At 66.1% G+C, this 230,686-nt stretch carries 158 protein-coding genes and 1 tRNA gene (2 of these 159 cut by a window edge); 75 read left to right on the top strand and 84 right to left on the bottom strand.

Translation table 11 applies throughout. The features are described 5' to 3' along the window. The 4 genes in view from ACLIVD_RS09150 to ACLIVD_RS09135 are tightly spaced (at most 55 nt apart) and all read right to left on the bottom strand, a layout consistent with a single transcriptional unit that may run on beyond the window. Window positions 1-1,626 carry the 5' portion of an alpha-galactosidase gene (locus ACLIVD_RS09150; RefSeq protein WP_491932336.1) on the bottom strand. It extends 594 nt beyond the left edge of the window, so the window shows 1,626 of its 2,220 coding nt (coding positions 1-1,626); its start codon is at window positions 1,624-1,626; its stop codon lies off the left edge, out of view. Next, window positions 1,623-2,558, bottom strand: coding sequence for a carbohydrate ABC transporter permease (locus ACLIVD_RS09145; protein ID WP_280780854.1), 936 nt, complete (start codon window positions 2,556-2,558; stop codon window positions 1,623-1,625). Before ACLIVD_RS09145 ends, ACLIVD_RS09150 begins: the two co-directional genes overlap by 4 nt. Beyond that, window positions 2,558-3,481 carry a carbohydrate ABC transporter permease gene (locus ACLIVD_RS09140; protein ID WP_491932335.1) on the bottom strand — a complete coding sequence of 308 codons (924 nt, stop codon included), beginning with the start codon at window positions 3,479-3,481 and terminating at the stop codon, window positions 2,558-2,560. The genes ACLIVD_RS09145 and ACLIVD_RS09140 overlap by 1 nt, the downstream gene beginning before the upstream one ends. Window positions 3,482-3,536: 55 nt before the next feature. Continuing rightward, window positions 3,537-4,832: an ABC transporter substrate-binding protein gene (locus tag ACLIVD_RS09135; RefSeq protein WP_283333500.1), complete on the bottom strand. Its 1,296-nt coding sequence runs from the start codon at window positions 4,830-4,832 to the stop codon at window positions 3,537-3,539. A 231-nt stretch (window positions 4,833-5,063) separates the two neighbouring features. Here ACLIVD_RS09135 and ACLIVD_RS09130 point away from each other — a divergent pair, with 231 nt between their 5' ends. From ACLIVD_RS09130 to ACLIVD_RS09100, 7 genes are read left to right on the top strand one after another with little or no spacing between them, the layout of a single operon-like run. Continuing rightward, window positions 5,064-7,142: a beta-galactosidase gene (locus tag ACLIVD_RS09130; RefSeq protein WP_283333499.1), complete on the top strand. Its 2,079-nt coding sequence runs from the start codon at window positions 5,064-5,066 to the stop codon at window positions 7,140-7,142. Continuing rightward, window positions 7,139-7,945 (top strand): DeoR/GlpR family DNA-binding transcription regulator, encoded by an 807-nt coding sequence (locus tag ACLIVD_RS09125; RefSeq protein WP_283333498.1) that lies wholly within the window; start codon window positions 7,139-7,141, stop codon window positions 7,943-7,945. The genes ACLIVD_RS09130 and ACLIVD_RS09125 overlap by 4 nt, the downstream gene beginning before the upstream one ends. Further along, window positions 7,932-9,098 carry a galactose-1-phosphate uridylyltransferase gene (galT, locus tag ACLIVD_RS09120; RefSeq protein WP_280780849.1) on the top strand — a complete coding sequence of 389 codons (1,167 nt, stop codon included), beginning with the start codon at window positions 7,932-7,934 and terminating at the stop codon, window positions 9,096-9,098. The genes ACLIVD_RS09125 and galT overlap by 14 nt, the downstream gene beginning before the upstream one ends. Continuing rightward, on the top strand, window positions 9,095-10,285 hold the full coding sequence (gene galK / locus ACLIVD_RS09115) for a galactokinase (protein ID WP_491932333.1): 1,191 nt from the start codon (window positions 9,095-9,097) through the stop codon (window positions 10,283-10,285). The genes galT and galK overlap by 4 nt, the downstream gene beginning before the upstream one ends. Before the next feature lie 28 nt (window positions 10,286-10,313). Beyond that, on the top strand, window positions 10,314-11,396 hold the full coding sequence (locus ACLIVD_RS09110) for an ABC transporter ATP-binding protein (protein WP_280780847.1): 1,083 nt from the start codon (window positions 10,314-10,316) through the stop codon (window positions 11,394-11,396). Between the two features lie 40 nt (window positions 11,397-11,436). Next, window positions 11,437-12,429, top strand: a complete 993-nt coding sequence (gene galE, locus ACLIVD_RS09105; protein WP_280780846.1) for a UDP-glucose 4-epimerase GalE — start codon at window positions 11,437-11,439, stop codon at window positions 12,427-12,429. A 42-nt stretch (window positions 12,430-12,471) separates the two neighbouring features. Continuing rightward, the gene (locus tag ACLIVD_RS09100; protein WP_317567925.1) at window positions 12,472-13,791 is read left to right on the top strand and encodes a DUF2252 domain-containing protein; all 1,320 of its coding nucleotides are present in this window, start codon (window positions 12,472-12,474) and stop codon (window positions 13,789-13,791) included. 5 nt (window positions 13,792-13,796) lie between these two features. Here ACLIVD_RS09100 and ACLIVD_RS09095 read toward each other — a convergent pair whose 3' ends face one another. From ACLIVD_RS09095 to ACLIVD_RS09085, 3 genes are all read right to left on the bottom strand, one after another. Further along, window positions 13,797-15,293 (bottom strand): dynamin family protein, encoded by a 1,497-nt coding sequence (locus ACLIVD_RS09095; protein ID WP_280780844.1) that lies wholly within the window; start codon window positions 15,291-15,293, stop codon window positions 13,797-13,799. Beyond that, window positions 15,290-17,134, bottom strand: a complete 1,845-nt coding sequence (locus ACLIVD_RS09090) for a dynamin family protein (protein ID WP_280780843.1) — start codon at window positions 17,132-17,134, stop codon at window positions 15,290-15,292. The genes ACLIVD_RS09095 and ACLIVD_RS09090 overlap by 4 nt, the downstream gene beginning before the upstream one ends. Before the next feature lie 170 nt (window positions 17,135-17,304). Next, window positions 17,305-20,658 (bottom strand): IniB N-terminal domain-containing protein, encoded by a 3,354-nt coding sequence (locus ACLIVD_RS09085; protein ID WP_491932332.1) that lies wholly within the window; start codon window positions 20,656-20,658, stop codon window positions 17,305-17,307. 358 nt (window positions 20,659-21,016) lie between these two features. Here ACLIVD_RS09085 and ACLIVD_RS09080 point away from each other — a divergent pair, with 358 nt between their 5' ends. The 5 genes from ACLIVD_RS09080 (at window position 21,017) to ACLIVD_RS09060 (ending at window position 29,087) form a co-directional block, all read left to right on the top strand. After that, complete coding sequence (locus tag ACLIVD_RS09080) at window positions 21,017-22,834, top strand: Hsp70 family protein (protein ID WP_491932331.1); 1,818 nt, start codon at window positions 21,017-21,019, stop codon at window positions 22,832-22,834. Window positions 22,835-22,841: 7 nt separating this feature from the next. Then, a complete protein-coding gene (locus ACLIVD_RS09075; protein ID WP_491932330.1) occupies window positions 22,842-24,785 on the top strand; it encodes a LuxR C-terminal-related transcriptional regulator in 1,944 nt (647 codons plus the stop codon). 155 nt (window positions 24,786-24,940) lie between these two features. After that, window positions 24,941-26,107: a hypothetical protein gene (locus ACLIVD_RS09070; protein WP_283333489.1), complete on the top strand. Its 1,167-nt coding sequence runs from the start codon at window positions 24,941-24,943 to the stop codon at window positions 26,105-26,107. 112 nt (window positions 26,108-26,219) lie between these two features. Continuing rightward, the gene (locus ACLIVD_RS09065; protein WP_283333488.1) at window positions 26,220-27,539 is read left to right on the top strand and encodes a S1 family peptidase; all 1,320 of its coding nucleotides are present in this window, start codon (window positions 26,220-26,222) and stop codon (window positions 27,537-27,539) included. A 237-nt stretch (window positions 27,540-27,776) separates the two neighbouring features. Further along, the gene (locus ACLIVD_RS09060; RefSeq protein WP_491932329.1) at window positions 27,777-29,087 is read left to right on the top strand and encodes a S1 family peptidase; all 1,311 of its coding nucleotides are present in this window, start codon (window positions 27,777-27,779) and stop codon (window positions 29,085-29,087) included. Between the two features lie 431 nt (window positions 29,088-29,518). Here the strand turns inward: ACLIVD_RS09060 and ACLIVD_RS09055 are convergent, their stop codons facing one another. The 4 genes from ACLIVD_RS09055 to ACLIVD_RS09040 form a co-directional block, all read right to left on the bottom strand. Beyond that, window positions 29,519-30,220: a DUF8020 domain-containing protein gene (locus tag ACLIVD_RS09055; protein ID WP_283333486.1), complete on the bottom strand. Its 702-nt coding sequence runs from the start codon at window positions 30,218-30,220 to the stop codon at window positions 29,519-29,521. Further along, window positions 30,217-30,957, bottom strand: a complete 741-nt coding sequence (locus tag ACLIVD_RS09050) for a DUF8020 domain-containing protein (protein ID WP_283333485.1) — start codon at window positions 30,955-30,957, stop codon at window positions 30,217-30,219. Before ACLIVD_RS09050 ends, ACLIVD_RS09055 begins: the two co-directional genes overlap by 4 nt. 351 nt (window positions 30,958-31,308) lie before the next feature. After that, window positions 31,309-31,980 carry a DUF8020 domain-containing protein gene (locus tag ACLIVD_RS09045; RefSeq protein ID WP_491932328.1) on the bottom strand — a complete coding sequence of 224 codons (672 nt, stop codon included), beginning with the start codon at window positions 31,978-31,980 and terminating at the stop codon, window positions 31,309-31,311. 290 nt (window positions 31,981-32,270) lie between these two features. Beyond that, window positions 32,271-32,702, bottom strand: coding sequence for a hypothetical protein (locus ACLIVD_RS09040; RefSeq protein ID WP_283333483.1), 432 nt, complete (start codon window positions 32,700-32,702; stop codon window positions 32,271-32,273). 620 nt (window positions 32,703-33,322) lie between these two features. Here ACLIVD_RS09040 and ACLIVD_RS09035 point away from each other — a divergent pair. From ACLIVD_RS09035 to ACLIVD_RS09025, 3 genes are all read left to right on the top strand, one after another. Then, window positions 33,323-36,541 (top strand): heterodisulfide reductase-related iron-sulfur binding cluster, encoded by a 3,219-nt coding sequence (locus ACLIVD_RS09035; RefSeq protein WP_491932327.1) that lies wholly within the window; start codon window positions 33,323-33,325, stop codon window positions 36,539-36,541. 9 nt (window positions 36,542-36,550) lie between these two features. Then, a complete protein-coding gene (locus ACLIVD_RS09030; RefSeq protein WP_491932326.1) occupies window positions 36,551-36,979 on the top strand; it encodes a hypothetical protein in 429 nt (142 codons plus the stop codon). Between the two features lie 184 nt (window positions 36,980-37,163). Continuing rightward, window positions 37,164-37,475, top strand: a complete 312-nt coding sequence (locus ACLIVD_RS09025) for a hypothetical protein (protein ID WP_491932325.1) — start codon at window positions 37,164-37,166, stop codon at window positions 37,473-37,475. Between the two features lie 16 nt (window positions 37,476-37,491). On the opposite strand, the gene ACLIVD_RS09020 is transcribed toward ACLIVD_RS09025, so the two are convergent. The 3 genes from ACLIVD_RS09020 to ACLIVD_RS09010 all read right to left on the bottom strand — a co-directional run bounded on the left by ACLIVD_RS09020 (window position 37,492) and on the right by ACLIVD_RS09010 (window position 59,268). Then, window positions 37,492-55,686 (bottom strand): non-ribosomal peptide synthase/polyketide synthase, encoded by an 18,195-nt coding sequence (locus ACLIVD_RS09020; protein WP_491932324.1) that lies wholly within the window; start codon window positions 55,684-55,686, stop codon window positions 37,492-37,494. Between the two features lie 207 nt (window positions 55,687-55,893). After that, complete coding sequence (locus ACLIVD_RS09015; RefSeq protein WP_491932323.1) at window positions 55,894-57,843, bottom strand: S9 family peptidase; 1,950 nt, start codon at window positions 57,841-57,843, stop codon at window positions 55,894-55,896. 24 nt (window positions 57,844-57,867) lie between these two features. Continuing rightward, window positions 57,868-59,268, bottom strand: a complete 1,401-nt coding sequence (locus tag ACLIVD_RS09010; protein WP_491932322.1) for a carotenoid oxygenase family protein — start codon at window positions 59,266-59,268, stop codon at window positions 57,868-57,870. 150 nt (window positions 59,269-59,418) lie between these two features. On the opposite strand from ACLIVD_RS09010, the gene ACLIVD_RS09005 reads away from it, so the two are divergent. The 3 genes from ACLIVD_RS09005 to ACLIVD_RS08995 are packed head-to-tail and all read left to right on the top strand — an operon-like array spanning window position 59,419 to window position 61,891. After that, window positions 59,419-60,681 (top strand): pyridoxal phosphate-dependent aminotransferase, encoded by a 1,263-nt coding sequence (locus tag ACLIVD_RS09005; protein ID WP_005238257.1) that lies wholly within the window; start codon window positions 59,419-59,421, stop codon window positions 60,679-60,681. A gap of 56 nt (window positions 60,682-60,737) precedes the next feature. Next, complete coding sequence (locus ACLIVD_RS09000; protein ID WP_280780826.1) at window positions 60,738-61,457, top strand: helix-turn-helix domain-containing protein; 720 nt, start codon at window positions 60,738-60,740, stop codon at window positions 61,455-61,457. Continuing rightward, complete coding sequence (locus ACLIVD_RS08995) at window positions 61,454-61,891, top strand: hypothetical protein (protein WP_491932321.1); 438 nt, start codon at window positions 61,454-61,456, stop codon at window positions 61,889-61,891. The genes ACLIVD_RS09000 and ACLIVD_RS08995 overlap by 4 nt, the downstream gene beginning before the upstream one ends. Here the strand turns inward: ACLIVD_RS08995 and ACLIVD_RS08990 are convergent. Then, window positions 61,882-63,063 (bottom strand): MAB_1171c family putative transporter, encoded by a 1,182-nt coding sequence (locus ACLIVD_RS08990; protein WP_491932320.1) that lies wholly within the window; start codon window positions 63,061-63,063, stop codon window positions 61,882-61,884. The genes ACLIVD_RS08995 and ACLIVD_RS08990 overlap by 10 nt on opposite strands. 4 nt (window positions 63,064-63,067) lie before the next feature. Further along, window positions 63,068-63,586: a hypothetical protein gene (locus tag ACLIVD_RS08985; protein ID WP_491932319.1), complete on the bottom strand. Its 519-nt coding sequence runs from the start codon at window positions 63,584-63,586 to the stop codon at window positions 63,068-63,070. A gap of 503 nt (window positions 63,587-64,089) precedes the next feature. Here ACLIVD_RS08985 and ACLIVD_RS08980 point away from each other — a divergent pair. Then, on the top strand, window positions 64,090-65,391 hold the full coding sequence (locus ACLIVD_RS08980; RefSeq protein WP_491932318.1) for a YibE/F family protein: 1,302 nt from the start codon (window positions 64,090-64,092) through the stop codon (window positions 65,389-65,391). An 11-nt stretch (window positions 65,392-65,402) separates the two neighbouring features. Here ACLIVD_RS08980 and ACLIVD_RS08975 read toward each other — a convergent pair whose 3' ends face one another. The 4 genes from ACLIVD_RS08975 to ACLIVD_RS08960 form a co-directional block, all read right to left on the bottom strand. Beyond that, window positions 65,403-65,636: a hypothetical protein gene (locus ACLIVD_RS08975; protein ID WP_491932317.1), complete on the bottom strand. Its 234-nt coding sequence runs from the start codon at window positions 65,634-65,636 to the stop codon at window positions 65,403-65,405. 50 nt (window positions 65,637-65,686) lie between these two features. Beyond that, on the bottom strand, window positions 65,687-67,105 hold the full coding sequence (locus ACLIVD_RS08970) for a DUF7159 family protein (RefSeq protein WP_491932316.1): 1,419 nt from the start codon (window positions 67,103-67,105) through the stop codon (window positions 65,687-65,689). Between the two features lie 115 nt (window positions 67,106-67,220). Next, window positions 67,221-68,186, bottom strand: a complete 966-nt coding sequence (locus ACLIVD_RS08965; protein WP_283333472.1) for an esterase/lipase family protein — start codon at window positions 68,184-68,186, stop codon at window positions 67,221-67,223. A 117-nt stretch (window positions 68,187-68,303) separates the two neighbouring features. Then, window positions 68,304-69,626 carry a UDP-glucose dehydrogenase family protein gene (locus tag ACLIVD_RS08960; protein WP_491932314.1) on the bottom strand — a complete coding sequence of 441 codons (1,323 nt, stop codon included), beginning with the start codon at window positions 69,624-69,626 and terminating at the stop codon, window positions 68,304-68,306. A 105-nt stretch (window positions 69,627-69,731) separates the two neighbouring features. Between ACLIVD_RS08960 and ACLIVD_RS08955 the strand changes: the two genes are divergently transcribed. Continuing rightward, on the top strand, window positions 69,732-70,250 hold the full coding sequence (locus ACLIVD_RS08955) for an arsenate reductase/protein-tyrosine-phosphatase family protein (protein WP_491932313.1): 519 nt from the start codon (window positions 69,732-69,734) through the stop codon (window positions 70,248-70,250). Here ACLIVD_RS08955 and ACLIVD_RS08950 read toward each other — a convergent pair. Continuing rightward, entirely contained in the window at window positions 70,215-71,915 is a 1,701-nt protein-coding gene (locus tag ACLIVD_RS08950) for a tyrosine-protein kinase domain-containing protein (protein WP_283351773.1), read from the bottom strand. The genes ACLIVD_RS08955 and ACLIVD_RS08950 overlap by 36 nt on opposite strands. A gap of 120 nt (window positions 71,916-72,035) precedes the next feature. Continuing rightward, window positions 72,036-84,713, bottom strand: a complete 12,678-nt coding sequence (locus ACLIVD_RS08945) for a non-ribosomal peptide synthetase (protein ID WP_491932312.1) — start codon at window positions 84,711-84,713, stop codon at window positions 72,036-72,038. A 229-nt stretch (window positions 84,714-84,942) separates the two neighbouring features. Here ACLIVD_RS08945 and ACLIVD_RS08940 point away from each other — a divergent pair, with 229 nt between their 5' ends. Further along, a complete protein-coding gene (locus tag ACLIVD_RS08940) occupies window positions 84,943-86,835 on the top strand; it encodes a DUF4012 domain-containing protein (RefSeq protein ID WP_491932311.1) in 1,893 nt (630 codons plus the stop codon). 18 nt (window positions 86,836-86,853) lie between these two features. On the opposite strand, the gene ACLIVD_RS08935 is transcribed toward ACLIVD_RS08940, so the two are convergent. The 3 genes from ACLIVD_RS08935 to ACLIVD_RS08925 all read right to left on the bottom strand — a co-directional run bounded on the left by ACLIVD_RS08935 (window position 86,854) and on the right by ACLIVD_RS08925 (window position 88,924). Beyond that, window positions 86,854-87,087, bottom strand: coding sequence for a hypothetical protein (locus ACLIVD_RS08935; protein ID WP_061042698.1), 234 nt, complete (start codon window positions 87,085-87,087; stop codon window positions 86,854-86,856). Further along, the gene (locus ACLIVD_RS08930; protein ID WP_491932310.1) at window positions 87,084-88,337 is read right to left on the bottom strand and encodes a S8 family serine peptidase; all 1,254 of its coding nucleotides are present in this window, start codon (window positions 88,335-88,337) and stop codon (window positions 87,084-87,086) included. The genes ACLIVD_RS08935 and ACLIVD_RS08930 overlap by 4 nt, the downstream gene beginning before the upstream one ends. 161 nt (window positions 88,338-88,498) lie before the next feature. Then, window positions 88,499-88,924 carry a hypothetical protein gene (locus tag ACLIVD_RS08925; protein ID WP_210460870.1) on the bottom strand — a complete coding sequence of 142 codons (426 nt, stop codon included), beginning with the start codon at window positions 88,922-88,924 and terminating at the stop codon, window positions 88,499-88,501. A 289-nt stretch (window positions 88,925-89,213) separates the two neighbouring features. Here ACLIVD_RS08925 and ACLIVD_RS08920 point away from each other — a divergent pair, with 289 nt between their 5' ends. Both ACLIVD_RS08920 and ACLIVD_RS08915 read left to right on the top strand, forming a co-directional pair. After that, window positions 89,214-92,060 (top strand): LuxR C-terminal-related transcriptional regulator, encoded by a 2,847-nt coding sequence (locus ACLIVD_RS08920; RefSeq protein WP_491932309.1) that lies wholly within the window; start codon window positions 89,214-89,216, stop codon window positions 92,058-92,060. A 400-nt stretch (window positions 92,061-92,460) separates the two neighbouring features. Further along, window positions 92,461-92,703, top strand: coding sequence for a helix-turn-helix domain-containing protein (locus ACLIVD_RS08915; RefSeq protein WP_491932308.1), 243 nt, complete (start codon window positions 92,461-92,463; stop codon window positions 92,701-92,703). A 9-nt stretch (window positions 92,704-92,712) separates the two neighbouring features. Here ACLIVD_RS08915 and ACLIVD_RS08910 read toward each other — a convergent pair whose 3' ends face one another. From ACLIVD_RS08910 to ACLIVD_RS08895, 4 genes are all read right to left on the bottom strand, one after another. Next, complete coding sequence (locus ACLIVD_RS08910) at window positions 92,713-94,032, bottom strand: HNH endonuclease signature motif containing protein (protein ID WP_491932307.1); 1,320 nt, start codon at window positions 94,030-94,032, stop codon at window positions 92,713-92,715. Window positions 94,033-94,072: 40 nt separating this feature from the next. Further along, window positions 94,073-95,308, bottom strand: a complete 1,236-nt coding sequence (locus ACLIVD_RS08905) for an ISL3 family transposase (protein ID WP_491930712.1) — start codon at window positions 95,306-95,308, stop codon at window positions 94,073-94,075. Window positions 95,309-95,459: 151 nt separating this feature from the next. Next, window positions 95,460-96,695, bottom strand: a complete 1,236-nt coding sequence (locus ACLIVD_RS08900) for an ISL3 family transposase (RefSeq protein WP_491930712.1) — start codon at window positions 96,693-96,695, stop codon at window positions 95,460-95,462. A gap of 810 nt (window positions 96,696-97,505) precedes the next feature. After that, window positions 97,506-98,888 (bottom strand): hypothetical protein, encoded by a 1,383-nt coding sequence (locus ACLIVD_RS08895; RefSeq protein ID WP_491932306.1) that lies wholly within the window; start codon window positions 98,886-98,888, stop codon window positions 97,506-97,508. A 259-nt stretch (window positions 98,889-99,147) separates the two neighbouring features. Here ACLIVD_RS08895 and ACLIVD_RS08890 point away from each other — a divergent pair, with 259 nt between their 5' ends. Further along, window positions 99,148-99,600, top strand: a complete 453-nt coding sequence (locus ACLIVD_RS08890; protein WP_491932305.1) for an LbetaH domain-containing protein — start codon at window positions 99,148-99,150, stop codon at window positions 99,598-99,600. A 160-nt stretch (window positions 99,601-99,760) separates the two neighbouring features. Here ACLIVD_RS08890 and ACLIVD_RS08885 read toward each other — a convergent pair whose 3' ends face one another. The 11 genes from ACLIVD_RS08885 to ACLIVD_RS08835 all read right to left on the bottom strand — a co-directional run bounded on the left by ACLIVD_RS08885 (window position 99,761) and on the right by ACLIVD_RS08835 (window position 112,989). Further along, complete coding sequence (locus ACLIVD_RS08885; RefSeq protein ID WP_491932304.1) at window positions 99,761-100,495, bottom strand: WecB/TagA/CpsF family glycosyltransferase; 735 nt, start codon at window positions 100,493-100,495, stop codon at window positions 99,761-99,763. Then, entirely contained in the window at window positions 100,492-101,583 is a 1,092-nt protein-coding gene (locus tag ACLIVD_RS08880; protein ID WP_491932303.1) for a prenyltransferase/squalene oxidase repeat-containing protein, read from the bottom strand. The genes ACLIVD_RS08885 and ACLIVD_RS08880 overlap by 4 nt, the downstream gene beginning before the upstream one ends. Then, entirely contained in the window at window positions 101,576-102,718 is a 1,143-nt protein-coding gene (locus tag ACLIVD_RS08875) for a glycosyltransferase (protein WP_491932866.1), read from the bottom strand. Before ACLIVD_RS08875 ends, ACLIVD_RS08880 begins: the two co-directional genes overlap by 8 nt. A 25-nt stretch (window positions 102,719-102,743) precedes the next feature. Further along, window positions 102,744-104,267, bottom strand: a complete 1,524-nt coding sequence (locus ACLIVD_RS08870) for an oligosaccharide flippase family protein (RefSeq protein WP_491932302.1) — start codon at window positions 104,265-104,267, stop codon at window positions 102,744-102,746. Window position 104,268: 1 nt separating this feature from the next. Further along, window positions 104,269-105,135, bottom strand: coding sequence for a glycosyltransferase family 2 protein (locus ACLIVD_RS08865; protein WP_491932301.1), 867 nt, complete (start codon window positions 105,133-105,135; stop codon window positions 104,269-104,271). Beyond that, a complete protein-coding gene (locus ACLIVD_RS08860) occupies window positions 105,132-106,289 on the bottom strand; it encodes a glycosyltransferase (RefSeq protein ID WP_491932300.1) in 1,158 nt (385 codons plus the stop codon). The genes ACLIVD_RS08865 and ACLIVD_RS08860 overlap by 4 nt, the downstream gene beginning before the upstream one ends. Continuing rightward, window positions 106,228-106,644, bottom strand: a complete 417-nt coding sequence (locus ACLIVD_RS08855) for a hypothetical protein (protein ID WP_491932299.1) — start codon at window positions 106,642-106,644, stop codon at window positions 106,228-106,230. The genes ACLIVD_RS08860 and ACLIVD_RS08855 overlap by 62 nt, the downstream gene beginning before the upstream one ends. An 863-nt stretch (window positions 106,645-107,507) precedes the next feature. Then, window positions 107,508-108,350: a glycosyltransferase family 4 protein gene (locus tag ACLIVD_RS08850; protein WP_491932298.1), complete on the bottom strand. Its 843-nt coding sequence runs from the start codon at window positions 108,348-108,350 to the stop codon at window positions 107,508-107,510. 323 nt (window positions 108,351-108,673) lie between these two features. Continuing rightward, window positions 108,674-109,921 (bottom strand): UDP-N-acetyl-D-mannosamine dehydrogenase, encoded by a 1,248-nt coding sequence (wecC, locus tag ACLIVD_RS08845; RefSeq protein WP_491932297.1) that lies wholly within the window; start codon window positions 109,919-109,921, stop codon window positions 108,674-108,676. Next, a complete protein-coding gene (wecB, locus tag ACLIVD_RS08840; protein WP_491932296.1) occupies window positions 109,921-111,132 on the bottom strand; it encodes a non-hydrolyzing UDP-N-acetylglucosamine 2-epimerase in 1,212 nt (403 codons plus the stop codon). The genes wecC and wecB overlap by 1 nt, the downstream gene beginning before the upstream one ends. Before the next feature lie 336 nt (window positions 111,133-111,468). After that, entirely contained in the window at window positions 111,469-112,989 is a 1,521-nt protein-coding gene (locus tag ACLIVD_RS08835; RefSeq protein ID WP_491932295.1) for a sugar transferase, read from the bottom strand. 783 nt (window positions 112,990-113,772) lie between these two features. On the opposite strand from ACLIVD_RS08835, the gene ACLIVD_RS08830 reads away from it, so the two are divergent. After that, the gene (locus ACLIVD_RS08830) at window positions 113,773-114,276 is read left to right on the top strand and encodes a hypothetical protein (RefSeq protein WP_491932294.1); all 504 of its coding nucleotides are present in this window, start codon (window positions 113,773-113,775) and stop codon (window positions 114,274-114,276) included. Here ACLIVD_RS08830 and ACLIVD_RS08825 read toward each other — a convergent pair. Further along, a complete protein-coding gene (locus tag ACLIVD_RS08825; protein ID WP_491932293.1) occupies window positions 114,260-114,658 on the bottom strand; it encodes a hypothetical protein in 399 nt (132 codons plus the stop codon). The two genes, ACLIVD_RS08830 and ACLIVD_RS08825, sit on opposite strands and share 17 nt — an antisense overlap. A 296-nt stretch (window positions 114,659-114,954) precedes the next feature. On the opposite strand from ACLIVD_RS08825, the gene ACLIVD_RS08820 reads away from it, so the two are divergent. From ACLIVD_RS08820 to ACLIVD_RS08780, 9 genes are all read left to right on the top strand, one after another. Continuing rightward, window positions 114,955-115,386: a nitroreductase/quinone reductase family protein gene (locus tag ACLIVD_RS08820; RefSeq protein ID WP_491932865.1), complete on the top strand. Its 432-nt coding sequence runs from the start codon at window positions 114,955-114,957 to the stop codon at window positions 115,384-115,386. 122 nt (window positions 115,387-115,508) lie between these two features. Then, on the top strand, window positions 115,509-116,948 hold the full coding sequence (locus tag ACLIVD_RS08815) for a family 43 glycosylhydrolase (protein WP_491932292.1): 1,440 nt from the start codon (window positions 115,509-115,511) through the stop codon (window positions 116,946-116,948). A 176-nt stretch (window positions 116,949-117,124) separates the two neighbouring features. Further along, window positions 117,125-118,549, top strand: a complete 1,425-nt coding sequence (locus tag ACLIVD_RS08810; protein WP_491932291.1) for an NAD(P)/FAD-dependent oxidoreductase — start codon at window positions 117,125-117,127, stop codon at window positions 118,547-118,549. Further along, complete coding sequence (locus ACLIVD_RS08805) at window positions 118,546-118,926, top strand: cupin domain-containing protein (RefSeq protein WP_491932290.1); 381 nt, start codon at window positions 118,546-118,548, stop codon at window positions 118,924-118,926. The genes ACLIVD_RS08810 and ACLIVD_RS08805 overlap by 4 nt, the downstream gene beginning before the upstream one ends. A gap of 78 nt (window positions 118,927-119,004) precedes the next feature. Beyond that, window positions 119,005-120,540, top strand: coding sequence for an APC family permease (locus ACLIVD_RS08800; RefSeq protein WP_491932289.1), 1,536 nt, complete (start codon window positions 119,005-119,007; stop codon window positions 120,538-120,540). 85 nt (window positions 120,541-120,625) lie between these two features. Next, entirely contained in the window at window positions 120,626-121,087 is a 462-nt protein-coding gene (locus ACLIVD_RS08795) for an Lrp/AsnC family transcriptional regulator (protein ID WP_005264039.1), read from the top strand. Continuing rightward, on the top strand, window positions 121,084-122,469 hold the full coding sequence (locus ACLIVD_RS08790) for an aspartate aminotransferase family protein (RefSeq protein WP_491932288.1): 1,386 nt from the start codon (window positions 121,084-121,086) through the stop codon (window positions 122,467-122,469). Before ACLIVD_RS08795 ends, ACLIVD_RS08790 begins: the two co-directional genes overlap by 4 nt. After that, entirely contained in the window at window positions 122,466-123,959 is a 1,494-nt protein-coding gene (locus tag ACLIVD_RS08785) for a gamma-aminobutyraldehyde dehydrogenase (protein ID WP_491932287.1), read from the top strand. The genes ACLIVD_RS08790 and ACLIVD_RS08785 overlap by 4 nt, the downstream gene beginning before the upstream one ends. 124 nt (window positions 123,960-124,083) lie before the next feature. Continuing rightward, the gene (locus ACLIVD_RS08780; protein WP_280780791.1) at window positions 124,084-125,274 is read left to right on the top strand and encodes a TerC family protein; all 1,191 of its coding nucleotides are present in this window, start codon (window positions 124,084-124,086) and stop codon (window positions 125,272-125,274) included. A gap of 80 nt (window positions 125,275-125,354) precedes the next feature. Here ACLIVD_RS08780 and ACLIVD_RS08775 read toward each other — a convergent pair whose 3' ends face one another. Then, entirely contained in the window at window positions 125,355-125,798 is a 444-nt protein-coding gene (locus ACLIVD_RS08775) for an SPW repeat protein (protein ID WP_011597573.1), read from the bottom strand. A 375-nt stretch (window positions 125,799-126,173) separates the two neighbouring features. On the opposite strand from ACLIVD_RS08775, the gene ACLIVD_RS08770 reads away from it, so the two are divergent. Beyond that, the gene (locus ACLIVD_RS08770; protein WP_283333434.1) at window positions 126,174-126,488 is read left to right on the top strand and encodes a hypothetical protein; all 315 of its coding nucleotides are present in this window, start codon (window positions 126,174-126,176) and stop codon (window positions 126,486-126,488) included. Window positions 126,489-126,493: 5 nt separating this feature from the next. Here the strand turns inward: ACLIVD_RS08770 and ACLIVD_RS08765 are convergent, their stop codons facing one another. Next, on the bottom strand, window positions 126,494-137,278 hold the full coding sequence (locus tag ACLIVD_RS08765) for an amino acid adenylation domain-containing protein (RefSeq protein WP_491932286.1): 10,785 nt from the start codon (window positions 137,276-137,278) through the stop codon (window positions 126,494-126,496). A gap of 414 nt (window positions 137,279-137,692) precedes the next feature. Between ACLIVD_RS08765 and ACLIVD_RS08760 the strand changes: the two genes are divergently transcribed. Next, a complete protein-coding gene (locus ACLIVD_RS08760; RefSeq protein WP_491932285.1) occupies window positions 137,693-139,525 on the top strand; it encodes a DUF4012 domain-containing protein in 1,833 nt (610 codons plus the stop codon). 6 nt (window positions 139,526-139,531) lie between these two features. Here ACLIVD_RS08760 and ACLIVD_RS08755 read toward each other — a convergent pair whose 3' ends face one another. The 8 genes from ACLIVD_RS08755 to ACLIVD_RS08720 form a co-directional block, all read right to left on the bottom strand. After that, complete coding sequence (locus ACLIVD_RS08755) at window positions 139,532-140,797, bottom strand: lipopolysaccharide biosynthesis protein (protein WP_491932284.1); 1,266 nt, start codon at window positions 140,795-140,797, stop codon at window positions 139,532-139,534. Window position 140,798: 1 nt separating this feature from the next. After that, window positions 140,799-141,956: a polysaccharide pyruvyl transferase family protein gene (locus ACLIVD_RS08750; RefSeq protein ID WP_491932283.1), complete on the bottom strand. Its 1,158-nt coding sequence runs from the start codon at window positions 141,954-141,956 to the stop codon at window positions 140,799-140,801. A 72-nt stretch (window positions 141,957-142,028) separates the two neighbouring features. Further along, complete coding sequence (locus ACLIVD_RS08745) at window positions 142,029-143,123, bottom strand: DUF1972 domain-containing protein (protein WP_283333429.1); 1,095 nt, start codon at window positions 143,121-143,123, stop codon at window positions 142,029-142,031. Continuing rightward, the gene (locus tag ACLIVD_RS08740) at window positions 143,120-144,523 is read right to left on the bottom strand and encodes an O-antigen ligase family protein (RefSeq protein WP_491932282.1); all 1,404 of its coding nucleotides are present in this window, start codon (window positions 144,521-144,523) and stop codon (window positions 143,120-143,122) included. The genes ACLIVD_RS08745 and ACLIVD_RS08740 overlap by 4 nt, the downstream gene beginning before the upstream one ends. Continuing rightward, window positions 144,520-145,533 (bottom strand): glycosyltransferase family 2 protein, encoded by a 1,014-nt coding sequence (locus ACLIVD_RS08735; protein WP_491932281.1) that lies wholly within the window; start codon window positions 145,531-145,533, stop codon window positions 144,520-144,522. The genes ACLIVD_RS08740 and ACLIVD_RS08735 overlap by 4 nt, the downstream gene beginning before the upstream one ends. After that, window positions 145,530-146,615 (bottom strand): glycosyltransferase family 4 protein, encoded by a 1,086-nt coding sequence (locus ACLIVD_RS08730; RefSeq protein ID WP_491932280.1) that lies wholly within the window; start codon window positions 146,613-146,615, stop codon window positions 145,530-145,532. The genes ACLIVD_RS08735 and ACLIVD_RS08730 overlap by 4 nt, the downstream gene beginning before the upstream one ends. 37 nt (window positions 146,616-146,652) lie before the next feature. Next, window positions 146,653-148,167 carry a sugar transferase gene (locus tag ACLIVD_RS08725; RefSeq protein WP_317567866.1) on the bottom strand — a complete coding sequence of 505 codons (1,515 nt, stop codon included), beginning with the start codon at window positions 148,165-148,167 and terminating at the stop codon, window positions 146,653-146,655. 533 nt (window positions 148,168-148,700) lie between these two features. Continuing rightward, window positions 148,701-149,072: a hypothetical protein gene (locus ACLIVD_RS08720; protein WP_491932279.1), complete on the bottom strand. Its 372-nt coding sequence runs from the start codon at window positions 149,070-149,072 to the stop codon at window positions 148,701-148,703. A 190-nt stretch (window positions 149,073-149,262) separates the two neighbouring features. Here ACLIVD_RS08720 and ACLIVD_RS08715 point away from each other — a divergent pair, with 190 nt between their 5' ends. Continuing rightward, the gene (locus tag ACLIVD_RS08715; RefSeq protein WP_491932278.1) at window positions 149,263-150,009 is read left to right on the top strand and encodes a hypothetical protein; all 747 of its coding nucleotides are present in this window, start codon (window positions 149,263-149,265) and stop codon (window positions 150,007-150,009) included. Window positions 150,010-150,033: 24 nt separating this feature from the next. On the opposite strand, the gene ACLIVD_RS08710 is transcribed toward ACLIVD_RS08715, so the two are convergent. Both ACLIVD_RS08710 and ACLIVD_RS08705 read right to left on the bottom strand, forming a co-directional pair. Continuing rightward, window positions 150,034-150,513, bottom strand: coding sequence for a chromosome condensation regulator RCC1 (locus tag ACLIVD_RS08710; RefSeq protein WP_283351722.1), 480 nt, complete (start codon window positions 150,511-150,513; stop codon window positions 150,034-150,036). Window positions 150,514-150,623: 110 nt separating this feature from the next. Beyond that, complete coding sequence (locus ACLIVD_RS08705; protein ID WP_491932864.1) at window positions 150,624-151,154, bottom strand: ester cyclase; 531 nt, start codon at window positions 151,152-151,154, stop codon at window positions 150,624-150,626. 151 nt (window positions 151,155-151,305) lie between these two features. Between ACLIVD_RS08705 and ACLIVD_RS08700 the strand changes: the two genes are divergently transcribed. The 3 genes from ACLIVD_RS08700 (at window position 151,306) to ACLIVD_RS08690 (ending at window position 155,297) form a co-directional block, all read left to right on the top strand. Next, on the top strand, window positions 151,306-152,031 hold the full coding sequence (locus ACLIVD_RS08700; protein WP_105414169.1) for an HAD family hydrolase: 726 nt from the start codon (window positions 151,306-151,308) through the stop codon (window positions 152,029-152,031). Window positions 152,032-152,033: 2 nt separating this feature from the next. Then, on the top strand, window positions 152,034-154,373 hold the full coding sequence (locus ACLIVD_RS08695; protein ID WP_283351811.1) for a glycoside hydrolase family 65 protein: 2,340 nt from the start codon (window positions 152,034-152,036) through the stop codon (window positions 154,371-154,373). Window positions 154,374-154,463: 90 nt separating this feature from the next. Continuing rightward, the gene (locus tag ACLIVD_RS08690; protein ID WP_491932863.1) at window positions 154,464-155,297 is read left to right on the top strand and encodes a sulfurtransferase; all 834 of its coding nucleotides are present in this window, start codon (window positions 154,464-154,466) and stop codon (window positions 155,295-155,297) included. A gap of 7 nt (window positions 155,298-155,304) precedes the next feature. On the opposite strand, the gene ACLIVD_RS08685 is transcribed toward ACLIVD_RS08690, so the two are convergent. Both ACLIVD_RS08685 and ACLIVD_RS08680 read right to left on the bottom strand, forming a co-directional pair. After that, window positions 155,305-156,324, bottom strand: a complete 1,020-nt coding sequence (locus tag ACLIVD_RS08685) for a cation diffusion facilitator family transporter (RefSeq protein WP_477953427.1) — start codon at window positions 156,322-156,324, stop codon at window positions 155,305-155,307. Beyond that, window positions 156,321-156,728, bottom strand: a complete 408-nt coding sequence (locus tag ACLIVD_RS08680) for an ArsR/SmtB family transcription factor (RefSeq protein WP_477953425.1) — start codon at window positions 156,726-156,728, stop codon at window positions 156,321-156,323. The genes ACLIVD_RS08685 and ACLIVD_RS08680 overlap by 4 nt, the downstream gene beginning before the upstream one ends. Window positions 156,729-156,845: 117 nt before the next feature. On the opposite strand from ACLIVD_RS08680, the gene ACLIVD_RS08675 reads away from it, so the two are divergent. The 3 genes from ACLIVD_RS08675 to ACLIVD_RS08665 are packed head-to-tail and all read left to right on the top strand — an operon-like array spanning window position 156,846 to window position 159,756. Next, a complete protein-coding gene (locus ACLIVD_RS08675) occupies window positions 156,846-157,355 on the top strand; it encodes a MarR family winged helix-turn-helix transcriptional regulator (protein ID WP_016883656.1) in 510 nt (169 codons plus the stop codon). Next, entirely contained in the window at window positions 157,352-159,295 is a 1,944-nt protein-coding gene (locus ACLIVD_RS08670) for an MDR family MFS transporter (RefSeq protein ID WP_491932276.1), read from the top strand. The genes ACLIVD_RS08675 and ACLIVD_RS08670 overlap by 4 nt, the downstream gene beginning before the upstream one ends. A gap of 5 nt (window positions 159,296-159,300) precedes the next feature. Continuing rightward, the gene (locus ACLIVD_RS08665) at window positions 159,301-159,756 is read left to right on the top strand and encodes a GtrA family protein (RefSeq protein WP_005238131.1); all 456 of its coding nucleotides are present in this window, start codon (window positions 159,301-159,303) and stop codon (window positions 159,754-159,756) included. Window positions 159,757-159,788: 32 nt separating this feature from the next. Here the strand turns inward: ACLIVD_RS08665 and ACLIVD_RS08660 are convergent, their stop codons facing one another. Next, window positions 159,789-161,201 (bottom strand): alkaline phosphatase PhoX, encoded by a 1,413-nt coding sequence (locus tag ACLIVD_RS08660; protein WP_491932275.1) that lies wholly within the window; start codon window positions 161,199-161,201, stop codon window positions 159,789-159,791. A 171-nt stretch (window positions 161,202-161,372) separates the two neighbouring features. Here ACLIVD_RS08660 and ACLIVD_RS08655 point away from each other — a divergent pair, with 171 nt between their 5' ends. From ACLIVD_RS08655 to ACLIVD_RS08645, 3 genes are all read left to right on the top strand, one after another. Next, on the top strand, window positions 161,373-161,711 hold the full coding sequence (locus ACLIVD_RS08655) for an ArsR/SmtB family transcription factor (protein ID WP_065489769.1): 339 nt from the start codon (window positions 161,373-161,375) through the stop codon (window positions 161,709-161,711). After that, complete coding sequence (locus ACLIVD_RS08650) at window positions 161,708-162,208, top strand: SRPBCC family protein (RefSeq protein ID WP_477953422.1); 501 nt, start codon at window positions 161,708-161,710, stop codon at window positions 162,206-162,208. The genes ACLIVD_RS08655 and ACLIVD_RS08650 overlap by 4 nt, the downstream gene beginning before the upstream one ends. 61 nt (window positions 162,209-162,269) lie before the next feature. After that, complete coding sequence (locus ACLIVD_RS08645) at window positions 162,270-163,253, top strand: sigma-70 family RNA polymerase sigma factor (protein WP_491932274.1); 984 nt, start codon at window positions 162,270-162,272, stop codon at window positions 163,251-163,253. A gap of 3 nt (window positions 163,254-163,256) precedes the next feature. Here the strand turns inward: ACLIVD_RS08645 and ACLIVD_RS08640 are convergent, their stop codons facing one another. Next, entirely contained in the window at window positions 163,257-163,661 is a 405-nt protein-coding gene (locus ACLIVD_RS08640; protein ID WP_283333415.1) for a VOC family protein, read from the bottom strand. A gap of 95 nt (window positions 163,662-163,756) precedes the next feature. Next, on the bottom strand, window positions 163,757-164,428 hold the full coding sequence (locus ACLIVD_RS08635; RefSeq protein ID WP_491932273.1) for a type 1 glutamine amidotransferase: 672 nt from the start codon (window positions 164,426-164,428) through the stop codon (window positions 163,757-163,759). A gap of 334 nt (window positions 164,429-164,762) precedes the next feature. Here ACLIVD_RS08635 and ACLIVD_RS08630 point away from each other — a divergent pair, with 334 nt between their 5' ends. Then, a complete protein-coding gene (locus ACLIVD_RS08630) occupies window positions 164,763-166,154 on the top strand; it encodes a WS/DGAT/MGAT family O-acyltransferase (RefSeq protein WP_283351716.1) in 1,392 nt (463 codons plus the stop codon). A 2-nt stretch (window positions 166,155-166,156) separates the two neighbouring features. Here ACLIVD_RS08630 and ACLIVD_RS08625 read toward each other — a convergent pair whose 3' ends face one another. Beyond that, window positions 166,157-166,453: an Rdx family protein gene (locus tag ACLIVD_RS08625; protein WP_011597547.1), complete on the bottom strand. Its 297-nt coding sequence runs from the start codon at window positions 166,451-166,453 to the stop codon at window positions 166,157-166,159. A 138-nt stretch (window positions 166,454-166,591) separates the two neighbouring features. Between ACLIVD_RS08625 and ACLIVD_RS08620 the strand changes: the two genes are divergently transcribed. Beyond that, on the top strand, window positions 166,592-166,717 hold the full coding sequence (locus ACLIVD_RS08620) for a hypothetical protein (protein WP_005257351.1): 126 nt from the start codon (window positions 166,592-166,594) through the stop codon (window positions 166,715-166,717). 40 nt (window positions 166,718-166,757) lie between these two features. On the opposite strand, the gene ACLIVD_RS08615 is transcribed toward ACLIVD_RS08620, so the two are convergent. Continuing rightward, the gene (locus ACLIVD_RS08615; protein WP_491932272.1) at window positions 166,758-167,537 is read right to left on the bottom strand and encodes a serine aminopeptidase domain-containing protein; all 780 of its coding nucleotides are present in this window, start codon (window positions 167,535-167,537) and stop codon (window positions 166,758-166,760) included. A gap of 137 nt (window positions 167,538-167,674) precedes the next feature. Here ACLIVD_RS08615 and ACLIVD_RS08610 point away from each other — a divergent pair, with 137 nt between their 5' ends. The 5 genes from ACLIVD_RS08610 to ACLIVD_RS08590 are packed head-to-tail and all read left to right on the top strand — an operon-like array spanning window position 167,675 to window position 173,799. Continuing rightward, window positions 167,675-168,652, top strand: a complete 978-nt coding sequence (locus ACLIVD_RS08610; protein ID WP_011597545.1) for an ABC transporter permease — start codon at window positions 167,675-167,677, stop codon at window positions 168,650-168,652. Next, entirely contained in the window at window positions 168,649-169,575 is a 927-nt protein-coding gene (locus ACLIVD_RS08605; protein WP_283333410.1) for an ABC transporter permease, read from the top strand. Before ACLIVD_RS08610 ends, ACLIVD_RS08605 begins: the two co-directional genes overlap by 4 nt. Continuing rightward, on the top strand, window positions 169,572-171,428 hold the full coding sequence (locus ACLIVD_RS08600) for a dipeptide ABC transporter ATP-binding protein (protein ID WP_491932271.1): 1,857 nt from the start codon (window positions 169,572-169,574) through the stop codon (window positions 171,426-171,428). Before ACLIVD_RS08605 ends, ACLIVD_RS08600 begins: the two co-directional genes overlap by 4 nt. A 30-nt stretch (window positions 171,429-171,458) precedes the next feature. Further along, window positions 171,459-173,144, top strand: coding sequence for an ABC transporter family substrate-binding protein (locus ACLIVD_RS08595; RefSeq protein WP_491932270.1), 1,686 nt, complete (start codon window positions 171,459-171,461; stop codon window positions 173,142-173,144). 49 nt (window positions 173,145-173,193) lie between these two features. Next, the gene (locus ACLIVD_RS08590) at window positions 173,194-173,799 is read left to right on the top strand and encodes a hypothetical protein (RefSeq protein WP_491932862.1); all 606 of its coding nucleotides are present in this window, start codon (window positions 173,194-173,196) and stop codon (window positions 173,797-173,799) included. 4 nt (window positions 173,800-173,803) lie between these two features. Here the strand turns inward: ACLIVD_RS08590 and ACLIVD_RS08585 are convergent, their stop codons facing one another. The 9 genes from ACLIVD_RS08585 to ACLIVD_RS08545 form a co-directional block, all read right to left on the bottom strand. Beyond that, window positions 173,804-174,172 (bottom strand): hypothetical protein, encoded by a 369-nt coding sequence (locus ACLIVD_RS08585; protein ID WP_317567848.1) that lies wholly within the window; start codon window positions 174,170-174,172, stop codon window positions 173,804-173,806. A gap of 249 nt (window positions 174,173-174,421) precedes the next feature. Further along, complete coding sequence (locus tag ACLIVD_RS08580) at window positions 174,422-175,405, bottom strand: TIGR00341 family protein (protein ID WP_491932269.1); 984 nt, start codon at window positions 175,403-175,405, stop codon at window positions 174,422-174,424. Further along, window positions 175,399-175,854 carry a DUF6069 family protein gene (locus ACLIVD_RS08575; protein WP_491932268.1) on the bottom strand — a complete coding sequence of 152 codons (456 nt, stop codon included), beginning with the start codon at window positions 175,852-175,854 and terminating at the stop codon, window positions 175,399-175,401. Before ACLIVD_RS08575 ends, ACLIVD_RS08580 begins: the two co-directional genes overlap by 7 nt. A 119-nt stretch (window positions 175,855-175,973) precedes the next feature. Next, a complete protein-coding gene (locus ACLIVD_RS08570) occupies window positions 175,974-177,245 on the bottom strand; it encodes a zinc metalloprotease (RefSeq protein WP_477953410.1) in 1,272 nt (423 codons plus the stop codon). A 22-nt stretch (window positions 177,246-177,267) separates the two neighbouring features. Then, the gene (locus ACLIVD_RS08565) at window positions 177,268-179,208 is read right to left on the bottom strand and encodes a DNA/RNA non-specific endonuclease (RefSeq protein WP_491932267.1); all 1,941 of its coding nucleotides are present in this window, start codon (window positions 179,206-179,208) and stop codon (window positions 177,268-177,270) included. Window positions 179,209-179,291: 83 nt separating this feature from the next. Continuing rightward, complete coding sequence (locus ACLIVD_RS08560) at window positions 179,292-182,249, bottom strand: CHAT domain-containing protein (RefSeq protein WP_491932266.1); 2,958 nt, start codon at window positions 182,247-182,249, stop codon at window positions 179,292-179,294. 12 nt (window positions 182,250-182,261) lie between these two features. Next, the gene (locus tag ACLIVD_RS08555) at window positions 182,262-183,662 is read right to left on the bottom strand and encodes a lipase/acyltransferase domain-containing protein (protein ID WP_477953406.1); all 1,401 of its coding nucleotides are present in this window, start codon (window positions 183,660-183,662) and stop codon (window positions 182,262-182,264) included. Window positions 183,663-183,785: 123 nt separating this feature from the next. After that, window positions 183,786-184,355, bottom strand: a complete 570-nt coding sequence (gene dcd, locus ACLIVD_RS08550; protein WP_005238072.1) for a dCTP deaminase — start codon at window positions 184,353-184,355, stop codon at window positions 183,786-183,788. Window positions 184,356-184,364: 9 nt separating this feature from the next. Next, window positions 184,365-185,033, bottom strand: coding sequence for a TetR/AcrR family transcriptional regulator (locus ACLIVD_RS08545; RefSeq protein ID WP_491932265.1), 669 nt, complete (start codon window positions 185,031-185,033; stop codon window positions 184,365-184,367). A gap of 86 nt (window positions 185,034-185,119) precedes the next feature. Between ACLIVD_RS08545 and ACLIVD_RS08540 the strand changes: the two genes are divergently transcribed. Both ACLIVD_RS08540 and ACLIVD_RS08535 read left to right on the top strand, forming a co-directional pair. Continuing rightward, window positions 185,120-185,944, top strand: a complete 825-nt coding sequence (locus tag ACLIVD_RS08540) for an oxygenase MpaB family protein (protein ID WP_491932264.1) — start codon at window positions 185,120-185,122, stop codon at window positions 185,942-185,944. A 96-nt stretch (window positions 185,945-186,040) separates the two neighbouring features. Beyond that, window positions 186,041-186,114 (top strand) — tRNA-Gly (locus tag ACLIVD_RS08535). Window positions 186,115-186,358: 244 nt separating this feature from the next. Here ACLIVD_RS08535 and ACLIVD_RS08530 read toward each other — a convergent pair. From ACLIVD_RS08530 to ACLIVD_RS08520, 3 genes are read right to left on the bottom strand one after another with little or no spacing between them, the layout of a single operon-like run. Next, complete coding sequence (locus tag ACLIVD_RS08530; protein ID WP_491932263.1) at window positions 186,359-188,044, bottom strand: hypothetical protein; 1,686 nt, start codon at window positions 188,042-188,044, stop codon at window positions 186,359-186,361. After that, complete coding sequence (locus ACLIVD_RS08525; RefSeq protein ID WP_491932262.1) at window positions 188,041-188,970, bottom strand: hypothetical protein; 930 nt, start codon at window positions 188,968-188,970, stop codon at window positions 188,041-188,043. The genes ACLIVD_RS08530 and ACLIVD_RS08525 overlap by 4 nt, the downstream gene beginning before the upstream one ends. After that, window positions 188,970-189,803, bottom strand: coding sequence for a hypothetical protein (locus ACLIVD_RS08520; RefSeq protein WP_283351699.1), 834 nt, complete (start codon window positions 189,801-189,803; stop codon window positions 188,970-188,972). The genes ACLIVD_RS08525 and ACLIVD_RS08520 overlap by 1 nt, the downstream gene beginning before the upstream one ends. Window positions 189,804-190,306: 503 nt before the next feature. Here ACLIVD_RS08520 and ACLIVD_RS08515 point away from each other — a divergent pair. After that, window positions 190,307-190,675: a hypothetical protein gene (locus ACLIVD_RS08515; RefSeq protein ID WP_283333395.1), complete on the top strand. Its 369-nt coding sequence runs from the start codon at window positions 190,307-190,309 to the stop codon at window positions 190,673-190,675. Between the two features lie 707 nt (window positions 190,676-191,382). On the opposite strand, the gene ACLIVD_RS08510 is transcribed toward ACLIVD_RS08515, so the two are convergent. The 6 genes from ACLIVD_RS08510 to ACLIVD_RS08485 form a co-directional block, all read right to left on the bottom strand. Continuing rightward, window positions 191,383-192,156 (bottom strand): SDR family oxidoreductase, encoded by a 774-nt coding sequence (locus tag ACLIVD_RS08510; RefSeq protein WP_491932261.1) that lies wholly within the window; start codon window positions 192,154-192,156, stop codon window positions 191,383-191,385. A 103-nt stretch (window positions 192,157-192,259) separates the two neighbouring features. Beyond that, on the bottom strand, window positions 192,260-192,700 hold the full coding sequence (locus ACLIVD_RS08505) for a tautomerase family protein (protein WP_120661785.1): 441 nt from the start codon (window positions 192,698-192,700) through the stop codon (window positions 192,260-192,262). Window positions 192,701-192,846: 146 nt separating this feature from the next. After that, window positions 192,847-193,746, bottom strand: coding sequence for an alpha/beta hydrolase (locus ACLIVD_RS08500; protein ID WP_164065032.1), 900 nt, complete (start codon window positions 193,744-193,746; stop codon window positions 192,847-192,849). A 427-nt stretch (window positions 193,747-194,173) separates the two neighbouring features. Then, entirely contained in the window at window positions 194,174-195,085 is a 912-nt protein-coding gene (locus tag ACLIVD_RS08495) for an MBL fold metallo-hydrolase (RefSeq protein WP_283333393.1), read from the bottom strand. 195 nt (window positions 195,086-195,280) lie between these two features. Next, window positions 195,281-197,305, bottom strand: a complete 2,025-nt coding sequence (locus ACLIVD_RS08490; protein WP_491932260.1) for an acetoacetate--CoA ligase — start codon at window positions 197,303-197,305, stop codon at window positions 195,281-195,283. 40 nt (window positions 197,306-197,345) lie between these two features. Beyond that, window positions 197,346-198,299, bottom strand: coding sequence for an AraC family transcriptional regulator (locus tag ACLIVD_RS08485; RefSeq protein WP_491932259.1), 954 nt, complete (start codon window positions 198,297-198,299; stop codon window positions 197,346-197,348). Window positions 198,300-198,455: 156 nt separating this feature from the next. On the opposite strand from ACLIVD_RS08485, the gene ACLIVD_RS08480 reads away from it, so the two are divergent. Continuing rightward, window positions 198,456-200,783 (top strand): ATP-binding protein, encoded by a 2,328-nt coding sequence (locus ACLIVD_RS08480; RefSeq protein ID WP_283351698.1) that lies wholly within the window; start codon window positions 198,456-198,458, stop codon window positions 200,781-200,783. Window positions 200,784-200,928: 145 nt separating this feature from the next. On the opposite strand, the gene ACLIVD_RS08475 is transcribed toward ACLIVD_RS08480, so the two are convergent. Further along, a complete protein-coding gene (locus ACLIVD_RS08475) occupies window positions 200,929-201,564 on the bottom strand; it encodes a TetR/AcrR family transcriptional regulator (RefSeq protein ID WP_283333389.1) in 636 nt (211 codons plus the stop codon). 151 nt (window positions 201,565-201,715) lie between these two features. Between ACLIVD_RS08475 and ACLIVD_RS08470 the strand changes: the two genes are divergently transcribed. From ACLIVD_RS08470 to ACLIVD_RS08445, 6 genes are all read left to right on the top strand, one after another. Then, window positions 201,716-202,933 (top strand): acetyl-CoA C-acetyltransferase, encoded by a 1,218-nt coding sequence (locus ACLIVD_RS08470; protein WP_491932258.1) that lies wholly within the window; start codon window positions 201,716-201,718, stop codon window positions 202,931-202,933. A gap of 21 nt (window positions 202,934-202,954) precedes the next feature. Then, window positions 202,955-203,686, top strand: a complete 732-nt coding sequence (locus ACLIVD_RS08465) for an SDR family NAD(P)-dependent oxidoreductase (RefSeq protein ID WP_283351696.1) — start codon at window positions 202,955-202,957, stop codon at window positions 203,684-203,686. 32 nt (window positions 203,687-203,718) lie between these two features. After that, a complete protein-coding gene (locus tag ACLIVD_RS08460; protein ID WP_283333386.1) occupies window positions 203,719-205,515 on the top strand; it encodes an acyl-CoA dehydrogenase in 1,797 nt (598 codons plus the stop codon). Between the two features lie 19 nt (window positions 205,516-205,534). Continuing rightward, the gene (locus ACLIVD_RS08455) at window positions 205,535-206,296 is read left to right on the top strand and encodes an SDR family NAD(P)-dependent oxidoreductase (RefSeq protein ID WP_283333385.1); all 762 of its coding nucleotides are present in this window, start codon (window positions 205,535-205,537) and stop codon (window positions 206,294-206,296) included. A gap of 43 nt (window positions 206,297-206,339) precedes the next feature. After that, the gene (locus ACLIVD_RS08450) at window positions 206,340-206,795 is read left to right on the top strand and encodes a MaoC family dehydratase (protein WP_283333384.1); all 456 of its coding nucleotides are present in this window, start codon (window positions 206,340-206,342) and stop codon (window positions 206,793-206,795) included. 1,139 nt (window positions 206,796-207,934) lie between these two features. Continuing rightward, complete coding sequence (locus tag ACLIVD_RS08445) at window positions 207,935-208,333, top strand: DUF2510 domain-containing protein (protein WP_283333383.1); 399 nt, start codon at window positions 207,935-207,937, stop codon at window positions 208,331-208,333. A 671-nt stretch (window positions 208,334-209,004) separates the two neighbouring features. Here the strand turns inward: ACLIVD_RS08445 and ACLIVD_RS08440 are convergent. Then, window positions 209,005-209,931 carry a PaaX family transcriptional regulator gene (locus tag ACLIVD_RS08440; protein WP_491932257.1) on the bottom strand — a complete coding sequence of 309 codons (927 nt, stop codon included), beginning with the start codon at window positions 209,929-209,931 and terminating at the stop codon, window positions 209,005-209,007. Between the two features lie 232 nt (window positions 209,932-210,163). Between ACLIVD_RS08440 and ACLIVD_RS08435 the strand changes: the two genes are divergently transcribed. The 11 genes from ACLIVD_RS08435 to ACLIVD_RS08385 all read left to right on the top strand — a co-directional run bounded on the left by ACLIVD_RS08435 (window position 210,164) and on the right by ACLIVD_RS08385 (window position 222,669). Continuing rightward, window positions 210,164-211,006 (top strand): PaaX family transcriptional regulator, encoded by an 843-nt coding sequence (locus ACLIVD_RS08435; protein WP_283333381.1) that lies wholly within the window; start codon window positions 210,164-210,166, stop codon window positions 211,004-211,006. A gap of 125 nt (window positions 211,007-211,131) precedes the next feature. After that, window positions 211,132-212,049, top strand: a complete 918-nt coding sequence (locus ACLIVD_RS08430) for a transporter substrate-binding domain-containing protein (protein ID WP_283333380.1) — start codon at window positions 211,132-211,134, stop codon at window positions 212,047-212,049. Between the two features lie 47 nt (window positions 212,050-212,096). Continuing rightward, complete coding sequence (locus tag ACLIVD_RS08425) at window positions 212,097-213,032, top strand: amino acid ABC transporter permease (protein ID WP_283333379.1); 936 nt, start codon at window positions 212,097-212,099, stop codon at window positions 213,030-213,032. Continuing rightward, window positions 213,029-213,850 (top strand): amino acid ABC transporter ATP-binding protein, encoded by an 822-nt coding sequence (locus tag ACLIVD_RS08420; protein WP_283333378.1) that lies wholly within the window; start codon window positions 213,029-213,031, stop codon window positions 213,848-213,850. Before ACLIVD_RS08425 ends, ACLIVD_RS08420 begins: the two co-directional genes overlap by 4 nt. Further along, window positions 213,847-215,001, top strand: coding sequence for a CapA family protein (locus ACLIVD_RS08415; RefSeq protein ID WP_283333377.1), 1,155 nt, complete (start codon window positions 213,847-213,849; stop codon window positions 214,999-215,001). The genes ACLIVD_RS08420 and ACLIVD_RS08415 overlap by 4 nt, the downstream gene beginning before the upstream one ends. Continuing rightward, window positions 215,001-216,239: a CaiB/BaiF CoA transferase family protein gene (locus ACLIVD_RS08410; protein WP_283333376.1), complete on the top strand. Its 1,239-nt coding sequence runs from the start codon at window positions 215,001-215,003 to the stop codon at window positions 216,237-216,239. Before ACLIVD_RS08415 ends, ACLIVD_RS08410 begins: the two co-directional genes overlap by 1 nt. Beyond that, the gene (locus ACLIVD_RS08405) at window positions 216,236-217,402 is read left to right on the top strand and encodes a 2-hydroxyacyl-CoA dehydratase family protein (protein ID WP_283333375.1); all 1,167 of its coding nucleotides are present in this window, start codon (window positions 216,236-216,238) and stop codon (window positions 217,400-217,402) included. Before ACLIVD_RS08410 ends, ACLIVD_RS08405 begins: the two co-directional genes overlap by 4 nt. After that, the gene (locus tag ACLIVD_RS08400; RefSeq protein WP_283333374.1) at window positions 217,399-218,661 is read left to right on the top strand and encodes a 2-hydroxyacyl-CoA dehydratase family protein; all 1,263 of its coding nucleotides are present in this window, start codon (window positions 217,399-217,401) and stop codon (window positions 218,659-218,661) included. Before ACLIVD_RS08405 ends, ACLIVD_RS08400 begins: the two co-directional genes overlap by 4 nt. A gap of 7 nt (window positions 218,662-218,668) precedes the next feature. After that, entirely contained in the window at window positions 218,669-219,904 is a 1,236-nt protein-coding gene (locus tag ACLIVD_RS08395) for an MFS transporter (RefSeq protein WP_283333373.1), read from the top strand. Window positions 219,905-219,950: 46 nt separating this feature from the next. Next, window positions 219,951-221,714 (top strand): CocE/NonD family hydrolase, encoded by a 1,764-nt coding sequence (locus ACLIVD_RS08390; protein WP_491932255.1) that lies wholly within the window; start codon window positions 219,951-219,953, stop codon window positions 221,712-221,714. Between the two features lie 25 nt (window positions 221,715-221,739). Continuing rightward, a complete protein-coding gene (locus ACLIVD_RS08385; protein ID WP_283333371.1) occupies window positions 221,740-222,669 on the top strand; it encodes a poly(ethylene terephthalate) hydrolase family protein in 930 nt (309 codons plus the stop codon). A gap of 987 nt (window positions 222,670-223,656) precedes the next feature. Here ACLIVD_RS08385 and ACLIVD_RS08380 read toward each other — a convergent pair. Together ACLIVD_RS08380 and ACLIVD_RS08375 are read right to left on the bottom strand one after the other, a co-directional pair. Beyond that, the gene (locus ACLIVD_RS08380; RefSeq protein ID WP_491932254.1) at window positions 223,657-224,883 is read right to left on the bottom strand and encodes a metal-dependent hydrolase family protein; all 1,227 of its coding nucleotides are present in this window, start codon (window positions 224,881-224,883) and stop codon (window positions 223,657-223,659) included. Between the two features lie 56 nt (window positions 224,884-224,939). Continuing rightward, window positions 224,940-226,430, bottom strand: coding sequence for an AbgT family transporter (locus ACLIVD_RS08375; RefSeq protein WP_491932253.1), 1,491 nt, complete (start codon window positions 226,428-226,430; stop codon window positions 224,940-224,942). Window positions 226,431-226,636: 206 nt separating this feature from the next. On the opposite strand from ACLIVD_RS08375, the gene ACLIVD_RS08370 reads away from it, so the two are divergent. After that, a complete protein-coding gene (locus ACLIVD_RS08370; RefSeq protein ID WP_283333368.1) occupies window positions 226,637-227,701 on the top strand; it encodes an Lrp/AsnC family transcriptional regulator in 1,065 nt (354 codons plus the stop codon). Between the two features lie 414 nt (window positions 227,702-228,115). Here ACLIVD_RS08370 and ACLIVD_RS08365 read toward each other — a convergent pair whose 3' ends face one another. Next, window positions 228,116-229,441 (bottom strand): metal-dependent hydrolase family protein, encoded by a 1,326-nt coding sequence (locus ACLIVD_RS08365; RefSeq protein WP_283333367.1) that lies wholly within the window; start codon window positions 229,439-229,441, stop codon window positions 228,116-228,118. Between the two features lie 73 nt (window positions 229,442-229,514). Further along, window positions 229,515-230,686, bottom strand: partial view of an MFS transporter gene (locus tag ACLIVD_RS08360; protein WP_491932252.1) — the 3' portion only. Its footprint extends 238 nt past the window's final position; 1,172 of the gene's 1,410 nt are visible here — the last part of the coding sequence; its start codon lies off the right edge, out of view — the gene reads right to left on this strand; it ends in the stop codon at window positions 229,515-229,517.

Genomic DNA, 230,686 nt, shown 5'->3' with positions numbered 1-230,686 from the left:
CTGCATCGTCCACCGGTTCATCTGCTGGCGCTCGAGCGGATCGATGCAGTCCGAAACCCAGACGCGGTCGGTGCGCTCGAGGATTCCGAGGTCCACCCGCGCTCCGCCCGACGAGCAGGATTCGATCTCCAGTCCGGGGAAGCGGCGCTTCAGTTCGTCCATCAACCGGTAGGTCGCGAGGGTCTGGTCATGGACGCCGGCGCGGCCGTGCGGTGCGGTGCCCGCGTCGATCAGGTCGCGGTTGTGGTCCCACTTGATGTAGGCGATGTCGTACTCGCCGAGGATCGCGGACATGCGCTCCAGGATGTGGTCGTACGCCTCGGGGATCCCCAGATTGAGCACCTGCTGGTTCCGGGACGGCACGGGCGTGCGCCCGCCGGTCGCCATGACCCACTCCGGATGCGCCCGCGCGAGGTCGGAATCGAGGTTGATCATCTCCGGTTCGAACCACAGGCCGAACTCCATGCCGAGGGAACGCACGTGATCGACGAGCGGATGCAGACCGTTCGGCCACACCGTCTCGTCGACGTGCCAGTCCCCCAGGCCCGCCAGATCGTTGCGCCGGTACCTGAACCAGCCGTCGTCGAGCACATAGCGTTCGACGCCGAGCTTCGCCGCGCGATCCGCCAGGTCCGTCAACCGGGCCAGGTCGTGGTCGAAATAGACCGCCTCCCACACGTTGATCGTCACCGGGCGCACGCGCCGCGGGTGCGTGGGCCGCGACCGGAGATAGTCGTGGAAGCGATGTGCCTGGGCGTCGAGGCCGTCGCCGTAGGCGCCGTAGACCCAGGGCGTTGCGTAACTCTCGCCGTCCGCGAGCCGTACCTCGCCCGGCAGGAGCAGTTCCCCGCCGCCGACCACCTGGAAACCGGTGAAGAGACGTTCGGCGTAGTGGCGGTGGTTGCCGCTGAACGCGACGTGGGTGCCCCACACTTCGCCGCGGCCGAACCCGAATCCGGGTACGCCGACGGAGAGCACCGTCGCGGCGTCCGGGCCGGTGCGTCCCTTCCGTCCTTCGCGTTCGTGGATGCCGACGGTGAGTTCACGGCGCTGCGGGGTCCGTTCCTTCCCCCACCGGCCCGCGAAGTCGAGGATCTCGCGGGCCTGCGGCGGGACCGGGAAGGCGAGCTGGAGGTCGTCGAGAACGTAGAAGGAGTCGCCCGCGTTCGTGACCTCGGCGCGCGCCCGGAGCAGGCCGCTCGGTAGCAGCTCGATGTCGAGGACCAGACCGAGATCGGCGACCGTGTCGTGCGCGGCGACCCGCACCGCGCCGGCACCGACCGCGACGAGTCCCGACCGGTGCTCGGCTGCGTCGACCGTGAGCGCGGTGGTCGTGAACAGCGGCGACCAGTCGGCGCCGTCCCGGTGCCCCGCGATCCCGGGCTTACCCACCCACCCGGTGTGGTGTTCGGGGAGTATCGACAGCCGCACCGGGAGGTCGACCACGTTGCCCGCCGGGGGCTCGATGTTCGCCTGCGCCAGGGCTTCGACGTCGGCGAGGGTGAGGTCGCCGAGCGCCGCGCCCCAGTGCACGATCGCCGGCAACCGGCCCCCGGTGAGATCGAGAACGACGGACACGCCGCCGGCGGTGAGGTGGACGTATGCGTGCGGTGGAGTCGCAGTCACTTGTTGGCTCCCATCGTCAGTCCGGAAACGAAATGCCGCTGCAGCGCGACGAATACGAGCACCGTAGGCAGTGCGACGAGCACCGATCCGGCGGCGAGCAGGTTGGTGTCGGTGAAGAAGCTGCCCTGCAGATTCTGCAGTGCGGTGGTGACCGGCAGCTTGTCGCCGCTGACCATCAGCGCCAGTGCCCAAAAGAAGTCGTTGTAAATCCAGGTGATCATGAGCGTCGCGAGCGCGGCCAGCGCCGGACGGCACAGCGGGAGCACCACCTGCCAGTACTGACGGAACAGCCCGGCGCCGTCCACCGTCGCCGCCTCGAGCAGTTCCGGCGGGACCGTCTTCATGTAGTTGCTGAGCACGAACACGCAGAAACCGGTCTGGAACGCGACGTGCACCAGGATCAGTCCCCAGTAGCTGTCGTAGAGCGAGCCCGACGAACTCATCCAGTACGGCAGCGGAATCGCGTTGTACAGACGGAACAACGGGGTCAACAGTGTCTGCTGCGGCAGCAGATTGCCCGCGATGAACACCGCCAGCATGATCACGTTGAACTTCCACGGGAACCGGGCGAGCACGAACGCCGCCATCGACCCGATGAACAGGATCAGCAGCACCGCCGGGATGGTGATGAGCATCGAGTTGAGGAAGTAGTGCGGGATACCGCCGACCTCCCACGACTCGGTGTAATTGCTGAGCGTGAATCCGCCGACCGACAGGTAGCCGTGGCTGAGGACGTAGTCGTAGTCGCGGAACGAGTTGTAGAGCGCCCACAGCAGCGGGAAGATCCACAGCAATGCCAGGGCGGTGAGAAGGAGGTAGATCGCGGCGTGCGCGGTACTCAGCCGGCGCCGGTTGGCCACCGCGGCCTTGTTGCGGGGCCCGGTCCGGTCGACGGGCGCACTGTGGTCGGCGAGGGGTGTCGTCATGGTCATCAGTCGTCGCTCCGCATCACGATCCAGAGATAGAGGGCAATGAATACCAGCGAGATCACGAGCATGATCGTCGCCAGGGCAGACCCGAATCCGACCCGGCCCGCTTCGCCCACGACGTTGGCGGTGACGAGGGCGGAGATGAGTTCGAGTCCGTTGCGGCCCTTGTTGATCACCCACACGAGGTCGAAGGCGCGCAGGGCCTCGATGACGGTGATGACGATGATCAGCAGGTTGGTGGGCTTCATCAGGGGGAACACGATCCGGAAGAACGTGCGGATCGGACCCGCACCGTCCATGAGGGCCGCTTCGCGCACCGACGGGTCGATGGCCTTGAGACCGGCCAAGTACAGCAACATGATGTAGCCGGTGTGCCGCCAGCTGGCGGCGACCATGACGGCCCAGATGTTGACGTCGGGGTTGCCTAGCCAGTCGACGTCCGTGCCGAGGATGGTGTTGAGCACGCCGCCGTCGGTGGCGTAGATCAGCTGCCACACGAACCCAACCAGTGCCATCGACAACACCACGGGGATGTAGAAGATGCTCTGGTACAGCCGGCTTCCCTTCAGACCCCGGTCGAGGAGGACCGCGAGGAAGATGCCGAGGATCGTCGGGAAGACGAACAGGAACGCCAGCCAGAGGACGTTGTTGTGGAGGGCCTGCTGGAACGGGGGGTACGCCTGGACGGCGTCGACGTAGTTCTGCGGGCCGATCCACTCGATGGTGGACGTGCCGCCGATGCCGTCCCAGCGTGCGAACGACAGGATCACCGTGAACACGGTGGGAATCCACACCATCCCGATCACGATCGCGGCGGGCAGCCCGAGCATGACGGCGATGGTCCACCGGTCACCCCGGCTGCGCCGGATCTTCGGTGCCCGAATCCTGGATTCGGTTCCGGCCTGGGGAGGAACTGTGCTGGTCATGAATTCACCTGACCTGTCGGGACCGTGATGGTGGTCGTTGTCTTCTCGTGTGCTCTCATTGCCCGAACACCGCCGCCTTCTGACGCTCGATGCTGCGGACCAGGCCGTCGACGTCGTTCGGGTTGCCCAGGAACTGCTGCATCGCCGGGATCATGACGACGGACGCGAAGTCGGGGCGGGTGTCCCGGTCGAGGAACTGGGTGATGGACCCCGCACCCTGGACGAGGGCGGCCGACTTCTGCACGAGCGGAGAGAAACTCGACAGATCGGCGTCGCGGTGCGCGGGTATCGCCTGGGGGTCCTGCTTCGCATACGCGACTGCGGCGTCGGCGCTGGTGAGGAAGGAGAGGAACTGCTGCGCGCCACCGAGGTTCCGCGGGTCCTTGCGCATCATGAATCCGTCCATCGGCGCCTCGACCGCCGAAGCGCCGACGGCGGAGTCGAGTTCGGGGAACGCGAAGAAGTCCAGATCCTCGCGGTCGGGCCCTGCGGGGAAGCTCTGCGCGACGAACATGCCGGCCACCAGCATGCCGACTTCCTTGTTCAGGAGTGCCTGCTGCGCCTCGGACATCTTGCGGCCCAGCGGTTGCGACTGGTGGAACGGGAGGATCTCGCGCCAGGTGTCGAACACCGACCGGACGCGGTTGTCGGTCCAGCTCACCTCGCCCGCGAGCAGGGAGCGGTGGAAGTCGACGCCGTTGAGGCGCAGGTCGAGATAGTCGAACGTGCCGAACGGGGGCCAGCCGTCGCGGACGCCGAACCCGACCGGGGTGAGTCCGTCGGCCTGCATGCGCTTGGACAGGGCCACCCATTCGTCGAACGTCTTCGGCGGCGCGTAGCCCCGCTGCTGCCAGAGGCTGGGGCGGTAGAACACCGCCCACGGGTAGTAGAAGAACGGGATCAGATACTGCTGGCCGTCGGTTCCGGTGGACGCCTCACGGAAACTGTCACTGAAGCCGCTGCCGTGCGCTTGCCACACCGAGCTGACGTCGTCGACGAGACCCTTGTCGGCGAAGTACTTCATGCGGTACCCCGACATCCAGGTGAAGACGTCATCCGGGGTGCCCTGCAAGTAGTTGTTGACGTTCTCCTGGAACGAGGTGGAGTCGACGGAGTTGATCCGCACGGCGGCGCCGGTCTGCTGCTGGAACATCCCGACGACGTCCTGGACGCCGAGTTTGGCGTTCTTGTCCGACAGCCGCGATCCGAGGGTGATCACGTGGGGGTCGACACCGCTCGTGCACCCGGACAGCAGGCCCGCGGTCGACAGGGCGCCCGCGGCGCCGAGCGCGGCCTTGAGAAAGGTGCGCCGGGAGGGTTGCCACGGGTGCGGCAGCTCGTTTCGGTTCATGGTGCCCTTTTCGGTTGAGTACCGGGTGGGGGCGGAGTCGCTCACCACCTGATCGAAATCGAACAACTTCGATCACATTTCGGTGCTGTCGCCTCACGCCCTTACGTGATGCAGGTTACAAAATCACGCCGCACTGCGCGTTGTCAACCAGTCGCATGCGCGTTCACCTGCACAAGTGCAGAAATGTTCATTAGTGTTGACTTTTGAACAGCGATCCGACAGATTGTGAGCATGCACACAGCGAGCGATTCCGGCGGGCGGCACCTGCGGTGGCCGACCCGGGGCATTTCCTTCGGCGGTGACTACAACCCCGAGCAGTGGCCGGAAGAGATCTGGCAGCGCGACGTCGAACTCATGCGCGAGGCGTGTGTCGACTTCGCGACCGTCGGCGTCTTCTCCTGGGCGCGGCTCCAGCCCACCCCCGACACGTGGGACTTCGGCTGGCTCGATCGCGTCCTCGACCTCCTGCACGACGGCGGCGTCCGCGTCGACCTGGCCACCGCGACCGCGTCCCCACCGCCCTGGCTCACGGCCGCGCATCCCGAGGTCCGGCCCGTGGACGAGCGTGGCTACCGGTACGAGATCGGCAGCAGGCAGACATGGAGCCCGAGTTCCCCGATCTACCGCGACCACTCCCTCGTCCTCGTCGAGAAGATGGCGACCCGATACGGCGGCCACCCCGCACTCGCGCTCTGGCATGTGTCGAACGAACTCGGCTGCCACAACTCACGCTGCTACTCCCCCGACAGTGCGCGGGCGTTCCGGCGGTGGCTGCAGCGTCGCTACGGCGACCTGACCGAACTCAACCGGGCGTGGGGCACGACGTTCTGGAGCCAGCACTACAGCGACTGGAACGAAGTGGTGCCGCCCGCCGCGAGCACGACGTTCGGCAATCCCACGCATCTGCTGGACTGGCGCCGGTTCTGCTCGGACGCCCTCCTCGACCAGTACCTCGCCGAGCGGGAGGTGTTGCGGCGCATCACCCCCGACATCCCGGTCACCACCAACTTCATGGTGGGCATGGGCTCACCGCAGTCGCTCGCCGGCGACATGAACTACACGCAGTGGGCGCCCGAACAGGACCTGGTGTCCACCGACCACTACCTGGTGGGGCCCGCGACGGGCGACGGCGCCGCCCACCACCGGCTGTCGTTCTCGGCCGACCTGACCCGCGGCATCGCCGGCTCACGGCCGTGGTTGCTGATGGAACATTCGACGAGCGCCGTCAACTGGCAGCCGGTCAACCGGGCGAAGGCACCCGGGGAGATGCTGCGCAACTCCCTCGCCCACGTCGCCCGCGGAGCGGACGGCATCGCCTTCTTCCAGTTCCGCGCGTCCGACGCGGGTGCGGAGAAATTCCATTCGGCCCTGGTTCCGCACGCGGGCACCGACTCCGCGCGATGGCGGGAAGTCGTCCAGCTCGGCGCCGTGCTGCGCCGCCTCGAACCGGTGGCAGGCAGTCGCGTCGAGGCGCCGGTGGGTGTGCTGTTCGACTGGGAGTCGCAGTGGGCGTGCGAGCAGGACGGGCACCCGTCCCGGTTGATGCAGCCCATGGCGATCGCCGAACGCGCCCACCACGCCTTCTCCGGCGTCACGTGTGACGTGATCCCCGCGGACGCCGACCTGAGCCGGTACGCCGTGGTGGTCGTTCCGGCCGTGTACCTGTGCAGCGACGAGGACGCCGCGCGCATCGAGGCCGCGACCCGCGCCGGCGCCCAGGTGCTGGTCACCGCATTCTCCGGGATCGCGGACCGCGACGATCACATCCGGCTCGGCGGCTACCCCGGGGCGTTCCGCGACCTGCTGGGTGTCCGCACCGAGGAGTTCTTCCCGCTCGGCGCCGACGAGACCGTCGCCCTCGACGACGGCACCGCGGCCCGCATCTGGACCGAGTACCTGACGGTGTCCGAGGACGTGGACGTTCTCGCCCGCCACACCGAGGGGCATCTGCAGGGCGTGCCCGCCCTCACCCGCAGGCCGGTCGGCGACGGCGCGGCCTGGTACCTCGCCACCGTCCCCGACACGCAGGGCTGGGCGAGGATCGCCGAGACGATCTGCGCCGCAGCAGGTCTCGATCTCCACGCGGGACAGAACTCCGCCGTCGAGATCGTACGCAGGCGGGGCGAGAACGGGTCGTGGCTGTTCGTCCTCAACCACACGCCCGAGAAGGTGACCGTCGAGGTGTCCGGCACCGACCTCGTCACCGAACGAGTGGTCGACGGACCGCTCACGCTGGCACCCGGCAGCTGTGCTGTGATTCGCGAAGACAGCGCCGACACCGGCGCCCGGACCCGAAAGGCGGACGCATGATGCTCGCTCGTCAGCGCCAGCAGGTGATCCTCGACGAGGTCACCTCCCGCGGTGCGGTGAAGGTCGTCGACCTCGGCGCGACGCTCGGGGTCTCCGACATGACCATCCGGCGCGACATCAACGAACTCGTCGAGCAGGGTCTCGTCGAGCGGGTGCACGGCGGGGTCACGCTGCCGCGGTCGGCAAGTGTGCACGAACCGGGGTTCTCGGCGAAGTCCGAACTCGACCGGGAGGCCAAGCGGGCCATCGCCCGCGCCGCCGCCCGGCTGGTGCGGCCAGGCACGTCGGTGGGCATCTCCGGCGGCACCACCACGCACGCCCTCGCCCGCGAACTCCTCGACGTCCCCGACATCACCGTCGTCACCAATTCGCTGCCCGTCGCCGACGCCTTCCACGAGGGCGGCCGCGACGACCAGACCATCCTCCTCACCGGTGGTCAGCGCACCCCGTCGTTCGCGCTGGTCGGGCCGCTCACGGTCGCCGCCCTGCGCGGGATCCACGTGGACATGCTGTTCCTGGGTACGCACGGCATGGGGATCGACTCCGGACTCACCTGCCCCAATTTGATGGAAGCACAGACCAATCAGGCGCTCGTCGCGTCGTCGCGGCGGGTCGTGGTGCTCGCCGACCACACGAAGTGGGGGGTGACCGCGCTGGCGAACACGATCCCACTGTCCGACGTCGACATCCTCATCACCGACGCCGGGCTCGAGCGCACCGCCCAGGAAGCTCTCGCCGACCACGTCGGCGACCTCGTGGTGACACGGGAGAACCGGGAAGGACCCACCGATGACCGTGCGTGACGAACAGGATGCGCCGGAGACCGGGACGCGGCTCCGGATGCGCAAGACCCGGACGACCCTCGCGGACGGCCGCGAACTGATCTACTTCGACGACTCCGAGCCGTACGTGTCGGGCGGAGCCACCCGCGAGCTGGTGGATTCACGTCCGCTGCCGCCGGCGGTGTCGCAGTCGCAGATGCGGTTCGACGTGCTCACCGGGGAATGGGTGGTCATCGCTGCCCAGCGGATGGACCGCACGTTCCTGCCGCCGCCGGACGCGTCGCCGCTCGCCCCGAGCGTGCCGGGCAAGGCACCTACGGAGATTCCGGCCGACGACTACGACGTGGTGGTGTTCGAGAACCGTTTCCCGTCGCTGGCGACGGCCGCCGCCGAGCAGGACCTTCCGGACTGCGTCGACGGAGAAGCGTTGTGGCCGTTGGCACCGGGAGCGGGCAGGTGCGAGGTCGTGTGCTTCACCAGCAACCCCGATGCCGCCTTCGCCACCCTGAGCGTCGACCGGGTCCGCACCGTCGTCGACGTCTGGGCCGACCGCACCGCCGAACTGTCGACGCTGCCGGGGGTCCGGCAGGTGTTCTGCTTCGAGAACCGGGGCAAGGAAATCGGCGTCACCCTGACCCATCCGCACGGGCAGATCTACGCCTACCCGTACCTGCCGCCCCGCACGGACGCACTGATCCGGCGCTCCCGCGAGCACTTCGAGAGCACCGGGCGGCTGCTGCTCGCCGACGTCCTCGACGCCGAAACACGATCCGGCAGGCGCGTGGTCCTGGCCGCCGAGCACTGGACCGCGTACGTTCCCGCCGCCTCGCGCTGGCCGCTGGAGGTGCATCTCGCACCGCACCGCGACGTCCGTGACCTCACCGAACTGTCCGAAGACGAGCGGGACGAACTCGCCCACGTCTATCTCGAACTGCTGCGGCGGGTCGACCGGTTCTTCGAGGGTGTCGACGCCGTGCCCTACATCGCCGCGTGGCACCAGGCGCCCGTCGGCGAGGACCGTCCGCTCGGACGCCTGCACCTGCAACTGTTCTCGATGATGCGGTCGCCGGGCCGGATGAAGTACCTGGCGGGATCCGAGTCCGGGATGGGGGCGTGGGTCAACGACACCACCCCCGAGCGCATCGCCGACCGGCTGCGGGAGGTGGCGTCGTGAATGGTGCGCAGTGGGTCACCCCCGTCGACGCCGCCTCGGTCGCCGGCCCCGCGGAGGCGCTGTTCCGCAGCACGTTCGGCGGCGCCGCGGACGGCGTCTGGACGGCACCCGGCCGAGTCAACCTCATCGGTGAGCACGTCGACTACGCCGGCGGACTGGTCCTGCCGTTCGCGCTCCCCTACGTGACGGTCGTCGCCGTCCGTGTGCGGGGCGACGGGATCCTGCACGCCGTGTCCACGCACACCGGCGAGTCCTGGCGCGGTCCGCTCGACGACGTCGCCCCGGGCCACCCGGCCGGCTGGGCCGCGTACGTCGCCGGGGTGGTGTGGGCGCTACACCGGTCCGGACACCTCACGGCGGGAACCGGTTTCGACGTCGCAGTGCATTCGACGGTCCCCGTCGGCTCCGGGCTGTCGAGTTCGGCAGCGCTCGAGTGCGCCTTCGCTCTCGCCGCCGCCGACCTCGCCGGACTGCCCACGGACGACGCCGGCCGCCGCCCGCTGATCACCGCGTCCATCCGCGCGGAGAACGAGATCGCCGGCGCGTCCACCGGCGGCATGGACCAGTCGGTCGCGATGCTCGCCCGCCCCGGCCACGCTCTGCTCCTCGACTGCCGGGACGGCGCCACCCGCCACGTTCCGCTCGACTTCGACTCCGCCGACGCCCGGCTGGTGGTCATCGACACCAACGCGCCGCACCGGCTGGTCGACGGCAAGTACGGCAACCGGCGCGCCGCCATCGAGAAGGCCTGCGCCGACCTCGGCGTCGCCACCCTGCGCGACGTCGCCGACCCCGACGCCGCCGTCGCGGGACTGAGTTCCCCGGCAGCGCAGCGGGTCCGGCACGTGCTCGGCGAGATCCGCCGCGTCCGGGAAGTCGCCGACCTGCTCGACCGCGGCCGGATCGCCGACATCGGCGACGCCCTGAACCGCTCGCACGCCTCGTTGCGCGACGACTACGAGGTCAGCTCCGTCGAGCTCGACTCCGCCGTCGACGCCGCCCTCGAGGCCGGCGCCTGGGGTGCGCGGATGACCGGCGGCGGCTTCGGCGGCTCCGCGATCGCCCTCGTACCCGCCGACCGGGTCGACGCCGTCGTCGAGAACGTCGCCCGACGCGCCGAGACCGCCGGCCTGCCGGTCCCCCAGTTCCTGCACGCCGAGCCGTCGGGCTCGGCACACCGACTCTGAGATCCCCTTCCACGACCAGGAGAACACCATGGCACGAGTCACGTACGACGCAGCCACCAAGATGTACCCCGGTTCCGATGTGCCGGCCGTCGATTCGCTGAACCTCGACATCGAGGACGGCGAATTCCTCGTCCTCGTCGGCCCCTCCGGGTGCGGCAAATCGACGTCGCTGCGGATGCTGGCCGGTCTCGAGGACGTCGACTACGGTGCCATCCGCATCGGCGAACGCGACGTCACCGCCCTCGCACCGAAGGAACGGGACATCGCGATGGTGTTCCAGAACTACGCGCTGTACCCCCACATGACGGTGGCGAAGAACATGGGCTTCGCCCTCGAGATCGCCGGCATGGACAAGAGTGAGATCGGCCGCCGCGTCGAGGAGGCCGCGAAGATTCTCGATCTCGGCGACTACCTGAACCGCAAGCCGAAGGCACTCTCCGGTGGGCAGCGTCAGCGTGTCGCGATGGGCCGGGCGATCGTCCGCGACCCGCAGGTGTTCCTCATGGACGAGCCGCTGTCGAACCTCGACGCGAAACTCCGGGTGCAGACCCGCACCCAAATCTCACTGCTGCAGCGCCGGCTGGGCACCACCACCGTGTACGTCACCCACGACCAGGTGGAGGCCATGACCATGGGCGACCGCGTGGCCGTCATGAAAGCGGGCATCCTGCAGCAGTGCGCGAGCCCGAAGACGCTGTACGAGAAGCCGGTCAACAGCTTCGTCGCCGGGTTCATCGGGTCACCGGCCATGAACCTGTTCGAGGTCGACGTCGTGAACGGCGACGCCCGGATCGGTTCACTGTCGACGCCGATCGAGCGGTCGGTGGTGGGCGCCCTGGACACCGGCCGGGTGGTCGTCGGTGTCCGCCCCGAGGCGTGGACCGTGTCCGACCGGGGCACCACGGTGAAGGTCGACGTGGTGGAGGAACTCGGCGCGGACGCCTACATCTACGGACGCATCGTCCGCGACGGCGAACTCGGCGGACACGACATCGTCGCGCGCGTCAGCGACTCCGCATCCCCGGCCAAGGGCGAGGTGATCCGGCTGGCACCGGACCCGGCCCGCCTGCACTACTTCTCCCCGACGACGGGGGCGCGACTCGGCGACTGAGCGAACCGACCCCCCCACCGCCGAACCGAAGGAGCAACAAGTGAAACTTCTCGTCACCGGCGGCGCCGGTTACGTCGGCAGCGTCTGCGCCCAGCGGCTGCTCGAGTGCGGCCACACGGTCGTGGTCGTGGACGACCTGTCGACCGGCAACGCCGACGCGGTGCCGGCAGGAGCGGAGTTCGTCGAGGAGGACGTCGCGAGTGCGGCCGAGCGGGTTCTCGGCAGCGGGGACTTCGACGGCGTGTTGCATTTCGCCGCCCGCTCCCTCGTCGGGGAGTCGGTGGTGACGCCGGAGACGTACTGGAACGCCAACGTCGTCAAGACCCTGACCCTGCTGGAGGCCATGCGCTCGTCCGGTACCGGCCGGCTGGTGTTCTCCTCCACCGCAGCGACGTACGGATCACCGGACTCCGTGCCGATCACCGAGGACGCACCGACCCGGCCGACCAACCCGTACGGTGCCACCAAACTGGCGATCGACCACGCGATCACGTCGTACGCGGTCGCGCACGGTCTGGCCGCGTGCAGTCTGCGCTACTTCAACGTCGCCGGCGCGTACGCCGGGCTCGGCGAGAACCGTCTCGTGGAAACACACCTGATCCCGCTGGTGCTGCAGGTCGCCGCCGGGCACCGGGACGAGATCTCGGTGTTCGGCACCGACTGGCCCACCCCGGACGGCACTGCCGTCCGCGACTACATCCACATCCACGACCTGGCGGAGGCGCATATCCTCGCGCTCGAGTCGGCCCGGCCCGCAACGCACCGCGTCTACAACCTCGGCACCGGCACCGGGTTCAGTGTGCGGGAGGTGATCTCGTCCTGCGAACGCGTGACGGGCCGAACCATCGCCACCCGGGACGCCCCGCGGCGCGCCGGTGATCCGGCGGTCCTCGTCGCGTCCGGCGCACGTGTGCAGGCCGAACTGGGCTGGCGACCGAGACACACGGACCTCGATGCGATCGTGGCCGATGCGTGGACGTATCTGCAGTCGCTGGGCGCGCGGGAACGCTACCGTGGTGCAGTGCGGTCGTGAGCAGGCGTGCGGCACCCCGTGGACCGCGAGAAGGAGGCTGGTGTGGACGTCACCGATTCCACGAGGCAGGGTCGGATCGTGGAGGTCCTCGTCGAGGCCTTCGCCGATCTGATGGAGGCGGACCCGAGTGCGTTTCGCACGAAGTTCCGGAAGATGGCCGCCGATCCGTTCGCCTTCTACCGGGGCAGCGCCTGCCTGTTCTACGACGATCTGCGTGACTTCGACGATCCGTGGGCCGACGAGCGCACCGGCCGAGTGTGGATCCACGGCGATCTGCACCTGGAGAACTTCGGCACGTACATGAACTCGGAAGGCACCCTCGTCTTCGACGTCAACGATTTCGACGAGGCGTACGTGGGGCACTTCAGCTGGGATCTTCGTCGCTTCGTCGCGAGCCTGGCCCTGATGGGCTGGCAGAAGGCCCTCCCCGAGAAGGACGTCCGCAAACTGGCCGAAACGTATCTGCGCAGCTACGTCGACCATGTCCTGCACTATGCGCGGCAGGAGGCGGACGAGGACTTCGCGCTGGGCCTGGACAATTCTCGCGGCGCCATTCACGACCTCCTCCTTCGTGCGCGCCTCGCCACCCGGGTGAGCCTGCTCGAGTCCGTCACGGTGCTCGAGGACTACGATCGGCACTTCCGGCGCGGCCGCGGCGTCCGCGAAGTGGACGAGCAGGAACGCACCACCGTGAGCGAGGCGGTCGAGACGTACGTCGAGAGAATTCCGCGCAGCAAGCGGTCGGCACGGCCGGTGTTCTACCGGATCAAGGACGTGGTCGGGCGGAAGGGCTTCGGGATCGGCAGCGCCGGTCTTCCTGCGTACAACGTACTCATCGAAGGGGCGACGCAGGCGCTCGAGAACGACATCGTGCTGTCGCTCAAGCAGGGCAACGTCGCCGCCCCGAGCCGCATCGTCGACGAAACCGCCGTCCGCGGCTACTTCGAGCACGAAGGTCACCGCACCGCGGTGAGTCAGCGGGCCCTGCAGGTACACACCGATCCGCTGCTCGGCTACACGGAGATCGGCGACACCGGTTTCGTGGTCGCCGAACTCTCCCCGTACGAACTGGACCTCGACTGGTCGGACCTCACCGAACCGGAAGACATCGCGCCGGTGCTCGAGGACCTCGGCCGGGCGACGGCGAAGGTGCATTGCGTCTCCGACGAGGACAGCGATCAGACCCTTGTCACGTTCCAGACCGAGAACGCCATCCAGAACGTCGTCGACGGCAGGCTGGACGAGTTCGTCGGCGAGATCGTCGACTTCGGCATCGCGTACGCCGAGGTGAGCCGCAGGGACCACCAGCTGTTCGTGAACGCGTTCCGGGAAGGGGAGATCGCGGGCGTCTCCGCGACCTAGCCGAACTACAGTCGGACGGTGTTCAGTTCCTCCAGAACACCTTCCGCGCTGCGGGCGGCGACGGTGCAGGCCCGCGCGGTGAACTGGTCGAGCAACGGGTGGCGTGCCCGTTCGCGCCACTTCCGCACCGCGGCAAGTGCCCGCATCCGCTGCAACTCCACGGAGTCGTCGCCGTCGGTGCCCAGTCGTTCGGCGATCTGGATCCCGAATCCGCCGATCAGGCGTTGCAACTCGGCCACGTCGTCGGCGGGCAACCCCACCTCGGTGGACCGCAGCCGCCCGAGCAGCCGCAGTTCCTGGAAACCGTGCACATCGGAGAGCAGCCGTTCGGCCGACATCAGGATCTCGCCCGCACCCGGCACCGGATGCGCCGTGAGCACCCGCTTGAGTGCCACGAGCGCCGAATGGGTCTTCAACTGGTCGGCCCGCTGCCCGAACTGGATGTCGATCACCTGACGCAATTCGTCGAGGCCGCTGCGTTCCACCAGTTCGGCGGCCAGCGTGGGCGAGTCCTTGGTGCCCAACCGGATCAAAGTGACGGCCATCCGGATCCCGAAGAGACCGAAGCGGTCTGCCAGCTGAGCGCGCATTTTGGCGTCCACGGGAAGCGGACTGTCCTCACGCGCGAACCGGTCGGCCGACAGCATCGCCAGGTTCAGGTCGTCCACCGGGACCTCGGCCAGATGCTGGAACGCGGTGAACTCGGCCTGACGCATCGTGCGGGCACCGAGCGCCAGCAGACCCGCGACGGGGACCACGGCCTGGCACAGCCCGGTGCGCTCGAGTTCGCCCGCGAACCGGGACGCCACTTCCTTCGCGGACATCATGGCGTCCAGGCGTCCCGCCCCCACCTCGTCGGCCCGCGACACGACACCGACCACACCGAGCGGTCCCGATTCGTCGCCCACGTGGTCGCCGATCTGACCCAGGAACTGGACGTCGGTCGCGTTGAGCGTGCGCAGCAGGTAGACCACGGCGTCGGCGCCGGACGCCTCGTTGTCGGGGGTGAGCATCTCGAGGGTGCGGGCCGAGACGTCCCGCGACAGCGAGGACGTACCCGGGGTGTCGATGATCGTCGTGTGAGCCAGGGCGGACGACGGCCACTCCACGTCGAGACGGTCCACCTGGTCGGCGGTGAGGTGGCCGAGGTCGAACGTGAGATGTCCGTCCCGGCGCAGCACCGGGACGTTGGCGGAACGCTGAGCGCCGCTACCGTTGTCCGGCTGGTACCACGCCGTCACGGTGGGCGTCGACCCGCTGCGGTACCAGGTGACGACGCGGGTGCACTCGGTCGCGTCGGTGGGCGCGATGTCCTGTCCCACCAGGGAATTGAGCAGAGTGGACTTGCCTGCCTTCAGCGAACCGGCCAGAGCCACCCGCAGCGGTTGTTCCAGTCGCCGGGCACATTCGGTCAGCTGATCCCGGATCTCGGGTCTGCCCGCGTACAACTGCCGGGCGGACGCGATGAGTGCCCGGGCCTCGTGAAGTGGAGCGGCCGTCATGCCGTGACCGCTCCCGCGTCGCCTGCGACGAGTTTCGCGGCTTGCTGTTTCAATTCGGATGCGACGTGCAGATCCTTCTCGAGCTGCGCGATCCGGCGGGTCCGTTCGGTGGACTCGAGATTCGCCGCCTCCTGCGCGCCTCGCAACGAGTCGTTGATCGACCGCAACGCCTGCTCGGCGATCGCGCTGAAATGGTCGCGCAGCAAGCGCTGGATCGACCGGAGCCGATCCTTCGACTCCTTGCCCACCTGGAAGCTGGCGTCGTCGGCGAACCGGCGGATAGCGGCCTTCGCCTCCGCACGCCGCTTCAGGATCCGGCTCTCCTTGTCTTCCCGGTACGCCTTCGTGCCGAGGAGGACTCCGGCGCCGATCGAGATCGGATTGACCAGGGCCATCCCCATCATCGTGGTGATCAGACCGAACATGAGGACGCCGCCGTACGACCCGCGCATCCCGACGAGAACCTTCTGCGTGATGCCGATGCGTCCGGCCTCGAGGTCCGCGAGCGAGGCCACCGGTTCGAGGACACCGTCGACGTTCGCGACGTCCAGGTGCGGCAGTTCGACGGCACCCGTCTCGGCGAAGTGCTGCGCCACCACCTCGGCCAGCCACAGCGCACGGTCGTGGGCCCACACGAAGTTGTCGCCGATCGCGGTGGCGAATTCCTGCTCGAGCCACTGACCGAGCGCGTCCCAGTCCTTGCCGGGGTCGCCCTCGTCGACGGTCTCCTCGGCCTCCCGGGTGACGCGGCGCAACCGGTCCCGGAGGTCGTGATCGATGTCCGCGGCCAGGTCGGCGATACCGTCGCCCAGCGTCTGCTGCCACAGCGACGTCTTCTTGTGCAGCTCCTCGGCGGCGGCCTTCGCCTTCTGCAGTTCGGCGACCGCGGCCACGCCCTTCGCCGGATCACGCAGGGCGGCAAGCTCACTGCCGATCCCCAAAGTGAGATGCTCGGCCGCGGAAGACACGTCCAGCGACACGGCCCGCCGCGTGTTCGCCTCCGCCCGAGCCACCACCCGCTCGCGCAGGAACGCGTACAGGTCGACGAAACCGGATTCGGTGTTGAGTTCCTCGTCCTGCAGACGCAGCGCGTGCGAACGCAGCACCGAGGAGATCGGGATCAGGGGAACGTCGAGACCGGCCCGCGCGAGGTGCCCGCGGTCGGCTTCGACGATCTCGCGCCAGTGCGGGTACAGGTCGGTCTTGCTGATCAGGCACGCCACCGACGGGCACAGGCTCGTGACCTGGCGGATGAAGCCGAGCTCCGGTTCGGTGAATTCCTGGCTGGCGTCGGACAGAACGAACACGGCGTCCGACGCCGGGATCAGCCCGAGGGTGCTCGCGGCGTGCGGGTTGCCGGCACCGCCCACGCCGGGCGTGTCGACCAGGACCAGACCGTCGGCGAGCAGCGGGCTCGGGACGTTGACCTCCACCCGCAGCACCTCCCGGCCCTCGGCGCGGGGCGAGGCCGGCGTGATGCCGTTCAGCTCGTCGAGCGGAAGAGGAACCCGGATCGGGTCGGCACCCGGATCGGCGAGGACCAGTTCCGCCGACGCGGTCTCGGCGTTCTGGACGACGGTGGGGATCGCGGTGGTCTCGTCGTCGCCCACCGAGCACACGGTGAGGTTGAGGAGGGAGTTCACGAACTGGCTCTTGCCCTGCTTGAGCGGTCCGACCACCACGATCCGCATCCGCGGGTCCTGCACCCGGGTCCGGGCCGAGTCGAGGCGCTGCGCCAGATCGCCGCGACCGAACCTCTTCGCCACGTCCAGCGCCTGCTCGAGCAACGCCGTCATCGACTGGGACCCGGCTGGACTCTTCTCGGCGGCTGCACTGTCCATGAGCTTCGTTGACCCGCAATTCTTCCGACCTTTGTGCGGACACCACGTTCAGTGCACCGACACCCGACTGTGAAACAGCCCCGCACGCATAACGCGTCCGGGGCTGATTTCGTTACATCGTACGGCGGTTCCGGCCGCCCCGTCTGGGGGATGCCGGAACCGCCGTCTCATCACGGCTCGAGGTGATCGACCACGTCCGTGACGTCGTGCGTGGTGGCCACCGAGGTGTCGGTGTCACCGAACAGCGAGCCGTCGGTGTCGGCGTGCAGGCCCGAGTCGGCGCCGAACGCGTTGTCGGCGTCGATCGACGACCAGGTGTCGGCGCCGGTGTCGACGGCACCGCCCAGGGTGGACCCCAGTCCGCCTGCGATCGACCCGGTGGTGTCGGCCACGACCCCGCCGACCGCACCGAGGTCGGCCGAACCGTCCGTGGTCGCGTCCGTGTCGGCGGAACCGCCTGCCGACGCTCCACCGTCGACCGAACCGCCGGCGGACGCTCCGCCGTCGACGGCACCGCCCACTGCGGCTCCACCGTCGACCGCTCCGCCGACCGCACCGTCGAGGGCGCCTCCGACCGAGGTGCCGAGCGATCCGAGGCCACCCACGCCGCTGGACAATCCGGCGCCGAGGCCGGTGACCGCGTCGGTGGTGGCATCGAGGCCACCGGTCAGTCCGGCAGTGGCGTCGACCGCGCTGTCCAGGCCGCCTTCGATTCCACCGGCCACATCACCGCCGACTCCGGCCGCGGCATCCACGGTGCCACCGAGGCTTCCGCCGACATTCGCGGCCGTGTCCAGCGCGCCACCGACCGTGCCACCCAGATTGGCCGCCGTGTCCAGGGCGCCACCGAGGTTCGCGTCCACGTTCGCACCGGCGTCGGCGACCGCGCCGACCGACGCGCCTGCCTCGCCCACCGCGTCGACGGCACCGCCGACGCTGCCGGTCAGTGCGGAGCCGAGGCCCGCACCGGTTTCGAAGATTCCACCGAGACCACCGGTGAGACCGCTGGTCAGACCGGCGCCCAGGCCACCGGCCGTGTCCAGTCCGCCGACCAGGTTGGTTCCGAGGCTGCCGCCCAGGTCCGCTCCGGCGTCGGCAACCGCGCCGACACCCGCCGCGACACCGGCACCGATGCCTGCCGCGGCGTCCGCGCCGCCTGCGACGCCGCCGCCGACCGCGCCGCCCACGTTGCCCGTGACGTCACTGCCCACGTCGAGCAGTCCGCCGAGCGCGCCGTCGATGCCGCCCGTCAGGCCACCCGCGAGATCGGTGCCCGCGTCGAGCGCACCGTCCAGGGCGCCGCCCACGCCTGCTGCGGCGCCGAGTCCGAGGTCGGCGTCCAGAGCGGAGTCCAGATCGAGTCCGCCACCGGCCTCCAGAGCCGTCTCCAGTGCGGAACCGAGGGTCGCGCTGAGATCGCCGTCGGCTCCGAGGACGCCGCCGAGCGCGGTGCCCAGCGTGCTGCCGATGCTGCCCTCCGCGCCGAGAACGCTGTCGAGGTCGAGGGCGCCGCCGGTCTCCAGCGCACCGCCGAGCACGCCGCCGAGCGCCGCGCCGAGGTCGGCGCCCGCGCCGCCACCGACACCGAACGCACCGCCGAGCAGGCCGCCCAGGTCGGTCACGCCGCCGAGGTCGACTCCGCCGTCCGCGCCGAGCACCGCGTCGAGGGCCGCACCCAGACCGGCGGTGGCGTCACCGTCGACTCCGAGCACTCCGCCGAGCGCGCCGCTGATGGTGGTTCCCAGGTCGGCACCGGTGTCGAGGACACCGCCCAGCCCGAGGCCGCTCTCCAGAGCGCCACCCAGGACCGTGCCCAGGTTCGCGCCTGCCTCGCCGCCCAGCCCGAGGGCCCCGCTCAGCGCCGTCGTCAGCTCCGACGTCAGTTCCCCGCCGAGACCGAGGTCGGCGCCCAGCCCGAGGTCCAGTCCGCCGTCCAGCAGACCACCCAGGTCGATGTCCGTCACTCCGCCCGCGCCGAGCACGGCGTCGAGGGTGCTGCCCAGTTCGGCGGCCAGGCCACCGTCCAGGCCGAGGGCGCCGCCGAGGACCGTGCCGAGCGCGGCGTCCAGTCCCAGTCCGCTGTCGAGTGCGCCGGACAGGGCGCCGCCGAGGCCACCCTCCAGATCGAGGGCGCCGCCGAGCAGACCGCCCAGGGCTCCACCGAGATCGCCGCTGACGTCACCGCCCGCGCCGAGAACGCCACCGAGGATGCCGCTCAGCGCACCGCCGAGGTCGCCGTCGGCACCGAGAACGGCGCCGAGGTCGAGTCCGCCACCGGCACCGAGAACGGCGTCCAGCGCGGTACCCAGACCGGCGGTGAGGTCGCCGCCGACTCCGAGTTCACCGCCGAGCAGTCCGCTCAGCGCACCGCCGAGGCTGCCGCCCGCACCGAGGATCGCGTCGAGGTCCAGTCCGCCGCCCAGGTCCGCGATCGAACCGAGCGTCGCGCCGAGTGCGCCACCGAGGTCTGCGCTCAGGTCGCCGCCCGCACCGAGGACACCACCGAGAGCGCCACCGAGGACCGCGCCGAGGTCGGTGCCGAGAACTCCGCCGAGCGAGCCGGCGACGTCACCGAGCAGTTCACCGCCGAGCAGGCCTTCGAGGGTGGCGCCCAGTCCGCCGCCTGCGCCGATCGCCGCGTCGAGCGCACCGCCCAGCGCGCCGCCGAGACCGGCGTCCACACCGAGCACGCCGCCGAGGGTCGTTCCGAGCACAGCACCGAGGTCGAGGCCGCCACCGAGTCCGGCGAGGATGTCACCGTCCAGGCTGCCACCGAGGTCGACGACGCTTCCGAGGGCGGCACCGAGAGCCGCACCCAGTTCGGCGCCCAGGTCGCCGCCGATCGACAGGGCGGGGGCGAGGATCCCGGTGAGACCACCGGCCACGTCGACCACCGGCAGGGCCGTGATCGCCGCGGTGAGGGTGGTGGCGAGCTGCGCCGTCAGGTCGGCGCCCAACCCGAGGGCGCCTCCGAGGGCCCCGCTGATCGTTGCGCCGAGGTCGAGGGCACTACCGAGGTCGAGGCCACCGGTGAGGGAGAGTGCTGCGTCGAGGGCCGCACCCAGCGCGGCGCCGAGCTCCGCACCGATCTCGCCGCCGATCTCCAGCGCGGCACCGAGTGCGGCGCTGAGGCCGGCAGCCAGTTCCGCCGCGAAGTCGAAGTCGCCGCCCAGGCCGGCACCGAGACCGAGGCCTGCGCCGGCACCGATACCGACCGCACCGCCGAGACCGCCGCCGAGACCGAGGCCGCCGCCCAGGCCGCCACCGACACCTGCGCCGACACCGCCCGCGACGTCACCGGCGACGTCGGCACCGGCGTTGACGATCGCGGCCAGGTCGGCCCCGCCGCCTGCGAACAGTCCCGACTCCGCGACCAGCGGAGCAACGGACACGATGTCCGCGTGGCTCACACCCTGCAGGCCGGCGGCGCACAGCGCCTCGGTCGGGTTGGCGCAGTAGGCAGCCGCAGCCTGCTCGTCGCGAAGAAGGCCGAGGATGAAGTCGAGGACGGCGTTGGTAGCCATGGCAGCTCTCCTGTAGTCGAGGTTCGGGGAGTTCGGGTGGCCACCACAACTGCTGTGACGGCGAGTGAAATACACGTTATGGATCGGCGGCCCCCTTCCCAACGGGGCGGCGCCCCCTACTCGGGGACCCCGGTATCGGGGATCTCCCATCGGGGGTCGGGGCCTCCCCGTTAGGGGATAGGGGGCCATTAGGGGATCGGCCCCGTAACTGCCGTCGACCAGCGGAGTCGGCGTAACGAAACGGCCGCTCCACGCGACAATTCGAGTGACCACGACGGCTTCGGCCGTCACATACGACGGCGGCACCGTCCGCCTGACGCAGGCGGCGTGACGCCCGCCCGGACCACAGGAGTGGAAGATGGCTGCAGCGCTCGGCATCGGTGTCGGATCGGTCAATACGGTGGCCGCCGTCGACACGGACGGGGCGAGCGTGACGGATGCCGCCGACCTCACCGTCCTGTCCCGCGCCAGTGTTCTCCACCTCTCCCCCGATCGCGCTCCGGTCCTCGGCGACGACGCGAGCGAACCCGATGCGGTGACGGTGTCCAACTTCGCGAACCGCGTGGGCGACCCGGTCGGGATCCTCACCGACGACGGCTCGACCTACTCCGGTGAAGACCTGGTGGCCACCGCCGTGAGCTGCATCGTGCACGAGGCCGCGTCGGGCCGCCACGGCCTCCCGACCACCGTCGTCGCCCACCCGACCGTCTGGCCGCCGTACACCGTCGGTGTCCTCGCCGACGCGCTCGAGCAGGCCGGCGTCACGGACGCGACCCTGGTGTCGGAGGCGCAGGCGGTGATGACGTGGCTCGAACGGACCCGCGGCACTCTCGGCGACGCGTTGACCGTCATCTACGACCTCGGCGGCACCTCGCTCGACATCACCCTCTTCCGTTCGGACGCACACGGCACGGAGACCGGCGTCCTCGGCAAGCCGGTGCGGTCCGAGGACTTCGGTGGCGCCCACTTCGACCACGCCACCATGCAGTACGTCCTCGGCAACGTCGCCGAGGAGTTCGGCGACATCGACCCGTTCGCCCCCGACACGGTCGCCGCCCTCACCCGGTTGCGGACCCGCTGCACCGCGGCGAAGGAGGCGCTGTCCTCCGACACCGAAGCCACCATCGGCATCGAACTGCCCGGCATCTCCACCGACGTGCGGCTGGTGCGCTCGGAACTCGAAGACCTGATCCGCGCGTCCCTGCAGGAATCGGTGACGCTGGTGCGCGAGAGCATCCACGCCGCCGGCCTCGAATCCAGCGACGTCACCCAGGTGGTGCTCACCGGCGGAAGCGCCGCGATCCCGCTGGTCGCCGAACTCCTGTCGGCGGAACTGCGTGTTCCCGTCGTCGCAGCCGAACGTCCGGGCCACACCGCGGCCCTGGGCGCCGCCCTACTCGCCGCCGACAACGACGCGGGACGCGCCGCCGCCCCGACCGTCGCGCGGATGCCGGTCGTCGTGCCCACCGCGGCACCTGCAGCGCCCGTCGCCGCCCCGACCGTCGAGCCGGACGCCGAGACCGTCGTCCTCGCCGCCCGCACCCCCGCACCGACCCTCGGCGAGCCCGCCGCCACCGGAATGTCGCGGAAGAAGAAGGCAGGGATCATCACCGCCTCCGCCGCGGCCATCGCCCTGCTCGCCGCGGGTGGGCTGTCGCTCGGCACGGCCCTCGACAGCGCACCGTCGTCGTCCAGCTCGGGTTCCACCACGTCGCAGTCGTCGGGCACGTCGGCGGGCGCGGCATCCACGTCCGGTGTTCCTGCCGAGGCCGCCGCGACGGGCGCCACCACTCCCGGCACCGAGGCGGCGGGCATCGCCGCCGCGACCGGTGTCCCCGGCACCGCGGCCGGCGTCGCGACCCCGATCGCCGCACCCGGCACCGTCCCACCTGGCACCGTCGCACCGGCCGCGGCCGCACCGGTCGCTGCAGCGCCCGGCACCGCACCGGCACCCGCGGCCGAGGTACCCGCACCTGCCCCGGCTCCCGCGCCCGCACCTGCCCCCGCTCCGGCCCCGAGCGTTCCCCAGACCGACGGCGGCGCCGCGATCGCCAACACCATCGTCGGCGGCGCCGGCGCGGTGGGTGACACCGTCAACGGAGTGGGCGACACGGTCGGTGGCGTCGTCGGCGGAGTCACCGGCCTGGTGCCCGGCGTCCTCGGCAACGGCGGATAGGGCACCGGTGTCCACGCTGCCCTCACCGCTTCCTCCCACGGAACTCGCGGAGCTCGACGGCCCGCAACTGTCCGCTCTCGCACTGGTTCTGCTCGGCAGCGACCTCGACGAGACCGTGGTCGCCCGAGTACTCGACGTCGAACCCGACCGTGCCCGCGCCGCTGTCGACGCGCTCCGCGCGGACGGCTGGGTCGACGAACGGGACGCGCTGGTTCTGGCGGACCACACGCATCTCACGACAACGCTCGGCGAAAACCGGCTGACCACGCTCGCTCGCCGCCTGCTCACCCATCACGTCGACGGCGGAACGCTCACGCTTCCCGTCGCCCGCGCGATCGCCGCGACCGGCACACCGAGCGACGATCTGAGCCAATTTCTCTGCGCCCAGGCCGAACTCGCCGAACCGGCCACCGCCGTCGCGTTGTATTCCGAAGCCTGCCGGGTCGGCAGGCTCGGCGACAGTGCCGTCGTCGCATACGCCGAGGCCAGCGCCCTGAACGGCGACCTCGACACCGCGGTCGGCCTGGCCGATTCGGTCCTCGAACGGCCCGGCACCGTCGGCGATGCGGAACTCGCTGCGGCGGTCAGGATTTCGGCCGCCGGCGCCGCGTTCTGCGGCATGATCGATCGCAGCGCCGAACTGTACGCCTGGCTCGGCGCCGACCGGGCGGGCGCCGACGCCTCCCTCGCGGCCTCCGTCCTGGTGGTGGCAGGGCGACTCGACGACGCCGAAGCCGTCCTCGCCACCAGCGCGGGCGCACCCCCCACCGCCGCCACCGCCGGAGCCGCACTCGTCGCGACCGGACTCGTCCAATCGGTGACCGCGTCCGCCAACGCCGCACTGAACTCACTGACGCGTGCGCTGTCGCTGCCCGGTCGCGCGTCCCGGCCACGGGTGCTGCCCGACTCGCCCGCCGCGATCACCGCCCTCGCCGCGCTCCACTGCGGCGAACTCGCCCACGCGGACGCCGTCCTCGCCCGGGCACGGGAAACCGAACGGCCCGGCAGTGTCACCGCTAACCGGCATCAGCTGCTCACCGCCTGGACATCGATGGTCCGCGGCGACCTCGCCGCGGCGCAGTCCCGGCTCGACGGCCTCGACGCCGCGTCGATGCGGCAACGCGATCTGCTGTTCGTCCACGGCCTGCGGGTCGGGCTGGCCCGGCGCACCGGCGACAACGCGGCACTGCTCCAGGCCTGGGCGGGCGCGCAGGGCGTGCTCGCCGAGTACTCGGTGGACCTGCTGAGCCTGCTGCCGCTCGGCGAACTGTGGCTGACGTCGATCCGGGTCGGCGAACCCGCCCGGATCACCCACCTCGTCGAGGACGCGCAATCGTTGCTGCGGACGCTCGGCGAGCCGGCGATGTGGGGTTCGGCGCTGCACTGGTACGGCGTGCAGGCCTCGATCCTCGCCGAATGCCCCGCAGACCTGATGCCCCACGCCCGCGCACTCGGCGATGCTGCCAAGGTCAGCACGTACGCGTCCGGGCTCGCCACCGCCGGTCGCGCCTGGCTGCGCGTGCTGCAGGGCGACATCGACGCCGCGTCCGTCGAGGACGCGGCCCGCACCCTCGACCGGATCGGCCTGCCGTGGGACGGTGCGCGCCTCGCGGGGGAAGCCGCGCTGCGCGCGTCCGACACGAGGGTCGCGACCACGCTGCTCCAGGTCGCGCGGGCCCTGCGGCAGCCGACGTCCGCGGGCAACGGTGCCGACTCCGCAGTCGTGTCGAGTCCGAGCACACCGGGATCGCTCACCGACCGCGAGGCCGAGGTGGCCGAACTGCTCGTCCAGGGGCTGACGTACCGGGAGATCGGGTCGCGCCTCTACATCTCCGCCAAGACCATCGAGCACCACGTCGCGCGGATCCGGCGGCGGCTGGGCGCCGGGTCGCGGTCCGAGCTGCTGTCGATGCTGCGTGCGATGGGCCACGGGTATTCCGCCGACTCCTGACCCGTGAGTACTTATTAACCGCGGGTGGTTAATAAGTACTCACGGGCGCCGGAGGCACAGCAGCGCCCGGTGTAACCATTCGACTGCGGCAGGCGACACACTGTGCACATGGTGCGATGACGCACTCCCTCGAACTGTGCCAGTAAGGATCTTTCATGACCACCGGAGTCGGACTCACCGTCGGCGATGCGGTTTCCACAGCGGTGGTGACCGCTTCCGGAACCGACGTGAGGACGATCGAACACCCGTCTGTCCTGTTCACGGCCCCGGACGGCACGGTTCAGCTCGGCGACCCCGGCACGGAATCGACCGGCGCCGTCCGCGACTTCCTGGCCCGCGTCGGTGAGCCCGCGGGCATCGAGTACGCGGGCTCGCTGACCCGCGCCGAGGACCTCGTCGCGACGGCGATGTTCTGCCTCTTCAGGGAGGCCGCGGACGGACTGTCGGGGACGGTGAAGGTCACCGCGACCCATCCGTCGGACTGGGCGCCGGAGATCGTCACGAAACTGCGCGAATCCCTCGACTACATGGGCCTGGGCGAGGCGACACTCATCCCGGAGTCGGTGGCGCTCGCCGCCTCGCCGGAGTCCCCGGCCCACGGCGCGGCACTGCTGGCGGCCGGGCTGGCACTGACCGACGAGGACACGAGCGCCGACACCGAGTCGATTCCGGTCGTCGAGGCCCCGATGCACACCGCGTACTCCGCGGTGACGGCGGTGCCCGCAGCCGCAGCCGCGGCCGCTGCCGCATATCCGCCCGCCGAGACCGAGGCGTCCGCTCCCACGAGTACACCGACGCCACCCGCCAAGCGCACGAACCGTCGGCCGCTGATCATCGCCGGTGTCGCCGCGGCCGCACTGGTGGTGGCAGGTGGGGCGCTCGCGTTCGCGCTCACCGGCAACGGCAGCACCGCGGTCCCGACGATCCAGGACGCCCAGACCGCGTCGGTGACGACGTCCAGCGCACGACCCACGACGGCCGCTTCCGTTGTCTTGCCGACGGCGAGCACGCAGGAGGTGGCCGTGACGACGGAGGTTCAGGCCCCCGTCCCGGTCGCTCCGCCGCCTGCACCGGTGGAGACGACATCCGTGTTCGTGCCGCCGCCTCCGCCCTCGACGACGACGCCGGAGATCACGCTTCCCTCGACCACCACGGTCACGCAGACCACCACCACGACGACGACCGCCGCTACGACCACGACGACGACGCCGGAGACGACCACCACAACAACAACCACGACGACGACGCTGAAGGAACCCGCGGCCGCGACCACCACCACGACCACGCCCGCAAAGCCTGCTCTCAAAAGCCCAGGTGAGTGAGGCTCTGGTCACACCTCCCCGACCGTCTGACTCGTCCGTAGCTTAAGGTGGGGCGCTGATACCCACCCCAGAAGGAATCCTCAGTGAACGGATTCCGTGCAGAAGGGATTTCATGCGTAACGTGCTGGCGCACCGCGCCGCTGTTGTAGGCGCCTCGGCAATGCTTCTTCTCTTTCCGTTTTCCACTGCCGCCCAGGCCGACCCTGTTACGCAGCCCGACACCACTCAGCTGAGCGCCGACAAGTTGCCGGCCGAACTCGTCGAGGCCATCACCCGCGACCTGAAGATCAGCCCGCAGGAGTACCTCGACCGCGCCGCGAAGGCACAGGAGCTGGGCAGTTACGCCGAGGACTTCCGGGAGCAGCATCCCGACGACTTCGCCGGGGCCTGGATCGGCCTCGACGGCCAGCCCGTCGTCGCGGTCACCACGAACGAGGCCGCCGACGCCGCAGCCAAGGCCGGGTACGACACCCGCATTGCGCCGGTGTCCGCGAACGGCCTGGAGAAGACCCTCTCCGACGTGAACGGCTGGATCGCGGGACTGCCGAAGGACGTGGCTTCCCAGGTCAACTCCGCGTCGATCGACGTCCTCGAGAACCGCGTCGTCATCGACGTCGTCAACAGCCCCATCGGCCAGGCGCTGAACCTGCCGACGCTGCTCGCGAACGTCAAGGTCATGCTGAGCCCCGGCGGCGGCGGTCCGGTGGAGCGCGGTCCCCTCGCCGGTGACACCTACATCACCACCGCGGGTGAGCTGCCGAAGACGCCGATCTCGGAGATCTCCGTCTGCTCGCTGGGCTTCAACGCCGTGGACGACAGCGGCCAGGCCGTGAACATCAGCGCCGGACACTGCAACCCTGCCGAGGGTCAGCCGTCGCCGGTGTTCCTTCCCAATCACCAGAACGTCGACGACAGCCAGCAGATCGGCGCCTTCTCGAAGTCGTCGGTGGGCAACCCGGCCGACAAGCTGGACTATTCGGTGATCAAGCTCAACGAGGCCGGCGTCAAGGCCGGTCTGGACCGTCCCGCGGTTCGTGGCGCGAACGGCACCACGCTGGAGATCACCGGCACCGCCCGGCCCGTCGTCGGCGCCCCGATCTGCAAGTCGGGTCAGACGTCGTCGTTCACGTGTGGTGTGGTGGCAGCCGATCACGTCGAGACGCAACTGTTCGTCGCCGACGGTTCGAGCCGCGTGGTCAACGGTTTCGCCGGCACGGCCTGCACCCTCGCGGGTGACAGCGGCGGCGCCATCGTGACCGGAACCCTGGCGTTGGGCATCACCAGTGGTTCCAACGCCAGTGGCGCCCCCAACTGCACGGAGGCGAACCTGGTGCTGGCACCGGAGGGTGGCACCGCCAGCCTCGGCATCCCCGTCGCGGACATCGTGGACACGCTCGGATCCGGGATGCGCGTGCGCACCATCTCCGACTAGTTCTGCTCCGCTTCACCCTGTGCCCGGTGTCCGTTCGCTCGGACACCGGGCACAGGTGTGTTCCGGCCTTGTGTCCGCTTTGTCCTGCAGCGTCGTCCACCGAGAGTGTTACAGGTGGGAATAGACGGGGCGAACCCATATAGTCGACTCCGACTGTGTACGGCCTTACCTGTCGGGGGGTCGTATTCGTATGCGCCCGCGAGGCGACTGCGAACAAACAAAAATAGAAAGGCCCCCATGCGAAGCTCCATCGCACGTCGTGCCGCCGTGTTCGGCTCCGCCGCGCTGCTGCTCCTCGGCCCGGTCGCCGCCTCCGCTCAGGCCGATCCGGTCGAGCCCGGAGTGTCCGGCCAGGCCGGCAAGCTTCCCGCGGAACTGATCGACGCGATCCAGCGTGATCTGTCGCTGAGCCCGGACCAGTACCTGGAGCACTCCGAGCTGGGCCAGAAGCTGGCCGAGTTCGCGAAGACCGCCCGCACCCAGTTCCCGGACGCGTTCGCCGGAACCTGGCTCGACAAGGCCGGCACCCCGATCGTCGGGCTCGCCGACGGCGCCGACAAGGACGCTGCGGTCGCCGCGGCCGAGAAGGCCGGCTTCCAGGTGAAGGATGTGGCACAGAGCGAGAGCAGCCTGCAGGCTCAGGTGAAGTCGCTCGACGGTTGGCTGGACACCCAGCCGCCCGCCGTCGCGGATCTCGTTCGCGGTGTGGCCATCGACATCGTGAACAACGATCTCGTGCTCCGCGCCGACAACGTGGGCGGGTTGCAGCTTCCGGACTTCCTGAAGGGCGCACGCGTCGTGCAGTCGCCCGCCACGGCCGCTCCGCTGCCGTCCACCGACCTCACCCCCATCGCCGAACCGCTCCCCGCCGACGCCCTGCTGGGCGGCGACGCGTACGGCTCGCTCGGCGGCGGAGTCGGGCTGCGCTGCTCGCTCGGTTTCAACGGCACCGACAGTTCGGGCGGCCCGGTGAACATCACGGCCGGACACTGCGACCCCAACCGGGAGGCTGCCGGCACCTCGGAGGCGTCGGAGGCGTTCTCTCTGGTCCCGGGTGGCACCGGTCCGCGGATCGGCACGTTCGCCAAGACCAGCCTGGACATTCACGACTACTCGATCATCCGGGCCGACGACAGCGCCGCACGCCGGTTCGAGAACAACGGCGTCCGGGTTCCCGGCGCCGCGCCGGTCGCCATCACCGGAACCGCCGACCCGATTGTCGGCGCCCCGGTGTGCAAGTCGGGTCTGACCACCGGTTTCACGTGCGGTGTCGTCACGTCCGTGGCACAGACCGTCTCGGTCGGTGAGCGCACGCTGGCCGACAGCTTCTCGACGAGCATGTGCGCCCTGCAGGGCGACAGCGGCGGCACGATCGTGACCGGCACGCTGGCACTCGGAATCTCGAGCGCGTCCAACGTCGGGCAGTACCCGATCTGCCAGGTCGCGGACGTCGTCACGTTCGTCCTCGGCGAGAGCCCCGAGTTGTTCGCCACGCCGATCAACGAGGTGCTGGCCGAGAACCCGGGTCTGCGCGTGCGCACCTCGTAACGCACTCCGCCTGCGACAGCGGCCCGCTTCCCTCTCGGGAGGCGGGCCGTTGTCGTCGGTCGTGCACTCGGGCCGCGTAGGGCCGGACCGCTCGCGCGTCGCGCAGGGTGGTGCAAGGAACAGTTGTTTTCCGCAGTGATCGAGGACAGCGCGACGCGGGTGGCCGACAGCCAGACGGACATGATCGATCGCCACCTCGGTGACGTGAACGACCTCGAGTCGGACCTCGTCGCACTCGGCCGTGAGTGGGTCACGATCCCCACCCGGGATTTCGCGGACCATTTCGCTATGGTTCGGCAGATCAACGCGGAGGCTGCCCACTTCCCGCAGGCCGCGCTCGACGCCTGGCAGGAGGCCGGACCGCGCCGTCGGCGATCGTCACTGACGGGGTCGCGGCCTTCCTCGACGGCTACCGAGCGCGCGGGAAGTGATCAGGTGGTGGGCTCGGGCGCGGGTGGAACGAACGGCGTGTTGATGGTGACGAGGTACTGGATTCCGAGGATCACCAGTGCGGCGCCGCCCACGAAGATGGTTCCCGCCAGCCCGCCGGCGGCGAATCCCGCCAGCAGCCCGCCGAGGCACCCGACCGGCGTGCCGATCACGGTCACGGCGAACAGGCCGCACCCGACCGCGAGACCCACGGCACCGAAGATCACACCGAAGATCAGACCGCCGATCAGCGTCGCGTAACCGAGGTAGCTGTTGAAGTCGGCGAGAGCCGAATCGTCGCGCTCTTCCTGAGTGTCGAAACCGTCCTGCGCAACCGATTTCAGGGCCGACGCGACGTCGGCGGGAACGTGTGGGGTGAGCGTCACCGTCCGCCCGTCGAGGTCGGCGTCGATCGGATAGACGGCGTCGCCGACGCGAATCGTGAGCGGCAGCGCAGCCACCACCTTGCCGCCGTCGTCCACCACCTCGATCGCTTCCCGGGTGTCGGTGATCCGGAAGGCGCCCGCGTCGATCGACGTGACGACGGACTCCCCCTCGGCGTGCGCCTCGTAGCCGATGTCGGACGAATCCTGCTGCGCCAGTGGAGCTGTGTGTGCGGTCCCCGCGGAGATTCCGAGTGCCGCGACGACGAGGAACACTGCTCCGGTGACGGCCCGCAGGTTCCGTGCGAACCGGCCGCTCATGCCGTGGGTTCCGGTGCGACGAACGGGCTGTTGATGGTGTTGAAGTACTGGATTCCCAGAACCACCAGGGCGCCACCACCGACGACGATGGTGCCGGCAAGCGCGACGACGGGCGCGACGATCAGCGCACCTCCGATGCACCCGGCCACCGGGCCGGCGAGGCCGAGAAATGGAATCACCAACGCGGCCGTGCCGGGGATGACACCGATCGCGCAACCGATCGCCCCGCCGATGATGGCGGCGACGATCGCGGTGATCGCGCTCGTGATCCCGAGCTGCTGCTGAAAGTCGTCGAGTGCGCGGTCGTCGCGTTCCTGCTTGTCCTGCGGTGCGGCGACGTCGTCGAGGGTCAGCCGCTCCGACACGGGGACGGGGGTCGCTGCCGACGGATCCATGTTCGGGGCGAGTCTCAGGACGCGAGCGGTCTCGTCGACCGTAACGGCGAAGGGATGCTGCAGGTCGTCGACCCGGAAGAACGTGGGAATGGACGCGACGACGCGGCCGCCGTCGTCGACCACGTCGACGGTGTCGTTCGCGGCGTTGATCGAGAAGGCGCCGGCGTCGAGGGTGGCCACAGCGGCGTCACCGTCGCGGGCGGTCTGGTAGTTGATGTTCGGGATGCCCTGTTCCGTACCCGGCTGGGGTGCGGCGGCCGGATCAGCGTATGACGTGGCCGCCCCGACACCCATCGCCGCGACGACGAGCAGGGAGGTGGCAGTAAACCGTCGGAGGTTCATCGAGATCCGTTTCGAGAGCAGCGCTGTGACGGACGAAGGTTAGCCTAAGCATGGGCTCACCAGGCAGGTCACCTCCGCCGGTGTGACGAGGTTCACTTACGCGAGGCCGCACAAGGACGAACCGCCCGCCTCCGAAGGGAGGCGGGCGGTTCGAGGTACTGCGGGGTGCGGCTACTTCACCCACTTCGCCATGCAGGTAGGCCCTGCTCACATCTCTCGTGAAGACGTCAGAGCAGCTTCGGTCCGACCGTCACGATTGTGATCACGTAGCCAAAGATGTCGGCCAAGATGCCAAACAGTTCCGCCATGGATTCTCACACCTCTCCTGGGCGCCTGCGCCCTGACAACTGGCTACTTCGCCTTCTTGTCGTTCTTCGCCCAGATCGTGGTGCCCTCGGGCGCCGCAAGCGTCTGGGCCAGCTGGATACCCGCAATGACGAGCGTCGGCCCACCGACTACGACGGTTCCGGCGATTGCGCCGACTGCCGCGAACACCGGGACGGTCGCCAGCGCCACAGGCCCCGCAATCAGGCCGACCAATCCGATCGCGCCTCCCACGACAGTGCCGGCCAGCCCACCGACCGCAGAGGCCAGTGCAAGTTGCTGACCGAAATTGGCCTGCGCACGGGTGTTTTCTTCGACCGAAGCAACATCGTGCAGCGGGAGATCAGCGTCTGCGATCGGCGTCGCCTGTGCGCGATCGATGACCGGCGTCAACGTGAGCGTCTTACCGTCATCGCTGACCTTCTCTTCGAAAGGGAACTGCAGACCGTCGAACCGGTACGCGAGGGGCAGCGAGACGACGGCATTTCCAGCACCGTCTTCGAGCGCAACAGATTGCCCATCCGACGACACGACGAATGCACCTGCATCGATCTTCGTGACGACGGCACGATCCTCAACGTGAGTCTCGTAGCCGATCTGCCCCTGAGGCTCGGCCGGATCAGCGATCGCAAGCCCAGATCCTGTGGCGAAGATACTCGCCACCAAAGCCGATGTCGTGACGACTCGACGCAACTTCATTCGGTTCCCCTTATAAGTCCAACCCCATCCGTTGCTAAACAGTAACTTGCTGATGTGATAGATCCCAATTGAGACTCGACTCGAGAAAAGTGCCGAAATAATAGTCGGCGAGGGGTTATGAAATTTCGCCCCGGGACGGGACTCCGACCGAATTTGAAGAATGGCACCAGTCGCTGGTGTCGTTATTCCTACAGAAAGCGGGGAACCGGTCGGTTTCTTTGAGCGGCCCCACACACGACTCGGCCCCGCCGTGCAGGACACGACGGGGCCGGGCGCTGATGCGAGGGGCCCTACTCGTCCCTGTCCGCGTACATCGACGTCCCCGGAGCGGCGTTGTACGTCTCCCACAACTGATATGCGCTGACGCCGAGAGTCGGGCCGCCGGCGACGATGGTTCCAATAACCCCGCCGATACCGGCTCCGGTCACCAGTCCGGCGACACAGCCAGCGGGAAGTGTTGCGATACAGCCGATTCCGGCTCCAGCAATGGTTCCGACCAGGCTTCCGACCGTGACGGCGATGCCGACCTGCGCACCGAACTGGGCGAACGCCCTGTCGTTCTCCTCACGGGACGCGACGTCGTTGAACGGAAGCGTCCCGGGTGCCGTGGACGTCACGGCCGGCGCCGGCGCCGGAACCGGTCCCGCATGTGACACTCCGGCAGCAAGCCCCATGGCGGCGACCGCCATCCCTGCCGTGACTGCAGCTTGTCTCACGATCATTGATGCCTCATTTCAGGAGCGTCCCGACGAAGTTCTGGTGTGATCGAAGTGCACTGCTCGGCCCCCCGTGTGACCGCTGGCCAGGGCCGGAAAACACGCTCAGAGTAACAGCGGAATCACGGCCGAAATGTTCATTGACGAAAAATTCATCACACCCGCAAGTTACCGATCAGTAGCGATTCGAATGGGTGTAATTCGCGCGAATTGCACGGCCTGAATTACCTCACCCGGGACGGATTTCGGCAGCGTCGACGTGAGCACCCGAAATAGTTGCCCATCGTTATCCGGTCGCAATGCAAACGCGTCGAATTCGTGACGAAAACGACCGTCGGAGCCCTCTCGCGAAGCAGGCGGGTACCGCTTCCGGCGGCAGCCGGCCGAAGTTAGGGCGACCTTGGGTGAACGCCGCGATTCCGACCCTTTAACGTGGCGAACAGAAAGTCCGATTGTGGCATGCACCACATGCCCCATCGGCGCCCGAGCTGCAGAGATCCCGCTGAGCGCCGGTAAGTTACCCGCAGGTACACTGAATAAGTTACTAGCGGGTAACTTAGCAAGCGTTAGGATCACGAGCAGTCCCGAGGTGGCCGCCCTGCCGCCCTGAAACGAAAGGCCGCGACATGAATGCCCTGACGATCACGTTGGGCACCATCGGCGTGCTGCTGAGCCTCGTATGTTGGTTCTCCTTCATCACTGGCGCATTGAAGATGGTCAACGTCGTCCGGATCGGCCAGTCGGCCCCGGACCGATGGCGTCCCTTTTTCCCGCGCTTCAAGCAGATGTGTGTGGAGTTCATCGCGCACACCCGCATGAGCAAGTTCCGCACCGTCGGCTGGGCTCACTGGCTGGTCATGGTCGGGTTCATGCTCGGAGCCATCGTGTGGTTCGAGGCGTACGGGCAGACGTTCGACCCGGCGTTCCACTGGCCACTGGTCGGTAACACCGCCGTCTACCACTTCATCGACGAGATCCTGGGCCTCGGCACGGTCATCGGTATCACCACGCTGATCGTGATCCGCCAGCTCAATCACCCCCGCGTGCCCGCCCGGCTGTCCCGGTTCAGTGGCTCCGATTTCAAGGCCGCGTACTTCGTCGAGGCCGTCGTCCTCATCGAAGGCCTGGGCATGATCTTCGTGAAGGCTGGCAAGATCGCCACCTACGGCCACGCCAACCCGTGGACCGACTTCTTCACGATGAACCTCGCGAAGCTGCTGCCCGCGAGCCCGAACATGGTCGCGTTCTTCGCCTTCGTCAAGCTGATGTCGGGCATGATCTGGCTCTACGTCGTCGGACGCAACATCACCTGGGGTGTCGCCTGGCACCGCTTCGCGGCGTTCGCGAACATCTACTTCAAGCGTGAGGACGACGGCGACGTCGCCCTCGGTGCGGCCAAGCCGATGATGTCGGGTGGCAAGCCCATCAACATGGAGGACGCCGATCCGGATACCGACACGTTCGGCGCCGGCAACATCGAGGACTTCTCCTGGAAGGGCTGGCTGGACTTCACCACCTGCACCGAGTGCGGGCGCTGCCAGTCGCAGTGTCCCGCCTGGAACACCGGCAAGCCGCTGTCCCCGAAGCTGCTGATCACCTCGCTGCGTGACCACGGTTACGCGAAGGCCCCGTACCTGCTGGCCGGTGGCCGCAAGGACATGGGGGGCGACGAGATCGGCCTGGTGGACGGCGACGGCGCCGTGGACGAGACCAAACTGGCCGCAATCCCCGAGGCTGCGCGCCGGGAGGCCGAGCGCAAGCTGGTCGGCGAGACCGTCGAAGGCGAGCTGGCCCCGGTCATCGACGCCGAGACGCTGTGGAGCTGCACCAACTGCGGCGCGTGTGTCGAGCAGTGCCCCGTCGACATCGAGCACGTCGACCACATCATCGACATGCGCCGCTACCAGGTGCTGATCGAGTCGGAGTTCCCGTCCGAGCTGGCCGGCCTGTTCAAGAACCTCGAGAACAAGGGCAACCCCTGGGGTCAGAACTCCAAGGACCGTCTCAACTGGATCAGTGAGATGGACTTCGAGATCCCGGTGTTCGGCCAGGATGCCGACAGCTTCGAGGACTACGAGTACCTGTTCTGGGTCGGCTGCGCCGGCGCCTACGAGGACCGGGCCAAGAAGACCACCAAGGCCGTCGCCGAGCTGCTCGCCACCGCCGGCGTGAAGTTCATGGTCCTCGGCGCCGACGAGACGTGCACCGGTGACTCCGCTCGCCGCGCAGGAAACGAATTCCTGTTCCAGCAGCTCGCCATGCAGAACATCGAGTTGCTGAACTCGGTCTTCGACGGCGTCGAGCAGCGCAAGCGCAAGATCGTCGTCACCTGCGCGCACTGCTTCAACGCCCTCGGCAACGAGTACCCGGAGGTCGGCGGCGACTACGAGGTGGTTCACCACACTCAGCTGCTCAACCGCCTGGTCCGTCAGAAGAAGCTGATCCCGGTCGCATCCGTCGGGGAGGACGTCACCTACCACGACCCCTGCTTCCTCGGCCGCCACAACAAGGTCTACGACGCTCCCCGCGAGCTGATGGAGGCCTCCGGCGCCAAGTTGAAGGAAATGCCCCGGCACGGCGAACGGTCCATGTGCTGTGGTGCCGGTGGTGCCCGCATGTGGATGGAAGAGAACATCGGCAAGCGCATCAACATCGACCGGGTCGACGAGGCGCTCAGCACGGATCCGAAGAAGATCGCGACCGGCTGCCCGTTCTGCCGCGTCATGCTCACCGACGGTGTCACCGCTCGCCAGGAGTCCGGCCAGGGCGAGGGCGTCGAGGTCGTCGACGTCGCCCAGCTGATGCTCTCGTCCATCACGCGTCTCGAGCCCGAGAAGCTGAGCGAGAACATCAAGGTCATTCCCCGCGAGAAGCCGGCCGAACCGGCCGGATCGCCGGCAGCAGCCGAGGCCACGGCCGAGGTAATCGAGAAGGAGCGCGTCGAAGAGGTCGAGGAGGCCGCTGGAACGCCGGCCGCCACGGAAGCTCCGGCGGGCAAGGGCCTGGCGATGAAGGGCCTGGCCAAGGCACCCGGGGCGAAGGCTCCCGGCGCCAAGGCACCCGGCAAGGGACTCGGCATGGCAGGCGGAGCGAAGGCTCCCGGCGCCAAGAAGGCCGCTCCCGCTCCAGCCGAGGCTGCCGGTACGGAGACGCCCGCAGCGGAGGCACCCAAGCCCAAGGGTCTGGGACTCGCCGGCGGTGCGAAGGCACCGGGCGGCAAGGGTCTGCAGATGAAGGGTGCCGCCAAGGCCCCCGGCGCGAAGGCCGCCGCTCCGGCTGCCGACGCACCGGCGGCAGAGGCTCCCGCAGCGGAAACCCCTGCTCAGGACGCCCCCGCGGCGAAGCCGAAGGGACTCGGACTCGCGTCCGGCGCCAAGGCACCGGGCAAGGGTCTGCAGATGAAGGGCAAGGCGAAGGCTCCCGGCGCGAAGGCCGCTCCCGCGGATGCTCCCGCCGAGCCGGCAGTCGCCGAACCCCAGGCTGCCGAACCGCAGGTCGCCGACACCTCCTCCGCTTCGGAGGCCCCCGCAGCCGAGGCGCCGAAGGCTCCCCCGGCGGCGAAGGCCGGTGGGCTCGGTTTCAAGAGCGGCGCCAAGGCTCCCGGAGCCCGAAAGGCCGCGGCCCCCAAGGCCGCAGCTCCGAAGGCCGAAGCACCAAAGGCGGAGGCTCCCGCAGCTGAAGCGCCGAAGGTCGAGGCAACCGAGACCGCGGCTCCGAAGGTCGAGGAGTCGAACGGCGACGGATCCAACGGCAAGGCACCGGAAACGGTGAAGGCTCCGCCGCCGGCCAAGCCCGGCGGACTCGGTTTCAAGGCAGGCGCGAAGGCACCCGGCCGGAAGAGCTAGCCGACAGCAGTGAACAGCAGCGCCCCCACCGTGATCGGTGGGGCGCTGCTGTTTTCCGTGACGGCCCGCGTTGCGAACCGAGTACCCTCCGACATGATGAATTCGGGCGCCGATCTCACCGTTCGCCGCGCCGCCACCTACACGGTGGCGGTGATGGGCGGTGCAGTCGTCGTTGCGCTCCTCTCGGTCGCGTGGATGTCGATCGGGTCCGGCGATTGCGCCGAGTCGATGATGGAGTGTGCCGGCGGGGAGAAGTACGTCCTCGTCTTCGGCCCACCCGCGTTGCTGCTCCTGGGCGGGGTCGGAGCCTTCGTGCAGACCTACCGGGTGTGGCGGGCCGGTGGCCGGTGGCCGATCTGGCACGGTGCGGGCTGGATGTTGTTCGTGTTCATGCTCATCTACGCCTCACTGTCGGCCGGCGCACTCACCGAGGTCTGACCTACCGCGGTTCGGCGCCGCCGTATCCCGGCATTCCGCCGCCCATCGGCTGGGCGGGTGGCAGGTTCTGCACCGTGTACTCCTGCCGGGTGTCGTCCTGCCTGGTCTCGCCGGCCGACGAGGCCTGTTCGACGGACGAGGTTGTGGTGGTTGTCGCCGAGGGTGTGTCGTCCTGGCCGATCAGTTGGGCGGCCGCCGCGCTGCACCGAGGAGGACGAGTGCGGCGGCGCTGGCCGCCACCATCCATCCCCGGATACCCGACCTCGGTGTCATTCTCACCGGCACACTGGTCGGCGCGACAACGAGGGTCGGCGCCTCGGCTGATGCGGACGGGGGCATCACGCGCGCCGACGCCGCCCCCGAGCAGATCTCGCGTGTCGCGCTGACGGCCCTTCGGTTCTGGCGATCCCAGGCGGGACGCCCGGCCATCGACACCGCGACGGTTCAGGCGTGCGCGTGCGCGGCGCGTTCCTGCGAGGCTCTGCTCGCGCGGTGACCGGCCGGTTCACCCGTCATGTTGATTGCTCTCTCAGTGCCTCGTTCAAGATCGGGCCGGCGACGGCGAGAGCGTCGGGTGACGTCATCTGCCAATGCGTGACTGCCACGGCATGGTTGTGCACCACCCCCGTGACCGCGTTCTCCCATCCGCGGGCCGCCCTCGCGCCGGTGGCATCGTCGGCCGCCGCGGTGAAGAACACAATGTCTCCGTCGAAGCATGCAGGCCGGTACTCCGACATCAACCTCGAGTTTCGGTCCGCCGCCGACACGAGCCGCCCCACGACCTGCTCCGTTTGCTCGACGGAGTGCCCGGACATTTCGGCCAGCGCGACCGCGACACCACCGAGGCTCAGGTCGGAGATGCGCTCGACTGCTGTCTCTTCGATACCGAACCCACCCAGCAACTCACTCACCGAGACATCCGTGGGCGACCCTTCCTCGACCGCCGTCGCGCCTGCGAAGCTGTCCATCATTGCCAGCAATTCCACACCCTCGCCGGCTGCCTGAATCCGGATCGCCATCGCATGCGCGATGACACCGCCGAGTGACCAGCCGAGCAATCGGTACGGACCGGATGGTCGGATCTGGCGAATCTCACGGACGTACCGGTCCGCAAGTTCATCGAGAGACTCCGGAAGATAGCTGTCCTCGAGAATCGACGGACTCTGGATCCCGTAGATCGGCAGATCAGGTTCGATGTACTGACGTAGACCCGAATAGCACCACGACAGTCCGACGATGGGATGGATACAAAACAGCGGCGCTCCCCCTTCACCGTCCGCTCGGATCCGAAGCAGCGGCCCGAACCCTTCCTCCACCGGACCCTTGGCTCCGTTCTCGATCCGAGCCGCCAATGCTTCGACGGCGGGATCCGTGAACAGCCACTGCAACGGAACTGCCGCACTCAGGTCTTGCTTCAATCGGGCGACGATCCTGGGCGCGACCAGGGAATTGCCGCCCAACGCGAAGAAGTCGTCATCCAGCCCCACCTGTTCGACACCGAGAATGTCGGTGAAGGCCGAGGTCACGATTCGCTCGACGCGCGTCGTCGGCCCCCGGAACTCCCGCTTCGTGAACGCCGGGGCAGGCAATGCGTTCCTATCCAGCTTGCCGCTCGCGGTCAGAGGCAATTCGTCGAGCACCATCAGCACATCCGGCACCATGTACTGGGGCAGCGACCTGCCGGCCGTGACACGGACCGATTCCACGTCGATCAACCCACCCCCTGCGGGGACCACGTACCCGACCAGCTGCTGACCGAACTCGCCGTCGTGCACGATCACAACGGCCTGCACGATCGTCTGCTGCGCCACCAGCGCGGTCTCGATCTCGCCGAGCTCGATACGCAGCCCGCGCACCTTCACCTGAGAGTCCAGCCGACCCACATACATCAGCTGTCCGCGTGGGTTCCACTTGACCACGTCCCCCGTGCGATAGAGACGCGTCCCTGCTGCCCCGAACGGATCGGCCACGAATCGCTCCGCCGTCAGCCCCTGGCGGCGATGATAGCCGCGAGACAGCTGCACTCCTGCCAGATACAGCTCTCCTTCGACCCCGATGGGCACCGGGTGGAGACGTCGATCCAAGACCAGTGCGGTGGTGTTCCACACAGGTTCACCAATCGGTACTGCTTCCCGCTCGAGTCCGTCGCATCGGTGGGACGTCGCAGTGACCGCATATTCCGTGGGACCGTACTTGTTGTCGAGACGAGCCTTCGACCGCGACGCCCATCGCCCAACCAACTCCACCGGCAATTCTTCCCCACCGGCAAAAACACACCGCAACGAATCCGGTAGACACGCCTCCGGATCGGCCAGGAGCGCCGCCAGCATCGACGGTACGAACGCGGCCACGGTAACACCGGAGTCTTGCATCAGTGACAGCAGATAGTCCGGATCCCGATGACCGTCTGGACGCGCGACGATCATCCGGGCACCGACGGCCAGCGGAACCAGTAATTCCCACATCGACACGTCGAACGTCACCGGCGTCTTCTGCACCACGACATCGGAGTCGCCGAGCTCGTATTCGGCTGCCAACCAGGACATTTGGTTGACAATCGCGCGATGGCTGACCGAAACCCCTTTGGGGCGCCCGGTCGATCCAGATGTAAAGACCACGTACGCCAGATTTTCCCGCCGTGCGGGCGTCACGACTTCGGACTCCCCAACCGGCTCGGACGAATACACCGACAAATCGAGGGCGTCAACGTTCAGCACTCGATTCCGGGACGTGTCGAATCCGTCTCGGGAGGTGGACAGGACGCAGACGGGTCCTGTGGTTTCCAGGATGTAGTCGTTGCGTGCCGGGGGTTGATCAGGGTCCAACGGCACGAATGCAGCACCCGTTCGGAGCACCGCGTAGATTCCTGTCACCAACTCCAGCGACCGGCGCATCCCCAATGCCACCAACGACTCCGGTCCTACACCCTCGTCGATCAATCTTCGAGCCAATCGGTTCACCCGAGCAGAGAACTCGGCATACGACAGCGACTCGTTGTCGTACACGATTGCCACCGCGTCCGGTGTTCGGGCCACCTGCGCATCGAATCCGTCGAGCAGCAGTCCATCCGGGACGTCGTGTCCCGTGATGTTCCACTCGCGCAGCATCTGACGCCGCTCGTTCTCTTCGACGATCGAGATGTCGCCCACCGGCATCATCGGATCATCCACCACCGCTTCGAGAATTCGCACGAACCGCCGCGCGATCTCGCGCACCGTCGCGCCGTCGAACACATCCGTCGCGTAGGACAGCCTTCCCACGAATCCACCCCCTCCATCTGCCGACTCACCCACAGTCATCGACAGGTCGAACTGCACCGCCTGCCGATCGACCTCCACCGGCGAGACTCTCAATCCCGGAAGCTCCACCACCGGCCGACTGAAGTTCTGAAACGCCAACATCACCTGGAACAACGGAGAGAACGACTGAGACCGAATCGGATTCAGCTTTTCCACCAATCGTTCGAACGGAACGTCCGCCCGAGAGAACGCCTCGAGATCGGCATCGCGCATCCGCCCCAGTAGCTCCGCGAACGATTCGTCCGGCTCGTACTGCGCCCGCAACACCAACGTATTGACGAACATGCCCACCAGATCGTCCAACGCCGCATCACCACGGCCCGCGATCGGCGACCCGATCGCGATATCAGTGGCCCCACTCAGCCTCGCCAAGAGCACCGCTAACGCCGCATGCACCACCATGAACGGCGTCGCACCCGCCTCTCGCGCCAGCGACACGAGACGCGCCACCGTTGCCGCCGGCACGGTGAAATCCACGCTGGAACCGAGGCCCGACCGCACCGCCGGGCGTGGCCGGTCGGTAGGTAACGCCAGCGCATCCGGCAGCCCTGACAACGCATCCAACCAGTACGCGATCTGCTGCGACATCAACGATCCCGGATCGTCCTCCGAACCCAGCACCTCCCGCTGCCACAACGCGTAATCCGCATACTGCACCGGCAACGGCGTCCAGGACGGCTCGTGCCCTGCGTGCCGGGCGGCATATGCCACCAACACGTCTCGGCCCATCGGCCCGGTCGAGAAACCGTCCGCGCAGATATGGTGCACCACCACCGCCAAGACGTGCTCGGACTTCGACATCCGGTACAGCGCCCCGCGCACCGGCACCGATTCCGTGACCTCGAAGCCCGCCGTGAGCAATGCGGCCATCCGCGTCCGCAAATCTTCCTCGTCCGCGACCGGAATCGGCGTCAGGTCCATCGACACTCTCGACGCATGCACGATGCGCTGTGCCGGCCCCTGGTCCGAGTCCGGGAACACCGTCCGCAAGGCCTCGTGCCGAGCGAACACGTCGAGCACCGAAGCCTGTATCGCTGCCACATCCAGTTCACCGGACAGGCGGACCACAAGCGGAATGTTGTATGCCGCCGACTCCGGGTCGAACTGGTTGAGGAACCACATCCGCTGCTGCGCCAACGACAACGGAATCCGCGCCGGCCGCACCCGACGGGTCAACGCCGGCCGCCCACCTTCACCGGCATGCTGCTCGGCCCGCACCGCCAGCGCCGCCACCGTCGACGCCTCGAAGATCACCCGAACCGGCACACGCGTGTCCAACGCCGCACCCAACCGGGACACCACCTGCGTCGCAACCAGCGAATTACCGCCCAACGCAAAGAAATCGTCGTCCAGACCGACCCGCTCGAGCCCCAGCACCTCCGCGAAAATACCCGCCACGACCTCCTCGACCGGCGTAGTCGGCGCCCGAAACTCCCGAACGACGAACGACGGCGCAGGCAACGCCCGTCGGTCGAGCTTCCCACTGGGATTCAACGGCAACGCGTCGAGCACGACCAGCACGTCAGGCACCATGTAGTTCGGCAGCGATGTGCTCACCACCTCGCGTGTCGCCTCGACGTCGACGGTCCGTCCGCGGGTCGGCAGCACATACCCGATCAATTGCTGACCGAATTCACCGTCGCGTACGACCACCACGGCCTGGTCCACCGACTCGTCTGCCGTCAGCGCGGTCTCGATCTCCCCGAGTTCGATCCGCAGGCCACGTAGCTTCACCTGGAAATCGGTGCGACCCAGGTATTCGAGGTCACCACTCGAATTCCACCGCACCAGATCACCCGTGCGGTACAGCCGCTCACCGGAGTCGGCGAAGGGATGGGCGACGAAACGTTCTGCCGTCAGCGCCCCGCGGGCGTGATAGCCGCGGGCGAGCTGGATTCCGGCGAGATACAACTCCCCCGGCACGCCGACGGGCACGCGGTGTAACCGGCGGTCCAGCACGAACGTGCGGGTGTTCCTTATCGGTCTCCCGATCGGTATCGGACCGGACACGCCCCGCAGGCAGCGATGCACGGTCGAGGTCACCGTGGATTCCGTGGGACCGTAGGTATTGTCCAGCACTGCGTCGGTGCGCGCAGCGAACCGAGCGGCCAGGTCCGAGGGCAGCGCTTCTCCGCCGACCGAGACGTACCGCAGCGACCGCGGCAGTGCGAGCGATGATTCCGCGAGGAACAACGCGAGCATCGACGGCACGAATTCCAAGATCGTGACGTGCCACCGGTCCGACATCCGCATCAGGTACTCGGGGTCACGATGTCCCCCGGGCGCGGCAATCACCAATCGGGCACCGACCTGTAGTGGATAGAACAACTCCCACACCGACGCGTCGAAGGTGATGGGCGTCTTGTGCAACACCGTGTCGCGATCGCCGAGCGCGTAGCGGCTACGCATCCACGCAATCTGGTTCACCACCGAGCGGTGGCTGACAGCGACGCCTTTCGGTCGCCCTGCGGACCCGGACGTGAAGATCGCATAGGCGAGATTCTCGGGCCGCAGTGGCGCCAGCCTGGACGCGTCGGTCACCGTCTCCGAGTCGAAGACCGACAGGTCCAGGATGTCGACCTCGTCGGCGTCCACCGACGCCGGCAGGTCACCACGGTCCGTGGACGTGGTCAGCACCACGGCGGGTTTCGCGGTCGCAATCACGTACTCGGTGCGGTCTGCAGGATGCTCCGGATCCAGCGGCAGGTACCCGGCACCGGCTTTGAGCACAGCGTAAATGCTCACCATCATCGTGAGGGAGCGACTCATGCCCAGCCCCACCAGCGACTCCGGTCCTACCTCTCGTGAGATCAAGTATCGGGCCAGCCGATTCGCGCGAGAATCGAACTCGGCGTAGGTCAACGACTGTTCCTCGAACACCACCGCCACCGCATCCGGCGTCCGGCGTACCTGCTCGTCGAACAGCTGCACCAGGGTCCCGCCCTCGACAACCACAGCTGTGGCATTCCACCGATCCATCGCCGCACGCTCGTCGACGCTTCGCAACTCGAGCTCGCCGACCGGTATGGTCACATCGCGTGTGACCGTCTCGAGGATGGTGACGAGTTGGGTCGCGAATCGGGCGACTGTCGATTCCTGGAACAGGTCGAGCGCATAGACGATTGATCCCTCGATTCCGGTCCGATGCCCCTCCGAATCCGAGGTGTCGGTGAAGTGGAATTCGAGATCGAGTTTGGCACCGACGATGTCCGTTTCCAGCGGGGCGATCTCCAGGCCCGGCAGAGTTACCCTGGATCGGACGAAATTGTGAACCACCAGCAGTACCTGGAACAGCGCTGAATGGGCCGTGGAGCGCGTGGGATTGAGGACTTCCACCAGGCGTTCCAGCGGAACGTCGGGGTTGCCGAATGCGGCGAGGTCGACTTCCCGGACGTCGGCCAGAATGTCGGCGAACGACATTGCGGGGTCGACGCGGCTGCGCAGCACCAGTGTGTTGCCGAACATGCCGATGAGGTCGTCGAGTGCCGGGTCGCCGCGTCCGGCGATCTGTGTGCCGATGGGGATGTCCTCAGTTCCGCTCAGGTGGGCCATCAGCACCGCCAGCGACGCGTGGACGACCATGAAGAAGGTCGAGTTATATTCTCGCGCCAGCTGATCGATACGCTCGGCCAGATTCGAACTCAGAGTGAAGCCGACCTTTGCGCCGCGCGGTGATTGCACTGGCGGACGCGGATGATCCGTCGGCAGCTCCACCATCTCCGGCAGATCTGCCAGAACCTCGGTCCAGTATCGCAGTTGTTCCGAGATCAGTGACGTCGGATCGTCCTGCGCGCCGAGAATCTCCCGCTGCCACAGGGTGTAGTCCGCATACTGCACCTCGAGCGGCGACCAGCCTGGCTCCCGTCCCTCACGCCGCGCGGCATACGCCACCACGATGTCGCGCGACATCGGCGCTGCTGAGCCGCCGTCACTGGAAATGTGATGAACTACCATCGCCAGCACGAACTCGTGATCGTCGAGCTGGAACAGCCTCACGCGCAACGGAACTTCCCGGGCCACGTCGAACCCGCGCCCCACGAAGTCGAATACGCGGGCATGTGCCTCCTCCGGAGCGACCCGCTCCGGCGCCACACTCAGCGGGAGCGCAGATGTGGGGACGATTACCTGAGACGGCCCGTGGCCCGAGTCCGGGAACATGGTGCGCAGGGCTTCGTGCCGGTCGATCACGTCGAGCAATGCTGTCTGCAGCAATTCGATGTCCAGATCGCCGGAAAGCCGAATCGCCAGAGGAATGTTGAAGGCCGCCGACTCCGGGTCGAACTGGTTGAAGAACCACATCCGCTGCTGCGCCAACGACAACGGAATCCGCGCCGGCCGCACCCGACGGGTCAACGCCGGCCGCCCACCTTCACCGGCATGCTGCTCGGCCCGCACCGCCAGCGCCGCCACCGTCGACGCCTCGAAGATCACCCGAACCGGCACACGCGTGTCCAACGCCGCACCCAACCGGGACACCACCTGCGTCGCAACCAACGAATTACCGCCCAACGCAAAGAAATCGTCGTCCAGACCGACCCGCTCGAGCCCCAGTACCTCCGCGAAAATACCCGCCACGACCTCCTCGACCGGCGTAGTCGGCGCCCGAAACTCCCGAACGACGAACGACGGCGCGGGCAACGCCCGTCGGTCGAGCTTCCCACTGGGATTCAACGGCAACGCGTCGACGACCATCACCTGCGACGGCACCATGTAGTTCGGCAGCGTCTCGCCCACCCTGATGCGCAGGGTCTCCGGGTCCAGGGCAGCCTTGGTATCGGGAACGACGTATCCCACCAGTTGTTCACCGGTGTGGGGATCGTGGCGCAAGACCACGACGGTCTGCGCGACTCCTTCGCACCTGCTGAGCGCTGTCTCGATCTCACCGAGTTCGATCCGCAGACCCCGCAATTGCACCTGTGAGTCGATTCGCCCGACGAAGTCCAGTCGTCCGTCTTTCGTCCACCGCACCAGATCGCCCGTGCGGTACATCAGTTCGCCGGAACCCCTGAAGGGATTAGCCACGAATCGACCTGCCGTGAGTGCACCGCGGGCATGGTAGCCGCGGGCGAGCCCACTGCCCGACAGATACAGCTCGCCGATCACGCCGACCGGAGAGGGATGCAGCCTTGCATCGAGGACAACAGCTCCGGCGCCCTCGATCGGGGTGCCGATCGTGATTCGTTCCTCCGGCACGAGCGGCTCGGTCATGGAGATGATGATGGTGGTCTCTGTGGGACCGTAACTGTTGAAGAAGCGACAGGCGGGTGCGAACTTCGCGACCAACTCCGGCGGGCAGACGTCTCCTCCGACGACCACGGCTTGGAGGTCGTCGAGCCCGTCCGGGTCGACGATCCCCAGCGCCGCCGGCGCTGTGATGATGTGGGTGACCCGCTCGACGCGTAGCAACTCCGCGAGCTCGCCGCCACCGATGATCTCGGGTGGAGCGACAACCAAGGTGGCGCCGGCACTGAACCCCGCGATCATCTCGAATACCGACGCATCGAAGCTCGACGACGAGAACCTCAGCACCCGCGAGTTGCCGGTCAAGTTCAGTTCGAGGCGGGCGTCCGCACAGAACGACGCCAGCCCGGCATGGGTTACAACGACACCCTTCGGGACCCCGGTCGAACCCGACGTGTAGATCATGTAGGCCGCATTGGACAACGCGACCGGCGCACCGCGCTCGCCGTCTGTGATCTGTGCCGCCGAAACCTCGTCGCACCGATCCTGCACGTCACCCGCGGTGGGTACCAGCCAGGCAACCTTTCCCGGCAGCGACGTGGTCTCGGCGCTGGTAAGACCGATCACGGCCCCTGAATCGGCCACCATGTATTCGATCCGCTCGACCGGCAGTTTCGGATCGATCGGCACGAACCCGCCGCCCGCCTTCGCGACCGCCCACACCGCAACCACTGATTCGATGGACCGAGCGAAGGCCAACGCGACAAATGTTTCAGGACCGACACCACGAGAGATCAGCACTCGGGCCAGTCGGTTCGATCGGGAGTCGAGGTCCGAATACGACATCTCCACGCCACCGCAGGTCAACGCAACACCCACGGGGTTCGACGCGACGCCGGCCGCCAGAATCTCCGGCAACGTCCGTGCCTGCACAGGCAGTGGCTCAGGGGCCGCAGCCGCGAGCACCCGTTGCCGCTCGGCCGGACCCAGCAAGTCGACGTCGCCCACCGCGACGGACGGATTCTCGATGACCGCGTCGAGCACCCGCACGAATCCCTCGGCGATCCCGCACACCGTCGGACCATCGAAGATGTCCGCCGCATACGACAGCCTCCCCGCATACCCGCCCCCGGCCGCCTCACTCAGAGCCATCGAGAGGTCGAATTGCGCAGCCTCCCACTCCACTTCCACCGGTGACACCGTCAAACCCGGAAGCTCCACCCTCGACGGCGCGAAATTCTGGAACGCCAACAGCACCTGAAACAGCGGCGAGAAGGACTGCGACCGCACTGGATTCATCTTGTCCACCAACCGCTCGAACGGCACATCAGCCCTGCCGAACGCCTCGAGGTCCGAATCGCGCACCCGCCCCACCAGACCCGTGAACGACTGACTCGGCTCACAATCGGCCCGCAATACCAATGTGTTGACGAACATGCCCACCAGATCGTCCAACGCCGCATCACCACGACCCGCCACCGGCGACCCGATCGCGATGTCCGATGTCCCACTCAACTTCGCCAACAGCACCGCCAACGCCGCATGCACAACCATGAACGGGGTCGCACCCTGCTCACGGGCCAGCGCCGCGAGACGCACCACCGTCGCCACCGGCACCGCGAAATCGACACTCGCACCCACCCCCGACCGTACGGCGGGACGTGGCCGGTCGAGCGGCAGAGCCAGCACGTCCGGCAGACCCGCGAGCGCATCCGCCCAGTACTCGAGTTCCTGCGAAATCAGCGACGTGGGATCGTCCTCCGAGCCGAGAAAGCCTCGTTGCCACAGGGTGTAATCCGCATACTGCACCGGCAGCGGGGTCCACGACGGCGCGTCGCCGGCTGCGCGCGTGGAGTAGGCGTGCACCAGGTCGCGGGCGAGTACCTGGATCGACCAACCGTCGATGCTGATGTGGTGCACCACCATCACCAGCACGTGTTCGTCAGCAGCCTCGCACCGCATCAACGTCAGAGCGATCGGGATTTGCGTGGTCACGTCGAATCCGCGTGCTATTGCCTCCCGGATCCGTGTATCCAGAGCAGCGGCCGGGACGACGTCGGGCGCAACGTCGATCAGATCGCCGGTCGCGGCGTGATCGACCGGCAGCACGAGCTGAGACGGGCCGTCAGGGGATTCGGGAAACATCGTCCGCAGCGATTCGTGCCGTTCCAGGATGTCCGCGGCGGCCCGGCAGAGTGCGTCGACGTCGAGGGGGCCGGACAGCCGCAGTGCCGCCGCCACGTTGTAGGCACTCGACGTGGGGTCGAACCGATTGAGGAACCACACTCGGGTCTGAGCCAGGGACAGGGGGAGCCTGTCGGGCCTCGGGCCGGACACGAGCGCGGGGCGCGGTCCTGCACCGGCGTGCATCCGGTCGACGACGGTGGCCAGAATCCCGACGGTGGGCGCCTCGAACAGCGACCGCACGGTCAACCCAGTGCCGAGCTCATTGTTGATCCGGGCGACAACACGGGTCGCGATGAGGGAGTTACCCCCGAGGTCGAAGAAATTGTCCGACATCCCGATCCGCGAGGCGCCGAGTACGTCCGCGAGAATCTCCGCGAGGGCGTACTCGGTCGGGGTGCCGGGCGGGACGAACTGCGCCGAACTCGCGAACTCGGGAACCGGCAGTGCCTTGCGGTCGAGTTTGCCGTTCGCAGTCAACGGCAGTTCCGCGAGCACGACCAGCGCCGACGGCACCATGTACCGGGGAAGCACCGTTGCGGCAGCGTCGAGAAGCGCCCGCACGTCCGGGGACCTCCCGGGCGCAGGCACCACGTAACCGGCGAGGTAGTCGCCGGTGGACCCGTCGTTGCGGGCCAGTGCCACCGCCTGTGCAACATCTGCGTGCCGGTGCAGCGCCGCCTCGATCTCACCGAGTTCGATGCGCTGGCCGCGAAGCTTGACCTGGAAGTCCGTGCGGCCCAGGTATTCGAGCTGCCCGGTCGGCAGCCACCGAACAAGGTCGCCGGTGCGGTACAGCCGACTGCCGTCTTGCACGGTTCCCGCGGCCGCGAAGGGGTTCGCGACGAACCTGTCCGCCGTCAGATCGGACCGGGCCTGGTATCCGCGCGCGAGCTGGACACCGCCGAGATACAACTCCCCCGCTACTCCGACGGGGACGGGACGCAGGCGTCCGTCGAGCACATACGTATGGGTGTTCCAGACCGGTGCTCCGATCGGCACGGTGGTCTCGTCCGGCCCGGTCTCGTAGTAGGTCACGTCCACCGCTGCCTCGGTGGGACCGTACAGGTTGTGCAGCGCCGCCCCGCTCACCCGGTGCAGATTCGCCGCCGTCACAGTCGGCAATGCCTCACCACTGGTGAACACCCGGCGCAGCGACTTGCACCCATCGACATGCGCTCCGGCCAGGAATACGGCGAGCATCGACGGCACGAAATGCACCGTGGTCACAGATTCTGCGCGGATGACCCGCTCGAGATAGGCGGGGTCCCGGTGCCCGTCGGGCTCGGCGATCACCAGTCGCGCGCCGGTCTGCAACGGCCAGAACAACTCCCACACCGACACGTCGAATGTCACGGGGGTCTTCTGGAGAACCGTGTCGTCGTCGCTCAGTGGGTACCGATGCTGCATCCACAGCAGCCGGTTGACGATGCCCTCGTGCGGCACCGACACCCCCTTGGGTGTGCCCGTGGAGCCTGAGGTGAAGATGACATACGCAGGGTTTCGGGTATGCAACGGCCCCAACCGGTCCCGATCCCGGATGGGGTCATCGGACAGCGCCGATACATCGAGGGTGTCGAGGTCGAGGGCCGGCACCTCGGCGGGCAGCGCGACGCGATCCGCGGTGGTGGTGAGAACGACGACTAAACCGGCGGTAGCCACGACGTACGCGATCCGCTCGGCCGGCTGGTCCGGGTCTATCGGGACGTAGGCGCCGCCGGCCTTGATCACGGCGTAGATTCCCACCAGCATATCCACCGAGCGTCGCACCGCTACACCCACGTGCGATTCGGGGCCCACACCGCCGCTGATCAGGAACCGTGCCAGCCTATTCGCGCGGGCGTCGAACTCTGTGTACGTCAGCACCGTCCCCTCGAACACGACGGCGGGGGCGTCGGGCGTGTGGGCCACCTGCGCGTCGAACAGCTCGGCGAGGGTGAGGCGCGGTACCTGGTGTTCCGTTGCATTCCAGGTGTCGACCACCTGCTCCCGTTCCTTCGGAACGAAAAGGTCGACGTCGCCGACCGGTGTGTCCGCGTCGCGCGCAATGGTCTCGAGAATCCCGATCACGCGCGCCGCGAGTGTCGTGACGGTATCGCGATCGAAAATTCCGTGCTGATAACGCAGGCTCAGCCGCAGTCGAGGTTCAAGGATGGACAGCAGGGTGATCGGGTAGTGCGTGGCGTCACGCGCATCGAGAGCGGTCACTCGCATTCCCGCGATGTCGGTGTGCTCGTCGAATCCGGACTTGTCGACGGGGTACGACTCGAACACCGACAACGTGTCGAACAGGTTGCCCAGACCTATGCGTGCCTGGATGTCACCCAGTCCGAGGTAATGGTGATCGAGCAGGGAAACTTGCTCACCCTGGAGGCGGGTGAGCAGCTGCGCGCACGTCTCGTCCGGGTCCATCCACACCCGCACGGGCACGGTGTTGATGAAAAGCCCCAGCATGCTCTCGACACCGGACAGCTGCGGCGGCCGACCCGACACGGTAGCACCGAACACCACATCACGACGGGAGAGCAACCGGGACAGCAGTATTCCCCACGCCGCCTGGACGACGGTGTTCATGGTGACTCCATGGCGCGTCACCACCGTGTCGAGCGCACCGATCAGGGCCGCGGGCAGCGCGATGTCGACCTCACCCGGCACGCCATGCTGTTCCGAGGACGCGTGCGGCGCCAGCAGTGTCGGCTCGTCGAGCCCCGCCAGCGCACGTTCCCAGGCGCGTAAGGACGCGTCCCGGTCGAGTGTCGCCACCCATTCCAGGTACGTGCTGTACGGCCGCGGCTCCGGCAGGGCGGGAGCGTCGTCCGCGACATAGCGAACCAGCAACTCGCGCACCAGCAGTGGCATCGACCACCCGTCGAGGATGATGTGATGGTTGGTCAGTGCCAGCACGTGACGCTCGGGTGCGGTGCGAATCAACAGCAGGCGCAAAAGCGGAGGACGGGCGAGGTCGAATCGGGCGACACGGTCGTCGTCGAGGAGACGCTCGAGTTCCACTCCCGCCGCCGACCCGCACCCGGTCAGATCCACCTCACGCCACGGCACGTCCACCCTGTCGACAACCAACTGCGCCGGGATACCGTGATCGTCGTACTCGAATGCGGCACGCAGAGTCGCGTGGTGTGCGAGCACGCCTGCTGCGGCACGGCGCAACCTCGCGGAGTCGACCGCGCCCTCGAGGTCGATGCGCAGTTGCGCGGTGTAGATGTCCAGCGAATCGGCGGCCAGCGTCGAGTGGAACAGCAGACCGGACTGCAACGGGGACAGCGACCAGATCTCTCGTAGCCCCGGGTACAAGTGTTCCCAACGCTCGATCCGACTCTGGCTCACCGTGACCAGCTGGCAATCGGACGGTGTCAGACCACCCGCGACAGGCTGAACTGTGTGCGCGGCAAGACCATCGAGGGCGCTTCGCCACAGATCCGCGAGGGCCGCGACGTCGGAGTCGCGGATCACCCCGGTCGGATACGCGAACGATGCCGTCAACCGCGGCCCCTCGGGGCCGTCGACCACCATCGCGTTGATGTCGATCACCGCAGCCACGGCCATGCCGGATCCGCTCGCTGTGATCAGGTCCGGTGCCTCGAGGTCCGGCAGCCAGCCGAGATCCTGCAAGTCGCCGAGGTGTTGCACGCCCATGCGGCCCAGGTAGTTGAAACTGATCTGCGGCTCAGGAAGGCCCCCGAGAATCGACCTCGCGCTCTCGTCGAGATGCCGAAGCAATCCGAATCCGACGCCACGGGCAGGCACCGCGACGAGCTGTTCCTTGACGGTCTTGATCACGACACCGGCAGCATGTCCACCCTCGAAGGCCCCGCCGAGGTCGACGGCCGGCAGTCCGAGCCGGACCGGGAAAGCGCTGGTGAACCAACCGACGGTACGTGCAAGATCCGCGCCGGCCACCGCCTCCTCCTCGCGCCCATGACCTTCCAACGTCAGTAACACCGAACGCTCGTCGATCCCGTGCGAGTGTCGCCACTGCACGACCGCCATCGCCAGCGCCGACAGGAGTCCGTCGTTGACGCCGCATCCGAACACATCGGGAAGTCGAGCGAGCACCGCATCGGTCACGGCGGGACTCACGTCGATATGTACCCGCTCGGTCGTGCGCATCGTGTCGATCGCGGGCGCGATCGGTCGTGTGCCGATCTGTGGGTCAGGACCGCTGAGAACCTCTCGCCAATAGGGTAATTCGTCTGCGTGCGCTCCTCGATCTGCCGCGTCCTGCAGTCCATACGCCCAGCGGCGGAACGACGTGCCCACCGGGGCCGGCGTCGGCGTCTGCCCCGCGCCCAGCTGCAGCCACGCCGTCGCGAGGTCCGGCAACAGCACGCGCCACGACACACCGTCCACCACCAGGTGATGCGCGATAACCAGCAGTCGGCCTGGTGCGCCCGCAGATTCGGAGACACACCACACCAGCTGGAGCATGATCCCGTTTTCCGGGTCCAGGCGGGCCGCAGCCGCCGCACACTCGGCGCTCACCACGTCGGTGAACGCGCGGCTACCGGGTGCCGCCGCCGTGACGATCCTCGAAATCCGATCGCCGGCCGGCACGCTACCGGCAGCCATCGTTTCGAACGCCCAGGTACCGTCACCGTCAGGGACGAACTTCGAACGCAGGGCATCATGATGATCGAGCACCGCCGCGAGCGTCGCACTCAACCGATCCGTATCGACATCAGGCGGCAGGGTCAGCAGCAGCGCCTGGAAGAAGTCGGCGAAGGGGCCCCGCTCGAGCATCGAGTACATGATCGGCGTCGGTGGGATACGCCCGACGCCGCCGCCCTCGAGCTCCTCGAGGACGACCGCCGATTCTGCCTCCACCGGCACCGCCACCGCGGCGATTCCGGCGATCGTCTTGTGCTCGAACACGGCCCGCGCACTGAAGCTGAGACCGAACTCCCTGGCTCGGGCGGCGATCTGCATCGCGACGATGCTGTCGCCGCCGAGCGCGAAGAGACTGTCGTCCACACTGACCCGGTCGAGGCCGAGTGCCTCGGCGACGAGACCCGAGAGCTGCTCCTCCGCCGGTGTCGACGCGGCGCGGAACTCGTGTTCAGTTGATCCGAAGTGTGGTTGCGGCAGTGCACTGCGGTCGAGTTTGCCGGCCGCCGTCACCGGCACGTGTTCGAGCCGCATTACCGCCGACGGGATCATGTGGGACGGCACGATTTCGGCGACGCCCTCGACAATCGCGACCGGATCGAATTCACGACCGGTGTCGAGGCGCACGTACGAGACCAGCGCCGTCGTGCCGCCCGCCGTCCGATGAACCACCGTCGCCGCGAAGTTGACGCCGGCCTGGGCGAGCAGTGCCGAGTCGATCTCGCCGAGTTCGATGCGGAAGCCACGGATCTTGACCTGGGTGTCGGACCGGCCGATGAACTCGAGCGTGTAGTGCCCCGCCCCGGTTCCCTGAGACGACCGCACCCAGCGCACCTCGTCACCGGTGCGGTAGAGCCGCGACCCCGGCTCACCGAAGGGGTTGGCCACGAATCGGTTCGCCGTCAGCCCGTGCCGATGGTGATAGCCGCGTGCGATTCCGGGGCCTGCGAGGTAGAGCTCACCCACCACCCCGGCGGGCACGGCGCGGAGCTTGCGGTCGAGCACCACGACGCTCGTACCCTGGATCGGGCGGCCGATGGCAATCGGTTCGCCCGGCGTCAGCGGCTCACCTGCGGTGATAATGATGGTCGTCTCGGTCGGCCCGTAACTGTTGGTGAAGCGGCACACCTGCCCGAACCGCTCCACGAGGTCGGGGGTGCACACGTCACCGCCGACCACCACCGCCTCGAGATGTTCGAGCCCACGCGGGTCGACTGTGTTCATCACCGTGGGAGCCGTGATGATGTGGGTCACCTGCTGTTCGCTCAGCAGGTCGACGAGGTCGCTTCCACCGTGCACCTCGGGCGGGGCGACGACCATCGTGGCACCGGCGCTGAAGGCCTGGATCATCTCGAACACCGAGGCATCGAAGCTGGCCGACGAGAACCGCAGCATCCGCGATTCGTGGTGAATGCCGAGTTCCGGGCGGGCGGCGGCCGCGAAGTTCGACAGACCGCTGTGGGTGACGACGACCCCTTTCGGAAGCCCGGTCGATCCCGATGTGTAGATCATGTACGCGGGGTGACGGATTGACAGCGGGGCGCGGCGATCCACGTCGCCGATCGCGGCGCTCCGCTGTCGTTCACAGCGTGCGCGCACCTCGTCGTCGTCGAGGACCAGCCAGTGAATCCCGTCGGGCAGTGTTGCACGCAGTTCGTGAAGCGTGAGCCCCACCAGTGCCCCCGAATCGGACAGCATGTGTGCGACTCGCTCGGGTGGGAGCTTCGGATCGACAGGCACGAAGGCTGCCCCGGTCTTCGCGACCGCCCAGAACGCGACGAGTGACTCCGCCGACCTGGGAAGACTCAGCACGACGAAGGTTTCCGGTCCGGCCCCCGATTCGATCAGTAGTCGCGCCAGTTGATTGGATCGCTCGTCGAGCTCGTGGTAGGTGACCTCCCGTCCCGACGCCCGAATCGCGACTGCGTCCGGTGCGGCGGCAACGCCGTCGGCCAGCAAGTCGGGGAGGAGCCGCTCCGGCTCTGCCTGCGGACCGCGACATGGCACAAGATCCGCGCGTTCGTCGGCGTGCAGCACATCGAGAGCGGCGATGCGGTCGGTTGCGGCTGACGCGGCGAAGGCGGCAAAGAATTCGAGGAACCGGGCATGGTGACCGCGCAGCTCCTGTTCGGTGTACAGATTCGGGTTGGCCTCGAAGTCGACCTGCGCAACGTCGCCTGCGACACCGGGATAGATGTTCACTGCGAGGTCCTCCACCGGACCGGTGGTCAGCACGTGGAGCCTGCCGATCGACGGACCGAGCCGAATCTCGGCGTGGAACATCATGATGTTGATCGACGGACCGAAAAAGCCGCGACGACCACCCAGGACGCCCGCGTCCCGTCGTATGTCCTCGTGCCGGTATCTCTGGTGACGTAGCGCTCCGGTCAGCGCCAGTTGTGTACGTCTCATCAAGTCGACGGAGGTCGTTTCGTCCCCGACCGAGAGTCGGATCGGAAGGACATTGGAGATCATGCCGCCCGAGCGGCGCAACCGGGAGGTGGTGCGTGCCGAGACCGGCAAGCTCAACACCACGTCGTCCTGGCCGGTCAGGTGGGAAAAGAATGCAGAGACGGCAGCGACCGCGGCTGTCGCGAACGTCGCCCCGGGTTCCCGGTCGGTCAGACTCTGCAGTGCGGCTGTCGTAGCGGCGGACAGCGGTGCGCTGCTCACCAGCGACTGCGCGCCGATCTCGGCCGCTCGCCCGGCGAGGCTGATCGTCGGTGGAAGATTGTGGCTGCGTTCGGCCCAGTACTTGCGGTCCGTCTCGAACCGGCTCGACGTGCGGTAGCGAGCCTCTTCTTCGACGACCTCCCGCAATCCACTGGCGGTGAACTCGGCGGGCGCGCGACCCTCGACCGCCGCGGTGTACAGCTCCGCGGCACGGTTCATGAACGTCATGGCGCCGAAGCCGTCGAGGGCGATGTGGTGAATTCTCGAGTACCAGAAGTAGCAGTCGTCGGCGACGCGCAACATTGCCGAACGGATCAGCCGATCATGGAGGAGATCAATCGGGTTGCTGTATTCGGCGCGCATCCACGCGAGAGCCGCAGCCCGCGGATCAGGGTCGGAACGGAAGTCGAGATGTGTCATCTCGAAGCCGAGCGACTCGTCGACCGTCTGGAGCGGCTCACCGTCCCACTCGACGATTCGGAGCAGTCCGGTACCGAGTTCCCGGAGTGCGGCGGGTCCGATCCGTGCGAGCAGGCCGATGTCGAGATCAGCGATACCGACCTCTACGTACTGAGCAATGACGATCGGAACGTCGCCCAGCAGGTGCTGGGCGAACCACATTCCACGCTGAGCGGCGGAGAGTGGGAACAGCTCGGACGGCCATACAACATTCGCCATCACCGTGTCCGAAAGGACCGAAGTCGTATCGAAATCGTCCAGCGATGACACCCTCGGCCCTCGGCAATCCATATATCGACACTGAAGCGCGCGAAGGGGAACACCCATTTCACTCAGCTGCGGTTATCGACTCCTCTTTCCGACGCTACTCGCGGCCCAGCCGCCGACGCGATACCTCGCTCCGTTGATACCGCGCGGTCTCTAAATCTCGGCGATCAGAGAAGAGCACAACAAATGGTTTGTTTTGTGCATCACACCGTTTGGATTCCGGGTGGACGGTCAGCCGTTGGGCGGCCGCCAGAGTTCGAGTCGCGGAATGTCCGGTGGCTCGAATCCCAGTACCTGGCCGTAGAAGGACAGTTCGGCGTTGCGGGAACTGATCAGGGTGGCCAGCTTCCGGAATCCGTGCGACTCCCCCTCGTACTCGAGGTAGGCGTGCGGGATGCCCTTCTCCACGAGCGCATCCCGGAACCGTTCCGCCTGCGACGGCGGCACGATCGGATCGTCGAGCCCCTGCAGGAGCAGAACCGGGCAGTTCAGTCCGGCAACGTTGTTCAGCGGTGCACGCTCGGCGTAGAGGTCGGCCGCCTCGGGCAGCGGGCCGATCAGGCCGTCGATGTACCGGGACTCGAAATCGTGTGTCTCCTTCACGAACCCGTCGAGTTCGGCCACCCCGAAGTAGGACGCACCGCACGCGAACACGTCCGACGTGGTCAGCGCCGCGAGCACGGTCCACCCGCCGGCGGATCCGCCCTCGATCGCGAGCCGGCCGGGGTCCGCCATGCCCGCCTCGGCGAGGCCGGTCACCGCCGTGACCACGTCCTCGACGTCGACGACCCCCCACTGTCCCCGCAACCGGTTGCGGTACTCGCGCCCGTATCCCGTGGACCCGCCGTAGTTCACGTCGACGACGCCGATGCCGCGGCTGGTGAAGAACGCGTACACCGGATTCAGCGACGGCGCGACCCGCGACGTCGGTCCGCCGTGCACGAACGCCACATACGGCGGCAACTCCCCGTCCTCGCCCCGGTACCGCGGGTGACGCGGCGGGTAGGCGATCACGTGGACTTCACGTTCGTCGCCCTGGAACGTCAGCTGCCGGGCCTCGGGCAGATATGCCGCCTCGGGAAGTTCGGTGACCGACAGCCGGACGGTGCGGAGTGCACCGGTGTCGAGGTCGAGTTCGCGCAGGCCCGACGGGGTCTGGGCGCCGCCGGTGAGCAGCAGGATCCGGTTGCCGTTGCGGTCCCCGAGGCCGACGCTGGTGAGGCCGTCCAGGGGGATGTCGGCGAGCGAACCCGTGGCGGGATCGAGGATGGCAAGGGTGTCGGTGCCGAATGTCCGCACGGTCAGGAGTGTGCCGTCGTCGCGGCGGGTGTGCCACCGGCCGCCGAGCATCCACAGCGCGCCGCCGAAGTCGGCGTCCATCGGGCACAACGCGACCGGGTCGGGATCGTCGATGCCGACCCGGTAGAGATTCCACCAGCCGCTGCGGTCGCTGATCGTATACAGGTCGGTGGGCCCGACCCATTCCGGTTGCAGCACCGATTCCTCGGGACCGCCGAGAAGTGTCCGTACCTTCCCGGTCACGCGGCCGCCCTCGACCGCCACGACCCTGAGCTCGGTGCCGTCCCACGGCATCTGCGGGTGATCCCACGCGATCCAGGCGAGGTGCCTGCGATCCGGGGACAGCCGCGGATTGGCCAGGAAGTCCGAGCCGGCGACGACGGACCGCACCCGGTGCGGATCGTTCGCCGCCGACCCGTCCAGCGGAATCACGCAGATGTCGCGGGAGACGCGGCCGTCCGTGTCGTGACTCTCGCGGACTGCCCACACCTCGCCGTCGACCACCGACAGGTCGCCGTACCGCAGCGAGCAGGGCTGCGGCGGCTCCGGCGTCAGCGGCACCGGGGTCCCGCCTTCCAGCAGGTACAGACGCTGATCGCTGAACTCGGCGAACACCAGGCGGCCGGCGTCGGTGACGGTCCAGGCGCCGCCGCCGTACTCGTGAACCCTGGTGCGGGCGTTCCACGGTGCGGGCAGAACGTCTTCCGGTTCGTCGTCCAGACCGAGGCGCCGCACCGCGACCCGCCCACCTTCGCTGGGCCGCAGTTCCGACCACCACACGTCGTCGCCCACGTACCGGCCGCCCTCGACGGGGTGGCCGCTGGAGGCGAGATCCGCCGCCGCGATCGGAGAGGGCCAGGAACCGTAAGGCGCAGAGGTCATCCGCCGAGGATATTCCGCCGTCCCCTACTCCGCAGGCAGCCACGCGCCGTGAAGGCCCGCCGGAACCCGGATCGGCAGCCGCACCTTCCCGATCGGCCCCGCCCCGGGGTCGTCGGCGGGCAGCACGAAGAACCAGGACGACATGTCGCGTCGGTCGGTCCCGATCATTCCCCAGTACTCGTGCTCGGCGCCGGGCATGAAGATCGGCTCACCCACCGACACGCTCCCCGGATCCCAGTGCGCCTCGGTGCCGCGGGCCGTGTCGAAGAACCACAGCGAATCCTGCCGTCCCTGGCTGCGGTCGAGTTTGCCGACGGTCGCCACCCTGCGGTGCCCTCGGGTCAGCTCACGGTCGTCGACTCGCGGGAACTCGACGTCGCGGTCGCACACCACCTCTCGCGTCACCCGTCCGCTGTCGGGGTCGACGACGGCGCGGACCAACGAGCCGAGCGACGGTTCCGGAGCCTTCGCGAACCCACCGGGATACGTCCACTCCACGTAGTCGACGCTCACCCTGCCGTCCGGCAGATCGAAGGCGTTCGCGAAATGCCACACCCAGTAGGCGTCGTGCGTCGTCCACCGGACCGGCCCGCCGTCGCGGGGCACCAGCGCGATCCTCGTGCCGTCCTCGGGCCGCCAGTCGAGCACGGACCCGCCGGTCAGCACGGCGGCGATGTCGAAGACCAGCGGGCACAGCATCAGAACGATGTAGCGCTCGGTGAGTGCCATGTCATGGATCATCAGCGGGGTGTCCGCGCCCTCGACCGTCGTCGGGGTCCGCGCGACCGAACCGTCGGGGTTGACCACCGACCACGTCAGGTACGGGGCGTCCAGCATGTAATTGAACAGCACCATCTGTCCGGTGACCGGGTCGATCTTGGGGTGCGCGGTGCTCCCCACACCCATGGCGCCGTCACAGTTCTCCCGCCCCAGCGTGCTCAGGTCGGCGGGGTCGAGGCGGAACGGCAGCGTGGTCTCGGCCATCGCGAGCAGCCGTCCGCCGTGCCGGACGATGTTGATGTCGGGCAACTCGCGTGACGTGCCCGCCAGTTCGGGCCCCACTTCCTCCTCCGACGGGGTGTAGGCGTCGGTGACGCCGGGCCAGATGACGTGCCCGGCCTTCTCCTCCGCCTGCACCATCGGGGTTCGGACGAAGCGGTTGGTGTACCGGGCGGCACCGTCGGCGACTTCGATTCGGTGGACCATGCCGTCGCCGTCGAGCGGGTAGACGTACGTGCCGATCGGGTCGAACCGCGGGTTGGGACCGTTGCGCAGATAGGCGCCGTGAAGATCGGCGGGTAGTTCGCCGATCACCTCGAGATCCCGGACGTCCACCTCCTCCCGTTGCGGCGCGAACACCCCGACGAGATGGCTGTGGTGCGCGATGTCGACGGGTCCGGGGCGACGGGATACCGGTGCTGACATGTGCGTCATTCCCTCCGGGCGCGGTGAATGCGAGACGGATCCGACCCCCTCTCGAGGGTACGACGGGCACCTGCGCGGGCGGGGTGTTTCGACGACGCGACGGCGGTCTGATACCCACCAGTAGAAATCGGGTTGCCCGGGAGTGGGAGAATGACGCTCGTGAGCAACCCAGACCACGGCCATCACCGCATGCCGCACCGCAAGCTGGAGCAGTCCACCAAGCTTCAGAACGTGCTCTACGAGATTCGTGGACCGGTACATGCCCACGCCGCCCGGCTGGAGGCGGAGGGCCACCGGATCCTCAAGCTCAACATCGGCAACCCCGCGCCGTTCGGTTTCGACGCGCCGGACGTGATCATGCGCGACATGATCGCCGCGCTCCCGTACGCGCAGGGGTACTCCGAGTCCAAGGGCATCCTGTCGGCACGGCGCGCGATCGTCACCCGCTACGAGCTGGTCGCCGGATTCCCCGAACTCGACGTCGACGACATCTACCTGGGTAACGGTGTGTCCGAGCTCATCACGATGACGATGCAGGCGCTCCTCGACAACGGCGACGAGGTGCTGATCCCGGCACCGGACTACCCGCTGTGGACGGCCATGACGAGCCTGGCCGGCGGCACCCCCGTGCACTACCTGTGCGACGAGGGCAACGACTGGAACCCCGACATCGCGGACATCGAGTCGAAGATCACCGACAAGACCAAGGCGTTGCTGGTCATCAACCCGAACAATCCGACGGGTGCGGTGTACTCGATGGAGGTGCTGCAGCAGCTCGTCGACCTGGCGCGCAAGCATCAGCTGCTGCTTCTCGCGGACGAAATCTACGACAAGATCCTCTACGACGACGCCAAGCACATCTCACTCGCCACGCTGGCCCCGGACCTGCTGTGCCTGACGTTCAACGGCCTGTCGAAGGCGTACCGCGTCGCCGGCTACCGGTCCGGTTGGGTGGCCATCACGGGCCCGAAGGAACACGCCGCGGGTTTCCTCGAGGGACTCGACCTGCTCGCGTCGACGCGTCTGTGCCCGAACGTGCCCGGTCAGCACGCCATCCAGGTGGCGCTCGGTGGGCACCAGAGCATCGAAGACCTGATTCTGCCGGGTGGGCGACTGCTCGAGCAGCGCGATGTGGCCTGGGAACGCCTCAACATGATTCCCGGTGTCTCCTGCGTGAAGCCGAAGGGCGCGCTGTACGCATTCCCGCGCCTCGACCCGAACGTGTACGAGATCTACGACGACGAGAAACTGGTCCAGGACCTTCTACTGCAGGAGAAGATCCTGATGGTGCAGGGCACCGGCTTCAACTGGCCGGACCACGACCATCTCCGCATCGTGACGCTGCCGTGGGCGCGTGATCTCGCTGTCGCCATCGAGCGGTTCGGAAATTTCCTCACCAGCTACAAGCAGTAGGATCGAGACACAGCAAGCGACACGCGCGTCGCTTGCGTGTCTCCTGGGGGAAAAGCATGGTCACCAGCACCCGCGCGCGTTTCGGACAATTCGTCCACCGGCGACGGCGTTTGCTGAACCTCACACAGGACGAGGTCACGGCCGCGGGTGGCCCGTCCGACGCAGCTCAGACGCGTGCCGAGAACGGGACCGGCCCGGATCCGAGCATCGAGACCCTCCGCAAACTGGACGTCGCGCTCCGCTGGGCTCCGGGCAGCGCGGCTCGCACCCTCGACGGCGGTCATCCGACCCCGCTCGAGGCGCTCGACGGGGAGGACCGGTCGCCGACCGCGCGCCCGCTGACGCTCGGGCCGTCGGAGATTCCGCTGGATCTGGACACGATCATCGAGATCCTGGGGCCGCATACCCAGATCACCAAGCTGAGCGCGGCGCATCCCGACGTTCCGGGGCTGGTCGAGGCAGCGGGGGAACTGAGCCGGGTTGTCTCGAAGATCACCGGCGCGTACGTGACGCGGTTGCTGGAAGTCAACGGAGGACCCGCCGGGCCGCGCCAGCCGCTGGTCGAATTCGCATTCGGCCACCTGCTGGAGGAACCGTCCACGGTCACCGACCCGCGTGAACTGGAGGAAGCACGGTATCGCCGCTTCCTCTACGGCCGGGGAGACGGCCTCGACGCCGCCACCCGGGAACGCTTCTGGCGGCGATGGGAGGACGCGGTGAAACTCGTGGCTACCGAGGATCCCGAACGCAGCGGAGACGCGGAGGTGAACGCATGAACGGCGTGCCACTGTCGGTGCGGGTCAACCGCCTCTTCTCGCTGGCCCACGACCTCGACGGTCCCGAACCGGGCGAAGACACCGTCGCCGCAGGTGTGTCGCGGATACTCGGCCGGCCCGTCGAGCCGTCCGAGATCGAGTCCCTGCGCAGCAACGATCACCACGCGCCCGAGCCCGACGTGTTGCGGGCGGTCGCGCAGCACTTCCACGCCCCCGAGCAGTACCTCGCCGCCGACGGCTACCACGACTACGACACGCTGGTCCGTTTCAAGATCGCGGTCCGCGAGGCCGGTGTCCGGCACCTGTCGATGCGATCGCTCGATGCGTCCGCGGAGCCGACCACCGCGGAGATGGAATCGCTGATTCCCCTTCTGGAGAATCTGCGGCGGAGTCGCGGACTGCCGGTCGCGACGCCGGACCGCCGTCAGACCTGAGCGGGGACGCGCGCCGACGGGTCGGCGGGGCCGCCGAACTGAGGGAGGCGACGCGCCCACAGTTCGGCCGCCACGTGCTCGGCGTCCCGCCAGTGATCGGCCAGCCGGGCCAACTCCCACGGTTCGCCGCCGACGTCGGTCGTGAACAGGTGGGCCGTCCCGCCCGTGCCGTGCGCCCGGTGACCGGCCCTGCGGGCCAGGCACGCGAGGTGCAGCCGCGTCGCCGTGACCACGGGTGGTGCGGCGCCGGTATGCCCGCCGAGTTCGAACACCACGTGCCGGTCGAGGATCATGATCGCGTCGCGAATCTCGACGCTCATGCGGTCCAGGCGGCTACGGGCCGACAGTGCCCGGCGATCCGCCGGTCGCAGTTCCAGGACCACTTCGGGCACAGCGGCGGTCAGGGTCCGCCACATCGGTTGCAGACGCCGGGCCACCTGCCGCGACCGCCGCCGGTGACCGAGCACCCGCGCCACCGGTCCGACCGAGATGAGCGCGCCCGCCGACACGACGAGCAGGCGGATGAACGCCCCCGAGTCGCTGTGCGATTCGGTCAGGGCGTTGTCTTCGCTGACCGCGTTGACCACGCCGGTCGTCACGACGACCCCCATGTCGAACACCTCGAACAACGACAGGGCGATGACCGCGAGAAACACCCGGCGCTCGCGTCCGGGTGTCGCGGTGCGCACGGCCTTCAGCGAGATCCAGAGGTTGAGCAGGGCGACGGACAGGATCGGAACCGCGTAGGTGATGCAGTACGCCGCGAAGGGCCAGCCACCCTCGTCGGCGATGGCGACGCCGCGCGATCGCGCCGGTGTGCTTAGGCCGACGAGGATCGCTCCCGCGACGGCACACATCGACAGCGAGACGACGTGGATGCGGGGAAGGCGCGCCGGGCCGAGCGCCCACGCGGAGAACAGGCTGATCAGCGACGCCGCGGTCAGGATGATGCAGACGTTGCTGAGGGTGTTCGCGAACCCGTACCCGAACCAGCGGTCGAGCCAGGTCTGTGCCAGTGATCGCTGCAGGACCAGGGAGAGGGACGCGAAGACGAGGGCGGCGTTCATCCGGCGTTCGGCGACCGTCGACCGGACGAGAACCAGGCGCAGGAGAGTCGTTCCCCAGACGACGGCGAGGAGCGGCCAGCTCACATAGGTGGGCGGTTCGTACACGGCGTCAGAACGTTCCGAGCATCCGCGACACCCGTGCGTCACCGACGGTGTCGTCGCTCGTCCCTGCTCGACGACCCGCCATGATCAGGGTGGCGAGAAGCTCCGCCTCGTATTCTTGGTCGTTTGAATAGTTGGACCGGCCGAGCATGTGGACCACGCGCGCGGTGTCGACCGTCGGCGCGGCCGCCGACAACACCGTCGAGTCGACGGAGGTGTCCCCGATCGTGTCGCGGTCGTGGCCGAGCTCCATGTGCGCCAGTTCGTGGCAGATGATGTGGGTGGCGTGCACGTCCGATGTCCCCGCTGCGTACAGGATCAGGTCGTCCTCGGCCCGTGCGAGCCAGAGTCCGGAATGACCGCCCTGGACCAGGGCGTGCAAGACGGGGACCAGGTGAATCGGGCGCCCACGACGGGCTGCGACGCCGGCGACGAGCTGATCCCTGTTCCAGGGCACGGGAATACCCATCTCCGCCACGATCCGGCGAAGATGGTTGCTGGATCGCGACTGCCGCGAGATTCGCACTGGAACACCTCCGAACGGCCATAATCCTAGGCCGTCGGGGCACGAGGTCACGACATGTGGGCGATTTCACCTGCCCGGTTGACGAATACCCCTACCGTGTCGGTAGATTGGCAACCGGCACCTCGAGTGCCTCGAGCACCTGTCGCCCCTCCCCCCCCTGTGGGCGCCAGGTTGGTGGCGGGGTCAACCCCCCCTGTACCCCGCCACCCAGCTCGGCAAATCTCTCCACGCAGCGGCTCTGCGTCCGCGGAACACACCCCTCGTTCGGAGTTCCGGACCACCCTGCGTGGAGTTCGGCGTTCGCTGCAGATTAGCTGCTGCGTGCCATGCTTCGATATCTAATCACACCGGCGACATATAAGCGACACGAGAGCAATACGAGCCGGACAGCGTGGCAACACTGGCATCGCACGCCACTTCCGTCACAGCGTCTCCGGTCACCGTCCGACTACCCTGTCGTGCGTGCCGAGACAATCCCCCCAGCAGCCGACGCGATGCGGCCGATGAGCGAATTCCACGGACACGGACACGGACATGGCCACGGCCACAGCGACGGACCGGCCCCGATGGGGCCCGTGGCCGCCAAGGTGGTCGTCGGACTCCTCGTCGCCATCGGCGTCGCGGTGCTCATCGGCGTCATCGCGTTGTGGCCCGGCAAGCCGGGCGTCGACGTCGAACAGCCCTTCCAAAGCGCCCAGGGCGGCGCGGTCGTCACGGAGTCGGGCACGGTCACGATGCAGAACATCGGCGACTGCGGAAGTCCGTCGGCCGGACGCGTCTTCACCGGCACCCCGCTGCCGCCGCCCGCGGGCGCGTACGAATGCCAGCGCAGCATCGTCGACATCGAGTCCGGTCCCAATACCGGCACCCAGACGCTCCTCGAAATCATTCCCGGCCCCGGGCAGCCCGACCTCCGGGTGGGCGAGAAAATCCGGCTGTCCCGTCAGACGGATGTGAACGGCACCACGGAGTATTCGTTCGAGGACTATGCCCGCGGCCTGCCCGTGACCCTCATTGCCCTCGCGTTCGCCGTCGTCGTGATCGCGGTCGCGCGGTGGCGCGGATTCCGGGCACTCGTCGGCATCGTCGTCTCGTTCGGCGTGCTCGTCCTGTTCACGCTCCCGGCCCTGTTGGACGGACAACCCGCGATCCCGGTGGCCCTCGTCTCCGGCGCCGTGATCCTGTATGCCGTGCTGTATCTCGCGCACGGTGTCTCCCTGCGAACGAGTTCGGCGTTGCTGGGCACTCTCGCGTCGATGCTGGTGGCGGCGATCCTCTCCTACGCCACCATCGAGATGACCCGTCTCACTGGGCTTTCCGAGGAGCAGAACACCAACGTCCAGACGTACATACAGCACGTCAGCATCACCGGACTCCTGCTGGCCGGCTTCATCATCGGCTCGCTGGGTGTGCTCAACGACGTCACCATCACGCAGGCGGCGTCGGCGTTCGAACTGGCGTCGCTGGACCGCGACGCGTCCCGGCGGCAGATCTTCGGTTCGGCGATGCGCGTGGGTCGCGATCACATCGCCAGCACCGTCTACACCCTCGTCCTCGCGTATGCCGGCGGGGCGTTGCCGTTGCTGTTGCTGTTCAGTGTGGCGGGGCGGTCGATCCAGGACGTGCTGCTCAGTGATGCCGTGGCCATCGAGATCGTGCGTTCGGCGGTCGGTGGCATCGCCCTGGCACTGTCGGTTCCGCTGACCACCGCGATCGCGGTGATGTTGGCACGTCCGATCGGCGCGGGTCCCTCCGACAGGGTGCCCGCGATCAAGCCGTCACGCGGTGGCCGCCATTCCAAGTAGCGCGGCGTCCGCTAGCTGAAGACGCCGAACTCCCGGAGGACGATGAAGATGATGGCGATGATCATCAGCGCGTAGACGGTCAGCATCGTCACTTTGGCCGCGTGCTCACTGGTGGGCGGGAACATCTTCAGGATCGGCTTGGAATACGCGACGAGCCGGCGCGTGTCTGCCGGCGAGGCCGCCGGGGACCTGGGAACGTTGGGAGTGCTGTGGAACTCCGCCGGATTTGCAGTCACTGCACACATCCTCTCTACGCCGGAACCATTCCCATCGTAGGCCCGGAGAACGGCGGCGACTACGTTCCGGGGAACCTGGGAAGTTCGGGTAGTTGGAGCGGCGGCAACTGGATCTGCGGCAGACCGGGGAACAACGGCACAGGCGGTGGGGGCGGCGGTGCGGGCGCCGGCTCGGGAATCCGGATCTGCGACGCCGTCTGGATCGGCGCTTCGACGGCCTCGGACGTCGGAGGCGTCGGGGGCGTCGTCGGCGACGGCGTGGCCACCTGGGTCATGACCGGCGATTCGGGGGTGAGTTGCGTGGTCACCGGCTGAGACGAGCCCTCGGTGCGGGCCAGCAGGTTCTTGCCGTACCCGAGCCCGAGACCGATCACCGCCACCACGGCGAGTGCGCTGCCCGCCAGCGCGGCCCCCCGGATCTGGGGCCTGGCCACCTGCTGACTCGGCGGCGGCGCGGCGGCGCTCAGCCAGGACGGAGTACTCGACGGCGCACCGGTGCGTGCGACGGTCGCGCTCGGAGCCTGGAAGGTGGATACGACTGCGTCCGGTGCGGACTGCAGCGTGTATGGCGGCGGGAGGACCCTGGCGACCTCGGCGGGTGGCTGCACCACCTGCTGGGCGAGCAGCGCAGCACCCTGTGCCGCAACGAGTTCGGGGTGATCGGGAACCACGACCGGCAACCCGAGCCACGACTGCAGCACCGACCGGACGAGCGGAATGCGGGCACCGCCGCCGATGAGCACCACGGCGTCGGCGGTTCGTCCCGACCTCGTGACGACGTCGCGGGCGAGGCGCGCCGAGGATTCGACGGTGACACCGATCAGCGCGTCGAAGACGTCGCGGGACAGCAACAGCAGCCCGCCGTCACCAGGCACCGCGACGGCGCCGCCGGTGGACAGCCGCTCCTTCGCCTCACGACAGCGGAGGTCGAGCGCGAGCCCGGCGGCCGCGTCGCCGGGCTCCTCGATCCGCTTGTTCTCCAACTGGTTGTCGCGGATCAGCCGGTCGAAGACGTCTCCGCTCACCGTGTCGGTGCGGACCGTCTCCACCACCTCACCCGTCGCCCGGTCGACGACACTCACGGTGAGCCCGGAGCTGCCCAGGTCGTAGAACACGAGCGTCGCATGGTCGCCGAGGGCGCCGGAGACGTCGAGGAACTTCAGCGCCGCCGAGGCTTCGGTGACGAGTTGGTAGTTGACGAGTTGCTGCCGGGCCATCGCCGCCTGGACGGCGCCTGCCTGCGCTTCGTCGCGGTAGGCGACCCCGGTGGCGCGGACCTGCCCGGCATCGGGTGCCCCGGCGAGGACGACGCCGATCGATTCGGCGGCGAGTTCCTCCGGCAGGTCCCGCCCTGCGGCGACGACCTGGGCCCGGAAATCGGGGACGAGCCGGCTCCCGGCGTCGTCACGGTTCACGGAGTCGGGTCGTGCCAAGCGCACCGCGCTCGCACCGACCGACACACCTAGAACCGAACTCATGGGCCGCCTAACTCGACTGTGCACGGGTTCGATCCGGAATCCCCCCACTCCATGGCCCGCAGTCTAGCGAAGCGGTCCGACGGAGCAACCGAGCAACCGTTCGGCGAGAGGCAACTCAGAAGTTGCTCGCGATGATCACTCCCGCGATACCGGTGCCCAGCGGCACGAACGTGCAGGGCGGCACGATCGCGTGTGCAGGATCGAGCGTGTTGAGGACCAGTTGCTGCGAGAACGGGTCGTAGGGCAGGTTGAAATGTCCGGTCTGATCGAGCGGGCACAGGTCCTGGACGAGGATGTTGGTTGCACCGGGATCGTGCAGCGCGACGTTGGTGTACGGCTGGATCACCTCGTCGTACCGCGTCCCGATCGTGGTGTATTCGACGCCGGGGACGGTGTCGCCGCCGGCGTTGAGCGCGGTGAGGAACGGCGATCCCTGCACCTGCTCGGCGAGGGCCTCCGAACCGATCCCCACTATCAACTCGTTGCCACCGGGCAGCGTCTGCAGTGCCGTCGCGATCCCGAAGAACGTTCCACCGTAGGACGGTGACGCGAGACCGACCCAGCGGTTCACCTTCGAGGACCCGCCGAGCCTGTTGATGTAGTACCGGGCCACCGTCGCGCCCTGCGAGTGCCCGACCAGGTCGACCTTTTCCGCACCGGTTACGGCCAGGACATCGTCGACGAACACCTCGAGTTCGGCCGCCCCCTCGGTCATCGTCTGCATCCCGAAGTGTTCGGTGCCCGGTTTCCGTCCGTAGTTCAGGGCGAACACGCAGTAGCCGGCGGACTTCAATTTCGGACTCAACCCGGCCCAGTTGGAATAGGCACTGCCGTCGCTCCCGTGTACGAGGATCACCGGGTGCGGGTGCGCGGGACCGGGGCGGCACGAGAAATCGTTGGTTCCCGGCGGCGCCGAATGCGGATGGTGCTTCGCGTACGAGATGGCCGCGCCGGCGTCGGATTGCGCCGGCCCCGGCAGGGTCGGTACTTCCGCCGCCTGAGCCGGGGCGACCCCGAGCGCACAGATACTGACAACGGCAGCGAGGAATGCGAGTCGGGATCCGTGACGTGCCTTCGACATCGCCAGCCCTCCGTTGCGATTGAGGCTGACGCTACCGCCCACGATGTTCCCGGGCGCGGAGATCGTCAACCCGTTATCGCAGGTCGCCGCAAGGTCACAAACCGTTATCCGAGCGCGCTATCCCCTCCCGAGACCTCGATAGACCCACCCTGCGGTGCGCCAGTCCGCGGCGTCGAGACAGTTGCGGCCGTCGACCATCACCCGGGCCCGGACCACGTCGTTCAGATCCTCCGGTTTCAGGGCCGCGAACTCCGCCCACTCGGTGAGCAGCAGCACCGCGTCGGCCTTGTCACATGCCTCGACCGCCGACGTCGCATAGTTCAGCGTCGGGAACAGTCTGCGTGAGTTGTCCAGGGCTTTCGGGTCGTAGACGCTGACCACCGCCCCGTGCAACTGCATCATTCCCGCGACGTTGAGTGCCGGCGAGTCGCGGACGTCGTCGGATTCGGGTTTGAAGGCCGCGCCGAGCACGGCGACGTTGGCGCCGAGCAGCGAACCTCCGCACACCTGCGCCGCTAACTCCACCATCCGGGTGCGGCGCCGCATGTTGATGCTGTCGACCTCCCGGAGGAAGTGCAGGGCCTGGTTCGCGCCCAGCTCACCCGCCCGCGCCATGAACGCGCGGATGTCCTTGGGCAGGCAGCCGCCGCCGAAGCCGAGACCGGCGTTGAGGAATCGCCGGCCGATCCGCGCGTCGTATCCCAGGGCGTCGGCAAGCTGGGTGACATCGGCCCCGGTGGCCTCGCACACCTCGGAGATGGCGTTGATGAACGAGATCTTGGTGGCGAGGAACGCGTTGGCCGAGACTTTCACCAGTTCCGCGGTGGCGAGGTCGGTGACCAGGAACGGAATGTCCTCACCGAGCAGGCGGGCATACAGTTCGCGCAACTCGGCCTCGGCGCGTCCGGGGCGCTGCCGGTCCACACCCAGCACCATCCGGTCGGGGTGCAGGGTGTCCTCGACGGCGAAGCCCTCCCGCAGGAATTCCGGATTCCACGCCACCTCCACGGCGTCACCCGCCGGTGCAAGCGCCCGGGCCCGCGCACCCAGGTCCGCCGCCGTCCCGACGGGAACGGTCGACTTGCCGACGATGACGGCGGGACGATCGAGCAGCGGGGCGAGGGTGTCGATCACCGAGTGCACGTGCCGCAGGTCCGCGGCGTACTCCCCCTTCTTCTGCGGGGTACCGACACCGAGAAAGTGGAGGTCCGCGAACTCGGCGGCCTCGCTGTACGACGTGGTGAAGTGCAGTCGGCCTGCGTCGATGTTCCGGCGCAGAACCTCCCCCAGCCCGGGCTCGTAGAACGGGACCTCCCCGGACGAGAGTTTCGCCACTTTTCCGGGATCGATGTCGACGCCCAGGACCTCATGGCCCAATTCCGCCATACAGGCGGCGTGGGTGGCTCCCAGGTATCCGGTTCCAAACACGGTGCAGCGCATGCACCCTTGATAACCAGCGCAGGTGAGCGCGATATTTACCCGACTGATGTTCGAAGCCAACAGTGCGTGTACGAACGGTGCGAGGCGAGACCCTATGCTTCGCCCATGCATGTTCTCTTCGTCTGCACCGGAAACGTCTGTCGCTCCCCAACGGCTGAGCGCCTCGCAGTGGCATACGCCGAGGAGCTCGGGATCACCGATCTGACTGCCGAAAGCGCAGGTACCCGCGCCGCGGTCGGACGCCCGATGGAACCGACGGCCGCGCAAGTCCTCGAGGGTCTCGGCGGTAATCCGAGCGATTTCACCGCGCGGATGCTCACCGCCGATCTGGCGGCGGACGCGGATCTGGTGTTGACGATGACCGAGCGTCAGCGCGAGAAGGTGCTGGCGCTGGCCCCGGAGCAGCTGAAGAAGACGTTCACCCTCCGGGAGGCGGCTCGGCTCACGGAGGCGGCGGATGCGAAGTCGGTGGCCGACCTGGCTGCGGCACGTCCCAAACACAAGGCCGACGAGACCCCGGAGGACGTTCCGGACCCGATGGGGCAGGACGAGGACACCTTCCTCACCATCGGATCCGAGATCGCCGATCTACTGGGTGTGGTCGCGCGGAGCGTCCGTCTCTGACCAGGATTCCTGGTCGTCGCGGTAGCGGCGGGTGCGTCGCGGTGTGGGAGGCACCGGTGCGCCCGCCTGCTGCTCGTTGCCGTAGTGGTCGGGACCGCCGTACCACTGCTGACCCTGGTCGCCCTGGTAGGCCGGGGCGCCCTGATAGGCGGGCACTTCCTGCGGATCTCCCCCGTTCGGACCGTACTGCTGCGACGGGTACTCGTCGCGAACGTACGAGGCCGGCTGCGGCTGCTGAGGTGCCTGATGCTGAGGGGGCTGCTGCTGCACGGCAGGCTGCACGACGGCGGCCTGCTGCATCTGCGGCAGAGACTTGTCGGTCTCGTAGTAGTACTTGTACTCGTAGACGCCCCGTCCGCGGCTCGGCGTCATCGTGATGATCGTTCCGAGGATGGTTGCCCCCACACTGTGCAGGTTGCCCACGGCCCGCGACAGCTGATCCCGCTTGGTCTCGGCGTGCCGCGCGATGACCAGCGCGCCGTCCGACATCGCGGTCAGCACGGTCGCGTCAGTGACCGGCAGCAGCGGTGACGCGTCGACGATCACGTAGTCGAAACGCCCCCGCAGATCGGCCAGCACCTGGCGGGCGGTCTCCGTTCCGAGGAGCTCACTCGGGTTCGGCGGGATCGGTCCGGATGCCAGCACCGTGAGACCCGAGTACTGCGTCGGCTGGAGCACGGCGTCGAGGTCGGCCTTGCCGGCGAGGACGCTGCTGAGACCGACGGAACCGACGACACCGAGGTACTTCGACACCCGCGGCTTGCGGAGGTCACCCTCGACCAGGCACACGTTCTGGCCGCCCTCCGCCAGCACGAGGGCGATGTTGATGGCGGTGGTGGTTTTGCCCTCGGTGGGCAGCGAACTGGTGACGACGATGACCCGCGGCGGGTTGTCGACCTCGAGGAATTGCAGGTTGGTCCGCAGCTCGCGGTAGGACTCGGCGCTCGACGAGTTGCCTTCGGCGAAGTTGATGGCCTGCTGCGTCTGCCGCTCCTTGTCGAACGGGATGGTGCCGATCAGTGCGGAACCGGCCAGCTCCTCGACGGTGCGCCGATCCTTGACCGTGTTGTCGAGGCGATCACGCAAGACGGCGAACGCGATACCGAGCAGGAGTCCGACAGCCGCACCCAGCGCGAGGTTGCGGAGCGTCTTGGGTGACACGGGAGTCGACGGGGTCTGCGCCTGCTGTTCGACGACGACGCGCGCCGCGGGGGCGCCGCCCTTCTCCGGGGTCTCGAGCTCCCTGGCCATGACGACGAACTCGTCGGACAGGGCGTTGGCGATGTCGCGGGCACGTTCCGGCGACGGATCCTGCACCTTGACGTCAATCAGCACCGTGTCGGGTGCCGAGCTGGCCTTCACCTGTGCGGCGAGCGCCGAGGCCGTGCCGCCGAGATCGAGCTTGTCGATGGTCCGCTGCGCGAGAGTCTCACCGGTGAGCAGTTTGGTGTAGGACGTCACTCGCTGCTGCGAGAACAGGTTGCCCTGGTACACCTCGTTCACCGACGATCCTGCCGACGTCGAGACGAACAACCGCGTCGACGCTTCGTAGATGGGAGTCGTCAGCAACGACGCCCCGAGCGCACCGAGGATCGCCACCACGGTGGTGATCGCGATGATTTTCCACCGTGACTGCAGAATTCGCAGGTAGTCCTGAATTTCCATTATCGAGTCTCTTCCAATTGCGTCACGCTCAGCGGCGCGATCGAGCTGTCATTCACATCGTCTTGACCCGACTGAATCGCTACATCGTAGTGATGAGGTCCACTGTCGGCGTCACGTGCATCACGGTCCGCCGTGGTCCCCCGATCTCCGAAGCAGTCGGCCGATCTCGGCGAGCGGTCCTGGGTCTGCCATCTCGGAGTGGGTGGTCTCGATGTGGTGCACGGTGACGACGCCGTCGGTGTACTCACGCCAGGCGTCCACGACATCCGGATGCCGGTTCAGGTCCCGGGCCGCCACGAACAGGTCGATGTCGCCGTCGAACACGCGGGGGCTGTGGGTCGACGCGATCATCTCGAGTCGCTCGATCACGGCGCGGATCTCGCACAGTCGCTCGACGCTCACGTACGCGCCGAACTGCGCGATCAACTCGTCCTCACTCAGGGTTTCCGGTTCGGGTGGCTGATGCTGCGGCAGAAGCGTGTCGAGGAGTGCCGGCGATGCCACCTCGTGGCCGGCTTCGCGGAGCTGGACGGCCATTTCGTGGGCGATGGTGCCGCCGAGCGACCAGCCCAGCAGATGGTAGGGGCCCTCCGGTTGGACGACGCGGATCGCGTCGACGTACCGCGCGGCCAGCTCCGGCAGCGTCTCGGGGAGGTTGGGCTTTCCGGTCGCCTGCAGTCCGAACAGCGGACGGTCGCCGACGTGATCCGCGAGACCGCTGAAGCACCAGGCCAATCCGCTGAGCGGGTGCACACAGAACAGGGGCGCTCCCGCGCCGGTGGAACGGAATTCCACGAGGGTGTCGAAGAAACTCTCGAGCCGTGCTCCGTCTTCGATCCGCGCGGCCAGTCGCTGCACTGTGGGGTCGGTGAAGATCCACTCGATGGGCACGTCGCGTTCCAGCCGGCGGCGCAGTTCGGTCGCCACCGAGGCGGCGCCCATCGACGTCCCGCCCAGGGTGAAGAAGGCTTCGTCGGCGGGGACGTCGGCGACGCCCAGCACCTCCGCGAAGACCGCCGCAACCGCCTCTTCGAGTTCGCCGGCGGGCAAAACTGATTCGGCCGGGACGGCCGTCGGCGCCGGAAGTGCGGCTCGGTCGAGTTTGCCGGACGGCAGCAGCGGCATCGCGTCCAGGACGGTCACCGAGGACGGCACCAGGTGCCGGGGTAGCCGGCCGCGCGCGAAGTCGATGACCGACCTGGGCGTCAGATCCTCGGCGCCCCCGACGTAGGACGCCAGAACGGTGTCCGTGGAGTTCGGCACCGCAATCGTTGTCGCGAATTCAACGCCGGGATGCCTGAGCAACACGGCATCGACCTCGGTGGGTTCTACCCGGATTCCGCGAATCTTCACCTGCGAGTCGCTGCGACCCAGGTACTCCAGCTCACCGTTCGGGTTACGCCGCACGATGTCGCCGGTGCGGTACAGCCGCTCCCCTGGTTTCCCGTAGGGATGCGCGACGAATTGTCCTGCTGTGAGGTCACTTCGACCCACATATCCACGCGCGATGCCGCTACCGGCCAGATACAGTTCGCCCGTCACCCCGTCGGGCACGGGATGAAGGCGCGAATCGAGGACGAACACGGCGTTACCGTCCAGGGGGCTCCCGATCGTGATCGGACGTCCGGGTTCGAGGGGGCCCGAAACGGACGCGTCGATGGTGAACTCGGTGGGGCCGTAGGCGTTGAACAGTCGGTGCCGCCGCGCCCAGCGATCGGCAAGTTCGGCCGGCAGTGCTTCTCCCCCGACGACGACGGTGGACGGCGGGAGGCTCTCCGGGTCGAGTGAGGCCAGCACGGTCGGTGTGGCGGTGACGTGAGTGATCTTCTGCGACAACAGGAAATCAGCCAACTCGTCGCCCGCATAGGTGAATGCGGGTGCTACCACGAGCGCACCGCCTGACGACGCCGCCCACAGCATCTCGAACACCGAAACATCGAAAGTCGGGGAGGTCAGCTGCAGAACCCGCACAGCCTTGCCATCCTGCGCGACCGAATCGAACGCAGGGGTGGCGAGCAGGGTCGTGAGTCCGCGGTGGGGAACGACGACCCCCTTGGGCCGGCCCGTCGACCCCGACGTGTAGATCACGTACGCGGGGTTGTCCACGTCGGGCGTCGTCGGATCCGCGTCACCCGAGGGCTGCTCGTCGAGCCGCAGCCAGTCGACGGATCGAGGCAGATCTCCGATGCCGTCGACCGTCAACCCGAGCACGGCGCCCGAGTCCTTCAGCATCCAGTCGAGCCGCTCCGCAGGATGAGTCGAATCCAGCGACATCCACGCCGCACCGGCCTTGGTCACCGACCACACCGCCACCATCCAGTGCCAGCCGCGGGGGGTCGCCACCGCGACGACGTCCTCCGGCCCGATATTGCGTGCCGCCAGCGCGCGAGCCCAGCGGTCCGACACCTCGTCGAGTTCGCGGTAGGTCCACTGCGTCTCACCGTCAGTCAGTGCGACGGCGGACGGGGTTGCGCGAACGCGGGTTTCGAGGATGTCGCCGAGCGTCCGCGGTGTGGCCACGCGCCGGGGCCCCTGCTCGAGTTGCGCGTGTTCGGCGTCGTCGAGGATTTCGAGGTCACCGACAGCTGCCGCAGGGTCGGTCAGGGCGGCCTCGAGGACCGCACCGAACCGGCGCAGGAGTGTCAGCGCCGTCCGCCGGTCGAATAGGTCGGTGGCGTAGTCGAGTCGCACCGTCATCGCCTCGGCGGCGTCGGTCACATCCCACACGAGGTCGAACTCCGTCGCCTCCACGTCGGGATGGTGCTCGTCCGTGCCGAGGAACAGCTGCGGGAAGTCCACTGCGCGCTGATACGTCAGCATCACCTGGAACAGCGGGTTGTACGCCGCGGACCGTTGCGGGGCGAGGTGCGCCACGACGTCGTCGAACGGGACGTCGGCGTGCGCGAGTGCGTCGAGGTCGACGGTGCGGACGTCCGCGAGAAACTCCTCGAACGATTGCGCCGGTGCGACCGCGGTGCGCAGTGCCACTGTGCCGACGAACATGCCCACCACGGCGTCGAGCGCCGGGTCCGGACGGCCGCCGACCGCGGTGCCCACCACCACGTCCGACTGTCCGCTCATGCGCGCCAGAAGGACCGCGAGGGCTGCGTGGAGCACCATGAACACGGTCGTTCCGCGGCTGCGTGCCACTGCGACGACACGATCCCGCAGGTCATCCTCGAACGTCCACTCCACACTCGCCCCGGTGCGGCTGGGGAGTTCCGGCCGGGGACGATCGGTCGGCAGCGCGAGCGGTGCCCCCACCCCGGACAGCACCTGCGACCAGTGCTCGAGCTGGGCGCGAGCCAGGCTGTCGGGATCGGAGGCCGCCCCGAGCAGTTGGCGCATCCAGATGGCGTAGTCGGCGTAGTCCACGGCCAGTGGCATCCAGTGCGGGGCCGTACCGTCGGCGCGGCACCGGTAGGCGGTATCGAGATCGGCGAGCAGCGGTCCCATCGAACCGCCGTCCAACGCGATGTGGTGAATTACGACAGCGAGGGCGTAGTCGCCGCTGCCGGTGCGCCACAGTTTCACCCGCACAGGGGCCTCGGTGGTGAGGTCGAACGGCCGAGCACTCCACGTGTCCACGGAGAAGTCCGCTTCCGCGGTGAGATCCTCGGACAGGGACTCGATGGGCATCACCTGCTGGTACGGACCTTCGGCGTCGGCGGGGAAGACGGTGCGCAACGCCGAATGCCGTTGCAGCACGTCCCGCATTGCCAGTCGGAGCGCGTCGACGTCGACGTCACTCCCGACCCGGGTGACGAAAACCATGTTGTGCAGGGCGGTATCGGGGGTCACCCGACTGAGCAGCCACATGCGTTGCTGCGCGGGAGCCAGCGGCACCCGCGCCCCGCTCGGGCGTGGAGCGAGCACCGGCCGCGGCGCTCCCGACGAGGGGGCTCCCAACCACCGAGCGAGCGACGAAGGGCTCGGGTTCTCGAACAACACGCGCACCGGGACGTCGACGCCGAACGTCGCAGACAGCCGGGCCGTCACCGCGGTCGCCGACAGCGAATCGCCGCCCGCTTCGAAGAAGTTGTGCCCGGCACCGATCCGAGTGGAGCCGAGAACGTCCGCGAACACGCCGGCCACCATCTCCTCGACCGCGGTGCGAGGGGGTGTCGCGATCCCGTCGTCGTCCCAGGCCTCCAGCGCTGCGACGTCGAGCTTGCCGTTGGCGGTGAGAGGCAACGTGTCCATCGTGACGATCCGAGGCGGCACCAGGTACGAGGGCAGGTGTGCAGTCAGCTGCTGTCGCAGAGCGCGGGAGTCGATGTGCGTTCCGGCGACGAAGGCGACGAGGTCGTGTCGCTGCACCGACACGGCGGCCTGCTCGACGCCGTGCAGTTCCAGCAACGCCGCCTCCACCTGCGCCGGTTCGATGCGCATGCCGCGCAGCTTGACCTGGCGGTCGACCCGCCCGATGAACGAGAGGGTGCCGTCGGCCCGTCGGTGCACCACGTCACCGGTCCGGTACATGCGGGTGCCGTCCGCCGCCGCGACGAACCGCTCCGCCGTCCGGTCGGGTGCACCGAGGTAGCCCTGGGCGAGTCCGGGTCCGGCGAGGTAGAGCTCACCGACACCGCCGACGGGGACGGGGCGCAACCTGGTGTCGAGCACGAACGCGGTGGTTCCGGGGATCGGCGCGCCGATCGTCACCGCACCGTGCGCGGAACCTGGGTCGATCTCGGTCAGCGTCGCGACCACCGTCGACTCGGTCGGACCGTAGGCGTTGAGCAGAAGCCGCCCGGCACTCCACGTCGCGGCCAATTCGGAGCTCAGAGTCTCGCCTCCGACACCCACGACGCGCACCGACTCGAGCCCGCGCGGGTCGAGCGTGGCGAGGACGGACGGCGTGGAAAGGTAGTGCGTGACACGCTGATCGACGAGGAGCCGATGCAACTCGGCACCCGCGAAGACATCGGCGGGCACCACCACCAGGCAGGCCCCCGACCCGAAGGCGAGCAGCATTTCCAGCAGCGCGGCGTCGAACGCCGGGTTGTAGCCGTGCAGTACACGGTCGTCGGGGCCCACCCGGTACCGCCGCACCACCTCGGCCGTGAGCGGCCCCAGCCCGCGGTGCGTGACCGCGACAGCCTTGGGTGTGCCCGTGGAGCCCGAGGTGTGGATCACGTACGCCACGTCCCGTGCGCACTTCTGGTAGCCCTGGCCACCGAAACCGCTCACGGGGCTGAACGCCGCACCGGTCTTGGCGATCGCCCAGAGTTCGACCACGAAGTCCGACGACCGCGGCAGGTCGATCGGAACGACGACGCCCGGTGCGACGCCGAGTGCTGCGAGCTCGCGCGCCCGTGCATCGGAATGCTCGTCCAGCTCGCGGTAGGTCAACGTGACGTCGCCGTCGGTGAGTGCAGCATTGTCGGGGTACGTGGCGGCGGTGGCCGTCAGGATCTCGGCCAGGGTGCGCTCACCTGCAGGTTGCGTACCGACGAGGGGCTCGGCTCCGGGCATCGCGAGGTCGCCGACCGCCACGCCGGGATCGGCGCAGATCGCCCCGAGTACCCGTCCGAGGTTGGTCACCACGGCCTGCACGGTCGCACGGTCGAATTGGTCGGCCGAGTACACCGCGGCACCGCGAATCCCCGCGGGGGCACCGTCATCGGATGTCTCGGTGAGCGTCAGGTGGAGGTCGAACTTCGCTGTTCCGGTGTCGTATTCCTCGGCCGTCACCGTCATGCCCGCGGCCTCGATAGTCGGGATCTGCAGGTTCTGCAATGCCAGCGCCACCTGCGGGGTCCGGCCGCCGAGCAGCCCCGCCACCACCTCGAACGGCACATCGGCGTGCTCGAATGCGTCGACGTCGAAGTCCCGAACCTGGGCGAGGAGCCCGGTGAACGGCATGTCGGGTTGGACCTGGGCCCGCAGCGCGAGGGTGTTCACGAACATGCCCACCAGGGAATCGAGCACTCGTTCCCCGCGCCCGGCAACGGCCGTGGCGACGACGACGTCGGGCCGGGCACCGTGCCTCGACAGCACCACGGACAGCGCCGCGTGCAGAACCATGAACGGTGTCGCGTGGTGCTGTGCGGCCAGGTGGTGCACGGCCTGCTGCACGCCCGCCGACACCTCGAAGTCGACGACACCGGCGCGCTGCGACGTGCTCGTCGGTCGATCCGACGGAAGTGGCGCCGCGCTGTCGACACCGTCCAGCGCTCGACGCCAGTGCTCGACCCTGCGCTGCCCGTAATCGCCGTCCAGCAACTCCCGCTCCCACACGGCGTAGTCGGCGTACTGCAGCGGCAGCGGATCACCCTGCGGGGCAATCCCGGAACAGTGCGCGGCGTAGGCGCTCAGCACATCGGAGACGAGCGGGGTCAGCGACCATCCGTCGGCGGCGATGTGATGGCTGTTCACGGCCAGCACGTGACACCGCGGGTGCAGGCGCAACAGTGCAACGCGGATGGGCCGGTCCCGGGTCAGGTCGAATCCGCGGGATGCGAACTGCCGCATGAATTCGGCGGGATCGTCCACGTCGACCGGATTCAGGTCGAGCGCGACGGGGTCGAGGATCTCCTGGTAGGGATGCCCGTCCACGGGGTACCGCGTCCGCAGCGTCTCGTGCCGCCGGATCACGTCCTCGAATGCCGCGGTCAGTGCGTCGACGTCGAGCGCGCCGTCCATCCGCACGGTGGCGGGCAGATTGTATGTCGGCGACTCGGAATCGGCGCGGTTCAGCACCCACATGCGGTACTGGCTGCGGGACAACGGAATGCGGTCCGGGCGGGGGCGTGCGACAAGGGCGGGGCGCAGGTCCGTTTCGGGAACCGCGTCGTCGAGCGCTTCGGCCAGTTCGGCAACGGTGGGGTGCGTGAACAGTGTTCGCAGCGGCACCACGTGACCCACGGAGTCGGTGAGCCGCGCCGTGAGCTGCGTGGCCAGGAGGGAGTTGCCTCCCGCGTCGAAAAAGTGCGTCCCACGGCCGATGTTCTCGCTGCCGAGGACGTCCGCAAACACTCGTGCCACCGCGCGTTCGGTGTCGGTGTTCGGCGGTTCGTTCTCGGCGACCGCGAGTTCCGGCATCGGCAGCGACCGCAGGTCGAGTTTGCCGTTCACGGTGGGCGGCGCGGCGTCGAGCACCACCACGGCGGTCGGCACCAGGTATGCCGGCAAGGATTCGGCGAGGCGACGTCGCAGATCGTGGGTGTCGATGTGGGCGTTCGGCAGCACGTAGGACACCAGCATCTCGGTGCCGGCGTCGGTGGTGCGCACGACGGTGCCGGCGAAGACGACGTCGGCGAGCCGGGCTATCACGCTGTCGATCTCCGCCGGCTCGATGCGCACTCCTCGCATCTTGATCTGGGAGTCGTTGCGGCCCAGGTACTCGAGCTCGTATCCTGCGGCGGTCTTCCGCCAGCGCACCAGGTCACCGGTGCGATACAGCCGTGCACCGTCTTCGGCCGCGACGAACCGCTCCGCCGTCAACCCCGGCTGGTCCGCATACCCGCGGGCCAGCCCGCTGCCCGCCAGATACAGCTCCCCGGACACGCCGGGAGGCACCGGACGCAGCCGGTCGTCGAATACCACCGCGGACACACCGTGCACGGGTGTGCCGATCGTGACCGGCTCCCCCACCACCAGCGGTCTGGTGCTGAGCGTGTACATGGTGGTCTCGGCGGGGCCGTACGCGTTGTACAGGCGACGGCCGTCCGCCCAGCGGTTCGCCAACTCGCTGCCGAGCCGCTCACCGCCCACCATCAGCATCTGCAGGTCGGGAAACTTCCGTTCGCCGAGGGTGGCGAGGATCGTCGGCGTCATGCACGCGTGCGTGATGCGGTCGCGTTCCATCAGGTCGGCGAGGGGCGGACCGGCGTATTCGGCCTCCGACGCGATCACCAGCGTGGCTCCCGACGCCCCGGCGACCAGGACCTCGAGCAGCGTCATGTCGAATCCGGCCGCGCCTCGGTGCAGCATCCGGGAGCCGGGTCCGGCCGCGTACCGCTCGCGCAGGTCGGCGTCGAGTGCGGCCAGACCGCCGTGCGTGACCACGACGCCCTTGGGTGTGCCCGTCGTTCCCGAGGTGTACACGACGTACGCCGCCTCGCACGTGAGCGGCAAGGCGTGGTCCGACACACTTTGCCACTCACGTGCGGTGTACGGGGTGCGCACGGGGTCGAAAAGCACTGGTGCCGCGCCGGTCTTCGCGATGGCCCAGAGTCGCACTACCGAGTCCACCGACCTCGACTCGGCCCACGGAACCAGACTTCCGGGTCCTGCACCATTCTCGGTGAGTTCGCGTGCGACGGCGTCGGAGCGAGCGTCCAGCTCGCGGTAGGTGAGTTCGACGCCCCCACCGGATACCGCGACAGCGTCCGGCGCGAGGGTGACGCCACGGGTCAGGATGGACCGCAGGGTCGACGGCTCCGGAGCACCGGGGCCGACAGCGGGCACCAGTGCGGCGCGTTCCGCGGCGTCGAACAGGTCGATATCCCCCACCGGCAGCTGAGCGTCCGCGCTGACGGCTTCGAGGAACCGCACCAGCCGCGAGGCGAATTGCTCGACCGACGCGTGGTCGTACAGGTCTGCGTCGTAACCGAAGTCGAGGTGCATACGCCCGCCGGGCCCGGATTCGGTGACGGTCAGTTGCAGATCGAAATTCGCCCTGTCCGCCACGTCACCGACGGGTGTCACCGTCAGCCCGGGCAGCGTGACCTGACCGATTCGGCTTCGCTGCATCGACAGCGCGACCTGGAACAGCGGGTGGTGGGACGTCGACCGCGCCGGGTTCAGCAGCTCGACCAGAGCCTCGAAGGGCATGTCGGCGTGCGTGTAGGCGGCGATGTCCCGTTCGTGGACGTGGGCGAGCAGCTCCGCGAAGGTGGCCGACGGGTCCACCGCGGTGCGCAGCACCAGGGTGCCGGCGAACATCCCGACCATGTCGTCGAGTTGCGGATCGGTGCGGCCGGCGACAGCGGTGCCGATCGGTACGTCACGGCTGCCGCTGTATCGCGAGAGGACGGCGGCAAGCGCGGCGTGCAGCACCATGAACGTGGTGGCCCGTCCGTTGCGGGCCAGCGTGTTCAGCGCGTCGTGCAGCTGTTCGTCGAGTTCGACGCCGACCGTGCCGGCGTGACCGGACGCCGCGGCGGGGCGCGGGTGGTCGGCGGGTAGGGTGACCTGCTCGGGCAGGTCCGCAAGGGTGTCGAGCCAGTACTGCTGCAGGGCGTCGGCAGACGCTTCGTCGAGGACGGCCCGTTGCCACACGCTGTAGTCGCTGTACTGCACCGGCAGTGGAAGCCACTCGGGGCTGCCGCCGTCGAGCCGCGCCTGGTACGCCGTCATCGTGTCGCGGATCAGCGGGGTCAGCGACCACGCGTCGGCGGCGATGTGATGCACCACGAGCGCGAGCACGTGCGATTCGGGCCCGACGCGGTACAGCCGCGACCGGATGGGTGCGTCGACGGACACGTCGAATCCGCTGTCGACGAACGCCCGAAGGTGTGCGTCGACTGCGTCCTCGGGCAGCGCGATCGGGGTCAGGTCCAGCGGGACGTCGCCCGCGTCGAGCACGACCTGGTGCACGCCGTCGGCATCGGAGGGGTACACGGTGCGCAGGGTGTGGTGCCGTTCGATCAGGTCGCGGGCTGCGGACGCCAGGGCGTGCACATCGAGATCCCCGTCGAGACGTACGACGAGCGGAAGGTTGTATCCCGATGCCCCGGTGTCGAATTGGTTGACGAACCACATCCGTTGCTGCGCCGGCGACAGCGGAATGCGACCGTCGCTCGACGTGGGCCGGAGCGGGGGACGTCGACGCTCGCCGCCGGATCGCTCCTCGATCCGGGAAGCCAATTCGGCGACGGTGGGCGCTTCGAACACGTCCTTCACCGTCACGTCGATGTCGAAGACGGCGCTCACCCGCGCGGAGACTCGGGTGGCGAGCAGCGAGTTGCCGCCGAGGTCGAAGAAGTTGTGCCGCGTCCCCAGCTCGGCGCCGCCGAGCACTTCGGCGAACACGTCGGCCACCACGTCTTCGATGGGAGTGTGGGTGCCCTGCGCGTCCTCGAGCAGGATGCCGGGATCGGGGAGGGCGTTGCGGTCGACCTTTCCGTTGACCGTCAACGGAATTGCCGGCACATGCACCAGAGCGCCGGGCACCATGTGGTCGGGCAGGACCGTCCGCAGGTGCTGGGTCAGGCTGGGCTGATCGGCGTCGGCCACCACGTATCCGACGAGCTGCTTTCCGACAGCCGTGTCGCGGAGGAGCACCACTGCCCGTTCGACGTCGGGATGCCGGAGTAGTGCGGCCTCGATCTCGCCGGGTTCGATCCGGTATCCGCGCAACTCGACCTGGGCGTCGGCGCGTCCCACATAGTCCAGGCGGCCGCCGCCGCGGTACCGAACCAGATCACCGGATCGGTACATCACGGTGCCGTCGACGATTGGGTTCGCGACGAACCGTTCCGCGGTCAGCCTGGGACGGTGCAGATATCCGGAGGAGACCTGGGCCCCCGCCACATACAGCTCCCCCACGCCGCCCGGCGGCACCGGGCGCAGCGCGGAATCGAGCACGTAGGTCAGCACACCCGGTAGCGCGCGGCCGATGGTCGCTGATGCATCGGGCTTCGAGGGGTCGAGCTCGGAGAGGGTGACGTGCACGGTCGTTTCCGTGATGCCGTACATGTTGATGGCACGCACTGCGGGATGCCGTTCGAGCCACGGCCACACGGGTGTCGGGTCGAGTGCTTCGCCGCCGAAGATCAGCAATCGCACGGCCAGATCCGCGTCGTCGTCGACCTCTGCCAGCTGACCGAACGCGGACGGCGTCTGGTTGAGGACGGTGACGCCCTCACGGACCAGCAAGTCCTGGAACTCACGGGGTGAACGGGCCATGAAGTGGTCGACGAGAACCAGTCGGCCACCGGTGGTGAGGGCGCCCCACATCTCCCAGACGGAGAAGTCGAAGGCAGGTGAGTGGAACATCGTCCACACGTCGTCCGGACCGAACCCGAACTCGTTCCGCGTATTCGCCAGCAACGACAGCACATTGGCGTGCGTCACCAGCACACCCTTCGGCCGGCCGGTCGACCCGGACGTGTAGATCACATATGCACTTCGTGCCCGTGAGTACTTATTAACCGCCAGTGGGTAAGAAGTACTCACGGGGGGCGCAGCCGCATCGGCGATCACCGCCACCGGCCTCGCGTCGTCCAGCAGGTACTGGATGCGCTCCGCCGGGTACTGCGGGTCGACGGGCAGGTAGACGGCTCCGGCGCGCACCACTCCAATGGTCGCGGCTATCAGATCCGGCGACTGCGCCAACGCGACGGCCACGATGTCGCCGGCGACGACGCCCGCCGCGCTCAACGACGTCGCGACCGCCGCTGAGCGTTCGTCCAGTTCGGCGTACGTCAGCGTCTCGTCTCCGAACGTGACTGCCACCGCGTCCGGGCGGCCGGCCACCTGCCTCAGGAACAACTCGTGCAGTGACGCGGCGTCGGGCTCCACCCCGGGGTTGCCGGCCGTCGCTTCGGCCCACTCGTCCGCAGTGAGCACGTCGACTGCGCCCACCGGGGCATCGCCTTCGACCGCTGCGAAGGCGCTCAGAAAGTCGACGAACCGCGACAACAGCCGCTCGAGTTCCTCTTCTTCGTAGCGGCCGGGGTTGGCTTCGAAGTCGACGCGCACGGTGCGACCGTCCACCGACGGGTACAGGTTGAGCGACAGGTCGTCGGCAACCCCCGTCGTCAGTACGTTGAACTCGCCCACGAGTTCGCCGAGCACGATCTCGCGGTGGAAATTCATGATGTTGACGGTCGGGCCGAACCCGTGGCGCGACGGTTGGACGCGGCCTTCCCACATGTCCTCGTGGCGGTACCGCTGACGACGCAACGCCCCGGTGAGTTCGAGTTGAACCTTCCGAACCAGTTCCTCCACGCTCTCGCCCGGATCGAGATGAACCCGGAGGGGCACGATGTTCGCCATCATTCCGGTCGAACGGCGCGCGGACGCAGTGGTTCGAGCCGAAACCGGAAGGCTCAGTACTACGTCGGTGGCGGCGGTCATTCGTCCCAGATATGCGGCGAACGCGGCCACGATCACGGGAACCTCGGAGGAGTTCCACGCGCGCGCCAGTGCCTCGATCCGGCTCGCGACGGCAGCATCCATGACACGGCTGGACACCCGAGGCGGCGACGTCGGTCGCGCGTGCCGATCCGTCAACCGGACAGGTTCGGGCAGTTCAGCGGTCCGCTCCGCCCAGTATTCGCGATCGCGGAGGTACCGGTCGGTGGTCCGGTACTCATTCTCCGCGTCGTGCAGCGCGCGCATGCTCATGGCCTTGGACTGCGGCGCCTCGGTGCCGCTGACGAGATGGGTGTAGAGCTCCGCTACACGGTTCATCAGCACCATGGCGCCGTATGCGTCCATCACCAGGTGGTGGGTGCGGGAGAACCAGTAGTAGTGGTCGTGGCCGAGGTGCAGCAGGGTGGCGGAGATCAACCGGTCGGCCATCAGGTCGAGTGGCCGACTGTATTCGTCCGTCATCCAGCGGTGCGCCTCGGCGACCGGATCCGCGTGATCCCGCAGATCCCGATAGACGAGGGCATCCTCGATGCTCTGATCGACCACCTGATGGGGCTCACCGGCCACATCGACGAGGCGGACCACAGCGGACTCCAACTCGCGACAACCGCGATCGGTAGCAGACACGAGAAGGTGGTAGTCGAGCCGTCCGCGTACCTCGACGAATTGGGCGATGTTGAAGGGCACGTCGGGGTCGAGTTGCTGAGCGAACCACAGCGCTTGTTGCGCACGCGAAAGCGGAAAGGGTCTCACTTCCGCCACCCCGCCCTCACACGGCCCTGACACACATTTGTCCCGCCACTCAGCCGTACCTCGAAAGTTATGAGGCAGCGCCTCGACGGGACTTACATCGTGGGCGCCTCGTGGTTCGTTACGTGGGCTAGACAATACTGGGCAAATCGCCCGCCCTCCACACGAAGGGCGGCGGTGAGCGATACGTCACGATAATCTCTCCACACCCTCAGACAGGAGCCGAGCAGCAATGGACGACAACGTCACGGGCCCGTCGGGTTTCGGCACGTCAGGCCCGGACAATCGCGGCTCGGACGACCGAGCTCGGGCGGCGGACAGCGACCCGGTTCGACGTGTCCGTAAACGCCGGACACACCAACCCCAGGTGCGGTCGCATCGCTTGCGGCGCCGCGTGATCATCGGGGGCTCGGTGGCCGTGGTGGTCGTCGTCGCCTTCGGCGCGTGGTTGGGCTTCACCGCCCGCGAAGCGCAGGCGAACCTCGAGGAAGCCCGCAGTCACGCGCAGCTCGCCAAGGACGCCCTGCTGGACGGCAACACCGCGGACGCCCAGCGGTCAGCGGCCGACGCCGACAAGTACGCGTCGCGGGCCTACGAGAACACGCACTCGATCCCGTGGAGCATCACCGCCGCCGTCCCGGTTCTCGGTAGCCCGCTAGCAACTTCTCAGCAGATCTCCGAGGTCGTGCGGGGGCTCACACACGACGTCTTGACTCCTGCCGTGGACGCCGGAAGCACCCTTGCCCCGGATCAGCTGATCCAGAGCGGTGGCCGCGTCAACGTGCAGTCGCTGCGCAGTGCCGTCCCCGTCCTCGATCAGACATCCGTTGCCGCCCAATCACTGTCGGATCAGGCACAAACCATCGACGAGGCCACCTACCTCGACGTGGTGAACGAGGCGCGCACGGCGTTGCAGGATCAGACGGCCGAGCTGTCGAATCTGCTGAGCAACACTGCGATCGCCGCGAAGGTGGTGCCGGCGATGCTCGGTGGGGACGGGCCGCGGAACTATTTCCTCGGATTCCAGACGAACGCCGAGGCGCGTGGAACCGGCGGCCTGTTGGGTGGATTCGGCATCGTTCGCGCCAACGACGGCGGCGCCAAGGTTGACACGCTCGCCTCGAACTCGGAGTTGTCACTGGCCAAGCAACCGCTCGATCTCGGTCCCGAGTTCGAGGCTCGCTACGGCGCCAGCCGGCCCACCACCGACTTCCGGAACAGCAACCTCAGCTCGCACTTCCCGTATGCCGCACAGATCTGGAAGTCGCTGTGGGCGCAGGAGTCCGGCGAACAGGTGGACGGAGTCGTCGCGACCGATCCTGTCGCACTCAGCTATGTTCTCGGTGCCATCGGCCCGGTCACGATGCCGGACGGCGAGGTGATCACCAAGGACAACGTTGTGGAGCTCACCGAATCGACCGCGTACGTGCGATTCGCCGATGACAACAAGGCCCGCAAGCAGTACTTGCAGACTGTCGCAGCACGAGTGGTCGACAAGATGACCGGCAAGATCTCGTCCCCGCAGGCCCTGCTCGACGCGCTGGGCAAGGCCGCCGGCGAGGGTCGCATCGCGGTGTGGAGCGCAGACCCCGTCCTCCAACAGGTGCTTTCGACTACCAAGGTCGGCAATATCGTTCCGGACGATGCGGCGCCATATGCGGGGGTCGTGGTGAACAACCAGGGCGGAAACAAGCTCGACTACTACCTGTCGCGTGAGATCGAGTACGCGGCCGACACTTGTGTCGACGACACCCGATCGTCGACCGTCACCGTGCGCCTGACCAACAACACACCTGCCGACGAGTTCCCCGACTACGTTGCGGGGTTGTTCGAGAACGTCGGCAATGTCGCGAAGGGCACGAACGCCGTCGACCTGTCGTTGCTCGCCACCCGAGGGGCGACACTCGGGAAGGTGACCGTCAACGGCGCTCAGCAGTTCGTCTTCACCGGCACCGAACTCGGTCACCCCGTCTTCAACGTCCGAGCGATGATTCCGCGCGGCAAGACGACCGAGGTGAAGTTCGAGCTCACCGAGCCCACCGCCCCTGGCGAGGCCCGGGTTCCGGTGCAGCCGTTGGTCGATTCGCCGAACGTCACGGTCGACGTGCCGAATTGCGGTAGCTGATCGTTTCGGATACCGCCGCTACTGCGGGTCCGCGTCGGGCGGCGGTATCCGAACGATGTTCTCCGTCTCGACGGACTGCACACCGGGCACGGATTCGAGCACGGCGCATTCCTCTTCTCCGACTGCGCCGGAGATGATTCCGATGGTGTCGTGCACCTGATCGACACGCATTCCGCGGAGTCGCAGCGCCGCGCCGACCGCTTCGATGTTGTCGAGGTGGTCGGCGTCGACGGTGACGGTGATCCCGATCATGCCGGTGCCTGAATCAATCCCGATCCGACGTCGAGGGACGGCAGCATGAGCCTCCGGGCCTTCTGGGTGAGGACGGCCCACAGTTCGGTTCCGGTGCGTCCGGTTGCCTCACACCACAGCGCGGCGATGCCCGCGACGTGTGGGGCGGCCATGCTCGTCCCGCTCTTCGCGCCGTACCGCGTGGGCACGGGAACGGTCGAGAATACGCCTACCCCGGGCCCCGCCACGTCGATCTGCCCGCCGATGACGGGGTTGCTGCGGGCCGAGAAGTTGCCCAGTGCGAGCGTCGAGTCGAGCGCTGCGACAGCCATGATCGACGGACTGTTCGCCGGTGGACCGACGAACCCCATGTTCCCTGCCGCACGGTTGGCGTTGTTGCCCGCCGCCGCGACGATCAGCGACCCCGACGCCAGTGCCCGGCTGCCCACGGTCTCGTACGCAACGGACACCGCCTCGACGTTCGCCCCTAGGGACATCGAGATCACCTGGCAACCGTTCACGATCGCCCATTCGATACCGGCGAGAATGCTGCGGTCGGCTCCGCGTCCCTGATCGGACAACACCTTGCCGACGTAGATGTCCGCCTTGTGGGCGACTCCGTAGCGGCGGGTGCCGCTCGGGGTCTTGGGGCCGCACGCGGTTCCGACGCAGTGCGTGCCGTGACTGTGCCCGTCCTGCGGGCCGGCGCCCGGCACGAACGACTGGGCCGTGATGGCACGGTCTTCGAAATCCGGATGCGTCAGGTCGAGGCCGGTGTCGAGGACGGCAACTTTGACACCGAACCCACCGCACGCCGAGGCGGTGACATTCGTTGCCTGCAGTCCCCACGTGAGCTCGGAGGTGTCGCTGAAGCTCGCCGCATCGGCCTGCACGCGAGGATCGGTGCCGATCGAGAGGGCATAGTGCATCAGCTCGGGCTCGACGGAGAGCACGGGGCCGTCGGTGGCCGCGGCCGCCTGCAGTGCCGCCAGTTGGGCGGGATCGACGGTGACCACCGCAATCCCCAGTTCGTCGAACACGACGGCGTCGGATGCCTGAGTCTCGGACAGGTCTACCGCGCTGGATTCGAATTCGGTGCTGCGTGCGACGTTCGACAGCCCTGCAACGGTGCGCAGTGTCTGCCCAGCGTCCGTTCGGTTGCCGCCTTCGGTGAACACGACGACGTGGCTGCCTGTGACTTCAGGCTCGGAGGGGGCAGCGAGTGTGTTGTCGCCGTCGTTGTCGCCGTATGAATTTCCGTGTGATATCACGATGTAGTCCTTGGCTGCGATGTGTGAGTTTCGAGTGACGTGCTGCGCCGGGGTGGCGCTTGTCGGACGTCCTCCACGGTCCGGCACGTGGTCCCGAATTCCGCGAGTGGCTCGTTACCCGAATTTCTCGCGGGCCGAGCTGTCGGGGTGAGTAGTTCGGTTCACGCGACCGCAGACATTGCGTGATACCAGTCGACGACGACGGACCTCACGCCGATCGACGCGATCATCGTCAGGATCGGACCGTCCAGGCACAGCTGGCTATCGATGTGCCGAGCATCGGAGCACCCGCAGATGCTCGGTGCGGTCCGAAACCCGATCAGGATCTCCGGAGAAGATTCGAATCGACTGCCCTCGATGAGGAGTGCTTCCTCGTCGACCACGCGGACCGCGACGTCGTGTCGGTCGGCCACGTCGCCGACGATCAGTGCAAGGTAGTCGACGTCGTCGTCGCGGGTGGCGATCAGTCGCGCCGTTCCGGTTCCCATCGGCACGACTTCGTCCAACACCAGGACAGCGGACTCGACTTCACGGAGTTCGACTCGTCTCGCCGTCCAACTGAAGAAGGGCTCCGGCCGCGCGGTCATGACATGCTCCTGTAGTTCGACGCAACAACTTTCCGCGATACCCATTCAGCGTGGCCCGGATGTCGGCTAATCTCGCGAGTAGCGTCCTACCCGATCCTGCGAGACACGCCTCCGGCCGATCTCAAAACCGAACTCGCGCCCGTGTCTCGCAGCTCAACCCATCGAAGTCTCTGGAGTACTGCGGCCTAAAGCGACTCCTAGGTTGTATTGCACTGTTTCGCTGGAGAACTCGCGATCAATACTCGTCTCAGTACTGTCACCTGTGCCGCGAGAATCTAGAATCAGACCTATGGGTCCGGTGTGGCCTCTGATTCAGCGGCAAGTCGAGTTCGACGCGATCACCGCGTCGCTCACGACTCGGTCCGGGGGATGCGGTGTCGTCCTCACGGGCGATCCCGGCGTCGGCAAGACCACCCTCGCAAGGTTCGCCACCGAGTCGTTGCCACGTGACGTGAAATGGGTGGCGGGCACCGAATCGGCGCGAAGCATCCCGTTAGGTGTGTTCGCCCATCTGGTCGGGGCATCCACCTCCCGGGATCCGGTCGCCTTTCTGTCCGCGGCGCGGCAGGCGCTCCTCGACGACGGCCACAGTGGCGACGTGGTGATCGGAGTCGACGACGCGCACCTCCTCGATCAGCTCTCGGCGACATTCCTTCATCAGCTTGCCCTCGACAGGGCCGTGCACATCGTCGCCACCGTTCGCAACGGCGAGACCGTGCCCGACGCGATCACGTCGTTGTGGAAGGACGGTCACCTCCTGCGGCTCGAACTGGCGCCGTTCAGCCGGCAACAGAGCATCGAGTTGATCGAGTCCGTGCTGGACGGCCCCCTCGAGGGACTGAGCGCGGACATGATCTGGGAGGCGTCCGGCGGGAACGCGCTGTTCGTCCGGCATCTGGTGGAGGGCGCCCTCGAAGCGGGGACGCTGCGCCGTTCCGGTGGCGTCTGGCAGTTGCGGGGGCGTGCCGCCATCACGTCCGAACTCGCCTCCCTGCTGGAGCACCGGATCGATCAGATTCCTCACGACGTGTTGCAGGCGTTACAGCTTCTCACGTTCTGCGAGCCGCTCGATCTGGACATCCTCGGGCAGCTGGCGGGTGAGGACGCGGTGGAGGAGGCCGAGCGACGCGGCCTCGTCAGAATCGTCGAGGACGGACATCGGCTCGACGTCCGCTATACGCATCCACTGTTCGGTGAGGTGATTCGACGACGGGTGGGGCGCGCGGCGGGCCGACGGCTCCGGGGACAGCTCGTGGAGGCTCTGAGCAGCCGGGCCGTGGTCGGATCCTCCAATCGGATTCGCCTGGCAGAGTTGGCCCTCGACAGCGACCGATCGGTCGAACCCGACCTTTTGGTCAACGCCGCCGAGGATGCGATCGGTTTGGCGAATGTTCCTCTGGGGGAACGGCTCGCGCGCGCGGCACTCGACCAGACCGGCAGCTTCGAGGCGGCAGACCTCCTGGCCCGTGCTCTGCTGTGGCAGGGGCACGCCACGGAGGCCGAATCGTTGCTGCTGTCCTTTTCGCCCGACGGCCTGGACCAGGTGCAGCTGGTGCGCTGGGGTACGTCGCGGATCGCAAACCTGTTCTGGGCGAGCGGCGAGTCGGAGAAGGCCGACGAGGTCCTCGCGGTTCTCCGCGAGAAGGTCACACATCCCAGTCTCGTGCCGATCATCGAGGGCATCGGCTCGGTGTGCGCGGTGTTCGAGAATCGGCCCGAGGAAGCAGCAGCGGCGGCGAAGGCGATTCTGGCCGCCGACCGAGTACTGCCGTGGGCGATCGAGTGGGCGTACTTCGGTGGCGGGTTGTCCCTGGCACTCATGGGACGCGGCGGCCAAGTGCCGGAACTGGCGGCACGCAGCGCTGCGGTGGCCGATCAGATCGACGGGTTGCTGAGGTTCCCGGCCGCGCACGGCGAGATCCTCGCGTTGACCCTCACCGGACAGTTCGCTGCGGCTCAGCGCCGGGCCGAGGAGTATCTCTCGTTGGCGTCGAGCGGCCGCTACGTTGCGTGGGGGCTCGCGAACATCCTGGTGGGAACCGTGGAACTTGCCCGCGGTCGGTTCACCGACGCCGCGGGTCGACTCGAGCAGGCGATCGCCGCCCTCAACGTCGGCGATACTGCCGATGCGATCTCGTGGAGTTTTCCCGCCTACATCGTGCTCGGTCAGGCGTACGCGGAACTCGGCCGCATTCACGAAGCGGATGGGATCATCACCGCAGCCCAGGCTCGAAACGGCAGGCACGTGGCCGTGTTCGGGCCCCAACTCATGATGTCGCAGGCGTGGCTCGCCGCAGCGCGAGGTGAAACCTCGCGGGCGATCGATCTATCGCGGTCGGCGGCAGAGCGTGCTTGTAAATCAGGGCAATTCGGCATCGAGGCGGTCGCACTTCACCTTGCCACCCGGTTCGGCGACACGACGACCGCTACGCGGCTCGCAGAATTGGCCGACATCTGCGACGGCCAACTCGTGGACATCGTTGCCCGGCATGCGGCGGCAGTCGCGGCAGGAAACGGATGCGGTGTGGCATCGGCAGCAGCCGAGTTCGAGATGATCGGCGCCTTGCCGGATGCCGCTGACGCCTACGCTCGGGCGGCGATCGCGTTCACGAATGCCAGCGATAAGCGGCGTTCGATCGAGTGCGCTGCGGCGGCCGAAGCCCTCTCGGCCCGATGCGATCACATGTCGTCTCCCGCTCTGGTGGAAGCGGCCCATCCACTCCCCCTCACGAGCCGTGAACGGGAGGTGGGGTCGATGGTTGCGGCCGGCCTGTCGAGTCGGCAGATCGCCGAGCGGTTGTTCGTCTCGGTGCGGACCGTGGAGGGTCATATCTACCGTGCGTCCATGAAGCTCGATGTCACCGACCGTAAAGGATTTGCGCAGGCGATGGGGACGACGGTTCACGCCGACCGAACCACCGGCGTCGTCCGCACCTGGAGCGACGCTGAGGGCTGGGGCGTGATCGATTCCGACACAACCCCGGGTGGCGCGTGGACGCACCTCAGAAACATCGCCGGGTCGGGCGATCGTTCGCTCACACCGGGACAGCACGTGACATTCGAGCCCGAGATCTTGGTCGGCAGAACGCAGGACGGCTACCGCTACCGCGCACTGAACGTCCGGACGGTGGAGTAGAGCTTCTCACCGGATGTCTTCATCCCACGTATCGGAGAATGCAGCATCGCCCCTGGAGGATTACATTTGACGAACCCGACCGTTTTGGCAGATGTAGAGGTAGTCCCCGTGGGCGACGCTCGAGTCGTACACCCGCTGGACGGCCGCATCACGATGCCACCCGGGTTCGCTGACACGACTACTGCAGCGCGTCTCGCCGAATCGGCCGACGTCTGCGAAGGCATTGATGCTCGGCAGCGATTGCCTGTAGGCAAGCTGGGGGCGAACGGCGTTCGAGCGAGTGTGCTGCCGCGGCCAAACCCCTCTCAGCGCGATGCGATGCGATCAGATGTCCTCCCCCGCTCTGGTGGAGGCCGCCACCCCACTGTCCCTGACGAGTCGCGAACGTGAGGTGGGGTCGATGGTCGCGGCGGGGTTGTCGAACCGGCAGATCGCTGATCGGTTGTTCGTGTCGGTGCGGACGGTGCGGACGGTGAAGGGTCCAATCTTCCCTGCCTGCATGAAGCTCGATGTGGATGATCGCAATGTGCTTGCGGAGTCGATGGGACTACGGTTCGCTGAGGTCGTGCCCGGACTCCGCGCACGACGACATGCCGGCTCGGCAACAGGAATCGTCCTGTTGCAGAGTCGGCAATGTGTGTGATGCCTCGAGTCAGGACGCTCGGGGCCGACCCCGGTTGTGTGCCGGTATCGGCTTCCGTTCCCAGTCGACCTGCCTGGGCGGGATGAATGTGGGGTGCCGGTCGGCTCCCATTTCTATTTCCCACTCACTGTGGTGAAGCAATCGGTGGTGGAATCCGCAGAGCAGCACGAGGTTGCGCATGTCGGAGGGTCCTCCTTCGGACCAGTGGATGATGTGGTGACCTTCGCACCATGATGGCGGTGCACCGCATCCGGGGAACGCGCATCCCCGATCCCTCGCCACCAACGCTTTTCGCTGTCTCTTGGTGACGGTCCGAGTGGAAATACCGAGGTCGAGTGGCGCCCCATTGTCATCGAGCACTATCGGCGTGTAGATCGAGTCGCAGCTGAGGAGCCGGGCTGCTTTGATGCTTAGTGGCCCCATCCACTCGGTCCATGCGACTCCGTCGACGGCGAAGAGTGAGTCGTCCGGTGAGGCGGCGGCATCCTGCTCTGCTCGTGCACTGCAGTCGGTGTGGTCGGTTAGATCGCGAAGGCTGACGTGCAGGGAGACGTGTGGTCGTTCTCCGCCTTCTTCGCCGGCGATCCCGGAGTCGAGGTAACGGCGAAGGAGTTCGGTGAACCCGTCGGCCCGTCGCTGTCCGGGGGTGCGGCTGTCTTTGGTTCCGTCCTGCGCGGGCCGGGGCTTGGACAGTCCGGAGAGCGCCGAGAGCAGCATCTCGCCGGTGACGGCGTCCAGGTCGCCTTTGACGGCGACGCGTCCGTTGAGCGTTTTGGAGGCGTGGAATTCGTTGAGTTCGGTGTCTTCACTGGGCGGCCGGTCGTCGGATTCGAAGGCGCGTTCCAGTCTGGCGATGACGGCGCGCACTGCATCCGTGTTCGCGGTGGGACCGGTTGCGGCGAACAGCAAAGCATTTCGGCAATCATTCATCGCTTCGGGTGGCATGCCCTTGGGCGGCCGTTCGCAGAACTTCAGGATGAGCGCAGCATGCTCCGCCGAAATGTTCGTATCGAAGTACTCGTCCGCGATCTCCGGTTGGAGACGCAAACCTCGGCCCAACATCATGATTCGTCCCGCCGCACCCACCTCGAGCAATGTCTTGGAGGCCAGCCACATCTTGGCGTTCGGAAACCCCAGCACATCGACCTTGCACCGGTAGTCGACGGCCCCGACGAGCTTGACGCGCAAGGCTTCGAGTCTCTGAATCTCTTCCGAGATACGAACGACCGAGTCGAGCAGCTCCGCCTCGGCCAGACGCCACGCATCACCGACCGCAGTCGCCAGAATCTCGTCCGACAACGCCCCCTGGATATCCTCCCCGATCCCCATGTTCGAATCTTAGTGGCCGTCCTGACCCTTTGGTGGGCGATTAACGTTGCGGAAGAGGTGGGCACGCCCCTCCTCGTGTAAGTGTCGCCATCGCAATCAAGGCCTCTGGGCTGTGAAATCCGTAGGATCGCTTCGTCAGCGACCGCAGGTGGGTGTTGTTGGCCTCGACGCGGGCATTGGACAGGTCGTATTCGATTGCGTTGAGGATCTCGCGCCGATAGCGAGCGATGCTCTTAGCCAGGCCTACAAGTTCCGGGATCCCACTATCCTGGGCCATCTGCACCCACACTCGCAGTCGTACCGAGGCCCTCTTCTTCGATCCGGAATAGACATGTTGCAGTTGCTCTTTCAGGACATATCCTCGACACAGTTCGCTGTTTCTATCCTCGAGGATCTTTGCTCGGACTGATATCTGCGCGGGGGTGAGATTCTCGACGTTCTTCAACAATGCCCACCGCAGGTGCCGTCGATCCCGGTCGGTGAACCCCCACAACCGCGACAACACACGCGACCGCAGCCGGTCCAGAGCCCGCGTCATCCACTGAATCACATGAAACGGATCCATACACCGCTTCACCTGCGGCGCCCTACTGCGCACGGTCGAGGCGATCCACTTCGCAGCATCAGCACTGATATGCGTCAGACGAGCTGTGCGTTCTTCACCCAACTCGTCGAAGAATCGATTCAAGGTGCTCTCGTTGTGCCCTTCGGCCGCCCATACGAGTCGGCCTGTGTCATGATCGACCACCACGGTGAGGTATCGGTGACCTTTCCGGTAGGCGATTTCGTCGATCCCCAAGCGCCGCAGCCCTTGGAGCCGATCAGTACGTCCGACAGCGTCGCCGACGACGCGGGTGACGATCCTGGTCACAGATCGCCACGCCACTCGGGCGTACTCGCACACCGACGTAGCTGGACTGTGCGCGGCCAACCACGCCACGTTGTCGTCGAATGCCCTGGTCATGTTCGCAGCCGGCCGTGCCCACGGCACCATCTCGGTCACCACGCCGTGCTCGGGGCATCGAATTCTCGACACCGAAGCTTGTACGAAGCACCGCGTGCCGCCCATATCCAGATGACGCCACTGTCGAGGTCGATTCGGGCGATCGTATCCGGGACAGCGCTGTTCACAATGCGGACAGCGGGATCGCACCGAGGCGTGCGGCTCGAGGGTCACCAGGATCACCGGCCCTCGTTCGTCGTCCGTGAATTCGATACCGATTATCCGGGCCTTGTCGATTCCTAGCAGTTTCTGCAGTATTCTGGCAGCGCGCAACGCCTTCTCCCTTAGGTCTTGTCTTCGCAAACCAAAACCTATGCGAGGGAGGGCGTTGCGTCTATCAGGCTCGCGGAGATCACCCATCAAAAGGTCAGAAGAGCCATCTTAGTTCGAACAAACTTGGCCGTCCTGACCCTTTGGTGGGCGATTAACGTTGCGGAAGAGGTGGGCACGCCCCTCCTCGTGTAAGTGTCGCCATCGCAATCAAGGCCTCTGGGCTGTGAAATCCGTAGGATCGCTTCGTCAGCGACCGCAGGTGGGTGTTGTTGGCCTCGACGCGGGCATTGGACAGGTCGTATTCGATTGCGTTGAGGATCTCGCGCCGATAGCGAGCGATGCTCTTAGCCAGGCCTACAAGTTCCGGGATCCCACTATCCTGGGCCATCTGCACCCACACTCGCAGTCGTACCGAGGCCCTCTTCTTCGATCCGGAATAGACATGTTGCAGTTGCTCTTTCAGGACATATCCTCGACACAGTTCGCTGTTTCTATCCTCGAGGATCTTTGCTCGGACTGATATCTGCGCGGGGGTGAGATTCTCGACGTTCTTCAACAATGCCCACCGCAGGTGCCGTCGATCCCGGTCGGTGAACCCCCACAACCGCGACAACACACGCGACCGCAGCCGGTCCAGAGCCCGCGTCATCCACTGAATCACATGAAACGGATCCATACACCGCTTCACCTGCGGCGCCCTACTGCGCACGGTCGAGGCGATCCACTTCGCAGCATCAGCACTGATATGCGTCAGACGAGCTGTGCGTTCTTCACCCAACTCGTCGAAGAATCGATTCAAGGTGCTCTCGTTGTGCCCTTCGGCCGCCCATACGAGTCGGCCTGTGTCATGATCGACCACCACGGTGAGGTATCGGTGACCTTTCCGGTAGGCGATTTCGTCGATCCCCAAGCGCCGCAGCCCTTGGAGCCGATCAGTACGTCCGACAGCGTCGCCGACGACGCGGGTGACGATCCTGGTCACAGATCGCCACGCCACTCGGGCGTACTCGCACACCGACGTAGCTGGACTGTGCGCGGCCAACCACGCCACGTTGTCGTCGAATGCCCTGGTCATGTTCGCAGCCGGCCGTGCCCACGGCACCATCTCGGTCACCACGCCGTGCTCGGGGCATCGAATTCTCGACACCGAAGCTTGTACGAAGCACCGCGTGCCGCCCATATCCAGATGACGCCACTGTCGAGGTCGATTCGGGCGATCGTATCCGGGACAGCGCTGTTCACAATGCGGACAGCGGGATCGCACCGAGGCGTGCGGCTCGAGGGTCACCAGGATCACCGGCCCTCGTTCGTCGTCCGTGAATTCGATACCGATTATCCGGGCCTTGTCGATTCCTAGCAGTTTCTGCAGTATTCTGGCAGCGCGCAACGCCTTCTCCCTTAGGTCTTGTCTTCGCAAACCAAAACCTATGCGAGGGAGGGCGTTGCGTCTATCAGGCTCGCGGAGATCACCCATCAAAAGGTCAGAAGAGCCACAAACTTTCGAGTCAATGGCTAGTGCAAACTGGCTCTTTCGCACGCGAGCCGAGCAACAATGGCGGCATGACAACTACCGGCGTCGTCCGTAGCTGGAGCATCCAGGAGATGCACGGCATCATCGATTCCGACGAGACCCCGGGTGGATGCTGGACGTTGTTTCACAGGGTGGCGGTCAACGGCTTCCCCGCGCTTCGCGAGGGCCGGGAGGCGGAGTTCGAGTGGGACGCACTCGAAAGCCCCATGATTGGGTCCAAATTCTACACGATTCGTGCGTGGCCCAAGGGCAGCGAGCCATACGTCGCGACGCCCTCGACAGCCCACCTTGCCGACCGACCGAGACCCGCCGACCCAAGAGCCAGAACCGCACGGTCACGTGGCGACAAAAAGATTGCGCTTAAGCGTCCGGGGAGTCTCAGCGGCTTCGTCGGCACAGCTTCCGTCAACCAACGGCGCAACATAAGGTGGCCCCAAAAAAAAGGATCAGCGAACACTACCTGCCACCACTGAATATTGAACATCCCGACGGGCGAAAAGGATTCACTCCACCAAACCGGCGCCGATGGGCAAGACCCTCTTCCCCACCGGTTTGCGTATCAAAGACCGGACTACACTACGCTCCCCGAGCACTAGAACCGACATTTCGCCTATAGCGAAGGCGTTCTCACCCTAGACACGTCGAACAAGAGCCCATTGACCGACTTCACGACCACATTCTTGCTCTATTGACGTCCGGAGTAGCTGAAAGAGGAGGGGCATATGACTGCGGGGCAAGTCCGCTCCGCAAGGTACCATTTCTCGGCATCGATGCCACAGATGCAGCCGTGATCGCCACACCCATCCAAAAGAAGTCTGCCTGCTGCACCAGCAAAGCGATGGTAAGAATACCCTGGAACGTAGCCGCAGTCGCAACCGCCCAACCTCGGCGAACCGGCGATCTGTGCCGCAATGCAACCCAACATACCGGAACAGCAAGTGCAACAAGAAACACGAGCGGAACAAAGCCCGACCGTAAGAATACGAGCACATACTCGCTGTCGATGCTTTTGATGCCAGCCGTTGAACTGACATCGTAGAAGTTTCCGCCATTTCGCCCTATTAACGAAAAATATCGACTCTCGCCAATCAAGTCGAACAACATGAATCGATATCCAACGTTCACCGATTCGGCGTCGTCAGCCCCAACGCTGCCAAGCAGTTGCTGTAGAACTTCACCAAGCGGCGTCACGACGTAAATCACTGCCAGACACGCGATAGTTCCGACCAGAGTCCGAATCTTCGCACGTTGCAGGCCTAAGACAAAAAGGAGGAAGCCTCCAATTAGCATTAGAAGGGGACCCCTCGATGAGGTGGCCAACAAAGCAGCCCCTAACAAAACCTCCACACCAAGAACTGCCATTCGACGCCGACCGCCAGCGACAGCGTGCGGCAACATCAGCAGCATCACCGCGGCAAGGAACGTGCCGAAAACAAGTGAATGCCCAAAGCTTGCCGATGCCCGCACCTCACCGAACCGTGTGACATCCTTTGCCCAGATATCGGCTAGATACCCTGGCTCCCGCCATGAGTAGAAGGGGTTAACCCCAGTCAGGTGCTGTTGCAATCCAATTATGGCAAGAATCATCGCAACCGCGATAACTGCTATTGTCGCCAACTTCAACAATCGATCATTTACCATTAGCAGACGAAAGGCGACATATGGAAGAACTACCGTCAATAGAAGCTGCCAAGACAGAAGAAAAGGCATCTCATAATTAGCCCAGTAGGAAGCGATGGTGAATAAGATGTAGCCAATAAAAGCCAAGTCCACCGCATTGCACTTACTTCGGTAACCCTTGCCTATCGCTACCGGCACGAGTAGCAAACCGATAACCACAACAGGGGTGATCGCAACCTTCAGCACGCCAGGGGGCGAGACCCAATATATCGGGATGAATGCCATGCATGCCACGAGCATCACGATAATCCAGTCCAGGGCTACAAAAGCAATCGCCAGCAGCAATGCACCGTAGATCGGCAGTGCAAGCAACCGGGAATAACCGCCAGCGCTGACAACCCCATACCCCGCCACAAAGGCTGTACTCATTACCCCAGCCACGAACCACACGCCGCGCGTAGTCGGAGCACGAAGCCTTCCGATCAACGGCGAAGCACTACTATTCAACATACAAGCACCCAGTAAGGCATACTAACCACTATGGTTTCCTATTCGCTTCTCTTCACACCACGTATCCACGTGGTCGCGCAGACGAGCACACTTCCGATCAGACGCTTCGTGACGTTGACAAATTCGCAGCCCTACCAGTCCACCCGGGTCAACGCTCCCTACTCCATATTCTTGCAACATGGATGATCTCGCGCTGTGGCGAGCCGCACGCCGTCTCCACCGATGCAAAATGCGCAGAACCGCCTCCGCCTTTGCACTGGCACACCGCGTCTTGACGGGAGCGACGATTCCCGTTGAGTGCCATATCGGGAAGGGTAGCAAGGTCGCCTACGGAGGTGCAGGCCTTGTTCTCAACAGCCATGCCAGGGTTGGTTCGCGGTGCATCTTGTCGCCTGGTGTTTTACTTGGCAGCGGCGCCGGACGTTCATTAAAACCTGGAGCACCAATACTAGAGGATGATGTTCGCGTCTATCAGAACGCTGTGATCCTTGGTGGGGTTACGATCGGCGCCGGTGCGGTAATTAACGCCAATGCAGTGGTGCTCCAGGACGTGCCCCCCGGTGCTATTGTCAACGCTCCGCTTAGCCATATTCGCACACCCGCAACTGAAGGTGATCGAAAGACTTGCTAGCCAATCTTGTCACGTCGCGATTTGCCGATTTTCCTGGGATCGGCCCCCGTGGCGAAATCCCAGTATTGAATTGCATATAATTGCCATCCCGCGAAATTCACCCATTCCGTTTCCCTCCAGATCAAATGGCGATCGGAACACCAAATCCTTCTGCGTGCAATCATCGAACAAGGTAGCGCTCCTTGAATACTAGAGTGATAAACTTCGAATTTCCGATTAAGTAACGGAGAAACATCCGGCGCGGCTCTTGGGCTAAGCGGTATAACCATTCGAGCCCATTCTCCTGCATCCAGCCAGGTGCGCGTCGCGTGACGCCAGCAACGACATCAAAAGCGCCACCCACTCCAACCGCCAAATTAACACCAAGACGTTCTTTGTACGCATGTAGGAACAACTCTTTTTTTGGGCTAGGGATAGCAAGAAATAGCAAGTGCGGCCGAAGGGCTGCGACTTCCGCGGCAACATCTTCTTCCTCACTGCTCGACCAAAACCCATTCCGAAAACCAACCACATTGACACCCGCTTCGCTCGCCGCGGTCGCAACCTTTTTCACCACTTCGCTCGTGGCACCTAGCAAAAAGACACGATAATTCTCAGCAGCGGCAAGTTTCCAGAGCTCCATCATGAGGTCAATTCCGGCAACACGCTCCGGAACTTGTTGCCCGAGTGCTCTGGCCGCCCAAACGACGGACTGCCCGTCTGCATTCACAAGGCTGCAACCCGCGATCACCTCAGTCAGTTGACGGTCTTCGAGTGCGGCTACCACCTTCGCAGCATTCAAGACTACGTGTTGGTGCTGGCCCCCACTCTGGATCAATTCATCACACGCCGCCACCGACTGGGCCATCGTCAGCGCATCTAGCGGAAGACCAAAAATATGTGTTCTCACGTTCACTTCGAAATCCTCTCAAGGGCAGAAACCTCGGCGAGAGCACGATGTACATGCGCAGACTCCCACCGCATGTACGGCAAGTGCCGTCCACGTACCGAGAAACTTCCATCACTCCGGCGCAGACTGCCCAGAGCTTTTAGGCTTGCACCTAATAGCTCGGCAGCTCGATCTCGACGAAGGGATAAACGTGCCAGAATTGACAAGCTGGTCGCAATATTGTGCACGTCCACAGGTCCGTCATCCCGCCCCAAGTAGTAGCGCGGACCTTCTGCGGAAAACGCTGTATCCATCCATGCGTTAATTCCTCGGTCAAGGTGGGGCGTGATCTCGGGATACGACGGCTCCAAATTCAGTAGCGCTTGCAGGATGTATGCAGTGTGGAATGAATCGACCCACGTAGTCGACCGTTCCTCACCGTACGGCCACGTGCCGTCCGCGCGCTGCGCTCGTAACGTTGTCTGCACGGCAGTCCGAACGAGTCGATTGTGGGGCGCGAGATACTCAAGCGTCGATGCCCCTAAGAGATTCGAGTTGTGGATTATCACATCACTTTCAGGTACGTATGCGATAAAAGAACTTCTCTGCAACTCTTCTTCAATGAAGTTGACTACTGGCGCGCAGATAGTCTTGCCATCAGCACCCTTAGAGATGCCATCGACAACAAAAGCCGTCGCGATGATATTTGAGCGGCCAGCCCGGTAACCGCCCCACCGCAATTCAACGTCGAACTCGTAGCCCCAAGCACCGTCCCCGTTGCGCGCGCCGAGAAGGTCGTTGAGAATGGCCGCACGCCGTTCCTCTGCGTTGGGAAGCCACGGCGCCAACGACAGCGAGCCGACGACCAGTCCCAGCGTCTTTGCCATGCGCAAGGGGCCAATATTCAATAGACCACGCATGTCCACGGGACTTCGCTTCACACTTTGAATTGCGATTCGGCGAAGTAGAGGCGATGAAATTGTCCGCAGGATCGGTGACGCGAGCGCGTCATACGGGTCAGGCCCGGCATAGCTTAGCTCTTCGATATGTCCGTCGAGCTTCGATAACCACTCCCTCACCAACGTAGCGTCGGCCGCTGCCAAAACATCAGACATAAGATCCTTCCGATCTCTTGTGTACGGATGAGAGGGGGCCCACAAGCTGACTCCAAGCCCATTCACGCTCCGCGATCATTCGGCAGGCCGCCGCGGTTCCCTCTCTGTCTGCCAGGATGGACTCAGCGAACACACGTAACGAGTCGCCATCAGAATCGAGCGAGATACCGACCTTTTGATGAACCAACTTGTCTGCCCAACCGCCGACGTGGGGCGAGCACGCGACGGGAACACCCGCCGCCAGATATTCGGCAATCTTTGTAGGACTCGCAACGAGATTGGTCGGATCCTCTACCCGCGGAACGATTCCCAGATCAGCAGCGGCCATAAGGCTTGGTACCTCATCAAAAGACGCCGATTGAACGTCCACACCCAGCCCTTGGTGCCGAAATGCCTCCACAACCTCCGTGTGTCGTGTTGGGGTCACCACCTGAAATTCGATATCCGAGATGACGCTAGCCAGCGATCGGCAGCAAGATGCGATCAGATCAGGTGGCTGATAGGCCTGAAGGCCGCCAACATAGATTACCTTTAGCGCGCCACCACGAGCGTGACGCGGATGGGGCAGGCCCTCGAAGCGAACCAAGTCGACGCCGCATGGCACTTCGGCAATTGGAATCCGAGAGGTACGCGGCGTCTGCGATCTCAACCAATCCGTCATTCCTGGAGACACAGCGACTAGTGCGTCAGCTCGGAAAAACGCACGTTCCGTGTCTTGTGTCGCCCACGTCACTCGCTCTGTTGCGTTCCCAGTACCCCCAAAAGCGAGCGCGGCCTCAGCGACTACATGACCATGCACGTCCACCACGACGTGCACCGCTTCAGGAAGCGTAGCTGCGAGACTTCCGGCACGAATGCCTTGAGCATGCATCACAGCAATTCCGCGTTGCCGTGCGGCGCGGGCCACCCGGCACTGAAGGTACCGAGTCTGTAGAGCTCTTAGTCGCGAGAAGCCCCGATCTGGCGGTTGTAGGATGTCAAACACGGGCCGGCCCTGCGTTGCACTCTTTTTGCGCTCCTTTTGCAACCACACGCTCGCAGGCACAACCCGGAGAAATCCGACCCTAGTGCCGTGCGCCTCCAGAGCGGCAACTTCCCCTAGAACCCGAGCAGCGTATGCATCACCACCCCACATTGAGTAGGTCGTAAGCATCCAAACATCAATCTCTGATTGACTCCGCACGAGCAACCACCTCCCCTTTGAACGGATGTTTGCTCCCCCAGTGGTTCCGCAGTCCGAGAAATATCGTGAGCGAAAACCCCACCAAGGAAATCCAGTAAACGGACCAAACCGACCCAGCCGAAACGAAGTAAAGCACCACGAACACCGCCGCAGCTACTACCAGCCCCGGCCACAGATATCGGATCAACATCCGCGACACGACTGCCCAATTTGCTGTGAACTGCCGCAATACCAGAATAAAATGAAGCAACATGTAAGACGCATAAGCAATGACAGACCCCCACGCGATCTGCTCTAGACCTGGCCCTAGGGTATCGATTAACACGAGATCGGCAACAATATTTAAGGCAACGATGGCGAGAATGATTGGGACATTCCACACATGCCGCCGCAGCGCTATAAGGGTTGCATTCGGGCCCAGATTAACTCCAAGAAAATATATCGATACTAAGTATATGAGGGTAGCCGAGCCAGCGGCAGATTCATACTTCCCCAGAACAGTTTGGAGAATCGTCCACACACCTGTCCAACCGACTGCGATCAATGCAGGAAAGGCGATACGAAGAACTTCAGTGGGTCGCCAGCAGAAAACGGCTAGTGCGTCCAAGTTCCGATGGGCGGAAAAATTCGCAAGTAGCCGTGGGGCGACGATGGTGCTGACGGTCATCGGAACAAAGTAGAGCATCGTGCCGAAGTTAGTGACAAGGCTATATGCACCGAGAGATTCCCCACCCAGTTTCCAGGCTGTCACGATCTGGTCAACATACACCAGGCTGTATTGTGCGAATGCCAGTAGTACTAACGGCCATCCAAATCGGATGAGCTTCAGCATATCGCGCCAAGGCAACCGTTTTCCTATGCCAACTCTAACCCCACTTCTCAGACCAATGGTCAGCGTCCCCAGGGAAGCAAGCAATTGGCAGACCATTATTCCGGGTAGACCCGCGATCAGTCCTCCAATGGCAGCTCCGATCAAGTTCAAAATGGTACCGAACGTGACCAGGCGGGCGAGAGTCCCGAACTGCCGGGTGGCGCGGAAATAGGACTGTTGCCCAAAAACCACACCTTGGACCGGGAAAAGTAGGACCGCAATGTATAGAGCGAACGACAGGTCTCGATCGTCTGGCGGAGAAAGTACCAAGAACACGAGAACACCGATTGATGCGACAGACGTACCGACCAGCTTCGACCCGAATCCCGCTCGCCGCGCCGCTTCCGTCCGCGTCCGATCGCCCTCATGCGCCAGCTCGGGGATTCGCTGCTCCATAGCAGCGGTGCCACCGAGATCTGCAAACTGCGCGAAGGACGTCAGCAGACTGACAGCAGCTACGACTCCCAGTTCAGCCGGCGAGAGCAAGACAGCAAGAACGAGGCCCCGCAAAAACATGAGGAAAGCGCCGAGATATCCCGAGGTTCCTTGACTCAGAAAATCTCGGGCGACCTGAGGTAATTGGCCCCAAATCCGATTCGACAAATTATAACGGAATGTGCGTCGTGTCACTTCAACGCCTACCGAAGCTAGTTCGCCGCCATAAGCGCGAAAGGACGAATACCCCACGGAGCGCGCGCCACAAAGCTTCATAAAGAGCAAGACCCAACACTGTGTAGTGCTTACGGATATACATACGAATCGAATTCTTCAATCGGTCATCGCTTGACCGTGAAAGCAAGTGGTCGTCGGCAACAGTTCCTCCGCTTTCGTGCTCGACCACCGTCTCCTCAACTTGCGCAAGGCGCCACCCTGCGCGCCGCGCACGCTTTGCCCAATCCATCTCTTCGCTATATAGCCAGAATCGCTCGTCAAATGCGCCGACTTCGAGCCACGCATCTCGTCGGATCAAAAGGCATGCTCCACTGAGGTAGCCGACTTCCCTGCGGTAGCTTGGATATCGACTTCGCACGACCGGCAAGTGCACAAATCGTCCTGCGCCCGCCGTCTCGACTGCTGCGGCAAACGGATTCGATAGCGGTCGAGCGTTGTCCCATCTGTGGGCACCAGCAGCCGGAGCGAAGCACGGACCCGCAGCGGCAACCCGCGAATCACACATCGAATCTACGAGTGGAGCTATTGGCGCCCGGAGCTCGGCGTCTGGATTCAACAGCAAGAGGAACTGACTAGGCGCAATTCGCTCGGCCATGCGATTCACTGCGGCAGCAAAGCCAATATTCTCTTCACTGAAATACCACTTGACAGACTGATAGCTCCTCGCAAGATCGCGAATTCCCTCAGTGTCTTGAGAAAGGTTGTCCCAAACATAAATGCGCGAATCATTCGGAAGCCATCGAAATGCGCTCTCAAGACATTTGCGTACAAGGTCGGGGCGTCGGTAGCTGACAATTAACACGCTCGTCTTGCCGTCGGAGTTCATTGCCCGATCACCGACTTGAATGCGGCCGCGTAATTTTGCGCCATCAGATCGATGTCATAGTTTTGATGCTGTAGCTTTCGGCTCTGGGAACCCATAGCTTTCCGCAAGGACGAATCAGAAGCCAACTCCGAAATCGCGGAAGCCATCCGATCGATATCTCCAACCTGAGCCAAATAGCCATTGAGGGCGTCTACGCACAATTCGCGTGAAGCACCAACATCAGTGGCAACCAGCGGGATTCCGTTTGCCATCGCTTCCAAAAGAGTCATCGACATAACCTCGTGCTCGCTCGTTAGACACGCAATATCCGCGACTCTCCACAGATCGCTCACCTGCTCCATCTGGCCGAGGAACCGCACGTGGTCGCCGGACTTACGGGAGAGCTCACGTAGGTGTGCTAATTGCGTTCCCCCGCCGACAACGATGCCCTCAACGTCGAGCCCCATGCCTCTGACTCGGCGAATGACACGAATAAAATCGTCGACCCGTTTCTCCGGTCTAAGGGTGGCGACGAGCATCACAATCACAGACTCCTCGCGCACGCCAAGTCTCTCACGGTGGCGCTTGATATCCTCAGCGTTCGAGGGCAGAACCCTCGCGACACCATTTGGAATCGTCGTGATTCGCTGTGGGTCGTATCCAAACCGAACTAGCCCGTCTAATTGACACGAACTCACAGATATCACTGCCGGCGCCCTTCGCGCGAGCATCCGGAGGAGCCATGGCCGGTAGCCTCGCGGCGGAAGAAGCTCGTACTGGGTGTGCTCCGTGACTACGTACGGAATATGCAGCATGCGGGAAAGACGGTAGGCAGCGAGTTGCGCGCTGAGGCCGCGCGTGACAATGACGTCGACATCAAGATGCAACCCCTTCCACACCCGCGCCAAGTTCCTTGCGTCAAGACGCGATGTCCAACCTGCACAGTGAACCGGCACCCCTTGGGACGCCAGCGACTCAAAGAATGGCCCCCTGCCATCGAGGGTCAGCACTGTGGGACTTACGTCGTAGTCCGTCAGTCTCGGAATCAGATCGGACCATTGTCGCTCCGCGCCACCAACGTTCAGGTTTGGCGCAACGAAGAGCGCCCGGAGCTCACGCAAGGTCCTCACCCACGACCACCGGGACGCGTTGAATAACGAACGGCACTTTTCCATTGGGCAGTTGTTCAAGCTCAGTGCAGATTTGGACGGACACTCGGATCGGCCCAGTTCTCTCGACTACCCTTGCACGCAAATGCTCCTCAATGTCCGCCTGCGGGCCGGCCAGAGTCGGTACTACCCGGACCGTGAGCTGCCCCCGTTCCTCTTGGACAAATTGCGCTGAGAGAATCCCTCTGATTCCCTTGAATACATGGTCGAGCCGACCAATTCGCCGATCATCCGCGCCAAACACGATGTCCTCGACCCGCCCAGTCACGGCAGTGATGGTAAGACCACCCCGACCACACTCACAGGTCTCGTCCGACCATCCCTCGATCTGGTCCGAAACCTCATATTTGATAAGGGGCATAGCATGATTCAGCAGTGACGTAGTCAGAACGGGACCAGGTGTCCGTTCAACCAGGGCGTAGCCCGGGAGTAGGTGATATCGCGCGGCCTCACACTGTGTCGCGGCGATCGTTCGCTCCGCATTGCCGTAGTGATCCCAAATCTTGCAGTCCCACGCGGACTGAACCACCTCTCGGACTTCGGGGGCCAGAGTCTCCGACGAAGTGAATATTCCCGACAGCCGGGGAAACTCGAACCCGCGCCGAAGACACAACATAGTGAGCGTGGCAATCGAGGATGGGTACGCAACGATCCATTTCGTTTCGTGTTGGCGGAGCAGTCGAAGATACTCCGCAACAGTGGCATCGGTTAGGTGATACGACGACAGAAGAATGGTGCGACGACCCGAGACCAGACGATGGGGCACGAGTGAGTCCCCCACGGGCAGGGTTGCGCCACGAAGAATGGCGGTTGGTTCCCCACTGCGGTAACCAGCCCACGCTCTACAGTGGCTTACCCAGGCCTCCTCCATCAGTACGCTCCGAGGGGAGCGCAGCAGGCGCAACGGGGTACCAGTCGTTCCGCTTGTCGACGCTGTTAGACCATACCGCTGCGAAAACTCGGGCTCTCTGCCACGAAGATCGGTCTTTCCTAGAGGAGAAATCTCTGCGTAAAGATTCCAAATATCACGTGATTCGATTGCCCGGGGCAAACGCCCGGTATATCCTTCAAGCCGCATAGCGCTACGAAACACCTTTGCGAGTTGCCGACCGTCGTGCAGTCGACGCTCATCGGAATCCTCGCGCCAAAGCTTGTCTAGCGATCGGCTCAACAGCCGCGCCGAGACATCTCTGGCTGCGAGTCCGGCGTCACCAATTTGCCGCATCAGGACCCCTCCGAAATCGCGCTATACACAAGCGATAGCTTGTCGAAATGGGCCGCCAGCGAGAAACGTTGACGCGCCAGAAGCGACCCCTGGGAACCCATCTCTATGCGCCTAGTCCGATCGGACCGAAGCGCGTTCAGTGCCAGGGCTAGAGCAACCCGGTCACCAGGGGCCACAGTCACGCCGACGTCTGGCGTCACGACGCTAGACACGGCGCCCACATCCGTCGCGACCACCGGTAAACCGGCAGCCATCGCTTCCAGAATCGAGATCGGCAGTGCTTCTGCAGAGCTGAACAGACAGAAGCAGTCGGCCTCACGGTACAAGGCCAGCAATCCTTCTCCCCTCGCGACGCCTACATATTCGGTATCCGCGAAGCGCTCAAGCGCATCTTCGAACTCCGACCGAGCGTCCGGAGAGATAGGGCCTCCCAGTACCAGCCGGATTCCATCATCTAGGCTGTCGGCAACTTCCATCAGCGCGATCTGCCCCTTCCTCTTGCCCACCTCTCCGAGGCATAGAACTCGAAATTTCCCGTCTGGCTGAGTCTTTCTCCGCGCGTTGAAGAAGACCTCTGCGACAGGGTTCTCAAGAATTGACACTTTGTGTTCAATCGTTGGGCATAAAATGAGAAATCCGCTCAACATTTCTTCGGAAAGCACGACACCTCGAGTTATCGTGTGCAAGGCCATCCGAAGTAGGCTTTGATAAACTCGCGATCTCGCTGCGTTCTCCTCGAACAAGCCTCCGTGGAAATGACCCAGCACCTTTCCGCCACATATCCTTGCAATCAAGATGAGCGAGAGCTCTCGAGCAAGGGCATTTGGAGCAGAAGTGACCATGACATGAACGACCTTGACCTGCCGGCTCAGTCGCGCGACCCTAGCCATGACCACTAGATGGTAAAGGATGTCCCGATACCCCCAGCCGGAAGACTGCGCGCGCCGTGGCAGCCAAAAGCTAATGTGCTTGGCCGTGCCATCCCCAAATCGGGACATAAGCATGTCGGTATAGCTACTTACACCTCCGACAGCTTCGAGGCTTGGCCCGATAATTGCGAATTGAACGACATTGTGCGCGTGTCGACTCATTTTTTGTCGCCAACCCTAGGTTCACGATGAAGGACGACACAATCAGTCGCCGCAAGAAATGACGCTTGCCTCATTTAACGCCAGAATCCACGAGTGTCGAAGACTATCTTGCCTTGGAGTGCGGTACGCCGTACGTTTCGGAACTCCGAGTGGTCCACCAAGAGCAAAACTATATCGGCTCGCTCGACTGCGAGCCCTGTCTCCATTACCTCCACATTCGTCCGATCTGCGAGCTCTTGAGGCAGATCCTTGACATTTGGCTCGACGGCCAAGATGCGCGCATCCGGAAGCGCCGACGACAATTGGCTGACAATCTGCACAGCCGGGCTTTCGCGCAGGTCGTCGATATTGGCTTTGAAAGCCAGTCCGAGACAGGCTATTACAGGGTCAACCAATCGCTTCGCCCGTTCTACAACTTGGCCGATCACTTGTTGCGGCTTGGCGTCATTCACCTCGCGCGCGACTCGGATAAGTTTCGCTGTCTCTGGCGCAGCGTCCACAATGAACCACGGATCCACTGCGATGCAATGCCCTCCCACACCAGGGCCTGGACTGAGTATATTGACTCGCGGGTGTCGGTTCGCCATCCGAATGACTTCCCATACGTCCAGTTTCAGCTGATCGCACACCATGGAGATCTCATTGGCAAAGGCAATGTTCACATCGCGAAATGCGTTTTCTGTAAGCTTCGCGAGTTCTGCGCTGTCCGCATCCGTATAGACGATCTCCCCCTGGCAGAATATGCGGTAGATCTCTGCCGCACGCTCCGCACATTCCCTCGTCAGACCGCCAACCACACGATCATTGGTGACAATCTCGATCATGATACGTCCGGGCAATACCCGTTCCGGGCAGTGCGCAACAAAGACATCGGGACGCCCTTGGGCGCTTGTCGGGAAGGCCAAGTCCGGCCGCATATCGGCCATCCAGCCACTTAGCTGCCTCGTCGCTCCAGGCGGGGACGTCGACTCTAGGATCACGACATCGCCAACTTTGAGCACCGGGGCAATAGCCTCAGCCGCCTGCCTCACGTATGTAAGGTCAGCTCGGCGGCTCTCGGTAAACGGAGTAGGAACCGCGACGATGAACACGTCTGCTTCGGGCATCTCCATTTGAGCCATCAGATTCCCACGGGCGACCGCACCACTAACTGCCACTGCTAGATCAGGCTCGAGGAAGGGAACCTCGCCGCGATTCACGGCAGCAATCGTAGATTCATTTACGTCCACGCCGATCACATCGACGCCGCCCGTCGCCAGCGCTGCCGCCGTTGGCAATCCAATGTAGCCGAGGCCGACAACTGCAACTCTCTTGGCGCGCATTATATCTCCGAGTAGGTGAACAGTTCGCTCGGCGTATTGTCGAGCGAGACAGGTGCAAAATCATCAGGCTTTGGCCCGAATCCGAACATGTAGTCGAGAGCAAGAACAGTGCGCGCGGCGGCGCTTCCATCTCCATAGGGATTCACTGCGTTGGCCATGCGCAGGTATGCGGTGCGGTCGTCGAGAAGTTCCGAGAGTTCAGCGGAAATGTGAGCACGTGAAGTACCAACCAGTTTCGCCGTGCCGGCAGCGACCGCTTCGGGGCGTTCAGTGCTTTCGCGCATAACCAACACCGGCTTACCGAGGCTCGGCCCCTCCTCCTGCACACCGCCGCTGTCGGTGAGGATAATGTGAGCTGCCGCCATCAGCCTGGCGAAATCATGATACTGCGCTGGCTCAACAAGGTGAGCGCGTGCGTGATCAGCCAGCGCCGGTGCCACCGCCTCACGAACGACCGGATTTCGATGCATTGGGAAAATGACTTGGACGTCGTCATATGCGTCAAGCACATCTCTGATCGCCCAGCTAGCTTGACACATAGGCGATCCCCAAGATTCGCGTCTGTGGGCGGTCACAAGGATCGTCCTGCGATCTGAGGAAGTGAGACGCTCCAACTCCGGATCGCTCCATACGTGTGCCATGTCTAGTGTCTGATGCAGCGCGTCAATCACAGTATTTCCAGTCACGCAAATTGATTCCGGAGATACCAATTCGCGCAAAAGATTCGAGGCAGACGGGGCTGTCGGCGGTAGGTGTAAGTGCGCCAACCGCGAAGTGAGCATGCGGTTCATCTCTTCGGGAAATGGCGATCGCGCCGTTCCCGTGCGCAGCCCTGCTTCTACGTGGATCACTGGGACGTCCTCGTAGAACGCCGCCAACGCGGCCGCAAAGGTCGTGGTCGTGTCGCCTTGAACCATGAGCGCATCAGGACGAACTTTACGGATCGCGTTTGCCACTCCACTAACCGTGCGAGCGGTGAGTCGGTCTAGCGTCTGTCCTGGTTCCATGAGGTTAAGATCCAGATCTGGCTGTATGCCGAAGATGGAGAGAACCTGATCGAGCATCTCCCGATGCTGAGCAGTCACAAGAACGTAGGGTCGATAGCGATTCGATTCGCGTAGGACGCGCACCAGCGGTGCCATTTTGATCGCTTCAGGTCGGGTCCCGAAGACGAGCATAACTAGGCGTTGGTCGCTCTCGGTCGTTGCCACTGTGTACTCCATGCATAGTTTGGTGCGAAGCGAGTCGTCGCAGATGACGTGGCTCAAACAGCGTTCGTTTGCGCCATTTCGGAATTGATGAGTAAGGGGGACGAAACCGCTTGGAGGGCTCCACCGGCCTACAGCAGCAATGCCCTTGTGCAATGTGTTCGATTGCCAAGGCGCCACTGGACGATAGGTTCGCTGGTCGTGCAGAGGGCACGAGTTCCATCTCGATTTGAGTTGAAACCCCTGCCAGGCAACGCGGGCCGAGCGGTAGCCAGCCAACATCACGTGTGCCCAATGGCCTCCATTTGCAAGTGGGGTTGACGCCGTACTGGCTGGGCTTTAGTACGCTCCATGACCTGCCACCACCGCTCTGACTGTCTTTCCGATGATTAGCGCGTCGCCGATCATCGACCAGTTCTCCACATACGAGAGGTCAAGTCGCACAGACTCTTCCCAGGAGAGGTCCGATCGCCCGCTCACTTGCCACAATCCGGTAATCCCGGGCTTGACCAGTAATCTGCGTCGTACTGTCCCGTCGTAGGCTTCTACCTCTCTGCGTAATGGAGGACGTGGTCCGACAACGCTCATCTCGCGACGCAACACATTAATGAATTGGGGCAGCTCGTCGATGCTGTACTTGCGTATTAGGCGCCCAACCCTCGTGACCCTTGGATCCGCGCGAATCTTGAACAGCACGCCGGCACCCTCGTTGGCCATCAATAGCGAATCAATCTGCTTATCTGCGTCCACCACCATGCTGCGGAACTTGAGCATTGGAAATGGCCTGCCGTCGAGTCCCATTCGCTCGGACTTGTATAGAACTGGGCCCTTGCTAGTCAGCTTGATGGCCAACGCGACGACAAACAGAACCGGGCTGATCAGGGTAAGCGCGAGAATGGCGAACGCGAAGTCGAAGGAGAGCTTCGAGAACTTTTGGGCACCGTGGTACTGCGGCTTCTCCACATGGATCAGTGGAAGGCCGGCAACGGGTCGCATCGATAAGCGGGGGCCCGAGACGTCCATCATTCCGGGAGCGACGACAAGGTCGACGTTGTGGGGCTCGAGCGCCCACGCCAGGTCCCGCATTCCGTCGTGACCGAGATGCTCGGTGGCCGTGACGGCCACTGTGTCTGCCTTGCAGAACTCCAGCGATTGGACAACGTCGCGCTCGCTACCGAGCACGGGAATGTCGCGGCCACTAACGGTGATCACGTCACCGTGCCGGCCCGAATGACCTGGGATGCACACGCCGACAACTTGATAGCCGTCAGCAGTGCCGCGGGCGAAGGATTCGGCAAGATTCCGCACTGAGCGCTCTCCGCCGACCACCAGGACGGAGGTCTGAAATTCCCCCCGCGAACGCTTCCGCGCGACCACCTTGCGCCACACCCAGCGGTTCACCATCAGGGCAATCAAGCCAACCGGGAATGCGATTGCCAGATAGAGACGTGCCAGGTCAAGCCTGAAAAGGAGCGCCAGGATCGCGATGAATCCGAAGAGACGCACCGTCGATACGAAGATCCGGCGGTACTCGTCGGGACCACTCCCGATGACCCGGATGGTGCGGGTCCGGAAGATCACCAAAGTCACCAGCCACGCGGCCACCAGCAGGGCCGAAACGAGCGTGTAGCTCAGGTCGTGGAGGGTTTGGCCGGCAGTCAGAACACCACTGTCGCCGAAGCGAATCCACTGGGCCAATGCGACAGCAGCGATCACTACCAGGGTGTCGGAGATCAACAGACGCCGGATGTACGCCGCCTGCCACTCTCGACGACTCCCGAGTCGTCCCGTCTCCGAAGAGACCGTTGTCGCACCCGGCGCACCCGATGCGGGGCCGAGCGGAACATCGAATGCGGTCACATTCGTTGCCTTCCACCTGAGAACCAATAAGCCGGCAAGCGTTGCTGTCTTCCGACTGTTGGCGGTGAATGACGACCGCCCCCCTGTATTGCTGCCGACATGATGATCGCACCTTCAACCAACTTCGTTACAACCGGAGTGATGAGAGTCACAATCACGAGATCCGAACGGCGAGAACAGGTTCCTGTGCAGGTCACGGCGCTGTACACCGATTGAATGACACTGCGTACACCACACCAGGCACCGTGAATAGGGCCTAAGGTCCTGGCGTATCGAAAAAAGTTCCGGTATTTTGCGCGAACTCTACTCGAGAGTCAGATCAGGTTGACGCGTTCATGCCAGCCTCCACGCCACCCAGCGACCCGAACCGGAGTACACCCATTGCGGCGATCCGCGGCATGCCAAAGGGCGCGATTCCACTGGCACTTCTGTCATTTGCGTGAATGATGCTGCGGGACCACCGCATAGGCGACCGACTGGCCGCACTACGATCGGGCGCCGAACCATCACGATCAACGGGAGTGCTCACGTGGATAGAGACAGCATTTGGAATACCCCCTGGGGAATGCTTTTCTCGTTCGGCTCGGAACTGGTGCATGCGCTGAATTTCGGCAGCGTCAATGCCTAACTGAGTAATGCCCGCCCTCCGACGTGGAGGGCGGGCACGGTCGAGAAACGTTTGACGGGGGTCGGTATTCCTTCCCGGTTGCCGTAATAGGCCTATCCGTCGCTCTGTGACCGAATTCCACATGGACCACGTGCGTCAGTGGCACGATTGACGCCGTGACCAGTCGCCCGCTCGATAACGCACCCCACCGCAGTCGCTGGCGCCGTCTGCGTGTTGCGTGGCGGAGGAAGCTCGACCCGAGTGAGCAGTCGGCGGTGGTGTCGTGGGGCGCGTTCACGCTGACGTTCGCGGGGGTGCGGGCGCTGACTCATTGGATCAGGCGCGGGCACGGACCGGCCGGCGGTGGGTTGAGTCTCCACGGCCGTCATTTCCACCATTACAACCTCGGCATCGCGGCGCTGGCCGGGGTCGGGGCCGTGGCGGTGCGCGGCTCCGAGAAGCAGCGTCGCCATCCGACGGTGCCCATCTCGTACGGCGTCGGCACCGCGCTCATCGTCGACGAGTTGGCGTTGCTGCTGGATCTGGAAGACGTCTACTGGGCGAAGGAAGGGCGGACCAGCGTCGACGCCGCGGTGATCATCATCGGGCTCGGCGGGCTGATGACCGCAGGATTCGAATTCTGGCCCGCGGCCCAGCGCGCGCTCACGGAGCCGACGTAGGCGGCAGCGCACCGGACAGCCGGGCCGTCCCCCACGGCTCGATGTCGTAGACGGGGATGCAGTCCAGGCCGCGGGCGCGCACACGCTGCACGACCGCCGCATCCGCCGGCGCGCAGGTGCCGTCGGCGACAGCCTCGGTGACGATCGCGTACAGCACGTCCCCCTGGAGTTCGCGTACGGGTTTCAGCCCCTGCTCCACCGTCCAGTGCCGCACGGCGGCCCAGTGCGTCACTTCGGTGACGGTGGACGGGTTGCCGATGAACAGCACACTCCGCGTGATGTTCCGTCCGCCCGCGACGGCCGACGACTGCACCTGAATCTCCGCCTCGGTGCACCACTCGGACGCCACCTCGGCCAACGTGGTGCTCGCAATCGTCGACATCTACCTCGTCCTGTTCCTGCGTCCGACTCGCATGAGAATCATCCTGTCGCGAATCGGGTGCCGCGGCTGTCCCCCGATCGGGCCTTGAATCGGATGATTCGGATGTCCCCCGATCGGGCCACAGCGCCTGGGGTGCGGGGTGCCCGCAGAAGGAGGTGACCGCGGACGAGCCGCACGAGTCGGTCGGCGCGGAACTCGCCGGAATCGCCGGCGAGGCCGGAGTGAACTCGTCGACGACCGTCCGTCAACAGCGCGGGCAGCCTCCGGCGGACATTGAAGCCGTTACGCTGAAAACCATGCCGACGGACCGCGGACTCAAGTTCATGAACGCCGCCCACCGCGCTCTCCTGCGCGTGACCGGTGGGCGGGTGGGGCGGAGTTTCGGCAAGATGCCGGCGGTGGAGTTGACCACCGTCGGCCGCAAGACCGGGAAGGTGCACAGCGTCATGTTGACCGTGCCGGTGCGGGAAGGCGACACGCTCGTCGTGGTGGCCTCACGCGGCGGCGATGACCGCCACCCCGCGTGGTTCCTGAACCTGCAGGCCAACCCGGTGGTCCAACTGTCGCTCCAGGGAAACCCCGCGCAGTCCATGCGCGCCCACGTGGCAACGCCCGAGGAGCGGGCCCGTCTGTGGCCGAAGGTGACCGCCGCCTACAAGGGATACGCCGGCTACCAGAAGAAAACGGACCGCGAGATCCCCCTGGTTCTGCTCGACCCCACGACCTGACGCCGGTCACGGCGGCAGAACACGGTTCGGTTGCAGTCCGGCATTGTGAGCCGGTTCCACCCTTAACCTCGACCTCACCCTTATAGATTTGCGGATTCCGGGCGGGCGAGGTTGGGAGCGACGTGGACACTGACGATGCTGCGCTGCGCAAGTCCCGCACCCGACACCGCCCGCGGCGCGGGTGGATCGTGGCGACCCTGACGCTTCTCGTCTTCATGGGTGCGCCTGCCCCGTCGGCGACGGCCGAAGCGATCGTGCAACCGGTGGCCGCCGACCCGAGCGTCGTCCGCGCGTCCGACGGCATGTTCTACATGTACACGACCGCCGACGACTGGGGCGACGGCCAGGGCATGCACAACATGTCGATCTTCAAGTCCGCCGACCTCATGGACTGGATGTACCTCGGCGACGTCTTCCCCGACCGGCCCGCGTGGCATCCGGACGGCAAGCTCGCCTGGGCACCCAACGTGCTCGAGTCCGACGGTCAGTTCAGCCTGTACTACTCGCTCTACGACGAGTCGAACCCCTGCATCGGTCTCGCCACCGCCGATCGACCTACCGGACCGTGGACCGATCTCGGCCGGCCCGTGTTCTGCGCCCAGGACGTCGGCGTCGGCGGCACCATCGACCCGTTCGTGTGGGACGACGGCACGACGAAGACGATGTTCGTCGGCAACTTCCAGGGCGTCCACGCCATCCCGCTCAGCCCGGACGGCACCACGGCGGCCGGCGAACCCGTACGCGTCGCGGACGAGCGCTTCGAAGGCCCGTTCGTCGAATTCCACGACGGCTACTACTACCTGTTCCTCTCGGCCGGCAATTGCTGCAACGGCGCCGACACCGCCTACCGCGTCCTGGTCGGCCGGTCGGAGTCGCTGACGGGGCCGTACCTCGACCGGAAGGGCCAGGACCTGAACGAGGGTGGCGGCGCCCTCATCCTCGCCGGCAGCGAACCGTGGGCAGGGCCGGGCCACAACACGGTGATCTCCGACGACGCGGGCTCGGATTGGATCGTGTACCACGCCATTCCGCGCGACAACCGGGATCTGCCCAGCGGAGCCCGCCGGCGCGAAGGGATGATCGACCGGATCGTGTGGGCGAACGGCTGGCCCGAGGTGGGCGACGGTTCGCCCGCGTCGACCGGGCCGGCGAACCCCGACACGGACCTGCCGGTGCGGGTCACGCTGCGCGCGGATTCCGACACCACACTGCCCGCGGGCGGCGGGACCGTCGACACCACCATGCTCGTCGAGGCACCCGACGATCGTCCCTATGCGGGGCAGGTATGGGTCAGCGCGGTCTCCCCGGACGGCCAGACCAGCGATCCGTTCTTCGGGCCGATCGACGTCGACCTGCAGCCCGGCGAGGTCCTGGAGGAGGCCATCGCCTACACGGTGCCGGGAGATGCGGTCGCGGGGACCTATTACGCCTACGCCTTCGCGGGCGCCTTCCCCGACGAGACCGTCGAGTTCGGCACCGTTCACGCCGTCAAGTCCGGCGACGAGACCAGGATCAGCCCGGTCCGCTCGGTGTCGCTGCACCTCGGCACGGTCGCGCGCTGACGAGGCAGGCCAGTAAGGAACAACCGATTCGGTGTCCGATTCCTACTTCGACAACTGATTCCGCAATGTTTCTCGCCTATCGCTATTGAAATAGTGGCCAGCGTAGGTCAGGATGGGTGCCACGGTGACGTGCCTCACACGTCACCTTTCGGTCATTCCACCAACAAAGGTGCTCCATGCTGCAGACAGTGTTCGAGAAGAATCAACCGAACGCGAAGGTCGTCGACCATGCGCTCCGGCGCACTCGGTTGGCACCGTTCTGGATCGAGGACGTCGCCGACACCCCCACCTACCCGGCCGTCTCGGCCGACTCCGCGTACGACCTGGTGGTCGTCGGCGGCGGATACACCGGACTCTGGAGTGCTCTGCTCGCGAAACAGCGCCACCCCGACCTGTCCGTTGCGCTCGTGGAGGGCGAGACCATCGGATGGGCGGCATCCGGCCGTAACGGCGGGTTCGTCGAAGCCAGCCTGACCCACGGCAGCGAGAACGGACGTAGACGCTGGCCAGGGGAGATCGACGCTCTGGAGGCGCTCGGGCTCGAGAACCTCGACGCCATCGAGAAGACCGTCCACACCCTGGGGTTGGACTGCGATTTCGAACGGAACGGCGCGATCTCGGTCGCGATCGCCGATTACCAGGCGAAGGACGTGTTCGACACGCCGCCGAGCGCTATCACCACGGTGCTGGACGGGCCTGCGATGCGGGCGCAGGTGAACTCGCCCACGTATCTGGCCGGCGTGTGGGACAAGCAGTCCACGGCGCTGGTGCATCCGGCCAAGCTCGCCACCGAACTCGGCCGAGCCTGTGCGGAGCACGGTGTCGAGATTTTCGAGCACACCCAGGTCCTCGATCTCGTCCGCTCCCGATCGTCGTCCCGGGTCGGCGTTCGGACGGCGTCCGCGACCCTGTCGGCCGGCCGAGTGATCCTGGCAACCAATGCTTTTCCGTCCCTGCTGAAGCGGTACCGGCTGCACACGGTGCCGGTGTACGACTACGTGCTCATGAGCGAACCGCTGTCCGACGCACAACTCGCGGAGGTGGGATGGTCCGCGCGGCAGGGCGTCGCCGACATGTCCAACCAGTTCCACTACTACCGGCTCACCCGCGACAACCGAATCCTCTGGGGCGGATACGACGCGATCTACCATTTCGGGCGGGAAATGCACCACGACCTCGAAGACCGCCCCGAGTCCCACACGAGGCTCGCAAGCCACTTCTTCACGACGTTCCCGCAGCTCGAGGGTCTCGAGTTCACCCACAGGTGGGGTGGCGTCATCGATACGTCGACACGCTTCTGCTCGTTCTTCGGTTCCGCGGCGAAGGGGCGGATCGCGTACGCGGCCGGCTTCACCGGTCTCGGTGTCGGCGCTTCCCGCTTCGCGGCGAACGTCATGCTCGACAAGGTGTCCGGTGAGACGACGGCATTGACGGAGTTGGACTTGGTGAAGTCCATGCCCCTCCCCTTCCCGCCCGAACCGTTGGCGGCGGCCGGCATCAACGCCACCCGGTGGTCCCTCGATCGCGCCGATCACCAGGAAGGCCGGCGGAACCTCTTCCTCAAGGCTCTCGACGCGGTGGGATTGGGGTTCGACTCGTGATCGACCCCGTGACCGGGGTCGTCGCCTGGGAATCCGGACCGCACATCGAGGCTCGAACCGCCGATCTCGACTACCACCGCCTCCCGGACGAGCAGGTGATCGGCGACAGCGTGCCGATGGTCGGCGAACGAGTGCTCGGCGACTTCGCCGGTGTCACCGTCGGCGTGTGGGAGATCGAGCCCAGCGTCTCGTCCGACGTCGAGATCGACGAGGTGTTCGTGGTACTCAGCGGCGACGCGACAGTGCAGTTCGACGACGACACCCCCGATCTCGAACTCGGTCCCGGAAGTGTCGTCCACGTGCGGTCCGGGCAGAAGACCCGGTGGATCGTGCGTGACACGCTGCGGAAGATCTTCATCGCCGCGCCGGCAACGTAACCGCGAAAACCACTACACCCCTTCATCACACCCGCACGGGCACCTCTGCCCGCAGCCGCACACCTCGAGGGAGACTTGATGAGCATTGCCGAACCGCCACCCTTGAAGACCCAGCCTTCGAAGACCCACGACCCGCTCGGCACCGCGAAGGGCCTCAACAGCGGCGCACTGGGATTGATCGGCAACACGGTGATCGGGCTGTCCTCGGTCGCGCCCGCCTACAGCCTCGCCGCGACACTGGGGTACGTCGTTCTGGCCGTCGGCGACAAGGCACCGTCGATGTTCCTCGTCGCGTTCATCCCGATGTTGCTCACGGCGTTCGCCTACCGCGAGCTCAATCGGGACACCCCGGACTGCGGCACCTCGTTCACCTGGGGCACCAAGGCGTTCGGCCCGTGGATCGGCTGGATGGCGGGGTGGGGACTCGCCGTGTCCGCGATCATCGTCCTCGCCAACACCGCGGAGATCGCGGCGATCTACCTGTTCGAGGTTCTCGGGTTGCACGCGGCAGCCGAGTCGCTCGCCGCGAAGGTGCTGCTGGGCTGCTTCTTCATCGCGGCCATGACCTACGTCAGCTTTCGCGGCATCCTCATCAGCGAACGCCTGCAGAACGTCCTGATCGCGGTGCAGTTCACCGTCCTCGTCGGGGTCAGCGTCCTCGCACTGTCGAAGGTGTTCGGCGGCACCGCCGGCCCGCAGGCAGTCACCCCGCGACTGGACTGGATCATTCCGACCGGTGTCTCGATGTCCAGCGCCGCACAGGCCATCATCCTGTGCATCTTCATCTACTGGGGGTGGGACGCCTGCCTGGCGGTCGGTGAGGAAACGAAGGATTCCGAGCGGACTCCCGGCCGCGCCGCGGTCTTGACCACGGTCATTCTCGTCGCCACGTATGTCCTGGTCGGATACGCGGTCCAGTCGTTCGCCGGGTTCGGGGACACCGGGATCGGACTGAACAATCCCGAGAACGTCGACGACGTGCTGACCACGCTGGGCGGGCCGGTCGCCGGGCCGGTGGCAGCCTCGTTGCTGCTGCTGACGGTATCGATCTCCGCGCTCTCCTCGACCCAGACCACCATCCTGCCGACGGCCCGCGGAACGTTGTCGATGGCGGTCTACGAGGCACTGCCGCGCCGGTTCTCCACCGTGCACCCCCGATACATGACCCCCGGCTTCGGAACCCTGGTCATGGGAGCCGCGGCACTGCTGTTCTACCTGGTCCTGTCGTTCGCCAGCGCCAACGCCCTGCAGGATTCGGTGGCGTCGCTCGGACTCGCGGTCGCCTTCTACTACGGCATCACCGCCTACGCGTGCGTCTGGTACTTCCGTCGGACACTCCTCGACTCGGCACGTAATCTGTTCATGCGCGGCATCTTCCCGCTTCTCGGTGCCCTCTGCATGACGTGGGCCTTCGTCCAGAGCGCCGTCGACATGCTGCGTCCCGACTACGGATTCACCGCGTTCGGCCCGTTCGGGGGCGTGTTCGTTCTCGGCGTCGGAATGCTGGTGGTCGGAATCCCCCTGATGTTGCTGTGTTTCGCGACCGGCTCCCGGAACTTCTTCCGCGGACGCACCCTCACCGCCGACACCGAAGTGAAGGTGCCCGAATCGTGAGTATCCACGTCACCAGGAAGAGGCGATAGTTCCGAAATGTCCGAGCCGATTGTCTTCGACACGACGAGCAAGGGAGGATTCGACCATGTCTGAGCAGCCTGCCTCTCTCGATCCCGTGTCCAAGCAGATCATCGAGCAACTTCAGGAGGATGGACGACGGTCGTACTCGGCCATCGGCAAGGTCGTCGGATTGTCGGAAGCGGCTGTACGCCAACGCGTGCAGAAGCTGATCGACACCGGCGTCACGCAGATCGTCGCGGTCACCGACCCCGTTCAAGTGGGATTCTCACGTCAGGCCATGGTCGGGATCCGCTGCTCGGGGGACGTCACCGACATCGCCGCCCGGCTCGCGGACGTCGACGCCATCGACTACGTCGTGTTGACGGCAGGCGCCTACGACATCCTGGCCGAGATCGTGTGCGAGAACGACGACCACCTCCTGACCGTGCTCAACAAAGAAATTCGCACTATTCCCGGTGTGCTCGGCACCGAGACGATGGTGTACCTGAAACTTGTCAAACAGCAATATGATTGGGGAACCCGATGACTACGGTTACCAACTCTTCGCCCACCACGGCGCACCTCGAGGCGGCCGCCCGCCGCCATCTGTGGGGGCATTTCTCCCGGCACGGGCAGAACATCACCCCGCCGATCATCACCCGCGGTGAGGGTGCCCGGATCTGGGACACCGCCGGCAAGAGCTACCTCGACGGGCTGTCCGGGTTGTTCGTCGTCCAGGCCGGGCACGGCCGCACCGAGCTCGCCGAGGCCGCCGCCAAACAGGCCGAACAGCTCGCATTCTTCCCGCTCTGGTCCTACGCCACCGAACCGGCGATCGAACTCGCCGAACGCCTCGCCGGCTACGCCCCCGGCGATCTGAACCGGGTCTTCTTCACCACCGGCGGCGGCGAGGCCGTCGAAAGCGCCTGGAAACTGGCCAAACAGTACTTCAAGAAGGTCGGCAAACCCGGCAAACACAAGGTCATCTCCCGCTCCATCGCCTACCACGGCACCCCGCAGGGCGCCCTCGCCATCACTGGCATCCCCGCCCTGAAGGCCCCGTTCGAACCGCTCACCCCCGGCGCGTTCCGGGTCCCCAACACCAACATCTACCGCGCCCCCGAACCCCTCGGCTCGGACCCGAAGGCATTCGGGATCTGGGCCGCCGACCGGATCGCCGAGGCCATCGAATTCGAGGGCCCGGACACCGTCGCCGCCGTCTTCCTCGAACCGGTGCAAAACGCCGGCGGCTGCTTCCCGCCGCCGCCCGGCTACTTCGAGCGGGTCCGGCAGATCTGCGACGAGTACGACGTGCTGCTGGTCTCGGACGAGGTGATCTGCGCCTTCGGCCGGATCGGGTCGATGTTCGCGTGCGACGACTTCGGATACGTGCCCGACATCATCACCTGCGCCAAGGGCCTGACCTCGGGGTACTCGCCGATCGGGGCGATGATCGCCTCGGACCGGCTGTTCGAACCGTTCGCCGACGGGACGTCGATGTTCGCGCACGGCTACACCTTCGGCGGGCACCCCGTCTCGGCGGCGGTGGCATTGGCGAACCTCGACATCTTCGAACGCGAGGGCCTCAACACCCACGTCGCCGAGCAGGCACCGGCGTTCAGGGCCACCCTCGACAAACTCACCGACCTACCCATGGTCGGGGACGTGCGCGGGGAAGGGTTCTTCTACGGCATCGAGCTGGTCAAGGACAAGACCAGCAAGGAGTCGTTCACCGACGACGAGGCCGAACGGATCCTGCACGGGTTCCTCTCCACCGCCCTGTTCGACGCCGGCCTGTACTGCCGGGCCGACGACCGCGGCGACCCGGTCATTCAACTCGCCCCACCCCTGATCTGCGGACAGGCCGAATTCGACGAAATCGAAAACATCCTCCGCAGCGTCCTCACCGAAGCCTGGACCCTGCTGTGAACCACCAGGACCTTCCCGGGATGTACGTCGGCGGCCGCTACCGAGAGGGCCGGGCGGCCGAGCGGTACGAGGTGCTCGATCCGGCCACGGGCGAGGTGGTCTCCTCCCGCACCGAGGCGTCGGTGGACGACGTCGACGACGCGGTCGCCGCCGCGAAGACCGCCTACGCGGACTGGTCGACGACGAGCCCGGGCGAGCGTTCCGCCGTCCTGACTCGATGGGCCGCCGAGCTCACGGAGATGTCCGATGAGATCGCACGCACCGAAACCCGGCAGACGGGCAAGCCCATCAAACTGTCGACCGAGTTCGACGTTCCCGGGTCGATCGACAACGTGTCGTTCTTCGCCGGCGCGGCCCGCAACCTGGAGGGCAAGGCGTCCGGCGAGTACTCCCCCGACCACACGTCCACCCTCCGCCGTGAACCCGTCGGGGTGATCGGCTCGATCGCGCCGTGGAACTATCCGCTGCAGATGGCGGCGTGGAAGGTCCTGCCCGCGGTCGCCGCAGGCAACACCATCGTGCTCAAACCGGCGGAGATCACTCCCCTCACGTCGATGCTGTTCGCGGAGGCCGCGTCCCGAGCCGGAATGCCGGACGGCGTCGTCAACGTGATCACCGGCCGCGGCGTGACGACCGGCTCGTCGCTGGTGTCGCACCGGGACGTGAGCATGGTGAGTTTCACCGGCTCGACACCCGTGGGACGGCAGATCGCGGGCGCCGCGGCGGGCAAACGACTCCATCTGGAACTGGGTGGGAAGGCCCCCTTCCTGGTATTCGACGACGCCGATCTCGAGGCCGCGATCAACGGAGCCGTCGCCGGTGCCCTCATCAACTCGGGCCAGGACTGCACCGCGGCCACCCGCGCCTACGTGCAGCGGCCGCTGTACGACGACTTCGTCGCCGGGGTGGCCTCGCTGATGGACACCGTCCGGCTCGGTGACCCGTCCGATCCCGGCACCGACATGGGTCCATTGGTGTCGCGGCGACAGCAGCAGCACGTCGCCGGGTTCATCGATCGCGCCCGCGACACCGGGGCGAAGATCGTCCGCGGCGGATCCGTCCCCGGGGGCGATCTCGCCTCCGGCTTCTACTACGAGCCGACGCTCGTCGTGGGTGCCGACCAGTCCAGTGAGATCGTGCAGCGGGAGATCTTCGGCCCGGTTCTCGTCGTCCTGCCGTTCGAAAACGATCCGGACGGAATCGCACTCGCCAACGACACCGACTTCGGGCTGGCGGCGTCCGCGTGGACGCGGGACCTGTACCGGGCCCAGACCGCCTCCCGCGACATCGCCGCGGGCTGTGTGTGGATCAACGACCACATCCCGATCATCAGCGAGATGCCCCACGGCGGGTACAAGGCGTCCGGTTACGGCAAGGACATGTCGACGTACTCGCTCGACGAGTACACCAACGTCAAGCACGTCATGTCCGACATCACCGGAACCGCCAGGAAGGACTGGCACCGGACGGTGTTCGGCGACCGACGATGAGCCCGGTCGCCGGGACGGAAGCACGGGTGCCGTCCCGGCGACAGCGGCGGTTCTGCCAAGTCGCGCCCCGCGCGCGACTACGCTGACGAACAGGCGCGTTCGCTTCAGCTGAAAGGCAGAGACGATGCATGTGACCCCGTTCGCCTGGATTGTGACGATCATCGTGATCGTCGCGCTGCTCGCGTTCGACTACTTCTTCCACGTCCGCCACGCGCACATCCCGACGCTGAAGGAAGCGGCCATCTGGTCGTCGATCTACGTCGGCCTCGCGCTGCTCTTCGGCGTCGCGGTCCTGATCTTCGGCGGCGTCGACATGGGTTCGGAGTACTTCGCCGGCTACGTCACGGAGAAGGCGCTGTCCGTCGACAACCTCTTCGTCTTCCTCATCATCATGTCCAGCTTCCGGGTGCCGCGCGAAGACCAGCAGAAGGTCCTGCTGTTCGGCATCGTGTTCTCGATCTTCGCCCGGACCGCGTTCATCTTCCTCGGCGCCGCGCTGATCAACTCGTTCGCGTGGGTGTTCTACTTCTTCGGCCTGATCCTGCTGATCACCGCCGGCAACATGCTGCGACCCGAGACCGAGGATTCGCACTCGGCTGACAACTTCATCATCCGGATCGCGAAGAAGTTCATGCACACCACCGAGCACTACGACGGCGACAAACTCTTCACCGTCGAGAACGGCAAGCGGGCGATGACGCCCATGCTGCTGGTGATGGTTGCCATCGGCGGCACCGACATCCTGTTCGCGCTCGACTCCATTCCCGCTATCTTCGGCCTCACCCAGAATGTCTTCGTCGTCTTCACGGCCACCGTGTTCTCGCTGATGGGTCTGCGGCAGCTGTACTTCCTGCTCGACGGTCTCCTCGACCGCCTCATCTACCTGTCGTACGGACTGTCCGCGATCCTCGCGTTCATCGGGGTCAAGCTGATCCTGCACGCGCTGCACGAGAACAACCTGCCGTTCGTCAACGACGGCGAACCGGTGAACGTCTTCGAGATCAGCACGTTCGCGTCGCTGGCCGTCATCATCGGCATCCTCGTCATCACCGTGATCGCGTCGCTCACCAGCAAGAAGGGCAGGGCGCAGTCCGCGATCGCCGGTGCCCGGCGGCACGCGATCAACTACCTCGACCTCGACTACACCGCCGACCTGGCAGAGCGCGAACGCATGTATGACAAGTTGCTCAATGAGGAGGAACAGCTCAAGAAGCTCGACCCGAAGTTCAAGAAGATGGTCCGCGAAGAAACCGCACTCATGGACCTCATCAAACGCTCCCACCAGGAGCACGACGCGTTCCTCAAACAAAGTTAGGTGAACTCACAGAAGCGCCCACCGAGTCGGCGGGCGCTTTTGTGACTCGTGCCCCATCCCCATGAAGGCACGCGCCGCGACTACCTCCTCCTCATCCGCATTCCGCCGTCCGCCATGCCCATGGCAGTGATACCGAGGCCCAGCAGACAGACGACGATGCCGCAGATCACGTTCGACCAGATCATTCCCGCCGTGGTGGTTACTCCGACGACCAGCCACGGGCTGACGATCATCCACAGACCCAGCAGCGGCGCGACGAACGCCATGCCGTGCGTGCGTGAGTAGGCCGACGTGAAACCGACGGCGAGCAGTGCCACCGCAACACCCGACAACAGGTTGCACATCGCCAGGCCCGACTGGCTCGCGAACCCGACAATCCACGGCGATGCCGCCATGTAGAGGCCCGCCATGAACATCAGGCCCTCGGTGACCTGCGTCATCGGCTGTTCCGAGACTCGGTCGTAGCGAGCCCGCAACTCGGCGATATCAGGGTGTCTCTCGATCGACATACCTGGTGTCGTCATCACCCACCTCCTTGAAAAAGAGAACCAATCCCTACCGAAGGGGGTGCCCCGAACTTGGCAGGGCAAACCAGCGATAACCAGGTAATTTTTGCGAGTTTGTGCTACCGACCAGTCCCCACGGACCGCGGCGCCCTTGGGCAAGCGTCCAGGGGCGGGCATACTCGAATTGTGTGGTGGATTGCCTGGGTCGCGTTGGTGTGGATAGCGCTGTCGGTGCCGCTCGCGATCCTCATCGGGAAAGCGATACGGCAGAAAGACCTGCACGAACTGCCCGCCAAAGAGGACGCAACGAGTAAGAACGACCCTCCCGACCGAACGGTCGCATGACCGCGCCCCACCGGGTGCGTTCCCGCTGCAGCTTGGAAGAATGACGGGATGGCGCTGCCCTTCTATCCACTCGTGTTCATGAACCTGTTGTTTGCGGCGACCACACTGTGCCTTGCACGACCCTCCCGCGCGGCCGCCGCAGCCACCGTCGCTGCCGCCGTGCTGTGGATATTCGGCAACGGCCCGCTCGAGGGTCAAGTGCTGTGGGAGTTCGACGCCACGCACGGCCTCACGGTGTCCGATCTGCTGTCCGTTGCGGCCGTCGCCATCGCCGTCTGGACGTTCTCGACCACCGGGGACCGACCACCGTCGGCTCGACGGACCGGGCGACGCCGCCGAACGCCGTTCCGGACCCGGTACTGACCGGCTCAGCCGCTCAGGGCCGACCCGACCACCCTCAACACCCCAGGTGACGTCATGTGCCAATGCGCACTGTCGACGAGGCGGTTCCGGACAGCGCCCGTCACGTAGGGCTCCCAACTCGCTGCCGCCGCGGATCCCGTCGGATCGTCCCGGCCGGCAGTGAAGAACGCGACGTCACCTCGAAAGACGCCCGGGGTGTGGCGCTCGAGCAGCGCGCAGTTGTGCGCGGCGCTCTCGATCAGCCTGTGGAGTTGGTCGCGGCTGAGAACGGCCGTGGGGCCGCCCGTCGCCGCCAGTAGGTCCACCGCCGAGTCGGGTGTCATGTCCGCAACGGCCGCCGGCACGTCCGCATCGACGCCGAGTCCCGCCAGCAGGTCGCCCGCGCTCAACGGCATCTCCGTGTCCCTCGGGTCCGGCTGCTGCGCGTAACTGTCGAGCATCACGACGGTCGCCACCTCGTCACCCGCAGCCTGGAGTTGCACCGCGACTGCATGCGCGAGGACTCCGCCGAGCGACCAACCCAGGAGTTCGTACGGCCCGCGGGGTTGGATCTTGCGGATCTCCTCCACATACCTCGCCGCGAGATCGTCGATCGACGCCGGCGGCGAGTCCTCGCCTGTGATCGCCGGCGACTGAAGGCCGTAGATCGGCCGTTCGGGATCGATCCTGGACGTCAGACCCGTGTAGCACCAGGCGAGACCCACGATCGGGTGGATGCAGAACAGCGGCCGCCCCTCCCCTGCCGACCGGATGGGGAAGAGCACATCGAGCGCCCCGTCACGGTGCCGATCGGCCGAACTCAACCGTGCCGCTATCGAACTCGGGGTCGGATCCGTCATCACCGTCTGCAGCGGAACCGCAACACCGGTGGACGCCTCGAGCGCACTCACCACGCGGACCGCCAGCAGAGAGTTACCGCCCAGCTCGAAGAAATTGTCGTCCGCGCCGACCCTCTCGATACCCAGCAGCTCCGCGAAGGCGGTGGCCACCGCGACCTCGGTGTCCGTCACCGGGGCGCGGAACGCCCGGGGTTCGAACCGCGGCTTCGGAAGCGCACGCCTGTCGAGCTTCCCGGCCGACGCCAGGGGCAGCTCGTCCAGAACCATGAATTGTGACGGCACCATGTACGCGGGTAGCCGTTCTCGGGCAGACGCCGCCAATGCGTCGGTATCGATCCGCCGGCCCTGTTCCGCCACGACGTAACCGACGAGGTGGTCACCGCCACGCTCGTCCGAGACCAGCGCCACGGCGGCCTGGGACACCCCCGCCGCCGCCTCCAGCACCGACTCGGTCTCCCGGAGTTCGATTCGCAGTCCACGCAACTTGACCTGGAGGTCCGTTCGGCCCAGGTACACCAGCTGACCAGTTCGGGTCCATTTCACGAGATCGCCTGTGCGGTACAGGCGTTCCCCTCCCCGGCCGAAGGGGTCGGCTACGAATCTTTCCGCGGTGAGCTCGCTGCGTCGCACATAGCCGCGGGCCAGTTGGTCGCCGCCGAGATAGAGCTCGCCGGCCACACCCACCGGAACCGGACTCAGCCGTGCGTCCAGCACGTACGCCCGGGTGTTCCACACGGGCGCACCGATCGGCACTCGCGCATCCACGGATTCGCCCAGCCTGAAGGTTGTCGTGGTGATCGCCGCCTCGGTAGGACCATACGTATTGTGGAATGCGCCCGGACGGAGAGCGATCACGTCCTCCGCGAGCTCGGACGACACCTCCTCGCCGCCCACATGGAGGTGCCGTAGCGAGGACAGGGCCTCCCCCTCACCGATCGCGAGGAACGCGGCCAGGACCGACGGCACGAAATGCATCATCGTGATCCGGTGCTCGCGGATGACCGCCGCCAGATAACCGAGGTCGCGATGCCCGCCGGGCCGCGTCACCACCAGTTGGGCACCCACGATCAGGGGCAGGAAGATCTCCCACACCGAGACATCGAACGTGTACGGAGCCTTGAGCACTCCGCGGTCGTCGGCGGTGACCTCGTACTCCTCGGCGAGCCAGCGCAACTGATTCACGATTGCCGCGTGGCTGACGGCCACGCCCTTGGGGCGTCCCGTCGATCCCGACGTGAAGAGAACGTAGGCGGTGTTCTGCGGCCGCAGCGGACGCACCCGGTCGGCATCGCAGATCGGGTGCGAACCGAACCCGGACAGATCGACGGTGTCGATGTCGACGCGTGCGATACCGGCAGGCAAGGACACGCGCGTCCACGACGTGGTCAACACCAGATCCGTTGCTGCGGAGCTCAGCACGTCCTCGATACGCTCCGCCGGATGGTCCGGGTCGAGGGGCACGTAACCACCGCCGGCCCGGAGGACGGCGCACATTCCGACGATCATGTCCGGCGAGCGCTCGAACGCAAGCGCCACGAGGGAGTCCGGGCCCACTCCACGCTCGACGAGCAGCCTCGCCAGGCGGTTGACGCGCAAGTCCAGCTCGCCGTACGTCAACGCATCGCCCTCGAAGACCACGGCAACAGCACCTGGGACGCGGGCCACCTGAGCATCGAGAAGATCGACCAGCGTCGCTGCGCCCAACTCCACGTCCGTCGAATTCCACGTGTCCAGCATCCGGGCCGTCTCGTCGTCCGTCAGCAAGGACAGCTCGCAGACCCGACCTCCCGATTGCGTTGCGAAAGCCTCCGCGACGCGCACCAAACCGCTGGCGAACCGATCCGCCGTCTCCGAATCGAACAACTCGGTGGAGTACGTGAGCGTCCCGGAGACACCGGCCGGGTCACCGTTCGCGTCGTAGCTGTCCGAGAGCGAGAAGTCGAGATCGAACTTGGTGACCTGCGCATCGATGTCGAGCGGCGCGATGGTCAGTCCCGGCAGTTCCAGCGCCGCCGCGGCCTGGTTCTGAAATGCGAGCATGACCTGGAACAGCGACGAATACGATTGCGAACGAGCCGGGTTCAGAATCTCGACCAGCCGCTCGAACGGCACCTCCGCGTGGGCCAGCGCCCCGAGATCGGTCTCGCGGACCTGGTCCAGAACGTCGAGGAGGGAGGCGCCGGGATCCACCTCGGTACGCAGTACCAACGTGTTGACGAACATGCCGACCACGTCGTCGAGCACCCGTTCACCGCGGCCAGCGACCGGAGTGCCGATCACGATGTCCGAGGTCCCCGTCAGGCGCGCCAGCAACACCGCCAGAGCGGCGTGCATCACCATGAACAGGGTCGTATTGTGTTGTTGTGCAATATCACCGAGACGTCGATGCGTGTCGGCACCGATGGTCACGGGGACGACGGCACCCCGGTTGATGCGCGTCGCGGGCCGGGGGCGGTCGGTCGGAAGCTCGAGGAACTCGGGTATCCCCGCGAGTCTGCGCGTCCAGTAGTCGATCTGCGTCGCCGCCAGTGATTCCGGGTCGCCTTCGTCGCCCAGCACCTCCCGCTGCCACAGCGCGAAATCGACGTACTGAACCTCGAGCGGTGTCCACCCGGGACGTTCGCCCCGCGACCGCGCCAGGTACGCCGCCGCCACATCCCGCGCCAGCGGCGCCATGGAGAAGCCGTCCGCGCTGATGTGGTGCACCACCACGACCAGGATCAGTTCGTTGTCGCTCACCCGCAGCAGTCGCCCACGGATCGGGACCGACGCCGAGACGTCGAATCCTCGTGCGACGACCGAGAGTACGTGGGCGTCGACAGCGTCTTCGGCGACGATTGTCGGGGACAGATCCAACTCCACAGTTTCTGCGGGCATCACGATCTGCAGCGGCTCGCCGTCGTGTTCCGGGAACACCGTCCGGAGAGATTCGTGCCGTTCCAGCACGTCGTGCACCGCCTGCTGCAGTGCGGGCACGTTCAGCGCTCCGGTCAACCGCACGGCCAGGGGCATGTTGTAGGCCGGGGATGCCGGGTCGAAGTGGCTCAGGAACCACATCCGCTGCTGCGCCGGCGACAAGGGAATGCGTTCCGGTCGAGGCCGCCTCGACAGGACCGGGCGGTTACCTGTACCCAGCACCGAAGACACCTGCTCGGCAAGCGCCTCCACCGTCGACGCCTCGAACAGCATCCGGACCGGCACGTGCGCGTTCAGCGCCTCACCCAATCGGGCGGCCGCCTGCGTCGCGATCAGCGAGTTACCGCCCAGTGCGAAGAATTCGTCGTCGAGCCCGACCTGTTCCACCGCGAGCACCTCGGCGAAGACGGCGACAACGGCCTCCTGCACCGGCGACACGGGTGCCCGGAAGACCCTCGACTCGAGTACCGGCGCCGGCAACGCCTTCACGTCGATCTTGCCCGAGGGGTTGAGAGGAAATGCGTCGAGCACCACGACTGCGGCAGGCACCAGATACGACGGCAACACGTCTTCGAGTCTCTTGCGCAACAACTCGACGTCGAGGGACCCGCGGGGCACGACATACGACACCAACGCGTCGGCACCGGCCGCGTTGGGCCGGGCCACCGTGATCGCACCGTCGACGTCGGCGACCCGGGTGATCACCGCGTCGACCTCCCCCGGTTCGATGCGGACGCCACGAATCTTCACCTGCCGGTCCACTCGAGCGATGAACTGCAGATTGTCGTCGGCGCGGCGATGCACCAGGTCGCCGGTCCGGTACATGCGGGTACCGCCCGCACCCGCAACGAACCGCACCGCGGTCCGCCCAGGATCACCGACGTAGCCGCGCGCCAGTCCGGAACCGGACAGATACAGCTCGCCGATCGCACCGACGGGAACCGGGCGCAAGCGGTCGTCGAGCACCCGACCGGTGGTGCCGGTAATCGGTCCACCGATGGTCACGTGGCGCTCGACCGCGGCGAGGGTGGCGACGACGGTCGACTCCGTCGGCCCGTACGCATTGAGCATCCGCCGGCCGTCGCTCCATGCCGCGGCAAGATCGGGATGCAGAGCCTCTCCGCCGACCGCAACGACGTCGATGTGCTCGAGCCCGTCCGTGCTCAGAGACGCCAGCACTGCCGGTGTCGACAGATAATGGCTCACCCGGTATTCGACGAGCACTCGGTGCAGATCCGGTCCCGCATACACCTCGGCGGGGGCGACCACCAGGCAGGCACCCGAACCGAACGCGAGCAGCGCCTCGAGGAGCGCGGCGTCGAAGGTGGGGTTGTAGGCGTGGAGCACCCGCGAGTCCGACGTGACCCGGTACCGACGCACCGCTTCCTCGGTCAGCGAGGACACACCGCGGTGGGGCACCATCACCCCCTTGGGCGTACCGGTGGAACCCGACGTGTAGATGACGTACGCCACCTCGTCCGGATGCACCGGAACATGCACCGGAGCCACATCTTTCAGATACTCGCCCGCGGTGACCGGCAGCCACGCGATCCGCGAACCGCCCACCGACATCTCCCCGACGCCGACACACACGTCGGCCTCGGTCAGCACCCTCTCCAGACGCTCCGCCGGATGTGTCGGATCCACCGGGAGGAAGGCAGACCCGGTCTTGGTGATGGCCCACAACGCAATCATGAAATCCACCGACCGCGGCAGGGCGAGCGCGATCACGCGGCCCGGCCGCGCACCTGCGTCGATCAGGACCCGCGCCAACGAATCGGATCGCGCGTCGAGGTCACGGTAGGTGAGGGTCACGGCACCGTCGGAGAGCGCCGGCACGGTCGGGAAGTTGCGGGCAGTGCCGGCCAGAATCTCGGAAAGGGTTCTCGGTTCGGAAGGTTCGCCGCCGTCGAGGACTGCGCCGGCGGCGAGGCCGATGCTGCCCACGTCGATCTCGGGGCGGTCGGTGACGACGGCCAGCACGTCCACGAACAACTCGGCCAGCGATCGAACGGTCGCGGCGTCGAACAGCGACGGCGTGTAGGTGACGACACCGTCCACTCCGACCGGGTCGTGATCCGACCAGCGCTCCGAGTACGTGAAGGCCAGATCGAACGGCGTCGGCGTTGTGTGGTTCTCCGAGGTCGGTGCGAGCGCCAGCGACACCTGCGGTCGCTCGCCACCGAGCAGGTCGGCCAGGGCCTCGATCGGCACGTCCGCGTCCTGGAAAGCCGCAACATCGAAGCTGCGGACCTGCTCGAGGACCTCGAGGAACGACATGTCCGGGGTGACGCTGGCCCGCAGCGCCACCATGTGGGCGCGATCTCGTGTCAGCCCCGCATTGCCGCCGATGACGATGTCGCGGTGAACACCGATGCGTGCGAGCAGGATTGCGAGAGCCGCCCGCAACACCGTGAACAGCGTCACGCTCTGCTCGCGCGCCAACCGCAGGGCTGCCTCGTGGCGATCGGAGCCGATCGCGAACTCGTGCACGCAGTCCGACGGGGAGATGGCTCCCCCGACTACCCGATCGGTCGGCACCGGCGACGACGACCCGACGCCGCGCAACGCCCGCTGCCACCGGGCGAGGCTGCTGTCTCCGGATGTCCCCGGCAGTCGCTCCAGTCGCCCGTCGAGATACCGCCCTCGGTCCCCGGTTCGGTACATCCGTACTCCCCCGGCTCCCTCCGTACCCTCGGGCACGAACGGGTCTGCCACGAACCGTTCGGCAGTACCCCCGGGCCGACGGTGGAATCCTCGGGCAACCTGCTGCCCTCCCACATACAGTTCCCCGACCGTGCCGGGCGGAACGGGCCGCAACGCCCGGTCCAGCACGTAGATGCGGGACCCGGCATCCAGTTCGGCGGGTTGCGCAGGCTCGCGGTCCCGTCGATCGCGCCCCACCGTCCCGCCATCGACGAGTGGATCCCAGATGTCCGCCACCACGGCGTCGCAGTCGTTGCCCGACCATGCCAGCACATTCGCGTGGGTCACCGCGACCGGTTCCGAGCCCACGGGGCAGAGCACATAGGCAACGCGGTCGGGGTGAATCGGTTCCGACTTCGACGCGGTGACGTCGCGGTCGTCATCGTTGTTCAGCTCGACCTCGTCGAGCAGCACTGTCGGATATCCGCCGTGCGGGATCGCTCCGGCATCGGCACGACTGATGAGCAGCAGTGTCGGCACCACGTCGGCCAGCATGTACCGGATGCGTTCGGTGGGATGGTCGGGAGTCAGGGGCAGGCAGGTTGCGCCCGCCCGCAGCACGGCGATGTGCGCAACGACCTTGTCGACCCAGTTCGACAGTCCGACAGCGACAATGCTCGAATCTCCGATTCCGGACGCTCTCAGTGTCCGCGCCAGCCGGTCGGAGCGACGGTCGATCTCGGCATAGGAGAGCACCTCCCCACCGCAGCTGACGGCTGCGGCGTCCGGGCGGTCGGCAACTCGTTGCAGAAAGACCTCGGGCAACGACATGCCCCGGTGCGTTGAATCCCTCGTTCCACCGATGGCTCCGGCCCGCTCGTTCGGCGTCAGCAGGTCGATCGAGCTCAGCGCAACGCCGGGGTTGTCGGCGACCACCACGAAGAGCCGGTGCAGCCGCCGCGTCCATTGCTCCACGGTCTGTTGCTCGAAACGAGATGCTGCGTAACGCAATACCCCCTCGATCCGGTCGCCGTGGCCGTCGACCCGACCGCGCAGCGATACCACCAGATCCAGGCCGTCGAACTCCCGCACCGGCTCCGCTTCCACCGACAGCATCACCTGGAAGAGCGGGTGACGATCCGGCGAAAGCTCTTGCCCGACAGCATCGACCACCTGCGCGAACGGGACCGCACCGTGCGCACGTGCAGCCTGCTCGGCGCGGTGGGTTTCGACCAGGAACTCCTCGAACGTCAGACGTGGATCCAGTCTGCTTCGCAGCACCAGAGGGTCGGAATCGTGACCGTCCCGTCCGTCGGCGCAGTCCGGCAGGACCGCTCCGATGGCGAGGTCGTCCTCACCGCTCACGACGGACGACAACACGGCCACGGCCGCGTGCACGACCGTGAAGAGCGAGACCTCGTGCCGGGCCGCCAGGTGGTGCACATCCCGGCACACGGCGGGATCCACGGCGAACGGAACCACACCGGTGAGAGCCCCGGAGTTCACCGAGACTTCGTGGTCCACCGGCAACGGCAGGGAACTCGGCAGACCCCTGAGCTGCCTTGTCCAGTAGCGCAATTCGCGTTCATACGGCGCGGGAATCGGCAACGCGGATCGATCGACCTTGCCGCTGGGGGTGAGCGGCACCGCATCGAGAACCGTGACCGTCGAGGGCACCATGTACGCCGGCAGCCGCTCCGCCACGCCGGCGAGAACGTCGTCCGGATCCAGGCCGGTGCCGTGAACGTAACCATCCACCACCAACTCACCGTTCCGGTCGTGTGCCACGGCGATGGCCGTGTCGACACCCGGATGCCGACCGAGGATTGCGGTGATCTCGCCCAGTTCGACCCGGAATCCGCGGATCTTCACCTGATCGTCGGCCCGGTCCACGAATTCCAACTCGTGGTCCTTCGACCACCGGACGAGATCGCCCGTCCGGTACATGCGTCGCAGATCGGTCGCGAACGGATTGGCGACGAAACGAGTCGCGCTCGCACCCGGCCGCTCCAGGTATCCGCGGCCCACTCCCGGACCGGACAGGTACAACTCGCCCACCACTCCGGCCGGCACGGGCTGCAGGAAACGGTCCAACACCACTGCGGACACACCTTCGATCGGTCGCCCGATCGTGGTGCGGGAACCGGGGACGAGTGCGTCGGTGGCCGTGGCCCACACGGTCACTTCCGTCGGACCGTACAGGTTCAGCACGGTGCGCCCCACGCCCCACCGCGCCACCAGTTCCGGCGGGCAGACCTCACCCGCGACGGCGAGTACCTCGAGATCGGTCAATCCAGCCGGATCCATCTGCGCTGGGACGGCCGGTGTGGTGGTCCAGTGGGTGATCCGCTCCCGCTGCAGCAGCTCGGCGAGCGCTTTCCCTCCGCGCACCGGCGGCGGCGCGATCACCAGCGTCGCGCCCGCCGTGACCGCGACCAGCAACTCGTGAATCGAGGCGTCGTACGAGGGCGACGCGCACATCAGCACTCGCGAGCGGGAATCTGCTGCGTAGAGACGACGCAATGCGGCGGCGTGATTCGCAAGTCCCCGATGGGGCATGGTGATACCGCGAGGCGCCCCGACCGAGCCGGACGTGTAGATGACATACGCCGCGTTGTCCAGCCTGATCGGGTGTGCCAGTTCAGCATCGGCGACAGGTGCGCCGTTCCCCGGCGCATCGGCCACATCCACCCACTCGACACCGGGAGGCACCACCTCCGGTTCCGTTGCGACAGCGATGGTGACGCCTGATTCGTCGATCATGTGCGCGATGCGTTCGGCCGGATAGTCCGGGTCCACCGGAACGAACGCCGCACCGCAACGCGCGACGGCCCACACCGCGACCACCTGTTCGATCGAGCGGGGCAGCATCAACGCAACGCGGTTGCCGACGCCCACACCCTGCGCGAGCAGTCTGCGCGCGAGCCGATTCGATCGCTCGTGCAGAGCGCGGTAGGTCATCTCGACATCGCCACAGCGAACGGCAACCGTGTCGGAATCCACTGTCAGGTCGAACATGTCCGGAAGGGTGAGCGACGACACCGAGGGAGGGCCGGTGAGAGGCACGAGCGCCTCGAGTTCTTCGTCGGTGAGCAAAGGCAGGCTGCCGACCGCCGCATCGGCATCCGCGCCGACGAATCCGCCCAGATACTCCAGAAATCTCTCGTGGTGTCCCGCAAGTTCGTCTCGTTCGTACACCGCCGGGTTGCCCTCGAAGTCCACGCGCACGTTCTGGCCGGCGGCACCCGGATAGATCGCCACCGCAAGGTCGTCGACCGGGCCGGCAGTGAGAACGTTCAATTCACCGAGTACCTCACCCCACCACGTCTCGGTGTGGAACATCATGATGTTGACCATCGGCCCGAAGCCGCGGCCGACGCGGGAGGTCGACCGCATGTCGTGGAGGATGTCTTCGTACCGGAAACGTTGATGTCGCAGCGCACCGGTCAGTTCCAGCTGGACACGGCGCACCAGGTCGTGGGTATTCGCGTGCGCATCCACCGCGATCCGGAGCGGAACGATGTTGGCCACACTGCCGCCCGAACGGCGCGCGCCCGCGGTGGTGCGAGCAGACACCGGGAGACTCAGCACGACATCCGAATTGCCCGTCATCCGCGCGAGAAACGCGGCGAACGCCGCGACCACGATCGGTACCTCGAACGAATTCCACTCTCGAGCGAGTGCTTCCAGCTCGTCGACGACGCCGGGATCCATCACCTTGCTGGCGAGCAACGACACAGCCGACGGGGCGCTCTCCCGGTCGGTCAAACGGGAGGGCTCGGGCAGGTTCGCCGTTCGTTCGGCCCAGTACTCTCGGTCGATCTCGAATCGGCGGGACCGCGGGTACGCGTCCTCGGCCTCGTACAGTTCGCGAAGCGGCAGGGCCTTCGACGCAGGAGCTTCGGTGCGCTCGACCGCGTGCGTGTAGAGCTCGGCGACCCGATTCATCAGCACCATGGCGCCGTAGCCGTCGAGGATCAGGTGGTGCGCGAAGGTGGTGAGGAAGTAGTGGTCACGGCCGACGTGCAGCAGTGTCGCCGAAATCAGCCGGTCCCGGTACACCGACATGGGGCGGCGTCGCCGCTCGTCCATCCATCGGTGCGCGTCCGCCACGGGATCTTCACGGGACCGCAGGTCGACGTAGGCGAGTTCGTCGTCGATCGTCTCGTCCGCCAACTGGTACGGCTCACCCGCGTAGTCGACGATCCGAACCCCGGGGGACTCGATGTCGAACGAGCCCTGCTCGGACGCCCACTTCAACGCTCCGACGTCCACAGGCCCACGCAGCTCGACGTACTGCGCGACGAGAATGGGGACGTTCGGTTCCAACTGCTGCGCGAACCACAGTCCCTTTTGGGCATGCGAGAGCGGGAATGCACGTGAATCCACGTCACCTGCAGTCTTGCGCGGGAACCCCGAGCCCACTATCTGTCCCCCGATCTACAACTTTGACGAACAGCCCGAAAGCGGGCCGTATACGTATGGGTGTTGCAGAGGAAATCGTTACGGTGACCCTACTCGCAGTCCCAGCTCGTGCGCAGCGCTCGTGCGGCGGGTACCCGTGCCACCACCGAACAGGAACATGACGACGCTTACCCTTACTCTTTGATAACCGGAACAGACACGGACACTGGAGGATACGACAGGTTGGCGCAAGTCCACGAACTTCGCAGAAAACGGGAGTGCGGCAGCGGAAACCGTCATCATGACACGACCGGCAGTAGTCCTGCGCATTCCTCCCGCGACTGGCAGTTCAGCTACGCGACCAGAAACCTTATCCTCGATAGCTAGGAGCAGACCTGAATGGACGCGAAGTCGCCCAACAACTCCCACAGCGACGGTTCGATACCAGCTGAGGCGCCGACGGCGCCGCGCCGATGGACCGTACGCCGGCGCGTACTGACCGGTGTAGGCGTTGCCGCCGTCGCCGTCGTCGCATGGTTCGGCTTCTCGGCCTGGCAGGTCCAGCACAACCTCACCGGCGCGCGGGACAACGCGCAGCTCGCGAAGGATTCACTGCTCGACGGCGACACGGAGGGCGCCCAGCGAGCGGCGGCCGAAGCCCGGGAACGGGCGGAGGGTGCACAGGACAACCTGCACTCGGTCCCGTGGAGTTCCCTGGCAGCCGTGCCCGGCGTCGGAGCCCCGTTCGAATCGGCGCAGCAGATGTCCGACGTCGTAGTCGGGCTCACTCGCGACGTTCTCACACCCGCGGTCGACGTCGGCGTCGCGTTGTCACCCCGGGATCTGATCGGCGAGGGCGGCAGCGTACAACTCCAGCCGCTGCGCGACGCGGCCCCGGCGCTGCAGGAGACATCGACTGCAGCGCGGAACCTGGCAACTCAGGCACAGGGCATTCGAGGCGCGGGATACGTCGGCCTGGTGGACGATGCGCGGACCGAGTTACAGAATCAGACCGACGACGTGGCAAAACTTTTGGAAAACACGACGATCGGCGCCAAAGTACTTCCGGCCATGCTGGGCCTCGACGGCCCGCGGAGCTACTTCCTCGCGTTTCAGACCAACGCGGAGGCACGCGCCACCGGCGGACTCGTCGGCGGTTACAGCGTCATCCGCGCCAGCGACGGAAAGCTGGGCATCGAGAAGCTCGGCAAGAACACCGAAGTGTCCTACGACAAGCGACCTCTCGATCTCGGCCCCGACTACAAGAGCATGTACGGCAACTACAATCCCTCGGTCGACATCCGAAACAGCAACCTGAGCTCCCACTTCCCGTACGCCGGCCGGATCTGGCAGTCGATGTGGGCGCAGGAGTCGGGTGAGCAGGTGGACGGAGCAATCGCAACGGATCCTGTGGCACTGAGCTACGTCCTGGCCGCCGTCGGCCCGGTCACCCTGCCCGATGGGGAGGTTGTCGATGCCGGAAACGTCGTGGAACTGACCGAATCCACCGCGTACACCCGATTCATCACCGACGAGGCCAATTACCACGCCGACAACGCCGACCGCAAGGAATACCTGCAGACCATCGCCGGGAAAGTCGTCGAGAAGATGACCGGCAAGATCGAATCACCCCAGCGACTTCTCGACGCGGTCGGGAGGGCCGCCGGGGAGCGACGCATCGCCGTGTGGAGTGCGCATCCGGAAGAGCAGGCGATTCTCGCCGACACCACGCTGGGATACACAGTGCCCCAGGATCCCGCCCCGTACGCAGGCGTCGTGATCAACAACAACGGCGGCAACAAGCTGGACTACTACCTCGAACGCGAGATCGACTACACCGCCGGCGACTGCACAGGTGACACACGTGCGACCGCCGTTACAATACGGCTGACCAACAACACCCCGGACACCAAGTTTCCGCGCATCGTCGCAGGCACTTTCAAGGACAAGCCGCTGCCATACGGCACCAACCTCGCCATGGTGTCGCTACTGTCCACCAACGGCGCGACCCTGACGAAGGCGAGCATCGACGGCAAGCAGTCGTTCACCATCCAGGGAAAGGAGCTGGGTCACCCGATCTTCACGGTCCCCGTCACCATCCCGAAGGGCGCGACCGTCGAGTTGCGATACGAACTGAACGAGCCCACTGCACCGGGTGCGGCGCGAGTGCCGGTCCAGCCGCTCATCGATGATCCGAAAGTGACCGTCAGCGTGCCGAACTGTGGAGGGTGAACGGGATCATCCCCGTTCGGAACTGTGAGAGGCGGGCAGGGCGGATTCATCTGCGGCCCCCTCTGACGAGGGTCTGCTACGCGCACCGAAAAGGCTTCGTTGCCGCACCAGGAGAGACAGCGTGTAGTAGACGCAGGACGCCAGGACAGCGACGATGGCCATCGTCGTCACCGTCCTGGCGTTCCCCAGAAGTATGACGGCCACGACCTCCAGGAACACTGCGACAAGGCCGATTACGCTCATCAGATGTGCCCGCCCGAGTGACACGGCGGCCTGAACGTTCACGGTCGCCGAGGAAAAGAAAACGACCCCGAAGGTGAGTATTGCCGCCAGAGGAACCGATTCGGCATAGTCTCCCCCGAACAGCAAGGGCACCACCCAGACGGCGGCACCGCTCCACACCACGCCGAAGCACAGTGCCCCCGACAAGACCGACAGGGGAACCCGAACAGAGTTCGTCAAGAGTTCGTCGCGCCGCTTCCCACCGCTGATTCGCAAGCCGACAGAGTGAACCAGGGGAAACGCTACGAAGGCATAGCTGAACGCGACCACGTAGACGCCGGTGGCATGCCCGCCGAGGAACAGTGAGCACAGAAGCTGGTCCACCCGGATGAGCAGCACATCCGACACCTGTCCGGGGAGGGACTTCAGCGCGTACGTCCAATCGATTCTTCGGTCCTGGCGACGAGGTCCCCTGCCGTACCGAAAAATGGCCGCGAACTGAGCGAGCTGACTCACGATATAGACGATGCAGACGGTGACGATGTCGATCCGGCCGAGAACTGCCAGGCCGCAGATACCGAGTCCGGACAGGCCCGCACCGACGATCTGATACCTGGCGATGATGTTCGTACTGCCCTCGCTCACAGCCAGGGAGAGGATCGTCATTCGCACTGCGCCGAAATACGACAGCGCGAGCAGGACGAAGATCGCACCCACTTCGCCGGGAGAGAGGCCACTGAACCAGATGTAGACCGCCACAGCACTCATGACCACCGTCACGACGAAGATCACCGGGTTGGATCGCGCGGCCGCCGCCCTCGCGGTCGCCACGTCGGATCCCTCCGCGACAAGTCTTCTCGCAGCGGCCGGTGTTCCGATCGACGCAAACACCGGGATGACCGCAACGAGAATCAGGGCAACACCGAGGTAGCCGCGGTCGGTGGGCCCGAGAGCGCGCGCCAGAATGGGGCCGGTCACCAACTGAACGAGCAGTGGCGAGTACTGGCCGGCCACCAGCACGGCGAGTCGTCTGTCGGCAAGCACCTTCACCTCAACCGACCTCGAGCAGCGCGCTGAGCATCCTGTCCGTCGAAGCCGCGCTGGCATTACCGAGTCGTCTGCCCACATCGACCAACTCGCGAGAGTCGAAGCGCTCGGTCGTATCGACGCCCTCCACGATCGCCGATGCGGAAACTTCGCGCACTGCCGAATCGGGAGCCCACGTCGCCAAGTATTCGGACAACTTGGGGATACGGTCCAGACCGACCACGGCCGTTCCATAGGCGATCGCCGTGATACTTCCATGCAGGCTCGTGCCCACGTAGCACTCCGCCGACGCGATCTCCGCTGCCACGTCACGAACATTCGCCGGTTTGACCAGTCGCACCCGGTTCGTCGTCCTCGACAACTGCCGGTACAGGCGCCGCAGGGCGGTGAGATCCGAATGACCCCCTGCCAGCCCGATCGCCAGCAGGCTGATCTCGTATCGCTCCGACAGGGCGCGGAGTTGCGTGACGACCTCGTCCTCGTGACCCCGCAGCCAATGTCGCGAACATTGGAAGACCAGCGTCCGCGACCGCTTCTGCGTCGCGGGGAAGAGCCTGTCGATGACGGCGGCCGAGTCGGGCGCCAGATCCGCGTCGATTCCGTGAGAGCGCAGGATGTCGACGCTGGAATTGTCCCGCACGCTGAGGTACTTGCTGGCGCGGAGCGAACCGAGAACCCGGCTCCGATCATCGCCGGACAGGGAATCGACGCTCGTCGCACCGACCGCGTTGTACACCACGGGCATCTGCCGGCTCGTCGCTGCGTCCGGGACCAACGGCAGGTCCCATATTCCTCCCGCGAGGGTGCGGCAGACCCTCGACAGGTGCCTACGCGGAACGGACCGATGGAGAGCGGCCACCGCGAGGTCGAATCCGCTGGGGATCGAGTGCCGGGTCAGGTCGTACCAGGTCGCGCTCAGGACCTCCCCGCCGGCGACGATGCACCCCGTCGGGGGTTGCTCCGTGAAGCGTCTGCGCAGATCCCTCGCGCTGCCGGAGCGAGCGGTACCCCACCCGTCCCCCTGCGCGCCCCACAGCGCATAGTGCGACAGCGTGCCGCCACTCAACTCCGCCCAGCGGCTGTCCAGCACCAACGGGAACAGGAGGTCACCGTAATTGAATCGGTCGAATGCGCCGACACTGACCACGTTCGGTGGTGTCACTGTTCTCTCCGCAGCTTCATGGACACGTGGCGACGTCTGCTCGTGCGTCACTGCCGCACGCGGGCATTCGCATCACAGTGCACCGTACAACACCTTGGAATAGCTCTGGCATACCTGATCCCACGTGTAGTGGGTCCGCTGACGCCGTTCGGCAGCGACACTCAGTTCATCCATCAACGCATGATCCGACAGCACTCGATCCATCTCATACGCGATCTCGCGGGAATCCGGCTCGACGAAGGTCGCGGAATCCTGCAGAACTTCACGGTTGTACACCGTGTCCCGCGCGACGATCGGTGATCCACACGCCATCGCCTGAACCAAGGCCGGATTGGTCCCACCGACGCTGTGCCCGTGGAAGTAGGCGCCGGCGTGCTGCCACAGGGCGAAGAGCTTGTCGTCGTCGCTGACATGACCCAACCAGTGGATTCGTTCGCTGGTCGCGGCCAAACTCTCGGCCCTGAGATCGAAGTCACCGCCGTAGCCGGAGGAACCGACGATCACGACGTCCCAACGTTCGCTCAACTCTCTCGCCGCATCGAAGAACTCACCCACCGTGTTCTCCGGCACGAAGCGTGCCACCATCAACGCATAGGAACGGTGCGGGAATCCCTCGACCGGATCCAGATCGTCGGGCAAGGTTCCGCCGTACGGGATGAATTCCCCCGTGCGGCCGAACCCGTCGCGCCACCGCCTCTCGATTTCGTGGGAGTCGTAGACGAGTTGGTCGCCGAATCGGGCAGTGAGTCGGGCGCCGGTCCGGAAGGCGGCTTTCGCTGCTTTCCCCCACTTCTCACGCTCCCACTCGATTCCGTCGACGTTCACCACCGTCGGAATTCCTCGCGCTTTCAGAAGCGGCAGCCAGTACCCGTTCGCCACGTTCATCACCAAGGCGACGTCGGGACGACGCCGGGATGCGTCGAGGCACGACGTGAGGCCGTAGGACAGGGTGCTCAGCGATTTGGACTCGACACCCCTCGTCGTCGCGCACTCGACGCGGAAGTCCCTGAACGGGTCATCGGGCTCGGTGCTCCCCGCACGCCCGTACACGGTGACGTCCCAGCCTTCGTCGGCCAAGTACGGCGCCAACCTCCGCACCAGGGTCTCGAACCCTCCGTAGTAGCTGGGATAACCCCGGGTTCCGATGATTGCGACCGAGTTGCTCATATTCTCTCGATTCCTGTCGTCTCGAGTGCGGACGGGTGTTCTTCGACCACGTTCTGTGCTGCTTCCCTTCCCGTTTCGCCTTCGTCCCGAGACGATGGACGAAGCAGCGACGCCAGAATGATCCACACGACGCTGAACCAGAACATGCTCGTGAGAGTCGCGGCCGCGATGAACGTCGCGGCGATGGCAGCGGCGATCGGCCGCCGGCGCCACGGCACGTGACGCCACACCACCGCACCGAATGCACTCAGAATCGCCAGGCCGACAATTCCCGCGTCGTACAAGATCTGGACCGGAAGCATGATGATGTGCCCTGACACGCCGGGCGACCCGGGTTGTTCATGGCGAAGGCCGAAGGTATTGGTGCCGTTACCGAACCAGAGGTGAATACCCTGGATGTCCTCCGCGGCTTCTCGTGCGACCGCCATGCGGAATCCAACCGTTCCACCGCTGAAGTCGATGTCCCCCAGCTTGTCCTGGGCGGGGCGCGATGTGTCGGTGCGCACCTCGGGCGCGGTCTCGTGACGGCTCGGCGAAGGCCGTTCCGTGCCGATGTCCGGAAGGACGGTCGCGGCTCCATAGGCGACCAGAACTCCGACGACGACGGCAACAGGGCCGAAGGTGAATGCTCGCAGAGGAGTGGGGTTCCGGCGGCGCCGCACAAGTTCGTAGCCAACGTAGACGGCCAATCCCATCACCATGCAGAACACCGCTGTGCGGGTCTGGGATGCGATCAATCCCAAGGGGACCGTCACCGCCGCCGCGATCATCCAACGCCGGTCGGTACCCTTCCGGGCAACCAGCAACAGGGTCCAGAACACGAGGATCGCGGCGTAGATGTTCGCTTCCGTGGCAGACAGCCGGGTGACGTAGACGTCGTAGAGCGAATCGAGATTGGTTCCCCAAGACACACCACCCCCGGTTCGGTTGGCGATGAGATACATCGCGAAACCGGCGAAAGCCCAGGGAACGACGAATCGGATCCCGATGTTCTCGGCCCACACCGCTCGGGCGCCGAGCGACATCAGACCCGCCAGCAACAACAGATCGATGGTGAGCCAGCCCAGAATCGCCACACTCTTGCCCAGACTGGGCGAAAACAGAACGGTCGACACCGCATTCCAGGCGATGAATGCGAGAAACGTCAGCACGACGGGATGCCGCAGTGTACGAAGGAGATCGAGTCGGGAACCGGGGTTGACGATCAACCAGCCCACGAACCCCACGGGTGCCACCTGCTCCCAGCGCACGGTGAAACCCGCAACATCGAACGAGTAGCGACCGAGAAACGATGCGGCGACAACCGCGCACACCAGCAGAAAGGTGACCACGTCGTTGCGGCTGCGAGGTGCGCTGAAAAGGTCCGGTGCCGACACCTTCTGATCCGGCCCGCTCGTCACAGTGAACTCCTGCTCTCGCTCTCGGATGTCATCCGAGCGGACGAGACCGCCAGAAGGTCCTGGGCGAACACACGAAACTTCACCGATTCGGCGCCCCAGTCGTTCTCCTGGTCGGACTCCGAGCCCGCGCGCAGTTTGTAGGCGGCGGAACGCGCGAACAGACCTCCCGCGACTGCCCATTTCCAACCGATGTTCTGCAATCGCGTGCGAGACAGGCGCAGCTTGTACAGGTCGTACATGTTGACTACCCAGGCCGAGTTGGGCACCCGCGACACCGTGGGCGTCGTCGAACTCTCGCCGATCAGATGAACCCCCGTTACCGAGGGCACCGTGACGACCCGCTCACCAGATTCCTTGACCCGCAAGCAGAACTCGATATCTTCCGCGTACATGAACCACCGACGGCTCAGTCCGCCCAATCGCATCCAGGTCTCACGTCGCACCAGCATGCACGCACCGGACACCCAGTCGACGTCCCTCGGATCCACCGACGAGTGCCGTTTGAGGAGATACAGCCCTTCGACGAGCGGCGAATACCCTGCCAGTCGTGAAAGGCCGGAATAGTGGCACAGCACGCGCCACAGATCCGGTTGCCTGCCACACTCTCTGATAGCGAGCCGTTCCCCCGGTTTGTCGAGCAGCGGCGCGACTATGCCGATACTGCCGTCGGCATCGAGGGTCCGACTCAGCGCGAACACGCTCTCCGCGTCGACAACGGCATCGGGGTTCAGCAGAAGCACGTGTTCGCCCCGCGCCTCCGACACTCCTCTGTTGACCCCGCCGGCGAATCCGAGGTTCTCTTCACTTCGGATCACCCGGGCGCTCGGACACACCTCGGATACCCTGGCGATCGTGTCGTCGATCGAATTGTTGTCGACGACAATGATGTCCAGCTCGGGACCGGATCCGAGCGCAGACAGGCACTGTTCGATGACGGCAGCGCTGTTGTACGTCACGATCACGACCGAGATCGTGCACCCGTCACCGCGCGCCTCTTCCGGTGCGCTCATGTCCATATCTCCTTGCCGATCTCGTCACGGAATCGGCGCACGCCGAACTGTGCCTCGAATCTCCGCCGCGCCTGGTTCGCGCGTTCCGTCGCGTCTTCGATCGAAAACTCCTCGAGCGCCTGCCGCCACGCCGCCACATCACCTGTGGGTACGAGACGCCCCACGTCGTCACCGATGATCTCGGGCAGACCGCCACTGTCACTGGCCAGCACAGCGCGTCCCGCCGCCATCGCCTCGATGGCTATGGTCGGCAACGGATCCGGCTTGATGCTCGGCACCAACACCAGATGTGCCGCATCGAGGTACTTGCGAACATTGTCGGTCTGACCGACTATCGACACGCTGTCGGGGCGTTCGAGTCGCCTTACGCGATCAACCACGTCGACAGACGCGCCGTTCAGGGGCGGCGCCCCCAGGACGATCAGTTCGATGTCCGACCGTTCGAGACCGTCCCACGCGTCGAGGAGAACATCGTGTCCCTTCCACGTGTTCCACCTGCTCGCCACCAAGCACACAAGCCGCTCGTCGACGACGAACGGTGTCGGTTCCGGCAGCTCGAAACCGTTGTAGACCACTACCGATCGGCGGTCGAACTTTTCGGGCAGCGGAAGGCGGACGGCGTTGCTCACGCACACGATCCGTTGCGCGAACGACATGAACGGAGTCACGAAGAGCGCTGTCTTGCGATCCAGGAATTCGTGGAGATGCAGCACAGTTGCCGCACCGATGAGCCGCGCCAACGGCAGCATCAGAACCAGTGCCGACGTGTTGACGTACATCTTCGACGGCCGCGCACGCACCACGGCGCCCGCTGTGCGAAGGAAGCGTCCGACCAGTCCGGGGAGCGCTCCGAGGCGGAGATACGAACGCCGGATCACGGGAAGTGGCATCCTGCGCACCGTATGCCCCAACTCGGCCAACGCAGTCGACAGCTCGTTTCCGGGATAGTCGACGTCGGTCGGAAGCCACACCTCCACGTCCCAATCACTCGGAACTTCGGTCAGAGCTTCCAAGAAGACCCGGTCGGCCCCGTACATCTCGTCGGAGGGATGCACTGCGATGAGCTTCTTCGGACGTCTCACGGTGCGGCCTTGCCGGGCGCGAACCTGACCCGCACCATCAGTACGCGCCGTCACTCGCCACCACAGCCTTCAGGGTCTTGGCGATGATCAGCATGTCGCCGACCATCGACCAGTTCTCGACGTAGGACAGATCCAGACGCACCGAGTCCTCCCACGACAGGTCCGAGCGTCCGCTCACCTGCCACAGGCCGGTAACACCGGGCTTCACCAGGAGTCGGCGATGCACCTCGCTCGCGTAGGACTCGACCTCGACCCGCAGGGGAGGTCTCGGTCCCACCACACTCATTTCGCGTCGCAGCACGTTGATGAACTGTGGCAACTCGTCGATGCTGAACTTGCGCATGACGCGGCCGACACGGGTGACACGCGGATCCTCCCGCAGTTTGAACAGAACTCCGGCACCGTCGTTGTGCCCGCTCAGGGTCGCGCTGTGCTTGTCGGCGTCGTCCACCATCGACCGAAACTTCAGCATCGGGAACGGCCTGCCATCCATGCCCATTCGTTCCGATTTGTAGAACACCGGCCCTCGACTCGTCAGCTTGACCGCCACCGCCGCGACAACCATCACGGGACTCGCCAGCACGAGCGCAACAATGGCAAAGATCAGATCGAACGACGTCTTCCCGAATCGCTTCGCGCCGTGATAGCGCGGCTTCTCCACGTGGATCAGAGGCAGACCCGCGACAGGTCGCATCTCGAGGCGCGGCCCGGAGACGTCCATCATTCCCGGAGCGACCACCATGTCGACGTCCAACTGCTCGAGGTCCCACACCATTTCGCGAAGCCCGTGATGGCCGAGATGCTCGGTCGCCGTGACCGCGACGGTGTCGGCACCGGATCGCTCGATCGCATCGACGACGTCGTGCTCGTCGCCGAGGACCGGAATCGACCGTCCGTCCACGGTGATCGTGTCGTCGGACGACCGGTAATGAGCTGGGATACATACCCCGACCACGGTGTACCCGTCCGCTGTTCCACGGTCGAAGGTCCTTGCGAGGTTGCGCACGGAGTGTTCGCCTCCGACGACCAACACCGATGTCTGGCACAGCCCGCGCGCACGCTTGCGAGCGAGGACGCGGCGCCACATCCAACGGGTCAGCAGAAGACCGAGTAGACCCGTGGGGAATGCGATCGCCAGGTACAGCCGTGCCAATTCCAACTGCAGGAGGAGCGCTGCGATCGCGATGAGCCCGAACAGTCGTAGCGTCGCGGTGGCGATGCGTCGATACTCCTCCGGGCCACTCCCGACCACTCGTGGGGATCGCACGTGAAAGACGGCGAGCATGGCGAGCCACGACGCCACGAGAGCGACGGAAATCAGACCGTAGCTCACATTGCTCAGAGTGCGCGAGTCGACAAGAGACCCGGGGCCTCCGAAGCGCACCCATTGAGCCAGAGCCACCGCTGCCACCACGACGAGGGTGTCGGTGAGGAGAATTCGCCTGATGTACACGGCCAGCCAGTGTCGGCGTGCGACCCCTCGTTGCGCTGAAACCGCCGCAACGCTGTGAACAGCTGAAGATCTCTCCACAGTCGAGTTGAACGTCGCCATGCATCCCCTCCACTGTCGAACCGACCGTCGGCAGAGTGTGATGGTCGAGTCGGCCGTTTCACGACAGCGGATCTCCGGACGCGGACAGTGCCGTCGTCACCAACGAGCAAAAACCAGAAGTGCCCCGAGCACCGCCATGTAGATAGACGACTTCGAACATTCACAACGAGTGTGGACGCTATCAGCGCGATTCCGTCCTGTCTCATCCGCACCGGCGACAGGAGACCGTGCGGTCTGCACTAAATACGGACTGAGCAGCGGTTATTCGCTCCTACAATTGGTTCGGGGACAGTCCTTTTCGGCAAACTGACCACAGGTGTTCGGGCAGAAGGATTTTCACGCAGTCAAGTCCGCATCAAGGCGTCTTCGCGCACTCGAAGTCCTGCCAACACTCGAATTGCATACCCAAAGTTGGCGATTGCGAGACGTATGCGATCCCATCACCGAATCGAAGATCAATTTTCACGAGCCAGCACCGAAATTCGGTGACTGACTCGAGAATTCGAACGGTCCGGCATCGACGCTCTCCCGTATCACGCCCCGCCACGGTGGGGCGCGGCCGACGCACCGACCTGTGGCCGCCCCATTCGCGCCCGAACGCGGGCGGTCACCTGCCAGATCAAGGTCGTGTCATGGACGCTGATGCACGGCACGCCGAGCGCACGGGCGCGCTGAACGGCAGCCGACTCCTTCGGCGAACAACGGCCGTCCAGGATGTCCTCGGTGACGATGACGCAGAGCACGTCACCCTCGAGTTCGCGGATCGGTTCCATTCCGTTGAGGGCCACCCATTGCCGGACCATCGCCCACTGCGATACATCGTTGTAGCGGGTGGGATTGCCGACGAACAACACGCGGCGAGACCGCCGGGCTCGGGCGACCTCGATACTGGAGATGGGTGACATGCCGAAGGCTCCTGTCCACGTGAACGGCTGATCCCGGTACGGGACAACTCTCTCCCGGCGCGGCGCCGACGTCTGTCCCCCGATCAGGCGGTGCATCGGATGAATCTCGACTCCCCCGGTCAGGGGACACCCCCGCACGTGAGTGGCACAGTGTGCTCGGGTGCGCATCGGCACTCACATGGGAGGTTGCATGATCACTGTTCTGTGCCGCCGCGGAATCGGTGAGGATCGGGGCGTCAACATGCTCACCAACACGACACAATTGCTGGATCCCGTGCGGTTCGTCGTCAAGCAGGTTCCGTGGGAGGCGAGCTACGGACCGGTGCCCGACCCGGGTGGTTCAGCGTTCGACAAGGCGCTGTCCGAAGGACGCACACTCCTGTTGCGGATGATCGCGGAGGACCCGAATCCCGTTGTTCTGCTCGGCTACTCGGGCGGCGCCGCGCTCGCCGGCAACGTGGCGGCCGAGGTGGGACGGGGCCAGCACCCCGCCCTGGATGTGCGTGGGGTCGGACTGATCGCCGATCCCCTCCGGCCGGCGTCTCCGGACCTGCCGGGGTGGGGCATCGCCGGGCAACGCCCGATCACGGGGATGCCCGTGTGGCAGATCGCCGACCCACTGGACGCCATCTGCTGCTGCCCGGGCAACTCGCCGCTGCGCACGTTCGCAGACCAGTCGGCGGCCTTCTCACTCGCCGACCCGGCGGCATGGGTGACGGACCTCCTCGACCGGCTCCGTACCCGCCGGTGGCAGGCGGTGATTCTGAACTGGTGGCGCCCGTGGACGGTGTGGCAGCAATACGCCGAGGCCATCGACGACGTGAACGGCTACCTGTTCCGGGGCGACCACACCAGTTACCGGGTGCGGCTCGCCCCGGGCACCGACCGGACCTACTGCGCGCTGCTCGCGGATCGCGTCAACGAACTGACCGAGTGAGTGTGCCCGCGCAGGCGGAGTGCATCAGGGATTCTCCGGTGTCTGTTCCTCGTTTCCCGGCGGATCCTCGCCCTCGGCCTCGGGATCTTCTCCCTCGACCGGCGGCTCGGTCTCCTCGACCGGCGGCTCCTCCTCGGCCACCGGCGGTTCCTCTTCGACCACGGGTGGCTGCTCGGATGCGGGTGGCTGCTCGACCGCCGGCGGAACCACTGCAGGCGGCGGTACCACCGGCGGCGGTTGCTGCTGGCCTGCGACCGGAGCCTGCCCACCCCCGCCGGAACCGCCCTGCCCGGTCCCCGACGAGCCGCCGCCGCCTCCGTTCGACTCGGGCGCGACAGCCGGCGGTGCGAGCTCCGACGTCGGCGGAGTGGTCGTGGCGGCGGCGGGTGTCGCCTTTGTTGTCGAGCTGGACGTTTCGGATGTCGGCGTCGGTTCGCCGTCGGACCCGCAGGCCGACAGCGTCAGGAGCGCACAACTTGCCGCGATAACCACCGAGCGTTTCAAGGACCGTCTCCTTCGTTCGAGTATCTATCGATCGAACGGAACATACGGTCCGTTTGGTACGTTTTGGCGTTTTTGCGAGGAATCGTCACCCTTTCGACACGAACGGCGGCTCAGCTCTGCGCGTTTCTGCGCGCCGCACGCTTGGCCCAGGCATTGCGGACCATCGACAGCGGCGTCGGCGGCACCCAGCCCAGCTGGACCGCCTGACCGAGGTCGTCCCGGGTGGCCCAGTGCTCGATGACGCGGCCGTCTTCGACGCGCAACCAGTGCGACTGGTTGACCGCCAACGATCGCCCCGTGGGCGCGAACACCTGATCGATCGATCCCTGCTCGTCGTAGACGACGAAGGGTCCGACGTGCCTGCCCTTCATGATCGTGTAGACGACGGCGAGGTCGCCCTCGACGACGACATACTCGACGTCGAACCGCAGCTCGGCGAACGCGGAGCGCAGCCACACCGCGGTAGCGTAGAACGCGTCGGGTCCACGCCCTCGCGTCCGCGGGGGTTCCGTCGCGCTCTCCCGGTTGAATGCGTCCGAGTGGACGACGGAATCGAAATCGGCGCGGCTTCCGTTCGCCATGATCTCCATCGCGCGAACGGCGAGGGATTTCAGTTGCTCCGACGGGGCCGGTTCCTCCATGTTCACGGTGCACTCCGCAACAGTCGGTGGGAACTCTCAGTATTCGACCGCCCTCGACTGGAAGTCAACGACCTGATGCAGGTCCGTTCGGTACAGGATTTGCGCGCGCCTCAGCGAAACCGCCGTCGACGGCGGTACCGTCGGGGAGGTGATGGGACTGCCTGATGCGATCTCGGCCTGCTTGTTCGATCTCGATGGTGTGCTCACGGCAACGGCGGTGCTGCACCGGAAGGCGTGGAAACGCACGTTCGACGAGTTCCTGAAGCATCGCGAGGGCGCCAACTTCCGGCCGTTCACCGACCAGGACTACTACGACTACGTCGACGGACGTCCCCGCGCCGACGGGGTCCGGACCTTTCTCACGTCCCGCAGCATCACGTTGCCGGAGGGATCGCCGGACGATCCACCCGGCGCCGAGACCGTGAACGGTGTCGGGAACAGCAAGAATCGGCTGCTGCTGAAAGTCATCGAGGAAGAGGGCGTCAGCCCCTACCCCGGTTCGGTCCGCTACATCAGCGCGGCGTACGACGCCGGCCTGAAGATCGCCGTGGTCACGTCGTCCGCGAACGGCAAGGCCGTCCTCGACGCGGCCGATCTCAGCCGCTACGTGCACGTCCGCATCGACGGGGTGGTGATCAGCGAGCAGGGCCTCCGCGGGAAACCCGCGCCGGATTCGTTTCTCGCGGCCGCCCGCGCCCTCAACGTGCATCCCGATCAGGCGGCCGTGTTCGAGGACGCCCTGTCCGGAGTGGAAGCGGGACGGGCAGGCGAATTCGGCTACGTCGTCGGGGTGAATCGCAACGATCAGGCCGAGGCGTTACGCGAACACGGCGCCGACGTGGTGGTGAACGACCTGGCCGAACTCCTGGAAAGGTGAGCATGGACGACAAGGGCTACGAGATCTCGCCGTGGCAGCTGCGCTGGCGCGGACTGGATCTGGAGGCACTGCACGCCACCGAATCCACCTTCGCACTGTCCAACGGACACATCGGGATTCGTGGCACGTTCGAGGAGGGTGAACCGCGCGGTCTCCCCGGCACCTACCTCAACGGGTTCTACGAGCAACGTCCCCTGCCATACGCGGAGGCGGGTTACGGCTACCCCGAAGACGGGCAGACCGTCGTGAACGTGACCGACGGCAGCATCATCCGCCTGCTCGTGGAGGACGAGCCCATGGACATGCGGTACGGGAGTGCACCGGCGCACGAGCGCGTCCTCGACTTCCGCTCGGGCACCCTGCGCCGCACCACCGAGTGGACGTCGCCGACCGGACGCCGCGTGCGAATCCATTCGGAACGACTCGTCTCGTTCACCTCGCGTGCGGTCGCCGCCATCCATTACGAGGTCGAGCCGCTCGACGGGGACATCGAACTCGTCCTGCAGTCGGATCTGCTCGCCAACGAACACATCCCCGCCCGCACGGACGACCCGAGAGTCGCTGCCGCCCTGGACACTCCATTGGTCTCCGATTTCGCTGCCGCCCACGACTTCAGGGCGGTACTCGCCCACCACACGCGTGCGTCGGGCCTGCGCATGGCCGCGGGGATGGACCACGAGGTCGACTACCCCGCCAACGGGCGGTGCAGCATCGAGACCGAAGAGGATCTGGCCCGGCTCACCGTGGCCGTCGACATCCCCCAGGGTGAGCGCCTGAAGGTGACGAAGTATCTGGCGTACGGATGGTCGGCACGGCGGTCGACTCCGGCCCTGCGCGGCCAGGTGGAGGGGGCGCTCGCCGGAGCACTCGAAACCGGCTGGGACACCCTGCTGAAACGCCAGCGCGAGTACCTCGACGCCTTCTGGGAGACGGCGGACGTCGAGATCGACGGCGACGCGGAACTGCAGCAGGCGGTGCGGTTCGCGCTGTTCCACGTGCTGCAGGCCGGTGCCCGCGGTGAATCGCGGGCGATCCCGGCGAAAGGCCTGACCGGGCCCGGGTACGACGGTCATGCGTTCTGGGACACCGAGTCATTCGTCCTCCCCCTGCTCACGTACACGGTGCCGGACTCGGCCCGCGACGCACTGCGCTGGCGGCACTCCACGCTCGACAAGGCGAAGAACCGCGCCGTACAACTGGGGCAGGCAGGCGCCGTGTTCCCGTGGCGCTCGATCAACGGCGAAGAATGCTCCGGCTACTGGCCCGCGGGAACCGCGGCCTTCCACGTGGGTGCCGATGTCGCCGCGGCCACGTCCCGGTATCTGGCCGCGACCGGAGACGAGGAGTTCGAAGCCGAATGCGGCGTCGAACTGCTCGTGGAGACCGCCCGGCTGTGGACGTCGCTCGGCCACCACAATGCGCAGGGCGAGTTCCGAATCGACGGCGTCACCGGGCCGGACGAGTACACCGCCGTCGCCGACAACAACGTGTTCACCAACCTCATGGCGCAGAAGAATCTGCACGACGCGGCGGCCGCCTGCGAGCGACGCCCCGGCCTGGCGCGCGAGCTCGGTGTGGACGACGAGGAAGCAGCGCTCTGGCGAGACGCCGCCGAGCACATGCGCATTCCGTTCGACGACGCTCTCGGCGTCCACCAGCAATCCGACGCCTTCACGCACCACGCCGAGTGGGACTTCGAAGGCACACCACCCGAGCACTATCCGCTGCTGCTCCACTACCCGTACTTCGACCTCTACCGCAAGCAAGTGGTGAAGCAGGCCGACCTGGTGCTGGCGATGTATCTTCGCGGCGATGCCTTCACGGACGAACAGAAGATCGCCAATTTCGCCTACTACGAGGCCCTGACGGTTCGGGATTCGTCCCTGTCGGCGTGTGTGCAGTCCGTGATGGCCGCCGAGGTCGGGCAACTTCAACTCGCCTACGACTACCTCGCCGAGGCCGCCCTGACCGATCTCCACGACCTCCATGCCAACGTGGAGAACGGATTGCACATCGCCTCACTCGCCGGAACGTGGATGGCGTGCGTCGCGGGATTCGGTGGAATGCGCGATCACGGCGGCAACATTTCGTTCGCACCGCGGATCCCACCGCAGCTGGTCAATCTGTCGTTCCGGATGACGGTGCGGGGCAGCCAGATCCACGTGGACGTCCGCGCCAAGACCGCAACCTACCGGCTTCTGTCCGGCGAACCTGTTCAGCTCGCCCATCACGGCAGCCCGTTCACTCTCGACTCCTTTCCGGTGACGCGGCCGATCCCGGAACTGCCAATTGCCGCGCCTGTGCGGCAACCGTACGGGCGGGCACCCGTGCGTCGGGGCTGACATGACACCCGGCCAGCCCGAACACCGCGGCCGCGAGCAGCAGCGCGGCACACCGAACCTGCGTTGTGCGACAGTGGTGCGATGAGCACTGTGGTGACGATCGACGAGTTGGCGGAATCGCTGAACAGCGCTGCTCCGCCGGTCCTTCTCGACGTGCGGTGGGCGCTCGGCGACACCGAAGGCAGGCAGCATTACCTCGACGCGCACATTCCCGGTGCCGTGTTCGTCGACCTGGAGACCGAACTGGCCGCCCCTGGATCCCCGGAACTGGGCAGGCATCCCCTGCCGACGGTGACGGACCTCCAGGATGCCGCGCGCCGGTGGGGTGTCCGGGCCGGCAGCCCTGTCGTGGTCTACGACGCCACCGGGAACCTTGCCGCCGCGCGGGCGTGGTGGCTGCTGCGCTGGGCCGGAGTTGCCGACGTGACGATGCTCGACGGCGGTCTCGGCGCGTGGACGTCGGCGGGCCATCCCGTCCGATCCGGCGACGAGCACCCACCACTGCCCGGTGACGTCGTTCTCACTGCGGGCCACCTGCCGACGCTGACCGCGGACGAGGCCGCCGAATTCGCCGACCACGGCCACCTTCTCGATGCCCGTGCCGCCGAGCGGTATTCGGGCGCGACCGAACCCATCGATCCCCGCGCCGGGCACATTCCCGGTGCCCGCAGCGCCCCGACGTCCGAGAATCTCGGGCCCGACGGACGGTTCGCGCCTGCCGAGGTGCTGCGCGAACGATTCGCCGCGGTCGGCGTCGAGCCCGGACGTCCCGTCGGCGTGTACTGCGGATCGGGTGTGACGGCGGCCCACCAGGTTGCGGCGCTGGCGCTCGCCGGCGTCGACGCCGCCCTGTATCCGGGGTCCTGGTCGCAGTGGTCGTCCGATCCCGGGCGGCCGGTCGCCACCGGCCCCGACCGGCGATGAAAGCGAGTCACGCCGTCTGACCGACCGCCTCCGCGTCGTGCGCCGGATAGGCGTGGATGAGGGCGGTACTCAGCTTCGGAACCGCGTGGGTGAGTGTGTGTTCGGCGGTGTGCGCCACGCGGTGCGCGTCGCGCAGGCTGGTCGAGGGATCGACGTCGAGTTCGGCGTCGGCATGCAGGTGGTGGCCGATCCACCGCATCTTGACGCTGCGCACCCCGACCACCCCCGGTTCGGCGGCGAGGGCCCGTTCGGCGGCGTCGACCAGTCCCGGATCGACGCCGTCCATCAGCCGCCGGAACACGTCACGCGCCGCAGTCCGCAACACGAGCAGGATCGCGGCCGTGATGACCAGGCCCACCACCGGGTCGGCGAGCGGAAGCCCGACCGCGACACCACCGGCGCCCAATACCACTGCGAGGGAGGTGAATCCGTCGGTCCGTGCGTGCAACCCGTCGGCGACGAGCGCGGCGGAGCCGATCCGCCTGCCGACCCGGATGCGGTACAGCGCCACCCACTCGTTGCCGGCGAATCCGATGACACCGGCGAGGGCAACCCACCCGAGGTGGTCGATGGGCACCGGATCGAGGAGGCGGCGGGTCGCCTCCACACCCGCGACGACCGCGGACAACGCGATCATCACCACGACGAACAACCCAGCCAGGTCTTCGGCCCGGCCGTAGCCGTAGGTGAATCGCCGGGTGGCCGCCCGCCGTCCGAGGGCGAACGCGATCCACAGCGGGACCGCCGTCAGCGCGTCGGAGAAGTTGTGCACGGTGTCGGCGGCGAGAGCGACGGACCCGGACAGCACCACCACCATCACCTGAGCGAGGGCGGTGACTCCCAGCACCACCAGGCTGATCTTGACCGCCCGGATCCCGATCTCGCTCGCCTCGAGCGCGTCGTCGACGCTGTCCGCGGAGTCGTGGCTGTGCGGGGCGAAGATCTCGCGGATCGCCCCGCGGACGCCACCCGAATCTCCGTGGCCGTGGCCGTGGCCGTGCCCATGGGAATGTCCGTGGCCGTTCACGAGCCACCTCCCTCCGCGGCGAGGTCCGCGTCGTCGTGGATCACCTGCAGATCGCCGGTGGCGCGGTGATGTCCCGGGATGCCGGGGCCCGCGTGCTCGGCATTGAACACGGCGTCGGTAACCAACTGCTGCACGTGCTCGTTGGCGACGCTGTAGTAGATGGACGTTCCCTCCCTCCGCGTGCGCACCAGCCGCGCCATCCGGAGCTTCGCGAGATGTTGCGAGACGGACGGTGCCGGCTTCCCCACCCGTTCGGCCAGCTCGTTCACCGACAGCTCGCCTCCCACCAGTTGCCAGAGCACCTGCACCCGGGTGGCGTCGGCGAGCATGCGGAAGACCTCGACCACCAGCCCGACCTGGTCTTCGTCGAGTCGGCGCCGACAAGCGCGCTTATCTGCATTCATACGCAGATAATAGGTCACTTTGTTTTGTGATGCATCAGACACCGAATCGACTTACTTGCTTGCGCTAACGATGTATATAGTTGCTTGCATCAAGTAAGTCGTCCTTCAGGGGTTGCCATGTCCGTCTCGTCAGTGCCTACCGTGCCGTCCGTATCTCTCGGCACCACCGAAGCGCTCATCGACGAGGTCTTCCTCTTCGGCCGCGTGCTTCGCGACGCCCTGGTGTCGGAAGGCGACGGTCACATCCCGCGCGCGTTGACGGGGGTCCTCCTCGTCCTCGCGGCTCGGGGGGAATGCCGGCAGAACGAACTCGCCACCGAACTGTGTGTCAGCCAGTCCTCACTCAGTCGCCAGATCACCGATCTGGTGGACGTCGGCTACGTCACCCGCCACTCGGATCCCGCCGACGGACGCGCATTCCGAATACGCGTGTCGCCGGAGGGAATGGCGTACGTCAAGCACGTGAGAACACAGCGAGCGGCACGAATGCAGAAGTTGATGACCGGCTGGAACGAAACCGAGGCAGCGATTGCCCTCGAATCCATCCGGCACCTGAAGGAAACACTCTTCGATCCAGAACACCGGATCGTTACGAGCTCGAACCCGATTGGAACACAAAGCGTATGACCGAAACACAGACTCGGCCGCCGGTTGAAGAAACGACGGCCATGACGCACCGCCAAATCCTCGAAGCCCTCACGGGCCTGCTCGCCGCGCTGTTCACCGCGCTGCTGAGCAGCACGATCGTCGCCACCGCTCTCCCCACGATCATCGGTGACCTGAAGGGCACGCAGACCGCGTACGCCTGGGTCATCACCAGCGCGCTGCTCGCCAACGCCGCCTCGACACCCATCTGGGGCAAGCTCGCCGACCTGTTCAACAAGAAGGTCCTCGTCCAGAGCGCGATCGTCATCTTCGTCATCGGTTCGGTGATCGCCGGCTTCGCGCACAACGTGCCGATCCTGCTCGCCGCACGCGTCATCCAGGGCATCGGCATGGGTGGCCTGACGGCTCTCGTCGTCGCCATCATCGGCACCATCGTCGCTCCCCGTGAGCGCGGCCGCTACTCCGGCTACATGGGTGCCGTCATGGCCGTGTCGATGTCGGGTGGCCCGATCCTCGGCGGCGTCATCGTCGACAGCCCCCTCGGCTGGCGCTGGTGCTTCTTCGTGTGCGTGCCGCTCGCCGTCATCGCACTGTTCCTGCTGCAGCGCACCCTGCACCTCGCGACCGAGAAGAAGGACGACGTCTCCATCGACTGGCTCGGCGCCCTGCTGCTGACCGCCGGTGTGTCCATCCTGCTGATCTGGGTCTCGTTCGCCGGCAAGGCCGGCTACTACGAGTGGTTCTCCCGTGAAACGGTCATGTACGTCGGATCCGGTGTGCTCCTGCTGGCCGCGACGATCCTCGTCGAAGCCAAGGCCAAGTCGCCGATCATCCCGCTCAAGATCGTCACCGAGAAGACCACCGGACTCGCCATCATCGCGTCCGTCGCCGTCGGTGTCGGAATGTTCGGTTCCACCACGTTCCTCGGCCAGTACTTCCAGACCTCGCGTGGCTACACCCCCACGATGGCCGGAGTGCTCACCATCCCGATGGTCGCCGGCATGCTCCTCGGCACGGTCGGATCCGGACAGCTCATCACCCGCTTCGGCAAGTGGAAGCCGTTCGTCGTCGGCGGCGCCGTCCTCATGATCGTCGGCTTCGGATTGCTCGGCACCATCGATCACGAGACCAGCCTGACCCTCGTCGGCGCGTACATCGCGATCATCGGTCTCGGCATGGGCATGCTGATGCAGAACCTGGTCCTCGCGGTGCAGAACACCGTCAGCGTCCAGAACATCGGTGCGGCATCCAGCTCGGTTGCCTTCTTCCGGACCTTCGGTGGCGCGATCGGCGTCTCGGTTCTCGGTTCGGTGCTGGCCACCCGCGTCGCCGACCTGTCGGCCGACGGTTTCGCGAAACTCGGCATCCCCGCCGGGTCGAGCAGCGGCGGCGGAAGCCTGGACCTGACGTCCATGCCCGCCCCCGTGCAGGGTGTCATCCGCGCCGCATACGGAGACGCGACCGGCCGGATCTTCCTCATCGCCGCCGCCGTCGCCGTCATCACCCTGATCGCCGTCATCCTGCTGCCCAACCGCCCGCTGCGTCGCACCATCGACCTGTCGAGCGGGCAGGAGCCCGTCCAGGAACCCGAGTACGCCCCCGTTCCGGAGTACGCACTCGAGCCCGACACGGCGCCGATCCAGTCGTCCGAGGTCCGCGGCGGCAGGCACGAGGCCCCCGCCGATCAGCGGCAGCCCTTCGCGGGGTTGAGCGCCGACGCCCGGGACCGTCTCCTGTCCATGCTTCTGCCCCAGCCGGAGCAGACGCTGGAAGCGATCGACGAAGCGGAGAAGATCCGCGACGAGGTCAACCGCCTGCGCAACGATCTCAACGCCAAGCTCGTCGAATTCGACGCGGTCTGGGATCGCCTGCGCGAGCTGGGACTGAGCGAGGAGCAAGTGGCCGGCGTCCTCGGCGGCGGCCACGTGACGGACACCGGCAACGGTGCCCTCATCCGCTGAATGAGATGATCGTTCAGTTCCACGACGCCGTCGGCCCGCCCACGTATCCCCCTCTACGTGGGCGGGCCGGCGGCGTGTTCGCTCAATTGACCCGGTTCACGCTGGTGGGCACGTCGAGCAACGTGCTCTACGCTCTCGCGTTCTTCACCCTCGACATGTACGGGTCGTTCGTCGCCAACCTCGTCGGCGTGGTGACCAGTTCGATGCTGGCCAACGAACTCCACCGGCGGCTCACCTTCCGTGCCGTGGACCGCGTCCGCTGGTTCGTCGCACAGTGGGAAGGCGGAACCCTCGCGCTGATCGGCCTGGCCGTCAGCTCACTCGCGCTCGCCCTCCTGCACATGCTCTTCCCCGGCGCCGACGGTCCGGCGCAGGTCGCGCTCGTCATCGCCGTCAGCGCCGTCGTCGGCGGGCTGCGGTTCCTCGCACTCCGCGGTTGGGTCTATGCCTCCGGCCCGTGAGTACTTGTTAACCGCCCGTGGTTAACAAGTACTCACGGCAGGGGACGGTGCCACGGACCCGTGATCGCCAGTGTCAACCCCGGCGACTGGATGTTCGCGAACAGGATCTTCCCGTCCGCACTGAACGCCGGACCGCAGAACTCGCTGTCGTTCAACTCGTTCCGCGCCATCGCGAACGGCTCACCCTCCACCGTGACGCCCACGAGGTGGCTGATCCCTTCGCCGTCCTCGGCGAGGATCACGCCGCCGTACGGCGAGACGGTGATGTTGTCGGGCCCGTCGTAGTTTCCGGTGTCGACCGCGGGATCGGGATTGACGCCGAACAGGGTCTTCAGCGTGACGGTCTGCTTCGCCGGGTCGTAGAACCACACCTGGCCGTCGTGCTCGGCGACGCTGCCGTCGCTGGTCCGTGCGTAGCTCGCGACGAAGTAGGCACCGCCGTCGCCCCACCACTGTCCCTCCAGTTTGCGGCTCCGGGTGACCACGTCGTTCCCGAACTGCTCACGCACCGGCGTGCTCGTCGCGTCACGGTCCGGCACACCTACCCACTGCACGGCGTACACGGTTCCCGGCTCGGTGGCCTGCGACAGGTCGGGGACGTGCGTTCCGCCCTGAAAGCACGCCATCGCCTGGAGAGCACCCGCGGCGTCGCCGCCCGGAGACTGCGCGAGTTCGCGCAGCGCGTTCGGCCCGCCCCGGAAACCCTGCGGCGGCGTCCACCGGTAGTACAGGCCGTTCGGCCCGGACGCATCCTCCGTGAGATAGATGGTGCTCGACGCCGGATCCACCGCCACGGCCTCGTGCGCATACCGGCCGAGGAACTTCAGCGGCACAGGACTTTTGCCCCTGTTCGCGTCCTGACTCGCCGGGTCCACCTCGAAGACGTAGCCGTGGTCGAGCAGGAACCCGTCCTCCCCCGCGCGCGCCTCCGTCTCCTCGCAGGTCAACCACGTCCCCCACGGGGTGATGCCGCCCGCGCAGTTGTTCACGGTGCCCGCGACGCTGACGTACTGGCCCTGCCGTGCCCCGTCGGCGCCGACCGCGGTCGTGGTCGTGCCACCGCGCGCGCCCGCGTCGTACGTCAATCCCTCGAGAGCGGGCACGCCGAACGGTTCGTCGCTGCCGATCTCGTGATTGGTGACGAGTGTGGAACCGCCGGGTCGCGCGAACACCCCGATGGCGTCGGGATCGCTCGGCACCGGTACGCCACCGTCCATTTGCGTCTCACCCGACCGGGAGACGACGGTGTACGAAAAACCCACCGGGAGCGAGAGAATGCGGTTCGGGTCGGGTACGAGCGGTCCGTAGCCGATCGCCTGTCCCGGCGCCGCGGACGCGAACGCCGGCCGGACGAGGGCGTCGACGCTTCCGGCGAGTGCCACACCGAGGCCGGTGAGCGCGGTGCGACCGAGGAACCCGCGGCGGTTGAGTGGTGCAGTGGACACTGTCTGAAACCTCCATGGTGACGAACCGGGACCCTCGGACGGTAGGGACCGGACTGCCCTGGTTCGTGGACGCACCGTGGCGGGCGCGTGAACCGGGCGAGAACTTCCCCTGTGAGTACTTGTCAACCCCCCGCGGTTAATAAGTACTCACGGGCGTTGACATGTGACCAAATGGTCACCTATTCTCGATTCATGGACGACGATCACGTCTTCAAGGCGCTGGCCGATTCCACCCGCCGCCTGATACTCGACCGATTGTTCGCCCAGGATGGTCAGACGCTCACCGAACTCGAGTCGCAGGTCGAGATGACACGATTCGGGGTCATGAAGCATCTGCGTGTGCTCGAAGACGCGGGGCTCGTCGTCACGCGCCGCTCCGGCCGGGAAAAACTTCACTACCTCAATCCTGTGCCGATACAGCTGATCCACAACCGGTGGATCGACAAATACACCGAGCGTCACACCAGTGCGCTCGCTCAGCTGAAAGCCGAACTGGAGGAAGAGAAATGACTACCGCCGACGCATTCCAGATCTACGCGGTCTATATCAAGGCGACGCCGGAGGCCATCTGGGACGCCATCACCAAACCCGAGTGGTCGCAGCAGTACGGTTACGGCGGCCTCGTCGACTACGACCTCCGCGCGGGCGGCGCGTTCCGATCGCGCGCGGATGACGCGATGAAGGAATACCCGGGCGTGCCCGACGTGATCGTCGACGGCGAGGTGATCGAGTCCGATCCGCCGAAGAAGCTGGTGCAGACGTGGCGGATGCTGATGGACGCCGACAACGTGGAGGGTTTCACCACCCTGACCTACGAGATCGTGCCGTCGAGCCGGCCCGGTGTCGCGAAACTGACTGTCACACACGACCTCACCAACGCACCCGACCTGGCCGAGATGGTCGCGGGCAGGCGCGAGTCCGAGGGCGCGGGCGGCGGCTGGAACGAGGTGCTGAGCGGAATGAAGACCCTGCTCGAGACGGGGCAGCCGATGGTGAACTGGGACTGACCCGCGGGTCGGCGGGCGCGAGGGCCCGACATCTGTCGGACGGCCGCAGTAAGCTCCAACCATGACGGCTGCGCAGTCGCTCGACGGGGATTTCCTCGCACTCGCCGACCCTTACCGGCGCGAGTTGCTCGCCCATTGTTATCGCATGATGGGCTCACTTCACGACGCCGAAGACCAGATGCAGGAGACCTTCATCCGGGCCTGGCGGGGGTACGACGGCTACCAGCAACAGGCGTCGCTGCGGACGTGGCTGTACAAGATCGCCACCAATACGTGCCTGACGGCCCTGCAGAGCAAATCCAAGCGTCCGCTGCCGAGCGGGCTGGGGGCTCCCGACTCCGACCCGACCGCCGACCTCGTCGAGCGACACGAGGTCCCGTGGCTCGAACCGCTCCCCAACCGCCTCATCGAGGACGACGCGAACGATCCCGCCACCGTGGTGACCTCGCGCGAGTCGGTGCGGCTGGCGTTCATCGCCGCCCTTCAGCATCTTCCTGCACGTCAGCGCGCGGTCCTCGTCCTCCGCGACGTGTTGCAGTGGAAGGCGTCGGAGGTCGCGACGGCTCTCGGTACCACCACGACGGCGGTGAACAGCCTGCTGCAGCGTGCACGTGCGCAGCTCGAACTGGCCACGCCGACGGCCGACACTCTCGTGGAACCAGAGTCCCCCGAGGAGCGCGACCTCCTCGACCGCTACGTCGCCGCGTTCGAGGACTATGACATCGACGCGATCGTCGAACTGTTCACCAAGGACGCCGTCTGGGAGATGCCTCCGTTCGACGGCTGGTATCGCGGGGGCGCCTCGATCGGCACCCTGATCAGCGGAAACTGTCCGGCCAAGGCTGCGGGCGACATGCGTCTGGTGTCCACGGCGGCCAACGGACAGCCGGCCCTCGGCCTGTACATGCGCGGGGAGGACGGCGTCCACCGCCCGTTCCAGCTCCACGTCCTGGATGTGACGGCCGACGGGGTCTCCCATGTCGTCTGCTTCTTCGACGTCGATCTGTTCGAGAAGTTCGGACTACCGGAGACCCCGCCCGCCTGACCCCTACGCCGGCACGGCGGCCGGATCCATCCACATGACCTCCCAGACGTGACCGTCCAGGTCGCGGAACGCGCGTCCGTACATGAAGCCCTCGTCCTGGAGCTTGCCCCACGACGTTCCGCCGGTGGCGAGGGCCTTGTCGACGAGGCTGTCGACTTCCTCGCGGCTGTCGGCCGAGATACACATGAGGGCCTCGACGGACTTGGACGTGTCGCAGATGCCGCCCTCGATGAAGTCCGTGAACCGGGACTCGACGAGGAGCATCACGGACGTGTGCTCGTTGATCACCATGGCGGTGCAGGAGTCGTCGCTGAACGTGGCGTTGAACTCGAAGCCGAGTCCGCCGAAGAACGTCTTGGTCGCGTCGAGGTTCTTGATCGGCAGGTTCACGAAGAGCATCCGGGACATGTGATTCTCCTTCTCGGGTTCCGCCCAGTGCGGAAGTCATCGATACAGACCGCGGCGGTGCGCAAAACTCATCGGCGACCGCTCGCCCGATCCTCTCAGCTCTCGGCGACGTCGAGGAACGAGCCGATCATGATCCGTCCGGCCGCCTCCACGTCGTCCAGGTGTTCCCCCGACGGGGCGGTGTCCGGCGGCATGTGAGCCTGCATCACCGGTAGCTGCCCGCGGGTCAGTTCGACGTGGAACTGCAACCCGTACGCGCGGCGGCCGATCGCGAAGGCCTGATTCTCGTAGAGGTGACTGCTCGCCAGCCGGACCGCGCCGTCGGGGAGGTCGAAGGTGTCGCCGTGCCAGTGGACGACGGGCACCTCGGCGCCGGCCGAACCGAACACGGGGTCGCGCGTCCCGTCCACGGACACGGTGACCGTCCCGGCGCCGTTCTCCGGGGTCGGCCCCCGGCGGATCGCGCCGCCGAACGAGGCGGCGAGAAGCTGCGCGCCGAGGCAGATTCCCAGCATCGGAAGCCCGGCGTCCACAATTTCTTTGATGAAGTTTCGCTCTCGCGGAAGTTGCGGGTGGGTAACGTCATCGAGTGCGCCCATCGGACCGCCCATCACCACGACGCCGCCGACGTCGTGAACGGCTGGGAGTTCCGACGCTCGGTACATGGGGTACTCGGTGTACCGAATTCCCCGCTCCGCCAGCAAAGTACCGACGAGCGCCGGTCCCTCGAACGGCACGTGCTTTACAACCGCCCATGGCTTGTTCATGCCACAATTCTTACCGAGTAGGGACTTTCGACCCTATGCAGGCCCGGATTCGCGAATTCCGCACTGAGTGCACAAAATTCGGATGTTCACACGGAGTTCACGTTCGGTGTACTCCACCCGAATGACACCATCCAAACTGGACGCTTGTCTAGTGGCATGGCTCACGCGAAACCTGTAGAAATACGACGTCACGCTTTCGTGACCCGTCCCATATCAATTAGTTATCCGGTGGTGGTCCCTGACAAACGGAACGTCACCATCTCCCGTTACCTCAGACCACAGACGAGCCCTCCCGCGATCCGGGAAGTCGTCTACGGGATGGAAAGGGCCCTAGATGCCGCTCCCCATGTCCCCTCTCGACTCGATGTTCCTTCTCGGCGAGTCCCGTGAGCACCCGATGCATGTCGGCGGCGTAGAGATCTTCCAGCTCCCGGAAGGCGCCGACACCTACGACATGCGCGCGATGCTCGACCGCGCCCTCGCCGACGGCGAGGGGATCGTCACGCCCCGGCTCGCCAAGCGAGCCCACCGGTCCTTCTCGACGCTCGGTCAGTGGAGCTGGGAGACGGTGGACGACATCGACCTCGGTCACCACATCCGGCACGACGCGCTGCCCGCCCCCGGAGGCGAGGCCGAGCTGATGGCACTGTGCTCGCGGCTGCACGGCTCGCTGCTCGACCGCAGCCGCCCGCTGTGGGAGATGCACCTCATCGAGGGACTGAGCGACGGACGGTTCGCGGTCTACACCAAGATCCACCACGCGGTCGCCGACGGCGTCACCGCGATGAAGATGCTGCGCAACGCGCTCAGCGAGAACTCCGAGGACCGGGACGTGCCTGCCCCGTGGCAGCCGCGGGGACCGCGGCCGCAGCGGACGCCCTCGAAGGCGTTCAGCCTGTCGGGTCTGGCCGGTTCCACGTTCCGCGCCGCCCGCGACACCGTCGGTGAGGTCGCCGGGCTCGTGCCCGCGCTCGCCGGCACCGTGTCCCGCGCCTTCCGCGACCAGGGCGGCCCGCTCGCCCTGTCCGCACCCAAGACCCCGTTCAACGTGCCGATCACCGGTGCCCGCCAGTTCGCGGCGCAGTCGTGGCCGCTCGAACGCCTCCGGCTCGTCGCCAAGCTGTCCGACACCACCATCAACGACGTCGTGCTCGCGATGTCCTCCGGGGCGCTCCGCAGTTACCTCGAGGACCAGAACGCGCTGCCCGCCGAGCCGCTGATCGCGATGGTGCCGGTGTCGCTGAAGAGTCAGCGCGAGGCGTCGAACGGCAACAACATCGGGGTGCTCATGTGCAACCTCGGCACCCACCTCCCCGATCCGGCGGATCGCCTCGACACCATCCGGACGTCGATGCGCGAGGGCAAGGAGGCGTACGAGACGATGAGTGCGACGCAGATCCTCGCGATGAGCGCTCTCGGCGCGGCACCGATCGGCGCGAGCATGCTGTTCGGGCACAACTCGCGGGTGCGCCCGCCGTTCAACCTCATCATCTCCAACGTTCCGGGCCCCAGCTCGCCGCTGTACTGGAACGGGGCGCGACTCGACGCGATCTACCCGCTGTCGGTGCCCGTCGACGGCCAGGGCCTGAACATCACCTGCACCAGCAACGACGACATCATCTCGTTCGGGGTCACCGGCTGCCGCAGCGCGGTGCCCGACCTGAAGTCGATCCCCGCCCGGCTGGGGCACGAACTGCGCGCCCTCGAGCGCGCGGTCGGAATCTGACCCTAGGGACTCTTACGGTCGCTGTGCCCGAGGTGGCGGTCGGGTGCCACCCGGTCCCGGACCAATTGCTTGAGCACGGTGATGTCGGGGAAGCCGCCCTGCTCCTTGCGGTCCCAGATCAGTTCGTCGTCGACGGTGATGCGGAAGATCCCGCCGGTGCCGGGGACGAGCGCGACCTCGCCGAGTTCCTGCCCGAACGTGCCGAGTAGTTCCTGCGCCATCCACGCTGCGCGTAACAGCCACTGGCACTGGGTGCAGTAGGTGATCGCGACCCGGCCGTCCGTGCTGCTCGTCGTCATCGTGCCAGGTTAGCCGAAGGTGCTCCCCCGCTTGCTGTTCGAGTTGCACGGAGGACACCTGTTCGTCATGCGGACGTCAGCATCGTGAGGCAGACTGTCGATCGCCATGCTGTGCCACCTCGACGAAAGGAAGCCGCCATGTCCACCGCGCTCGAAGAATCGCGTCGCCACGCCATCGAGCTGACCAACGAGAAGATCCAGGCCGTCAAGGACTTCTTCACCAACATCTTCCGCCTGGACACCACGCACCGCACCGAGGCCTGAACAACGGGGGGAGGTCTTCGCCGAGAAGGCCTCCCCGTGTTCACCGGATCCTCTCGAAGAACTGCACGACCTCCGCGGTGCGGAAGTGGTCTTCCGAGACGTGCGGTCCGCTCACCTCGACGAACTCGACGGCGTCCGAGCCTCGACGGAGCATCTCGACCCACGGTCCCGTGACGCCGGCGATGTTCGCCACCTCGTCCTCCCGCGACGCGTACACCCGAATCGGCACTCCGACATAGTCTCCCGGCTCGTGCCGGACGGCGTCCCAGCGCTCGGTCTTCGATTCGAGGTCGTGCCCGTCTGCGGACACGCGGAAGGCGTCCCGCACGGTGTCGCGTCCGTGTTCGCCCCGTTCCCACACCGCGCGCAGCGACAGCGACAGCGACGGAGCGATGAACACGGCTCCGTCCCACACGACCTCCCGCAGGCGTACGGCGTTGGCGGCGGCGTTACCACCCATCGATTCGCCGATCAGGAAGCGGCGTGTCACTGGCCACCGATACGACACCCACTCGTCCAGTGCGACCACCGCGTCCTGCGCCGGCCGGTTTCCCCACTGGTCGCCGTGCAGGTACGGGCTGGCGACCAGGTAGCCGGCGTCCAGCAAGCCGTCCCGCAGGCCGGCGCGGTCGTCGATCGACCTCTCGTCCCCCGTCCGCCCGTGCAGGTAGTACGCGACCGCGGACGGCGTCACCCCGCGCGGCACCGCGACCACCGCACGATCGCCGGAGCGCGGGACGGTCACCGCGTGCTCCTCGTACGTCGTGAGGTGTGCCGTGCGCCGCGTCAGCGGTTCGGCGGACCCGGCACGAAGTATCACCCCGCCACGCTAACAAGCGGGGACGCGACGTGCCTGGCGGCGATCTCCGACCCGGCGCCGGTTTCGCCGAGACGAGCTGACGTCCGACGCCACGCTCCTATAATTTCAAGCCTGAGCCCTAGTTGCGAGGGGGACGGATGGCCGGCTTCCTGCTACGACGAGCGCTCAACTACGTGGTGCTGTTGCTGCTGGCGTCGTTCCTGACGTTCAGTCTCGCCTCGCTCACGTTCCGTCCGCTCGACAGCCTGGAGCAGCGCAATCCGCGGCCACCGCAATCGGTGATCGACGCGAAGGCCGCCGAACTGCATCTGGACGATCCGATCCCGGTGCGGTACGCGAACTGGCTGGGCGGCGTGGTCCACGGCGACTTCGGCACCACCATCACGGGTCAGCCGGTGTCGGACGAGCTGGGTCGCCGGATCCTGGTGAGCATGCGGTTGCTGATCCTCGGTTCCGTGATCGGAGCGGTGCTGGGTGTTCTGATCGGCGCCGCCGGTGCGATCCGGCAGTACAAGTTCAGTGACTATTTCAGCACCGTCGTGTCGCTGCTGATTCTCAGTGCGCCGGTGTTCCTCGTCGCGACCCTGCTGAAATACGGTGCTCTCCAGATCAACTCGGCCACCGGCAACCAGATCTTCCTGTACACCGGAGAATCCTCGGCCAGCACGATCACCGGGTTCTGGCCGCAGTTCGTCGACCGCGTGCAGCATCTCGTGCTGCCGACCATCGCGCTGGCGTTGGGCAGCATCGCCGGTTACAGCCGGTACCAGCGCAACGCGATGCTCGACGTTCTGGGGAGTGACTTCATCCGGACCGCCAGGGCGAAGGGACTGACCCGGCGGGCGGCACTGCTCAAGCACGGGCTCCGGACGGCACTGATCCCGATGGCGACGCTGTTCGCCTACGGATTCGGGGCGCTGGTCGTCGGCGCCACGTTCACCGAGACGATCTTCGGCTGGCACGGCATCGGCGAGTGGATCGTGATCGGCATCGACAATCAGGACACCAACATCGTCGTGGCGATCACGTCGTTCACCGGGCTGATCGTGCTGTTGTCGGGGCTGCTCTCGGACGTGGTGTACGCGGCGCTCGACCCGAGGGTGCGTGTCGGGTGACCGAGATCCAGATCGCGTCCACCGATGCGGCGGTGTCGGCCGTCGGTCGCCGGACCCTGCTGTGGCGGCGGTTTCTCCGGAACAAGCCCGCCATCGCCGGGGTGTGCGTCCTGGTGTTGCTGTTCGTGGGCAGTTTCGTCGGACCGCACCTGCTCCCCTACGACTATCAGCAACTCGACTACACCGCGCTGCTGCAGCCGCCCAGCGCCGAACATCCGTTCGGCACCAACCAGATCGGCCAGGACGTTCTCGCCCAGACGTTGCGCGGGCTGCAGAAGTCGCTGATCATCGGGATCTGCGTCGCGATCTTCTCCACCGCCATCGCGGCGCTCGTCGGTGCGCTGGCGGGGTATGTCGGCGGCTGGCCGGATCGGGTGATCATGTGGCTGGTCGACCTGCTGCTCGTCGTTCCCAGCTTCATCATCATCGCCGTGTTCACTCCGCGGCTGAAGTCCTCGAGCTCGATCGCCCTGCTGATCCTGCTGCTGGCGGTGTTCGGCTGGATGATCACCGCCCGGATGGTCCGGGGAATGACGCTGAGCCTGCGCGAGCGGGAGTTCGTCCAGGCGGCCCGGTACATGGGCGCCCCCACCCACAAGATCATCACCAGCCACATCGTCCCCAACATCGCGTCGATTCTGATCATCGACGCGACCCTGAACGTCGGTGCCGCGATCCTCGCCGAGACCGGGCTCAGTTTCCTCGGGTTCGGTGTCCAGAAGCCGGACATCTCTCTCGGGTCGCTGATCGCCGACGGCACCGAATCCGCGCTCACCTACCCGTGGCTGTTCCTGTTCGCGGGCGGACTGCTGGTGATCACCGTGCTGTCGGCGAACCTGGTGGGCGACGGTCTGCGCGACGCGGTCGACCCCAGCTCGACGCGGGCCCGGTCCCGCAAGCGGAAGAAGAAGGCGACGCGGTGAGCGGGCGGCCGCTGCTCGAGATCGAGGACCTGCGGGTCAGCTTTCCCAGCGAGGAGGGCCGCATCGAGGCGGTCCGCGGTGTCGGCTACAGCGTCTCCGACGGCGAGGTGCTCGCCATCGTGGGTGAGTCGGGTTCGGGCAAGTCGGTGGCGTCGCTCGCCGTGATGGGTCTGCTGCCCGAGCACGCGCGCGTCACCGGCTCCATCCGGTTGCAGGGCCGCGAGCTGCTGGGCATGGGCGACAAGGAGCTGTCGGCGCTGCGCGGGAAGACGGTCAGCATGGTGTTCCAGGACCCGCTGTCCGCGTTGACGCCGGTGTACCGGGTCGGTGACCAGATCGCCGAGGCGCTGCTCGTCCACGGCCGGGCGAGCAGCAAGAAGGATGCCGCGCAGCGTGCTGTCGAGCTCCTCGACCTGGTCGGGATACCCGATCCGGAGGTGCGCGCCAAGGCCTTTCCCCACGAGTTCTCCGGCGGCATGCGCCAGCGCGTCGTGATCGCCATCGCCATCGCCAACGACCCCGCGCTGATCATCTGCGACGAACCGACCACCGCCCTCGACGTGACCGTGCAGGCGCAGATCCTGAACCTGCTGCGCAAGGCCCGCGACCTCACCGGCGCCGGCGTCGTGATGATCACCCACGACATGGGCATCGCCGCGACGCTCGCCGACCGCGTGGTGGTGATGTACGCGGGCCGGGTGGTGGAGTCGGCGCCGGTGCGCAAACTGTTCGCCGAGCCCCGGATGCCCTACACCGCAGGGCTACTCGTGTCGGTACCCCGGATGGATGCGCCGATCCGGAGCCGCCTGGTCTCGATCGCCGGTGCCCCGCCCGCGCTCCATTCGCTGCCACCGGGCTGCACGTTCGCGCCGCGCTGCCCGCTCGCGGTCGACGCCTGCCTGCTCGCCGAGCCGGAACTCGTCTCGACCGGACCCGGTCATCGGGCTGCGTGCATCCGCGTCGACGAGGCGGGCACCCGGGACCTGTTCACGGCGTATCGGCGGGACCAGCCGGTCCCCGCCCCCACCGCGGAGACGGCACCCGAACAGCGGGTGGTGCTGCAGGTGACCGATCTCGTGAAGACGTATCCGATCACCAGCGGTCTGGTGTTCCGCCGCAAGCGGGGCGAGATCCGGGCGGTCGACGGCATCAGCTTCGACATCCGCGCCGGCCGCACGCTGGCGCTGGTGGGTGAATCCGGCTCGGGCAAATCGACCACGTTGACGCAGATTCTCGACCTGGCCGCGCCGGAAGCCGGTTCGATCGCGGTGCTGGGTGCCGACGTCGCGGCGCTGAGCCCACCCGAAAAGCGTGCGATCCGGCGCAAGATGGCGGTCGTCTTCCAGGATCCGACGGCGTCACTGGACCCCCGGCTGCCGGTGTTCGACGTTCTCGCCGAGCCACTCCGGCTGGACGGTCGCAGGCGTGAGGAGGTCGGCCGCCGGGTACCGGAGTTGCTCGAGCTCGTCGGGTTGCGCCGCGAGCACGCCGATCGCTATCCGGCCGATTTCTCGGGCGGCCAGAAGCAGCGGATCAGCATCGCCCGGGCGCTCGCCCTCGACCCGGAACTGCTGATCCTCGACGAGCCGGTTTCGTCGCTCGACGTCTCGATCCAGGCCGGGGTGCTCAACCTCCTGCGCGATCTTCAGGAGCAGCGGGGCATGTCGTACCTGTTCGTCTCCCACGACCTGTCGGTGGTTCGCAACATCGCGCACGACGTCGCGGTGATGTACCAGGGCAGGATTGTCGAGTCGGGGGCCGCGCAGACGATTTTCGAGGATCCGCAGCACGAGTACACCCGGGCACTCCTCGAGGCAATTCCCGTTCCGGATCCGACGTTTTTGGCACACTAGCCTCAGCGAACTTCGAGGAAGGGCACATCCATGAGGATTCGTTCGGCGCGCACCCGCCTCGCGGTATCGGTCGTGGCCCTCGGCCTGTTTCTCGGTGGCTGCGGGGGTTCGGACACCGGTGATGTCGAGGCCGGATCCGGGTCGATCGGCACCACCAACGACATCAACCCGCACGACCCCAGCGAGCTGCGCGACGGCGGAAACCTGAGGTTGGCGTTGTCGGGTTTCCCCCCGAACTTCAACACCCTGTCCAACGACGGCAACGACACCGAGATCGGCGCCATGCTGAAGCCGATGATGCCCCGCGCGTTCAGCACCGACGCCTCGGGAGCGCTGTCGGTGAACCACGACTACTTCACCGACGTCGCGCTCACCGGCACCGATCCCCAGCAGGTCACGTACACGATCGACCCGAGGGCGGTGTGGTCCGACGGCACCCCGATCACGTGGGCGGACATCCAGTCCCAGGCCGCGGCGCTCAGCGGTGAGAACAAGGACTTCCTGATCGCGAACACGTCCGGGTTCGAGCGGGTGGACAGGGTCGAGCGCGGCGTCGACGACCGTCAGGCGGTGATCACGTTCGCCGAGCCCTACGCCGAATGGAAGGGCCAGTTCGCGGGCAATTCGATGCTCTACCCGAAGTCGGTGACCGCGACCCCCGAGGCGTTCAACGAGAGTCTGCGCGACGGGGTCACGCTGACGTCGGGACCGTTCCGGATCGCGTCGATCGACAGGGCGCAGAACCGAATCACACTGGGCCGCAACCCCGCGTGGTGGGGCAACACTCCGAAACTCGACACCATCACCTACAGCGTTCTCGACGACGCCGCGCGCATTCCCGCTCTGCAGAACAACGAGATCGACGCGTCCGGACTGGGCACCATCGACGAGGTGAAGACAGCACAGGGGTCGGCCGGCATCGCGATCCGCCGGGCGCCGGGAAACCAGTTCTCGCACATCACGTTCAACGGCGCGGAGGGATCGATCCTCGCCGATCCGGAATTGCGGGTGGCGCTGTCCAAGGGCATCGACCGGCAGGGCATCGCGACCGCGATCCAGAACGGTCTGGTCGACGATCCCCAGCCGCTGAACAACCACATCTACCTCAACGGTCAGGAGGGCTACCAGGACAACAGCGCAGCCGTCTCCTACGACCCCGAGGAGGCCGCGAGGCGGCTCGACGAACTCGGCTGGACACTCGACGGCGAGTTCCGGGAGAAGGACGGGCGCAGGCTCGAGATCCGCGACGTGATGTACCAGTCGACCACCTGGGTCCAGATCGCGCAGATCCTTCAGCAGAACCTCGCGCAGATCGGCGTCAAACTGAACATCGACACCCGCGGCGGCACCGGATTCTTCACCGATGTCATCCAGCCCGGCGACTTCGACATCGCCCAATTCTCCTGGGTGGGTGACCCGTTCCCGCTCAGCGGCCTGCCCCAGATCTACGCGTACAACCCCGACGACCTGCAGGGCAATTACGGCCGGATCGGTTCGCCCGAACTGAATGCGCTGATCGAGCGGACGATCTCGGAACTCGACCCGCAGAAGGCGATCGAACTGGCCAACGAGGTGGACACCGCGGTGTTCGAGGAGGGGTTCTCGCTGCCGCTGGTGCAGGCGCCGGGCAATGTCGCGGTGCGCGACAACCTGGCGAACTTCGGTGCCGCCGGCCTCGCGTCCTACGACTACACCACGATCGGCTTCCTGAATTAGCGGGTTCGTGGCCGTCCGCTATCCCGTTGCCGTCGGCGCGTGTGCGCTGGTGGTGTGCGGCGCGTTCGTCGTGGTCGCCGACTCCGATCAGCTCAGCGCACTGGTCGTGGTCGCGGCGACGGTGCTCGGTGTCACCGGCTACACGTGGTTCGCTGCCACCCGTTCGGGGTCGGAGCCGGGTCGGCCTGCCACGGTGCACCGGGTCCGCCAGCAGCATCGGCTGACCAGCAGGTCCTGGATCGAGGTTCGTGAGGAACCGGGTTCACTGTGGATTCCGGTGTTCTTCGATCCCGTCCTGGTCACCCTGCCGACCCCGACAGCGGCGACGGTGCACGGCGTGGGGCGTCGCCGTGTCGTCGTCTGGGAAGGCCGTCGACTGCTTCCCTCCGGTCGAGCGCGTCTCTCGGAGCCGGCCGGGCGGTTGATCGACAACCCATCTCGTCCGGGTCCGGACGGTCCGGTGCGCGCGCGGGTGGCCGCTCGGCCGGTCCGTCGGCTCGTCCTCGACGCCCAGTTCGCGGTGGCGGCACCGTTCGTCGGGGCATTGTGGGTCTACGTCGCGGGCGGCGGGGTCCCTGCGTTCGCCGGCGCGACGTGTGTGGCGGCGGCCGTCGCGGTGTGGTTGGCGGCCGTCCGCGGCTCCGACCCCAGCTGAGGGGTCAGGACATGGTGACGCCCGCGCTGACGAAGCACGGCAGCAGTCCGGCGATCTCGCTCAGCACGGGACCGAATCCCACGGCGGCGGGTACCGGGTCGTTGACGAACGCGACGCCCCGGAAGCCGGTGGTGAGGTTCGTGAACTGCACGACGGCGCCGTTCCACTGCGCGAGCGGCGCGGCGGTGGTGTACCGGATCCGGTCGGGCGCGACCCGCTCCGCGTTGAACGTCAGCCACGCGCCGGGGGCGCACGTCGACATCGAGCCGGGGATGAAGGGCGCCGCGGAGACGGCCGAGGGCACTGCGAACGACAGTGCGCCTGCCACGGCGATCACTGCACCCAACCGGCCCACCACGTGTCGAGTAGACATCGGAATTCCTTTCGGGGCGCGCTAATCCGTCTCCCCGAGTACGGCGGAACCGCGTCACTGAGTGTGAATACCAGGTCAGAGAATTATATCTCCGCAGGTAGGTCTCACCGCTAGAGTGAACGACCCACTCGTGGGCCGAATGCCGTCGTGTAGCGCACGGCGGTGGGGAGCAACGAAACATGCTGCTGCCAAGAAATACTGACTTCGACTCGTGCCGGTTCGACGCAGGCGAGGTCGGCGGACAACCGGTCACTCCGCCACGAGTCGAGCCCCGACGGTGTGCAGCACCTGCACCTCGGGGTTCCACGGGACCAGCGCATCGACGGATTTCTCGAGCTCGTCGACCGGCGGGAGCGTCTCGGGACCGAGCACCGCGACGGTCGCGGTGCCGCCCTGCCAGGTGACGTCGGTGACTTCGGCGCCGGGAGTGCCGGCGAGCCAGTTCTCCGCTGCGGTGGAGATCTGCTGCGCCCACAGCGAGGACAGCGAGTTGACCACCATGGGGATCGCGACCGCGACCAGGACCAGCGCCAGGACGGTATACGCGCGCCGCCGGTGCGCGCCGGTGGCGCTCCCGACTTCCCGGGCGTATCCCGCGGCGACGAGCACGGCCGTCGCGGTGATGACCATCGCCACGACATTGGACGCGAACAGCACGAACGCTCCCACAGCCAGGGAGGGAGCCCCCGATCCCAGGCACACCCCCACCACCGCGAGGGGAGGGACCAGGGAGATGGCGATGGCGACGCCGGGAAGTACGTCACCGACGTCTTTCCTCGCGACGGCGACGGCGCCGACCAGTCCGGTGGCCAGCGCGGCGGCCAGGTCCATCAGGGTCGGTGACGTACGGCCGGTGACTTGCGAATTGGTCAGCACACTCGACGGATTCGGTAATACCTGCGCGAATGCCATGCCCAGCACGACGACGAGGGCGATGCCGGCGAGGACGTAGAACAGGCTGTGCCCGATCAGGCGGCCGTTGCCGGTGGTGATGCCCAACCCCACCCCGAGAATGGGCGTCGACAACGGTGCGACGATCATCGCACCGATGACGGTGGCGGTGGAATCACCCACGACACCGGCCACCGCGATCACGGCCGAGAGCGTCAACATCACCCAGAACGCGGAACGTTTGGCGTCCCGGTCGCCGACCGAGAGATCGAGGCGTTCGCCGAGCTCGGCCAGTGTGCGACGGTGCCTGTCGGGAATGACTCCCAGGCGCCCGGTCACCACGTTTCCGGCCGCGAGGTCCGCGCCGATCCCGCGACGCCGGAGAGGAGCGAGACGATCGCGATACCGACGGTGAAGTAGATCGCCGCGCTGCCGATCCGCGACGCGATGGTGGCCTCGACAGTGAACGGCCACAGCGTTGCGACGAGGGTCGCGAGTACGCAGATCCAGCCGAAGAAGGTCGCCGCGCGCGGCGTCGAGACCATGAGCACGTGCAGGAGCGCGGTGGCGGTCAAGGCGGCGACGGCGGCGCCGACGGCGAGGGTGCTCGCCTGGGAGATTCCCACGGTGGTCGCCGGGGTGATCACCGGGATGTCGAGCAGCCCGCGGACGATAAACAACCCGACGACCGCGGCCAGGGCTGCAACGAGCGCAGTGGCGGCACCTCCGGCCCACAGCCGTTTCGCGTCGACGGTGGGGGCGGCCGGTCTACCGGGCCGGATCTGGTTCATCGAAGGCTCCTTCCGAATGCCGGGCGGAGAGGGTTTCCAGCCACGGTAGGCCGTTCGGATTCTCGAGTTGTCATCCTCCGCGGGTGAAAGGAACGGGCAGAGCAGGTCTGGTCGCGGGGTTATCCGGAGGCGTCACCCACGTCCAATTCGAGACGGTCCTCCTCGAGCCGCACCACCCGGACGGTGCGCGAGTCGCCCGCCGCCGTGGTCACCTCCAGCCGTCCGTCGTCGGCGGGCACCCACGTCCCCTCTCGTGCCTCGTTGGCGTCTCCCCGGCCGATCGCCCAATCGACGAACGAGCCGTCCGGCCGGAATTCGATACCGCCGCGCCCCCTCGCGCGCGGGAAGTCGAATTCGGCGGGCCGGTAGACGCGGAGGCCGTCGTGGTCCTCCTCGAACGAATGCCCCCAGCGGCCGGTGGCGGCGCCCCGGGCGAGGACGGCAGACGATGCCGGACTCGCGGCCCGCCCGGTCCACAACTGCTTCCGGACACCGTCGAGGCACGCTCCCATCCGCGCGCCCTGCCCCTTGGTGAACATGACCATCCCGGCGTCGTCCGTGTAGTCCATGTAATCCATGAACAGGTCGCCGTGGGGGCCGTTCCCGCAACTGATGTGCGGGAATCGCGGCATCCCGACGTTCTGCCCGCCCTGATTGGGGGTGTCGCCGACCTCGTCGGAGCCTCGGCACCCGGTGCCGTCGTCGCCCCAGATGTGGAACAGATTGAAGTAGTGCCCGATCTCGTGGGTCGCGGTGCGCCCGAGGTTGAACGGGGCCCGTGCGGTGCCCGTCGTCCCGAACGCGGTGTAGGTGATCACGACGCCGTCGGTGGCGACCGGACCGCCGGGGAACTGCGCGTATCCGAGCAGACCACCGCCGAGCGCACAGACCCAGATGTTCAGGTATCTCTGCGTCGGCCACGGATCGGCGCCACCGGTCTCCGCGGATTTGACGCCGTCATTCTGGTCGAACGCGTCGACTTCGGTTGCAGTTCGGGTGATTCCGTTCGTCGCCCGCCCGTCCGGATCCGTGTCGGCGAGATAGAATTCGATTCCCGCGTCGCCGACCAGATACTCGAACACGGACGGAACGGTGTCCACGTCGTCGTTGGTGGCCCGGAAATCCTTGTTGAGCACCGCGATCTGGCTCTCGATTTGCGCGTCGGAGATGTTCTGCGCCGCAGCCTTCCACACGACGTGAACGACGACCGGAATCCGTGCGACGCCGCGGGCGGCGATCGACTGCAGCGATTCCAGGTCGATGGTCTGGTTCTCGATCTCCGATCGGGCGATGCGATACGACTCCGACTCGGTCAACAACCGGCGGTGGACGTCCATCGCCCCACAGGTGCGCTGCGTGGGCAGATCGACCTCTGATTCGTTGGTGCTCATGGTGTCGGGCTCCCTTTCGGTTTCAGAGGATCAGGTCCTGGGGACGGATCAGTTCGCGGGGCAGGGCGCTCGCCTCGATCCGCTCGAGCGGATCGGCCGCGATGTAGGGATCGAGAACCAGATCGGTCAACTGGGCGATCCGCCGCACGGGCACCTGGAACGTGCGGTACGCGCCGTAGGAGAACGCCTCCTCCCCCTCGGCGAATTCGCCGAGCAGGGCGGCCTGGCTGAGCAGGTATCCGGTGACCGAGAGACCACCGTCCTGCTTGACCATGGCCACCGTCTTCCAGAACTGACGCGGCAGCGCCACCCCGCGGTATTCGGGGTCGTCGGGCGCGAGAACGGGTCCGGTGACGACACTGACGGCGAGATCGGCGTTGTCCGCGTTCTTCAACACGTAATCTTCGAGGCCCAGCCACAGCGTCTGGCTGGCGTTGAAATTGTGATGTTGCGGAGTGCAATTCGTGAGGTGAAACGTGTCGTCGTTCGCGGCCTTGGCGAGCGGTCCCCACGCCGGGTCGAGTCGGCGCACGAGGTGTCCGCGGTCGAGCGGATTGTCCCGATACACGTCCTCCCCCGTCTGCTGATCGGCCGGAAGTCGCGGGTCGAGAATCCATCTGTCGCTGTCGCGCCGCGGGCTCTGCGACTGCGTTCCGTCGATGTTCACGGCAGTGAACAGCGCCAGCGCCCGCTCTCGGTGCATCACGACGCTGAAGTGGTGGTACGTCAACTCCGGGGACGCGACCGACTGTGTCCCGGGCCGCGGAAGGGGTAGCGGCACCCGCAGGAAGGTCGCGTCGTACCCCCCGCGCGTGCTGTAGTCCGGGTCGATCGAGATCGCCTCGGGCTCAGCGGGTCGCCGGGCGGAGGCCGGTGAGTCGACGGAGCCGAGACGCACCGTGATCTCGAGGGGAACCCGGACGGTCACTTCCCGTTCGCGTTCGACGGCCAGGGATTTCGTCGGTGCCGCCCGCTCGGCGCGGACCACGTCGTCGACGAGGTCACGCGACTGCGGGGCCAGGTTCTGCGCGCGCACGTACTCGAGGATGCGGCTGATGCGCACCCCCTCGTTGAGGACACCACCGAACTCGGTGTGCTGCGGCGCCCGCACACTCGCGTGATGCAACGCGACCACCTCCCACTGATCGTTAAAGACCGGCGAACCCGAGGATCCGGGTTCCGTGTCGGCCGAGTAGTGCAGAAACCGCTCGGGTATGTCGACGATACGGTTCTCCCGCAGGGCAATCTGCTTCTTCTCGCCGCGGGGGTGTTGCACGATGGTCACGAACTCGCCGATGACGGCCTTGCCCTCCGCCTGGATCAGCGGGTTGAAACCGAACTGGGCGAGCGTTCCGGGTTCGGCTCCGACCGCGACGAGCGCGAAGTCGCGTTCCCGGTCGGCGAGATAGAACCGACCCGGGTCCAGCGGGAACATCTGCACGGGGCGCGGTTTCCCGTCGATGCCGTCCTGGTAGTCGAATTCGATCACGCTGCTGCGGGCCGTGTCCGCGTTCGGCAGCACGTGATGGTTGGTCAGCAGCAGCGTGGGTGAGACGAGGAAGCCCGTGCCGTAGCCCTGCAGGGTTCCCCGCGCGTCGCGGATGTTGACGCGTCCGATCGACCGGGCGGCGGCGGCGCCGGCATCGAGGTATCGGACGCCGACGAAATCGGCTGTGTTGATTATTTTCTCGAGTAACCGATCCGGGAGGGCGTCGGCCTCCCAGTCCCCCGCCGCATAGTAGCGACCGAGCCGGTCCACGCGCTTCGCGATCCGTTCGGGAGTATCCGCGGCGGCGACGCCTCCGGGGCCGTTGAGTGCGTCCACGTGCTCGCCCCGCTGCGGTGCCCGTTCGCGGGCACGCAGTTCCGCCGCATCGCGTTGTCGCTGCCATTCCGCCTCGAACGTTCCCCCGGGAATCGCGCGCTGCGACTGTCCGTCTCCGATGTTGTCGACGATGGTCATGACTCGGTCCTCACGTAGGTCGGGCGGCTCGTCCTGTGATTGCGAGCCTGCTCGTCGCGGGCACGTCGGTCATGCGTAGTGGGCTACTCGTTTCTCGGTCCGACCACGGTGTCGGCGCGTTCGTACTGTTCGATGCCGTTCCGGACGACCCGTCGGATGCGGTCGCCGTCGGCCACGAGGTCGTCAAGGAGGGGTACCGCCAGTTCCGGCCGGATGGGGGTTTCCGCGAGGAGTTGCCCGAGTTCGAGTGCGTCCGACCCGAGCGCGCCGACGATGACCTTCCGCCGCGCGGAATCCAGCGCCGCCTCGACGTCGAGTTGCTTCGCGGTGTCGCCCCGCGCCGCCGAGATCGGTGTCGCCGTCTCGACCAGCAGCGCCCGGACCTCCTGCGCCGTCAGGTCGCGGTCGGTCGCCCACACCAGCATCGCGGTAACCGCCACGTACAGCGCGGCGAACGTCGTGCCGTCCATCTCCGGTCGATCGACGAGCTGCTCGCACGCTGTCCCGGTGATCGTCCGCGGCGCGTAGATGTCGGGTTTTCCCGCGTCGGGGAAGTACGGGGTTTCGTGGGTGAGTGTGCCGTCGTCCTCGACGGCTCCGACGGCGAACGCGTCCGCACTCCAGGCCGGATATGCCGGTTCGTCCGAGTGGTCGCCCGAGGCGATCACCAGCCTGCCGTCGCTCACCAGGTGCGCAATCACCGCATTCTGTGCATCCGAGGGCACCGCGTTGCCGTAGTCCAACACCAGGATGTCCGCGTCGGCCAGGGCCGCGTCCTCCATCCACCGGCAGACGTCGCGCTCGGACGGGACACCGTCGCCGAAGGCCAGCTCCCCGGGAAGGAGTTCGGCCAGTGCCGATTCGCCCTCCCCCGTCTCTCCGGCTACTACCCGCCCCGGAACCCCGTGCTTGATGGCGCACTGCGTGACAGAGACGGCGATCTCCTCGCGTCGGCCCACCGTGAACGGACCCGCGACCGCCAACCGCAACGCGCGCCGCACCGGCGACGCTGCCGCCGCCTCCGCTTCGGGCACAGCGGTTTCGGCGCCGAAGAAGTCGGACCCGTTCGATACCTGGGGCTCCGCTTTCGGGGCGCCGACGCCGAGTTGCCGGACGAGGACCGGCAGGTCCCGCGGGTCGAACGTGCCGTTCCGGGCGGCGAGATCGGCCAACTGCTCCCACAGTTCCAGGTGCCGCACGTCGGTGTAGAGCCGGGACAGGTCCTTCTCCGGATAACGGGTCAGGGTCGGCAGATTGCGCCGGATCCATTGCCACACTTCGGGCCACGACAGGGCGTCGAGGCGGATCGTGCGCACCTCCGAGGGGCGGAGCGATCGCGTCAGTTCCACGAGGTCCGCGGTGGCCGCCACCGCGAGCCGCGCCTTGCTGCGCCGCTGCGTCAGCAGGACCAGCGCGTCGAGGAGGCCCGGGGCGCCGGGTGCGTCGCCGAGCAGCAGGTCACCGTCGTCGATGACGATCGCGACCGGGACTTCGGTGAGGTCGCCGAGTAGTCGCTCCCACCAGTCGCCGGCGCTGAATCTGCCCGGCCGGGCGGTGCGCACCCCGACGTCGCGCATCAGCTCGTCGACGAGGCGGGCCAGTTCGCGGACCGGGTCAGGTTCCGCGAGCAGCCGGTTCGCGCTGATGTACAGATGTGCGATCTGCGGGTCGAGCTCGTCGAGCACCCGGTCCAGAAGCGAGGTCTTTCCCGTCGACGGCATTCCGACGACGTGCAGCAACCGCGCCGGCGTCTGCCCGGACAGCACGTCCACCCCCTCGCGCAGCTCCGCGAGGCGGGAGATGAAGCGAAGTTCGCCCTGATGGATACCGAGCCGCAACCCGACCCGCCGGGACGGTGGCTCCGGCCGCGCCCGCGCCTCCGGGTCGATGATCGCGCCGGGCTCGCTACCCCCGACGAACAGGCACGGCACCGCCCAGTCGAGCAGCGGGTCACCGCTGTTCTCGTCGCCGTTGATCGCGAGCCGCGCCAGCCGCAACGCCTCGGCGACAGGCTGGCCGGCGGTCAGTGCCTGGTAGAAGAAGCGCGTCAGCAGTCGCTCCGTCCGGAAGGGCAGCACCGCCTGCATCCCGATCACCATCGGGCATGCATCACGCACGCAGATGTCGGCGGACGACAGCGGACCGGGCCATGGGTCGTCGTCGGCGGCACCGGCCGGCGCGCGTGCCGTCTCACAGCCCGCGAACACGGCCAGCCGGAGGTCCGGGAGTTGCTGCAGCAGCAATGCGAATTCCTGACTGGGCAGCAGCCTCCCGCGGCCGTTGCCCTGCTCCAGCTTGAGCCCGTCCGGATTGGCGTGGCCGAGGTAGTGGAAGAGGTGAAACCCGCGTCTCTGCATGCCCATTCGACTGCGGAGCCGTTCGACCGACGGACGGTCCTCGACCACCACACGGAGCAGACCCCGGTCCACCAGGGGCCGCAATTCCGACAGAAGGCTACGTTTCTCGGCATACAGGTCGAACGGGGCCTCGGAATCCTCGGGGCCCTCCCGCAAGGGGCTCGACATCACCAGCAGGAGGTTGAGCGGCGGCTCGATCGGCGTCTGACGCAACGGATAGGTGCGCGACCGTCCCGACCGCACCACGTGGACGTCGCGCGCCATGGCGAGGAACTGGTCGGGTCGTTGCGGATCCAGCAGCAACTCCCACGGCCAGGCGCACACTTCCTGCGGCGCGGCGAGGAGGCGCAGGAGAAGCTGGGTTCCCGTGGTCCGGGCCAACCCCCGGCTCTGCTGCAGCAGCGTGACGATGTCCGGAACCCCGAACACCAGATCCGTCAACACCTTCCCGACGTCGAGCGCATGGGTTGCGGCGTCGGTGCGCGCGTGCCGGACGGTGTCGGTCAACCAGTCGGACGGTGTGTCGATCGTCTTCCCGGTGACGTCGTTCGGCAGTTTCCATTCCGGGATCGGTCGCCGCACCGCGAAGACCGAACCCATCCGCGACTGCGCCGAGAGCCAGACGTGGTCGCCGGCCCGGAGAACGCTGATCTCCAGTGCCTCGAAACCGGGTGTCGGTCCCATGCGTCGGCGCTCCTAGACGTCCACGGACCGGGCGATCTCGTCGAGGTCGACCACACTCGCGACGTCGGTGACCGGGTGCACCCCGGGTGCGCGGACGGTGATCCGGTAGTCCTGGGCGGTCAGCCCGTCGAGGCTGGTCTGCTGCCAGCCGTCTGCGGTCGACACCAGCGGGTGTTCCCGGCTCGGACCGCCGGCCATCGGCTCGACCGTCGCGAGAAGCCGAGCGCCCCCGGCGCCGGTGCGCGCCCGGATCACCAGCGGCTCGGCGGTCGTGACGTCGTCGACTTCCAGCGCGACCGATTCGTTCACCGCCGGAAACACGTTCGGAGGCGCGAGTGTCGCGGTGTTCAGGATTCCGCCCACGTGGTCGAGCACCGGGTCGTCGTTCTGGAGGGAGCCGTGCCGCTGGCTGAAGAAGGCCGCGTTCTTCCATCCCGTCATGAGTTCGTGCGGGGTGGACGACAACTTCGGCACGGTGCCGTCGCCGCCGCTCTCGTCGGGTCCGCGCACGGTCATCGTCTCGACCTTCGTCCCGGCGAGCCGGGCGGCCCACTTGGTGGGCTGGAAGTCGCCGATCACCGGCCGGATGTCGTAGCCGTCGTGTCCCGAATCCAGCCGCGCGTCGACGGCGTCGCGCAGACCTCGGTGCAGGCGCACCGCCGCACCCATCCGGCCGGCGTCGAGACCCGTCTCCGACCAGTCGAGCTTCTCGTCGTCGAGCGCGAGCCACGACCCGTCGTCGCCCGCCATGCACCGATACGACGGCAGCAACTGGTAGGCGGACGTGAACGACCGGATCAGCGCACTGAGGTCGACGGTGAACGGGCCCCAGCCCTTGCGGAACCCGTTGACGAGGAAGTCGAGTGCATTGACCGAACCCGAGTACGGGGTGCCGAAGGTGACGAGGGTGCGGGTATCACGCCACCCGTCCAGGAATTCGAGGAACAATCGAGCGACGATTCCGCCCATGGAGTGGCACACCAGCACGAGCTTCGCGTCCGCGTTCCCCGACTTCTCGCGCCACCGCGTCAGCCAGTCATGGGTCCGTCGGGCCAGGGCGCGGGCCGCCACCCGGTTGTCGCGCCGCCAGTCGTAGGGGAACTCGAAATAGTTGTCACCGGGAACCACCCCGAATCGGCGGACGACGTCGTCGCGGAATTTCGTGTACCCGTCGATCTTCCAGTCCAGCCCGGGAACGAAGTGGAAGTCCGGGACCAGGCGGGTGGCCACGACGCCGTCGCCGAGGTCGTCGACGTCCGGATCGTCGCCGTCGAGCTTCAGGCGTTTGATGTTCCCGCCCAGCGACAGCACGCCCGCCAGCGCCACGCCCGGTGTCGGTGCCCATACGTCCTTGCCGTCACGGGCGAGGACCGACCCGCCGATGCCGGGCAACAACACGACTACGTCTTTCATGGCGGCCTCCGGGATCGAACGCCCAGGAGAGGGCGGCTTCGAATCCCAGTCTTCTCTCACCCGCCGCAATACACACGAGTAGCGGACCACTCGGTTTGCAATTTTTTCGTCGGGCCGCGGGGCTCAGCTCTGCGCGAAGTTCAGGTAGGCCTTCGACGGCGTCGGGCCGCGCTGGCCCTGGTACTTGGAGCCGACGGCGGAGCTGCCGTACGGGTGTTCCGCTGCGCTCGACAGCCGCAGCAGGCACAGCTGGCCGATCTTCATGCCCGGCCACAGGGTGATGGGCAGGTTCGCGACGTTGGAGAGCTCCAGGGTGATGTGCCCGTTGAAGCCGGGGTCGATGAACCCGGCCGTGGAGTGCGTCAACAGTCCGAGGCGGCCGAGCGAGGACTTGCCCTCGAGGCGTCCCGCCAGGTCGTCGGGCAGCGAACACACCTCCAGAGTGGAGCCGAGAACGAACTCACCCGGGTGCAGGACGAACGGCTCCCCCTCGGCCGGTTCGACCAGCGTCGTCAGCTCGTCCTGCCGCTGAGCTGGGTCGATGTGCGTGTACCGGGTGTTGTTGAACACCCGGAACAGGCTGTCGAGGCGCACATCCACGCTCGAGGGCTGGACCATCGAATCGTCGAACGGGTCGATGCCCAGACGTCCAGCGGAAATTTCGGCACGGAGATCGCGATCGGAGAGGAGCACAGGTAGAGGTTAACGGGTGTGGATGGCCATCGAGAGCAGCAGTTCGGTGCAGGTGTCCACGAGCTCGTCCTCGGGGAGGGTCACGGTGCCGTTCAACCATGCCGTCAGGGTCTGCGCCAGGCCGCCGACCATGAAGTGCGCGGCCAGGTCGAGTCGCGGGCTCTCGGCCACCTCGTAATACCCGACCGTCTGCTTCGTGACCAGGCCCGCGAACAGCCGCGAACTGTCGAGGCGGCGCTGCGCCAGCACCGCGCTCGACTGCGCCACCGAGAACATGAGACGGCCCTGACGCGGATCTTCGGCGACCTCCCGCACGATGTTGTGGACGCCGGCGCGCACGATGTCGCGTTCACCCGGCCCGGCGTTCGACACGGCGTCCAGGGTGCTGGTGGCGATCCGCTCCACGACGTGGTCGTAGACGGCGACGGTGAGCGCGTCGCGGTCGGTGAAGCTCTCGTAGAAGTAGCGGGTGGCGAGTCCGGCCTGCTTGCAGACTCCGCGCACGGTCAGGGCGTGGTCGCCCTCCGCGCTGCCCAGCAGGTCGAGTCCGGCCTCGATGAGCTGGCCACGCCGTTCCGATGTGCGCTGGTCGCGCTCCTGGCCGCCATAGACGCGCCCACCGTCGCTCGTCGAGTGTCCGACGTTTGCGTTCACCGGTGCGGTAGCCATGCGGACCATCTTTCCACCGGACTCTGGACGGCGGACATATATGTGAGTACGGTCGTGTTCAGATAGCGAATCCGTGGTGGGGAGAGGGAACACAAATGTCGACGTCACTCGAAGTACCGGACCGTCTCGATCAGGTCATGGACGGCGCCGGACTACTGGCAGGCGCCGCGAACATCATCATGCAGCTCGCCCATCCCGGGGTCGGATACGGCGTATACGAGAGCAAGGTCGAGAGCGGCCAGCTATTCAGGCATCCGATCAAACGGACCCGCACCACGCTGACCTACCTCATGGTGGCGGCCCGCGGCACCGACGAGGAGAAGGCGGCCTTCCGCAAGGGCGTCAACCGCGCCCACGCCAAGGTGCGCTCCACCCCCGACAGCCCCGTGCAATACAACGCATTCGATCCCGAACTGCAGCTGTGGGTGGCCGCCTGCATCTACCGCGGATTCGAGGACGTCAACCGCGCCCTGCACGGCGACCTCTCCCCCGCCGCCGCCGAGTTCTTCTACAAGGAAGGCGCCACGTTCGGCACCACCCTCCAGGTACCCCCGGAGATGTGGCCCGAAGACCGCATCGCGTTCGACGAGTACTGGAACAAAGCCCTCGACAAAGTGTCGATCGACGACACCATCCGCGAACACGTCCTCTCCATCGCACGCCTCGAATTCCTGCCCGCCATCGTCTCCCGCCTGTTCGGCCGGCTCAACATGTTCTTCACCAACGGCTTCCTGCCCCAGCAGTTCCGCGACGAAATGCACCTGACATGGACCGACAAGGATCAGCAGCGCTTCGACCGGACCCTGCGCACCATCGGCACCGTCAGCAGGCGCATCCCCGTCCCCATCCGGGAGTTCCCCTACAACCTGCTCATGTTCGATCTGCGACGCCGAATGAAGGCCGGCAAACCCCTCGTATGACACACCGCGTGTGCGCCCGGGTAGTCCGGATCACCATCTGATAATGTTTCCGCCGCAGGGTGTTGGGCCTGCCTACGGGCGCCCAATATCGTGCGCGCCGATGTAGTTCAATGGCAGAACATCAGCTTCCCAAGCTGAATACGCGGGTTCGATTCCCGTCATCGGCTCCACGGGGTGTTCACCCATTAGGCCGTGTTGTGTTCACCTATTGAGCCCGCGATCGGACTCGGACCCAGTTTCTGCGGATTCGACCCTTTTGCGTCCGTCTCGAGCGGTTCTCCGGCCAATCTGCGACCCGTTCGGCGCGGTGGGAGCCGTGTTTCTGGCGAACCCGTGCCTGATCGTGGGTCATTTTCGACGGACAGGCGAGGTCGGCTACCGGGATCCGTGGATACCGTTGCCGGGGCGGGGTAGCTATCTGCCTGGACGGGTGGACGACAACTCTGTGTGACACGTGGTGGCTCGATTGATGCGAGGCCGCCGGCGTGGTGTGCGCTCGGGTTCCGGTTCGCCGAGGAACCAGCCCCAACAGTCGAGCGTTCCGCGGCGGGTGGCCGCGTCGTGCAGGATCAGCAGGTTCAACGCAGCGAGGGCGAACCCGGCGAGCAGGGTGTAGCGGCGGATCCCGAAGCCGCGGAAGAACCCACGATGCATTGACATCCGGTTCTGCTTCAGGTCGGCGAACACGCTCTCGATGCCGACCCTGCGGTGATAGGACGCCTCCCAGGCGAGGGTGCCGTGCTGGCACGGCATCCGCATACCCGGGTAGTCCGAGTCGTTCAACGTAATGGTGCGCCCGCACCCGCATTCCGTGCCGGGTGTGCAGGAGGTCGTCGGCACGCTCTGCGGTGCGCGCATCGAGATCGGGTTGTTCGGGCAGCGAACCCGGGCAGGATGGACGGCAGGCCCGCGGTACCGGCGGGACCCGTCGGGGCGCCGGGCCCCGTGCGGGACGAAGGCGTAGGCCTGCCGCGCCTGGTGACGTCGCTCGATCCGCGCACGCGCCTCGTCCTTCATGTCGACGTCGATCGGGTCGATCTCCTCGAGTCCCTCTGGCAGGCTCGCCGAGTACAGGGTGCCGTCGATCCATATCGCGTGTTTGCCGTCGGGTCCCGGGTGCGTCCCGCGTTGGTACGGGTGCAGGTCGTAGATGGTCGTGTAGCCCAGCCGCCAGACCGGGATCGCGAACTTGTCGTCGGTGACGAAGTTGTAGGCGCGGTCGGCGATGAGTTGGCGCGGCTTTCCGATGCGGTCACCGAGTACCTGGACGGCGGGCAGGCCGCTGATTCCCTTGTGCGACCCGGCTGGTGAGAGGTTCATCGACCGGGCGACGTGCACCACCGGGCCGCGGCCGGGGCCGGACGGTATATCGGTGATCACGTGCAGGTCATAACCGCAGAAGAAGATCGTTTCCTCGAACTCACTGCTGCGCCAGCCCATCCGCGCGTCCATGTCGACCGTGTAGATGTACCGGCCATCCGCCCCAACCGGGGCGTCCGGGAGGTGGTGACCGCTCCGGCGGGCATGCGGATGCGCCGGATCCGGCGGCGCGAGCGGATGATCCGGCGGCGGAGGCGAGTCGGGGTCGGCGTCGACCAGCGGTTTGCGGTGCCGCACCCGCCCCCACGTCGAGAGGTCGGTCGAATCCAGAGCCACGGCACCGGTCGGCAGGTGACCCCACAACGTGGCATCGAGCAAGGCTTGGGCGACGGCGCGCTCGTCCCACTCCGAATGGCGCGGCGACCGGCACGCCTTCATCAACCGCCGCAACGCGTCGTTGACGCTCTTGTAGCTGACCTCGACGTGCGCGGGCAGTCCCACCTCCCGGCGCTGCGAGTTCGACCATCCCCGCACGACCTCGGCGACCTTCGTCTGGTGCATCGGCAACCCCAGCATCGGTGTCAGCAGGTACGCGGCGAGGAACGCATCAGCGGTAAAGACCCGGTGCGCACCGCGGTGGTGATCGAACACCTCCCGCACGAACTCCCGCGCCGCACAGTGCTCGATCACCGCGACCACCCGCTTGAACTGCCATGGTTCGGCCCGATGCACGGCGGTGGACACCTCATGCAGACGACGAACCCTGCCCTTCGCGCTCACCAGGGCACCGCCTCGGCGATCGCGTCCAACTCGGCGATGCTCCACCGCGCACGCGTGCCCTGGGTGTCGAGAGCGAGAAGGTTGTTCAACTTGCAGGTCCCGGTCAGCCCGGACAGCCTCATGAAGATCGGTAGCGGAACGGCCTGCACCATCGCGACCTCCCACGTCAACCGCAGCCGGGACGACGTCACCGGCTTCACTCCACGCGGGGCCTCGCACTGCGCGAGCAGATCGCTCACGAACTCGACCCGCGGCACCGGATCCCGGAACAAGTGCCCACGGCTCGCTCGCTCCGCGGACGCCAGCACCGCCTCGCGGTACGCCGGGCGCACCGGTACGTCCCGCCGCTTCGCGCCACGAACCTCGATGATGACGTGCTCGCCGCGGACCCGCACATCCGAGACGCCGACGTTGAGCATCTCGGTGCCGCGCAACCCGGCCCCGACACCGAGAGCCACCGCAGCAGCGAGCCCCCGCCTACGGACCGCACTCGCTTGCCGCGGCGCCCACCACAGCAACTGCGCCACTTGAGCCGCCGTATACGGCGCGACCGTCCGCGGATACCGCAACGCTTCCCGCTGCGGTTCCCAGGGCGCCCGCCTGGTGATCCGCCGCGACAACGTCGTCAGCGTGGCACGTCGTGTGGACCGTGAGGCGGCCGCCAATCCTGGTGCCGTCATCGCGTACCGGTTCACCGTCGCGGGATGGAAGACCTGCTCGACGTCGAGCGGCAGTCCCTGTTCTCGCGCCCACGCCACGATCGACGCCACCTCCGAGATCCGGGTCGCGGTGACCTTCGCGATCTGGCTCGGTATGAACCCGCGCCGAACGACGTCACGCACGAACGGTGCGATCGCCTCCCACTGCTGCGCCGGCATCCGCGGGGTGTACAGCTCGATGATCTGCTCCGATGTCCGCGGCGCCATCACTGCTGCCCTCCCGCCAACCGCCGCCACCCGGGCGAACCGACCTCCGGGACAGGAAGATACGGAACAAGATCCGAAAACGCCTTCCCGCTCACGATCCCGGCGGCCGCGAAGATCTCCGCCACCCCACAATCGGACAACACACCGGTCAGCCAGGTCGACCGCAACCGCGCGACCGTCAACCGCGGCAACCCGGCCGGGTACTCGAACGAGGCGAGCAACGCCGCCGCCTGATCCCGGCCGGCACGATGCGAGGCCACCAACGGCCCGGTCCCCGCCCCCGCGAGGACCCCCTTCAGCCTCTCCACCCACCCGGCCCGCACCGAAACCACCCGGCGTGCCGACACCGATCCGAGTGCCACCGCGACCACGCCGCCGACCTCGACCACATCGGCCCGGGTGACCGCGAACAACTCGCCCGAGCGGGCCCCTGCGCCCACCGTCAACGCCAGGACCGCGGTCATCGCCTGCACCCGGAACGGCCCGTTCTGCGCCATCGCGGCCGCCCAATACGCCTCGACCTGCTCGTGCGTGTACGGCGCGGACAAGCCCTGCCGGGCTCCTTGTTCGCCGGGTGCCGGCCACGGCGCCCGGCGCGTCACCGCCCGCGCCACCCTGCGCAGCCGCGAGATCTCCGTCAACCGCGAGGTCGGCGCCAGCTCCCGCATCCCGGTCACCCGATACCGTTCGAGCACCTCCGGGGTCAGCACCGTCTCCCGGTCGAGGTCGTACCCCACATCGATTGCCCACACCGCGAACCGCGACAGCGCCTTCAACGCGTTCGCCGCCTGACTGTGCAACCTGGGCCCGGACAATTCGACGGTCTCGCGCACCCACGGCGCCACCACCGACCACGCGGCGGGATCGACCGATCGTGGTTCAAAACACCGGATACGCGCCGCGATGCCATCGGCGTCATCAGTTCGCCGCTGTAGGCCGTCATCAGTGATCACCGTTCCCCATCCAACAGGTGACTTCCAATAAGCCCGTCGCCGATCAAAGCGCAAGGGAGTATCGTCATGAGTGTCTACTCCTCATGAATCACATGGGGTCAGCTGCACCACAGCTGACGAATTCGAAAGACACCGAGCGTCATTCGGTGTCTTTCGGTGCGTTCAAAGGTAGTTGAGCGGATCACCTCCAGTCGGAGCACGCAGATATGAAGTTTTTGCTCCCCTATCCAGCGTGTGAGGCAGATCCGATACCTTCACGCTAACCCAGCGGCGGCACCCAGAAAAGCCCTGACCAGCGGCGACATGCGCACCTCGAAGTAACATCCCCACCCGGAACCCGAGTAGCGTGAACAGCACACGGGGGCTGACCGAGGAGAGGCGAAATGGTCGACACAGGCACCGGACCCGACACGGCAGCGCGCACCCTCATCACCGAATTGCGGTCACTCCTGGGCGCGAAACTCGTTGCATACCTGGCCGAAGCGCCCGACACCGCCACCGTCCACGGATGGGTGGACGGCACCACCCCACTGCCCGACCACGCCATCCTCGACCGACTCCAGGTCGCCCTCGACGCCGCACGACGAATCGGCGCGCGCGACACCCCCGCCGTCATCCAAACCTGGTTCCAAGGACGAAACTCCGCACTCGACAGCCAACCACCCGCACAGCTACTCCGCGAAGCGAACCTCCACACCGTGCGCGACACCATGCTCGCTGCCGCAACCGAATTCGCCACGCACAGCTCCTGAGCAATACAAGTCACCAAAAACAAGAACGCACCCGACCCACCGAGACCAGACGGCATACCCGACGGCGGGGTCGTGAGCTAGTCGCGCACACCACGTGTGCGCACCCCGGCGCCGACCCACCAGTGCGAAACTGTGATCTCGACTGCTGCGACTTCAGGCAGGCACTCAGTGGCCCGCGTCGAACATTTGGCGAAATATGTTGCTATCCAAACGTTCCCAAAGTTCTGATAACGGATATTATGTAAACTCGCGTGTCTGCATCAGATTCCTCATTCCCCAGTGCCCTTGTCGTTTCCTCAGTTCATGGAGGGGGTGAAGGAGGTTCGGCAGATCGATTCCACCACCACCCAACATTGCCGGGCAGAGCAGGGAATTCAACGCCGCGACATGTCGAAGTAATTCGCACTCCAAACACCCCCACCGCAACGCACTGTCAAGGAGTTCATCGAAGGGGGTGAGCATGATCTCGCGCCGGGCCGCGCGGGGCCCGAGGAGGTGGGTTCGATCATTCGTCCTCGGTCCACGCGCGACGGGTGACGGCCCTCGGCCGAAGGGGCCAGCGGTCGAGGGTCTCGCCGCCTGCGGACTGCCGTCGAGCCGCGGTTCCCGGGGAACGGTTTCCCGGGCAGTCCGCTGTATTTCGCCGGGCATTGAATTATGGTGACCTCACGTTGGACTCCCGTGACACAACCCATCCTATGTTCTTTTCAGAACAATTGGCTCGTGAAACCGCCGTCGACGGTCAAGGCACTCCCGGTGATCATCGAAGCTTGGTCCGAAGTGAGGAAAAGAGCCGCATCTGCGATATTCTCTGGGGATATCAACCGCCCCTGCTTCTGGTCGATTACCTGAGCGAAACCGCCAGGGGCGAGGCCCATGGTGGACTCCCAAACTGGGACTTCAGAGTCAACGAGCGGAGTATCAACGTAGCCGGGCACCAGGGCGTTGACTCGGACGTTCTGTGCTCTGAGTTCACCTGCAGCTGTTGCGGTGAGGTTACGAACTGCAGCTTTCGACGCCCCGTAAGCCGCCGCGAGAGGTGTGCCCCCGGTCCCCGAAATGGACGAGAGGGTGAGGATCGATCCACCACCGGAATTCGCGATAGCCGCCGCGCTGTGCTTGATGGTCAGGAAGACACCGTCAAGGTTCACTGACATGGTGGATCGCCAAACATCGAGCGGCGTCTCCGCGATCGGATGCGATGCGCTGATGATCCCAGCGTTGGCGACCACGTGATGCAAAGCCCCATGCTCTTCGACAGTCCGTTCTATCAGCGCAGAAACGTCCTGCTCGCGGGTCACATCAGCCGGGATTGCGCTCGCGCCGGGGATGCGGGAAACAACTGCCCCGGCGGCTCCGCGGTCTCGATCGGAGACGACAACCCGAGCGCCTTCCTTCGCGAACCGGGCGGCGATCACAGCGCCGATTCCGCCGCCCGATCCAGTGACGATCACGACCTTACCTTCGAGTGATGCAGGCATGGCCACCTTCCTTTCCATTAGACGATGTACTGAGCCAGTTCGAGTTCCGCGGGATGAGAGGACCGACAAGGCCCGGGGCACAGCGCCGCCCCGGGATCCTCAGTCACGAGGCAGCGACGTCGTACGGGACGGGTCGGTTCTCCTTGGCCCAGAGCTTCTCCATGTCCGACTCCGGCGGCGGCGGCACGAGACCCTGCGTGCGCCAGAGGTCCATGGGGGTCTCATCGATGTGGATCTCCCAGTCGTAGCCGCGCTCCTTGATGAAGGGCGCGAGCTTCTCCTCGGCCACTGTCATCATCAGTGCGCGAACCTCTGCGGTCTCCATCTGCCGGGCGATGTGATCGAGTCGGATCCGGACGAAGTTGTTGTTCGCCTTTCCCCCGACATACATCGTCTCCTTCGGCATGTCCTTGAACAGGACGACCACGTAGAACCGTGGCAGGTTGACGTAGTCCACGTAGATTGACGTGATCGCCTCGGACAGCTGCTCCTTGTCCTCGGGGGTGAAGGCATTCTCGGGGGTGAAGATCTCCCAGTACGGCATGGCGGTTCCTCCTCATTGGATTGGTGCGGCGGGACTTGTGCCGCGATAGCGATTGCTTCTGTCGGACGGTCCGAATGGGCTCATCAAACTGAGGTCTGATGTTGCCCGCACGAAGGTCTTGATGGACTCGTAGTCGCGGACGGGTCCTACGCCAGGGCGCGCACAAAGTGCTCGCACGCAGCCTTAGACGACGCCTCGAACGCGGCACCGGTATACACGTCGAAGTGGCCACAAGGCAGCACGAGCAACTGCTTGGGCTGCAGGGCCCGTTCGTAGGCCTCGAAGGCAAGTTCTGCGTACGCACTGATGTCTTGGTCAGCCACGATCATCAGTAGTGGGGTCGGTGAGATCCGGTGGATTCCATCGCCGGGCTCGAACTCGACGATCCGCTCGAGCGAACCGAGGGTCACCTCGTTGCGCCAGGACGGAGCCCTGTCCTGCGCGGTTTTGGTGAAGAACTCCCAGGATTCGACGCTGGACATCAGCGCGGGAGCCAACGGATCGGCGTCCACGGCCGGCATGAGCGTGGGCTCCCCGCCGTCGTAGATGTTGCGTCGTTCGCCGTCCAACTGGGCGCGCACCGTTGGCAGGAAGTCGGGACGAACGAGCCGCGTCATCTGGCCGGACCCACTGATGAACGGGACCTGAGCGACAACGGCCCGCACCCGACGATCGACGGCGGCCACGCTCAGCACGAGGCCGCCGCCATGGCTGGATCCCCAGATGCCGACACGGCCGGGGTCGACGTCCTCGCGGCCAGTCGCATACGTGATGGCGTGGCGAAGGTCGCGGGCCTGGGTGATCGAATCGATGTGCTGACGCGGAGCGCCGTCGCTCGCGCCGAAGTTTCGGTGGTCGTACACCAGAACGTTCAGTCCCGCTTGGGAAAAGGACTCGGCGTAGTCGTCGAGATACATTTCCTTGACGGCGGACAGTCCATGGACCATCACCACCAGTGGGCCCTTGGAATCGGCCCCTTCTGCGGGATAGAACCATCCGCGCAAAGTGACATTGTCCGCTGAGAATTCAATATCCTCACGTGGCATGAGCGATCCTTCCGAAATTTGTACGCTTGTTGAAGAAGGTAGTGACGTGGAACACACCATTGAAGGGATGCTTGCGCCCACTCCGAGGACACGTCCGCCACGTTCGGTTTGCCGCTACCCCGGCCGCGAAATCCATCGATATCCGCTTCGGGACTGGGCCGGCCGTCGAGACGCACCCGGTTCGGCCCGCCTGTTTCACGGCGCGACGTACGACTCGACCGTGGTGCCGTTGCGCGGTGAGCGAGTGGCACAATGTCTCGCGGCCACCACGCGGTATCGAGTGGCGGTGCCCAGCCGAGCGCCTAGAACTGCACCCATCGCCGCGATGGGCCGGGGCAGGAGGGTCCCGCGTCGAGGCTCGAGGCTCGCTGTTCTGCGAGTCCCGAGCTGCGGCGTCGTTCGCTGGCGTGGGGTCCAGCCTGGGAAGTTACGGCCGGATTTCCGCCGCGGTCGAACCTGAGTCTCGAAGCTGGATCGCGTTCATGGCCGAGAACTGCAAGGTCCAGAGGTTTCCATGCCCCGGGTACTTCGCCGACATGATGCGGACCAGGTCCTCCGCATCGCTTGCAACCTCGTAGGCAGCCGCGAAGTCCTGGATGTAGGAACGTGTTTCGGCGATCATGGCATCGACGGCGTGGTCGTCGCCGTCGGGCCTGCGGTGGCCGGCGACGATCACCTTGGGTGCCAGCTTCTCCACCAGATCCACGGTCTCGAGCCAGTCTTGCCATTCCTCGGGCGTCGACAGGCCGAGCATCGGGTGGATCTCGTTGTAGATGGAGTCACCGGCAACGACGACATCGATCTCCGGGATGTGCACGATTGTCGTGGGATGGATGTCGGCCTGCTTCACCTCGACGATGTTGAGAGGCGAGCCGTCAACATAGAGCGTCCGGTCGTCGATCGGGTCGGGGAGCGCATCACTGACGACGCAGGCGTCGCCGAACAGCATCGCCCACTGCTGTTGCTGCAGTTCCATGGATTCCTTCATGGCCTCGACCACGTGGGGCAGCGCAACGCACTTCGCGTCCGGGAACCGCTCCTTGAGGGGACCGATGCCCAGGTAGTGATCGGCATGGGCGTGCGTCACGTAGATCGTCGTGAGTTGCTTCCCGGTGCGCTCGATCAGGTCCCCCAGGTCCCGGACGTCATCCTTGAGATACTGCGCATCGATGAGCACAGCTTCGGTCGGACCGGTGATCAACGTCGCAGTGGTCGGCGAGAACGTGCCGCGGGGAACATCAGGCCAGTCTCCCGCGGGGATCTCGGGCCAGCGACCGACGTACACGGTCGCTCGGATCGGCGGGGCGGCTGCGGCGGGCGGGCGGATGTCGGTATTCATGAAGAACCTCCAGAATGAGAGTGATTGGTCAGTGGCATCGGGTGGGCCTGCGGCCCACCGCAGTTAGATCAACGGTATGAGCGCGCCGTTTCCGGGACATAGGTCGGCCGTGCCGGACACCGGTACACAGCCGCCACGATTCGCTCGGCGTGACGAACCGGCCGCCATGGCCAAGTAGGTCGTCTCCCTTGGTCATCAGCCATGCACCGGTGAGTTCGCAGCACGGGTGGCTGCGTAGCGGGCAAAGGTTTCCAGCAGGGACGGGTCGTCGATCGACCGTGCTTCGGCGACCGCGGCGACGTCGTTGCCTTGCAGGATGCGCTTGACCGGAACCTCAAGCTTCTTGCCTGTCCGGGTGTGCGGGATCGCCCTGACGACGATCACGTCGTCCGGCACGACTCGGGGTGAGACCGCCTCGCGGATCCGCCCGATGATGCGCTCGCGGAGCGCGTCATCGAGCTCGGCGTGCTCGGACAGTGCGACGAACAGCGGCATCCAGTACTCACCGTTCTGCTGCTCCGCCCCGATGACGAGGGCTTCCTCTACCTCCGGGAGTTCTTCGACGACGCGATAGATGTCGGCGGTACCGAACCGGATCCCGTTACGGTTCAGCGTGGAATCAGATCGTCCGTGGACGATCACGGTGTTGCGCTCGGTGATGGTGACCCAGTCACCATGCCGCCAGACCCCGGGGTAGCTCTCGAAATAGGTCTCTCGGTAGCGGGCCCCGTCGCCGTCGTTCCAGAATCGGGTCGGCATGGACGGCATCGGCTGTGTCACCACCAACTCGCCCACGGCATCGCGCAGGCTGCGGCCGTCGGCGTCCCACGAGTCAAGGGCCACGCCCAGGTATGGGGCCGAGATCTCCCCGGCCCGCACCGGCAGGATCGGCACGAAGCCCGCGAACCCGCTGGCGACATCGGTTCCCCCTGTCACCGAGGCGAGCGGCACATCGCGGCCGACGTGATCGGCAACCCAGAAGTGCAACTCGGGAGCGACCACGGAGCCGGTGGCCCCGATCGTCCTCAGCCGAGACAGATCGTGGTCGGTGCCGGGTGACCGGCCGGCCCGGGCGCAGGCCTGGAGGTATGCCGGGCTCGTGCCCAGCACGGTGACCTCGTGTCGGGCTGTGAGAGCCCATAGCGCGTCGTCGGTCGGGTACGACGGACTTCCGTCGTAGCAGACGATCGTCGCGCCGACGAGGAGGCCGCTCACGAGGGAGTTCCAGACCATCCAGCTCGGCGAGGTGTACCACAGGTACGTGTCGGAAGGCCCTAGGTCGAGATGGAGGGCCAGGGCTTTGAGGTGCTCGAGCACGACTCCACCGTGGCCGTGAACAAACCCCTTCGGCTTCCCGGTCGTCCCCGAGGAGAACAGTACCCAGAGGGGGTGGTCGAACCGCACGTGCGCGGGAGTCATGGCCGGCCCACCCCCGGTGACTGCCTCGACCCAGGGCGTGGTGCCTGCGGGAACACTCGCCCCAGAGTGAAGTCGATCGACGACGAGCACCTCACGCAGCGTCGGCATCCCGGCCTGCAGGGCTGGCAGGGCCGCGAGGCGGTCGACCTCGCGTCCGCCGAAGCGGTAACCGTCGGCCGTGACGAGGACCACCGGCGCGAGCTGTCCGAGGCGGTCGACAACCGCTTCGGGTTGATAGTCCTGTCCGCAGCACGACCAGGTCGCTCCAACGCTCGCGGTGGCGAGGAAGGCGATGACCGCCTCGGCAACGTTGGGGAGGTATCCGACCACACAGTCGCCCTCGCCGACGCCCCGGGCGCGCAGCCAGTTCGCCAGCGCGGTGACCTGGCAGGCGAGTTCGGTCCAGGAAACCGTCCGCGGCCCGGGCCCGCCAGGTTCGGAATCGTCGATGATCGCTGGGCGGGACGACGTGGCGTGGCTCAGCACCATGTCCACATAATTCAGCCGCCTGCCGGGAAACCATTCGGCGAAGGGCATCTCCCGGGTTGGCAGCACCGGGCCAACGCCGGTCATGGTCACCCCGAAGTAGTCCTTCATCGACGCCCAGAACTCCTCCGGACTGGTCACCGACCATTCCCACAAGGACTGGTAGGAGGTGGCCTCGAATCGGCCCGTCGCCTGCAGCCAGTCGATGAAGTCACTGATCCGGGCGTCGGCGATCCGTTCTGCCGAGGGCGACCAGGCGACGTCCCCGGGTCCGATCGAACTCACCTCCACGGTCGCGTCCATTCCGAAATCCATATCTGCACCCTTCTTCACGCGTTACTAGTCAGAACGGGCATCAGCAGCCGTGGCTTTCCCGATACTCGCTCGGCGAGACCCCGAAGCAGCGGTGGAACTCCCGGCGAAGGTGGCTGGGGTCGTAGAAGCACCACCGGTGAGCGATCGTCGCGATGGTCATGTCGGAGTTCACCAGCTCCTCGCGGACCGCGGCCATACGCCGTGCCCGCACGAGAGCGGTCATGGTGTCCCCGGTCAGCGAGAAGGCCCGGTGGATGGTTCGTGTCGAGACGTTATGGGCGGCCGCAAGATCCTCGATACGGATCGGACCGCTACGAAGATTGCGGGTGATCCAGTTGTCAATCTGCGCGCGCAAAGCAGCCAAGGCCGATCGACCTGTGACAGAGCCGCTCTCTGCGCGGATGATGCCGACAGTCAGTGCCACCAGCGCCCGGCGGGCCGCCTCGATCTCCGAGGGATGCATGGCTGGTAGCCGGCTCCAGACCTGGTCAATGGTCGTAAACAGGACGCCAACCAGCGGCCGGTCCTGCTCGAGCACGACACAGCCAGGAATGTTCGCGTCGCAACCAGCTGCCAGCAGCGCGGCCCGCGGCAGGGTCAGCGTGCGTTTCCTGACCCGCTCCGGCACCGAGAAGCCGTCACCGTCGTAACCGCCGGTCGCCACGACCACTGTCCCGTTCACCGGCGCGGCATCCGTGCCCGCAAAGGAAAGTCGCTCGTCGCCCCAGTCACCTGCCACGACCACGACGACATCGCGCTCAGCGGCACGATCTTTACCCAGCGACAGCACGCTTTGCAGGGGCGGGCAGTCCCAGTCCGCGAGCTGGAGGTCGCCGACCTCTCGCGAACGCACGCGAGTGGCATTGCCCCGCCTCTTGCGGTGTTGCACCGTCATGGGCCCCGAGACATCGCGGACCGCAGTCTCCCAGCGGGCCCCAGGCCCGGCCGCCTCGACGTCAAGGACATCGATTTCGGTGGCTATGGTCGCGGTCATCGGGGCCTCCCAAAGCAGTGGACTAGGTTTGATGTGCCTGTACAGCCTGCCTGTGGACCACCCCGGGGGACATTGTGTGAATGACGTATCCCATTACCTATTCGCGCTCCGGCCCGACCGCTCCCGGTCGGGCCGGAGCGTTAGTCTGGTCGGACCATGGCTTCACGGTCGGCGAACCAGCCGGACAACCTGCCCGCGGATCTGACGAGTTTCGTAGGCCGTCGATCCGAGACCCAGACTGTCCGAAAGCTTCTCTCCGTCGACCGGCTCGTCACGTTGACCGGGGTAGGCGGGGTCGGCAAAACCCGCCTCGCACTGCGGGTTGCCCGTGATATCCGCCGCGCCTTCCCAGATGGGGTTTGCCTGGTCGAACTGGCATCTCTGAAGGACCCAGACCTGCTGCCGCACACGCTGATAGATGCACTCGGGATTCGCGAGCAGTCAGCCCCCGCCCCGTTGGTCCTCACCGACTACTTGCGCCCCCGGCACACCTTGATAGTCCTCGACAACTGCGAGCACATACTCGAGGCAGCCGCGGACCTGGTGGACCGGCTGCTCCGGGCGGCGCCGAAACTGCGGATCCTCGCCACGAGCCGACAAGCGCTGATGATCGCCGGTGAGCATGTGTACCCGGTTCCAACGCTCCCGGTGCCCGACGTCGATGTCCGTCTCGCTCCCGGCTCGGCGACGCAGTTCGCGGCTGTCGACCTGTTCGCCGCCCGGGGGGCTGCGGTCGTTCCCGGCTTCGAGATCACCCCCGACAATGAACAGGCGGTCATCCAGCTCTGCCAGCGACTGGAGGGGATCCCGTTGGCGATCGAACTGGCAGCGGTACGGTTGCGCGTGCTCACGGTGGAGGACCTCGCGCATCGGCTGGATAGTCGGTTCGAGCTGCTTCGCGAGGGCAGTCGTAACTTGCCGGAGCGGCATCAGACTCTTCAGGCCCTCATCGACTGGAGCTACGAGCTGTGTACTCCGGCGGAGCAGACCCTGTGGGCGCGCGCATCAGTGTTCGCTGGTGGGTTCGGTCTTGACGCGCTCGAGGCTGTCTGCGCGGACGAGTTGCTTGCCGAGGAGGTCATTCTCGACACGGTGGCCGGGCTGACCGACAAGTCGATCTTGACCCGAGGCGAGCACGGCGGGCGTGTCAGGTTCCGCATGTTGGAGACTATCCGGGAGTACGGCCAGGCCCGACTACGAGAGTCCGGCTCCGAAGCGAAGGTGCAGCGCAGGCACAGAGATTGGTACTGGCGGCTGATCGAGAAGGCTGCCGCGGAGTGGTTCGGTCCGGGACAGGAGGCCTGGGCGGCCCTGCTCCGTGTGGAGCATCCGAACGTGCGCTCGGCGCTCGAATTCTGCCTCGCGCGGCCAGACGAGGTGCGCGTCGGACTGCGGATGGCGGGCCTGCCCTGGTTCCTCTGGGCTGCGCTCGGCTTCATGACCGAAGGCCGCCTGTGGCTGGACCGGGCGTTGGCACTGGATCAAGAACCGAGTCTCGAGCGGGTTTGGGCGCTGGGCACCGCCGCTGACATCGCTGTCTTCCAGGGCGATGAGGCTGCTGCTACTGCACTGATCGACGCCGTCCACGATCTGGCGGGCCGACTGGGCGACCCACGGGGCCTGGCTTACGCAACCCATATGCTCGGCCTACGCGAACTGGGCACCGACCCGAGCGCTGCGATTCCACTGTTGGTTGAAGCGCTCGAGCGATATGGGTGCGCCGACGTACCCGCCGACTACCCCAACAGTGTGCGCCCTGCACTGACCATTGCCTACGTGCTGTCCGGCGAGCTGGACAGAGCCTCCGAAGTGGCCGAGGAGGTTTGCGCGCAATGTGAGCAGGTCGGCGAGCGTTGGCTCTTGTCCTACGCCATGTGGGCCAGGGGCTTCCTGAAGCTTCTCCAGGGCGAGCTCGAGCAGGCCGAAGCCGATCTGTGCGAGGCGCTCCAGCTCAAGCGGTTCACCCAGGACAACCTGGGCCTGGCGTTCATCCTGGACGCTCTCGCCTGGACCGCCGCGGCGAGCGGCGATTCCGAGCGGGCCGCCGTGCTCCTCGGCGCATCGGACCAGGCCTGGCAGACCATTGGCGTCCCACTGCTCGGGGCGAAACACCTGCTCGCGCGGCGCGAACAGTTCGAGAACATGGCTCGGCGGGCGATGGGCAACCCTGGCTTCGACACCGCGTTTGCGCGTGGAGGCCAGCTCACCGTCGAGGAGATGCTGACCTTCGCGCTCCGTGAGCACCGAGTCTCCCCCGTCGAGACCCGACAGGCCGACAGCTTGTTGACACCTCGAGAGCGCGAGGTCGCGGACCTGGTGGCGCAGGGAATGTCGAGCAAGGACGTGGCGGCCAAGCTGGTCATCTCCCGACGCACCGTCGACGTACACGTGGAGCACATCTTCGCCAAACTTGGGTTCAACTCCCGCACTCAGATCGCGACCTGGGTGGCACAACGGCGCGCGCCGGAATCGCCAAATCGGTGATAGCTGGGCGGCGACTGTCGCCGACACGGTGACCTCGCGATCTCGGAGCCGCGAGATCTAGGCGGACGCCGCGGCGGGCTGTTTTTCGGCGCAGGTCTCGCCCACTTCGGTGACGTTCTCGAATCCTGCAGTCCAGCAACACGTGTCAAGAAGGCTTGTCGAGGGGTTGCCGGTCGGCGCACCCGACCATTCGAAGGGCAAGTTCGACGTAGCGAGCCGCGATAATGCGTGGGTCGGAGTAGGCGCGGGAGGGGAACCACCTGCTGACATCGACGCCGAGGGACGTGATTGCCAGCGCGGCGGCCTCGATGTCGAAGGGATGAAAGTCGCCTGCCGTTGCGCCGGCTTCGATGATTCGCTTGAACACCTTCGTGGTGGACCTGCGGATGTCCGCAATGACTGCGAAGTGCTCGGGCGAGAGCGAGCGTAGTTCGTACTGCGCGACCCGGGCGCTGGCGCGGTTGTCGGCGTGCCAGATCACGTAGGCCGTCACGGTCGACGTCAGCCGGTCGGGCGCCGCGACGTCGGGGCAATCAGCGGCGGTGATGGCCGCCAGTACCGAATGATGGCCTTCGAGGCTGATGGCGTAGAGAAGGGATTCCTTGGTCTTGTAGTGCGGGTATACGGCTCCTGGGCTCATGTCGAGGCTGGCGGCGATCTCCCGGGTGGTGGTGGCGCCGTACCCCTTGGCGGCGAACACCTCGATGGCCGCGGCGCGTATCCGCGCAGCGGCTTTCGAGGTACCCAGCTCGCCGACCGCTGCGGTTAGCGATGCATCCATCACACTGTTGCCTCTCGATTGGCGGGGGTTGACAGGTCTCCGCCGACACCATCAGTATATGCAAGCGCATAGAAAATATGCGGTTGCATATTTTTTGGCTACATAGCTTTCCCATCACCGTCGCCAGACGACCCGCATCCAGGAGTTCCGCATGCCCGAGGCTGTCATCGTCTCCATCGCCCGTTCCCCGATCGGCCGCGCCATGAAGGGATCGCTCAAGGGCATGCGCCCCGACGACCTCGCCGCGCAGATGGTCCAGGCGGCACTCGACAAGGTGCCCGCGCTCGACCCCACCGACATCAACGACCTCATCCTGGGCTGCGGCCTGCCCGGCGGCGAGCAGGGTTTCAACATGGGCCGCAACGTCGCGGTCCAGCTCGGCTACGACTTCATCCCCGGCACCACCATCACCCGGTACTGTTCGTCGTCGCTGCAGACCACCCGCATGGCACTGCACGCGATCAAGGCCGGTGAGGGCGACGTGTTCATCTCCGCCGGTGTCGAGACCGTGTCCCGGTTCACCGCGGGCAACTCCGACTCGCTGCCCGACACCCAGAACCCGCTGTACGCCGACGCGCAGACCCGCACCGAGAAGCTCGCCCAGGGCGGCCAGCAGTGGGTCGACCCGCGTGAGGAGGGCCTGGTCCCCGACACCTACATCGCGATGGGCCAGACCGCCGAGAACGTCGCGCAGATCACCGGCATTACCCGCGAGGAGCAGGACCGGTGGGCGGTGCGTTCGCAGAACCGCGCCGAGGCGGCAATCAACGAGGGCTTCTTCGAGCGGGAGATCACCCCGGTGACCCTGCCCGACGGCACCGTCGTGTCCACCGACGACGGCCCGCGTGCCGGCACCACGTACGAGGCCGTCAGCCAGCTCAAGCCTGTGTTCCGGCCGGACGGCACCGTCACCGCCGGCAACGCGTGCCCGCTCAACGACGGCGCCGCCGCCCTGGTGATCATGTCCGACACCAAGGCCAAGGAGCTGGGGCTGACCCCGCTCGCCCGGATCGTGTCCACCGGGGTGTCCGGGCTGTCGCCGGAGATCATGGGACTTGGCCCGATCGAGGCGTCCAAGCGGGCCCTCGCCATCGCCGGACTGGGCATCTCCGACATCGACCTCGTCGAGATCAACGAGGCGTTCGCCGTGCAGGTGATCGGGTCGGCGCGGGAGCTGAACATCGACGAGGACAAGCTCAACGTCTCCGGCGGCGCGATCGCCCTCGGCCACCCGTTCGGCATGACCGGTGCCCGCATCACCGCGACCCTGCTCAACAACCTGACCACCCACGACAAGCAGTTCGGCCTCGAAACCATGTGCGTCGGCGGCGGTATGGGCATGGCCATGGTCCTCGAACGCCTCAGCTGAGAAGAAAGACAGGAAACCTCGATGGGCAACATCACGTACGACTTCACCGGCAAATCCGTCATCGTCACCGGCGCCGCCCGCGGCATCGGCCAGGCCCTGGCCCGCCACTTCGCCGAGGCCAAGGCGACCGTGTTCATGGTGGACTTCGACAAGGACGAACTCGACAAGGCCGCCCGCGAGGTCGGCGCCATCGGCATCCCCGCCGACGTCAGCGACACCGGTGACGTCGAGAACGTTGTCTCTACCGTGATCGCCGAGACCGGGCGGGTGGACATTCTGATCAACAACGCCGGGATCCTGCGCGACAAGGTGCTGTGGAAGCTGACCGACGAGGATTGGGACCAGGTCCTCAATGTCCACGCGGGCGGCACGTTTCGGTTCACCCGGGCCTGTGTGCCGCACTTCCGGAGCCAGGAATTCGGGCGGGTCGTCAACATCACCTCCTACACCGGGCTACGTGGCAACCGCGGGCAGGCCAACTACGCCACCGCGAAGGCCGGGATCATCGGGTTCACCAAGACCGCCGCGAAAGAGCTCGCCGCTTTCGGGGTCACCGTGAATGCGATCTCCCCGAACGCCGCGACCCGGATGACCGCCTCCATCCCGAAGGAGAAGATCGCCGAAGTCACCGGTCCGATCTCGCGGTTCGCCGACCCCGCCGAGATGGCCGACGCCATCGCCTTTCTCGCCTCCGAGGAAGCCGGCTACATCACCGGAGTCGTCCTCCCGGTCGACGGCGGCATCTCCATCTGAGCGCGCCCACCTTGTGAACGGAACCGATTCTCATGACTGATGTACTTTCTCGCCGCGATCTCGATTTCCTGCTCTACGAGTGGCTCGACGTGGTCGCACTGACCTCGCGTAAACGCTTCGCCGAACATTCGAAGGACACCTTCGACGCGGTGCTCGACCTCAGTGCGGACCTCGCGCACAAGCATTTCGCCACCCATAACAAGAAGGCGGACGCGCACGAGCCGACCATGCGCCCGGACGGCACCGTCGAGATGATTTCGGAGGTCAAGACGGCGCTCGACGCCTACGCGGCGGCCGGTTTGATCGCCGGGTCATTCGACGAGAGCGTCGGCGGGATGCAGTTGCCCACCACGGTGGCGCGGGCGGCGATGGCCTGGTTTCAGGCGGCTAACGCCAGCACCTCGTCCTATCCGTTCCTGACGATCGCCAACGCGAATTTGCTCGCCGAGTACGGCACCGAGCAGCAGATCGACGAGTACGTCCGTCCGATGCTCGAGGGCCGCTGGTTCGGCACCATGTGCCTGTCCGAGCCGCAGGCCGGATCCTCGCTGGCGGACATCACCACCCGCGCGGTGCCGCAGGACGACGGCAGCTACCGGGTCACCGGAACGAAGATGTGGATTTCCGGTGGCGACCACGAACTCACCGAGAACATTGTGCACCTGGTGCTGGCGAAGACCCCGGGTGGCGGCCCGGGTGTCAAGGGCATTTCGCTGTTCATCGTCCCGAAATACCTTCCCGGCGCCGACGGTGCCGCCGGCGAGCGCAACGACGTCACCTTGGTGGGCCTCAACCACAAGATGGGCAACCGCGGCACCACTAACACCCTGCTCGCGTTCGGCGACGGCACCCACACCCCCGGTGGGAAATCGGGTGCTGTCGGTTTCCTGGTCGGCGAGGAACACCGCGGCCTGTCCTACATGTTCCACATGATGAACGAGGCCCGGATCGGTGTCGGGTTCCTCGCGATCGCCCTCGGATACGTGGGATACCGCAAGTCGCTCGACTACGCGACGGTGCGGACCCAGGGCCGCCCTCTCGGCGCCAAGGACCCCTCCTCGCCGCCGGTGCCGATCATCGATCACGCCGATGTCCGCCGCATGCTGTTGGCCCAGAAGTCCTACGTCGAGGGCGCGCTCGCGCTCGGCCTCTACTGCTCACGGTTGGTGGACGAACACGACACGGCCGACGATGCGGCCACCGGCGACCAGGCGACGTTGCTCCTGGACGTGCTGACCCCGATCGCGAAGAGCTGGCCGTCGCAGTGGTGCCTCGAGGCGAACAGCCTCGCGATTCAGGTGCACGGCGGTTACGGCTACACCCGCGACTACGACGTCGAACAGTACTACCGCGACAACCGATTGAATCCGATCCACGAGGGCACGCACGGGATCCAGGGGCTGGATCTGCTGGGCCGCAAGGTCACCATGCACGACGGTGCCGGACTCTCACTGCTCGGATCGAAGATCGCTGCCACCGTCGCGCGGGCTCGGTCTCTCGGTGGCGACGCCACCGGTTACGCCGACGCCCTCGACACCGTCTGGAACCGGGTCGTCGACATCACCGCCGCCTTGTGGGCGTCCGGTGACGCGGCGGCCGCGCTGGCGAACTCGTCGGTCTATTTGGAAGCCTTCGGGCACACGGTCATCGCGTGGATGTGGCTCGAACAGCTCATCGCCACCGAGGGTAAGAGGGGTGACTTCTACGACGGAAAGCGGATGGCCGCCCGCTACTTCTACACCCACGAGTTGCCCAAGGTCGGCCCGCAACTCGATCTGTTGGCCAGCGGAGACCGGACCACTCTCGACATGAACCCCAGCTGGTTCTGAACCCCAGGAGACATCACACATGAGTGTGCTCGACAAATTCCGCCTCGACGGCCGCGTCGCCATCGTCACCGGCGCCTCGTCCGGTCTCGGCGTGGCCTTCGCTCAGGCCCTCGCCGAGGCCGGCGCGGACATCGTCCTCGCGGCGCGTCGCGTCGACAAACTGGGCGACACAGCCGCACTGGTCCGTGCCACCGGCCGACGGGCCCTGCCCGTAGCTACCGACATCGCTGATCCGGATCAGTGCACCGCTCTGGTCGACGCAGCAATGACCGAGTTCGGCCGCGTCGACGTTCTCGTCAACAACGCCGGAATCGCCACCGCCCACCCCGCCACCCGCGAAACCCCCGACCAGTTTCGCTCGGTGATCGATATCAACCTGGGCGGCTCCTACTGGACCGCCCAGGCGTGCGGGAAGGTCATGCAACCCGGCAGTTCCATCGTCAACATTTCCAGCGTCCTCGGGCTCACCACCGCCGGTCTGCCCCAGGCCGCCTACAGCGCCAGCAAAGCCGCAATCATCGGTCTGACCCGAGACCTCGCCCAACAATGGGGCACCCGCAAGGGAATTCGCGTCAACGCACTCGCCCCGGGCTTCTTCGCCTCCGAGATGACCGACCAATATCACGACGGCTACCTCGACAGCCTCGCGTCACGGATGGTGCTCGGGCGCACCGGCGATGCCACCGAACTCGCCGCCACCCTCATCTGGCTCGCCTCCGACGCCGCCGGCTACGTCACCGGACAAACACTCGCCGTCGATGGCGGCATGACCATCACCTGACCGCACCACACCCCGCAAGCCCATCGCGTCGAAAGTAACCACCATGCCCACAACCACCACCGTCGACGGGTTGAAGAACCTCGTCGGCACCACACTGGACCCCAGTGACTGGTTCGAGATCACCCAAGACCGAATCACCACCTTCGCCGACGCCACCGACGACCACCAATGGATCCATCTCGACCCGGAACGGGCCCGCACGGAAAGCCCGTTCCGGCGTACCATCGCCCACGGCTACCTCACCCTGTCGTTGCTCAGCGTCATGTTCGCGCAGGTTCTCGAAGTTCAGGGCACGTCCCTGGCGGTGAACTACGGCCTGAACAAGGTCCGGTTTCCGGCCCCCGTCCCCGCGGGATCGAAGGTCCGGCTCAACGCCGAGATAATTTCGGCCCAGGACATCAACGCCGGAGTCCAGATCGTCTCCGCAGTGACCGTGGAATGCAGTGCCACCGACAAACCCGTCTGCGTCGCCGAACCACTCTACCGATACCACCGTTAAACCCTGTGCTCGAGACCGTGGGACAGTCCCTGACAATCGACCGGTAGGCGACGTCTCACAAGCCTGTCGCGACAGCGGTTCGACAGCCCGGCAGATTCCTCGCGAACCAGCCTCGGCGCCAGAATCCGTATGGCTCATGAAACATGCGCATTCTGGAGAACACCCCTTCGCGGAACCTACACAGCATCAGATGCACTGAGTCGGGACACCTCCGCTCTATTGGAGCGTTGTCCCATCCGGGGCGCTGCCAGCCGGTTTGCCCGCCCACCAGAACGATCTGCAGCGATCGCACCGTTCGCAGGTAGTGCGCGGACATGCCCGCAGCAAGCGGAAACAGGTGTGATTAGAGGGGCCTACTTACGCATGATTACCAGACAGTCAGTTCGTGGAGTTACCCAGGCCAGCATTAAGGCGGCTCGCAATAGGTGAACACCCCCGCGCTCCGGCTCCACCCCTCCGTTCATCCATCCATAGGGTGTTCACCCATCAACCTGGTTTTGGGTCACCTATGTGCCGCGATCCACGATTTCCGCCTGATCGGGCTCAATCTAGGACGTCAAACCCGGTCTACTAGCAACTGTCGTGTACCCGTTCGCCCAGAGTTTCGACCTCGGTGGGCATTCGCGCGCGCTATCGGTGCCGGGTGGGATCGGAATGCTGGTCCGGGGCGCGTTTATCTCCGCGTCGATCAGCCAGTAGGCGTGTACCGGTTCTATTCGGTTGCGAAGAAGGCCGCAACCTTTTCAAGTACTCGCGGTCCAAACGCAATTCGGAGTTCTCCTGGCGGAGCCGTTCGAGCTCGGCTCGCGCGTCGACGTCCGGAGCGCGGTCATGTTCAATGACGGAGCGCGCCTTCACATGGGCCACCCACTTGCCGAGCAGTTGTTCGCTGACCCCGCTCTTCTTCGCGACTACGCGATCAGACGTCCGGTCTCGATCACTAGACGGGCGGACTGCTCCCGATACTCCGGGGTGTACCGCTTGCGTTTGCCCGACATATGGACATCCTTCGCGCGGGACCTGCCGTCCCGTCAGTCAGGTGTCCCCGTCAGGGGTCAACTCCAGAGTTCTCTGCACGATGTCCGCCCTGGCTATGCTGTTCTCCCTGTAGATAGTGCAGCTAAACAGAAGCGGGAAACATGACGCAGCCAGCGCCCGGTTGGTATCCAGATCCATCCGACCCTGCAAAAAAGATCTATTGGGACGGCACCGCATGGTCCGCCCCTGTTGTCACGACTTCGGCGTCCAGCCCCGGACCAAGCAGGCAAAGAGCGGTTGCGATCGGCGTCTGTGTGCTCGTTGGCATCGGATTGGCGATGTCCATGCAGTCGGTCAGTCTCCTGACCGGCTCTGGCCCGATCTGGACAGGAGTCGGAGTCGTCGGAGCAGGCGTGGCTGTTGCTTTCTTCTTTGGTGCGGCGAAGTGGGTCCGTGTGGTCGCGGCAATCATCTTGGCACTCGCGCTTGTCAACGCTCTCTACATCGAGAACCAGATGTCGAACAAGCGCGACGAACTATCGCACATCTTCGACGACTAAATTGTCCGATGTCGCATGTTGAACCGTCCCGGGTTTGATGCCGCTTCCTTCCTTGAGAACGATGCCGTTGACAGTTCGCAGGGTGTGATCTGACGACCATTCAAGGTGTGATTACCGACTGGTCAGCCCAGCCACTCCGCTACCAACGCATCACAACCCGCAATAGGTGAACACCTCTCCATCCATCCATCTATGCCCACAGACACATCGACCCGACCGACCCTCTCCTCCATCCGCCCGCCCGTCCCTCCCAATGCCCACTCCACCATCGATCCGTTCCATCCATCCCGCACAAAGACATCCATCTACGCGCAGCGCCCCAGGCCGCCCAGCATCCGTTCGGTCGGCTGGCTGGCGCATCCAGGCTGGCTGGGATGGCTCGGCAGTGGCCCCGACGCCGCCTCCTCTCCCGGTTCGGGTACTTTGCGGGTTGGCCGACCTGACCACCACACCGATGGGGTGCCCGTGGCCTCGCGGTACCAGACGCGACGGCGAGTTCATCGATTGGAATACCCCACCTCTGTCCAGCCTCCGGCACTCGTTCGTGGCCAACCACTCCGCGAGGATGTCCTGCACGGTGGGATCGACGATGCGGTCGGGATTGTTCTCGACAACCGGAAAGTACGCACCACACCACCGACGAGTTCGCCTGTGGCGCATGCCGAGCGCTCTCAGCGTACGTCGGAGCCGAGCCTACGTGCGCCGCGCCGCAGATCCGTGCTGGTGCGGTGCACGGCGAGGTCGGCGAGTTCCGGCGCGTGCCGCTTGACGATCTCCCGCATTCTCGTTTCCGCGAGGGGGCCGAGGTTGTCGTAGATCTCGACGAAGTGACGTCGTGCCGCGTCTCTGGGCCACGGGCTGGGCAGGACTTCGGCCGGCAGATCGGGATCGATGTCGGCGAAGCTTCGCCACCGGGCCATCACCTTGGTCCTGACGATAAGGGCGTCCGCGGGGGTGGTCTGCTGCTCGGTGACTCGTGTCCGCAGCCGGGCGGTGTCGGCCACGAAACTGTCGTACTCGCGAGCAAGTTCGGGCAGATCCCACGCTTGTACCGGGTCGCCGCTGAACGAGGCACTCTTCGTGATTCGGGCGCGACTGACGGTGGCGCGGTCGACACCGACAGTTGCCAGCACAGCGCAGGCTTCTTCGGTGAGATCCCACGGCGATACCCAGACGCCGTCGTAGAGGGATCCGAGGCCAAGCGTTCGCAACCGGGTGCGGAGGGTCCGCCTCAGCTCGCGTTGGTCCTCCGGTACGGAGAACATCACGAAGGTCCAGAAACCGTCCCAGGCCCGGTCTCCCGAACCGAATCGAAAGATGCGGGTGAGCCGTTCCATGGTCAGGTCCTCGGTTTTGGGTGGGACGCCGTAGAACGTGGTCCGGCCGACTTTCGAGACGGTGACGAGTTCGCGCGCGGCGAGTCGGCGGATCGCGGCGCGCGCGGCCTGTTCGGCCAGTCCGAATTCGGCGAGCAGGTCGACCAGTACCCGCGAAGGTAACGGCTCGCGGCGCCAGAACCAGTAGTCGCCCAGCAGTGTCGTCAGGAGGCGCTGGGAATTCTGGTACTGCGGTCGCATCGGGCTGTCACTCACCGTCACAGAGTATCGGTGGTGGTCGGGTGGTCGTCCTCCTACAAAGAGTCAAAAGAAAAGGATGCATACCAGCGCCCGTTCGGGGTAACATTTGTCGCGTATTGAGAAAGGAGGCCGCCCGCACAACCAGTGTTCACGGTGGCGGATCAGATTGACCTGCCCTGCGCCCAGTGAAGGGCAGGGGTTGTTTCCGCGCGCCCTGATGCCATTTGTCGATCCGGGGAGTATCGTCACTTTTATGACGAACGTAACGGATTCGCATTATGACGCCGCCGCTGGAGTGAAGGCGCAGAGCGTCCTGCTGACGGTCCTCGGCCGCTACGTGCTCGGCCGCGACGTCCTCGTCGGTACGTCGAGCGTCCTCGACGTCCTGACTTCAGTGGGCGTCGGCGAACATGCCACCCGCTCTGCGCTCGACCGCATGGTCAGACGCGGTCTCCTGACAAAGCACCGCCACGGACGACGCACGTATGTCGGACTCACCTCGCGAGCGGAAGCCATCTTGCAGGACGGCCACGTCCGGATCTGGCGCACCGGCGCCGTCGAGAGCAGCTGGGACGGAACATGGACCCTTCTCAGTTTCAGCTTTCCCGACTCCTGGCAGAAGCAGCGCCACGAACTCCGGGCACGTCTGCAGTGGGCGGGGTTCGGCTCCCTTCAAGGAGGACTGTGGGTTTCACCGTCTACACGCGATGTCACCGATGTCCTCGACGGTGTCGAGGGCAGTGACAAGGTGCGCGTGTTCTACAGCAGGGCCGAGTCCGGGATGGACGTGCCCGCAATGCTGCGTGACGCCTGGGACATAGCGGGTATCGCCGACCGATATGCGCAGTTCCTCGACCGATGGAACGACCCGGGCAGTCGTGCGGGCGGCGCGCTGGCCACCCAACTGGTTCTGGTCACCGAGTGGCTCGAGGTAATTCGTCAGGACCCTCGATTGCCACTCGAGCACCTGCCCGCGGACTGGCCCGCGGCGCCGGCGCAGCGCCTGTTCCGCGCGCTGCACGATCAGCTCGACCCGGTCGCCCGGATGGAAGCCGGAGAACGCCTCGATCTGCGGGCCACGAACTCGGAGGCGTAGCAACTTTCGTCATATCGTTGACGGAAGTCATGTATTGAACTAACTTCGTCCTTGTTGCACGCATCACTTTCCGGCTTCAGGGACTGTTGAGTCTCGGGGCCTCTCGACCACCAAGTGAGGGACCAATGAGGCTCACTCGTTCAAAGACCTTCTGCGCCGCCGTCGCGCTATCGGCGCTGGCGCTGGCCGGGTGTACGTCGATCGATCAGAGGACCGCCGACACCGAGAAGCTGTCGGGGCCGGGCGCCAACGCCGGCGTCCTGTACGACCAACTGCCGCAGGCGATCAAGGACAAGGGTGAGATCGTCTTCGCCGGCGACTCGCACCCCCCATACCGGACCGTCGGACCGGATGGCAAAACGCTCACCGGGATGGACCCCGACGTCCAGCAGGCGCTGTCGGGAGTGCTGGGAATTCCCGTCCGGACGGAGATCACCAGCGGTCTTCCCGCCATGCTCTCCGGGATGCTCTCCGGCCGGTATGACGCCTTCAACGGCCCTGTGAAGGCGACACCGGACCGGCTCGCACAATTCGACGGTGTCCAATGGTTGACCAGCCGCACCTCCTACCTCATCCCGATGAACGGGGGCATCGACGCCGAGAACGCCGACGCGCTCTGCGGGACCCGGTCCGCAGGGGTCGTCGGATCCATCACCGAGGAACAGGTCCACAAACTGTCCGATTGGTGCGCCGCCAAGGGGCAGCCGGGGGTGGAGTTCGTCGGTCTCGCCGACACCAACGCGACACTGCTGGCAGTGCAATCCGGCCGGGCCGATTCGGCGGCGCTGACACAGAGCGGTGCGATCGATACGGCAGCGGCGCAACCGAACACGTGGCGTACCGTCGCCCAAACCGAGGAGCAGGGCGCACTCGCCGACCAGCTCGTCCTCCTGACACCGAAGACCAATGAACTCGGACCGGTCTTCTACGAGGCGTTCAAGTTGCTGTTCGAGGACGGGCAGTACCAGGAGCTGGTGAAGAAGTGGCAGCTCGAGGACATCGCCATTACCGCTCCGGTTCTCAACCCCACCCCGGCCGCATGAACCCGCGCCTGTCTGCCCCCGTCATGTCCGAAGAGCAGGGAAACTCGATGACCGCCCCAGTGTCCGCGGAACCTCACACCAGACCGAGACCCGAAGAGTTCGACGTCGCCCGGGCCCGGCCACGCCTGCGCCCCGCCCGGTGGATCATCTCGGTGATCCTCCTGGTTCTGGCCGCCCAATTCGTCAACTTTGTGGTGACCAACGAACGGTTCGCCTGGGACATCGTCTGGGGCTACCTGTTCTACCCGACGGTGCTGCAGGGTCTCGCGATGTCGGTGTTCATCACCATCGTTGGCATGACGGTCGGATCGCTGTTGGGCATCGCTCTCGCGGCCGGCCATGCCAGTGACTTCTGGCCCGTACGAATCGTGTGCCAGGCCTATGTCGGCGTCTTCCGCGGCATTCCGCCGCTGGTGCAGTTGATCTTCTGGTTCAACCTGGCCTACCTTCTGCCGGAGATTTCCGTGGGAATCCCGTTCGGACCCACGTTCGGGTCGTGGTCGTCGACCGCACTGATCAGCCCGCTCACCGCAGCCCTGATCGGCCTGAGCCTGCACGAGGCCGCGTACATGTCCGAGATCATCCGGTCCGGGCTCGGCGCGGTCGATGCCGGCCAGCGCGACGCCGCACGCGCCATGGGTTTCACCCAGTGGCGGACCTTCTCGCGCATCATCCTTCCGCAGGCCATGCGCGTCATCGTTCCCCCGACCGGAAACCAGTTCATCTCGCTACTCAAAGGCACGTCCCTGGTCTCGGTGATCGCCATGACCGACCTCCTCTTCTCCGTGCAGCTGATCTACAACCGCACGTACCAGGTGGTTCCGCTGCTGCTGGTGGCCTGCATCTGGTACCTGGTCGTCGTCTCGCTGCTCACTTTCGTGCAACGCCGACTCGAACGCCGGTACGGCAAGGGCCAACGCCGTGACGAGGGCGCTACCACCTCCTGGCGCACCACATTTCTTCGAGGAAGGGCCTCGCGATGACCGACCGAACTACCCCCGTAGTCCGGGTGACAAACCTACGCAAGACTTATCACGGCACGACCGCGCTCGACGGAGTGGACCTCGAGGTAGCCGAAGGTGAGGTCGTGGTGATCCTCGGCCCCTCCGGTTCCGGGAAATCGACCCTGGTCCGCTGCATCGACCAACTCGAGAAGATCGACGGCGGCGCCATGTACCTCGACGGCGAACTGCTGGGTTTCGCGCAGCGGCACGGAGCCCTGCGCCCACTCACCGACGAACAGGTCGCCCAGCAACGACGACGCATGGGAATGGTGTTCCAACAGTTCAACCTCTTCCCGCACTGGACCGTGCTGCGCAACATCACCGAGGCGGCCGTCGCGGTCCACGGGTTCTCGCGTGAGGACGCCCGGGTCCGTGCCGAGACGTTGCTCGAGAAGGTCGGACTGCCCGACAAGGCGCAGGCCCACCCTCGGCAACTGTCGGGTGGGCAGCAGCAGCGGGTCGCGATCGCGCGGGCGGTGGCCACCCGTCCGCGAGTGTTGCTGTTCGACGAGCCGACCAGCGCACTCGATCCCGAGCTGGTCGACGAAGTGCTCGGTGTCATCAAGGATCTCGCCCGAGCCGGGCTGACGATGATCGTTGTCACCCACGAGATGGAGTTTGCTCGACAGGTCGCTGACCGCTGCGTGTTCATGGTCGCGGGCAAGGTGGTGGAGCAGAACACCACCGAAGAGTTCTTCGAACGCCCGCAAAGCGAACGCTTGCAGCGATTCCTGAGCCGATTCACCCAATCGCTGACAGCAAGCCGTGAGCGTGAACTCGTGAAGGAGTCGCAGTGAGCCGGACCTGCACCGTCATGGCTGTCGGTGACCTCGTCCTCGACGAGCCCGACCCCGCCTCTTACTTCGCGCCGAGCGCACACCTGTTCCGGTCGGCAGACGTGGCCATCGGGCACATCGAAGTGCCGCACTCGACCAGCACCGTGCAGGCGAGCACTGACGTGCCGGCCCCGCCGGCAGACCCGCAGGCGCTCGAGGCGGTGGCAGAGGCGGGGTTTGATGTCGTCACCCTCGCGGGAAACCACTTCTACGACGTCGGTACCGAGGGTGTGCTCGACACCATCTCCTACTCGCGCAAGGCCGGCCTGCGGACCGCAGGCGGAGGGGGGAACCTTGCCGAGGCCCGGGAGCCGGCTGTCACCGAGGCGGCCGGACTGCGCGTCGGGGTACTCAGCTACAACTGCGTCGGACCGCGCGAGTCCTGGGCGGCGTCCCAGAAGGCTGGCGCCGCGTATGTGAAGGTGCTCACCCACTACGAACTCGACTCCGCCACCCCGGGTGGACCGCCGACCGTCTACACGTTCGCGGCACCGGACAGTCTCGCCCAGATGAAGGCGGACATCACCGCGTTGCGACCCCAGGTCGACGTCCTCGTCGTCGCATTGCACAAGGGAATCGGGCATACCCCGGCGGTCCTCGCCGACTACGAGTCCCCGGTGTCCTACGCAGCGATCGACGCAGGCGCCGACCTGGTGATCGGGCATCATGCCCACATCATGCGCGGCATCGAGTTCTACTGCGGAAAGCCGATCTTCCACGGGCTCGGCAACTTCGTCACGGTCACCCATGCGCTCACCCCGGTCGGCGGAGACTCCGCCGAACGCCGCGCGTGGGCCGCCCGCCGACAGGAAATGTTCGGTTTCAGCCCCGATCCGGCGATGCCGTCCTACCCCTTCCACCCCGAGAGCCGCAACACCGCCGTCGCGACGTGCACCTTCGACGCCGACGGCCTGGTCGCCGCCGGCTTCGTTCCGTGCTGGATCGACGACGACGCGCGACCGGTGCCGCTCACCGCCGACGATTCCCGCACCGAGAGCGTCGTCGAGTACATCGAGACGATCACCCGCGCAGCCGGTTTCGACACCGACTTCCACCGCGACGGTGACCTCGTGATGGTCACCGCACCCACTGCACAGCAAAGGATCCGATAATGGCTCAGCGACCCCTCGAAGGGAAGGTCGTCCTCGACCTCACCACCGCACTGGCCGGGCCGTACGCGACTCTGCTCCTCGCCGGTCTCGGTGCCCGCGTGATCAAGATCGAGAACCCCGAGCGCGGTGGGGACGCCGCACGCAACAATTCGCCATACGTCACGCCGGACGGGTTGTCGGTGAAACGCACCAGCGCGGACGACATGTCGGTGTCGATGCTGTCTCGCGGACGCAACAAGGAGTCGATGACCCTCGACCTCAAGAACCCGCACGGCAAGCAGGTCTTCCTCGACCTCGCCGGGCAGGCGGACATCGTCGTCGAGAACTACAGTGCCGGTGTCACCGCGCGACTGGGAATCGACTACGCGGCCGTCTCCGCCGCCAACCCGAGACTGGTCTACACCTCCATCAGCGGGTTCGGCAGTCAGGGCGGCCCCGGCACCGGCAAAGCGATGGACACCATCATCCAGGCGCTCAGCGGCGTGATGATGACCGCAGGCAGCCCCGGCGACGCCCCCATCCGCTTCGGTCTACCCATCGGCGACCTCGTCGCGCCCTTGTTCGCCGTCATCGGCACCCTCTCGGCCGTCATCCAGGCTGACAGCACCGGTCGGGGACAGCACGTCGACGTCTCGATGCTCGGTGCGCTGACTTCCATGGTGGCCGCGGAGCCCTTCGACGCCTTCGAGATGATCGGACTGCCCACCCGCACCGGCGCACTCGTGCCGCGGCTCGCCCCCTTCGGCACCTTCGAGGCGGAGGACGGCTACTTCGCCATCTGCGCTCCCACCGACGGATTCGCGCACGGAGTCCTGACGGCGATCGGGCGCCCCGACCTGATCACCGATCCCCGATTCGCTCGGCGCGACGGCCGCGTCCACAATGCCGACGATCTCCACGCGATGATCGGACAGTGGGCGGCCGACAAGCCCCTTGCAAAGGTGATCACGGACCTCGAAAGCCACGGTGCGCCATGCGCGGAGGTTCGCTCGCCCCGCGACGCAGTGCGCGACCCCATCGTCGTCGAACGCGGTGAGGTGGTACCTCTGACACACCCGACCTACGGAAACGTGGTCGAACTGTTCGGAAGCGGGCTGCCGATCACGATGTCCGGCAGCGAGACCACGCTCGACCGTCCCGCGCCCGCGCTCGGTGAACACACGACCCAGATCCTGGCAGATTTGCTCGGGTACGACGAGTCGCACATCGCCGACCTCGTCGAGAGTAAAGCGCTGTGACGGCGTCCTCTGCGTCTTCGGCATCGTCCGCATCGGCGCGGCTGCGCAGGCGCTACGACAGCCGGCTCGATCGTGCGCGCGCCGCCGCGGCCGACGGGACGGCGGTGATCGGGGTCGTCGGAGCGGACGTGCCGCCCGAGATCCTCGAGTCCTGCGGTGCACTCGCGTACCGGCTGTCCAGCGTCGACCGGTCACCCAGTCCCGAAGCCGTCACGCTGCTCGGGGGTGCGGTCGACGCGACCGCCTACTCGATCCTCGACCAGATCCTCGCGGGGGACGTCGATTTCCTCCGCGGACTGGTCGTGTCGCGGGACAGCCAGGCGTCGCTGCGCGTGTTCTACGTACTGCGTGCGCTGGCGGCGCAGGGCCGTCCGGTGCCGCCCGTCCACCTGCTCGACGTCCTGCATCTGCGTCGGAAGTCGACGCGCAGGTACAACACGAGTCAGATCGCCGGACTCGCCGAGACCATCACGCTATGGACTGGCCGGCCGCATACGCTCGAAAATCTTCGTGCAGCACAAACTGTCCGGGCCCGCCTCGGATGCCGACTGGTCGAGGTCCGCGAACGACGGAGATCGGCCATCCCGACAGTGTCGGGTGTCGACGCCCTCCGGTTGTTCGCGCTCAGCCAGTCCGCGGAACCCACTGAGTGCATCGCACTGGCGGAGGCGTTGCTCGCGGACCCGTCACCGATCCCGGCGGGGCCGCGCGTCTTCCTCACCGGCAGCCCACACGACCACGACCACGCCTACGCCGCGCTCGAGTCGGCGGGTGCGCGGTTGGTGGGCGACGACCACAGCTGGGGTGATGCGGTGGCGGACCTGTGGCCGGTGCCGGCCGCAGGTGACGACCTCGACAGTGCCCACAGCGCAATCGCGTTGCATCGCCTGTACTGCGGGGTGATGGCGCAGACGTCGGGGTTGACCGACCGGGCCGGCTATAGCGCCGAGGGTGTGCGGCGCGCCGCTGCGGATGCGGTCCTGTCCCTCGTCCGCCGCAACGATCCCGCACCGGACTGGGACTTTCCCGCACTGGTCCGGGAAGTCGGTGAGTGCGTGCGCACGGAGAAAGTGGCCGGGGGTGGTCGTACCTGGCCGGACAGGGAACTGGGGGAAGCCCTCCAACGGCTGACCCGGGAAGATTGCGAGGTATCCGCACGATGAGCGCAGCACATACAGCGTCACCGGAGCGGCTGGCCGCAGCGACCGCGGCCACCGCCCGCCAGAAGGAGTGGTTCGCGCAGATGCGAGCCGAGGTGGCCGCCGGCGCCCCGCTTGCGCTGGTCAACGCGGACGCACCTCAGGAAATCCTGCGCGCGATGGGGATCCCGTACGTAGTCAACCAGTGGTGGGCGTCCGTCGTGGCCGCCAAACGGTTGGGCCCGGCGAGCCTGAACACCATTGCCGGGCTGGGCTATCCGGACGACTCGTACCAGTACGACGCGATCGGACTGGGATCGATGAACCTCCCAGCCGAGCAGGCGCCCTGGGGTGGGCTGCCCCGACCGGACTTCGTTATCGCCGAGAGCAGTGGGGACGCCACCCGGAAGGTGTTTGACCTGTGGGCGCAGCATCCGGAGACCGAGTTCTTCGCGTTCGAGCGATCTTCGGCGACCACTGCACCCGACAATTGGTGGGACCTCGTCCCGCATCGGTGGGATCAGGCGTACGCTGCCGACCGATTGGACCTGATGACCGACGAGAATTGGCAACTCGTCGAGTTCCTCACCGAACGCACGGGTCGGACGTTCGACCTCGACCGCCTCGCCGCCGTGATGGATCTGGTCAACGAGCAAGCCGAGTGGAACAGGCGGACACGGGACCTGATCGCGTCCTCCCGTCCCACTCCCGTTTCGGTCAACGACAGCATCCCGGCCGTGATGATCCCGCAGTGGCACCGCGGCAGCGAGTGGGCGCGCGACGCCGCACGCGCGCTCTATGAGGAGGTCGAGCAGGCCGTGTACGCGCGCCGGGCCGTATGCCCGGACGAGCGGGTCCGCCTCATGTGGATCGGACGCGGTCTCTGGTTCGACCTAGGTCTGTACCAGCGTTTCCAGGATAAGTACGGGGCCGTCTTCGTGTGGTCCATGTACCTGGCCATCGCGGCCGACGGCTACCCTCGCTACGGGGACGACCCGATGCGGACCCTCGCCGCCCGGTTCGTCGGGTTCACCGACCAGCTCTACACACCGCCGTGGTCGTCGCAGTGGTACGTGAAGGAGGCGCTCGCCCATGGAGTCGATGCGGTCGTCCACCTCGTGGCCGACGACGTGCCCGGGGGGACCTTCACCACCGCGGCACTCGAGCAAGCCGGAATTCCCGTACTCGAAATCAATGCCAGTAACGCGGATTCGCGCGGCGACACGGCGACGGTAGTCGAGAACGCGATCGGCGGCTTTCTCGAGAGGAGAGTCCTCGGCTGAGGCCCCGATGGCTTCCCTCGTCCCGCCACCGCTCCGTCGGCGCAACTTCGCCCTCTATTTCACCGGCCAGATCGCCTCCAATACCGGTGTCTGGTTCCAGAACCTGGCATTGAGCCTGTGGATTGTCGAGGAAACCGAGAGCGCCCGCGCACTCGCCCTCGTCACGGTATGCCAGTTCGCACCGATCCTGCTGCTTTCCGCCGTGGCCGGTGCTGCCGCGGACACGTTCCGTCCCCGGTCAATCCTGTTCGTCACCGCGGCACTGTCCTCGCTCGCCGCGGCGATGCTCGCTCTTGCGGCGAGCTCCGGCATCGACCACCTTCCCATCTTGCTCGCAATCGTCGCGTTCTCCGGGGTGGTGCAGGCGTTCGACCGCACGGCGGGCCAAGCATTCCTGTTCGAACTCGTCGGAGCACGTGAACTCGGGGTGGCGGTATCGCTCAATACCGTTGCCCTGTCGGCGGCCCGGTCGATCGGCCCGGGCATCGCCGGCATCGCCTACGCAGTGGCCGGTCCGGCCACGTGTTTCGGCATCAACGCCGCGACCTACGGATTCGTGATCCTGGCGATGTGTTCGATGAACGCGAAGCGGTTCGTGGCGCGTCCCGTTCGACCCGCCGACTCGGACGAAGCGCGCAGTGCCATCGGCACATTACTGGCCGACCGGACGTTGCGGAGACTGTTCGCGACCAACGTCGCGGTGACAGTGCTGGCGATGAATTTCATGGTGGTCGTCACGGCGATGGTGACCATCAGCCTCGACGCCGGTGCCCCGCAGCTCGGTGCCGCGCACGCACTCAATGCGGTCGGCGCGGTCGTGGGTGGACTCGTCGTCTCCACGCTGGCCCAGGTGCGTCTCCGCGTCGTCGCACTCGCCACCATGGTCCTCGGCGGCGCGCTGGCCTGCGCGGCACTGTCTCCCAATATTGTTGTTTTCCTTGTTGTTTCACCCATTATCGGTCTAGGGTTGGGTGCATTCCAAAGCTCGTTGGGCAGTGCCGTCCAGACCCTGAGCCCGTCCCATCTTCTCGGCCGGTCCTCGGCGCTGCTGACCATGAGCAGTGTCGGTGTCGCCCCCGTCGGGGCGATCATCGCCGGTTCGATCGTCGACGGTGCGTCCGCGCGCTGGGCAATGGCCGTCGGAACACTCGCCTGTCTGGTGTGCGGTGCGGTCCTCGCGCGCACGCCGCGCACTACCCGTCCGCGCACTCGCACGGACGACAAGCGTCCTGCCCGAAGCTGACGTTCGGCCGGCTGGACGCGTTCCCGCAACGTCCTCGGAGGAAATGATGTCGAGAATTCGCTGGTTTCTCGCCGGTCTGATCGCAGTTGCCGTCGTGGCCGGCCTGGCGGTGGTCGTGCCACGAATCGGTGAAAGTGGGGAGATTGCAGCAGATTTTGCCGAGTACGCGCCCACCCCGCAGTTCACCGAGCGCACCACCGAGACGTTCTACGTTCCGATGAGCGACGGAACGAAGCTGGCGGTCCTGCTGCACAGGCCGGCCGAAAACGGGCAGGCTGTCGACGGACGGTTCCCGGTGATCTGGCATCACAAGCTCGACATCTATCCGAGCCCGAAGGACGGTGTCGGCCCGAAAGAGGCCGGTTACTCGAACCTCACGTCCATGTCCGACCAGGGCTACGTCGTCGCGCAGGTCGCACGCCGCGGTAACGGGCAGTCGTTCGGGGTGCGCCGCGGATACCACGACCGCGTGGAGGCGCAGGACGCCTATGACGTCACCGAGTGGCTCGCCACCCAACCGTGGTCGAACGGGCAGGTCGGGGTCTACGGCTGCTCGAACACCGGCGATGCTGCCATGCACGCCGTCAGCATGCGTCCGCCACACCTGAAGGCGGCCTTCGCGGGCTGCTTCTCGTGGAACAAGTACGACGCCATGCGCCGAGGCGGCATCGCCGCACAGTGGGGATACGGCCCCACACGCAAGGTAGAGGACGATCTTGCACTGACCCCGGTCTCCGGCGACGACGACAAGACTCTCCTGCGCCAAGCCGCCGAGCAGCACCAACTCTCCACCCCGCTCGCACAGATGTGGGCAGGTATGCCCTACCGCGACGACTACTCGACGCTGGTGGGATCCCGCTTCTGGGCCGAAGGCAGCCTGAGCACCTACGCCGATCAAATCCGGGAGTCACAGGTGCCGCTGTACATCGTCGGCGGCTGGCGCGACGAATTCCGCGACCAGGGCATCGTCACGGCACTGAACACCTCCGGATCGAAGCTGCTGATCGGTCCCTGGCGGCACTGCGAGAACCCTGGTCTGGCACTCGTTCAGGAAGCGCAGCGGTTCTTCGACTTTCACCTCAAGGGCATCGACACCGGCATCGACGAAGCACCCCCGATCCGATACGCCATAGTGGACTCCATCGACGACCCCACCGGTGACATCGGCTGGCGCACAGCCGAATCGTGGCCACCAACCTCGTCCGGGCTCACCGACTTCGCCCTCGGCGGCGACGGCGTCCTGGGTTCCACCGCGCCCGGGACATCGCGATTCACGGTCGACACCGTAGTGGAGTGCCCCGACGCCGGCGAGGGTTCTACCGTCCAGCCCTGCCACGTCCCCGGCGCCGGGGCCTCGTTCGTCGGGGCAGCACTCGAGAAGGACACGGAGGTCACCGGCACCCCGATCGCCGACGTGACCGTGCGCGTTGACCGCGACGACGCCCACATCTTCGCCTACATCGAGGATGTCGCACCGGACGGCACGGTCTCCGTGATCACAGAGGGCCGACTCACCGCATCGCTGCGCGCGGAGACCGAGGCACCGTACGAACTTCCCGCGGAAGTGCCGTTCCACCGGTCGTACCGGGAAGACGCGCAACCGCTCACACCGGGCGAGGCGACCCGGATGCGGTTCGACATCCTCCCGATGTCGTACGTGTTCCGCGCCGGCCACCGCATCCAGGTCACGGTGACCGGTTACGACCACCGCGAGACGATCCCGCTGCCCGATGCACAAGGGTCGACCGTCGAGATCGTGTCCGATCCGAGCTCCCCGTCGCTCGTCCAGCTTCCCGTCGCTCAGTCCTGACCACTTCAGACTTGAAGGAGACAATATGCGCTACAACCATCTACGGGCGGTATCCGCGCTGGCCGGATTGTCAATCTTGGGAGGCCTCGCCCTGACCGGGTGCTCCTCGGCAGAATCTACGGCGTCGGCGGAGGAACCCGCAGCCGCCGCCTCATCGCGGGACGACTACCACGCGACGGTGCGGGAAAGGACGAACGGACTCGACGGGCACACCGTCTACCATCCTGCTGACCTGAGTGCGTTCCCCGACAGCAGTGTGCCCGTCCTCGCGTGGGCCAACGGGGGCTGCCGGACCAGCAACATCGCGGTCACCAGCTTCCTCAGCGGGGTGGCCGCGCAAGGTTACATCGTGATCGCGAACGGTGCGCTCGACGAGTTGCCGGTCGACCAGCTCCCCGATGACACCCTCGCGCGACCGGATCGGCTGACCGATGCCATCGACTGGGCCGTCGACTCCGACGAGGCGGCCGAACAATTGGGCCACAAGGCCGACAGCGACAAGATCGGGGTCATGGGCACGTCCTGCGGCGGCGTCGAGGCGCTCCTGGCCGCGGCGGATCCGCGCGTGAAATCGGTAGCGGGACTGAACACCGGCTTCTTCCCCAATAAGCGATTCGGGTACGAGCGGAACGCGCTAAACGACATCACGGTGCCGACACTGCTGTTCAACGGCGGGCCGGCGGACCAGGCGACGAAAAACAGCGTCGAGAACTTCGACCTGCTCACCGTTCCCACCGTCCTGGTCAGTCAGGAGACCGCCGGGCACAGTGGCCTCACCTACGGGCTCAGCGGCACCGACACCAGCGCGCAGATGATGATTGCCGGCTACGGCATGGTGGCCGACTGGTTCGATTACACCCTGCACAACAGCGAACCGACGAAGAAGCAGTTCGTCGGCACGGACTGCGGATTGTGCACGGAGCCGGGATGGGCAGTGCAGACGAAAAACCTGTAGACGGTGGTGCCGAAGCGTACCGCAATCGACGTCAGGGCTCGAGGCCCGTACCCTCCGCCGGCAATCGCCAACGTGCGGTTCCCGGCAAGGGTCGGTACATCGGAGGGCGGTCGCGCTTGATGACCGACGTGATCGGCGATTTGTAAGCCGACACCGACGCGACCGCTGTGTCTCCGCAGAGCGGGGTGGTGCATCCCGAACGTGCAATGCAAAAGTGTACTGAGCTGCGGTGTCGACTTAGTCGCACGTAATGAATTTCTACGTCACTCACCCCACATACTGGCAGAGACCTACAGGCCCCTCTTCAGCCGTGAGGTGTGCAGACCTCCGGTGACACGACGGTGAGGCAGTCCACTCCCCCGCGCGGCCTCATCGGCGGCTCATGAGAGTCAAGTGTGCGGAACTGCCCGCAGCAAGCCGGATCAGGTGTGATTTGAGGTCCCTCTTGCGTGTGATTACTGGTCAGTCAGTTCGTGGAGCTACCAAGGCCCGCATCATCGCTCGCTATAGGTGAACACCCCTCCGCCCATCCATCCATCCACGTTCGTGACCGGATGGGGCCTCGTCGACGCATCGGTGTCACCGCATGCGACACGCGAGCACAGAAAACTGTCACCTTCCTCATGGACGCCACCGACGGCCCAAACGTCCACGCGAACCGAATCTCGCTGTCCGCGGCCGACGCATCCAACACCGTCGAACTGATCTTCAACGGACACGACGTTCTCCACGCATCAGTCATCCAGGCCCATCTCGGGTGTTTCAGACGTCCGTTCCGGCGCTGAGCTGCGGAGATGACGTGGTCAGCCGTACGACACCCGCGACCGGACCCCAAGGCAGCCCTAGGGCCGTAGAAGCTGGCGCAGGACACCCTCCAAACCGCCCTGCACTGAAGGGTTACCGGTGTCGCTCGGCGTCCTGCCGAGCGACACCGGCGCGCGCAGTTTTCGGTGGACTGCGCTCGATCCACCCGCATGAGACCCGCTCTTAATTGTCTGGTCGGTTCACGAGCTGACCATCTTTGACGACGGCTTCGAGGTAGCGATCCGGTTGAGCCAATACGACTGCGTCCTCGAGGGGATCCGCATCCCAGATGAGCAGGTCGGCGTAGGCGCCGGGTGTGAGAATTCCGATTTTGTCGGGCATTTGGAGCAGACGTGCCGCGACTGTCGTGGCGGAGCGAATGATCTGAGTCGGTGACTGCACCTTGCTGCGGATGCGGAATTCCTCGCTCTGATACTTATGCATGCCTCCCAGGAGGTCTGACCCGAACGCGATGTTCACGTCGGCGTCCGAGGCTCGCCGCAGAGCATCGATACTGCCTTCGAGCACTTCTGCGACCTTCCGCCAACTGGTTTCCGAAAGTCCGTGTTCGCGACCCTCGCGTTCGAGTGCCCAGTAGGTGACCAGAGTGGGCACAAGGTAGGCGTTCAGTTCCTTCAGTAGGACGATGCTGTCATCGTCGAGTAGGTTGCCGTGTTCGACGCAGCGAGCTCCGGCGCGTAGTGCTCGGTTGATGGCGGCCGGGGCGTAGGCGTGGACGGTCACGTATGAGCCGACGGCGGTTGCTTCTGCGACAGCCGCTTCCAGTTCCGGTATCGAATACTGAGTCGAGTTGATGTGGTCGGTCGGCGAGGCGACACCGCCCGATGCCATGAGCTTGATGTGGTTGGCGCCTCGGCGTAGTTCCTCTCTGACCGCCAAGCGGACGTTTTCGACGCCATCGACGACACGACAGGATCCACCGCAGTAGGGATGGTCGTCGGATGCCTGAACTCCTGGGGAGCGCTTGTCGCCGTGGCCGCCGGTCTGGCTCAGTGCCTTTCCTCCGAAGATCAGGCGCGGGCCGCGGATCAGTCCTTCGTCGATCGCGCGTGCGAGACCGAAGTCGGCGCCCCCGACATCGCGGACGGTTGTGAACCCGCGGGCGAGCATGTTTCCGAGGATTTGTGTGGCGCCGGCGGTGACGTAGCTCGGTGGCAGCGTTCTGAGCAACGTGGTGTCGGCGGTGACCGCGGTGGAATGGACGTGGCAGTCCACGAAACCGGGGAGAATCGACCGGCCACGCGCATCGATTACGGCGCAGTCAGGCGGTGGCTCGATGCCTTGAGCCATTTCTACGATCTGTCCGTTCCGGGACAGTAGATCGACCGAGGCGTATCCCGTGCAGTCTTCGGTGAGCACGTTTCCGTTGCGAACGAGCAGGTATGACACCTGTTTCTCCCTTTTCGAGGTGAGGCTGCGCGCCACGATCGGCGCGTGCGGGGCGGTTATCGGACGGGGTATCCGGGTCCGAGGGGAAGGCCGAGGATCCACCACATGACAAACAGCAGGACCCAGCCGAGGAACATCGCCATCGCTATCGGGGCGGTCATGGCGGCGAGGGTTCCGATTCCGGCATTCTTGCGGTACTGCTGGACGAATCCCAGGGCCAGGATGAAGTAGACACCCATGGGTGTGACGACGTTTGAGCATGAATCAGCGATGCGATACAGCGCTTGTGTCGTCTGCGGGGGAATGTCGAGGAGCATCAACATCGGCACGAAGATGGGTGCGATCAATGACCACATCGCCGATCCGCTGGTAATGATCAAGTTGATCAAGCTGACGAGGATGAGTAGTCCGGCCGCGATCACCAGGGTGTGCGCATCGGCGGCCTTCAGTAGGCCTGCGCCCTGCACCGCGATGACCTCGCCGATGTGGGTCCATCGAAAGTACGCCAGGAACTGGGACACTGCGAAGAACAACATCACGATCGGCGCGATGTCGCGCAGACCCGCCGTGATCAGCTCGGGTATGTCGCGGCTGGTACGCACCGTTCCCACCGCCATGCCGTAAATGGCACCGGTGACGGCGAACATCAGCGACAACACGACTGCAATCTCGGATACCACTGGGGATTCCAGCAGTGCGCCGCCCTCTCCGCGCAGCGGTGACCCGGACGGGAGCAATGCCAACCCGATCAGCATGAGCAGTATGGCGGTACACACCGCACTGTTACGCAACCCGCGCCGCTGGTCCGCGGTCAGGCCGCGCGCGTTGATTTCGTCCTCGGTCTCGGCAGGCAGGTCGTAACCGTCTTGTTCGACGCGTTTGGCGATGAACAGTTCGACGACCAGCGTGATGATCAGGGCAAGTACTACTGAGGAGGCGAGGGAGAAGTAGTAGTTCGCGACCGGCCCGACTGTGACCGCGGAGTCGATTGTGTGCGCGGCCGCGGTGGTCAGGCCGGACAAGATGACGTCGGTCGGAGTTATCAGTGGGCTGGCATCCGTGCCGGCCGATATCGACACGAACGCGACCACGATACCGAGGATGGGGCTGCGACCAACTGCCCGATACACGATGGCGCCCAACGGAATCAACACGATATATGCAGCATCGGACGCGACATGCGCGATCATGGCGGTGAAGGCCAGCCCGAAAGTGACCATCTTGGGCGGCACCCGCAGCACCGCCGCACGCAGTGCAGTACTCAGGAGTCCGGCTTTGTCCGCGACCGCAACCCCGATCATGATGACCAGCGCGTTTCCCAGAGGCGGGAAGGTCACGAAATTCTCGACGGCAGTGCTCAGCGCCATCGTGATTCCGTCCGACGATGCCAAGCTGCGAACGGCAACCGTGTCTCCGCTCCCGGGCATTGCAACGCTCACCGTGAAGGCAGCAAGCAGGGCAGATGCCGCAGCCAGGACCAGGCTGAGAATCCCGAACAGCCAGAACGGATGTGGAAGCTTATTTCCCACCCGTTCGACAGTGGACATGAACCTCATCAAGGTTCCAGTCATGAGCCCGTCGCGTCGGTCAACAATCTGCACGCTTCCTCCACCCTTTCGAATGCAACAATCAGCAACTTTATCGACCTTTGGAGAAACGTCAACCCTCTGGTAGTCAATTAGTGCATCATTCAGTCATGACAGTCTGGTTGACTGAGTAGGGCATCGACACGCGCTCCACTAAGATCGACGGTGTGCCCGACCACGAACGCCTCGACGAAGGCATCAACGAAACCGACCTGGACCTCATAGCCGCACTGCAGTGGTCACCGCGTGCCGGCGTCCGGGACCTCGCCGAGGTTCTCGGCGTCAGTGCCGCGACGGTCAGCCGACGCCTGAATCGCCTCATCGACAACGGCCACCTCCGGGTGGTCGCCCAGATCAATTGGTCCGCCCTGGACGAGGTACCGCCACGCTATGTGTGGATGTCCGCGGAACCGAAACTGGTTGCGTCGCTGGCGGCCGAAGTCTCGCAGCTGGAGCAGACGCAGTACGTGGCGATCACCACCGGGCCGAGCGACATCTTTGCAATCGTTCAACCGCGAAACCGCGCGGATGGTGCGGATCTGCTGATCGATACACTCAGCGGCCTCGACGGCCTGGTCTCCAGCCGCACCGACACCGTCCTCAAGTCCCACAGAACAGCAGCGGAATGGCGGCTCAATCGACTCAGCCGGGAACAGTGCGATCGTCTCCAAGGCACTCGTGTTTCCGAGACGGTTCAGTCCGCGACACTGACCGAAGAAGCGTGGAGGGTGGCACGCCTCGTGCGACGAAACGGACGGATCGGGGCGACCGAGGTCGCGCGGGCCCTCGACCTTCCGCAGTCGACTGCGTACCGGGTGCTCCTGGGTCTCCTCGACCGGGGAATCGTGACGCCCCGCGTCGAAATCGAACCCGGGCTGATCGGCTTCCCCATCGACGCGCTGATCAATCTGACCGTCCAACTCGGTGAACTCACCACCATCGCCGGAATACTCAGCAAGCATCCCTCGGCACGATCGGTCGCGACGGTGGCGGGAACAGCATCACTGACCTATATCGGAAGCTTCCGTTCCGAGCAGGACGTCGAGCGATTGATAACTGACGACTTGGCTAGCCTGAGTGGAATCAACCACATCGAAGTCTCCATGGTCCAACGAGTCCTCAAGCGGTACTGGATTCGCCGAGACGGGGTGCGACTTCTCGACGATGCCCTGAACTTTCCGTCGGTCAACGATGCCATCGCCGACCCGAGATCGGTCGGCAACCTCGACTGAACAGCACTGCTGCGGCCTTCGCTCGAAGATCGCCGGGAAGGTCCGGCGCCACCGGCATTCGTCCCGCCGAACGCGCGGCCGCGACAGCGGCGACCCGCGAGTAGGTCAAATCTATTGTGCAGCCGACGTTTCCTACTACCCCTGGGCGCGATGACAGATGCGGTGCGGCCGCTGGTGCACGGTCTGGCGTTGATACACCTCGACGGCACGTTCGATGCCCTCGCCGCCGAGCCCGTTGCCGACTGGGTCCGCGCCGCGGTCATGCCATCCTCGCGAATCGGACTCGTTTGCGGCCCCGTCCGCCACACAGCCATGGCCTCACCTACCCCATACCGATTCGAGGCGACGACCAGTCGGTTCGAGGCGACGACCAGTCGGCCGGCACTCACTACGGATCTCCAATCCTCTTCGAACCTATCGAGCTTCGGCGGCGATCCGACCCGGAATTTCGTGCGCGTGCGTCATCGCTGTTGCGGAGCAGATCCCATCGGCCGCCCGGTACTGCGGCCGAGCTGTGGCGATGTCGGTGACGGTGCCGCCGTGGATCACATAACGCAGGTGCCGCTCCGGTGTAGTGAGGACCGCGAGGTCCTGTTCCGGATCGCCGTCCAGCACGAGCAGGTCCGCGAGTGCGCCCGGGGCGAGGGTGCCGATCTCTCGCTCCATACCGAGAAGGCGCGCAGCGGTGCTGGTGGCGCTGCGTATCACATCGATGTTCGGCTGGACGCGCGCACGGATGGTGAACTCGTCGAGTTGGCGTGTCTGCAGGTCACCGAGCAGGTCGCTACCGTAGACCAGGTTCACTCCTGCCCGGTGGGCCTGCTCGAGCGCGGCGACGGCCGCGGTGCGTACCTCGTCGAGCTTTTTCAGTGATCCTGCGGAGAGGCCGGACGCCGCACCGGCCTCGTACATCGCCTCGTAGGTGATGATCGTCGGTACCAGGAAGGCGTCCTGTTCGACGAGCAGACGGATCGACTCGTCGTCGATGAGGTTCCCGTGCTCGACGCATCGCACCCCGGCCTTCAGCGCCTGGTTCACCGCGCGCGGGTGGTAGGCGTGCACCGTGACGTACCGGTTGTGATTCTCGGCCTCCACCACGGCGGCACGTATCTCTTCCGGCGTGTACTGAACTGCTGAAATCTCATCGGTCGGGGACGCGACCCCTCCGGAGACGACGAGCTTGAGATGATGCGCGCCCTTACGGAACTCGTCGCGGGCCGCGTGCCGCACGGCATCGACGCCGTCCGCGATGCGTCCGAAGTCCGGTTTGAGCTGACAGCAGGGCTGCGAGTCGTCGTTGAGAGAGCGGAAGTCGCCGTGCCCACCTGTCTGCGAAAGCGCCTTGCCGCCGAAGATCAGCCGCGGCCCGGGGGCCAGGCCCTCCTGCAAGGCACGTGCCATGCCATGGTCGGCACCACCGACATCGCGCACGGTGGTGAACCCACGACGGAGCATGTCGCCCGCCGACCGCAACGCCCTCACCGTCGCGTAGCCCGGCGTCCATTGAGCGCGATCGGCGGCATCTGTGGAGGTCACCAGGATATGCACGTGGGCGTCGACCAAGCCGGGCATGACGGTGCCCCCGCCCGCATCGATGACTCGAATGTCACCGGCCGTTGCCGGGGCTTGCCCCGCACCGCTGGCGGCGATCCGCCCGTCGGCGATGTCGATCCACACATTCTTCTGACGCTCTCCCGTCGAGGGTTCGAGCGTGTGGGCGTTTACTACCCGAGTGCGCATGGCGTCTCCTTGAAAGTTCTCGATAGTTGACGCGGCGGCAAGGAAGCGGTCCTCAGCCGCCGCTCGATGGGTGTCAGTGGACGGCGGGCACGTCGAGGCTGCGGCCCGAGGTGCGTGCGCCGAAGGCCACCACCACGGCTACGGCCAGGACCAGGGCGCCCACCAGGACCAGGAACACGTTGATCCATCCAATGCGCGCGAAAAGGTAGCCGATAGCGATCGGTGCGGTGATCGCTCCGAGACGGCCCACGGCCGAGGCTGTGCCCATGGCCGTGGCACGCACCGCGGTCGGATAGAGCTCCGCGGTGTACGTGTAGTACACGCCAGCCGCCCCATTCGTGAACGCCGCCAGCAGGGCGGAACCGAGCACGAGGACCGGCGTGGTGTCGGCGAAAGCCACGACGATCGCACCGCTCGTCGCTCCGAGTGCGTAGACGGCGAGGAGCCACTTCCGCTCCATCCGATCGATCAGCACGCTGGCGACGTAGTAGCCGGGAATCTGTGCGAGAGAGGTGACGAGAGCGATGAGGAAGGAATTCGTCAGCGTGATTCCCTTCTCCAGCACCAGAAGCGAGGGAAGCCACGAGGAGAATCCGTAGTTGACTCCGATCAGAATGAACCACAGCAGCCAGATCATGATCGTCGTGCGGGCTAATCCTCCTGTCCACAATCCGGCCAGCGGAGCGAGCACACCCCGCTGCGGGGCAACCGGGGGCGATGCGGATGCAGCACCCTTCGCGGTGTCGACGGTGACCGGTGGAGCCCCCGCCGGCGTGACGCCGGATTCGCGTTCCATCTTCTCGACCACGTCGGCCGCCTCCTCGATCCGGCCTTTGGCCAGCAGGTAGCGGGGCGATTCGGGGAGCTTGCGTCGCCACCACAGCAGCAGGACCACCGGAAGCGCACAGAGGACCGCGGCGATCCGCCATCCCACCGCGGGGTGGGGAGAGATGACCAACGGAGCGACCAATCCGGCGAGGACGTAGCCGAACGCGAGGAACCCGACGGTCCTGGTGACGAACTTGCCGCGGACACGAGCGGGGAGGAACTCGGAGATGTAAGGGGCGATGAGCGCGGTCTCCGCGCCGATTCCGATACCGGCAAGCGCACGCCAGATGAACAGCTCCGGCAGGGAGGTCGCGGTGCCCATTAGCAGGCTGCACGCGCAGAAGATGAGCAGCGACGTCATCATCAGCTTCCGTCGACCGAAGCGGTCGGCGAGAACACCGGCAACCAGCGCGCCGA

Source organism: Rhodococcus sp. G6(2025), from assembly GCF_058628105.1.
Note: the sequence above shows the minus strand (reverse complement) of the source record. Positions and strands in the feature narration are given on the sequence as shown.

What these genes read in the sequence shown, in the direction of transcription:
- ACLIVD_RS09145 (WP_280780854.1), bottom strand. Translation starts at nt 2,558, where the DNA reads ATGACCATGACGACACCCCTCGCCGACCACAGTGCGCCCGTCGACCGG.
- ACLIVD_RS09140 (WP_491932335.1), bottom strand. Translation starts at nt 3,481, where the DNA reads ATGACCAGCACAGTTCCTCCCCAGGCCGGAACCGAATCCAGGATTCGG.
- ACLIVD_RS09135 (WP_283333500.1), bottom strand. Translation starts at nt 4,832, where the DNA reads ATGAACCGAAACGAGCTGCCGCACCCGTGGCAACCCTCCCGGCGCACC.
- ACLIVD_RS09130 (WP_283333499.1), top strand. Translation starts at nt 5,064, where the DNA reads ATGCACACAGCGAGCGATTCCGGCGGGCGGCACCTGCGGTGGCCGACC.
- ACLIVD_RS09125 (WP_283333498.1), top strand. Translation starts at nt 7,139, where the DNA reads ATGATGCTCGCTCGTCAGCGCCAGCAGGTGATCCTCGACGAGGTCACC.
- galT (WP_280780849.1), top strand. Translation starts at nt 7,932, where the DNA reads ATGACCGTGCGTGACGAACAGGATGCGCCGGAGACCGGGACGCGGCTC.
- ACLIVD_RS09110 (WP_280780847.1), top strand. Translation starts at nt 10,314, where the DNA reads ATGGCACGAGTCACGTACGACGCAGCCACCAAGATGTACCCCGGTTCC.
- ACLIVD_RS09095 (WP_280780844.1), bottom strand. Translation starts at nt 15,293, where the DNA reads ATGACGGCCGCTCCACTTCACGAGGCCCGGGCACTCATCGCGTCCGCC.
- ACLIVD_RS09090 (WP_280780843.1), bottom strand. Translation starts at nt 17,134, where the DNA reads ATGGACAGTGCAGCCGCCGAGAAGAGTCCAGCCGGGTCCCAGTCGATG.
- ACLIVD_RS09085 (WP_491932332.1), bottom strand. Translation starts at nt 20,658, where the DNA reads ATGGCTACCAACGCCGTCCTCGACTTCATCCTCGGCCTTCTTCGCGAC.
- ACLIVD_RS09080 (WP_491932331.1), top strand. Translation starts at nt 21,017, where the DNA reads ATGGCTGCAGCGCTCGGCATCGGTGTCGGATCGGTCAATACGGTGGCC.
- ACLIVD_RS09070 (WP_283333489.1), top strand. Translation starts at nt 24,941, where the DNA reads ATGACCACCGGAGTCGGACTCACCGTCGGCGATGCGGTTTCCACAGCG.
- ACLIVD_RS09065 (WP_283333488.1), top strand. Translation starts at nt 26,220, where the DNA reads ATGCGTAACGTGCTGGCGCACCGCGCCGCTGTTGTAGGCGCCTCGGCA.
- ACLIVD_RS09060 (WP_491932329.1), top strand. Translation starts at nt 27,777, where the DNA reads ATGCGAAGCTCCATCGCACGTCGTGCCGCCGTGTTCGGCTCCGCCGCG.
- ACLIVD_RS09055 (WP_283333486.1), bottom strand. Translation starts at nt 30,220, where the DNA reads ATGAGCGGCCGGTTCGCACGGAACCTGCGGGCCGTCACCGGAGCAGTG.
- ACLIVD_RS09050 (WP_283333485.1), bottom strand. Translation starts at nt 30,957, where the DNA reads ATGAACCTCCGACGGTTTACTGCCACCTCCCTGCTCGTCGTCGCGGCG.
- ACLIVD_RS09045 (WP_491932328.1), bottom strand. Translation starts at nt 31,980, where the DNA reads ATGAAGTTGCGTCGAGTCGTCACGACATCGGCTTTGGTGGCGAGTATC.
- ACLIVD_RS09040 (WP_283333483.1), bottom strand. Translation starts at nt 32,702, where the DNA reads ATGATCGTGAGACAAGCTGCAGTCACGGCAGGGATGGCGGTCGCCGCC.
- ACLIVD_RS09035 (WP_491932327.1), top strand. Translation starts at nt 33,323, where the DNA reads ATGAATGCCCTGACGATCACGTTGGGCACCATCGGCGTGCTGCTGAGC.
- ACLIVD_RS09020 (WP_491932324.1), bottom strand. Translation starts at nt 55,686, where the DNA reads ATGGATTGCCGAGGGCCGAGGGTGTCATCGCTGGACGATTTCGATACG.
- ACLIVD_RS09015 (WP_491932323.1), bottom strand. Translation starts at nt 57,843, where the DNA reads ATGACCTCTGCGCCTTACGGTTCCTGGCCCTCTCCGATCGCGGCGGCG.
- ACLIVD_RS09010 (WP_491932322.1), bottom strand. Translation starts at nt 59,268, where the DNA reads ATGTCAGCACCGGTATCCCGTCGCCCCGGACCCGTCGACATCGCGCAC.
- ACLIVD_RS09005 (WP_005238257.1), top strand. Translation starts at nt 59,419, where the DNA reads ATGACGCTCGTGAGCAACCCAGACCACGGCCATCACCGCATGCCGCAC.
- ACLIVD_RS09000 (WP_280780826.1), top strand. Translation starts at nt 60,738, where the DNA reads ATGGTCACCAGCACCCGCGCGCGTTTCGGACAATTCGTCCACCGGCGA.
- ACLIVD_RS08995 (WP_491932321.1), top strand. Translation starts at nt 61,454, where the DNA reads ATGAACGGCGTGCCACTGTCGGTGCGGGTCAACCGCCTCTTCTCGCTG.
- ACLIVD_RS08980 (WP_491932318.1), top strand. Translation starts at nt 64,090, where the DNA reads ATGAGCGAATTCCACGGACACGGACACGGACATGGCCACGGCCACAGC.
- ACLIVD_RS08975 (WP_491932317.1), bottom strand. Translation starts at nt 65,636, where the DNA reads ATGTGTGCAGTGACTGCAAATCCGGCGGAGTTCCACAGCACTCCCAAC.
- ACLIVD_RS08970 (WP_491932316.1), bottom strand. Translation starts at nt 67,105, where the DNA reads ATGAGTTCGGTTCTAGGTGTGTCGGTCGGTGCGAGCGCGGTGCGCTTG.
- ACLIVD_RS08965 (WP_283333472.1), bottom strand. Translation starts at nt 68,186, where the DNA reads ATGTCGAAGGCACGTCACGGATCCCGACTCGCATTCCTCGCTGCCGTT.
- ACLIVD_RS08960 (WP_491932314.1), bottom strand. Translation starts at nt 69,626, where the DNA reads ATGCGCTGCACCGTGTTTGGAACCGGATACCTGGGAGCCACCCACGCC.
- ACLIVD_RS08955 (WP_491932313.1), top strand. Translation starts at nt 69,732, where the DNA reads ATGCATGTTCTCTTCGTCTGCACCGGAAACGTCTGTCGCTCCCCAACG.
- ACLIVD_RS08950 (WP_283351773.1), bottom strand. Translation starts at nt 71,915, where the DNA reads ATGGAAATTCAGGACTACCTGCGAATTCTGCAGTCACGGTGGAAAATC.
- ACLIVD_RS08940 (WP_491932311.1), top strand. Translation starts at nt 84,943, where the DNA reads ATGGACGACAACGTCACGGGCCCGTCGGGTTTCGGCACGTCAGGCCCG.
- ACLIVD_RS08935 (WP_061042698.1), bottom strand. Translation starts at nt 87,087, where the DNA reads ATGATCGGGATCACCGTCACCGTCGACGCCGACCACCTCGACAACATC.
- ACLIVD_RS08925 (WP_210460870.1), bottom strand. Translation starts at nt 88,924, where the DNA reads ATGACCGCGCGGCCGGAGCCCTTCTTCAGTTGGACGGCGAGACGAGTC.
- ACLIVD_RS08920 (WP_491932309.1), top strand. Translation starts at nt 89,214, where the DNA reads ATGGGTCCGGTGTGGCCTCTGATTCAGCGGCAAGTCGAGTTCGACGCG.
- ACLIVD_RS08915 (WP_491932308.1), top strand. Translation starts at nt 92,461, where the DNA reads ATGGTCGCGGCGGGGTTGTCGAACCGGCAGATCGCTGATCGGTTGTTC.
- ACLIVD_RS08910 (WP_491932307.1), bottom strand. Translation starts at nt 94,032, where the DNA reads ATGGGGATCGGGGAGGATATCCAGGGGGCGTTGTCGGACGAGATTCTG.
- ACLIVD_RS08895 (WP_491932306.1), bottom strand. Translation starts at nt 98,888, where the DNA reads ATGAGTACAGCCTTTGTGGCGGGGTATGGGGTTGTCAGCGCTGGCGGT.
- ACLIVD_RS08890 (WP_491932305.1), top strand. Translation starts at nt 99,148, where the DNA reads ATGGATGATCTCGCGCTGTGGCGAGCCGCACGCCGTCTCCACCGATGC.
- ACLIVD_RS08880 (WP_491932303.1), bottom strand. Translation starts at nt 101,583, where the DNA reads ATGTCTGATGTTTTGGCAGCGGCCGACGCTACGTTGGTGAGGGAGTGG.
- ACLIVD_RS08875 (WP_491932866.1), bottom strand. Translation starts at nt 102,718, where the DNA reads ATGTGGGGTGGTGATGCATACGCTGCTCGGGTTCTAGGGGAAGTTGCC.
- ACLIVD_RS08865 (WP_491932301.1), bottom strand. Translation starts at nt 105,135, where the DNA reads ATGAACTCCGACGGCAAGACGAGCGTGTTAATTGTCAGCTACCGACGC.
- ACLIVD_RS08860 (WP_491932300.1), bottom strand. Translation starts at nt 106,289, where the DNA reads ATGGAAAAGTGCCGTTCGTTATTCAACGCGTCCCGGTGGTCGTGGGTG.
- ACLIVD_RS08855 (WP_491932299.1), bottom strand. Translation starts at nt 106,644, where the DNA reads ATGCCCCTTATCAAATATGAGGTTTCGGACCAGATCGAGGGATGGTCG.
- ACLIVD_RS08850 (WP_491932298.1), bottom strand. Translation starts at nt 108,350, where the DNA reads ATGGTCACTTCTGCTCCAAATGCCCTTGCTCGAGAGCTCTCGCTCATC.
- wecC (WP_491932297.1), bottom strand. Translation starts at nt 109,921, where the DNA reads ATGCGCGCCAAGAGAGTTGCAGTTGTCGGCCTCGGCTACATTGGATTG.
- ACLIVD_RS08825 (WP_491932293.1), bottom strand. Translation starts at nt 114,658, where the DNA reads ATGTCGACGATTGCGAGCACCACGTTGGCCGAGGTGGCGTCCGAGTGG.
- ACLIVD_RS08820 (WP_491932865.1), top strand. Translation starts at nt 114,955, where the DNA reads ATGCCGACGGACCGCGGACTCAAGTTCATGAACGCCGCCCACCGCGCT.
- ACLIVD_RS08810 (WP_491932291.1), top strand. Translation starts at nt 117,125, where the DNA reads ATGCTGCAGACAGTGTTCGAGAAGAATCAACCGAACGCGAAGGTCGTC.
- ACLIVD_RS08800 (WP_491932289.1), top strand. Translation starts at nt 119,005, where the DNA reads ATGAGCATTGCCGAACCGCCACCCTTGAAGACCCAGCCTTCGAAGACC.
- ACLIVD_RS08795 (WP_005264039.1), top strand. Translation starts at nt 120,626, where the DNA reads ATGTCTGAGCAGCCTGCCTCTCTCGATCCCGTGTCCAAGCAGATCATC.
- ACLIVD_RS08790 (WP_491932288.1), top strand. Translation starts at nt 121,084, where the DNA reads ATGACTACGGTTACCAACTCTTCGCCCACCACGGCGCACCTCGAGGCG.
- ACLIVD_RS08780 (WP_280780791.1), top strand. Translation starts at nt 124,084, where the DNA reads ATGCATGTGACCCCGTTCGCCTGGATTGTGACGATCATCGTGATCGTC.
- ACLIVD_RS08775 (WP_011597573.1), bottom strand. Translation starts at nt 125,798, where the DNA reads ATGACGACACCAGGTATGTCGATCGAGAGACACCCTGATATCGCCGAG.
- ACLIVD_RS08770 (WP_283333434.1), top strand. Translation starts at nt 126,174, where the DNA reads ATGGCGCTGCCCTTCTATCCACTCGTGTTCATGAACCTGTTGTTTGCG.
- ACLIVD_RS08760 (WP_491932285.1), top strand. Translation starts at nt 137,693, where the DNA reads ATGGACGCGAAGTCGCCCAACAACTCCCACAGCGACGGTTCGATACCA.
- ACLIVD_RS08745 (WP_283333429.1), bottom strand. Translation starts at nt 143,123, where the DNA reads ATGAGCAACTCGGTCGCAATCATCGGAACCCGGGGTTATCCCAGCTAC.
- ACLIVD_RS08735 (WP_491932281.1), bottom strand. Translation starts at nt 145,533, where the DNA reads ATGAGCGCACCGGAAGAGGCGCGCGGTGACGGGTGCACGATCTCGGTC.
- ACLIVD_RS08725 (WP_317567866.1), bottom strand. Translation starts at nt 148,167, where the DNA reads ATGGCGACGTTCAACTCGACTGTGGAGAGATCTTCAGCTGTTCACAGC.
- ACLIVD_RS08720 (WP_491932279.1), bottom strand. Translation starts at nt 149,072, where the DNA reads ATGTCACCCATCTCCAGTATCGAGGTCGCCCGAGCCCGGCGGTCTCGC.
- ACLIVD_RS08715 (WP_491932278.1), top strand. Translation starts at nt 149,263, where the DNA reads ATGATCACTGTTCTGTGCCGCCGCGGAATCGGTGAGGATCGGGGCGTC.
- ACLIVD_RS08705 (WP_491932864.1), bottom strand. Translation starts at nt 151,154, where the DNA reads ATGGAGGAACCGGCCCCGTCGGAGCAACTGAAATCCCTCGCCGTTCGC.
- ACLIVD_RS08700 (WP_105414169.1), top strand. Translation starts at nt 151,306, where the DNA reads ATGGGACTGCCTGATGCGATCTCGGCCTGCTTGTTCGATCTCGATGGT.
- ACLIVD_RS08695 (WP_283351811.1), top strand. Translation starts at nt 152,034, where the DNA reads ATGGACGACAAGGGCTACGAGATCTCGCCGTGGCAGCTGCGCTGGCGC.
- ACLIVD_RS08680 (WP_477953425.1), bottom strand. Translation starts at nt 156,728, where the DNA reads ATGAATGCAGATAAGCGCGCTTGTCGGCGCCGACTCGACGAAGACCAG.
- ACLIVD_RS08675 (WP_016883656.1), top strand. Translation starts at nt 156,846, where the DNA reads ATGTCCGTCTCGTCAGTGCCTACCGTGCCGTCCGTATCTCTCGGCACC.
- ACLIVD_RS08670 (WP_491932276.1), top strand. Translation starts at nt 157,352, where the DNA reads ATGACCGAAACACAGACTCGGCCGCCGGTTGAAGAAACGACGGCCATG.
- ACLIVD_RS08665 (WP_005238131.1), top strand. Translation starts at nt 159,301, where the DNA reads ATGATCGTTCAGTTCCACGACGCCGTCGGCCCGCCCACGTATCCCCCT.
- ACLIVD_RS08655 (WP_065489769.1), top strand. Translation starts at nt 161,373, where the DNA reads ATGGTCACCTATTCTCGATTCATGGACGACGATCACGTCTTCAAGGCG.
- ACLIVD_RS08650 (WP_477953422.1), top strand. Translation starts at nt 161,708, where the DNA reads ATGACTACCGCCGACGCATTCCAGATCTACGCGGTCTATATCAAGGCG.
- ACLIVD_RS08645 (WP_491932274.1), top strand. Translation starts at nt 162,270, where the DNA reads ATGACGGCTGCGCAGTCGCTCGACGGGGATTTCCTCGCACTCGCCGAC.
- ACLIVD_RS08640 (WP_283333415.1), bottom strand. Translation starts at nt 163,661, where the DNA reads ATGTCCCGGATGCTCTTCGTGAACCTGCCGATCAAGAACCTCGACGCG.
- ACLIVD_RS08635 (WP_491932273.1), bottom strand. Translation starts at nt 164,428, where the DNA reads ATGAACAAGCCATGGGCGGTTGTAAAGCACGTGCCGTTCGAGGGACCG.
- ACLIVD_RS08630 (WP_283351716.1), top strand. Translation starts at nt 164,763, where the DNA reads ATGCCGCTCCCCATGTCCCCTCTCGACTCGATGTTCCTTCTCGGCGAG.
- ACLIVD_RS08625 (WP_011597547.1), bottom strand. Translation starts at nt 166,453, where the DNA reads ATGACGACGAGCAGCACGGACGGCCGGGTCGCGATCACCTACTGCACC.
- ACLIVD_RS08620 (WP_005257351.1), top strand. Translation starts at nt 166,592, where the DNA reads ATGTCCACCGCGCTCGAAGAATCGCGTCGCCACGCCATCGAGCTGACC.
- ACLIVD_RS08610 (WP_011597545.1), top strand. Translation starts at nt 167,675, where the DNA reads ATGGCCGGCTTCCTGCTACGACGAGCGCTCAACTACGTGGTGCTGTTG.
- ACLIVD_RS08595 (WP_491932270.1), top strand. Translation starts at nt 171,459, where the DNA reads ATGAGGATTCGTTCGGCGCGCACCCGCCTCGCGGTATCGGTCGTGGCC.
- ACLIVD_RS08585 (WP_317567848.1), bottom strand. Translation starts at nt 174,172, where the DNA reads ATGTCTACTCGACACGTGGTGGGCCGGTTGGGTGCAGTGATCGCCGTG.
- ACLIVD_RS08575 (WP_491932268.1), bottom strand. Translation starts at nt 175,854, where the DNA reads ATGAACCAGATCCGGCCCGGTAGACCGGCCGCCCCCACCGTCGACGCG.
- ACLIVD_RS08570 (WP_477953410.1), bottom strand. Translation starts at nt 177,245, where the DNA reads ATGAGCACCAACGAATCAGAGGTCGATCTGCCCACGCAGCGCACCTGT.
- ACLIVD_RS08565 (WP_491932267.1), bottom strand. Translation starts at nt 179,208, where the DNA reads ATGACCATCGTCGACAACATCGGAGACGGACAGTCGCAGCGCGCGATT.
- ACLIVD_RS08560 (WP_491932266.1), bottom strand. Translation starts at nt 182,249, where the DNA reads ATGGGACCGACACCCGGTTTCGAGGCACTGGAGATCAGCGTTCTCCGG.
- ACLIVD_RS08555 (WP_477953406.1), bottom strand. Translation starts at nt 183,662, where the DNA reads ATGAAAGACGTAGTCGTGTTGTTGCCCGGCATCGGCGGGTCGGTCCTC.
- ACLIVD_RS08545 (WP_491932265.1), bottom strand. Translation starts at nt 185,033, where the DNA reads ATGGTCCGCATGGCTACCGCACCGGTGAACGCAAACGTCGGACACTCG.
- ACLIVD_RS08540 (WP_491932264.1), top strand. Translation starts at nt 185,120, where the DNA reads ATGTCGACGTCACTCGAAGTACCGGACCGTCTCGATCAGGTCATGGAC.
- ACLIVD_RS08525 (WP_491932262.1), bottom strand. Translation starts at nt 188,970, where the DNA reads ATGGCGCCGCGGACATCGGAGCAGATCATCGAGCTGTACACCCCGCGG.
- ACLIVD_RS08515 (WP_283333395.1), top strand. Translation starts at nt 190,307, where the DNA reads ATGGTCGACACAGGCACCGGACCCGACACGGCAGCGCGCACCCTCATC.
- ACLIVD_RS08510 (WP_491932261.1), bottom strand. Translation starts at nt 192,156, where the DNA reads ATGCCTGCATCACTCGAAGGTAAGGTCGTGATCGTCACTGGATCGGGC.
- ACLIVD_RS08505 (WP_120661785.1), bottom strand. Translation starts at nt 192,700, where the DNA reads ATGCCGTACTGGGAGATCTTCACCCCCGAGAATGCCTTCACCCCCGAG.
- ACLIVD_RS08500 (WP_164065032.1), bottom strand. Translation starts at nt 193,746, where the DNA reads ATGCCACGTGAGGATATTGAATTCTCAGCGGACAATGTCACTTTGCGC.
- ACLIVD_RS08495 (WP_283333393.1), bottom strand. Translation starts at nt 195,085, where the DNA reads ATGAATACCGACATCCGCCCGCCCGCCGCAGCCGCCCCGCCGATCCGA.
- ACLIVD_RS08490 (WP_491932260.1), bottom strand. Translation starts at nt 197,305, where the DNA reads ATGGATTTCGGAATGGACGCGACCGTGGAGGTGAGTTCGATCGGACCC.
- ACLIVD_RS08485 (WP_491932259.1), bottom strand. Translation starts at nt 198,299, where the DNA reads ATGACCGCGACCATAGCCACCGAAATCGATGTCCTTGACGTCGAGGCG.
- ACLIVD_RS08480 (WP_283351698.1), top strand. Translation starts at nt 198,456, where the DNA reads ATGGCTTCACGGTCGGCGAACCAGCCGGACAACCTGCCCGCGGATCTG.
- ACLIVD_RS08475 (WP_283333389.1), bottom strand. Translation starts at nt 201,564, where the DNA reads ATGGATGCATCGCTAACCGCAGCGGTCGGCGAGCTGGGTACCTCGAAA.
- ACLIVD_RS08470 (WP_491932258.1), top strand. Translation starts at nt 201,716, where the DNA reads ATGCCCGAGGCTGTCATCGTCTCCATCGCCCGTTCCCCGATCGGCCGC.
- ACLIVD_RS08465 (WP_283351696.1), top strand. Translation starts at nt 202,955, where the DNA reads ATGGGCAACATCACGTACGACTTCACCGGCAAATCCGTCATCGTCACC.
- ACLIVD_RS08460 (WP_283333386.1), top strand. Translation starts at nt 203,719, where the DNA reads ATGACTGATGTACTTTCTCGCCGCGATCTCGATTTCCTGCTCTACGAG.
- ACLIVD_RS08455 (WP_283333385.1), top strand. Translation starts at nt 205,535, where the DNA reads ATGAGTGTGCTCGACAAATTCCGCCTCGACGGCCGCGTCGCCATCGTC.
- ACLIVD_RS08450 (WP_283333384.1), top strand. Translation starts at nt 206,340, where the DNA reads ATGCCCACAACCACCACCGTCGACGGGTTGAAGAACCTCGTCGGCACC.
- ACLIVD_RS08445 (WP_283333383.1), top strand. Translation starts at nt 207,935, where the DNA reads ATGACGCAGCCAGCGCCCGGTTGGTATCCAGATCCATCCGACCCTGCA.
- ACLIVD_RS08435 (WP_283333381.1), top strand. Translation starts at nt 210,164, where the DNA reads ATGACGAACGTAACGGATTCGCATTATGACGCCGCCGCTGGAGTGAAG.
- ACLIVD_RS08430 (WP_283333380.1), top strand. Translation starts at nt 211,132, where the DNA reads ATGAGGCTCACTCGTTCAAAGACCTTCTGCGCCGCCGTCGCGCTATCG.
- ACLIVD_RS08425 (WP_283333379.1), top strand. Translation starts at nt 212,097, where the DNA reads ATGACCGCCCCAGTGTCCGCGGAACCTCACACCAGACCGAGACCCGAA.
- ACLIVD_RS08420 (WP_283333378.1), top strand. Translation starts at nt 213,029, where the DNA reads ATGACCGACCGAACTACCCCCGTAGTCCGGGTGACAAACCTACGCAAG.
- ACLIVD_RS08410 (WP_283333376.1), top strand. Translation starts at nt 215,001, where the DNA reads ATGGCTCAGCGACCCCTCGAAGGGAAGGTCGTCCTCGACCTCACCACC.
- ACLIVD_RS08400 (WP_283333374.1), top strand. Translation starts at nt 217,399, where the DNA reads ATGAGCGCAGCACATACAGCGTCACCGGAGCGGCTGGCCGCAGCGACC.
- ACLIVD_RS08395 (WP_283333373.1), top strand. Translation starts at nt 218,669, where the DNA reads ATGGCTTCCCTCGTCCCGCCACCGCTCCGTCGGCGCAACTTCGCCCTC.
- ACLIVD_RS08390 (WP_491932255.1), top strand. Translation starts at nt 219,951, where the DNA reads ATGTCGAGAATTCGCTGGTTTCTCGCCGGTCTGATCGCAGTTGCCGTC.
- ACLIVD_RS08385 (WP_283333371.1), top strand. Translation starts at nt 221,740, where the DNA reads ATGCGCTACAACCATCTACGGGCGGTATCCGCGCTGGCCGGATTGTCA.
- ACLIVD_RS08375 (WP_491932253.1), bottom strand. Translation starts at nt 226,430, where the DNA reads ATGTCCACTGTCGAACGGGTGGGAAATAAGCTTCCACATCCGTTCTGG.
- ACLIVD_RS08365 (WP_283333367.1), bottom strand. Translation starts at nt 229,441, where the DNA reads ATGCGCACTCGGGTAGTAAACGCCCACACGCTCGAACCCTCGACGGGA.